213 protein-coding genes, 2 tRNA genes and 2 riboswitches (2 of these 217 cut by a window edge) are annotated in these 230686 nt (G+C 39.0%); of the genes, 114 read left to right on the top strand and 101 right to left on the bottom strand.

Annotation, left to right across the window (positions count from 1 at the left end; all coding sequences use genetic code 11):
• The 8 genes from HCU67_RS01555 to tsaB all read left to right on the top strand — a co-directional run.
• Positions 1–148: the 3' portion of an ABC transporter permease gene (locus HCU67_RS01555; RefSeq protein WP_168550851.1), read on the top strand. The gene continues 1106 nt to the left of window position 1, outside the view; 148 of the gene's 1254 nt are visible here — the last part of the coding sequence; its start codon lies off the left edge, out of view; it ends in the stop codon at positions 146–148.
• 29 nt (positions 149–177) lie between these two features.
• On the top strand, positions 178–1287 hold the full coding sequence (locus HCU67_RS01550; protein WP_168550850.1) for an efflux RND transporter periplasmic adaptor subunit: 1110 nt from the start codon (positions 178–180) through the stop codon (positions 1285–1287).
• A gap of 124 nt (positions 1288–1411) precedes the next feature.
• Positions 1412–2116, top strand: a complete 705-nt coding sequence (locus HCU67_RS01545) for an ABC transporter ATP-binding protein (protein WP_168550849.1) — start codon at positions 1412–1414, stop codon at positions 2114–2116.
• Complete coding sequence (locus HCU67_RS01540; protein WP_168550848.1) at positions 2106–3341, top strand: ABC transporter permease; 1236 nt, start codon at positions 2106–2108, stop codon at positions 3339–3341. Before HCU67_RS01545 ends, HCU67_RS01540 begins: the two co-directional genes overlap by 11 nt.
• A 1-nt stretch (position 3342) precedes the next feature.
• Complete coding sequence (locus HCU67_RS01535; RefSeq protein WP_168550847.1) at positions 3343–4608, top strand: ABC transporter permease; 1266 nt, start codon at positions 3343–3345, stop codon at positions 4606–4608.
• Between the two features lie 36 nt (positions 4609–4644).
• Positions 4645–5784, top strand: a complete 1140-nt coding sequence (locus HCU67_RS01530) for an efflux RND transporter periplasmic adaptor subunit (RefSeq protein WP_168550846.1) — start codon at positions 4645–4647, stop codon at positions 5782–5784.
• A 29-nt stretch (positions 5785–5813) separates the two neighbouring features.
• Complete coding sequence (locus HCU67_RS01525) at positions 5814–7163, top strand: TolC family protein (protein WP_168550845.1); 1350 nt, start codon at positions 5814–5816, stop codon at positions 7161–7163.
• A gap of 75 nt (positions 7164–7238) precedes the next feature.
• Positions 7239–7913 carry a tRNA (adenosine(37)-N6)-threonylcarbamoyltransferase complex dimerization subunit type 1 TsaB gene (tsaB, locus tag HCU67_RS01520; protein ID WP_168550844.1) on the top strand — a complete coding sequence of 225 codons (675 nt, stop codon included), beginning with the start codon at positions 7239–7241 and terminating at the stop codon, positions 7911–7913.
• On the opposite strand, the gene HCU67_RS01515 is transcribed toward tsaB, so the two are convergent.
• The 4 genes from HCU67_RS01515 to HCU67_RS01500 form a co-directional block, all read right to left on the bottom strand.
• Positions 7910–8746, bottom strand: a complete 837-nt coding sequence (locus tag HCU67_RS01515) for a mechanosensitive ion channel family protein (RefSeq protein WP_168550843.1) — start codon at positions 8744–8746, stop codon at positions 7910–7912. The two genes, tsaB and HCU67_RS01515, sit on opposite strands and share 4 nt — an antisense overlap.
• A gap of 85 nt (positions 8747–8831) precedes the next feature.
• Positions 8832–10862, bottom strand: coding sequence for a thioredoxin domain-containing protein (locus HCU67_RS01510; protein ID WP_168550842.1), 2031 nt, complete (start codon positions 10860–10862; stop codon positions 8832–8834).
• A 127-nt stretch (positions 10863–10989) separates the two neighbouring features.
• The gene (locus HCU67_RS01505; protein ID WP_168550841.1) at positions 10990–11190 is read right to left on the bottom strand and encodes a dodecin family protein; all 201 of its coding nucleotides are present in this window, start codon (positions 11188–11190) and stop codon (positions 10990–10992) included.
• 42 nt (positions 11191–11232) lie between these two features.
• Positions 11233–12126 (bottom strand): NifU family protein, encoded by an 894-nt coding sequence (locus HCU67_RS01500; protein ID WP_168550840.1) that lies wholly within the window; start codon positions 12124–12126, stop codon positions 11233–11235.
• A 125-nt stretch (positions 12127–12251) separates the two neighbouring features.
• Between HCU67_RS01500 and HCU67_RS01495 the strand changes: the two genes are divergently transcribed.
• Entirely contained in the window at positions 12252–13253 is a 1002-nt protein-coding gene (locus HCU67_RS01495; RefSeq protein WP_168550839.1) for a PorP/SprF family type IX secretion system membrane protein, read from the top strand.
• Between the two features lie 54 nt (positions 13254–13307).
• Here the strand turns inward: HCU67_RS01495 and HCU67_RS01490 are convergent, their stop codons facing one another.
• On the bottom strand, positions 13308–14483 hold the full coding sequence (locus tag HCU67_RS01490) for a vWA domain-containing protein (protein WP_168550838.1): 1176 nt from the start codon (positions 14481–14483) through the stop codon (positions 13308–13310).
• Between the two features lie 191 nt (positions 14484–14674).
• Here HCU67_RS01490 and HCU67_RS01485 point away from each other — a divergent pair, with 191 nt between their 5' ends.
• The 7 genes from HCU67_RS01485 (at position 14675) to HCU67_RS01455 (ending at position 29124) form a co-directional block, all read left to right on the top strand.
• The gene (locus tag HCU67_RS01485; protein WP_246865683.1) at positions 14675–16876 is read left to right on the top strand and encodes a histidine kinase; all 2202 of its coding nucleotides are present in this window, start codon (positions 14675–14677) and stop codon (positions 16874–16876) included.
• Between the two features lie 24 nt (positions 16877–16900).
• On the top strand, positions 16901–17632 hold the full coding sequence (locus HCU67_RS01480) for a LytR/AlgR family response regulator transcription factor (RefSeq protein ID WP_168550837.1): 732 nt from the start codon (positions 16901–16903) through the stop codon (positions 17630–17632).
• 5 nt (positions 17633–17637) lie between these two features.
• Positions 17638–18147 carry a gamma carbonic anhydrase family protein gene (locus HCU67_RS01475; RefSeq protein WP_168550836.1) on the top strand — a complete coding sequence of 170 codons (510 nt, stop codon included), beginning with the start codon at positions 17638–17640 and terminating at the stop codon, positions 18145–18147.
• 57 nt (positions 18148–18204) lie between these two features.
• Entirely contained in the window at positions 18205–19089 is an 885-nt protein-coding gene (gene fabD, locus HCU67_RS01470) for an ACP S-malonyltransferase (RefSeq protein ID WP_168550835.1), read from the top strand.
• Positions 19090–19209: 120 nt separating this feature from the next.
• Complete coding sequence (locus tag HCU67_RS01465; RefSeq protein WP_168550834.1) at positions 19210–26172, top strand: Calx-beta domain-containing protein; 6963 nt, start codon at positions 19210–19212, stop codon at positions 26170–26172.
• 22 nt (positions 26173–26194) lie between these two features.
• On the top strand, positions 26195–27178 hold the full coding sequence (locus HCU67_RS01460; RefSeq protein WP_168550833.1) for a PorP/SprF family type IX secretion system membrane protein: 984 nt from the start codon (positions 26195–26197) through the stop codon (positions 27176–27178).
• An 11-nt stretch (positions 27179–27189) separates the two neighbouring features.
• Positions 27190–29124 (top strand): OmpA family protein, encoded by a 1935-nt coding sequence (locus HCU67_RS01455; protein ID WP_168550832.1) that lies wholly within the window; start codon positions 27190–27192, stop codon positions 29122–29124.
• 64 nt (positions 29125–29188) lie between these two features.
• On the opposite strand, the gene HCU67_RS01450 is transcribed toward HCU67_RS01455, so the two are convergent.
• Entirely contained in the window at positions 29189–30445 is a 1257-nt protein-coding gene (locus tag HCU67_RS01450; protein ID WP_345890683.1) for an NRAMP family divalent metal transporter, read from the bottom strand.
• Between the two features lie 76 nt (positions 30446–30521).
• On the opposite strand from HCU67_RS01450, the gene HCU67_RS01445 reads away from it, so the two are divergent.
• The 6 genes from HCU67_RS01445 to HCU67_RS01420 all read left to right on the top strand — a co-directional run bounded on the left by HCU67_RS01445 (position 30522) and on the right by HCU67_RS01420 (position 36311).
• Positions 30522–31178, top strand: coding sequence for a leucine-rich repeat domain-containing protein (locus HCU67_RS01445; protein WP_168550830.1), 657 nt, complete (start codon positions 30522–30524; stop codon positions 31176–31178).
• 7 nt (positions 31179–31185) lie between these two features.
• Positions 31186–32238 carry an alpha/beta hydrolase gene (locus tag HCU67_RS01440; RefSeq protein WP_168550829.1) on the top strand — a complete coding sequence of 351 codons (1053 nt, stop codon included), beginning with the start codon at positions 31186–31188 and terminating at the stop codon, positions 32236–32238.
• A 39-nt stretch (positions 32239–32277) separates the two neighbouring features.
• On the top strand, positions 32278–33237 hold the full coding sequence (locus HCU67_RS01435) for a sugar phosphate isomerase/epimerase family protein (RefSeq protein WP_168550828.1): 960 nt from the start codon (positions 32278–32280) through the stop codon (positions 33235–33237).
• 11 nt (positions 33238–33248) lie between these two features.
• Complete coding sequence (locus HCU67_RS01430; protein WP_168550827.1) at positions 33249–34946, top strand: GMC oxidoreductase; 1698 nt, start codon at positions 33249–33251, stop codon at positions 34944–34946.
• Positions 34947–34949: 3 nt separating this feature from the next.
• Positions 34950–35522 (top strand): gluconate 2-dehydrogenase subunit 3 family protein, encoded by a 573-nt coding sequence (locus HCU67_RS01425; protein WP_168550826.1) that lies wholly within the window; start codon positions 34950–34952, stop codon positions 35520–35522.
• Between the two features lie 192 nt (positions 35523–35714).
• Entirely contained in the window at positions 35715–36311 is a 597-nt protein-coding gene (locus HCU67_RS01420; protein ID WP_168550825.1) for a hypothetical protein, read from the top strand.
• Positions 36312–36563: 252 nt separating this feature from the next.
• Here the strand turns inward: HCU67_RS01420 and HCU67_RS01415 are convergent.
• From HCU67_RS01415 to mutS, 3 genes are all read right to left on the bottom strand, one after another.
• A tRNA-Leu gene (locus HCU67_RS01415) sits at positions 36564–36648 on the bottom strand.
• 44 nt (positions 36649–36692) lie between these two features.
• Positions 36693–36765, bottom strand: a tRNA-Gly gene (locus HCU67_RS01410).
• A 131-nt stretch (positions 36766–36896) separates the two neighbouring features.
• A complete protein-coding gene (gene mutS / locus HCU67_RS01405) occupies positions 36897–39479 on the bottom strand; it encodes a DNA mismatch repair protein MutS (protein ID WP_168552023.1) in 2583 nt (860 codons plus the stop codon).
• A gap of 125 nt (positions 39480–39604) precedes the next feature.
• On the opposite strand from mutS, the gene HCU67_RS01400 reads away from it, so the two are divergent.
• On the top strand, positions 39605–40135 hold the full coding sequence (locus HCU67_RS01400; protein WP_168550824.1) for an RNA methyltransferase: 531 nt from the start codon (positions 39605–39607) through the stop codon (positions 40133–40135).
• A 133-nt stretch (positions 40136–40268) separates the two neighbouring features.
• Here HCU67_RS01400 and folK read toward each other — a convergent pair whose 3' ends face one another.
• The gene (gene folK, locus HCU67_RS01395) at positions 40269–41420 is read right to left on the bottom strand and encodes a 2-amino-4-hydroxy-6-hydroxymethyldihydropteridine diphosphokinase (protein ID WP_168550823.1); all 1152 of its coding nucleotides are present in this window, start codon (positions 41418–41420) and stop codon (positions 40269–40271) included.
• A 68-nt stretch (positions 41421–41488) separates the two neighbouring features.
• Here folK and sppA point away from each other — a divergent pair, with 68 nt between their 5' ends.
• From sppA to HCU67_RS01370, 5 genes are all read left to right on the top strand, one after another.
• Entirely contained in the window at positions 41489–43249 is a 1761-nt protein-coding gene (sppA, locus tag HCU67_RS01390; protein WP_168550822.1) for a signal peptide peptidase SppA, read from the top strand.
• A 99-nt stretch (positions 43250–43348) separates the two neighbouring features.
• Positions 43349–44056, top strand: coding sequence for a queuosine precursor transporter (locus HCU67_RS01385; RefSeq protein WP_168550821.1), 708 nt, complete (start codon positions 43349–43351; stop codon positions 44054–44056).
• Between the two features lie 36 nt (positions 44057–44092).
• A complete protein-coding gene (locus HCU67_RS01380; RefSeq protein WP_168550820.1) occupies positions 44093–46801 on the top strand; it encodes an AsmA-like C-terminal region-containing protein in 2709 nt (902 codons plus the stop codon).
• A 406-nt stretch (positions 46802–47207) separates the two neighbouring features.
• Positions 47208–47696: a hypothetical protein gene (locus HCU67_RS01375; protein ID WP_168550819.1), complete on the top strand. Its 489-nt coding sequence runs from the start codon at positions 47208–47210 to the stop codon at positions 47694–47696.
• Positions 47697–47699: 3 nt separating this feature from the next.
• On the top strand, positions 47700–49358 hold the full coding sequence (locus HCU67_RS01370) for a hypothetical protein (protein WP_210423597.1): 1659 nt from the start codon (positions 47700–47702) through the stop codon (positions 49356–49358).
• A gap of 13 nt (positions 49359–49371) precedes the next feature.
• Here HCU67_RS01370 and HCU67_RS01365 read toward each other — a convergent pair whose 3' ends face one another.
• From HCU67_RS01365 to HCU67_RS01340, 6 genes are all read right to left on the bottom strand, one after another.
• Positions 49372–50355 carry a hypothetical protein gene (locus tag HCU67_RS01365; RefSeq protein WP_168550817.1) on the bottom strand — a complete coding sequence of 328 codons (984 nt, stop codon included), beginning with the start codon at positions 50353–50355 and terminating at the stop codon, positions 49372–49374.
• Positions 50355–53450, bottom strand: a complete 3096-nt coding sequence (locus tag HCU67_RS01360) for a DEAD/DEAH box helicase family protein (RefSeq protein ID WP_168550816.1) — start codon at positions 53448–53450, stop codon at positions 50355–50357. Before HCU67_RS01360 ends, HCU67_RS01365 begins: the two co-directional genes overlap by 1 nt.
• Positions 53451–53452: 2 nt before the next feature.
• Positions 53453–56632 (bottom strand): DNA methyltransferase, encoded by a 3180-nt coding sequence (locus HCU67_RS01355; protein ID WP_168550815.1) that lies wholly within the window; start codon positions 56630–56632, stop codon positions 53453–53455.
• Between the two features lie 6 nt (positions 56633–56638).
• Positions 56639–57124, bottom strand: coding sequence for a hypothetical protein (locus tag HCU67_RS01350; protein ID WP_210423596.1), 486 nt, complete (start codon positions 57122–57124; stop codon positions 56639–56641).
• Between the two features lie 205 nt (positions 57125–57329).
• The gene (locus tag HCU67_RS01345; protein ID WP_168550814.1) at positions 57330–58631 is read right to left on the bottom strand and encodes a serine hydrolase domain-containing protein; all 1302 of its coding nucleotides are present in this window, start codon (positions 58629–58631) and stop codon (positions 57330–57332) included.
• Positions 58632–58651: 20 nt separating this feature from the next.
• Entirely contained in the window at positions 58652–59446 is a 795-nt protein-coding gene (locus HCU67_RS01340; protein ID WP_168550813.1) for a DUF2797 domain-containing protein, read from the bottom strand.
• Positions 59447–59495: 49 nt separating this feature from the next.
• Between HCU67_RS01340 and HCU67_RS01335 the strand changes: the two genes are divergently transcribed.
• The 6 genes from HCU67_RS01335 to HCU67_RS01310 all read left to right on the top strand — a co-directional run bounded on the left by HCU67_RS01335 (position 59496) and on the right by HCU67_RS01310 (position 64257).
• The gene (locus HCU67_RS01335; RefSeq protein ID WP_168550812.1) at positions 59496–61034 is read left to right on the top strand and encodes a GH3 auxin-responsive promoter family protein; all 1539 of its coding nucleotides are present in this window, start codon (positions 59496–59498) and stop codon (positions 61032–61034) included.
• A complete protein-coding gene (locus HCU67_RS01330; protein WP_168550811.1) occupies positions 61024–62154 on the top strand; it encodes a helix-turn-helix domain-containing protein in 1131 nt (376 codons plus the stop codon). Before HCU67_RS01335 ends, HCU67_RS01330 begins: the two co-directional genes overlap by 11 nt.
• Positions 62155–62250: 96 nt before the next feature.
• Positions 62251–62712: a hypothetical protein gene (locus HCU67_RS01325; RefSeq protein WP_168550810.1), complete on the top strand. Its 462-nt coding sequence runs from the start codon at positions 62251–62253 to the stop codon at positions 62710–62712.
• A 30-nt stretch (positions 62713–62742) separates the two neighbouring features.
• The gene (locus HCU67_RS01320; RefSeq protein WP_168550809.1) at positions 62743–63186 is read left to right on the top strand and encodes a hypothetical protein; all 444 of its coding nucleotides are present in this window, start codon (positions 62743–62745) and stop codon (positions 63184–63186) included.
• 9 nt (positions 63187–63195) lie between these two features.
• Positions 63196–63546 carry an LSm family protein gene (locus HCU67_RS01315; RefSeq protein WP_168550808.1) on the top strand — a complete coding sequence of 117 codons (351 nt, stop codon included), beginning with the start codon at positions 63196–63198 and terminating at the stop codon, positions 63544–63546.
• Positions 63547–63717: 171 nt separating this feature from the next.
• Complete coding sequence (locus tag HCU67_RS01310; protein ID WP_168550807.1) at positions 63718–64257, top strand: alpha/beta hydrolase; 540 nt, start codon at positions 63718–63720, stop codon at positions 64255–64257.
• 69 nt (positions 64258–64326) lie between these two features.
• Here the strand turns inward: HCU67_RS01310 and clpX are convergent, their stop codons facing one another.
• The 7 genes from clpX to HCU67_RS01275 all read right to left on the bottom strand — a co-directional run bounded on the left by clpX (position 64327) and on the right by HCU67_RS01275 (position 71379).
• Positions 64327–65562: an ATP-dependent Clp protease ATP-binding subunit ClpX gene (gene clpX, locus HCU67_RS01305; RefSeq protein ID WP_168550806.1), complete on the bottom strand. Its 1236-nt coding sequence runs from the start codon at positions 65560–65562 to the stop codon at positions 64327–64329.
• A 41-nt stretch (positions 65563–65603) separates the two neighbouring features.
• Positions 65604–66284 carry an ATP-dependent Clp endopeptidase proteolytic subunit ClpP gene (gene clpP / locus HCU67_RS01300; protein ID WP_168550805.1) on the bottom strand — a complete coding sequence of 227 codons (681 nt, stop codon included), beginning with the start codon at positions 66282–66284 and terminating at the stop codon, positions 65604–65606.
• 84 nt (positions 66285–66368) lie between these two features.
• A complete protein-coding gene (gene tig, locus HCU67_RS01295) occupies positions 66369–67691 on the bottom strand; it encodes a trigger factor (protein ID WP_168550804.1) in 1323 nt (440 codons plus the stop codon).
• A 91-nt stretch (positions 67692–67782) separates the two neighbouring features.
• On the bottom strand, positions 67783–68133 hold the full coding sequence (locus HCU67_RS01290; protein ID WP_168550803.1) for a phage holin family protein: 351 nt from the start codon (positions 68131–68133) through the stop codon (positions 67783–67785).
• A gap of 49 nt (positions 68134–68182) precedes the next feature.
• Positions 68183–69766, bottom strand: coding sequence for an SGNH/GDSL hydrolase family protein (locus HCU67_RS01285; RefSeq protein WP_168550802.1), 1584 nt, complete (start codon positions 69764–69766; stop codon positions 68183–68185).
• Positions 69767–69895: 129 nt separating this feature from the next.
• A complete protein-coding gene (locus HCU67_RS01280; RefSeq protein ID WP_168550801.1) occupies positions 69896–70666 on the bottom strand; it encodes an alpha/beta fold hydrolase in 771 nt (256 codons plus the stop codon).
• Positions 70666–71379, bottom strand: a complete 714-nt coding sequence (locus HCU67_RS01275) for a pyridoxine 5'-phosphate synthase (protein ID WP_168550800.1) — start codon at positions 71377–71379, stop codon at positions 70666–70668. The genes HCU67_RS01280 and HCU67_RS01275 overlap by 1 nt, the downstream gene beginning before the upstream one ends.
• An 88-nt stretch (positions 71380–71467) precedes the next feature.
• Here HCU67_RS01275 and HCU67_RS01270 point away from each other — a divergent pair, with 88 nt between their 5' ends.
• The 8 genes from HCU67_RS01270 (at position 71468) to murI (ending at position 79681) form a co-directional block, all read left to right on the top strand.
• Entirely contained in the window at positions 71468–72124 is a 657-nt protein-coding gene (locus HCU67_RS01270) for a CBS domain-containing protein (protein WP_168550799.1), read from the top strand.
• Between the two features lie 2 nt (positions 72125–72126).
• Positions 72127–73008, top strand: a complete 882-nt coding sequence (locus HCU67_RS01265) for an NAD kinase (protein ID WP_168550798.1) — start codon at positions 72127–72129, stop codon at positions 73006–73008.
• A gap of 136 nt (positions 73009–73144) precedes the next feature.
• A complete protein-coding gene (gene porG / locus HCU67_RS01260; RefSeq protein WP_428046389.1) occupies positions 73145–73804 on the top strand; it encodes a type IX secretion system protein PorG in 660 nt (219 codons plus the stop codon).
• Positions 73805–73970: 166 nt separating this feature from the next.
• Entirely contained in the window at positions 73971–74711 is a 741-nt protein-coding gene (gene uppS / locus HCU67_RS01255; protein ID WP_168550796.1) for an undecaprenyl pyrophosphate synthase, read from the top strand.
• Positions 74683–77328, top strand: coding sequence for an outer membrane protein assembly factor BamA (gene bamA, locus HCU67_RS01250; RefSeq protein WP_168550795.1), 2646 nt, complete (start codon positions 74683–74685; stop codon positions 77326–77328). The genes uppS and bamA overlap by 29 nt, the downstream gene beginning before the upstream one ends.
• Positions 77329–77424: 96 nt before the next feature.
• The gene (locus HCU67_RS01245; protein ID WP_168550794.1) at positions 77425–78255 is read left to right on the top strand and encodes an OmpH/Skp family outer membrane protein; all 831 of its coding nucleotides are present in this window, start codon (positions 77425–77427) and stop codon (positions 78253–78255) included.
• Between the two features lie 54 nt (positions 78256–78309).
• The gene (locus HCU67_RS01240) at positions 78310–78825 is read left to right on the top strand and encodes an OmpH/Skp family outer membrane protein (protein ID WP_168552022.1); all 516 of its coding nucleotides are present in this window, start codon (positions 78310–78312) and stop codon (positions 78823–78825) included.
• Positions 78826–78898: 73 nt separating this feature from the next.
• Positions 78899–79681, top strand: coding sequence for a glutamate racemase (gene murI, locus HCU67_RS01235; protein ID WP_168550793.1), 783 nt, complete (start codon positions 78899–78901; stop codon positions 79679–79681).
• 20 nt (positions 79682–79701) lie between these two features.
• On the opposite strand, the gene HCU67_RS01230 is transcribed toward murI, so the two are convergent.
• Positions 79702–80196, bottom strand: coding sequence for a dihydrofolate reductase (locus tag HCU67_RS01230; protein WP_246865682.1), 495 nt, complete (start codon positions 80194–80196; stop codon positions 79702–79704).
• Entirely contained in the window at positions 80193–80588 is a 396-nt protein-coding gene (locus tag HCU67_RS01225; RefSeq protein ID WP_168550792.1) for a 2TM domain-containing protein, read from the bottom strand. The genes HCU67_RS01230 and HCU67_RS01225 overlap by 4 nt, the downstream gene beginning before the upstream one ends.
• A gap of 43 nt (positions 80589–80631) precedes the next feature.
• Here HCU67_RS01225 and HCU67_RS01220 point away from each other — a divergent pair, with 43 nt between their 5' ends.
• Both HCU67_RS01220 and HCU67_RS01215 read left to right on the top strand, forming a co-directional pair.
• Positions 80632–81738 carry an aminotransferase class V-fold PLP-dependent enzyme gene (locus HCU67_RS01220; protein WP_168550791.1) on the top strand — a complete coding sequence of 369 codons (1107 nt, stop codon included), beginning with the start codon at positions 80632–80634 and terminating at the stop codon, positions 81736–81738.
• A 131-nt stretch (positions 81739–81869) separates the two neighbouring features.
• Positions 81870–82166 carry an isoamylase early set domain-containing protein gene (locus HCU67_RS01215; protein WP_168550790.1) on the top strand — a complete coding sequence of 99 codons (297 nt, stop codon included), beginning with the start codon at positions 81870–81872 and terminating at the stop codon, positions 82164–82166.
• A 21-nt stretch (positions 82167–82187) separates the two neighbouring features.
• On the opposite strand, the gene HCU67_RS01210 is transcribed toward HCU67_RS01215, so the two are convergent.
• The 5 genes from HCU67_RS01210 to HCU67_RS01190 form a co-directional block, all read right to left on the bottom strand.
• On the bottom strand, positions 82188–82469 hold the full coding sequence (locus tag HCU67_RS01210) for a DUF427 domain-containing protein (protein WP_168550789.1): 282 nt from the start codon (positions 82467–82469) through the stop codon (positions 82188–82190).
• Positions 82470–82476: 7 nt separating this feature from the next.
• Positions 82477–83445: an L-histidine N(alpha)-methyltransferase gene (egtD, locus tag HCU67_RS01205; RefSeq protein ID WP_168550788.1), complete on the bottom strand. Its 969-nt coding sequence runs from the start codon at positions 83443–83445 to the stop codon at positions 82477–82479.
• Positions 83446–83461: 16 nt separating this feature from the next.
• Complete coding sequence (gene egtB, locus HCU67_RS01200) at positions 83462–84622, bottom strand: ergothioneine biosynthesis protein EgtB (RefSeq protein ID WP_168550787.1); 1161 nt, start codon at positions 84620–84622, stop codon at positions 83462–83464.
• Between the two features lie 226 nt (positions 84623–84848).
• Positions 84849–86342: a sensor histidine kinase gene (locus HCU67_RS01195; RefSeq protein ID WP_168550786.1), complete on the bottom strand. Its 1494-nt coding sequence runs from the start codon at positions 86340–86342 to the stop codon at positions 84849–84851.
• Complete coding sequence (locus HCU67_RS01190) at positions 86339–87043, bottom strand: response regulator transcription factor (RefSeq protein WP_168550785.1); 705 nt, start codon at positions 87041–87043, stop codon at positions 86339–86341. The genes HCU67_RS01195 and HCU67_RS01190 overlap by 4 nt, the downstream gene beginning before the upstream one ends.
• 213 nt (positions 87044–87256) lie before the next feature.
• Here HCU67_RS01190 and HCU67_RS01185 point away from each other — a divergent pair, with 213 nt between their 5' ends.
• Positions 87257–88996 carry a hypothetical protein gene (locus HCU67_RS01185; protein ID WP_246865681.1) on the top strand — a complete coding sequence of 580 codons (1740 nt, stop codon included), beginning with the start codon at positions 87257–87259 and terminating at the stop codon, positions 88994–88996.
• Between the two features lie 143 nt (positions 88997–89139).
• On the opposite strand, the gene HCU67_RS01180 is transcribed toward HCU67_RS01185, so the two are convergent.
• The 6 genes from HCU67_RS01180 to HCU67_RS01155 form a co-directional block, all read right to left on the bottom strand.
• Positions 89140–90405: a sensor histidine kinase gene (locus tag HCU67_RS01180; protein WP_168550784.1), complete on the bottom strand. Its 1266-nt coding sequence runs from the start codon at positions 90403–90405 to the stop codon at positions 89140–89142.
• An 11-nt stretch (positions 90406–90416) separates the two neighbouring features.
• A complete protein-coding gene (locus HCU67_RS01175) occupies positions 90417–91241 on the bottom strand; it encodes a thymidylate synthase (protein WP_168550783.1) in 825 nt (274 codons plus the stop codon).
• Between the two features lie 123 nt (positions 91242–91364).
• Positions 91365–92786: a NupC/NupG family nucleoside CNT transporter gene (locus HCU67_RS01170; RefSeq protein WP_168550782.1), complete on the bottom strand. Its 1422-nt coding sequence runs from the start codon at positions 92784–92786 to the stop codon at positions 91365–91367.
• A 12-nt stretch (positions 92787–92798) separates the two neighbouring features.
• Complete coding sequence (locus HCU67_RS01165; RefSeq protein WP_168550781.1) at positions 92799–93428, bottom strand: bifunctional nuclease family protein; 630 nt, start codon at positions 93426–93428, stop codon at positions 92799–92801.
• Positions 93429–93519: 91 nt separating this feature from the next.
• Positions 93520–94488 (bottom strand): electron transfer flavoprotein subunit alpha/FixB family protein, encoded by a 969-nt coding sequence (locus HCU67_RS01160; RefSeq protein WP_168550780.1) that lies wholly within the window; start codon positions 94486–94488, stop codon positions 93520–93522.
• Positions 94489–94491: 3 nt separating this feature from the next.
• Entirely contained in the window at positions 94492–95238 is a 747-nt protein-coding gene (locus HCU67_RS01155; RefSeq protein ID WP_168550779.1) for an electron transfer flavoprotein subunit beta/FixA family protein, read from the bottom strand.
• Between the two features lie 161 nt (positions 95239–95399).
• Between HCU67_RS01155 and HCU67_RS01150 the strand changes: the two genes are divergently transcribed.
• The 5 genes from HCU67_RS01150 (at position 95400) to HCU67_RS01130 (ending at position 102744) form a co-directional block, all read left to right on the top strand.
• Positions 95400–96380, top strand: coding sequence for a pyruvate dehydrogenase complex E1 component subunit beta (locus HCU67_RS01150; protein ID WP_168550778.1), 981 nt, complete (start codon positions 95400–95402; stop codon positions 96378–96380).
• Between the two features lie 138 nt (positions 96381–96518).
• On the top strand, positions 96519–99014 hold the full coding sequence (locus tag HCU67_RS01145; RefSeq protein ID WP_168550777.1) for a DUF5686 and carboxypeptidase-like regulatory domain-containing protein: 2496 nt from the start codon (positions 96519–96521) through the stop codon (positions 99012–99014).
• A gap of 83 nt (positions 99015–99097) precedes the next feature.
• Positions 99098–99625, top strand: a complete 528-nt coding sequence (locus HCU67_RS01140; protein ID WP_168550776.1) for an inorganic diphosphatase — start codon at positions 99098–99100, stop codon at positions 99623–99625.
• A gap of 4 nt (positions 99626–99629) precedes the next feature.
• On the top strand, positions 99630–100154 hold the full coding sequence (locus tag HCU67_RS01135; RefSeq protein WP_168550775.1) for a SpoIIIAH-like family protein: 525 nt from the start codon (positions 99630–99632) through the stop codon (positions 100152–100154).
• A gap of 163 nt (positions 100155–100317) precedes the next feature.
• Complete coding sequence (locus HCU67_RS01130) at positions 100318–102744, top strand: sodium-translocating pyrophosphatase (protein WP_168550774.1); 2427 nt, start codon at positions 100318–100320, stop codon at positions 102742–102744.
• An 82-nt stretch (positions 102745–102826) separates the two neighbouring features.
• Here the strand turns inward: HCU67_RS01130 and HCU67_RS01125 are convergent, their stop codons facing one another.
• Positions 102827–103525, bottom strand: a complete 699-nt coding sequence (locus HCU67_RS01125) for an energy transducer TonB (RefSeq protein WP_168550773.1) — start codon at positions 103523–103525, stop codon at positions 102827–102829.
• Between the two features lie 143 nt (positions 103526–103668).
• Between HCU67_RS01125 and HCU67_RS01120 the strand changes: the two genes are divergently transcribed.
• Positions 103669–104394, top strand: a complete 726-nt coding sequence (locus HCU67_RS01120) for a hypothetical protein (protein ID WP_168550772.1) — start codon at positions 103669–103671, stop codon at positions 104392–104394.
• Here the strand turns inward: HCU67_RS01120 and HCU67_RS01115 are convergent.
• The 3 genes from HCU67_RS01115 to HCU67_RS01105 form a co-directional block, all read right to left on the bottom strand.
• Positions 104391–105005 (bottom strand): deoxynucleoside kinase, encoded by a 615-nt coding sequence (locus tag HCU67_RS01115; RefSeq protein ID WP_168550771.1) that lies wholly within the window; start codon positions 105003–105005, stop codon positions 104391–104393. The genes HCU67_RS01120 and HCU67_RS01115 overlap by 4 nt on opposite strands.
• A gap of 101 nt (positions 105006–105106) precedes the next feature.
• Positions 105107–105787, bottom strand: coding sequence for a response regulator transcription factor (locus HCU67_RS01110; protein ID WP_168550770.1), 681 nt, complete (start codon positions 105785–105787; stop codon positions 105107–105109).
• On the bottom strand, positions 105784–107259 hold the full coding sequence (locus HCU67_RS01105; protein WP_168550769.1) for an ATP-binding protein: 1476 nt from the start codon (positions 107257–107259) through the stop codon (positions 105784–105786). The genes HCU67_RS01110 and HCU67_RS01105 overlap by 4 nt, the downstream gene beginning before the upstream one ends.
• A 132-nt stretch (positions 107260–107391) precedes the next feature.
• Between HCU67_RS01105 and HCU67_RS01100 the strand changes: the two genes are divergently transcribed.
• From HCU67_RS01100 to metK, 3 genes are all read left to right on the top strand, one after another.
• Positions 107392–108231 carry a GLPGLI family protein gene (locus HCU67_RS01100; protein WP_168550768.1) on the top strand — a complete coding sequence of 280 codons (840 nt, stop codon included), beginning with the start codon at positions 107392–107394 and terminating at the stop codon, positions 108229–108231.
• A 41-nt stretch (positions 108232–108272) separates the two neighbouring features.
• Positions 108273–110960, top strand: a complete 2688-nt coding sequence (locus tag HCU67_RS01095; RefSeq protein WP_168550767.1) for a carboxypeptidase-like regulatory domain-containing protein — start codon at positions 108273–108275, stop codon at positions 110958–110960.
• A 159-nt stretch (positions 110961–111119) separates the two neighbouring features.
• The gene (gene metK, locus HCU67_RS01090; protein ID WP_168550766.1) at positions 111120–112373 is read left to right on the top strand and encodes a methionine adenosyltransferase; all 1254 of its coding nucleotides are present in this window, start codon (positions 111120–111122) and stop codon (positions 112371–112373) included.
• Position 112374: 1 nt separating this feature from the next.
• Here metK and HCU67_RS01085 read toward each other — a convergent pair whose 3' ends face one another.
• Positions 112375–113307, bottom strand: a complete 933-nt coding sequence (locus tag HCU67_RS01085) for an ion channel (RefSeq protein WP_168550765.1) — start codon at positions 113305–113307, stop codon at positions 112375–112377.
• 159 nt (positions 113308–113466) lie between these two features.
• Between HCU67_RS01085 and HCU67_RS01080 the strand changes: the two genes are divergently transcribed.
• The 7 genes from HCU67_RS01080 to HCU67_RS01050 all read left to right on the top strand — a co-directional run bounded on the left by HCU67_RS01080 (position 113467) and on the right by HCU67_RS01050 (position 125705).
• On the top strand, positions 113467–115398 hold the full coding sequence (locus HCU67_RS01080) for a CocE/NonD family hydrolase (RefSeq protein WP_168550764.1): 1932 nt from the start codon (positions 113467–113469) through the stop codon (positions 115396–115398).
• Between the two features lie 69 nt (positions 115399–115467).
• Positions 115468–117798, top strand: coding sequence for a molybdopterin-dependent oxidoreductase (locus tag HCU67_RS01075; protein ID WP_168550763.1), 2331 nt, complete (start codon positions 115468–115470; stop codon positions 117796–117798).
• A gap of 118 nt (positions 117799–117916) precedes the next feature.
• Positions 117917–118016, top strand: a riboswitch (SAM riboswitch).
• A 126-nt stretch (positions 118017–118142) separates the two neighbouring features.
• The gene (locus tag HCU67_RS01070) at positions 118143–119441 is read left to right on the top strand and encodes an O-acetylhomoserine aminocarboxypropyltransferase/cysteine synthase family protein (RefSeq protein ID WP_168550762.1); all 1299 of its coding nucleotides are present in this window, start codon (positions 118143–118145) and stop codon (positions 119439–119441) included.
• A gap of 173 nt (positions 119442–119614) precedes the next feature.
• On the top strand, positions 119615–122998 hold the full coding sequence (gene thrA / locus HCU67_RS01065; RefSeq protein ID WP_168550761.1) for a bifunctional aspartate kinase/homoserine dehydrogenase I: 3384 nt from the start codon (positions 119615–119617) through the stop codon (positions 122996–122998).
• Positions 122999–123043: 45 nt separating this feature from the next.
• Positions 123044–123400: a GIY-YIG nuclease family protein gene (locus HCU67_RS01060; protein WP_345890682.1), complete on the top strand. Its 357-nt coding sequence runs from the start codon at positions 123044–123046 to the stop codon at positions 123398–123400.
• Positions 123401–123433: 33 nt separating this feature from the next.
• Complete coding sequence (locus HCU67_RS01055) at positions 123434–124600, top strand: trans-sulfuration enzyme family protein (RefSeq protein ID WP_168550759.1); 1167 nt, start codon at positions 123434–123436, stop codon at positions 124598–124600.
• A gap of 64 nt (positions 124601–124664) precedes the next feature.
• Positions 124665–125705, top strand: coding sequence for a glycoside hydrolase family 5 protein (locus tag HCU67_RS01050; RefSeq protein ID WP_168550758.1), 1041 nt, complete (start codon positions 124665–124667; stop codon positions 125703–125705).
• 34 nt (positions 125706–125739) lie between these two features.
• Here the strand turns inward: HCU67_RS01050 and HCU67_RS01045 are convergent, their stop codons facing one another.
• Positions 125740–128010 carry a xanthine dehydrogenase family protein molybdopterin-binding subunit gene (locus tag HCU67_RS01045; RefSeq protein ID WP_168550757.1) on the bottom strand — a complete coding sequence of 757 codons (2271 nt, stop codon included), beginning with the start codon at positions 128008–128010 and terminating at the stop codon, positions 125740–125742.
• A gap of 22 nt (positions 128011–128032) precedes the next feature.
• Positions 128033–128494 (bottom strand): (2Fe-2S)-binding protein, encoded by a 462-nt coding sequence (locus HCU67_RS01040; protein ID WP_168550756.1) that lies wholly within the window; start codon positions 128492–128494, stop codon positions 128033–128035.
• A 170-nt stretch (positions 128495–128664) separates the two neighbouring features.
• Here HCU67_RS01040 and mog point away from each other — a divergent pair, with 170 nt between their 5' ends.
• Positions 128665–129189: a molybdopterin adenylyltransferase gene (gene mog, locus HCU67_RS01035; RefSeq protein ID WP_345890695.1), complete on the top strand. Its 525-nt coding sequence runs from the start codon at positions 128665–128667 to the stop codon at positions 129187–129189.
• Positions 129190–129212: 23 nt separating this feature from the next.
• Here the strand turns inward: mog and HCU67_RS01030 are convergent, their stop codons facing one another.
• From HCU67_RS01030 to HCU67_RS01020, 3 genes are read right to left on the bottom strand one after another with little or no spacing between them, the layout of a single operon-like run.
• On the bottom strand, positions 129213–130127 hold the full coding sequence (locus HCU67_RS01030; RefSeq protein WP_168550754.1) for an alpha/beta hydrolase: 915 nt from the start codon (positions 130125–130127) through the stop codon (positions 129213–129215).
• Entirely contained in the window at positions 130124–130783 is a 660-nt protein-coding gene (locus tag HCU67_RS01025) for an NAD(P)H-binding protein (RefSeq protein WP_168550753.1), read from the bottom strand. The genes HCU67_RS01030 and HCU67_RS01025 overlap by 4 nt, the downstream gene beginning before the upstream one ends.
• Positions 130784–130785: 2 nt before the next feature.
• A complete protein-coding gene (locus HCU67_RS01020; RefSeq protein ID WP_168550752.1) occupies positions 130786–131898 on the bottom strand; it encodes an MBL fold metallo-hydrolase in 1113 nt (370 codons plus the stop codon).
• A 207-nt stretch (positions 131899–132105) separates the two neighbouring features.
• Here HCU67_RS01020 and HCU67_RS01015 point away from each other — a divergent pair, with 207 nt between their 5' ends.
• From HCU67_RS01015 to HCU67_RS00920, 20 genes are all read left to right on the top strand, one after another.
• Positions 132106–132516 (top strand): RrF2 family transcriptional regulator, encoded by a 411-nt coding sequence (locus HCU67_RS01015; protein WP_168550751.1) that lies wholly within the window; start codon positions 132106–132108, stop codon positions 132514–132516.
• 161 nt (positions 132517–132677) lie between these two features.
• Entirely contained in the window at positions 132678–132941 is a 264-nt protein-coding gene (locus tag HCU67_RS01010) for a DUF2061 domain-containing protein (RefSeq protein WP_168550750.1), read from the top strand.
• Between the two features lie 16 nt (positions 132942–132957).
• Positions 132958–133575 carry a phosphoadenosine phosphosulfate reductase domain-containing protein gene (locus tag HCU67_RS01005; RefSeq protein ID WP_168550749.1) on the top strand — a complete coding sequence of 206 codons (618 nt, stop codon included), beginning with the start codon at positions 132958–132960 and terminating at the stop codon, positions 133573–133575.
• Between the two features lie 27 nt (positions 133576–133602).
• A complete protein-coding gene (gene cysD, locus HCU67_RS01000; RefSeq protein ID WP_210423595.1) occupies positions 133603–134544 on the top strand; it encodes a sulfate adenylyltransferase subunit CysD in 942 nt (313 codons plus the stop codon).
• 72 nt (positions 134545–134616) lie between these two features.
• Positions 134617–135864 (top strand): sulfate adenylyltransferase subunit 1, encoded by a 1248-nt coding sequence (locus tag HCU67_RS00995; RefSeq protein WP_168550748.1) that lies wholly within the window; start codon positions 134617–134619, stop codon positions 135862–135864.
• Positions 135865–136021: 157 nt separating this feature from the next.
• The gene (locus HCU67_RS00990) at positions 136022–138112 is read left to right on the top strand and encodes a HEPN domain-containing protein (protein ID WP_168550747.1); all 2091 of its coding nucleotides are present in this window, start codon (positions 136022–136024) and stop codon (positions 138110–138112) included.
• Complete coding sequence (gene cobA, locus HCU67_RS00985) at positions 138105–138884, top strand: uroporphyrinogen-III C-methyltransferase (protein ID WP_168550746.1); 780 nt, start codon at positions 138105–138107, stop codon at positions 138882–138884. The genes HCU67_RS00990 and cobA overlap by 8 nt, the downstream gene beginning before the upstream one ends.
• 42 nt (positions 138885–138926) lie before the next feature.
• Positions 138927–139988: an NAD(P)/FAD-dependent oxidoreductase gene (locus HCU67_RS00980; protein ID WP_168550745.1), complete on the top strand. Its 1062-nt coding sequence runs from the start codon at positions 138927–138929 to the stop codon at positions 139986–139988.
• 108 nt (positions 139989–140096) lie between these two features.
• Positions 140097–140221: riboswitch (SAM riboswitch) on the top strand.
• A 72-nt stretch (positions 140222–140293) separates the two neighbouring features.
• Complete coding sequence (locus tag HCU67_RS00975) at positions 140294–141295, top strand: homocysteine S-methyltransferase family protein (RefSeq protein WP_168550744.1); 1002 nt, start codon at positions 140294–140296, stop codon at positions 141293–141295.
• Between the two features lie 4 nt (positions 141296–141299).
• Positions 141300–141581, top strand: coding sequence for an antibiotic biosynthesis monooxygenase family protein (locus tag HCU67_RS00970; RefSeq protein ID WP_168550743.1), 282 nt, complete (start codon positions 141300–141302; stop codon positions 141579–141581).
• Complete coding sequence (metH, locus tag HCU67_RS00965; RefSeq protein WP_168550742.1) at positions 141581–144274, top strand: methionine synthase; 2694 nt, start codon at positions 141581–141583, stop codon at positions 144272–144274. Before HCU67_RS00970 ends, metH begins: the two co-directional genes overlap by 1 nt.
• Complete coding sequence (locus HCU67_RS00960; RefSeq protein WP_168550741.1) at positions 144274–144594, top strand: hypothetical protein; 321 nt, start codon at positions 144274–144276, stop codon at positions 144592–144594. The genes metH and HCU67_RS00960 overlap by 1 nt, the downstream gene beginning before the upstream one ends.
• On the top strand, positions 144591–145544 hold the full coding sequence (gene metF, locus HCU67_RS00955) for a methylenetetrahydrofolate reductase [NAD(P)H] (protein WP_168550740.1): 954 nt from the start codon (positions 144591–144593) through the stop codon (positions 145542–145544). Before HCU67_RS00960 ends, metF begins: the two co-directional genes overlap by 4 nt.
• Positions 145545–145563: 19 nt before the next feature.
• Positions 145564–146661, top strand: a complete 1098-nt coding sequence (locus tag HCU67_RS00950) for an acyloxyacyl hydrolase (RefSeq protein WP_168550739.1) — start codon at positions 145564–145566, stop codon at positions 146659–146661.
• Between the two features lie 25 nt (positions 146662–146686).
• Positions 146687–147460, top strand: a complete 774-nt coding sequence (locus tag HCU67_RS00945; RefSeq protein ID WP_168550738.1) for a head GIN domain-containing protein — start codon at positions 146687–146689, stop codon at positions 147458–147460.
• Complete coding sequence (locus tag HCU67_RS00940; protein WP_168550737.1) at positions 147460–148560, top strand: serine hydrolase domain-containing protein; 1101 nt, start codon at positions 147460–147462, stop codon at positions 148558–148560. The genes HCU67_RS00945 and HCU67_RS00940 overlap by 1 nt, the downstream gene beginning before the upstream one ends.
• A 127-nt stretch (positions 148561–148687) precedes the next feature.
• The gene (locus HCU67_RS00935; protein WP_168550736.1) at positions 148688–148834 is read left to right on the top strand and encodes a hypothetical protein; all 147 of its coding nucleotides are present in this window, start codon (positions 148688–148690) and stop codon (positions 148832–148834) included.
• A gap of 63 nt (positions 148835–148897) precedes the next feature.
• Positions 148898–149557 carry a metal-dependent hydrolase gene (locus HCU67_RS00930; RefSeq protein ID WP_168550735.1) on the top strand — a complete coding sequence of 220 codons (660 nt, stop codon included), beginning with the start codon at positions 148898–148900 and terminating at the stop codon, positions 149555–149557.
• A 51-nt stretch (positions 149558–149608) separates the two neighbouring features.
• Positions 149609–150316 (top strand): response regulator transcription factor, encoded by a 708-nt coding sequence (locus HCU67_RS00925; protein ID WP_246865680.1) that lies wholly within the window; start codon positions 149609–149611, stop codon positions 150314–150316.
• 65 nt (positions 150317–150381) lie between these two features.
• The gene (locus HCU67_RS00920) at positions 150382–152697 is read left to right on the top strand and encodes an outer membrane beta-barrel family protein (RefSeq protein WP_168550733.1); all 2316 of its coding nucleotides are present in this window, start codon (positions 150382–150384) and stop codon (positions 152695–152697) included.
• A 14-nt stretch (positions 152698–152711) separates the two neighbouring features.
• On the opposite strand, the gene gldA is transcribed toward HCU67_RS00920, so the two are convergent.
• Entirely contained in the window at positions 152712–153605 is an 894-nt protein-coding gene (gldA, locus tag HCU67_RS00915; protein WP_168550732.1) for a gliding motility-associated ABC transporter ATP-binding subunit GldA, read from the bottom strand.
• Between the two features lie 374 nt (positions 153606–153979).
• Here gldA and HCU67_RS00910 point away from each other — a divergent pair, with 374 nt between their 5' ends.
• From HCU67_RS00910 to HCU67_RS00890, 5 genes are read left to right on the top strand one after another with little or no spacing between them, the layout of a single operon-like run.
• Positions 153980–154810: a prephenate dehydratase gene (locus HCU67_RS00910; protein ID WP_168550731.1), complete on the top strand. Its 831-nt coding sequence runs from the start codon at positions 153980–153982 to the stop codon at positions 154808–154810.
• Positions 154807–155949 carry a pyridoxal phosphate-dependent aminotransferase gene (locus HCU67_RS00905; protein ID WP_168550730.1) on the top strand — a complete coding sequence of 381 codons (1143 nt, stop codon included), beginning with the start codon at positions 154807–154809 and terminating at the stop codon, positions 155947–155949. Before HCU67_RS00910 ends, HCU67_RS00905 begins: the two co-directional genes overlap by 4 nt.
• A gap of 10 nt (positions 155950–155959) precedes the next feature.
• On the top strand, positions 155960–156460 hold the full coding sequence (locus tag HCU67_RS00900) for a GNAT family N-acetyltransferase (protein WP_246865679.1): 501 nt from the start codon (positions 155960–155962) through the stop codon (positions 156458–156460).
• A complete protein-coding gene (locus HCU67_RS00895) occupies positions 156453–157322 on the top strand; it encodes a prephenate dehydrogenase (RefSeq protein WP_168550728.1) in 870 nt (289 codons plus the stop codon). The genes HCU67_RS00900 and HCU67_RS00895 overlap by 8 nt, the downstream gene beginning before the upstream one ends.
• Positions 157323–157324: 2 nt before the next feature.
• Positions 157325–158407, top strand: coding sequence for a bifunctional 3-deoxy-7-phosphoheptulonate synthase/chorismate mutase type II (locus HCU67_RS00890; protein WP_168550727.1), 1083 nt, complete (start codon positions 157325–157327; stop codon positions 158405–158407).
• 49 nt (positions 158408–158456) lie between these two features.
• Here the strand turns inward: HCU67_RS00890 and HCU67_RS00885 are convergent, their stop codons facing one another.
• A complete protein-coding gene (locus tag HCU67_RS00885) occupies positions 158457–159056 on the bottom strand; it encodes a hypothetical protein (protein ID WP_168550726.1) in 600 nt (199 codons plus the stop codon).
• Between the two features lie 94 nt (positions 159057–159150).
• Here HCU67_RS00885 and HCU67_RS00880 point away from each other — a divergent pair, with 94 nt between their 5' ends.
• Positions 159151–159825 (top strand): head GIN domain-containing protein, encoded by a 675-nt coding sequence (locus HCU67_RS00880; protein WP_168550725.1) that lies wholly within the window; start codon positions 159151–159153, stop codon positions 159823–159825.
• A 72-nt stretch (positions 159826–159897) separates the two neighbouring features.
• Here the strand turns inward: HCU67_RS00880 and HCU67_RS00875 are convergent, their stop codons facing one another.
• The gene (locus HCU67_RS00875; RefSeq protein ID WP_168550724.1) at positions 159898–160338 is read right to left on the bottom strand and encodes a hypothetical protein; all 441 of its coding nucleotides are present in this window, start codon (positions 160336–160338) and stop codon (positions 159898–159900) included.
• Positions 160339–160442: 104 nt separating this feature from the next.
• Between HCU67_RS00875 and rsgA the strand changes: the two genes are divergently transcribed.
• The 10 genes from rsgA to HCU67_RS00825 all read left to right on the top strand — a co-directional run bounded on the left by rsgA (position 160443) and on the right by HCU67_RS00825 (position 169278).
• Entirely contained in the window at positions 160443–161396 is a 954-nt protein-coding gene (gene rsgA, locus HCU67_RS00870; protein WP_168550723.1) for a ribosome small subunit-dependent GTPase A, read from the top strand.
• Positions 161396–161848, top strand: coding sequence for a D-aminoacyl-tRNA deacylase (gene dtd / locus HCU67_RS00865; protein WP_168550722.1), 453 nt, complete (start codon positions 161396–161398; stop codon positions 161846–161848). Before rsgA ends, dtd begins: the two co-directional genes overlap by 1 nt.
• On the top strand, positions 161848–162174 hold the full coding sequence (locus tag HCU67_RS00860; protein ID WP_168550721.1) for a nucleotide pyrophosphohydrolase: 327 nt from the start codon (positions 161848–161850) through the stop codon (positions 162172–162174). The genes dtd and HCU67_RS00860 overlap by 1 nt, the downstream gene beginning before the upstream one ends.
• Before the next feature lie 30 nt (positions 162175–162204).
• Complete coding sequence (locus HCU67_RS00855) at positions 162205–163434, top strand: 3-phosphoshikimate 1-carboxyvinyltransferase (protein WP_168550720.1); 1230 nt, start codon at positions 162205–162207, stop codon at positions 163432–163434.
• Between the two features lie 79 nt (positions 163435–163513).
• A complete protein-coding gene (gene queA, locus HCU67_RS00850) occupies positions 163514–164563 on the top strand; it encodes a tRNA preQ1(34) S-adenosylmethionine ribosyltransferase-isomerase QueA (protein WP_168550719.1) in 1050 nt (349 codons plus the stop codon).
• Positions 164564–164645: 82 nt separating this feature from the next.
• Positions 164646–165686, top strand: a complete 1041-nt coding sequence (rlmN, locus tag HCU67_RS00845) for a dual-specificity RNA methyltransferase RlmN (protein ID WP_168550718.1) — start codon at positions 164646–164648, stop codon at positions 165684–165686.
• A 95-nt stretch (positions 165687–165781) separates the two neighbouring features.
• The gene (locus HCU67_RS00840) at positions 165782–166717 is read left to right on the top strand and encodes a polyprenyl synthetase family protein (protein WP_168552018.1); all 936 of its coding nucleotides are present in this window, start codon (positions 165782–165784) and stop codon (positions 166715–166717) included.
• A gap of 71 nt (positions 166718–166788) precedes the next feature.
• Complete coding sequence (locus HCU67_RS00835) at positions 166789–167355, top strand: sigma-70 family RNA polymerase sigma factor (protein WP_168550717.1); 567 nt, start codon at positions 166789–166791, stop codon at positions 167353–167355.
• An 11-nt stretch (positions 167356–167366) separates the two neighbouring features.
• A complete protein-coding gene (locus tag HCU67_RS00830) occupies positions 167367–168107 on the top strand; it encodes a hypothetical protein (RefSeq protein WP_168550716.1) in 741 nt (246 codons plus the stop codon).
• Positions 168108–168195: 88 nt separating this feature from the next.
• The gene (locus HCU67_RS00825; RefSeq protein WP_168550715.1) at positions 168196–169278 is read left to right on the top strand and encodes a hypothetical protein; all 1083 of its coding nucleotides are present in this window, start codon (positions 168196–168198) and stop codon (positions 169276–169278) included.
• Positions 169279–169315: 37 nt separating this feature from the next.
• Here the strand turns inward: HCU67_RS00825 and HCU67_RS00820 are convergent, their stop codons facing one another.
• Positions 169316–169516 carry a zinc-ribbon domain-containing protein gene (locus HCU67_RS00820; RefSeq protein ID WP_246865722.1) on the bottom strand — a complete coding sequence of 67 codons (201 nt, stop codon included), beginning with the start codon at positions 169514–169516 and terminating at the stop codon, positions 169316–169318.
• Positions 169517–169622: 106 nt separating this feature from the next.
• On the opposite strand from HCU67_RS00820, the gene dnaG reads away from it, so the two are divergent.
• Entirely contained in the window at positions 169623–171596 is a 1974-nt protein-coding gene (dnaG, locus tag HCU67_RS00815) for a DNA primase (RefSeq protein WP_168550713.1), read from the top strand.
• 53 nt (positions 171597–171649) lie between these two features.
• On the opposite strand, the gene HCU67_RS00810 is transcribed toward dnaG, so the two are convergent.
• Together HCU67_RS00810 and nadE are read right to left on the bottom strand one after the other, a co-directional pair.
• Complete coding sequence (locus HCU67_RS00810) at positions 171650–172279, bottom strand: response regulator (RefSeq protein WP_168550712.1); 630 nt, start codon at positions 172277–172279, stop codon at positions 171650–171652.
• A 173-nt stretch (positions 172280–172452) separates the two neighbouring features.
• The gene (gene nadE, locus HCU67_RS00805) at positions 172453–173241 is read right to left on the bottom strand and encodes an NAD(+) synthase (protein WP_168550711.1); all 789 of its coding nucleotides are present in this window, start codon (positions 173239–173241) and stop codon (positions 172453–172455) included.
• 65 nt (positions 173242–173306) lie between these two features.
• On the opposite strand from nadE, the gene gldB reads away from it, so the two are divergent.
• Both gldB and gldC read left to right on the top strand, forming a co-directional pair.
• Positions 173307–174278, top strand: a complete 972-nt coding sequence (gene gldB / locus HCU67_RS00800; RefSeq protein ID WP_168550710.1) for a gliding motility lipoprotein GldB — start codon at positions 173307–173309, stop codon at positions 174276–174278.
• Positions 174278–174613, top strand: coding sequence for a gliding motility protein GldC (gldC, locus tag HCU67_RS00795; RefSeq protein WP_168550709.1), 336 nt, complete (start codon positions 174278–174280; stop codon positions 174611–174613). The genes gldB and gldC overlap by 1 nt, the downstream gene beginning before the upstream one ends.
• Here the strand turns inward: gldC and HCU67_RS00790 are convergent.
• From HCU67_RS00790 to HCU67_RS00735, 12 genes are all read right to left on the bottom strand, one after another.
• The gene (locus HCU67_RS00790) at positions 174610–175815 is read right to left on the bottom strand and encodes a sensor histidine kinase (RefSeq protein ID WP_168550708.1); all 1206 of its coding nucleotides are present in this window, start codon (positions 175813–175815) and stop codon (positions 174610–174612) included. The genes gldC and HCU67_RS00790 overlap by 4 nt on opposite strands.
• Before the next feature lie 206 nt (positions 175816–176021).
• Entirely contained in the window at positions 176022–176495 is a 474-nt protein-coding gene (locus HCU67_RS00785; RefSeq protein ID WP_168550707.1) for a hypothetical protein, read from the bottom strand.
• The gene (locus HCU67_RS00780) at positions 176492–176842 is read right to left on the bottom strand and encodes a DUF3307 domain-containing protein (protein WP_168550706.1); all 351 of its coding nucleotides are present in this window, start codon (positions 176840–176842) and stop codon (positions 176492–176494) included. The genes HCU67_RS00785 and HCU67_RS00780 overlap by 4 nt, the downstream gene beginning before the upstream one ends.
• Positions 176843–176913: 71 nt before the next feature.
• A complete protein-coding gene (locus tag HCU67_RS00775; protein WP_168550705.1) occupies positions 176914–177390 on the bottom strand; it encodes a GNAT family N-acetyltransferase in 477 nt (158 codons plus the stop codon).
• 49 nt (positions 177391–177439) lie between these two features.
• The gene (locus HCU67_RS00770; protein WP_168550704.1) at positions 177440–178117 is read right to left on the bottom strand and encodes a HupE/UreJ family protein; all 678 of its coding nucleotides are present in this window, start codon (positions 178115–178117) and stop codon (positions 177440–177442) included.
• A 2-nt stretch (positions 178118–178119) separates the two neighbouring features.
• Positions 178120–179103 (bottom strand): DUF4198 domain-containing protein, encoded by a 984-nt coding sequence (locus HCU67_RS00765; protein WP_168552017.1) that lies wholly within the window; start codon positions 179101–179103, stop codon positions 178120–178122.
• Positions 179104–179376: 273 nt separating this feature from the next.
• The gene (locus tag HCU67_RS00760; RefSeq protein ID WP_168550703.1) at positions 179377–179937 is read right to left on the bottom strand and encodes an HD domain-containing protein; all 561 of its coding nucleotides are present in this window, start codon (positions 179935–179937) and stop codon (positions 179377–179379) included.
• A gap of 22 nt (positions 179938–179959) precedes the next feature.
• Complete coding sequence (locus tag HCU67_RS00755) at positions 179960–183079, bottom strand: VPS10 domain-containing protein (protein WP_168550702.1); 3120 nt, start codon at positions 183077–183079, stop codon at positions 179960–179962.
• Between the two features lie 106 nt (positions 183080–183185).
• Positions 183186–183608 (bottom strand): hypothetical protein, encoded by a 423-nt coding sequence (locus tag HCU67_RS00750; RefSeq protein WP_168550701.1) that lies wholly within the window; start codon positions 183606–183608, stop codon positions 183186–183188.
• A gap of 115 nt (positions 183609–183723) precedes the next feature.
• Complete coding sequence (locus HCU67_RS00745) at positions 183724–184071, bottom strand: VOC family protein (RefSeq protein WP_168550700.1); 348 nt, start codon at positions 184069–184071, stop codon at positions 183724–183726.
• A 12-nt stretch (positions 184072–184083) separates the two neighbouring features.
• The gene (locus HCU67_RS00740; protein ID WP_210423593.1) at positions 184084–184965 is read right to left on the bottom strand and encodes a sterol desaturase family protein; all 882 of its coding nucleotides are present in this window, start codon (positions 184963–184965) and stop codon (positions 184084–184086) included.
• Between the two features lie 99 nt (positions 184966–185064).
• On the bottom strand, positions 185065–185877 hold the full coding sequence (locus HCU67_RS00735; protein ID WP_168550699.1) for an alpha/beta fold hydrolase: 813 nt from the start codon (positions 185875–185877) through the stop codon (positions 185065–185067).
• Between the two features lie 206 nt (positions 185878–186083).
• On the opposite strand from HCU67_RS00735, the gene HCU67_RS00730 reads away from it, so the two are divergent.
• From HCU67_RS00730 to HCU67_RS00720, 3 genes are read left to right on the top strand one after another with little or no spacing between them, the layout of a single operon-like run.
• On the top strand, positions 186084–187697 hold the full coding sequence (locus HCU67_RS00730) for a divalent metal cation transporter (RefSeq protein WP_168550698.1): 1614 nt from the start codon (positions 186084–186086) through the stop codon (positions 187695–187697).
• Positions 187694–188737: a Gfo/Idh/MocA family protein gene (locus HCU67_RS00725; RefSeq protein ID WP_168550697.1), complete on the top strand. Its 1044-nt coding sequence runs from the start codon at positions 187694–187696 to the stop codon at positions 188735–188737. The genes HCU67_RS00730 and HCU67_RS00725 overlap by 4 nt, the downstream gene beginning before the upstream one ends.
• 9 nt (positions 188738–188746) lie before the next feature.
• Complete coding sequence (locus tag HCU67_RS00720; RefSeq protein WP_168550696.1) at positions 188747–189640, top strand: sugar phosphate isomerase/epimerase family protein; 894 nt, start codon at positions 188747–188749, stop codon at positions 189638–189640.
• On the opposite strand, the gene uxaC is transcribed toward HCU67_RS00720, so the two are convergent.
• From uxaC to HCU67_RS00560, 33 genes are all read right to left on the bottom strand, one after another.
• Entirely contained in the window at positions 189637–191037 is a 1401-nt protein-coding gene (gene uxaC, locus HCU67_RS00715) for a glucuronate isomerase (protein ID WP_168550695.1), read from the bottom strand. The two genes, HCU67_RS00720 and uxaC, sit on opposite strands and share 4 nt — an antisense overlap.
• Positions 191038–191045: 8 nt before the next feature.
• On the bottom strand, positions 191046–192212 hold the full coding sequence (uxuA, locus tag HCU67_RS00710; protein WP_210423653.1) for a mannonate dehydratase: 1167 nt from the start codon (positions 192210–192212) through the stop codon (positions 191046–191048).
• 21 nt (positions 192213–192233) lie between these two features.
• Positions 192234–193031, bottom strand: a complete 798-nt coding sequence (locus HCU67_RS00705) for an SDR family oxidoreductase (protein ID WP_168550693.1) — start codon at positions 193029–193031, stop codon at positions 192234–192236.
• A 98-nt stretch (positions 193032–193129) separates the two neighbouring features.
• Positions 193130–194884 carry a serine hydrolase domain-containing protein gene (locus HCU67_RS00700; RefSeq protein WP_168550692.1) on the bottom strand — a complete coding sequence of 585 codons (1755 nt, stop codon included), beginning with the start codon at positions 194882–194884 and terminating at the stop codon, positions 193130–193132.
• A gap of 98 nt (positions 194885–194982) precedes the next feature.
• A complete protein-coding gene (locus tag HCU67_RS00695) occupies positions 194983–195549 on the bottom strand; it encodes a helix-turn-helix domain-containing protein (protein ID WP_168550691.1) in 567 nt (188 codons plus the stop codon).
• A gap of 129 nt (positions 195550–195678) precedes the next feature.
• On the bottom strand, positions 195679–195954 hold the full coding sequence (locus HCU67_RS16490) for a hypothetical protein (protein WP_210423592.1): 276 nt from the start codon (positions 195952–195954) through the stop codon (positions 195679–195681).
• A gap of 6 nt (positions 195955–195960) precedes the next feature.
• The gene (locus tag HCU67_RS00690; RefSeq protein WP_168550690.1) at positions 195961–196737 is read right to left on the bottom strand and encodes a DUF1295 domain-containing protein; all 777 of its coding nucleotides are present in this window, start codon (positions 196735–196737) and stop codon (positions 195961–195963) included.
• Between the two features lie 153 nt (positions 196738–196890).
• Positions 196891–197205 carry a hypothetical protein gene (locus tag HCU67_RS00685; protein ID WP_168550689.1) on the bottom strand — a complete coding sequence of 105 codons (315 nt, stop codon included), beginning with the start codon at positions 197203–197205 and terminating at the stop codon, positions 196891–196893.
• Positions 197202–198209: a zinc-dependent alcohol dehydrogenase family protein gene (locus tag HCU67_RS00680; RefSeq protein WP_168550688.1), complete on the bottom strand. Its 1008-nt coding sequence runs from the start codon at positions 198207–198209 to the stop codon at positions 197202–197204. Before HCU67_RS00680 ends, HCU67_RS00685 begins: the two co-directional genes overlap by 4 nt.
• Before the next feature lie 83 nt (positions 198210–198292).
• On the bottom strand, positions 198293–198901 hold the full coding sequence (locus HCU67_RS00675) for a Crp/Fnr family transcriptional regulator (protein WP_168550687.1): 609 nt from the start codon (positions 198899–198901) through the stop codon (positions 198293–198295).
• 145 nt (positions 198902–199046) lie between these two features.
• Positions 199047–199544 carry a GNAT family N-acetyltransferase gene (locus HCU67_RS00670; protein WP_168550686.1) on the bottom strand — a complete coding sequence of 166 codons (498 nt, stop codon included), beginning with the start codon at positions 199542–199544 and terminating at the stop codon, positions 199047–199049.
• Positions 199545–199643: 99 nt separating this feature from the next.
• Positions 199644–200186, bottom strand: coding sequence for a GNAT family N-acetyltransferase (locus tag HCU67_RS00665; protein WP_168550685.1), 543 nt, complete (start codon positions 200184–200186; stop codon positions 199644–199646).
• A gap of 383 nt (positions 200187–200569) precedes the next feature.
• Positions 200570–201010 (bottom strand): response regulator transcription factor, encoded by a 441-nt coding sequence (locus tag HCU67_RS00660; protein ID WP_168550684.1) that lies wholly within the window; start codon positions 201008–201010, stop codon positions 200570–200572.
• 201 nt (positions 201011–201211) lie between these two features.
• Positions 201212–201661 carry a GNAT family N-acetyltransferase gene (locus HCU67_RS00655; RefSeq protein ID WP_168550683.1) on the bottom strand — a complete coding sequence of 150 codons (450 nt, stop codon included), beginning with the start codon at positions 201659–201661 and terminating at the stop codon, positions 201212–201214.
• Between the two features lie 107 nt (positions 201662–201768).
• Positions 201769–202098 (bottom strand): YciI family protein, encoded by a 330-nt coding sequence (locus HCU67_RS00650; protein WP_246865678.1) that lies wholly within the window; start codon positions 202096–202098, stop codon positions 201769–201771.
• 146 nt (positions 202099–202244) lie between these two features.
• Positions 202245–202733 carry a hypothetical protein gene (locus tag HCU67_RS00645; protein WP_168550682.1) on the bottom strand — a complete coding sequence of 163 codons (489 nt, stop codon included), beginning with the start codon at positions 202731–202733 and terminating at the stop codon, positions 202245–202247.
• A 126-nt stretch (positions 202734–202859) separates the two neighbouring features.
• Positions 202860–203744 carry a DUF2911 domain-containing protein gene (locus tag HCU67_RS00640; protein WP_168550681.1) on the bottom strand — a complete coding sequence of 295 codons (885 nt, stop codon included), beginning with the start codon at positions 203742–203744 and terminating at the stop codon, positions 202860–202862.
• A 143-nt stretch (positions 203745–203887) separates the two neighbouring features.
• Positions 203888–205372 carry an alpha/beta hydrolase gene (locus HCU67_RS00635; RefSeq protein WP_168550680.1) on the bottom strand — a complete coding sequence of 495 codons (1485 nt, stop codon included), beginning with the start codon at positions 205370–205372 and terminating at the stop codon, positions 203888–203890.
• A gap of 69 nt (positions 205373–205441) precedes the next feature.
• Complete coding sequence (locus tag HCU67_RS00630) at positions 205442–206002, bottom strand: Crp/Fnr family transcriptional regulator (RefSeq protein WP_168550679.1); 561 nt, start codon at positions 206000–206002, stop codon at positions 205442–205444.
• A gap of 60 nt (positions 206003–206062) precedes the next feature.
• Positions 206063–206680: a hypothetical protein gene (locus HCU67_RS00625; RefSeq protein ID WP_168550678.1), complete on the bottom strand. Its 618-nt coding sequence runs from the start codon at positions 206678–206680 to the stop codon at positions 206063–206065.
• 80 nt (positions 206681–206760) lie between these two features.
• Positions 206761–207138: a hypothetical protein gene (locus HCU67_RS00620; protein ID WP_168550677.1), complete on the bottom strand. Its 378-nt coding sequence runs from the start codon at positions 207136–207138 to the stop codon at positions 206761–206763.
• Positions 207135–207500 carry a hypothetical protein gene (locus tag HCU67_RS00615; protein WP_168550676.1) on the bottom strand — a complete coding sequence of 122 codons (366 nt, stop codon included), beginning with the start codon at positions 207498–207500 and terminating at the stop codon, positions 207135–207137. The genes HCU67_RS00620 and HCU67_RS00615 overlap by 4 nt, the downstream gene beginning before the upstream one ends.
• Positions 207501–207593: 93 nt before the next feature.
• On the bottom strand, positions 207594–208034 hold the full coding sequence (locus HCU67_RS00610; RefSeq protein WP_168550675.1) for a hypothetical protein: 441 nt from the start codon (positions 208032–208034) through the stop codon (positions 207594–207596).
• 3 nt (positions 208035–208037) lie between these two features.
• A complete protein-coding gene (locus HCU67_RS00605) occupies positions 208038–208838 on the bottom strand; it encodes a class I SAM-dependent methyltransferase (RefSeq protein ID WP_168550674.1) in 801 nt (266 codons plus the stop codon).
• A gap of 166 nt (positions 208839–209004) precedes the next feature.
• Positions 209005–210285, bottom strand: a complete 1281-nt coding sequence (locus HCU67_RS00600) for a DUF6090 family protein (protein WP_168550673.1) — start codon at positions 210283–210285, stop codon at positions 209005–209007.
• A gap of 105 nt (positions 210286–210390) precedes the next feature.
• A complete protein-coding gene (locus HCU67_RS00595) occupies positions 210391–211131 on the bottom strand; it encodes a DUF6090 family protein (protein ID WP_168550672.1) in 741 nt (246 codons plus the stop codon).
• A gap of 49 nt (positions 211132–211180) precedes the next feature.
• The gene (locus HCU67_RS00590) at positions 211181–211948 is read right to left on the bottom strand and encodes a DUF6090 family protein (RefSeq protein WP_168550545.1); all 768 of its coding nucleotides are present in this window, start codon (positions 211946–211948) and stop codon (positions 211181–211183) included.
• Positions 211949–212054: 106 nt separating this feature from the next.
• On the bottom strand, positions 212055–212798 hold the full coding sequence (locus tag HCU67_RS00585; RefSeq protein ID WP_168550671.1) for a DUF6090 family protein: 744 nt from the start codon (positions 212796–212798) through the stop codon (positions 212055–212057).
• An 89-nt stretch (positions 212799–212887) separates the two neighbouring features.
• On the bottom strand, positions 212888–213928 hold the full coding sequence (locus HCU67_RS00580; RefSeq protein WP_168550670.1) for a serine hydrolase domain-containing protein: 1041 nt from the start codon (positions 213926–213928) through the stop codon (positions 212888–212890).
• 1 nt (position 213929) lies between these two features.
• Positions 213930–214697, bottom strand: coding sequence for a DUF6090 family protein (locus tag HCU67_RS00575; RefSeq protein ID WP_168550544.1), 768 nt, complete (start codon positions 214695–214697; stop codon positions 213930–213932).
• Between the two features lie 433 nt (positions 214698–215130).
• The gene (locus HCU67_RS00570; RefSeq protein WP_168550669.1) at positions 215131–215730 is read right to left on the bottom strand and encodes a toxin-antitoxin system YwqK family antitoxin; all 600 of its coding nucleotides are present in this window, start codon (positions 215728–215730) and stop codon (positions 215131–215133) included.
• 205 nt (positions 215731–215935) lie between these two features.
• The gene (locus HCU67_RS00565; RefSeq protein WP_345890681.1) at positions 215936–216418 is read right to left on the bottom strand and encodes a hypothetical protein; all 483 of its coding nucleotides are present in this window, start codon (positions 216416–216418) and stop codon (positions 215936–215938) included.
• Between the two features lie 331 nt (positions 216419–216749).
• Positions 216750–217259, bottom strand: a complete 510-nt coding sequence (locus HCU67_RS00560; protein ID WP_168550667.1) for a hypothetical protein — start codon at positions 217257–217259, stop codon at positions 216750–216752.
• A 444-nt stretch (positions 217260–217703) separates the two neighbouring features.
• On the opposite strand from HCU67_RS00560, the gene HCU67_RS00555 reads away from it, so the two are divergent.
• The gene (locus HCU67_RS00555) at positions 217704–218771 is read left to right on the top strand and encodes a tyrosine-type recombinase/integrase (RefSeq protein WP_168550666.1); all 1068 of its coding nucleotides are present in this window, start codon (positions 217704–217706) and stop codon (positions 218769–218771) included.
• A 14-nt stretch (positions 218772–218785) separates the two neighbouring features.
• Positions 218786–219145, top strand: a complete 360-nt coding sequence (locus HCU67_RS00550) for a GTPase (RefSeq protein WP_168550665.1) — start codon at positions 218786–218788, stop codon at positions 219143–219145.
• A 40-nt stretch (positions 219146–219185) separates the two neighbouring features.
• On the opposite strand, the gene HCU67_RS00545 is transcribed toward HCU67_RS00550, so the two are convergent.
• The 4 genes from HCU67_RS00545 to HCU67_RS00530 all read right to left on the bottom strand — a co-directional run bounded on the left by HCU67_RS00545 (position 219186) and on the right by HCU67_RS00530 (position 222357).
• The gene (locus HCU67_RS00545) at positions 219186–219914 is read right to left on the bottom strand and encodes a pirin family protein (protein WP_168550664.1); all 729 of its coding nucleotides are present in this window, start codon (positions 219912–219914) and stop codon (positions 219186–219188) included.
• A 74-nt stretch (positions 219915–219988) separates the two neighbouring features.
• Positions 219989–220870: a helix-turn-helix domain-containing protein gene (locus HCU67_RS00540; protein WP_168550663.1), complete on the bottom strand. Its 882-nt coding sequence runs from the start codon at positions 220868–220870 to the stop codon at positions 219989–219991.
• Positions 220871–220879: 9 nt separating this feature from the next.
• The gene (yihA, locus tag HCU67_RS00535) at positions 220880–221482 is read right to left on the bottom strand and encodes a ribosome biogenesis GTP-binding protein YihA/YsxC (RefSeq protein ID WP_168550662.1); all 603 of its coding nucleotides are present in this window, start codon (positions 221480–221482) and stop codon (positions 220880–220882) included.
• A 110-nt stretch (positions 221483–221592) separates the two neighbouring features.
• Entirely contained in the window at positions 221593–222357 is a 765-nt protein-coding gene (locus HCU67_RS00530; RefSeq protein ID WP_168552014.1) for an alpha/beta fold hydrolase, read from the bottom strand.
• 198 nt (positions 222358–222555) lie between these two features.
• Here HCU67_RS00530 and HCU67_RS16755 point away from each other — a divergent pair, with 198 nt between their 5' ends.
• From HCU67_RS16755 to HCU67_RS00490, 8 genes are all read left to right on the top strand, one after another.
• Positions 222556–223029, top strand: a complete 474-nt coding sequence (locus HCU67_RS16755) for a division/cell wall cluster transcriptional repressor MraZ (RefSeq protein WP_168550661.1) — start codon at positions 222556–222558, stop codon at positions 223027–223029.
• Positions 223004–223912, top strand: a complete 909-nt coding sequence (gene rsmH / locus HCU67_RS00520; RefSeq protein WP_168550660.1) for a 16S rRNA (cytosine(1402)-N(4))-methyltransferase RsmH — start codon at positions 223004–223006, stop codon at positions 223910–223912. The genes HCU67_RS16755 and rsmH overlap by 26 nt, the downstream gene beginning before the upstream one ends.
• 102 nt (positions 223913–224014) lie before the next feature.
• Positions 224015–224332: an FtsL-like putative cell division protein gene (locus tag HCU67_RS00515; RefSeq protein ID WP_168550659.1), complete on the top strand. Its 318-nt coding sequence runs from the start codon at positions 224015–224017 to the stop codon at positions 224330–224332.
• Between the two features lie 27 nt (positions 224333–224359).
• Complete coding sequence (locus tag HCU67_RS00510; RefSeq protein ID WP_246865676.1) at positions 224360–226342, top strand: penicillin-binding protein; 1983 nt, start codon at positions 224360–224362, stop codon at positions 226340–226342.
• On the top strand, positions 226339–227802 hold the full coding sequence (locus HCU67_RS00505; RefSeq protein ID WP_168550657.1) for a UDP-N-acetylmuramoyl-L-alanyl-D-glutamate--2,6-diaminopimelate ligase: 1464 nt from the start codon (positions 226339–226341) through the stop codon (positions 227800–227802). The genes HCU67_RS00510 and HCU67_RS00505 overlap by 4 nt, the downstream gene beginning before the upstream one ends.
• A 6-nt stretch (positions 227803–227808) precedes the next feature.
• Positions 227809–229029, top strand: coding sequence for a phospho-N-acetylmuramoyl-pentapeptide-transferase (gene mraY, locus HCU67_RS00500; protein ID WP_168550656.1), 1221 nt, complete (start codon positions 227809–227811; stop codon positions 229027–229029).
• A 1-nt stretch (position 229030) separates the two neighbouring features.
• A complete protein-coding gene (murD, locus tag HCU67_RS00495) occupies positions 229031–230365 on the top strand; it encodes a UDP-N-acetylmuramoyl-L-alanine--D-glutamate ligase (RefSeq protein WP_168550655.1) in 1335 nt (444 codons plus the stop codon).
• A gap of 2 nt (positions 230366–230367) precedes the next feature.
• Positions 230368–230686, top strand: the 5' end (the start) of a protein-coding gene (locus HCU67_RS00490) for an FtsW/RodA/SpoVE family cell cycle protein (RefSeq protein ID WP_168550654.1). The gene runs 893 nt beyond the window's last position; only the first 319 of its 1212 coding nucleotides appear in the window; its start codon is at positions 230368–230370; the stop codon falls past the right edge of the window.

Raw genomic sequence — 230686 nt, 5'->3', positions numbered from 1 at the left:
AGTTGATATGTTCTTAAATCCAACGGTTAGTCTAACAGTTGTATTAAGTGCAATGACAATTCTTGTTATTTCAGGATTATTGGCCGGATTCATACCTGCAAATAGCGCTATAAGACTCCGCCCAATTGATGCGCTGCGAACTGAATAAATTAAATCAATCAAAACAAAATAACTAAAATGAAAAAATCTGTAACCATTATAATCTTAATAGTGATTGTTCTTGCCTTTGGAGGCTCACTATATTATTTGTATCAGAAAAACAATGAGGACCCTGTTGTTTATGAGACTGAGACACCAAGTAAACAAACCATAATTAATAAGGCCGTTGCAACAGGTAGTATCTTACCGTTAGAAGAGGTTTTGATTAAACCAAATATATCTGGGGTAATTGAAGAAGTGTATGTGGAGGGTGGTGATTATGTCAAAACAGGGGATCTTTTGGCCAAGATTAAAGTAGTACCGAATTTGAGTGCTTTAAATGATGCTAGAGATGCCATAGAAAGGGCAAGAATAGACGTTGAAAACCAGAAAAGAAATTATGACCGTCAATTAAAGATTTTTGAAAAGGGAGTTATTTCGAAGGCTGATTTAGAAACGGCCGAGGTAGCTTACAATCAAGCAAAACAAACTTATAATGCGGCCAATCAGCGCTTTGATATCATTAAAACCGGTACTGCGAGGGGATATGGGAATCAAGCGAATACCTTGATTCGATCGACTGTAAGTGGAATGATACTAGATGTTCCCGTTGAAAAGGGTAATCAGGTCATTGAAAGTAATAACTTCAATGAGGGTACAACTATAGCTTCGATTGCAGATGTTGAACGAATGATTTTCGAAGGTAAAGTTGACGAATCTGAAGTAGGTAAAATTAAAGAAGACCTACCGTTGGAAATCACTGTTGGCGCTATTGAAAATCAGGTCTTTGAAGCTGTCCTGGATTACATTGCGCCAAAGGGTGTAGAAGAAAATGGCGCCATTCAATTTGAAATAAAAGGTACCCTTAAAAAACAAGATACCACCTTTATAAGAGCAGGTTTAAGTGCCAATGCTAGTATAATATTGGCTAGGGCGGATAGTGTTCTTGCAGTTAAAGAGGCTTTAGTCCAATTTGATGAGGAAACGAAAGAACCCTTTGTGGAGATATCGAAGGGAGAGCAAGAATTTGAGCGTAGGGATATCGAGCTTGGTATAAGCGACGGAATTTTCGTTGAAATCAAATCTGGAGTTAGTGAAGAAGACGAAATCAAGATTTGGAACAAGGCCGAGGGCGATATGGGTGAATAGTGCTACTAACCCATAACCCTAGCTTCTTTTTATTTAACAAAACTTTTAATCATAAGTTGTAACAATTTAACAACTTAACAGTCAAACTACGGGAACCAGTTTTCCAAATAGCTAATTAACCATCATGATAGAAATCAAAGATCTTCACAAGTCTTATAAAATGGGAAGCAATTCGCTTCACGTTTTAAAAGGATTAAACTTTTCCATAGAAAAAGGGGAATTGGTTGCCATTATGGGCTCATCGGGTTCAGGCAAGTCTACGCTTTTAAATATTTTAGGTATGCTCGACGAAGCTGATTCTGGAGAATACATTCTTGATGGTGTGCCAATTAAAGATTTAAGCGAAACCAAAGCTGCCCAATATAGAAACAAGTTTTTGGGTTTCATCTTTCAATCGTTCAATCTTATCAATTATAAGAATGCTATTGAGAATGTTGCCTTGCCCTTATATTACCAGCGCATGCCGAGAAAACAACGTCAAGAAAAGGCGTTGCAATATTTAGAAAGAGTTGGTCTCAAAGAGTGGGCACATCATTTACCGAATGAGCTTTCAGGTGGTCAAAAGCAACGTGTTGCTGTAGCTAGGGCGATGGCTGCCGAACCAAAGGTTCTTTTGGCCGATGAGTTAACAGGTGCTTTGGATAGTAAAACCTCTTATGAGGTAATGGACCTAATTCAGAATATCAATGACGAGGGCAATACAATTTTGGTCGTTACCCACGAAGAAGATATTGCCCAAATGTGTAAGCGCATTGTTCATCTAAGGGATGGGGTTATCGAAAAAGACGAAAAAATAGAACAGGTAAGAGCTTCACAGTATGTTCAGTAGGGATACATGGAAAGAAATATTCGAGGCCATGGGCAAAAACAAGCTCAGGACCTTTTTGACCGGTTTTACCGTTGCCTTGGGTATTATCATTTTCGTCACCTTATTCGGAATGGGTAATGGGTTGCAAAATACCTTTGCTGAATTTTTTGGCCGGGATGCTGTTAATATACTCCGTGTTTACCCTTCTGAAACCACAATTCCTTACGGAGGTTACAAAGCTAAGCGTCGAATTGAATTTAAAAATGAAGATTTAGATGCTATTGCCAAAGAGTTTGCACCATTTATAGATTACATGACCCCACAAATTAATAATGGGGGTGATGTTACCTACAAGAACGAATCTGACAACTATTCGAATAGGGGTGTTGGACCTGGTATGCAGTATGCAGAAAAGAACGTACTTATGAAGGGTCGCTATATCAATAATAAAGATGTACGCGATAAAACTAAAGTTGCTGTTATTGGTAGAATGGTCGAAAAAGACTTGTTCAAAGGCGATGATCCTATTGGCGAGTACATTGCCTTGGGTGAAAGTGTTTTTAGGGTGGTTGGTGTTTACCAAGATGAAGGGGGTGACAACGAAGAACGCTATATCTACATTCCTTTTACGACAAGACAACTTATAGAAGGTAATAATGATAACTTGAATCAAATAGTAATCGGATTTAAAGAATCAATAGGGTATTCGGGTGCCATGGATTTTCAACGTAGACTTGATGCCTTCATGCGGCAACGAAAGGTCATTAGTCCAAAAGATCCAAGAGGAATCTTTATCAACAATGTTGCCGATCAATTAAAACAAAATCAGCAGTTTGCTGGGGCCCTTCAATGGATTATTTCAGGGATTGCATTTGCTGTAATTATTTCTGGTGTAATCGGTATTAGCAATATAATGGTGTTTGTAGTTAAAGAACGCACTAAGGAAATAGGCATCCGTAAGGCAATGGGTGCAACACCTCGTGTTATTACTAGCGGTATTATGCTTGAATCCATTTTTATTACTGCGATTTTTGGATTTTTAGGCATGTTAATCGGGATAATTGTCCTAAACGCAATTTCGGGAGATACACTTAAGGATGACTACTTTATTACCAAACCTGGTATTGATTCAGGTCTGGCAGTGTTTGTAACCATTCTGTTGATTATTTGCGGTGCCATTGCTGCCTATGTGCCAGCTAGAAGGGCTGCTCGTATAAAACCTATTGTAGCACTAAGAGACGAATAAGATGAAACAATTATTGGACAGAGATACCTGGATAGAAGTTTTTCAATCGATTCGAAAAAACAAACTTCGTACGTTTTTGACCATGATTGGGGTATTCATAGGTATATATATTTACATAGGTTTATCAGGTGCGGCAAACGGATTGGAAAATGGTTTTGAACGAGAATTTAAGACTATTGCCCGTAATAGCATGTTCGTATGGGCCCAGCAGACCAGCATGCCCTATAGCGGTTTTAAGACCGGACGTCAAATCCAACTTAAGCTTGGTGACGCAGAGGTTTTAAAAAAGCAGATACCTGAAATTGAGGCCATCGCACCTAGAAATGTGAGGGGTATTTTCGGTTCAAATCCAGGGGTTATCTCAAGAGGTTTAAAATCTGGTAATTATTCGGTTTTTGGTGACTTTCCAGATTTTACTAAAATAGCGACGAAACGCATTTACGATGGTGGTCGGTTTATAAATGATGATGATATTAAACAAGAACGCAAGGTTTGTGTAATTGGTGAACGTACCCAACGCGAATTATTTGATGAAGATGAAGAACCTATTGGGGGTTATATCGAAATTGATGATGTAAATTTTCAAGTAGTTGGCGTTCACAAATTTGCTGGAGGAGGACCTTTTGATAACGATTCCGATATTTTTATTCCATTTACCACTTATAGAAAACTTTACAATTCTGGAGATAATGTGTCTTGGTTCACCATTGCAGCCTATGATGATGCAAATGTGGTTGAAGTTGAAAAGGACATCAAGGCGACGTTAAGAAGAATCCATAGAACCCACCCTCAAGATGAAAAGGCTATTGGTTCATTCAATCTTGGGGAAGCTTTCAATAAGATATTTGGATTCTCTAGTGGAATGATTTTCCTTTCATTAGTCGTGGGCGTTGCCTGTATTCTTGCAGGTGTGGTTGGAATTGGGAATATCTTATTGATTTCGGTCAAGGAGCGTACCAAAGAATTGGGTGTGCGCAGGGCCATGGGGGCTACCCCGGCAGAAGTACGAAATCAAATCATAATAGAAGCATTGGTCTTGACCTTGTTGGCAGGCATCATTGGAATAATCTTCGGTGCTTTGACCCTTAAATTCATTGATATGCTGACAAGTGGAAGTGGAGATTTCCCATATACAAATCCAACAGTACCAATACCTTATGTTTTGGGTTCATTGGCACTCATGATAATTTTAGGATTATTAATAGGAATGATACCAGCTCAACGAGCTGTGAGCATTCGACCAATTGATGCCCTAAGAGAAGAATAACACAAGAACTAAATAAGAAACTAAATAATCAGAACAATGAACAAATACGTTAAATGGACATTAATCGGACTGTTGGTCTTGGGTGCGCTTTGGGCCGCTTCGTTCTTTATTAAAAGCAACAGCCAATCCATTACCGAATATGAAACCTTTAAACCCTTCATTTCTTCAATTGAAATGAAAACGGTTGCCACCGGTAAGGTCATACCAGAAGATGAAATCGAAATCAAACCTCAGATATCCGGTATTATTGACAAGATATATTTGGAAGAAGGAGCGACTGTAAAGGCAGGGGAGTTAATCGCCACAATTAAGGTTGTTCCTAATGAGCAAGCACTTTATCAAGCAAGAGGTCGTGTTAACAATGCGAAAGTTGCCCTTAGCAACGCTGAGTTGGATTATAATAGAAACAAGACCTTGTTTGATAAAGGAGTTGTTTCAGCGCAAGATTTTCAGAATATTCAATTAACCTTTAATCAGGCGAAATTGGAAGTTGAGAATGCTCAGAATGATTATCAAATTATTCTACGTGGTTCCGCCGGAGGATCTTCTAGTGCAAACACTTATATACGTGCAACGGTGAACGGTACTATTCTTGAAATTCCAGTTGAAGAAGGTGATCAGGTTATTCAAAGTAATAATTTCAATGACGGTACAACAATCGCATCAATTGCAGATTTAGGGAAGATGATTTTTGAAGGTCAAGTGGATGAAGGAGAAGTTGGAAAACTAGCTGTTGGAATGCCATTGACCATTACACTTGGTGCTGTTGAAGACAAAGAGCTAAGTGCAAAGCTAAAATTTATAGCCCCAAAAGGTGTTGAGGAAGCCGGAGCCGTAAAGTTCAAAATAGAAGGTGACGTTGATGTCAATGATGACTTCTTGATTAGGGCAGGCTACAGTGCAAATGCCTCTCTTACTCTTGAGAAAAAAGATAGCATCATGGTAATACCAGAAGCATTATTGCAATTTGATCGTGATACAAATAAGCCTTATGTTGAGGTTGCTACAGGTGAGCAACAATTCGAACGTCGAGATATTGAAATCGGTATTTCTGACGGTATCAACGTAGAAATTGTTTCAGGTCTTGAGGAGGACGATGACATAAAACAATGGAATAAGACAGAACCTATCAAAATAGGTGATGAGGAAGAAGGTGATGGAGAAAATGCTGAATAACCAAGTTCAACCAAAAAATCAAAAAACGAATGAAGTATAGAATCTTATTGTTGTTGGTCCTTGTCGGGCTTACAACAAACGCACAGGTCAAAAAATGGACTTTAGAAGAATGTGTAATCTACGCTGTAGAAAACAATCTGACAATTGAGCAGTTTGCACTCGATTTGGAAACAGCTAAAATTGACAAGTCTGATGCAGTAGGAAATCTATTGCCAAATTTGAACGGTTCGGCGAGTGTTTCAAGTAATACGGGTTTCTCGATTAATCCTACGAATAACTTGCCCACAAATCAAACGGCATTTAATGTTAATGGTGGTTTTAGTTCTAACGTAACACTGTTTGATGGTTTGCGAAATGTAAAACAACTTCAACGGGCAGAGATGAATGCCATTGCCAGTCAGTATAGACTTGACGATTTGAAAGATGATATACGTTTGAATGTAGCTAATGCTTATTTGCAAGTTGTATCGAATATAGAACAGGTGAAGGTTTTCAAGGCTCAATTTGCCGTAACAGAACAAGATTTAGAGCGAACCAAAGAGTTGGTAGAATCTGGTGTTGTGCCAAGGGGCGATTTATTGGAAATTGAAGCTACCGCCGCTACTCAAGAACAGCAGATAGTTAACGGAGAGAGTTTAGTGACTATTGCAAAAGTCAATCTTGCGCAATTGTTACAAATTACGGATTACGAAAATTTTGATATAGCCGATGAGGATTTTGATGTACCTCCTTCAGATATCTTGAGCAACTCTGCCAAGTCTATTTTTGCAAAAGCAATGGAGTTCCGTAATGACATAAAACTTTCTGAAGCGAATGTAGCTTTAGCTGAAAAGGACTTGGAAATTTCCAAAGGAGCTTATTTACCTACCATTGGAGCTTTCTTCAACTATGGTACACGTTATTCAGATGTTACCCAATTACCTGACCCAGTGACTGGAGTGCCATTTACCCCTAGCTTTACCGACCAGCTTTGGATTTTCGATGGTATTTCATATGGAGCGCAGTTAAGCGTGCCAATTTTTAATGGTTGGAGCACTCGAAACAATGTGAAGCGCTCAAAAATTTCGTTGGAGCGTACCAAATTGCAATTTGAACAGGATAAGCTTGCTTTGGAGGCAACTGTTCAACAGGCTTACGTTGATGTCACTACTTTTAGAAAGGCTTACGAAGCAGCTCAAAAGACCCAAGAGGCAAGAAGGTTGGCTTACGAGTATGCTAAGGAAAGATATGATGTTGGTCTTATGAATGCATTTGATTTTCAACAAGCACAGGCCCGGGTAGACAATGCAGAGGCAGATGTAATAAGAACGAAGTATGATTACATTTTTAGGTTAAAGATTCTTGAATTTTATTTTGGAATTCCCATTAGCCTAGACTAAAGAAAATATACTTTTAAGAAAGAACCTGTCCGGTCATAAACTGGACAGGTTTTTTTGTTGGGTTATCTTTGTTACATGGCTAAAATTCTATGCTTGGAAACGGCTACCACAAATTGTTCAGTTTGTCTTTCAATTGATGGTGAACCAACTCTAATAAAGGAGCGTAATACCGAAAACTATATCCATTCAGAGCAACTCCATATATATATTGAGGAAGTGTTGAAAGAAGGCTCCATAAGATTTAATGATTTGGATGCTATTGCAGTAAGTAAAGGTCCAGGTTCTTATACTGGGCTTCGAATTGGAGTTTCAGCTGCTAAAGGACTAAGTTTTTCACTGGATATTCCATTAATTTCCGTTCCCACCTTAGAAATTTTAGCCAACCAATTGAAAGTTGAAGACAATGAAGTTATAATACCGTTGCTTGACGCCCGTCGTATGGAAGTTTATTCTGCAGTTTACAATAGTAAATTAAAAGAAATTAGGGAAACAAGGGCTGAGGTAATCGATGAAAATTCATTCTCGAAATACAATACCTTCACCAAGGTTAACCTCATTGGAAATGGAGCTGGAAAATGTCGAGAAATTGTTGCGTTGGATAATCTAGAATTTAATACTGGCAGTTTTCCCTCAAGCAGAGAAATGGCATTCTTAGCTTTTCAAAAGCATAAAAAAGGCGACTTTGAAGATGTCGCCTATTTTGAACCGTATTATTTAAAGGATTTTATCCTTGGAGGGAAAAAATCTTAGTCATCCCCCATATTATGTATAACCCTTTGTGGAAATGGAATTTCTATTCCAGCTTCATCAAAACGTAATTTTGATTGCTCTATTAACTCGAAACGGGCTGGCCAAAATTCTTCATTTTTTGCCCAAAAGCGTAAAGTTAGGTTAACCGAACTATCTCCTAAACCATCTACATAAACTTCCGGTACCGGTTCTTTTAATATCCGTTCGTCTTTAGCACAAATGTCCAATAAAATGTCTTTGGCAGTTTTGATATTTGAGCCGTATCCGATTCCTACCTTATAATTTTCACGTCGTATGGGTAGCGCATTGAAATTAACGATATTCCCATTGGCCAATTGTCCGTTGGGGATAATCGCAATTTGATTGCCAAATGTGGTCAATTTTGTATTAAAAATTGAAATTTCCTTTACTGCACCATCCAGACCTTGGGCAGATATCCAATCCCCTACTTTAAAAGGTTTAAATAGTAAAATAAGAACGCCCCCAGCAAAATTTGCAAGAGAACCTTGAAGGGCGAGACCAATTGCAAGCCCAGCTGCACCAATCATAGCGACCAGTGAAGATGTTTTTACGCCAAGTTGGGTTACTACTAAAACCGCTAGTATTACTTTAAGGGCAATATTGATGAAGCTTTGTAGAAATGTTTCCAGTGTGGGGTCATAATCTTTCTTTTCGAAAAACTTTCGCACCAGACGGTTTAAGAATTTTATAACCCATCTTCCCACGATAAATATGGCAATTGCCGACAAAATATGGGGAGCAAAGTCCCAGGCCCATTCTGTTGCTTTTTCGATGTAAGATTCGTATTTCGTCAATTCTTCGTTTATATCCATTCCTAAATTTTTGCGAACCTAAAAAAGTTGCAATCTATGTTCAAAAAATGACTTTTAAACTTAAGTTAATCTTAGTGCCGCGATATTAAAGCTGTGTTAAGGCACGGTCGATTTCAGTAACCGGTAGTTTACAGGAGCCTTCAATACATACATAAATTAAGGTTTGGCTCTCATTAAACCGATTTTGAAGGAGCTCCAGATTATCTTCTTTTTCAGTACCGACCAGTATACTGTTCGGAATGTAGTTTTTAGCTAATTCAGCACCCATCTTTTTATAATCAGGTCCAACCACAGCAATTTCATAGAAGTTTTTCTGGCTAAACAATACCAAATGCATCCAATTGGCAAATCCCTGGCCATTTTCAGAAAAATTCGATTGAACATTAGATAACATGGTTTCAGCTTGAGTACCATAACCCTCTTTAGAAAACAATTTGTGTAGTCGCAATAAATTTTTGGCCATTATTGAGTTTGAAGCAGAAATGACATTATCATTGACTTCAAAACTTCTGCGAATTAATTTTTCATCCTCATCTGAAGTATAAAAGAACAACTGGCTATCCTCATCTAAGAAGTGTTCAAGGGTGTATTCAGTTAAGGATTTTGCTTCATTCAACCAAGCCATATCAAAAGTCACTTCATAGAGTGAAATATAGGCTTCTATTAGCGTTGCGTAATCGTCCAAAAAGGCATTGATGGTGCTTCTTCCGTCTTTATGGTTTCTGAAAAGTCCGCCATCTGGTTTTTTCAAATTTTCCTTTAGGAAAACCGCATTTTTTAATGCCATATCTAAATAGGCTTCATTGCCAAGATATCGATAGGCATCTACAAGACCTTGAAGCATTAGGCCATTCCACGATGTCAAAATTTTATCATCAAGCCTAGGACCAGATCTATTGGATCTAACTTTTTTCAGCAAAGACAGTGAATTGGAAATACTTTTTTCCAGTTGTTCTACCGAGATTTCATGTTTAGTCGCAATTTCATTCGTTGACTTATCCCTTATTAGCACATAATTGCCCTCTTCCCATAGACCATAAGAATTGATATTAAAGTAATCGGCAAAGACAGCGTATTCTTTGCCCAGCAAAGAGTCTAATTCAGCTTGCTTCCAAACATAAAATGCACCTTCTTCAAGCTCACCTGTTTCGTTCTCACTATCTGCATCCAATGAAGAGTAAAAACCACCTGAGTCATCTATAAGCTCTTCATTAACGAAAGCGATAGTTTCATCGACAACCTTTTTGTACAAAGGATTTTTGGTATGGGCATAAGCCTTTGCATACAAACTGACCAATTGACCATTGTCATAAAGCATTTTCTCAAAATGTGGCACATGCCATTTGGTGTCAACAGCATATCTTGAAAAGCCACCCCCTACATGATCATAAATTCCGCCAAATGCCATTCTTGTTAGAGAGGTATTTACATATTCTAGCACAGTCTTGTCATTTTCGGAAACAGCATAGTGAAGCAAAAAATCAAGATTGTTTGGCATCGGAAATTTTGGGGCTCGTTTGTATCCACCCAAGTACGAATCAAAAAATCCAGACCATTTGTCAACGGCAACATTCAATGAGTCTATTGAAAAAGACCCTGAATTTTTTTTGACCTCATAAAGATTTATTTGTTTGATTCCGTTTTCTAGGTTTGAGGCATATTCCTCAACTTTTTTAGGATCGTTATTGTAGAGTTCGGTTAGACTTTTAAGTGATTTCAACCAATTGTCTTTTGGTAGGTAGGTTGCTCCCCAAAACGGACGTCCATCAGGCGTAGTTATTACATTCAATGGCCAGCCACCACTGCCGGTCATCATCTGCAGGGCATCCATATAAATTTGATCGACATCTGGTCGCTCTTCTCGATCAATTTTAATATTCACGAAATTATCGTTCATATATTGGGCCACTTCTTCGTCTTCAAAACATTCATGTTCCATAACATGGCACCAGTGACAGGCAGCATATCCGATGCTTATCAATAATGGTTTATTTTCCTTCTTTGCCCTTTCCAATACTTTTGGATTCCATGCCTCCCAGTTTACTGGATTGTGAGCGTGTTGCAATAAATATGGACTGGTTTCCTCAATTAGGGCATTGGTGTATTTATGGGCCATTTCTTTGTTTTTTTGCGCACATCCGCTTAACAGAAGTAAAGCGATTAGAAAGATGGGTTTTGATAAATGCATACGTATAAAAAAAGCGTCCTAAATAGGACGCTAGATTAGTACTTTTACTTCGATTTTAATCTACTTCAAAGGTAATTTTAACGTTTACGCGGTATTCATCTACTTTACCATCTTTAATCGTTGCACTTTGTTCGTTTACATAAACCGAACGGATATTTTTCAAAGACTTTGAAGCTTGTTGAACTGCGTTGTCAGTGGCATCTTCCCAGCTCTTACTGGAATTGGCCAAAATCTCAATTACTTTTAAAACTGCCATAATTAGTGTTCTTTATGATTTCTTGAATATAAGAAATTCCCACTAACCATTTATGGCGACTACTTGATTTACTTTTTCGCCCAACATGTTCTTGAGCATGGTTTCAATACCATTCTTTAGGGTAAAGGTAGACGATGGACAACCACTACAAGCTCCTTGCAAAATCACATTTACCGTCTTGGAATCCTCTTCATAAGATTGGAAAAGGATATTGCCACCATCTGAAGCAACCGCTGGTTTTACATATTCGTCTAAAATGGAAACAATTTGTTGAGAGGTTTTGTCCAAGTTCTCAGTATTCTGGACTTGTTCGGTAAGATTTATGCTGGCTTCAGCAGAAGCAGTATCAACCACTTCTTTGCCGTCGTTCAAATAGTTTCTCAAGAATTCACGTAATTCCATTGAAATTTCTTCCCATTCTGCCCTATCGAATTTCGTAATAGAGATATAATTGTTATCAAAAAAAACTTCTTTCACAAAAGGAAAATGAAATAGCGCTGTTGCCAATTTTGAATCTTTTGCCTCATCAATATTTTTGAATTCAAATGTCTGCGGAACCAACATGCGGTTTGCAACATATTTCATTACGGAGGGATTCGGGGTTACTTCGGCATAAACCGTGGTTGGGGTTGGTTTGTTCGTATCTTCTTGAACAACAGCACCTCCGGAATTAAGGTATTCGACTAAATTTTGGGCAACTTCGTCTTTAACATCGTTCCAACTAACAATATCATAACGTTCAAGAGCTACAAAATTTCCTGATATGTAGACGGTTTTTACGAAAGGCAAGTGAAACAACTGCTGGGCAAGTGGTGAATCTTTTGCTTCATCAATATTCTTATATTCATAGTTTGAATTAACCAAAAAATGGTTGGCCTCAAACTTTAATATACTTGGATTGGCGGTTTCAACCGTGGTGATATTAAATTCCTTCATCACAATTTTTTTGCAAAAATACGAACTAAATTTTGCTGCTGAATTGGATAATATTGCGAAACGAAAAACGTTATGTTTCAGAACATTTACTGAACATTGCAGCTAAACCCCACCCCAAAACCTATATGAAAAGGCTACTTATTACCCTGCTACTATTGTTCTCGGTCCTGCCCAATTTGATGCGGGCCCAAGAGGGCATACCTGTATATTTTGATTATTTATCAGATAATTATTATTTGGTTTATCCGTCCATGGCCGGTATTGGCGGAGGTGGAAAAATTCGTCTCACAGCGAGGAAACAATGGTTCAACGTTGATGAAGCCCCGAGTTTACAAACCTTGAATGGCCATTTTAGAGTCGGTGATAAAAGTGGAGTTGGAGCTATTTTATTCAATGACTCAAACGGATATCATTCACAAGTTGGTTTTAAAACCACCTATGCCCATCATTTAAATTTATCAGGGGATTTTAGAAGTTTAAACCAGCTCTCTTTTGGTATGAGTGTTGGGGTTATCTTGAGCAGTTTGGATGAAACTGAGTTCCGTTCGGTGATACCTGATCCCGTTGTTACTGGTGTTAAGAATACAACGAGTTATTTTAATCTTGATTTGGGGGCATCCTACAGTTTTTTCGAATTTTATGCACATGCTGCAGTCCTCAATATTTTGGGAACTGGAAGGGATTTGTATACGGCTGCCGAATTTGACAACCTACGACGTTATTTACTATCTGCAGGTTATGTTTTCGGAAAAGGAGCAACGCGTTTAGAACCTTCAGTTCTTTTTCAAATGACCGATTTTACTCAAGAAAAAACCATCGATGCGAACGTAAAGGTATATCGTGACCTAAATGAAAAAACTACAATTTGGGGAGGACTGTCATATCGACGAAGTTTCGATGGCGCTCAATTTCAACAAAATGGCATTTTTGGTGAGCAACGATTAAATCTGTTTACCCCTATAGCAGGAGTCAACATTAACCGATTCATGTTCTCTTATAACTATTCCTATCAAACGGGTGATATCCGTTTTGATAATGGTGGATTTCATCAAATCACCCTAGGATATGATTTCGGAGAGCAGCGACAAAATCGTTTTGACTGCTATTGCCCAGCAGCCAATTATTAATTAAAAAACCTGTCTGATTTAATAATCAAACAGGTTCTATCTAATAAAAACTACTTACTCCCAGCTATAGTTTCTCCTTTCAGCTTGCTTTCTAATTGCTTTTATCATGGCATTTTCAAGTTCGCCTTTTTGATTTTGTTGTTGTTCGGCGATGAATACTTCACGTTTGGTATTTAACGACTGAATTTCCTCTTGAACCTTCATTCGTTCTGCTTTTTTTGTCGCAATAAATTCCTTGATTTCTTTTTTTGATTTTCCTTTGAGTACTTCAGGTAACTCATCTTCTTTAAGTTGTTCTATAACTTCGGAATCTTCTTCTGCAGCATCAACCAAGTCCCAAGTTGAATTTTTGTAAAGTCTTGAGCTCTTACTTACAGCTCGTTTTACGGCTACTGCCTCTTCCATTTCAAAAGCATTTGAATCTTGCATTGTTTGTGCTGCCAATTTCGATTGTCCGATGCTTCCATAAGCGATGTAAGTCCCATTTAATTTTTGGTTCAGTTTCATTATGGCATCATCATAAGGGGTTGCTACATAAGCTATTTCTTGGTTATGGTCTATAGCCATGTAGTCACCTCCGGTGCGCTGTGCTCCGTCCTTCCAATTGGTATTTATTCCTTGGTCAAAATTTCCACAAAAAATGGTATTGACAACAACATCATTCTCTTTGGCTTGCGCGGTGGCGTCCCTGTAATCTAATTTTCCTTGTGTGAAAGGTTCGTTGCCAGCAATAAAAATCAGTTTTAAATCGTCTGCATTTTTACCCCAATCCAATTGTCTTAATGAAGTATTGATTACTTGGCCACAAAATTCTTCACCTCCGTTAGTGGTTAAAGAGAACAACTTTTCTGATATTTCATCCAAATCTTTACTAAAACCTAAAACCTGTCGAATATGTCCTTCTCTTGAAGATAGGTCGTCATTGCCATATTCGTATAATGCTATTTGCAATTCAGGTCTGGACTCATTTCCGCATTTGGCATAGGTGAATTCATTAACAATATCCCAAAGTTGTGCTTTAGCCTGATTCATAAGACCATCCATACTGTTGCTAGTATCGAGTAGTAGGGCAATTTTCACATATTGTTTGTTGTCTTTTTCAACCTTTGGTTGGATGGCTTGTGCCAATAAAGGTTCTTTTTTATTGGTCGTTTCAAGTTTACATGCATAACCCATAAAAAGGGAAGCCGATGTTACTATTGAAAATAAAGTTCTTTTAATGTTTTTCATGCTAATTCGTTTTTAATATCTCTCCAAAACTATTGTGGAGTAATTTTTGAAAAAACTGTAAATGAGGGAATGTGCTTTATCACTTAGGGAAGTTCATTTGTTAATGAGTTAACTGGGTTAAACCAAGGTTTTTGGTGAGGTTTTCGGCGCAACTCAATTTTTTAGAACCCTTGAAATGAAGTATGTTTACTATGATGAACGTAGTGAAAAAACATATTTTCATTTTGTTATTATGGTGTTTAAGCCTTGGATTACTATCGGCCCAGAACACCACAGGGAGCGAATTTGTTTTGAAGGGTTCTGTTGTCGAACAAAACACATATGCTCCCATAGCAGGAGTTTCCGTTTCAACTGACCAAGGAAGTTACGCTGCCACCGATGGACTTGGGGAATTTAGTATCAAGGCAAAAGTTGGTGATGTGCTGATTTTTGAAAGTTCAGACTTTGAAACCGTGCGTCACCGTATTACTTCAGATGAAGATGTTCGGTTGGAGGTTAAAGACTATGATGGACCTACCCAGAAGGGCAGGACATCACGTGAGGCCAACCATGTTCAACTTTTGGATTCGGCCAATTATTACAAAAAGGATAACATCGAAAAGAGCATAGATTTTATTGCGCAATCAATTTCGATTTTAGGTAAAAACCCGAACAAGCGTTTATTGGCGAAATCATTAACAAGTTTGGGTGAAATCTATCTCTACCATGGGCAATACGATTTAGCAATTAGTAATTTAAACGAGGCCTTAAACTCAAATAAATCCATATTAACCCAGCTGCTTTTGGGTGAAGCGCTTTTATTGAATAATCAGGTCGATGAAGCAGAAATAACATTGAAGGAATTGCAGGATGTAAAAAGTATGGTCCCTTATCAGAAATTAAAGCTTTACGAATTGTTAGGTGATGTAAAAATGGAGCAGGCCAACAAGAAAGTGGCGCTTGAGTTTTATGAAGAGGGGCTAAGAATTGCCAAAAAGAATCAAATAACTCCCAAAATAACTGATTTAACGTCTAAAATTGCCGAAACCTATGCCTCAGCAAATAGACAAATTGAAGCCGAGGGTTATTTCAACAGTTCTTTAGAGCTTTCGAAAAAAGAGAATCCGCAAAGGGCAATACAAGAAAGTGAGAAGGTTGCTGACTTCTATAGAAACACCAATCGTTTTGACCTTGAGATTCAGCAACGCAAAAACAGTTTGAATGAACTCAAGAAACTTGAGAAAACCGCTATTTCTAACAAAAAGAATAGGGAACAACCCGCAGATAGTATAAGTACACAGCGCATTAATTATAAAATTGGTAATGCCTTTGCTGCTCAAAACAAATTAGATGAGGCAATACCATATTTACAGCGAAGTATAGTAGAAGCAGATTCTGAAGAAGACCTCACCGTGCAAAAAGATGCTACACGTAAACTTTCTGAAGTATTTAAATACAAAGGGGATTTTGCAAAGGCTTTTGAGACCTATCAAGAATACGTGGCATTGGTTGACACGTTATATTCAAGAAAAGAGCAAGAGATTTCTCGGGCTATTCGGCAGAATAATGAGATAGCAGCCAAACAGAGTAGAATTTCTAGCTTGGAACAAGAACGTGAACTTTCACAGAGCAAATATGATTTAGCTGTTACTGAACAACAGCTTTTTGAAGAGAGTAATAAAAGACAGCGCCTAATTATCTATTCCCTATTGTTTGGTTTGATTTTGGCAGCATTAACCGCAATTCTTTACTATAGAAGTAGCAAACAGCAACAATTGGCTAATAATCTTTTGGCTTTGAAGTCACTGCGATCTCAGATGAATCCTCATTTTATTTTTAATGCCCTAAACTCTGTAAACAATTTCATAGCAAAAAATGATGAACGAAGCGCCAACAGGTTCTTGAGTGAATTTTCAATTTTAATGCGTACAGTTCTTGAAAATTCGGAAGAGGATTTTATTCCTTTATCGAAAGAGTTGGAATTACTACGGCTATATGTGAAGTTAGAGCATTCACGTTTCGCTGATAAGTTTGATTATGATATAAATGTGGATGAAAAAATTCGAATGGATGAATTTGAAATACCACCGATGCTTTTGCAGCCCTACATCGAGAATTCAATCTGGCATGGACTCCGTTACAAAGAAGAAAAGGGATTTTTGAACATTAATCTGGAATCTGTGAGTCCTGAAATCTTGAAAATTGAAATTACCGATAATGGAATTGGCAGGCAAAAATCGGCGGCCTTAAAAACCAAAAATCAGAAGAAGCAACGTTCTAAGGGTATGGGTAATATCAAAAAAAGGGTTGCGATTTTAAATGAAATGTACAAGAATAAGGTCGACGTTTCCATTTCCGATTTAAACGATGATAAAACAGGAACCAAGGTTACCTTATATTTAAAGAAAGACTGAGAAGGTCAATATTAAAAATTGCAAATGAAATTGAAAGCTATAATAGTTGAAGATGAAGCTAATAGCCGAGAAATCCTCAGAAATTATCTGAATAAGTACTGTTCGGATGTTGAAATTATGGGTGAGGCCGCGACAATAAAAGAAGGTCTAAACCTAATTAATTCCAACAAGCCTGATTTGGTCTTCCTAGATGTTGAGATGCCCTTTGGTAATGCTTTCGACTTATTGGATGAACTACCGGAACGTAATTTTGAAATCATTTTTGTAACCGCTTACAATCATTATGCGATTGATGCTTTGAACAATCATGCTGCTTATTATTTAATGAAGCCAATAAATATTGATGAATTGGTCAAAGGCGTTGCTTACGTCAAAGAAATACGAGAAAAAGAAGCCAACCTTGAAAATAAGGTTCTGAAACCAAAGATTGCAAAACCGGAAGGTAAGATTACAATCCCCTTACAATCTGGTTTTCAGGTATTGAATATTGACGAGATCCTATTTTGTAAGGCGGATGATAATTACACCGAAATTTATCTAGGTGAAAGGAAAATTGTTGTGAGTAAAACACTTAAATATTTCGAGGAAGCCTTACCTGACCAGTCTTTTACCAGAATTCATAAATCGTATCTTGTCAATATAAACGAAGTTGTAAAATACAAAAAGGGAAAAGGTGGAAGCGTAATTCTATCCAATGGAAAGGAATTGTCGGTATCAGCTACCAAAAAAGCATTGTTGCTTTCTTTCTTTAAATAGTACATATGATTCTTAAAGCTGTTAATGGTAAAGGCCCACAAATTGGTGAGGATTGCTTTATTGCCGAAAACGCTACGATTGTTGGTGATGTTGTTATGGGTAATCAATGCAGTGTTTGGTTCAATGCTGTTATTCGAGGCGACGTGCATTTTATAAGAATGGGCAACAAGGTAAATGTTCAAGACGGTGCAGTTATTCATTGTACCTATCAAAAATCACCATCCAATATTGGCAATAATGTATCTATAGGTCATAATGCAATTGTACATGGCTGTACTGTTCATGATAACGTATTGATTGGTATGGGTGCTATTGTCATGGATGACTGTATCATTGAAAGTAATTCCATAATTGCCGCAGGTGCTGTTGTTACCAAAGGTACTAGGGTGCCGTCAGGTACAATTTTTGCGGGTATGCCTGCCAAAAAGCTCAAAGACGTAAGTATAGAATTAAGTTCTGGAGAGATAGACAGAATTGCGAATAATTATGTTAAATATTCAAGTTGGTTTAAATAAGGGACGTCAGGTGATTTCAATCCTGGGCTTTTCCTATTTTTGCCAAAATTCTTCAAAATGAATGCATACGTTTTTCCAGGTCAAGGAGCCCAATTTGTGGGGATGGGATTGGATTTATATGAAAAACATCCTGAAGCCCAAGAATTGTTTGAACAGGCAAATGATATTCTCGGGTTTTCCATAACTGATATCATGTTTGAAGGAACTCCTGAAGACCTAAAACAGACAAAAGTTACCCAACCAGCAATATTTCTTCATTCAACCATTTTGAGTAAGGTGTTGGGAGAATCGTTCAAACCAGATATGGTTGCAGGCCATTCGTTGGGTGAATTTTCTGCCTTAGTGGCAAACGGTACACTTAATTTTGAAGACGGTTTAAGACTTGTGTCCCAAAGGGCAATGGCAATGCAAAAGGCTTGCGAAATTAAACCAAGTACCATGGCAGCCGTTTTAGCACTTGAAGATCAGGTTGTTGAAAGGATTTGTGATGAAACCGACGGTATTGTTGTTGCAGCAAATTACAATTGTCCAGGCCAATTGGTGATATCGGGTGAGGTTGATGCTGTACATAAAGCTTGTGAAAGCCTAAAGGAGGCTGGAGCTAAAAGGGCAATGGTTTTACCTGTGGGAGGAGCATTTCATTCACCTTTAATGGAACCTGCTCGAGAAGAATTGGCTGCGGCAATCGAAAATACACATTTTAACGAGCCGAGCTGTCCAGTATATCAAAATGTGACTACATCACCTGTTTTGGTTTCTAATGAGATAAAGGTGAATTTGATGGAGCAATTAACTGCTCCTGTAAAGTGGACACAAAGTGTAAAAAATATGATTTCCGATGGTGCAAATCACTTTACTGAGGTAGGTCCTGGAAAAGTCTTACAAGGTTTGGTAAAGAAGATCGATAGAACCATGGAAACAGCCTCGGCATCAGTTGAATAATTGTATTTTTGCTGTTAATCGCAAAAAGCTATATTTAGGCCGTATAGTTAGTTTGTTCCCCCTTTTTTTAGTATTATTGGCGTTCCCAAAAGAACGCGCCAGCAGGTAAACAAACAAACAATGGTATCCTACTTTGAAAAAATTGCTTGTCCTAACTTTTCAGCCCCAAAATTGAAGCTTCTTCTTTTCTTTGGGTTTGTTTTGTGTTTTGGATTCTATAGCACTGCACAAGTGGTAACTATTAGTGATGCCTCTGCGGCTGAAGATGGTGGTGCGATAACCATGACTGCCACCTTGGATGTTGCAGTTCTAGGTGGTTTTTCAGTTGATGTGAATACCCAAGATGGAACCGCCACCCTTGCAAACCTCGACTACACTCAGATATCCGGCCAAACCTTGAATTTTCTAGGTACACCTGGTGAAGCCATTGATTTTGATGTTATCCCGACTACGGATACTACCGTTGAATTGGATGAAGCGTTGACAATTGTAATGGATAATCTACAAGGAACTGCAGTATTGGTAGATATTACGGATACTGCGTCAATTACCATAGAAAATGACGATACTTTTGTTGCAACGATAGCCGCCACGGATGGTGCTGCATCTGAGACTGGTCCTGATGTGGGTACCTTCACGGTAAGTCTTGACCAGACCAACAATACGGGTTCCGCGATAACGGTGAACTACACAGTAAGCGGAACGGCCACGGCCACTTCGGACTACACTGCGCTTTCGGGTACGGTTTCGATTGCGAACGGGGCCGACGATGCGACCATAACGGTTACCCCGGTAGACGACGCACTAGTAGAGGGCAATGAAACGGTAATAGTAACCTTGGCCGCTGCCGGAGGCGGGGAGTATACCATAGGAGGTTCGAACAGTGATACGGTCACCATAGCGGACGACGACACAATACCTGTTGCAACGATAGCCGCCACGGATGGTGCTGCATCTGAGACTGGTCCTGATGTGGGTACCTTCACGGTAAGTCTTGACCAGACCAACAATACGGGTTCCGCGATAACGGTGAACTACACAGTAAGCGGAACGGCCACGGCCACTTCAGACTACACTGCGCTTTCGGGTACGGTTTCGATTGCGAACGGGGCCGACGATGCGACCATAACGGTCACCCCGGTAGACGACGCACTAGTAGAGGGCAATGAAACGGTAATAGTAACCTTGGCCGCTGCCGGAGGCGGGGAGTATACCATAGGAGGTTCGAACAGTGATACGGTCACAATAGCTGACGATGACACTATACCTGTTGCAACGGTAGCCGCCACTGATGGTGCTGCATCTGAGACTGGTCCTGATGTGGGTACCTTCACGGTAAGTCTTGACCAGACCAACAATACGGGTTCCGCGATAACAGTGAACTACACAGTAAGCGGAACGGCCACGGCCACTTCAGACTACACTGCGCTTACGGGTACGGTTTCAATTGCGAACGGAGCCGACGATGCGACCATAACGGTCACCCCGGTAGATGATGCACTAGTAGAGGGCAATGAAACGGTAATAGTAACCTTGGCCGCTGCCGGAGGCGGGGAATATACCATAGGAGGTTCGAACAGTGATACGGTCACAATAGCTGACGATGACACTATACCTGTTGCAACGATAGCCGCCACTGATGGTGCTGCATCTGAGACTGGTCCTGATGTGGGTACCTTCACGGTAAGTCTTGACCAGACCAACAATACGGGTTCCGCGATAACGGTGAACTACACAGTAAGCGGAACGGCCACGGCCACTTCAGACTACGCTGCGCTTACGGGTACGGTTTCGATTGCGAACGGGGCCGACGATGCGACCATAACGGTCACCCCGGTAGATGATGCACTAGTAGAGGGCAATGAAACGGTAATAGTAACCTTGGCCGCTGCCGGAGGCGGGGAGTATACCATAGGAGGTTCGAACAGTGATACGGTCACCATAGCGGACGACGACACTGCAACACTTACAATAGACAACGAGACTGCAGGGGAAGGCACAGGTTCAATGACCTTTACGGTTACGTTGAACAACGCTGTTGTTGGCGGTACAAGCGTTGGATTTACTTTCGGTGATCCAGGTGATACGGCTACTGGTGGTGGAACTGACTACACTGGCATTGCGGGAACGTTGACCTTTGTTGGTACAGCAGGAGAATCAGAGACAATTACAGTAACCCTTAATGATGATGCCATAGTTGAAGGCAGCGAAGAATTCACAGTAACACTTGGAACGCCCAGTAATGGTGTTACAACTTCAGGAAGCCCAGCTACAGGAACAATTACTGATAATGATACCGCCACTTTAACGATTACCGATGAAAGTGCTGACGAAGGAGATGGTACAATGACTTTCACGGTAACACTCAACAACGCAGTAGTTGGTGGAACCACAGTAGGCTACACCTTTGGTGACGCAGGAGACACGGCCACCGGCGGGGGAACGGACTACACTGGCACTGCCGGTACATTAACGTTCGCTGGAACCGCAGGAGAAACAGAAACAATAACGGTGACCCTTAATGATGATGCGATAGTAGAGGGTACGGAAGAATTCACAGTTACGCTAGGTACCCCAAGCAATGGTGCCACTACAGTAGGAAGTCCAGCAACAGGTACAATAACTGATGATGATACGGCAACACTCACAATTGATAATGAGACTGCCGATGAAGGTGATGGTACAATGACCTTTACTGTGACCCTCAACAACGCAGTGGTTGGTGGAACCACTGTGGGTTATACCTTTGGAGATCCTGGCGATACGGCTACTGGAGGAGGAACGGACTATACAGGTACTGCGGGAACGTTGACTTTTATTGGTACAGCTGGTGAATCGGAAACAATAACAGTTACATTAAACGATGATGCCATAGTTGAAGGAAGTGAGGAGTTTACGGTAACCCTTGGTACACCTAGTAATGGTGTAACCACTTCGGGTAGTCCCGCCACAGGTACCATTACGGATAATGATAATGCCACACTTACTATAGAAAACGAAACGGCGGATGAGGGTGATGGTACAATGACTTTCACTGTAACTTTAAGCAATACGGTTGTTGGCGGTACAACGGTCGGTTATACCTTCGGAGACCCCGGTGATTCTGCTACTGGTGGTGGGACGGATTATAGCGCTACAGCTGGTACCTTAACATTTACTGGAACTGCTGGTGAAACAGAATCAATAACGGTCACACTTATAGATGATGTCATTGTTGAAGGAAATGAGAATTTTACGGTTACCCTTGGCACCCCAACGAATGGAGTTAGTGCATCTGGAAGTCCTGCAACCGGGACCATCACAGATAATGATAACGCTGGTTTTACGGTTAGTCCATTAACCGGATTAGAGACTACCGAAGGTGCTGGAATTGCAACATTCACTGTAGTATTGGATGTTCAGCCAACATCCAATGTGGTATTTAATATCTCTTCTTCAGATATAGGTGAAGGTACTGTCGATTCACCTACATTGACATTTACTCCGAGTAATTATGATGAAGAACAAACAGTTACCATAACCGGTGTTAACGATGATTTTGATGACGGTGATCAACCATATACTATAACAGTATCAGTAAATGATGCGTCAAGTGATGATGGTTTCGACGGTTTAGCCGACCAAATAGTCAATGTAGTTAATGATGATGATGATACGGCTGGAGTTATTGTAACACCTACGACCATAGCTACTGACGAGGATTCTGGAACAGAAACCTTTACTATCCGACTAAACAGTAGACCGACTTCAGCTGTGACAGTTAATTTGATTTCTACGGATACCCAAGAAGGAACAGTACCAGCATCAATTGAAATATCACCAGCCAATTGGACAGGAATTCAGGTTTCTGTCACCATAGTTGATGATGATGTGGTCGATGGCCCGACACTTTTCTTGATTAGAACTACGGAAGTTTCTTCGGCTGACCCAATCTATGAGGCTTTTGACGGTGATGATGTTGATGATGTACAAATAACAAATGCAGATACCGATACGGCCTCCTTGGCAATTAATAATGTAACGATAGATGAAAGTGCAGGAACGGCAAATTTAACTGTTACTTTAACTGGTGAAGTCGCCAACAATTTTACAGTAGCTTATGAGACTGTTGATGGTAGCGCTCTGAACGGGGTTGATTATGTTGCTGCTAATTCTGCAATTTCATTTACCGGAGTCGACGGACAAACTAGGAGTATTATTGTAACATTACTTGATGATGCATTGATTGAAGCTACAGAAACGTTTAATGTATCTTTAAGTGCGCCTTCAAATAGTTCAGTTGTAATTACCGATGGCATTGGACAAGTGACCATTAATGATAATGATTTTTGTTTGGCTGGTACCCTTGCACCAACTGAAGATGTTGGTGAACCAACTGCCTTTTGCGATAGTTTTAATCAGGATTTAGATAACTACGTTTCAAGTGCAACACCTGTTGGTGCCGAGTTGCGTTGGAGCACTCAAAATACAGATTTAGAGAATGATGCTAATCACCTTCCAAGTAGTGTAGTTAACTCACCAGGAACCTATTATGGGTTTTTCTTTGATGACATTAATGACTGTGTAAGTGACTTTTTAACCATAACAATAACGGCAAGTACTACTCCATCAGCTGGTACTCCAATAAACACCAGCGCTTGTAGTGATGCTAGTAATGGTAATACTATTATCGATTTAGATGACCAACTAGGAGGTTCACCGGCAAGTGGTAACTGGTCCTTTACCAGTGGTCCTATAAATCTTAACCCAAATGCTCAGAACGTTATAAATTTTGTAAATGTTCCTGACGGTGTTTATTCGTACACCTATACCACAAATACAGCGGTTTCTCCCTGCACGGATCAATCGGTTACAATAACAATAACAGTTGATGATTGTTCGATTCCATGTGATGCAGGTTCTTCTGCACCAATTACAAACTTGGATGATCCTTTTGTAAACTTTTGTGATGTAATTAATGCCGACCTTAATGATTATGTTGAAGGAACTGCTCCTGCTGGAAGTGTTTTGACATGGAGTACAAATGCGGATCCATTGCAGGTCAGTGCACATCGTAGCAGTATTGTTAGTGCACCGGGTACTTATTATGGATTCTATTTCGACGATGCAGATTCTGATAATCCTACGGATTGTGCGAGTCCTACACTGGCCATTACTTTGGTTTTAAATGATACCCCAGAAATTACGGAAACAACAGGAGATACCCGTTGTGGCCCAGGATTGGTTACACTCACTGCAACTGCTAATTTAAATGCAACTTTTAATTGGTATGATTCTTTATCAAGTACCACGATTTTAGGTACGGGTTCAAGTTTCGAAGTAAATGTAACGGATACGACCTCTTTCTTTGTTGAAGCTACACTAAATGGTTGTCCTTCTGATAGGGTTGAGGTTACTGCGAATGTATTGATTGAGCCTTCTACAGGTACACCAACTAACATAGTGGCTTGTACAGAGGCTGGTGATGGAGATTCCACAATATTGGATTTGGATGATACACTTGAAGGCGAAGATTCTGGAATCTGGGTTCTTCAATCTTCTCCGTCAAATGTTGTTGTAACGATTAATGATGATAATACTGTAGACTTTCTCGGGCTACCTGAAGGGGATTATGTCTTTAGATTTACTACGACTGGAGCAACTGCACCTTGTACAAACCAATCAATTGATGTAACGGTAACGGCCATAGACTGTTTGTTGGATGCCGATAATGATGGTCTTCAGGATCCAGATGAGGAAAGTTTAGGTACCGATCCTAATGATCCTGACACGGATGATGATGATATTTTGGATGGTCAAGAAGTTGCCGATGGAACAGACCCACTTGATGATTGTGATTCAATTGGCGGCACCCCTTTGGGTACCAGTGATTGTGATAATGATGGTTTAACCAATGCCGAGGAAATTGATCTTGGAACCGATCCAAATAATTTTGATTCCGATGGTGACGGTCTTTCTGATGGTGAAGAGGTCCTTGTAGAAGATAACCCTTTAACAGATGCAATTCCGGAAAATCCATCTGATCCCCTAGATCCATGTGATCCATTCCTTTCTGAAGACTGTAATCCTGAACCTGTAGACTTGGCAGTATTAAAAGTTGTAAACAACAGTACGCCTTTCGTAGGCGAAACGGTAACCTTTACCATCACTGTTAATAATACAACTTCGGATAGAGTCATTGATATCCTCGTCTCTGATCTACTTGATTCGGATTCTTTTGGGTATACCTCCCACCTGGCTGATACTGGAACTTATGATCCTATTACAGGAAATTGGGAAATACCAGAGTTATTGGGCAACGATTCAGCCATTTTGGAAATAGAAGTTGTGATTCTTGTTTCTGGAGCACTTTCCAATACTGCAAATTTGGTAAGTTCTTTACCCGAAGATTCGAATTTTTCCAATGACAGTAGCACTGTTGCATTTACGGCTGAAACTCCGGACTATTTGCAGATTTCAAAAGAGGTAGACATAGAGAAACCTCTGGTTGATAGTGAAGTTAGTTTTACAATTACAGTTGAAAATTTAACTACAGTTCAAGTTAATGATATCGTAGTTGAAGATATTTTGGACCCATTATCCTTTGAATATGTATCCTCAACTACTTCAAATGGTATTTACGACCCATTGACGGGAGAATGGAGTCTTGGTACATTAAATGCCGAAGAAACAATAACCTTAGAAATTGTTGTATTGATATTGAGAGAAGGTAATCTTGAAAATACAGCGAGTATTCTATCATCGTTCCCAGAAGATTTAAGCACTGAAAATAATAGTGCTACGGTAACTTTGGAAGGTACAGTATCCGATTGTATTACATGTGGAACGATTTGTAATCTCTTCTCACCAAATGGAGATGGTGTAAACGAACATTTAATCTTAAATTGTCATGAAAACTATCCGTCGAGTAGTCTTCAAGTTTTTGATCAATATGGCAATAGTGTTTTTGAGATGAGTGCTTATGACAGTTCTTGGGATGGAAGAGGTAAAAACGGAGGACTTCCAAAAGGAACCTATTTCTATGTATTGGATTTAGGTGATGGCAATACGCCTAAAAAAGGATGGATTCAAATAATTAGATAAGCTCTGAAAAGAGTAAACTATTATGAGAGGCAATTACAGCAAATCATTTTTATTTTTAGCTAAAGCGCTATTTGTATTTACCTTGGGATTAGCGCAAAAAGAGCCTCAATATACTCAGTACATGTATAATGTGGGTAGTTTCAATCCAGCTTATGTTGGTACTGTTGAATCTTTTGATTTGGCTGCTTTATATAGGGCACAATGGATTGATATACCTGGAGCACCAAGAACAATAAGATTTGGCGCCAACTACCCTTTGGAGAATGAGAAAATGGGTATAGGTTTCAATGCTGTTAACGAGGAATTGGGACCAATATCCCAAACTTATATCGACGGTTCTTATTCATATCAGATAGATATTTCTTCTGAAACGTTATTATCCTTCGGTATAAACGCAGGAGGTTCTTTATTGAACGTTGATTACAGTAGAGGAAATTTTGAAAATCCGAATGATCCCAGTGTTGGTCCCATCGAGCAAAATAATTTTTATCCAATTATTGGCGCAGGAATATTCATGTATGAAGATGATTGGTATTTGGGTGTTTCAATTCCTAACTTTTTAACCAACGGAATTTATAATGATGAGGTTGCCACTATTGTAGAAGATGAAATTCAGTATAATTTTATAGGTGGCTACGTTTTTGATTTAACTGATAGGTTACGATTTAAACCAGCCTTTTTGCTCAATTACTTGAAAGGCTCTCCAGTCAATATGAACATATCGGCAAATTTTTTATTTCAAGAAACTTTTACAGCAGGTGTTTCCTATCGATTTGATAATGCGGTAAGTGGATTAGCCGGATTCCAGGTTTCACCAAGTTTGTTCATTGGTTATTCATATGATTACAATACAAATGGCCTTGCACAATTCAATTCTGGTTCTCACGAGGCAATATTAAAATTTTATGTGGGCCAAGGTGGGTCTTCCAATAAAGCAAAAAATAAAAGACGTAATAGAAATTTAAAGGGTAAACCGAAACGAATCGACTCTCCTAGATTCTTCTAATCTTTTTCGAAATGAATTTGAAAAACTCGATTTTTTTACTTTTAATTTTCTCCTTTGGATTGGTATTTTCTCAGAATCCAAAATCTCGAGCTGATGATTACTTTTTCGAGTATGATTTTGAAAATGCCGTTCTAGCCTATGAAACTGATATTGCCGATGGATTTTTGTTAACGCCAAAGCAACGTTTGAATCTTGCTGATTCCTATTTCAGGACTGATTCTTTTGATAAAGCAAGCAATCTTTATGTTGAACTTTTTACCCAAGACAGTATCATGGATAATCTTCAGTTCAATCGGATGTTACAAAGTCTTTCGAAGAGTAGCGAAGACGTAGAACTTAAGGCTTTTATTGATAATCAGGTCAACGGTTTAACCAAAGAATTATTGGAGAATGCGGATTTTAATAACAAAATGTTCGCCGATGCAGTTCAAAATGAACTAGGATTCAAAATTTTCAACCTATCCGCAAATAGTGAACAGTCAGATTTCTCTGCAACTTTCTATAAAGAAGGGGTCTTATTTACAAGTGGTCGGCCTAACCCTAGAAAAAAAGATTATCAACCAGCAGGTGAATCGTATTTGGACATCTATTATGGAGAAATGGATGAGCTAGGTTTTCTTAAATCAGCGGAACTGTTTTCAGGTGTGGAAAAAACGGAATATCATAAGGCAACCCCTTATTTTTCGGAGGACTTAGGAAGTTATTTCTATGTGTTATCCAATACCGAAGGAGGCGAGTTGGCCTTCGATGAAAATGGAAAGAATAGTTTGGCCATTGGTTACGAGAAAGAAGGCGGTGATTTTCAGTTTTTACTAAAGGATTTAAGTACTTCTTTCTATTATCCCTATTATCATAAAGAAACAGACAGACTTTACTTTGCTGCCGACTTTGAAAATGGTTATGGTGGTACGGATATCTATTTTGTATACACCAATAAGGGACAGGTAATGTCTGCACCAATAAATCTTGGGCCAAGAATTAACTCTCCTGGCAATGAGATTTCTCCCTATATTTTTGAAAATAGTTTGTATTTCTCTTCTGATATCTTTTATGGAATAGGCGGAATGGATATCTACAAGTCCAATATTAATGGAGATAGTTTTTCTATTCCCGTCAATTTAGGACCTCAAATAAATTCAGATGAGGATGATTTTGGGTTTATCATAAAAAATTATCACGAGGGATTACTGGGTTATTTTTCCTCTAACAGGCCAGGTGGTAAGGGAAAAGATGATATCTACGGATTCATGGTTGATGAAAAACCAGGTTTTCAAACCTTTGCCTTAAACGGCAAAGTTGTTAAACTATCGGATTATTCTGGTATTTCTGAAGCAACGGTCAGAGCATATGATGAAAACGGGCAATTATTACAAGAAGTCGTTTCAGATGTCGATGGAAATTATAGTCTTGAGGTGCCATGGCAGAATGCAGTCCGTTTGGAGGCCACTAAAAGTAAATACTCTATTTTTTCATTGTTTCTTAATGAGGATAAAATGAAATCCCAACAACAGAAAATATTGAACATGGGTATTGCCTACTATGATGATTTGGTTGAAGAGCAGGAAGGGCAAACCGTGGTAAAACTGAACAAGTTTTATTTTGATAAAAACCAAACAAAAATCACTGAAGCAATCGCAATAGAATTGAACAAAGTTGTAGACGCTGTGCAACGTTTTCCTGCAATACAACTACGTATTGAAACACATACGGATAGCAGGGGTAGTTCTACAACAAACTTTAAATTAAGTCAAAAACGCTCGGACAATATTAAAAAATACCTAGTACAACAAGGCGTTCCTGAATCCAATATTCTCTATTCCGTTGGTTACGGTGAAGACAAAATTTTAAACAACTGTAAGAATGGGGTGTATTGTATTGATTTTCTGCATAAAGAAAATCAACGCTCATTAATCGTTGTCTTGAATGATAATATTCTATTCGAGTAGGTCGCCGTGTTCTTCTGTTTCTTTATTTAGTTCCTTAAAGTTAGATTGAAACTTTAAACATTTCCTAGGCAATTACAACCAAGAAAAGGTAATAAAGGGCGAAAACGGATAAGAATACAATTCCTAAATATGTTAAGAGTTTTATGGCCTTATTGGGTCTATTCTCAATCGGAAATCGTTGAGAATTAACGGTCTTTAAATTCATCCAACCAAGAATAGGGGCGAAAACAAATGAAACGAAAGTTGCAAGCGCTACGAGATTGCCCATATGACCACCAAAGGCAACAATTACAAGCCAATTTACCAATGTCATTACGACTATAGTAAGACCATAGGCACGTTTCGATTTAAATTGGTTGGAATCTGATTCCTTTAATTTGTCCAAGATATCCAAACTAACCCTTGAGACCGCGTCATGAGCCGTCATACATGTACTGAACATTGTTGAAAATGCTGCAATGGCAATAATGGTATAACCCCAATTGCCAATATGCTCTGTAAACAATGAAACAATTTGATCGGCAAATTGTACCGAACTACTACTTAATTCCCTGCCAGTACCATATAAGGTCATTACCCCAATGATCAAGAAAAAAACGGCCAAAAGTGCGGTTATCACATAACCAAGGTCGAACTCTTGTTTGGCCTCTTTGTATGATGGTCCATCTTTCATACTCTTTGATTTCTCAACAGTCCAAACACTGACCCATCCAGAGGCCTCTACCGCCGTTGGCATCCATCCTATCAAACCTATTATGAATAGAATTCCCACTTCATCAAAAAACTCAGGAGAAACAAAGCCTTCAACTGGAGTGACCTGTCCTTTAACGAATACCACAACGGTAGTTATGAGAAGGGCAACGAAAAGTATACTTACGATAAATTTCAAAGAGATTTCCAGAAACTTGTATCGGCCGATAATCAGTATTGCGGAAATAAATCCAAAGAGCAATAGGGCAACAAAATTGATACTGATATCTTGAAAATCGAAGAGGTTAATTAACAATCCAGCAGTGACAGTATATAAGGCCGCAAGAATGGTAAACGTGCTTATTAGTGTAATAAAGGCATAAAGCCAGAGGTATTTTTTTCCTAGAAATTTATAGCCTTGTATTAATGTATTTTGGGTAACCGCAGTATACCGTACCCCAAATTCGAAAAAAGGATATTTTAAAACATTGGCAAGTAAAATAGGGATGACCATTAGCCATCCGTATTGTGCTCCAGCTTTGGTTGAAAGTACCAAGTGCGAAGTACCGATGGACATGCTAGCGAACAATAAGCCTGGGCCTAGAATTTTGAGTATACGTCGAAAATCCATCAAAATTGTTTAAGGTTTGTGAAAATTCTTAAAACAAAATAGAATTATGCTTAATTTTAAACAAAATTTTAGAGCTATGAAAAAAGCAATACCCTTTTTTATCGTAACGCTGTTTTTTCTTGCGTGTTCAACGGATGCCGATTCGAATGAACAAAATATAAATAATGTAGATGATTCGGTTCAAGAGGCCACAATTGCAATCCCTGATGAAGCTTTTGAGCAAGCCTTAATTGATTTGAACTTAGATAGTGAGTTAAATGGAGAAGTAAACAAAAGCAATATTGATTTTGTGACTGAGCTCATATTGAGTGAAAAAGGAATCACGGATTTAAGCGGCATTGCGGAATTCCAAAATTTAGAAAGCCTAAATGTCCGGGGCAATCAGCTCTCATCACTAGACCTGTCAGATAATGCGAATCTCCTTTTTGTTTGGGCCGAAGACAATGAACTTGAATCAATTAATGTTGATGGTCTTCGTTCCTTAGAAAAGATTGGTGCCGACCGCAATTCCTTGGAAAACATCAATGTAACAACCAATACCGCATTGCAGCTTTTAACGGTTTCTGAAAATGGACTGATAGGAATTGATCTTACCTCAAATGGGGCCTTGACAGATTTTAATGTTGTGGGCAACCCCTTAAATTGTATATTGGTAAATCAAACGCAATTAGATGAGATTCCTACGGACTGGGTTAAGGATGAGGAAGATAATTATGCTCTAGATTGCCAATAAATCAAACATGCGGCTTTTAACCAAATTGCTCAAATTTTTTGTCTTAATTGTATTGCTCCTCGGTTTGGTCTATCTCTTGGGACCAAGGGTTGAGACCCCAAAATTAAATCCTTCCGAACCAAAAGTAAGTATGGATTTAATGGTTCTTGAGAAAGAAATCAACCAACGTGAAGCCGCAATCGCAAATATTAAACCCGATAATGAAACCAGAATTATTTGGGCGGATAGCATTCCAAAAAAAACCGAATATAGCATTGTATATCTTCATGGCTGGTCGGCAAGTCAAGAAGAAGGTGATCCAATACACCAAGAAACAGCCAAAAGATATGGGGTCAACCTTTATCTACCGCGATTGGCAGGACATGGATTAGAAGAAGAAGAACCCATGCTTGATATTACTGCAGATGCCCTTTTTGAATCTGCAAATGAGGCAATCGCTGTAGGGAAACAGCTAGGTGAAAAGGTTATACTAATGTCAACTTCAACTGGTGGAACTTTGGCACTGCCCTTGGCCGCAGGAGATTCGGATATCGTCGCATTAATACTCTATTCACCAAATGTTGAGATTTTCGACCCAACCGCAAAATTGTTATCGAAGCCCTGGGGTTTACAACTAGCCCGCTTGGTCACAGGAAACGACTATAACGAGTTTGATAATAGAACCGCACTAAAGGACCAATACTGGACGACAAAATATAGATTGGAGGCACTAACCCAATTGCAGGCTTTAGTAGAAGAAACCATGGTGGAAGAAACTTTCAAGGCTGTGGAGCAGCCCGTTTTTATGGGATATTACTACAAAGATGACGTACATCAAGATAGTGTGGTATCGGTTCCTGCCATGTTGAAAATGTTCGATGAATTGGGTACCCCTGAAAATCTTAAGGAAAAGGTTGCTTTTCCTAACGTAGGTGACCACGTTTTAGGTTCCTACATAGAGTCCAAAGATTTGGAATCCGTTAAAAATGAAACCTTTGAATTTCTGGAGGAAATTGTTGGCCTGAAACCCAAACCAATATTCACTGATGTTTCCGCTACGATGGCCACAGGAACCAATTAATTTCCTATCTTCTAGGCTGTACGGAAATGAAATCTCCTTTTGGCAGCCAAAACCCCTTCAATATATCGTAGGCAATTCCTGAAAAAAGCAATAGTAGCTTCAATAGGGGCATCATTGTATACTCCAATATTGAATGCAGGTCAGCTCAATTCTAAGGATGGGCCAAAACCATCCGTTAAACTTTGTGGCCATTTATGGGTCTATGCCAGTAAGTATCCGCCAGATTGGAACTGTACGCCAATTTTGGAGCAAGTGTTTTCTGATATGTCCTATGCAGGATTATATGGAGTGGAGCTTATGGAAATTCTTTTAAGGGAAAAAGACGCTGTACCGCGAATTTCAGAATACTCAAAAAAGTATAATCTAAAGGTTTCGGGTAGTTCATACGGTGTTGGTTTTCAGATGTGCGATAGCAACCAACATCAAGCAATCCTCGAGGACATTAAAATTGTAGTTCCTAAACTTTCAGCACTTGGGGGAGAGACTTTTGGTATTTCGGTTGGTGGTGTAGGAAGAATCAAAACTGAAAAAGAGTTGGATGACCAAGCCCTAATTTTAGAAGAAATAATGCACATCTGCGAGGATAATGGTATTCAACCTAACCTTCACAACCATACCTACGAAGTTGAAAACGACTTACATGATTTAAAAGGTACTTTAGAGCGCATTCCCAGCCTCAAATTGGGTCCGGACATCAATTGGTTAATTAGGGCTGGAGTTGACCCCGTAGAATTCATTGAGGAATATGGGGATAGAATGGTGTATCTGCATTTAAGGGATGAATATGCAGATGGCACTTGGACGGAATATCTGGGCCAAGGGGCTACTGATTTTTCCACCATTTCTGAGGTATTGAGCCAAGTAGATTTCAAAGGAATTGCCGCAATTGAATTGGCCTTTCCAAGCAATTTTAAACCGACCTTGCGTTTGAAGGAGAGCTGGAAAAAGAGTTATGAATTTGTTGCCGACACTTTCGATTGGCAATTATCAAAAGAATAGAATACAACAACATGAATCTTAATTTAAAGGCCGCTGAAAAGAATACCTATGACGCTATAGTCATTGGTTCAGGAATCAGTGGTGGATGGGCCGCAAAGGAACTTTGCGAAAAAGGATTGAAAACCTTGGTGTTGGAACGTGGAAGAATGGTAGAACATATCAAAGATTACCCTACAGCTACTAAAAATGTTTGGGAACTACCCCACCGCAACCAATTGACCCGAGAACAACAAGAGCAAAACCCAATATTAAGCAGGTGTTATGCTTATCAACCGGCTACCGAACATTTTTTCGTAAAAGACAACGAACATCCCTACATTCAGAAAAAACCCTTTGATTGGATTCGGGGTTATCAGGTTGGAGGTAAATCCTTGCTTTGGGCGAGGTGGACCCAACGTTGGAGTGATTTGGATTTTGAGGCCAACGCCAAAGAGGGTATTGCTGTTGATTGGCCAATCCGATATGAAGATATAGCACCTTGGTACTCTTATGTAGAGCGTTTTGCGGGTATCAGTGGTAACCGTGATGGTTTGCCCCAAATACCTGATGGTGAATTTCTGCCACCAATGGAAATGAATTGTATCGAATCTCATTTTAAGGACCAACTGAAGTCCTTGTATGATGATAGGCATTTGGTCATTTCTAGAACAGCGAATTTGAGCCAACCCCATTTGGGCAGGGGCCAATGCCAACATCGGGACCTTTGCTATCGCGGTTGTCCTTTTGGGGCATATTTCAGTAGTAATTCCTCAACCTTACCTGCGGCTGAAAAAACAGGTAACCTCACCATTCGACCTATGTCGGTGGTGCATTCGATAATCTATGATAAAACAACCCAAAAGGCGAAGGGTGTCAAGGTAATCGACGCCAATACGAAAGAAGAGATGGAGTTCTATTCACGCATTGTCTTCGTTAATGCTGCCACTTTGAATTCCACATTGCTTTTGATGAATTCAAAATCTTCACGTTTTCCAGACGGCTTAGGCAATGATAGCGGAGAGCTTGGACACAACCTTATGGACCACAACTACAATGCTCGCGTTGAAGGAACCTCTTCTGATTTTGAAAATCAGTATTTTTTTGGAAAACGACCAACAGGAACCTATCTCCCCAGGTTCAGAAATTTTGGTAATGACCGACAAACTGACTTTAAACGGGGCTATGCCTATTCGGTTGGGGGAACAAGAAATGTGGGAACTGAAATGAGTGAAACATTGATAGGAGAGGAGTTGAAAACTAATTTAACCTCATTGGGGCCATGGAAAATTCAAATGTCCGGTATGGGGGAATGTCTTCCTTATCATGAGAACAAGGTCAGTCTGAGTAAATCGGAAACTGATGAATGGGGAATGCCATTGCTGGAAATCGATGCAGAATTCAAGACGAACGAGTTGAATATGCAGAAAGATATGGTGGCATCGGCTTTTGAGATGTTGGATAAGGCTGGATTTACCGACCTCGAAGAAATCCCTATGAACAGAAATTTTGGGTTGAACATTCATGAAATGGGCACCGCTCGTATGGGAAGGAACCCTAAAACTTCGGTCTTGAACAAAAACAACCAAGTCTGGGGTTGTGAAAATGTATTCGTGACCGATGGCGCCTGTATGACCTCAAGTGCCTGCCAGAATCCATCGCTTACCTATATGGCAATTACAGCAAGAGCGGCTGATTTTGCAGTACGAGAATTAAAAAAACAAAACCTATAGACCATGCATCGAAAAAGATTTTTACAACAATCGTTATTGGCTATGGGCGGAACTTTGGTCGTTCCGTCGTTGATATTGCAATCGTGTAAGGTTGAACCACGGGTTTGGTCATCATTAACCGACAAGGATATAGGCCTGCTAAATGAAATCGCTGAAACGATTCTACCCAAAACAGCCAACCTGCCGGGGAGTATTGACCTCAATTTAGGCGATTACATTATAGACACGGTGAATGCTTGTTTTATGGAAGAGGATAAAGATGTCTTTCTGACGGGATTGACAACTTTTGAGGAACGCTGCATTGCTGAAAATGGTAAGCCATTTGAACGCCTTTCAGTAGCAGAAAAGAAAAATTTATTGATGGATATTCAAGATGAAGCAATTTCTTTTGCGGAAACCCAAATAGATGTTCCGGAGCCAAAGACCCATTATTTCTCATTGATGAAAAACCTAGTCGTTTCAGGTTATTTCACAAGTGAAACTGTAATGGTTGAGGCTTTTGACTATAGCCCAATTCCGGGTAGATATTCGGGTTGTGTGCCCTGGACGGAATCATCAAAACCTTATAAAGGGTAGAAAGACGATACTATTTAGTGTAAATTTTTGAACCTCAAGACTGTTTAAATCATTTTAAATTATGTTTCTTTCTTGTAATTGAAATTAATTTGAAATTGGAATCAGTTTTGCAGTGCTGTTGATTTTGGGAAGAAGAAAAGATAAAGTAGTTCAAATTCGAGCTGGGAATAGGAAACTTAATTTGGAACAAAAATGGGTAAGAAAAAAGAGAAAAAGAATGATACTCATGATATAAACGTACTTCTTGCGGAGTATTCGCAAGCTTGGAGTCATTATAGACATCTAGAAAATACTAGGATAAGATATATGAACTTTTTCTTTACTGCACTTTTTGCAATAATAGGTTTGTATTCTACCTTACTTAATCTAAAAAAAGTAGAAATAGGTGAACTTCAGGTAATACTTGGTATGATACTTTTACAAATATTTATTCTATTCACCCTTTTCATTTTAATAAATGTAACGCGAATTGGTCGTGTTTTAAAAGGTTACCAAGGGGTTAAAGGAAATTTGAGGCAACTTCTTTTTTCACAATCTTCGGTTCCCAATGGTGTTTCTGTTGGGGAACATATTAAGGGTCCAAAAAGCAGTAAACTTTTTAGTGTACAAAAGTCTTCCAGATTTATGTTGCTTTTGACAATAATTTTTGCTAACGCCTTCAGTATTTTACTTCTATTTACTTCCTATTACGACATTGCCTTGCCGTACCGTATTTTACTTTTATCCTTATTTGCAATCGTTATACTGCTACAAATATTTGTAATTATAATTAAACTAAAGGATAGATAAACCATATTAATCCATAACTGATTAATAAAATAATTATCGCATAAAAAATCCAAGTAGATTTCCTTGATTTTTCTTTAATAGGTACTCGAGGCGGGAATTCACTGCGTAGAGCCCCAGCTCGAACCTGTTGAAAACGAAAAGGTCAATCCTTTTTAGATTGCTTTTAGTTTTTCGAACTTTTCACAAACCAAGTATACAAAGGTCATCAAAACAAAAAGTCACAACCTAAGTTGTGACTTTTGCAATTATTAGTACTCGAGGCGGGACTTGAACCCGCACGGGCAAAATGCCCACAGGATTTTAAGTCCGGCGTGTCTACCAATTCCACCACTCGAGCAACTTTAGGACTTAAATAAAAAAACGCTGCAAGCAGCGTTTTTGAGCGAAAAACGGGATTCGAACCCGCGACCTCCACCTTGGCAAGGTGATGCTCTACCAACTGAGCTATTTTCGCATGATAAAGAACGCACACTTATAAAAGTGCGGATGCAAATTTAAAACATTTATCCAATTTCAAAAGAAATTTCGCTTTGAAATTTAGTATCGATTTTTCCCTCTTCTAAAGGAGAGGGTCAGGGTGAGGGGCTAAGAAGTCGCCTTTTTCTTTTTGCTAAGAAGTCGCTTGATTTCATTGAGCTTCATCAAGGCCTCAACGGGTGTAAGGGTATCAATGTCCAGATGTAAAATCTCTTCCTTGATTTCTTCCAATAGGGGGTCATCCAAATTAAAGAAACTCAACTGCATTTCATTTTGGGCCACCTGCAATTTATCCGTCAATTCTTCACTTGAATGAGACTTTTCAAGCTTCTTAAGAATTTTATTGGCCTTCTGCACCACTTGTTGTGGCATGCCAGCCATTTTTGCAACATGAATTCCAAAACTGTGTTCGCTACCGCCAGGTACCAATTTTCGTAAAAAGAGCACATTGTCTTTCAATTCTTTGACTGACACATTATAGTTTTTAATGCGTTCAAAAGTCGAAGTCATTTCATTGAGTTCATGGTAGTGTGTGGCAAACAAGGTCTTTGCCTTTGATGGGTGTTCATGAAGGTACTCCGCAATGGCCCAAGCGATGGAAATACCGTCATAGGTGCTGGTGCCCCTACCAATTTCATCTAGTAGAACCAAGCTACGTTCTGACAAATTGTTCAGAATCGAAGCCGTTTCGTTCATCTCAACCATAAAGGTCGATTCGCCCATTGAGATGTTATCACTGGCCCCAACCCGAGTAAAGATTTTATCAACCACTCCAATTTTTGCGGATTGTGCCGGAACAAAGCTTCCCATCTGAGCCAATAGTACGATTAAGGCGGTCTGCCTCAAGATTGCTGATTTACCGCTCATATTGGGCCCTGTAATCATGATGATTTGCTGTTCTTCACGATTTAAGAGTACATCGTTGGTGATATAACTTTCACCCAAGGGCAATTGCTTTTCAATAACCGGGTGTCGTCCCTCCTTGATTTCAAGAACCGTGTTGTCATCCATTTCGGGGCGCACATAGTTGTTGCTTTTGGCCAAAATTGCAAAACCACCCAAACAGTCAAGTTGGGCAATCAATTGGGCATTTTGCTGTACGGGTGTAATGTACTCTTGCATCCACACCAACAATTGTTGAAAGAGTTGTTGCTCTAGACTTAAAATGCGCTCTTCAGCCCCTAAGATTTTGCTTTCGTATTCTTTGAGTTCTTCGGTTATATAGCGTTCGGCATTGACCAAGGTCTGTTTGCGAACCCATGTCTCGGGAACTTTGTCTTTATGTGTGTTTCTGACTTCAATGTAATACCCGAAAACATTGTTAGAGGCAATTTTTAAGGAAGTGATACCCGTTGCCTCGGTTTCCCGTTCCAACATTTTATCTAGGTAGTCCTTACTTGAAAAGGCAAGCGCGCGCAACTCATCCAGTTCTTCAGAATAGCCATCTGCAATGGTTTTTCCTTTGCCTATGGTTACCGGTGCCTCTTCAGAAAGTATTTCCATGATCTTGGTTCGAAGCGCATCACAAGAATCCAATTGGTTGCCCAGTTTTTTCAACGAGGGATTGTCCGATTGCACAGTCAGATTTTTCAAGGGGAGCACCGCTTCAAGGGAATTTTTTAGCTGAACGACCTCTTTTGGATTGATTTTTCCTGTCGCCACTTTTGAAATCAAGCGTTCCAAATCACCCATTTGCTTGACCCAATGCCTGATTTTCTTGAGTAGTTCCTCAGCATCAAAAAGATGCGAAACAATGTTCAGACGCTCCTCAATTTGTTCTTTATGTTTTAATGGTAGCGCCAGCCAACGCTTTAGCAAACGACCTCCCATGGGTGAAATGGTCTTGTCAATAACTTCGAGCAGTGTAATGGCATTTAGATTGGTGCTATGGTGCAGCTCCAAATTTCGCATGGTAAAGCGATCCATCCATACATAGTCCTCTTCTGCGATACGTTGCAGTTTATTGATGTGCTGCAATTGCCGATGCTGCGTTTCGGATAGGTAATGCAAAATAGCCCCAGAGGCTATGATGCCTTCCTGCAGGTGCGCAACCCCAAAACCAGTAAGCGAGTTGGTTTTAAAATGGTTGTTCAGGCTTTCGTTGGCATAGTCCTCTTGATAAATCCAATCTTCCAAATAGAAGGTGTGGTGGTGATTTCCGAAACTATCGTTAAATTCAAGCTTATGGTTTTTTGAAACCAGTACCTCGTTGGGCGCAAAATTCTGGAGTAGTTTGTCCACTTGTTCAGGGGTACCCTCTGAGGTCAGAAATTCACCGGTTGAAATATCCAAGAAGGCAACCCCTAATTTCTTCCGACCAAAATGTACCGCCGCTAGAAAGTTGTTGCTTTTGGCGTTTAGAATATCATCATTCAGGGCTACACCTGGTGTAACCAGTTCGGTTACGCCACGTTTGACAATGGTTTTGGTCTGTTTAGGGTCTTCCAATTGGTCGCAAATGGCAACCCGTTGTCCCGCACGAACCAATTTCGGCAAATAGGTATTCAAAGAGTGGTGGGGAAAACCTGCTAATTCGGTTTGGTCACCACCGTTATTTCTGTGCGTAAGAACGATTCCCAAAATTTGTGCGGCCTTGACCGCATCTTCTCCAAAAGTCTCATAAAAGTCACCCACACGAAACAATAACAACGCATCGGGATGCTTTACCTTAATGGCATTGTATTGTTTCATCAAAGGGGTTTCCTTTTTACTTTTTGAACCGGCCAAGAAAAATCGTTTTAATTCTTTCGAATTTATACCTTGCCCCTTAAATTTCGGCCCGATGTTGATATTTACCAACCAAAAGTGGATAAGTTATGCGTAAACTCGCCAATGCCGAATTAAACCGTTTGGATATCCCCTCTTTTAAAGAGGCCAAAAAAACTCCAATTATCATTGTTTTGGATAACATCCGAAGCCTGAATAACATCGGTTCGGTTTTTCGTACCGCGGATGCCTTTCTAATTGAAAAAATCTACCTCTGTGGTATTACCGCAAAACCACCGCATAAAGATATTCATAAGACCGCTTTGGGATCAACGGAAAGTGTCGACTGGGAATATCGTGAAAGCACCTTGGACTTGGTCTTGGAATTACAAAAGCAAGGGGTGAATGTTCAAGCTATTGAACAAGCTGAAGGCGCGCAATTGCTCAATACGTTTGAGGTACATTCAGATCAATCTTATGCCGTTGTTTTCGGTAATGAGGTTAAAGGGGTTGCCCAAGAGGTAGTTTCGGCCTGTAATGGGGTTCTTGAAATTCCGCAATTTGGAACAAAACACTCGTTGAACATCTCCGTAAGTGCAGGGGTGGTGATTTGGGACCTATGGCAAAAACGCACCCTTTAACCAAAACCGGGTCAAACAAAAAAACCTCCGGCGTTGACCAGAGGTTTTATATATAGTTTGAGTTAGTTAGCTTCTCGATTAAAGCTGGTGCAATAAAATAAAACCAATCGTTATATGCAAACATTTTGTGAAATTATGTAAAGAAAATGTTAGCAATAAGTTTCTCTTCCATTATGCCCAACATCGTGTCATAGTCCGCTTGGTTCTCCACAAAATCAAACTGTTCAACATTGATTATTAGTTTATTAGCCTCAGGAATGGTCTTTAGGTAATTCAAATAGGCAGCATTGATTTTTTCGAGATAATCCCGCTCAATATTTTTCTCATAGCTCCGACCCCGTTTAGCGATATTTTCCAACAGTCGGTCCGTATTTTGGTATAAATAGAAATACACCTCAGGCTTCTTTATCTCTTTATGCATTAAATTAAAAAGCTTCCGGTAGAGCTCAAATTCTTCTTGCTGCAAGGTGATTCCACCAAAAATCAAAGATTTGGAAACATCGTAATCACTAATGATAAAATCCTTGAACAAATCAAATTGCGCAATGTCTTCGGTGAATTGCTGGTAGCGATCTGCCAGAAAGGACATTTCCAAAGGAAATGCATAACGCGATTGGTCCTCATAAAACTTTGGTAGGAAGGGGTTGTCCGCAAACCGTTCCAAAATGAGCTTTCCGTTGAGGTCTTCGGCGATTTTTTGTGTCAAACTTGTTTTTCCAGCGCCTATGGTACCCTCAATGGTCAAAAATTGAAAACGGGCAAAGAGCTCTTTTCGGTTGCGAAAGAGTTTTTTGTCCAATTTAGCCAGTTTGGTTTTGTCGCGTGATTCCTGCAATAAGTTTCGAGTATCCTTTTTTGAACCGGGATGGTAAAATTGCGGGGCTATATCGGCCAGTGGTTTTAAGACAAATTTGCGGTCCGGCATATGCGGATGCGGAACAATTAAGTTTTCCTCATCAATGATATATTGGTCATAATAAATGATGTCAATATCGAGGGGTCTTGAAGTGTACTTACCATCTGCAAAACGCTCTCGTCCATGGTCTAACTCAATCTTAAGCAAGAGGTTCAACAGTTGAAAGGGATCCAAGACCGTTTCTAGGCCAACACAGATATTCAAAAAATCATCGCCCTCAAAACCCATGGCAGGGTTTTCATAAATGGGAGAGACCTTGACCACAGCACCAGCATCAGCGTCCAATTCAAAAATGGCCTTTTGCAGGTGCATGAGGCGATTGCCCATGTTACTCCCAAGCGATAGATAAACCAAATGCTTTACTTCCATAAACCAATCGGCAAAATATCAAAACAATACCACTTTGGTTATCTTTGCCCCTTATAAATTATGAACAAATGAAGTTTTTGCGGAATCTATTGGCGGCCATACTGGGTTGCCTTATCGCATTCGGAATTTTAGTGGTGATGTTCTTCATTTTTGCTGCCCTCGTTGGCAGTGCAGGCGACGGAATTACAGTTAAGGAAAATTCAGTATTGGATATTAGTCTCTCTGAACCGATATACGATTATTTGGGTAACAATCCAGAAGACCCTTTTGGTAGCCTCTTTTCTGAAGGCCAAGGTTTGGATGAAATTTTGCACGCTATTACAGTGGCTAAGACAGATCCAAATATTAAGGGTATTCGCCTTGGAACCAGTTTTTCGCTGGCTGGTATGGCACAGACCCAAGAGATTCGTCGGGCCATGGCTGATTTTAAATCAGAAGGTAAGTTCATATTGGCCCATGCCGATTTCTACTCCCAAAAAGACTATTGGTTGGCCAGTATTGCCGATAAGGTATATCTAAATCCACAAGGGGGAATGGATTTTAAGGGATTGGCTTCTGAGGTTCTTTTTTATAAGGATTTACAGGAAAAGACAGGAATCAAAATGGAGGTTATCCGCCATGGAAAATATAAAAGTGCCGTAGAGCCCTTTTTGTCGAATACCATGAGTGATGAAAACCGCCAACAGATTAAGGAATTGATAACGTCAATTTGGGACAGTATGTTGGAAGACATTTCAACATCTCGAAACATTTCAACCGAAAACTTAAATAGCATCGCCGATACCCTTGGGGCCAGATTGCCGGCCTTTGCAGTTGAAAGTGGTTTGATTGACGGCACCTTGTTCCATGATGAGTTTGATGCACAACTACGTGAAAAATTAGGCTTGGGTGAAGATGATAAAATCAACAGTATTTCGCTAGAGGATTATGGTGTTGTGGCCCAAACCAAAGGCAAGCCATCGGGCACCGATAAGATTGCCGTTGTCTATGCCCAGGGCGAGATTCTATATGGTGAAGGCACCAAAGATGTTATTGGTCAAGGCATTATCAATCGAGCATTGAAAAAAGCACGTGAAAATGAAAAAGTAAAGGCCGTAGTACTTCGGGTGGATTCCCCTGGGGGCAGTTCGTTGGTGTCGGATATTATTTGGCGCGAAGTCGAGTTGACGCGCCAGACGAAACCGGTAGTGGTTTCCTTTGGTAATATTGCGGCTTCAGGTGGTTATTATATCGCCGCAGCAGCAGATAGGATAATTGCCGAACCGACTACGATTACGGGTTCCATTGGTGTTTTTGGTACGATACCAAATATCAGTGAACTTTCTGAAGACATCGGTGTCAATGCCGAACAAGTGGGTACCAATGCTAATTCGGTCGATTATTCGTTGTTTGAACCTATGACCGAATCGTTTCGTTCGCAGGTTGAAGAAAGCATTGAAGAGACCTATGATACCTTTGTGAGTTTAGTGGCCCAAGGGCGTCAGAAGACCTTCGAAGAGATAGATGCCATCGCCCAAGGTCGGGTATGGAGTGGGGTGGAAGCCCAAAAAATTGGACTGGTTGATGAGTTGGGCGGATTGGATAAGGCAATTGAGGTCGCCGCTGAACTGGCCGAAATAGAATCATTTGGTATTCGTAAATACCCACGGTACAAATCGGATTTTGAATTGTTGATGGAAGACCTTAGTTCAGCCAAACTAAAATTGGGCAATTCACTCCTTAAGGAAGAAATTGGTGATGAGGCCTACGAAGTGTTGACATCCCTCAAAAAAATGACTGAGAACCAAGGCGTTCAAGCACGAATGCCTTACGAATTGAATATTAAGTAATCGTATTTGTCATTTCGAGCAAAAGCGAGAAATCTTTTCCTTGAAATAAGGGAATCCTCATTGCCTTCGGAATGACAAAATAGGTCGAGACCTTTTTCCATGAACCAAAAAGACCAAAAAACTGCTTTTCGGATTTACCTCTACCTCGGGGCATTGTTTATCACCTCCTTGGTCGTTTCCAACCTTATTTTTCAAAAGTTTTTCTACTGGAAACCCTTTGGTGATGTGACCGTTTTTGGGGCACCCTTGTTTGAGATTTCGGTGGGTATTTTACCCTACCCCATTACCTTTTTGATTACCGATTTGATTTCAGAGATTTTCGGTAAAAAGAAGGCCAATCAAGTGGTTACGGCTGGTATTTTTGCCTCGGTATTTTCCATGGGAATTATTTATTTGGCCAATGTGGCCCCAGCAATAGAAAGCTCGCCCATCGGTGATGAAACTTTTACCCAGGTATTTGGGCTGTCGCCCCTTGGGGTTTTGGCCTCGATGTTGGCATACCTGTTTGCCCAGTATATTGACATTTCCATTTACCATTTCTGGAAACGGGTGACCAAGGGCAAGATGCTGTGGTTGCGTAATAACTTCTCTACCTTCTCTTCACAATTGGTCGATACGGTGACCGTGGTTGGGCTACTCTGCATTTTTGGGGTACTGCCTTGGGACCTATTCTATGGCTTGGTCATCAGTGGCTTTCTTTTTAAGATTTTTATAGCGTTTATCGACACCCCTTTTCTCTATTTGTTCGTATATCTTCTAAGAAAAAGATTTAACCTAAAGTTAGGGGAAGAGATTACGCTGGATTAATGACTTTTCCCTAAGTTTTGTGTCCAAACACATACCATGGCAAAAAAGAAAAAACGCGTCTTAAAAATAGTAGTGATTACCCTTTTGGTTTTAATAGGATTGCTAATCGCGGTACCTTTTTTTCTGGAAGCGAAGATTGCTGACATTATCAAGAACAAGGCAAACCAAAGCATGAATGCCACCCTTGATTTTGAGGATGCCAATCTGAGCCTAATCAAAAGTTTCCCAGATGCTTATGTGGATTTAAAAGGCGTTTCATTGGTCAACAAGGCTCCCTTTGAAGGCGATACGCTGTTTTCAGCTGGAGATATTGAATTGGATATGTCAATCAAAGAGCTCTTTAAATCGGCTGAAGAACCGATAGGTATCAAGAAATTGTTGTTGGACAAGGCCAAGCTGCACATTAAAGTGGATGCCGAGGAGAATGCGAATTACGACATTGCCTTGGAGGAGGAAACAACAGCACCTGCTACAGAAGAAAAAGCTTCCAACTTTATGTTGGATTTACAGGAGTATGCCATCACCAATGCCGAGGTTATCTATGACGATTTTGCCACAGGTATGCACTTGGTCATTTCTGAAATGAACCATTCCGGTTCGGGAGATTTGTCGTTGGCGAATTCACAATTGCAGACCAAAACGGATGCCTTGGTGTCTTTTGAGATGGACAGTACCCAATACCTGAATAAAAACAAGGTGGCACTTGATGCCCTAATCGGCATCGATTTAAACGAAAACAAATATTCCTTTTTAGAAAACAAGGCCTTAGTGAACCAACTGCCTTTGGTGTTTGACGGTTTTGTAAAAGTCAATGAGGAGAACCAAGAAGTGGACATTTCATTCAAAACCCCTTCTTCGGACTTTAAAAACTTTTTGGCCGTGATTCCTGAAGCCTATGCCAGCAATCTTGATGGGGTGACTACTACCGGTAATTTTGAAGTGGATGGGCAGTTTAAAGGAATTGTGGACGATGACCATATTCCCACCTTTAACATCAACATCAATTCAAACAACGCTTCGTTTAAATATGCCGATTTGCCCAAGGCGGTACGCAATGTGTTTATCGATACCCAAATCAACAACGAAACCGGCATCACAGAAGACACTTATGTCAATATTAATCGCCTGAGTTTTCAGATTGATGAGGATAAATTCAACCTAAATGCCAAGATTCGGGAGTTGTTGGGTAACACCAAGGTGAATATGCATGCCGACGGAAAGATAAATTTGGCCAACATTTCAAAGGCCTATCCCATGCCGGCCGATTACGGACTTACAGGACTACTGACTGCGGACGTCACCACCGCCTTTGATATGGCTTCTTTGGAAAACCACCAATACCAAAACACCAAAACCAGTGGTAAGGCGAGTCTAAGCGGGTTTCATTACGAATCGGAAGAGTTGAAAAATCCGGTCGACATACAAGAAGCCGCTTTGACCTTTAATCCGACAACGGTTTCTTTGGATAAATTCAGTGGAAAGACGGGCCAAACTGATTTTGCAGCCACAGGTACTTTGACGAATTTGTTGGGCTATGCCTTTAACGATGAAAATCTGGAAGGCCGGTTTAAGCTGCAGTCCAACACCTTTGCCGTAAATGATTTTATGGTGGAAGAAGCCGTTGATGAGGAGACACTTGAAGAAGATGTGCCAACCCAAACTACGGAGCGGATTAAAATACCCAGTTTCTTGGATGCCACCATTGATGCTTTTGCCAACTCGGTATTGTACGACAACCTAAACCTCAAAAATATAAAAGGGCGTTTGTTGGTCAAGGACGAAACGGCAACTTTAGAAAATCTGAGTTCCGATATTTTTGATGGAAAACTGGCGATGAATGGCACGGTAAGCACCAAAGGTGAAATCTCCACTTTTGATATGGGCCTTGGTATTGAGGGCTTTAAAATCGCAGAATCTTTTCAGGCCTTGGACCTCTTTAAAGTATTGGCCCCTGTCGCGAAGGCTTTTCAGGGCAAGCTGAACTCCGACATTAAACTTTCCGGAAACCTGAAAGATGACATGACCCCAAGTTTGGGCTCCCTTTCTGGGGATTTGTTGGGGCAATTGCTATCGACCAAAGTAGATACCCGAAATGCCCCGGCCCTTGCCGCTTTGGACCAAAAATTCGACTTTATCGATTTTGATAAGCTTGATGTAAGCGATTTAAAAACAGCCCTCTCTTTTAAAGATGGTAAAGTGGCCACCAAACCGATTTCACTCAAATACAAAGACATCGCCATCAACCTATGGGGTACGCATACCTTTGATGCGCAACTGCAATACCAGGCGACGCTTGATGTGCCGGCCAAATATTTGGGTGCTGAGGTGAACAAGCTGATTGCCCAAATTAACGACGATAGTTTAAAAGAGTTGACCATACCGGTCATCGCCAATATTGGCGGTAATTACACCAGCCCCAAGGTCACCACAGATTTAACTTCGGGAGTGTCAAACTTGACCAAACAATTGGTGGAAATTCAAAAACAAAAACTCCTCGACCAGGGCAAGGAAAAGGCCAAAGATTTAATCGGCGGACTATTGGGCGGCGAGAAAACCGACTCCACCCAAACCCAGGGTTCTGGGCTAGCGGATGCCCTTGGTGGTTTGTTGGGAAAAAAGAAAGACAGCACAGCCACTGATTCTACGGAACAAAAAGATGCAGTAAAAGATGCGGCCACTAATATTCTTGGAGGATTGTTAGGGAAGAAGAAAAAGAAGGATTCTACGAAACCGGATTTACCTTAGGGTTTAGGACTGTACTCAAAAACTCGATTCAACGGGTTATCGGAGAATAAAACCAATACTATTTAAACGTCTTTTTGGTTTTTATTCTTTAGAAAAATTGTCTGTTATCTCTCCGTAGATGTTATCACTAAATCATTAGTTGGGACATTTTCAAAATAGAAATGCTAGGGTTAAATGTGTTTCCCATTTTAATACACAATTGTTATATTTAAATAATAGTCAACCACAAGTCTCCCTCGCCCAACTCAAAAACAAAATAGTTTAGTTTAAGTTGTAAGGGAAATTTTCGATTTTGGTTAATACGCTCATAAATCCCCCCGCTCTTTAAAATACCCATATTTGGGTATGGAACACATTTTATTGAAAAAATATATTTACCACTTCAATGTAAGGCAAAAAAGAAAAGATGAATTCTGAAATGCAAACAGCTTTTCAAAAATTGGAAAGTGATAAAAAAATAAAATGGTTGAATAAGGATACGGGCAAGTATTTTTTAATGAATAATGGTAAATTCATTAGTGTTACCTTAGAAACCAATCAAAATAAAGTAGTCAATTTCATTAGACAAACAAATTATAATCACGCCTATGCAAGAACTAAAATAAATCATCTATTCACTGATTTTAATTTTGATTCTACATCTAGACTTGATTTTTTCGATAATTTAAAGAAAGGAGATATTATCAGAATTCTTGAAAATACTGATGATTTGGATCCTGGAGATGATGTGCCGTTACCTTCTTCAACAGAATATTATTCAGTAAATGACGGTGCGATTAGTTGTAACGGTGTAAGTATAGGCGATGAAATAATTGCTAGATTTCATGAGACCGACCCTAATGAATGCATGGGAAGTTCAACAACCCAAATTTATTCAATCTTTGAAATATTATAAATTATGAAAAAGCGAACATTTTTAAAGAATATTATAAGCATTTTCACTTTTATAATGTTATTAATTTCTTGTGGTGCTACCACAGAAATTTCTCATTGGAAAAATGGTCCCTACGAATATGATTCTAGTGTTAAAAATGACAATTTCATTGATGTTTCTGTGAGTCTACTTCCTTTGCCTTCTGAACCGAAAAAAGAAAAAGAAAAGGCCAAAACCTTTTTTGATTTGCGAGATAGTATACCGCATACCTTGTTAAAAGTTCTAGGGGACAACACAAATTCAGCAGCCAAAATAATTGAGTTAATAAAAGAACCTTTAAGTAAAGTCGAGGAACCAAAAAAAAAGACAACCTCTAAAAGTGATATTAACTTAACAAGTTTTAAAGCGCGATTTTTATTTTCAAATATTAAAAAATTCTATACCCATGATAGTCTAATGCATGACAATACTAGATTAGAGTTTTTAAATACCACTTTATGCTTAAATAATAGTAACATAAAGATTTACTCGATTGATCGTATAGAAAATGAACTGGAAACTATAGATTTAGGGACATTAGAAAGGACCAACGAGGTTACGTTTAACAGTAAGATTGCTGCAGAATTAGGCGCTAAAATCAACAATGGAAATTCTTCAAATACAGTTTCAGAATCTACAACGGGCACAAATAATTCTGATACTCAGAATGAATTTGATGCAAGTGAAACGCCAACTTCTAGTGTACTAAGTGGTTCAAATCAAAGCAATAATACAACTCAAACCGATTCAACATCAAATTCCAGCGAAGTGAACCAGGGTGTTTCTGCTGAATTAGGTTACAATAACACAGAAAATATCAAAGAGAATCTGACCTTAAAAAAGAGCACCATTAAAACAAGTTTTTCCTTTACCCCTAAAACAATTACTGTAGCGCAGAGAGGACGCCCTTTGGCAGGTATTACCGATAATGTGGTATTAACGGCCACAATGAAGTTTAAGGAGGGGCAGTCAGCAAATGTCTTTGATTTTTCCAATATGTTCAATGAATACGACCTAAATGAGGCCAATAAAATAGATGTTAAGCGTTACAATGTAGGTTATATACAGTGTAATGAAACAGAAGACATGGAGTTCTCCTTTGATGTTGCATATGACGGAGTGGTTCGTGGTGTGAAGAATCTTGAAATTGGCAATAATATTGGTGAGTTTGATGATCGTGTAAAATTTTATAGAATAGCCGATGATGACATATCACAGCTAGAAGAACCTACAATTTCTAAATATGATTACTGCAAGAAGGTTTTTGAAGTCAAAGCAAATGTAGAAAGTAAGGACTCTATCAAAAATTACATATTAAAAATTGACAGGTACGGCTACCAGGAGAAGGTTTACCTTTTTGAAGATGATGACCCAGTACTTTTCTACGGTTGGTTAAATAGAATATTAGAAAAGCCAACAGTAAAACTGCTCCAAACCAAAAAATTTCGTTTGTATTTTGAGAGTATCGGGAAAGACGAATCTACTGGAAAAAAAAGGAGAATATATTTGACCAAAGAAGCACTATCCAAAAATGAATTAAAAGCTATAAATACTATAAATGCTATTGACCTTATCGAAAAGCCTAAAAAAGAATCACTTAAACCAATAGTTAAAAAACCAGATGATGAAAAAAAGAAGGAATAATAATCGTAGGATTTTATAAATCAATAGCTAAGTAGTCTAAATCAGTTTCTAGTTGATTTTTGATAAAGTTTAAATAGTCCTTATCTGAATTACTTAGTTCATTAGGTCCTGCAATAAATAGTTGAACGGTTTTGTTATGAGGATTTTGAAGATTGTAATAATATCCCATTAGTTGACCCAATGATTCTTTTATGCAACGATTTACAGAGGAATAAGGTTTTACTTCGTACAAGGAAATAGTTTTATCATCTTCAAACTTTAAATCAATATAATTCTCTTCCATTATCAAATGGCCCTGTGGGTGTTTTTTCGAAAGGTTTTTGAACAACTGATTTTGGAGCTTGTTATGTGTTTTCTTTATTGCTAGTCTTTCGGCTAGAAAAGAACGTATTTCTGTCTCTTCAGATTTTGACTTTACCCCTTTTCTTTTGAGTCTTTTTCTAGCTCCAACGATATTTGATGATGAAAAATCAAGTCGGTTTTTTGTATCTCTATATTTATTGAGGTTGGTAATTACTTTAAGAAATTTTTCATCGGAAATCGATTTAATTTTTGGATGGTTATGTTTGTCAACCAATTCGTCAATTATAAGTCTTTCATTATTGATGAATTCTTTAATGGCTATTTGTAATTCTAAAATTTCGCTAAGTTTTTTTCCAAGAATCTTTGACCATTCGTTTTTCCGATTTGGTTTTGGTTTTAACCCCAAATCATTGGCAATATTCTCCAATAAAGACAGAGCCGAGAAATCGCTTCTTGAATTAAGAACCAATCTTAGTTGAAATGGTGCTTCTAAACTGAAAAACAATGCTATTTTTGGAACTTTTCTATCACCATCAAAACCAGTCCAGAAAGAAAAACAATTGTAACCTGGTCCATTTAAAAACCATTCTTGCTTTTTCAGTTTATTATCTCGATTCGTTTGTCTTGGTAAAAAATTAATCTTTTGTTCAATCAAAAATTGAAGCACGTGCTCATGAATCTCTATTTTGGTCATCACTCTATATGTCCAAATATTGAACTTAAGTAAGACTTATTCTTCTCAATAAAAAGCACCTTGTTCTCAGCAAAATCATCTTTAGTAACATTACCATCGCTCCAAACCTTTCTGACTTTTTCAAACGGTGTTACTGATAGAATGAATGCCGAAATGTGAACTTCAACGTCTTTTTTGTCATTTTTTAAGTCAGCTTGAATTTTAGCTTCCAAAGTGGATGCATCGTTATTGCACCATAATACTTTGGGATTATTGAAGTGTGTTTCTCCTAGTAAAATCCCCTTCGGATCAAGGAAGTAGATGTACTGCGTTTTGCCATCAACTACCCAAAGGATAAAGTCAGGGTAAAATGAAGAGCTATCCATAAAGAAACCAATACCCTTAACCGATAGGTTACGGAGCACAAATAGCTGTTTGTGCTTGAATTTATCTGATTCCTTTACGAACTGGCGCAAATGGTCTATAAAGTCTCTTTCACCTTCATTTAACCGTACAGGAACAGTTTTAATCTCTTTGAACTTCTTGCCATCAGCTATTGAGGCAATCGGCGAGTAAAGGTGCTTATCAAAGTGAATAGATGGAAGCGTCGTATCATCCTTCTCATACATCACTTTTATCTTAGCTTCTAATTCTTTAATGAACAAATCTTGTTTTTTGGGCACCTTCACAATCATAGTATGAGAAGCGGGGAACATTGCTTCATGCTCTTTGTGTGAGAGCATATCATAAGTAAGGTGTTCGGAAAGGAAAGCCTTTTCTTTATCAGCATAGAACTTATTGATATAGTCTTTTACCAAGCTCACAGCAACTCCCTGTATTTTGCCTAAAATAGCTCCGTTGATGCCAAATTGACCTTTGTGACTTAATAGATTGAAGCCGCCACTTGCTATAAGCTCGGATAGCACAAGTTGATTTACAATTAAGTTGTGATACCCTTTAAGCAACTTGAATCTGTTGGCTTCCAATAAAAGAGCGTTGTAGTCGATAAAGTCTCGAAACTCCTTGAGGAAATTCTCCTGATAGTCTAAAACATCTTCTGCCACCTGGCTATTGAAACCACCTGCTGCAATGCTGATTTTATTACGCATGTCAATAGTAACCCTTTTCGCCACATCTGCGCTATATTTCAATTCAATCAGTTCATCCTTAAAGGATTTTCCTTCTTGCTTTTTGAAGGTCATTATTTGTCCATCCCACAGCTCTTCATGGTTGAGTTTGATTTCTATTGGAATATTGGTGTAATCAGGAACTTCTTTTTCTATTTCCGTTAAGAAACGATTCATGTAAGAAGCGTTCAAGCCCATTATTGAAATGTTCTGTAGTGCTCGGATATGGTAAGGAGCGTTAGCTTCTTCTCGTTTTAGGGATAGGTTTTTACCTTTTAGACGAACACCACGACCAAACAACTGAATGATTTGAGCACCTTCACTTTTACCCATGTTCATAAGACCCATACTTGAAACTCTCCATGAGTTCCAACCTTCGATAAACTTCTTAGATCCAATTAGGATATTGATGGTAGAGTTAGTCTCTGAAATGGCTTGAAATAATGAGTTGGAAAAATTATCATCTTGAATGGTCAATTCTCCTTCAGTATCTGCTTCAAGTGTTTTGGTATACTTCGGTACATCACCAATATTAATGACGGCAAAGTACTGATCACTGGTTTTTGTCTTTAACGCAATTTCACCTTCTGCCTGTTTTACTTGAAATGCTTCTATGTTTCCAATACCATTGAATACTTTGCTAAGGATAGATTCAGCTATGGGTTTAAATGTTCGAAGGTGTTCAAAGTGTCCTTTGAAAATGTCATTTCCATCTGCATCTCTTAGCCCTGTGCTTTCATTAAGTATTTTGTCAATATCCACTTGCAAAGAAGCAGGTGATGCAAGTGCATACTTAAAGAACTTTATAATCCTAGAAACATCAGAGACAGTCGATTTATCCGATTGTGTTTTACCAGTGCCAATTACACGGCTTCCAACAAATACCCAAAGAGGCTTCTCGATATTGTATTGGCGCAGCTCTTTTTCATATTTCTCAAACAGTTCAAGCTGCTCGTAATAACCTAACAAACTAGCTGCAAGAAGTAGCTTATTTTGTTCCTCACTGTATTCGTTTTTGGTGTCAAGGTTGAACACACTAAAGTCTTTGCCATAACCATCTGTATAGAAATGGCGATAGGAGTAGTCAAAAATGATGGACTTACCGTATTCCTGTAATAAGTCTTTAGTGCTGTTGGTGATGATCTGACCAAAGGTTGCTGAATACTCGAAGGTGAAAGAACCTTCGCCACGAGTCAAATGCTCTCTAAGATTCTTCCATGCTCTTTCTTCGGACTTTTGTCCCTTGTGTCCTTCATCAATGAATACTAAGTTCTTTGACTCTGAGAAGTAATCGACATCCACACTTACACCTTCTCCCTCCTTGTCTTTAACCAATTTAGTAATCTCTAAAATGAGTATTTCACCTTCTTTTGTTTTTAGGCTTTCTTCACTTCCTGAATAGAGCTTTACAGGAATACCACTTTCAATACAACTTTCATAATGTTGCCTGCTTAATCCTTCATTTGGGGTTATTAGAATGATGTTTTCCCATTCTTTGAAATACTTAGTGATTTGCCAATAGTTGCAATGCATCAAAAGGGTTTTGCCACTTCCGGTAGCCATCCAATAAGCCAATTTCTTCAAGTCTTTTTCTGAGTAGACTTCTATTTGCTTAAAGTCTTTGCTTCCTTCAGCATATTCATTCAGCTTGGTAATTAGTTGATTTGAATTGTTGCTGTATTGGTCAAAAAAGTACTCGGTGAATAGCAAGGCAAACCATTGGTAGTATTTGAATGTGAGAAACGGTTCAGCTCGGTTTTCTCGGAGTTTTTTCTCATAGCCCTGGATGGCTTCATCGTATTGCTGTATCTCTCTATCTTCAATGAGTTTGTCTGAGTTAGACATTAAAGCACTGGCAAAATAGGTATAGCCCGTTGAACTAGTGCCTGACTCTTTGCAGTTAAACTCATCTCGCAAGTCTTCAAAGGCTTCATAACCCAACTGATGCAAGATGTACCTGAAAAGGACAAGTTGTTTTTCTAGTTGCATGGTTATGGTAGCATTTTGTTTTTGAATACTTCTTCAATGGGTTGATAACCTTCTATATGTGCCTGGTCATTGATGTAGAGTAGGTCATATTCAAAGGTTTTGAGTTCTGTTTTTAATGTGGCTGCATCTGCTTTGAAATCATTTACATTCCAATCTTTTACTGAGCGCCATACCACCAAAATGTTTTTATTGGCATTGTTGTGACCGTAAATGAATTGGTACTTTTTGCCATTGAGTTCTTTAGTGATACATTTCTGCATGTGTAACCCTATGAGGTAGTTGAAGGTTTCTACCAAATCAACGGCTTGCTCAGTATCATACGTAAAGCCATCCCATACCTTGAGTTTGTAATCCCAAGGGTCTTGCATGACGGCTGTATTCACTAGGGTTTGACTGCCTTTAGTTTCAAACTCCAAAAAGTATTTAGGGATGTACTGCTCAAATTCTAATGCTTTTTGTATGGCATCTTCTGAAGCATTGAAGGCTATGTTTTCTAGGGCTTCTTCATATTGCTCTAAGCGTTGGTACTTGAAAAAAACCCCAAGACCATTCATACTGCCATCTTTGGGTTTGCCATCCTTCCAATCGAAAGAATAGGCGACTTTCTTAATTCGGGGAACTAAAATAGTATGAAAGTATTGTCCTTGTTCAATAAGTAAGCACTTTCTTTCACCATCATCATCTTTATTCAAAAGTTGAACCGCATGAAATGTAGTCCCAGAACCAGGGAAGTAATCTAGATTTATTGAATTACGCTCATTCCCCATGATGTACAAACAATCCTTTACAGCCCAAATTGATTTTGGATATGAAAACTTGGCTTGATTAAATAAAGATTTTAATGTTTTTGTTCCGTGCTCAGTAGCGGAGTATTTTGCATCTTGCCAAAATGTCAAAGGCGTTATTCCGTCCGTGTTAGGCCTGAATTTATAGTACACTTGAGGAAAATCTTTCTTATTTCTTTTTGTAAGAAACTGTGAGTAATCTTTACGAACATTCTCTTCACTCCATCTCCAATTTTTCTCGACTCCGTCATCCGTAATTGGCCAAATCTCAGTTTCTGATTTTGTCGGCTTCTCTTTAATCGACCACAGTTCTGATTCATCTTGCCACTCCATTTTAGGTATTCGAATTGTCCCTTCCGCGAGATTTGCGTAAACGGGGTACCATTGTCGTTTTCCATCTGTTCTATCAGAGTTTGAACCTTCCCTTCTAAAATTTCTCCATTCAAAAATGCTCGTATCATCTTTTTCTTTATATCTCTCTAACTGAGCGTCAGTTCTTGGAAGCTTTTTAATTTTTGAGTCGGAACTAGATTTAGCAAAAATCGCATATTCATGAGCAATTGCTAATCCTGCTTCATTTGGCCTTCCAGAGGGATTAGCACGAATAGCTATAACACCTGCAATATTCTTTGGTCCATGAATCTTGGACATTATCATAGAAAGTGAAGGCATCTCGACATCATCAATAGTTACACATAAATTCCCATTGACACTTAATAGTGGTTTCCCAACTTCAATTCTGTTCTCAATCAAGGAAGCCCAGGAAGAATGCTTGAAACTATTTTTATAGATTATCTCAGAAGCACTCGTATTGTATGGAGGGTCTATGTAAACATTGTTAATCTTACCAGTATAGGCTTCCTTTAATAAATGAAGGCCATGGTAATTATCTGAATCATAAATGTGCCCATCTAGCGAATCTGATAAGTTTATTGACTTTGAAAGTAAATTAACAAGGTCGATTTTAAATCCTGTAGGGAAGTACGAAGTATCAATTGGTAGCTTTTTCCAAGTATGCAAGTCTGCTTTTAAGTCTTCAATTGCTTTGGGAGCTCTCTTGTCACCAAACAAATCAGTCCACTCCGCTACCTGCTTTTCATTTTTAATGACTTCTTCCAAAATGGGTTTGGCAGCTTCTTCGCCTAGGTACTCTACTAAGCGGTCAATAGTAATTACCCATTCGGTACTTAACACAAACTTCTTTTTCTCCCACAGCTTTTTTTGGAAGTCTTCAATCTGACTAACAAATTCAATGATGGTGTCGGCAATGGACTTGAATATTTTAATGGTTTTCAGGTTGTGCTTGAGTCGGTCAAAGTGTGAATCTGTGTCAGTTACAAAGAGGTCATCTATGTTTACCAATTCACTCTTGATGTAATAATCCAACTCACGCTCTAAGAAGCCTTTCAAGTTCTTGTGAATAAAGAAATCGTGCTTGTTCTTTCGGGTGTAATGCTGAAGCTTTTTTAGTAGTAAAGGTTTACCCTCTTGTTCTTTCCATAGATTGGCAAATGTGGGATAGGTGCCAAATTCCTTTTTTAAGAAATCAAACGCTAATTCATCTAAAGTATCTTGCTTTTTGTTTCCTTTTACTTTCTTCTTTTCTTCATCTCCCAGTGGCCTGTACTCAAAGTAGATGGTTATTTCTTTTTCATTGACATCAGGCTGCTTGTTGGCTAGCACAAATTGTAGGTCCTTCTCGTCTATTTCTTTGATTTCAGGCGACTTATCAGAAAGCATAAAGAAGTTGGTTTCTTCGGCTTTTACATTGCCTTGCTCAAGTTGTGCATTATGTAGTTTGAAATTCACGACAAGATTACTATCTGCAGTCTGCACTTTAAACGCATAGTGGTTGAAAGTCTCAGATGATTTGATGTAGTATTGATCCTGATTAGCCCAATGAAAATGGGTTTCTTCTCCGTTATAAGGCACTACATACTTCTCGTTTTTACCAAATCTTCGTTTACTGATAAAATCGCCTTTATCATAATAGCGAGAGAAGAATAAAGTCAAATGGTTGTAAATCTGATTCTCAGTTTCAACAGAGACAGAGGATTCAATGGCTTTGGCCTTTAGCTCTCGATATTGGTTGATTTTGTCCTTACCAAACTTCTCAAGAGTCTTCTTTTCACTGTCGTCTGCTTCCAACCATCCTTTGATGATATCATCCTTTTCAAACTCTAAGATTTGCTCTTGGACTTGCTTAGCTTCATCGGCTGACAAAGTCTGCAATTCTGCTTTTACCTTGTCTACCAATAGTTGGTCAATGAAGTTGGCAATTTCTTTCTTTTTGTAATGGAGAATTTTATAAACACCAAAATCCAAGTCCTGTGAATCGAACTGGAAGAGTTGATTGAGGAAGGATTTTAGTTGTTCAAGGGGTTGGTTCAGGCTCATATGGAATTAATCAACATTTTCAAAAAACTTAAGTGCATACTCGCAATACTCTCTAATCAGTTCTTTACAGGTTTCAAATTCTTTACGGTTACCCAACCAATTTCTACATTTTTCATGAATTTTCTTGTCTTCTTTTAGCTCTTTGTATGAAATACATTTTATGTGCTTTGGAGTAACCAAAACAAATAAGGCATTGGTAAAGGGGTAATCTCCATAATTTTCAATGTCCTTTAAGTCCAGCTTTCCACTTTTACGGTATTTTACTTCAATAAAATGAGCCTCCTTATCCTTAAAAACCACAAAATCTGGCATTTGACGAATGTTCTTAGAAACATCGCCTCTAACTCCCTTTAGCAAATCAGCAATACCAGGAATGGAATTTTCCATTCCATATTTAAATACTTGAAACCCCATTGATATAAAAAGCTGCTCTACAATAGTTTCTGCAATTCGTCCCTTAATTACCCCGGGCACCCATTTGTTTTTGTTCATAAATATTTGTGCGTCAGCGGACTTTGGTTAGTTAGAAATTAGGATTTAAAGTTTAAAAGTAAAAGGGGATTGGTAAATGGTTCCCCCAAAATAAACAAACCCCTGTTTATTAAAAAATGAAGTTTGCTATTTAGGGTTTCCCCATAAAAAAATTGGGGTTTTGCCAATACTCAACCCCAACTTTTAGATTTTTGGTTTTTGCGGTTTATTGTTTCAACGCCCCATAAACGATCTGAGCCAATTTACCATCAATTTCTTGGTTATAGGGTGATTGCAGTACCTGTCGTAGCTGTATCACCACGAGTTCATTGGTGGGGTCTATCCAAAAAGTAGTACTAAAGGCGCCACCCCAACTGTAGTTTCCTGCGGGTCGGCCAGATTCACCGGTGCTTACATGAAAGCCATAACCAAAGCCACCCGCCCCCCAAGGATAGGTGATGGTATCTAACTGGTTTTGGTGCATCAGCTTTGCGGTTTCCGGTTTTAAGAGTTGCGCATCGCCCAAGCTACCATCGTTTAGCATCGCTTGGCAAAACAAATAATAATCCCGGGCCGTACCTGTCATTCCACTGCCCCCGCTCATATAGGTTTTGGCCCCAGTCGTTGGATAGTTGGGAATATACAGTGGCCCCATATACTCTGGTAGTGGGCTTACCGTGCCATCTTGGGTGGGCATATAGGGTATGGTCAATTTGCTGGTCAGCGAATCTGGAAAATAAAAGTCCAGATGCTCCACCCCAAGGGGTTGTGTAATATGCTCCCGAACGTAATCGTCCAATGCCATGCCTGAGGCCACTTCGACCACGCGGCCTAAGACATCGGTATTGAGGCCGTACAACCATTGTGAACCCGGTTCATGGGTCAGTGGCAGGTCTCCCAATTTTGAAGCGGCCTCTTCAATGGTCATCGGCAGGTGGGTCGCCAAATCGGGTATGCCGTTTTTGGCCAAGATGGCACCATACACCGGTGGGTTCACAAAACCGTAGGGCACCCCGGCCGTATGTGTCAACAGTTGCGCTACCGTCGGGATACTTTGGCTGGGCACACTGGTGTACGAAGAATCAGCGGGATTGAAATCTTGCAAGACCTCCGTTTCCATAAAAGAGGGAATGTACTTGCCCACAGGGTCCTCCAACTTAAGTTTGCCTTGCTCCACCAATTGCATGGCGGCTACAGAAACAATGGGTTTGGTCATCGAAGCCAATCGAAAGAGGTGGTCTTTGCGATAGGGTTCCGTTCGTGTGGTATCGGACCAACCTACCTCAGATTCGTAAATGATCTTTCCATTTTTGGCAATCAGTGTTACTGCCCCTGGATATTTTTTGGCGGCGACGTATTCGTTGACCAAGTCCGCTATTTTGGCCAAACTATCGGAAACCATGCCTACCGATTCAGGGGTGGCCAATTGGAATTTTTCAAAGACAACTGTTGTTTCCTTTTTTTCGGTTTTGCAAGCGAAGAAAAGACAGCTGGCACTTAGCGCCAATAGTATATTTTTTAGGTTCATTGTGTTCTATTTAAAATGGTTTAATTGATATCCAATCCGACATAGTACCCCTCATGCCCCCTAACGTTAAACACGGTTTGGTCTTCAAAGATGAGGTATTGCCCTTTTATCCCTTTAAGTACCCCTTCAAAGCTGCGCGTTTTTTCCAAGTTCAAACTTTTGACTTTTTCAGGGTATTGCAGCACCGGAAACTCCAAATTGGTTTCGGTTTTGGAGTCGATAAAATATTCAGCTGCCTCATCAGGGATGTAGGCCTTTAATTTTGAACGCCATTCGGCCAAGTCGACATCTTCAACGTCGTTTTTCAACATCTTTTGCCAACTGGTTTTGTCACTGACATGTTCTTTTAAGGCCACCTCGGTAATACCTGCCAAATAACGGTTGGGCACTTCAACGATTTCCAAGGCTTCGTGGGCACCTTGGTCAATCCACCTTGTGGGTACCTGCGTTTTACGGGTCACGCCCACTTTTACATTGCTGCTATTCGCCAAATAGACGATATGGGGCTGCAACTGCACACGCTTTTCGTATTCCAGATCTCGGTCTTCAATGTCAAGATGTGCCTTGCTGAGTTCGGGTTTCATGATCCATTCACCGGCCTGTGCAGATTCAAAAAAATACGACCTACAGAACCCTTGGCGGTAAATGGGTTCATTTTTGCCCGTACCCAAACACTGGTATTTGATAAACTCAATTTTGAGTTTGCGATTTAAGGCCTGGTTGAGGTTCAGTACATCATCCTCAAGAATCAAAAAATATTGAATTGGTGACCGATATTCGGTCGTCATTTTACGTAGAACGCCTTCGAACAACATAGTTAAAAAATATGGTTATTTTAGCTAGCACCAGCTAAAGATACCTAAAATGCCCATACCGTTATTTAACAGTATTGCGTCTTGGTTACTCAAAAAAAGATACCATCAAATTGAGCTTTTTTTGAAGTATCCTGATGATGTTCAAGAAGAGGTGATGCAGCAGCTGGTGAGCTTTGCCCAAGGTACCGAACTCGGTTTAAAATACGGCTTCGAAAACATCTCTAACTACGATCAGTTTAAGAACCGGGTACCTATTGTCAACTATGAGCAAATAGCGCCACTAATTGAACGTGCCCGAAAAGGGGAAAACAATGTCTTCTGGCCGACCCAAATTAAGTGGTTTGCAAAAAGTAGTGGTACCACCAATGCCAAAAGCAAATTCATTCCGGTGAGTACGGAAGCCTTGGAGGATTGTCATTACAAATCGAGCAAAGATCTGTTGTGCCTCTATCTGAACAATAACGAAAATTCACAGTTGTTTTTGGGCAAAAGCCTTCGCTTGGGCGGCAGCAAAGAACTATACGAGGATAACGGTACCTTCTTTGGGGACCTTTCCGCCATTCTCATAGATAATATGCCGCTATGGGCTGAATACAGCAGTACCCCAAGCAATAAGGTTTCCCTAATGAGCGAGTGGGAAGAGAAACTGACCGCCATCATAGAGGAAAGTATTCGTGAAAACGTGACCAGTTTGGCTGGAGTTCCTTCTTGGATGCTGGTCTTATTGAACCAAGTATTGGAGCGAACGGGTAAAAACCACCTTTTTGAGATTTGGGAAAATCTTGAGGTTTATTTTCATGGCGGGGTAAGCTTTGTACCCTATCGCGAGCAGTACCAAAAATTGTTGCCCAGAAAGCGGTTCAACTATTACGAAATCTACAATGCCTCAGAAGGCTTTTTTGCCATACAGGACAGAAACCATTCCGATGAGTTACTGCTGATGTTGGATTATGGAATCTTCTATGAATTTATTCCGGTACATGGTAAGGTAGGTGATGACAGTGAAGCCATTCCCATCTGGAAAGTAGAAGTCGGTGTAAACTATGCCGTGGTTATCACCACCAATGCAGGCCTTTGGCGTTATAAAATTGGGGATACGGTACGGTTTACTTCCGTTCGTCCCTATCGCATAAAAATTACCGGTCGTACCAAACATTTCATCAATGTTTTTGGTGAGGAACTTATTATTGAAAACACCGAGGAGGCCTTAAAACAGGTTTGTGAAAAAACGGGTGCCCAAATCAAGGACTATACCGTTGCCCCGGTATTTATGCGGGATAAGGAAAAGGGCAGTCACGAGTGGATGATTGAGTTCCGGAAATTCCCCGACAATTTGAACTACTTTATTGAATTGTTGGATAATTCATTAAAGGCACTGAATTCTGATTACGAAGCCAAACGCTATAACAACATTACCTTGCGAATGCCTTTGATACATGTGGCCCGCGAAAATCTTTTTTACGATTGGTTGAAATCAAAGAACAAATTGGGTGGTCAGCATAAGATACCGCGACTCTCAAACGAACGTACCCATCTGGAAGAATTATTGGCATTGAATTCATCGGTTTTAAAAGAAGATGTCAGTTAATGAACTTTTTAACCTGCTCTTACTGATTGGGGCCGTTCATGGCTTTATCTTCATCGGGGTTACCTTCTTTCTTCGAAAACGAATTGAGAGGCCCGTTTTATTTCTGAACTTATTCGTACTGTTTTTATCCTTGAACAATTTGCAGTCTTGGGCTTTGGAGGCAAAATTTTCGGCAGATGTGCTGACCCCATTTTTGACCATTCCCTGGTATTTGATGATTGTGCCCATGTTCTATTCGTTTTTACTGCATTACCTAGAACTCGAGAAGAAGAAAAATCCACTTATCGGTATCTCATCAGGCCTATTTTTGATAGCTGTTTTTATTCGGGTATGGCTTTTGGTCCGAGTGCAAAAGGGAACACTTTCGATTCAAAGTTTGGAAAATTACAACCTTATTGAAGACAGCTTTGCATTGGTTTATTCCATTGGTCTTTTTGTGATGTGTATTGATGTTTTGCGAAGGCATCAAAAACTGTTTGCTTCGATATTGGTGTTTGACAACCTACGGTGGATTCGCATATTTCTTCGTTGGGGCGCGGCCATTTTTGTGTTATGGGCGATTGCGGTACTATTGAATATCTTTTCGGAGGATATAAAAGCACCAGAATCCTATTATCCCTTGCGGTTGGTTTCCAGTATTCTGATTTACTGGGTGGCTTATCAAGCTTTTTTTCAATACCGACTATTGAAAGACCGGATAAAGTTAAGGGCTGTATTGTCTGGACAAAAACCAGGCATTACAATAAACGTTGAAGGCGGAAATTCTCCGAAAACATCAAAGTCAAAACTCAGTTTTAATCAGTTTGAAATCCACATTCGAGAACACCAATCTTTTCTAAATCCGAATTTAAGTTTGGAGTTGGTTGCCGAAGAATTGGGGGTAGGGGTAAGTACCTTGTCAAAAGTGGTCAATGAAAGCGGGCATGGTTTTACGGACCATATCAATAATGCTCGGGTAGCCGCTGCCAAAGAATTTTTGACGAATTCAGCGTTTCAAGATTATACCATAGTTGCAATTGGATTGGAATGTGGATTTAATTCAAAATCGGCCTTTTACAATGCCTTTAAAAAGATAGCCAAAGAATCTCCCTCAGAATTCCGTAGACGCCATAGCAGCTGAGGAGGGTAGTTGTCCTATTTTCTACAACTTGGATTTTTCAGGATATCCTTATTGTAGGATGCGTCTAGTTTTGGAGAAATACTAAAACTCGAAGTCATGAGAAAAATCGCCAATCTATTACTGTTTTTGATTCTTGCATTCAACTTCTGTACAGCACAGGAATCACGCAATTTCTTTTACGTTGAACTTGGTGGGGCAGGACCAATCGGTTCAGTGAATTACGAAAGACAATTAACCAAGGATGTTCCCATCTTGGCAAGGGCCGGACTTGGCTATGTGACCACTTGGGGGTATTCAGACTTTACCATACCGTTGGGACTGTATCACCTTTCCAATTTAAAGAACGGCAACCATCTTGAACTTGGTGTGACCTATACCTATGCTTTCAATATTAAAGATAGAAACGGAGGTGGATTTTTTCTACCAGCTCTAGGTTATCGAAAATTCTTTGAACGAAATAAAGGCTTCCTGAAAATCACTTTTAGCCCTGTCATATTTAATAATGACCCAGTGGAAATTCTCCCCTGGGGCGGAATCTCATTTGGAACCCGATTTTAAAAAGTGATGTATCAATTAAACTGAAATAAGATGAAAAAGTCGAATACATTTCTATTAAAGAAAAGCAACCTACTATTTTTTGTTGTCCTTCTTGTTCTATCATGTTCTAAAAAGGAAGACCGCCAGTTGATTTCATTTGAGGGAAGGGTTTTTGAATACGATGGACCCTATGTTTCAAACTATGAAACTATTCCGGATGTCGAACTAACCCCACTTGCCAATGTAGAATTGGTGATGATTGAATCAGGGCCCTGCGGCTGGCACTCCTGCGAGGAACTTCAATTACCGGATGTTGTGAAAACGAATGCCCAAGGACGATTTAGTGTTATCATTGATACCCGGGTTGACCGAAAATACTTTATTCGGGCACGATTTCCCAGGGAGGTCAGGTATAGCGCTACCAGAGGAGAACGTGTTGAAGAAAAGGGCCGAGTACTATTTGCCGACATCATCTTAGTTAAGATTCCTGATTAAATCACTGCTATGAAAGTCAAAATTTCAATATTGATTTTGTCCTTGTTGCTTTCAGGTTGTTTCAGTTATCAAAAGGTATCCAACCCAACACAAGACATCGCCTTGGGTGAAAGGGTAAAGTTGGTAACCAGCCACCGAGAATTAAAAGGGAAATTGATAGCAATCTATCAAGATACATTGGTGCTTAAAAGGCAGAATGGAAAAACCTTGCGAATTGCACAAAACGAGGTCAGTGCCATTAAACGGCCAAAGTTTTCAATTTTAAAAACGGTCGCTATACCGGGTGGGGTACTTCTTGGAGCTTATGGCGTATTTCAACTTAGTGGTGGTCCTAATTTTAATGTGGATACGGGATTGTAAAACTAAAATTTGAAATGATGGCCAGATGATGTGAAAAAAAACAGTCAAAAAACCATGTTTTCGCAAACGTTTTCGTAATTCGTCGAACTTTTTTCTGATTCAACCAATATTTTACAAAACCCGTCGTTTCTTTATCATGTTTGTATCCTAAATCTTACAAAATTGCAAATTATGACGAATAAATTACTAGTTCTTTCAGACATGTGGGGCGTTAAAAAAGGCCTCTGGATTACCTCATATTTTGGGTATCTTCAACAATCTTACGAAATCGATTTCTTTGATTGTCAGCAGTTAGCACATGTTAATGAGTTGGTAGGAAATAAAGAGAATTTGCATAAGGCTTTTGTAGAGGGAGGAATTGATACAGCGGTTGCCCATTTATTAAAGAAGATAAATGAGCCTACTGATGTTCTAGCCTTTAGTACTGGCGGTACTATTGCTTACAAGGCCGCATTACAAGGGTTACCGGTAAAATCAATGACCTTGGTTTCAGCTACCCGCATTCGATTGGAGTCTGAAAGACCGGAATGCGAGGTGAATTTGATTTATGGTGGAAACGACAAATATGCCCCTTCGGATGAGTGGGCAAATAATTTAGGTCTTGAGAAGACCATCATTCCAAATTTTGGTCACGAATTATATACGGACCAAAAAATCATCGATGAGGTCTCCTTGGCTTTATTGGAAGGTGTAATTAAGAAAGCGGTATAGATAATTGCTTTTGTACGATATAAAAAAAGAGGCCTAAAGCCTCTTTTTTATTTGATATCATTTTGTGCACTAAGAAACGGCCTTAAGTTTTTTGATGGTCTCCAAAGAAAGTTTGTCTTCGGCATACGCTTTCGAAACTTTAAACTCGTTTTCTTCGGTACTCGGCATTTCGAACATGGCATCGGTAAAAATGGCCTCACAAAGGGAGCGTAGACCACGTGCGCCTAGTTTGTATTCTATGGCTTTATCAACAATATAATCCAAGGCCTGCTCGGTAATGGTAAACGAAATACCGTCCATCAAGAACAGTTTTTCATATTGTTTGATGATAGCGTTTTTAGGTTCGGTCAAAATGGCCCGAAGTGTTTTCTTATCCAAAGGATTCATATGGGTCAATACTGGTAATCGCCCGATGATTTCAGGTATCAAACCAAATTCTTTTAAATCTTTTGGAATGATGTATTGCAATAAGTTTTCGTGGTCAAGGGTGTCTTCTGCCTTGGACGCACTATAGCCAATGGCTTGCATGTTCAACCGTTTGGTAATGATACGTTCGATACCATCAAAAGCCCCACCGGCAACAAATAGGATATTTTCCGTATTTACCTCAATAAATTTTTGATCCGGATGCTTGCGACCGCCCTTTGGTGGTACGTTTACTGTAGTACCTTCAAGCAACTTAAGAAGTCCCTGTTGAACCCCTTCGCCAGAAACATCACGTGTTATCGACGGATTATCGCTTTTGCGGGCAATCTTGTCAATCTCATCGATAAAAACAATACCACGTTCCGCTTTCTCTAAGTTATAATCAGCCGCTTGTAACAAACGGGTTAAAATGCTTTCAACATCCTCACCGACATAGCCGGCTTCGGTCAATACGGTTGCATCTACAATAGCCAAGGGCACATTAAGCATGCGCGCAATGGTTTTGGCAATCAAGGTCTTTCCCGTACCTGTTTGCCCGACCATTACAATATTACTTTTTTGAATTTCTATCTCGTCTTCCTTGCTCTTTGGTTGCAGCAAGCGCTTGTAATGGTTGTAAACAGCAACGGACATGACCTTTTTAGTACGTTCTTGTCCAATGACGAAGGTGTCGAGAAATTCCTTAATTTCAATCGGTTTCTTCAGTACCAATTCTGAAGAAAGATCGTTGGTTTTTGCCTGTTTAGACTCTTCAGCAACAATACTATAGGCCTGCTCAATACAACGGTCACAAATGTGTGCATCCAACCCGGCAATCAAAAGATTGGTCTCCGGTTTCTTTCGTCCACAAAACGAGCATTCTAAATTCTCTTTGGCCATAACCTTCTATTTCGGGGGATTAATTTCCGCAATTACGGAAATTAGTCGTGATCCCGCTCTAAAATTTCGTCTATCATACCATATTCTTTGGCATCTGGTGCTTTCATCCAGTAATCACGGTCACTATCTTCATAAACCTTATCAAAGGTTTGTCCCGAATGTTTTGAGATGATATGGTACAATTCGTCTTTGATCTTCAATACTTCTTTTGCAGCAATTTCAATATCGCTCGCTTGACCTTGCGCACCAGAAAGGGGCTGGTGGATCATAACCCTTGAATGTGGCAGTCCACTGCGTTTGCCTTTTTGGCCGGCGCAAAGCAATACCGCAGCCATAGAGGCGGCAATGCCCGTACAAATGGTATTCACATCAGGCTTGATGAACTGCATGGTGTCATAAATACCCAAGCCCGCGTAAACGCCCCCACCAGGTGAATTGATGTAAATAGAAATATCTTTTGTTGAATCTGTACTTTCTAAAAAAAGCAATTGTGCTTGAACAATATTGGCCACTTGGTCATTGATACCTGTACCCATAAAAATGATACGGTCCATCATCAATCGTGAGAATACATCGAAAACGGCAATGTTCATTTTGCGTTCTTCAATGATATTCGGTGTCATATTCACAGGGTACATACTACTGATCAATTGGTCATAGTACATGCTGTTTACCCCATGGTCTTTGATGGCAAATTTTTCGAATTCCTTCGCGTAATCCATAGAATTTTTTAAATCCATTTAAACAAAAAACGGTCCTGAAATCTCGTTATTTCAGAACCGTAAATATACTCATTATTTAGAATGCTATTTGTAGGCCTCTTTTATAAAGTTCTCATAAGAAACCTCTTTTACCTTAAGGTTCGACTTTTCTTTAAACAAGTCAAGCATTTTTTGACTCATCAATTGTTCTGACAAGCGTTTCACCTCTTCCTGATTACCCAAAACACGGGTTGAAATGTTTTCCAATTCTTCCTCGGTTGGATTCATATGACCGTATTGTGCCATTTGTGATTTGATGAATCCTTTTGAGAATTCCTTGATTTCATCAAGGGTTACTTGAAGGTCATTTTCTTTAATCAATTTACCTTCAATAAGTTGGTATCGAAGTCCTTTTTCAGACTTTTCATATTCTTCGCTTGCCTGCTCATCGGTCAAAGGATTTTCACCACTTACTTGAATCCATTTCTTTAAAAACTCAGCAGGCAATTCGAACTTCGTATCATCGATGAGTTTTTCGGTAACATCATTCAATAACTTCTGATCGGATTGCTGTTCGAACTGTTTTTCTGAGTCCTCTTTGATCTTGGCCTTCATTTCGGCTGCTGAACTTACATTGCCCTCACCAAAAAGCTTATCGAATAACTCTTGGTTAAGTTCAGCTGGCTCGCGTTCATTGATTTCATCAATGTTGAATGACACTTCAACATTTAGCTTTTCGGCCTTGTCATTGGCAATACCCAAGGCAGAAGCCAAGAGGTAATCTTCTTTAAAAAGTCCTTTGGTTTTTATGGTTACAGTGTCGCCCACTTTACTTCCAACCAAAGTATCGATGCCCTTTTTACTTTTGATTTTTGATAGCTCGATAGTCGTTTTGTTCTCGATCTCTTCGGCCTCATTCTTAAAAGTTCCCGTTACTTCAGAGTTCTTTTTTACTTCAGTCTGCGAGAGCATCTTACCGTATTGTTTCTGAATACGCTCAACTTGCTCATCAATCATTTTTTTATCGGCAACGATTTTGAACTGAACGACTGGTTTTTTGGTCTTCAAATTCACATCAAATTCTGGTGCCAATCCCAATTCAAATTCGAAATCAAAATTTTCATTGTTCCAATCAAAATCATCCTGTGCTTTTGGTAACGGATTTCCCAAAACATCCAACTTCTCTTCGGTCAGATATTTGTTGAGGTTGTCTTGAAGCAACTTGTTTACCTCATCGACCAACACGGCCTTACCGTACTGCTTTTTGATAAGACCAATAGGCACTTGACCTTTACGAAAACCAGGAATGTTCGCCTGCTTTCGATAATCGTTCAAAATCTTGTTCACCTTGTCTTGGTAGTCGTCTTTGGTTATAGCAACCTTAACTACTGCATTCAGTTTGTCTATCTGCTCTTTGGTGATGTTCATAGGACCAATTTTGTTTTTAAAAAAGGATGGCAAAAGTAGCCTATTTTTTTTGTTGGAACAAGTTAAAATATCTTGAAAACCAGCCTTTATGCTAGCTTTTTTTATCTTCTTTCAACAGGGAATAAAAAATGGATTGTAGTATCGAGAGCAGAAAGCTAAAAAGCAAGGCCCACCAAATGCTACTAACCTCAAACCCTGGAATGAAATAGTCTGCCATCAAAATCAAGATTGCGTTGATAAACAGCAGAAAAATACCCAAAGTGATAATCGTTATGGGTAGGGTTAAAATAATGAGTACGGGTTTTACCAAAAACTTTAACAGGCTCAAAACCAATGCGACCACAAGAGCGGTTACATAAGAGTCCACAAAAACTCCTGGAAGTAATTTTGCCAATAAGACAACTGCAACGGCACTGAGTACCAAACGTAAAAGTGTTTTCATAAAAAAAGGGCATCAAAAATGATGCCCTAAAAATATGTTTGTCGGTCTCTTAGTTGATATAAAGTCCCGTAAAGTCAAGAGGATTGACTCCCGGTAGGGTTGAACCGTATTTAGCATTGATGCTTTCAGCAAAAAGGTTTGCCAAAATGGCATACCCTCTTGGGGAAGGATGAACCCCATCAAGTGAAAATCCACCACCTGTTCCAAAATCAGTTGTTACCGTACTTCCGTCAGGTAAAAGAATACCGGCTGTTCCAAATTCAACGAAGAATGCATTGGCATCAACCAAGGCAATATCGTACTGAGCTGCCAAGCCGGCAATGACTTGATTGTAAGCCGCAATAGCAGTAGTTGCCGTAGCCTGCTCATCAGGTGTTAACACCCATTGATCCTCCAATGGCCAAGTAATTCCGTTAACGGAAAGTTGACCTGCAGTGGTTGCATCTACACCTAAACTTTGCAAAAAGGCAAAGGCATCTGTGTTCACCTGAGCAATAACACCCTGACTGGTCAAAACCAATTTATCTTCAGCCGTGGCTTGTCTTGCTTGGCCATAGACCAAACCTAATACGGTCGCAGTTCCAATGTCCAATCCGCCCCCAGCTAAAACTTGGGTCAATTGGGCAGAAATATCGGCCAAACTTTCGTCTTTAATAACCACCGCACTGGCAGCAGTTGTGCTAAATTCAATTTTTCTTTCAGGAACACCCAAGAAATCAAATGCAGCGTTCAAACCTGCTAATTGCGCATTAAGCGCTGGAATCTGTGGCGCAAAATCCGGATTTGTTGGACTTAAAGGAGCGAAAGGAACCGTGTTTAAAAATGGAATTGCCGTTACATCAGGAATGTTAGCAATTGCACCTCCACTTGCGGTGGCAGTCATAGTTTGTAAAATGGCATCAATTGATCCAGCGACTACGTTAACATCTGAAATATCGCTGCCGCCATAGGTGCTAGGATCTATGTTACCGGCTTGGTCAACACCTGAACCACCAGAAACGGCGTAACCCAAAACATCATTGTTTCCAATCCACAAGGTGAAAAACGAAGCACCTTGTGCAGCTGCATCACCAAGAACGGTTGCTGTTGAAGAAGATGCCATCCGGGCAAAGTATGGATTCGCAGTACCCAAAGCCACACCAGCTACATCACCGTAGCCAGGCGCTAATAGATGGTAACTTTTTGCACCAGGTACACCCATATTGTTAAAGCTACCACTAAGTATGTTTGAGACTTCGGTAGCCCCTTGGCCTTGAACAGCAACAGGAGCAGGTGAACCACTGGCAAAAGAGAGAATTAGTCTGTTACCTGAAATTGGGTTGCCTCCCAGTGTCAACCCTCCAAGATTGTCGGCCATTAAAGGCTGGTTGAAACTTCCGCCACCAGCTAGTGCAAAATTGCTTGCCAACATATTGGGAAATGAAGCTTCTTGGCCCGCTATAAAAAGTGCAGCGTCAGAAAACCCTGCTGTCAATGAATTACCTAAGGCCACATAATTTGAAAAATTTGCGGAACCACTGGTTACAACGACCGGGTCAGGAGTGGGTGTTTCAGTTTGCACAACACCTTCATCCTCTTCACATGAAATCAAGAAAAGCCCAGAGAAAAGTAACAGGGCGAGGAACTTTTTCATATCAAAAATAGAGTTTAGTTTTAGTAAATATTTGCGTTAATAGGAAGGATTCAAAGCTAGATTAAAATTGCCATTCCACCAATAAAAGGGGTGAAAAAATTATGCATGCATAATAAATTTGGATAAATTTTAACTAATCAAAAAATCAAGGGTAATTTCAAAAAATTGCTTCGGATTTTCAGCGTGCAACCAATGACCCGCATTTTCAACCGTCTTTAAAACCGCTGAAGGAAAATGGCTTTTAATGGTATTGATGTCTTGATCGGAAATGTATTCAGATCGGTCTCCTCGAACGAAAAGTGTATGGCCTTCAAACGAATCTGAACTCAAAAGGTTTTCACCGATTTCTTCCATTCGGTCCTTTAAAATGTCGAGATTGAAACGAAACCCTAGTTTCCCTTTTTCGACCCAGTGTAAATTTTTGAGTAAAAACTGTCGAATCCCAAAATCGGATAAATGTTTTGACAGGGCTTCATCTGCTTGCTTCCTAGAGTTGATACTTGTAATCTCCAATGCAGTAAGTGCATCTACAATGTACTGGTGGTGCGGTGGATAAAATTTTGGAGCAATATCAGCAACTATCAATTTGTTGACCTGATTAGGGTAAGAACAAGCGAATTGCATTGCTGTTTTACCACCCATGGAATGCCCTAAAATATCCGGTGCTACAAGATGGTTTGCGTTGATATACCCATGAAGGTCATTTGCAAGAATTTGATAGTTGAACTCATCGGAGTGAAAACTCTTTCCGTGATTTCGTTGGTCAATCAAATGAACTTCAAACCCATTATCAGCGTATTGTGACCCAAGCGTTTTCCAGTTATCGGACATGCCCAAAAAACCGTGAAGTATTAGTAGAGGGTGGCCTGAACCCAGTATTTTAGAGTGTAGCTCCTGCATTATTGTAAGCGATGAATATACATATTGATGACGTTCTCAAGACCAAGGTAAATTGATTCACATATCAAGGCATGGCCAATGGAAACCTCAAGCAAGCCAGGTATGTGGTCTTTGAAAAATTTGATATTATCCAAACTTAGGTCATGACCAGCGTTGATTCCTAATCCTACTTTCTGTGCAACTTCAGCGGCTTCAGTAAATGGTTTAATGCCATTATGGTTTCCTTCGGCATAGGCCTTCGCATAACTTTCGGTATAGAGTTCAATACGGTCAGTACCGGTCTCAGCAGCGCCTTCTACCATTGTCTTGTTGGGATCAACAAAAATGGAGGTTCGAATACCTGCAGATTTAAATGTTTGAATAACATCGACCAAAAAAGACCTATGCTTTTTGGTATCCCAACCAGCATTTGAAGTAATGGCATCTTCAGCATCAGGTACCAAGGTCACTTGAGTTGGTTTTGTTGCCAATACCAAGTCTACGAACTTCGGAATGGGGTTGCCTTCAATATTAAATTCGGTGGTGACTATTTTGGCAAGATCGTGGGCATCTTGATATTTAATATGCCTTTCATCAGGTCTGGGATGCACTGTGATACCTTGCGCTCCGAAACCCTCAATATCCTGCGCTGATTTCACGAGGTTCGGAACATTTCCGCCACGTGAGTTTCTAAGGGTTGCCAGCTTGTTAATGTTAACACTTAGCTTTGTCATATGGGTTTTCAACTTTGAAGCTGCAAAAATACGAATTGGGCATGCCTTTTGCTTGTGTTTATTTGTATTTTGCGATAACGAAAGAGCTATGAACATTCAAAATCAAATAATTACTACCTTACCTATTTTCGACATTGAATCATCCTTGTCTGAGGTGATTGATTTTTTTGTGGAAACTACCTATTCTCATGTAGCAATTTCTGAAAATGAAGTTTTTTTGGGATTGTTATCAGAAAATGATTTGGCTTGTTTTGAGGCTCACCAAAAAATTGATCAGTTCCGATACGATTTAGAAAGCTTTTTTGTTACTGCTGAAACCTCTTGGTTGGATGTACTTGAGAAATTCGCCCGTAACGAAGCCAATATTTTACCTATTCTTGAAGAAGGTGGTAAGATTATAGGTCATTACGATTTGAATGATGTTGTAGGTGAATTTATTGGAACACCTTTTTTTACTGAACCTGGAGGTATTTTGGTCGTAGCAAAGGGCATCAAGGACTATTCCTTTAGTGAAATATCGCAAATTGTCGAAAGCAATAATACGAGATTACTTGGCGCATTTATAAGTGATAGCCAAAACGATGTGGTTCAAGTTACCTTGAAAATTGGGTCAACCAACCTAAATGATGTTACCCAAACCTTCCGGCGTTACAACTACGAAGTTGTTTTTGGAAACAATGATGATCTCTTTATTGAAGATTTAAAGCAGCGGTCCGATTACTTGAACAAATACTTAAATGTTTGAGCATGAAAGTGGCAATCTATGGCCAAGTATATGAAGGGCAGCAGGTTGCTCCTGTTCTGGACTTGCTCGATGAATTAAAAAAAGCGAAGGCGGAAGCTGTCATCGAGACGAATTTTTACGATTTTTTGGCGGAATCACTAGCATTGGGAAGTTTCCAGAGATTTGACCAGAGCAATGGGTTGGATACCTCCTTCGACCTATTTGTAAGCTTTGGCGGTGACGGAACCATGCTACGTGCAGTAACTTATGTTGGTGATTTGGGCATTCCTATAGTAGGGGTTAATACAGGTCGGCTGGGTTTTCTTTCAACCTTTGATAAAAATGAGGTTCGAAAAGTGGTTACCGAGTTCCAAAATGGGGCCTTTAGTATAGAGGAACGGAGCTTGGTCGAAATTTCATTGGAGGATGGTATAAAGGAATTCGATGAGTTGAATTTCGCTTTAAACGAAATAACGGTCAGCAGAAAGGATACCACCTCTATGATTACTGTTGACACTTACTTAAATGATGAATTTTTAAGTTCCTATTGGGCTGATGGTCTTATTATTTCGACCCCTACAGGTTCAACAGGTTATTCCTTAAGTTGCGGTGGACCCGTAATTGCACCCACTACAAAGTCATTGGTGCTTACTCCCATAGCACCCCATAATCTCAGTGCTAGACCATTGGTCATTCCTGATGATACTGAAATTCGACTCGTAGTTTCGGGTAGGGAAGATAACCACTTGGTTTCCCTCGACTCAAGAATAGCAGCAATACCCAACGGAAAGGAAATACGTATTCGCAAGGCTGATTTCACCATAAAAATGGTTGAGTACAAATCTGAAAGCTTCCTGAAGACAATTCGTAACAAGTTGTTATGGGGTCAGGATAAGCGCAATTGATACCTCAAAACAATATTTAGCGCTAAAAGTAGTTTTACAAGCAGAACAAATATGAGATGAAAAGGGGTAATTCCTGTTTTTATCATCAATGCAATCTTACCGTTTTATGAGAACATGCTGCTTGGCATTTTTGCTGATGCTACTTGCATTGCCCATTAAGGCCCAAACCTACGAGATTGGACTTTTTGGTGGTGGTGCAAATTTGATTGGAGATGTGGGGAGAACCAACTACGTTTTACCTTCGGGCCTGGCCGTTGGAGGCGTTTTTAAATGGAACAAGAGTAAGCGTTATGCATGGCGCGGTAGTATTTATTATGGTAATGTGGTCGCTGAAGATATTCAATCGAGCCAGCCTTCTAGACAACAACGTGCATTTCGAGTTGAGAACTCCATACTAGAATATTCTGCAGGGCTTGAATTTAACTTTGTGGAATATAACTTACACAAGCTTGGACCAGCGTTTACGCCATATCTTTACACAGGAATCACTTATTTCCGATACGACTTCTATTATATTGATGCCCAACAAGTTCAGGATATTGGCCAAAAAGATGGTAGTTTTGCAATACCCATGACAGTTGGGGCCAAATATCGGTTAAACCAGTTTTTAATTCTGGGTGCCGAAATAGGGGCGAGGTATACCTTTTCAGATAACTTGGATGCCAGTAATCCCGAAAACTCGAATTTTGAACAATTCAGGTTCGGAAATTTTTTAAGTGATGACTGGTATGTCTTTTCTGGGTTTACCCTAACCTACACTTTTGGCCGCAAACCTTGTCAGGATTGTTTTGAATGATTCCATTTGAACCTTTCGAATTGAAACGGAAATACATGGAATTGTGCTCAGTTTGCGACTTCATTTGAGTTGCATAAACAGCGCCACGAAGCGATTAAAAGACAAAAAATGGGTGCAGAAACATAATTTTTAGCCGGTGCGAAGCACGTAAATGGGTTCAAAATAAATGCACGACCAAACCAAAATCGATAAAGAAAATCTTCCGAAGCACATTGCCGTAATCATGGATGGTAATGGTAGATGGGCCAAACAACGTGGAAAACTTCGCGTATTTGGGCATGAGAATGGTGTAGAAGCTGTACGCCAGACCGTTGAGAATTGTGCACGTTTGCAAATTGATTTTCTAACACTTTATGCGTTTTCCACTGAAAATTGGAACAGGCCCCAAATTGAGGTACAGACCTTAATGAAGCTGCTGGTTTCTTCTTTAAAGAAAGAATTAAAGACGTTACAAGAGAATAATATTAGATTGAATACAATTGGCAATATAGACTCGCTACCTAAAAAAGCCAATCGTGAACTGAAGGAAGTAATGGAAAAGACTTCTGAAAATTCTGGAATGACCTTGACCCTCGCTTTGAGTTACGGTTCACGACACGAGTTGACCTTAGCTGTTAAAAATATTGCCTCCAAAGTTAAAAATAACCTAATTTCGCCGGATCTTATTGATGAGCAATACATAAATGCCCATCTTTACACGCATGACCTGCCCGATGTAGACCTACTTATTCGTACTAGTGGGGAACACCGAATAAGTAATTTTTTGCTTTGGCAAATAGCGTATGCGGAATTAGTTTTTATTGATGTATTTTGGCCTGATTTTAGCGAACAGCATTTAATTGAAGCTATAATCAGTTACCAGAAAAGGGAACGAAGATTTGGAAAGACAAGCGAACAACTTAGCTGAGGGAAAGACAAAGACGTACAACAACCCCCTATTATTTATCCTATTATTACTGATAACAAACGCAGTGTTTTGTCAAGGTGTCTCATTGGACAATGCCAAAACATACATCCTTGGCGGACTCGAAGTAACCGGTGTAAAAAGCTACAACGAACAAACGGTTAAAACCTATACCGGTCTTCGTATTGGACAGGAATTACGTATTCCAGGAGAAGAGACCAGTGCTGTTATCAAAAAATTATGGGGTCTGGAACTCTTCAGTGATATCAAATTTTACATTACCAAAATAGAAGGTGACAAAGTATTTCTTGAACTCAATATCAAAGAGCGACCTACTTTGACCGACGTTACCGTTTATGGGGTCAAGAAACGAAAAGTTGAAGGGGTATTAAATGATACCGACCTAAAAAAAGGGAAGAAGATTACGGAAAGCCTTATCGCCAATACAAAGTCTTATTTAACGAACAAATACCGAAAACAAGGGTTTTTAAATGCTAAGGTCAGCATTGCAACCTCTGTTGATACTTCAGCCACCAACTCTGAAAGCATGGTAATTAATGTTAAGAAGGGTGAGAAGGTGAAAATTAAGGAAATTACCTTCGAAGGCAACGAAAAGTTGAAAGATAAAAAACTTAAGAAGGCTTTAAAGAATACCAAGCAAAAGAAGTTTTATCGTTTTTGGAAAAAGTCAAAATATATAGAGGCTGATTACCAAGAAGATTTGGATAAACTTGTCGATGCTTATGCTGAAAAGGGCTATCGAGATGCAAGGGTGCTTTCTGACACTTTTGTTAAACTCAATGATAACAATATTGCATTGAAAATTAAGGTTGAAGAGGGTGATAAATACTACTTCGGAGATATCAACTTTGTAGGTAATTCGGTCTATACTGATAGGCAATTGGCCCAAGTTTTGGGTATAAAAAAGGGAGACACCTATAATGGGGTCTTACTCAAGGAACGCATTGCTGATGACTCAAAACCTGATGCTGAGGATGTCACTAACCTCTACCAAAATAATGGATACTTATTCTCGCGAATAAACCCTGTGGAAATCTCAGCAATAAATGATACCATTGACTTTGAGATTCGCATAATTGAAGGTAAAGAGACCTTTTTGAACCATGTAACCGTCGTCGGTAACGATAAAACGAATGATCATGTGGTCTTCAGGGAACTTCGAACCAAACCTGGGCAAAAGTATAGCAAGGATAATATTGTAAGAACAGTTCGTGAATTAGGTCAACTCGGATTTTTTGATGCGGAACAAATAGCCCCGGATATCGAAAATCCAAATCCAAATGACGGAACTGTTGACATCAAGTATAGCTTGGTAGAATCAGGTTCAAGCCAAATAGAGCTCCAAGGAGGTTATGGCGGTGGAGGTTTCATCGGTACCCTGGGCCTCTCGTTCAATAATTTTTCAATTCAAAACCTTTTTAAGGGTGAAGCATACAAACCCGTACCTATGGGTGATGGGCAGACTTTTGCCCTTCGTTTACAGGCAAGTAGAACCTTTAGGGTTTATAGCTTAAATTTTGCAGAGCCTTGGATGGGTGGAAAGAAACCCGTTCGTTTTAACCTATCCTTTTCAAGGACTCAGCAATTCGCTGCCAATTTCGATTCACAGGGGCGTCTGCAACGAGATGACGATCGTGGATTTTCAATAACAGGGGTTTCGGCTGGTTTGGCAAAACGTGTGCAGTGGCCAGATGACTTCTTTACGATTTCACATTCATTGGGTTACCAGTTGTACGAGTTCAATGATTACAACATCGGTCTTTTCAACTTCGGTAATGGTACTTCGAACTCATTTGCCTATACCATTGGTATATCAAGAAGTTCTCAAGGACCTAGTAGAATTTACCCGCTTACAGGTTCTAATTTTGAGATTACGGCCAAGTTCACCCCGCCATATTCACTATTGTTCAATAACAAGGATTTTAAGTCCCTTAAATTAAGAAGTGAAGAAATTTCAGCCTCTGCAACTGATGGTACACCATTGACAACAGCAGAAATCAATGAATTGCAAAGTATAGAAGAAGAGCGCTTCAAATGGCTGGAATATTACAAGGTCAAGTTTAAAGGTGATTGGTACACCAGGCTGGTAGATAAACTAGTGTTGCGTACAAACGCTGAATTCGGCTTCTTAGGTAATTACAACAATGATATTGGTAATGTACCCTTCGAGCGGTTTTTTGTGGGGGGTGATGGTTTAGGAAACTTTACTTTGGATGGTAGGGATGTAATTCAACTTAGGGGTTATGAAAATAGTTCCTTAACACCTTTTAGTAACAATCCAATTACCGGTAACTTAGAACAAGATGGTGGAACCATCTACAACAAGTATTCCTTGGAATTGCGTTATCCATTGACCTTAAAACCAGCAGCATCCATTTATGCTCTCAGTTTTTTAGAGGCTGGTAATGCATTCAACAATTTTCAGGATTTTAATCCGTTTCAGTTAAAGAGATCAGCTGGAGTGGGGCTGCGTATTTTTATGCCAGCATTCGGTCTTTTAGGCATTGATTTTGGCTACGGATTCGATTCGGATGCCAGACCTAATTCGGTCGGACCTAGCGGTTGGCAAACACACTTCATCATTGGTCAACAGTTTTAACCCAGAAAATTTCGATAAGTTCAAAACCTAAGTCGTTCATTTTAAAAGAATTGGTTATTTTGGCACGATATTTTCTATACAAACTTCGTTTAACGGATGAAGACTAAACTCTTTTTAATAACGGTACTTTTTTCTTCCGTTTTTACCATAGCGCAACGCAGTGTTCGTATAGGTTATGTAGATATGGAATACATTTTGGAAAATGTAGAGGAATATCGAGATGCTTCAGAACAACTTAATGCAAAAGCGCAAAAGTGGAAGCAAGAAATAGAGTTGATGCAAAGTAAGGTTGAGCAAATGAAGAAGGATTTAATGGCGGAAAAAGTTCTTTTAACTGATGAACTGATTGCTGAGCGTGAAGAGGAAATTGAAATATTGGAAAAGGAAATGTTGGATTATCAGCAAGACCGTTTTGGGCCCCAGGGTGATTTGGTTCTGCAAAAGAAACTATTGATTCAACCCATACAAGACCAAGTATTCAACGAGGTACAAAAAATAGGTAATGGAAGGCGCTACGATTTTATTTTTGATAAATCAGCAGATGTTGTAATGTTGTATGCCCAAAATAGGCACGACGTTAGTGATTTGATTCTTCGAGAAATTTCTAGGACTAGAAAAGTCAGTGCTTCGAAGAAAGATCAAAAGTTAAAAGAACGGCTAGATGAATTTAAAGAGCAAGAGGCTGAGGTCGATGCTGAAATCAGCGAAGCGCTAAAAGAACGACAAGACCAAGCTGCCGATAAGAAAGAGGCAAGGGCCAAAGAGATGGAAGAAAGAAGGGCTGAGCAATTAAAGTTGCGGGAAGAACGTAAAAAGGCCTACGAAGAACGAAGAAAGAAATTGTTGGAAGAAAGAGAGGCTAAACGTAAAGCCAAAATTCAGGAACGAAGTAAAACACAAGAAAAAGATTCAACGAATCAAGGATAAAAATTTTTGAACACTAAAAACAGATTAAAACTCGAATTTAAAGTTACTCAGATGATGAAAAATGTTAGGATTATAGCCGTGGCGATGATGTTGTTTGTTGCAGCCACTTCATTTACAAATGCGCAAAGTAAAGTTGCCCATATAAATGTTCAACAGCTACTTGCTGAGATGCCTGAAATGATTGCGGCACAAGCAGAATTGAAAAAATTGCAGGAAACTTACCGTGCTGATATTGAAAGTTCTTACACTGAACTCCAAGGTAAATACAAGCAATACGAAACAGAAGCTGCTTCAAAAACAGAAGAAGAAAATCAAAAAAGAGCGATTGAGCTTCAAGGTATGGACCAAAACATCAAAAAAGCTGAAAACACTGCTATGCAAGAAATGCAGAAAAAACAGGCTGAACTTTTTGCTCCTATCTCTGAAAAGGCCAAGAATGCTATTGACAAGGTAGCTGCTGCCCAAGGATACGACTATGTGGTTGATTCTAGCCCAGGTTTAGGTATTATCGTTGCCAAAGGAAAAGACTTATTGGCAGACGTAAAAGTTGAGCTTTCAAAAGCACAATAGAACATTATTAAAGTAAATTTAAAAACCGCTGGTTCAGTATTCTGAATTTCCAGTGGTTTTTTTAGTTTAGGACATGAGCCAAAGCCCTATAGGTATTTTTGATTCAGGTGTAGGTGGAATTTCCATTTGGAAGGAAATTAACCAGTTATTACCCAATGAGTCAACCATATATTTGGCCGACAGTAAAAATGCCCCTTATGGAACCAAATCTACAGATGAGATTCTAGCCCTATGCATAGAAAACACCGAGCTTCTTTTAGCGAAAGGCAGTAAACTTATTGTAGTTGCCTGTAATACCGCCACAACAAATGCCATTCAAGTCTTGCGCGAAAATTACCCTGTCAAGTTTATAGGTATTGAACCTGCCATTAAACCTGCAGCGCTAAATACAAAAACAAAGAAAGTCGGTATTCTTGCTACCGAGGGAACCTTATCCAGTCAATTATTTCAGAATACATCAAAGTTGTATGCTTCAGGTATAACCGTAATAGAGCAAATAGGTGAAGGTTTGGTAACCCTTATCGAAGCTGGGAGGACAAATTCAAAGGAAACTAGAAAATTATTGGCTGAATATGTAGAACCTATGATCAAAGCAAATATCGATGCCTTGGTATTGGGTTGTACGCATTACCCTTTTTTGATACCAACTCTCAAAACGCTATTACCTTCAACGGTACAGATTATCGACTCCGGTTTTGCGGTCGCAAAACAAACCAAATCAATTTTAGAAACAGAAGGTTTAGGAGATTTTGATAGTTCTGCTGGTTCACATCAATTTTTTACAAATGCTGATGTTGAAGTCCTCTCTAGTTTTGTTCCCCAAGCAAATACTGAAATTTCCTTTTTGGACTTTTAAACTTAAATTCAAGTTTCGGGTTAAACCTTTCGCTCAAAAGTTTGATAGGTAAAATCGTATTTGTGCTTGTCGTCCTTGGAACGAAACTCCTCATTTACCAGGTTCCATTCGTTTTCATCTATTTCAGGAAAATAAGTGTCTGCTTGAAATTCCCCATGAACGCGAGTCAATTCAATATGAGTACCAAATTGCATAGCTTGCTTGTAAATTTCTCCTCCACCTATTATAAATACCTCTGCATCTACTGAAGAATAACCAATGGCGTCTTCTATTGAATGGAACAACTTGCAATCGAATTTTGGCAGGTAATTTTTATCCCTTGTAATTACTACATGCTCACGATTGGGCAAAGGTTTCGGAAATGTTTCGAAGGTCTTTCTACCCATAACGATTTTATGCCCGGAAGTCAGTTTTTTGAAGCGTTTAAAATCGTCGGGTAAATGCCATGGCAAGTCGCCATTGATGCCTAAAGAATTGTTCTCTCCAGCTGCTGCAATCAATATAATTTTACTCAATCCTCTTTTTTTTTATTAATACTGCCCATTGGAAACTCAGTTTCAATTTCCTTTTGTAATTCAGCAATTTTCGCCTTTTGTTTGGCCACTAAGTTTTCGCGTTGCTTTCGTTCCCATTCTTTGCCCATGAATTTATTGGTGACAAAAACATTAAAAGCGTGGATTACGAATAAAAAGGCCCAAGCAGTTATGGCCCAAATGAACCAGTCGTAAGATTCACCGTATTTTAAAATCTTATTGATAAGAATAAGAAATACACTACCAATAAGAAAGATGACGAAATGTACATATAACCGCTTTTTTTGGGCAATCCGCTCTTGGGCATGCTCCAACAAATCGTGTTGCTCCAGGTCAACTGCGGTTTCGGATTTCGATTTCTTTTTAAAAAGCATGTTTGGCTATCTTTAATCACAAAGATAGACCAAAAAAAAAGTGATGGACTTGACCTTAGAATCCGCTAGAAAACAATTTCCGGTACTTAAAAAATGCTTGTATGCCAATACGGCAACTTCTGGTTTGCTCTATGAGGATTTATTGGAGTGGCGCCAAGAACATGATTTAGACTTTTTGTTTGGCGGAGGCGATATGAAAATGGCCAGTATGGGCATTCTCGGAGAGACCAAGGAAGCTTTGGCCGGTTTTTTTAATTGCGATAGGGAAAGTGTGGCCTTAGTTCCCAATTTCAGTATCGGCTGGAATTTTCTTTTTGAGGGTTTGGACAAAAAAAGCAAAATCCTGCTTTTGGAAACGGATTATCCTTCTGTTAATTGGCCGGTTGAAGACAGAGGCTTTGAATGTCACTACGTCAAGATTTCGAATACCCTAGAGGAGGCGATTTTTGATGTTGTTCGAGAAAAAAAGATTGATGTCTTGGTCTTAAGTGTTGTTCAATGGGCAACAGGATTGTTCATCACCCTTGATTTTTTTAAGAAATTAAAAATGGCCTACCCCGATTTGCTGATTGTGGCTGATGGCACCCAATTCTGTGGCATGTACGGCCTTGATTTTGGCGAATCTGGAATTGATGTTCTGGGCGCAAGTGGATATAAATGGATGTTGGGTGGCTATGGTAATGGCTTCTTTTTATTTTCAGAAACTGCTGTTGAACGTTTTCGTTTAAAAAGTGTTGGCTGTGGTTCTGTGAATGGCGACCCAACGAAACGAAATGGAATACCATTTAAGAAACAATTAGAGCCAGGGCATTTGGATTCGTTCAACTTTGGAAGTTTGAAATTTTCAATTGCCTTTTTAGAACGTATAGGGATTGAAAAAATAACCGCACATAACCAAAAGATTGCCCAATTAGCCAAAGAGGGATTTTCCGATTTGGGAATTTTAAATGATATCACCCAAAAACGTAATAAACATAGTACCATCTTTAATCTCAAATTGAATGATGCCCAGTTTCAAGCGCTACTTGAAAAAGAAATAAGTTGTGCCCAACGTGCTGGAGGTGTTCGCTTTTCGTTTCATTTTTACAATACTATTGAAGATATTGAACTGGTTCTTCGAACATTAAATCAAACCCTCCGGATGAAATAATTAAAATTTTAGCCCTTGTTTTTATCAAGTTTTAATTTTTTTTGCAAGCATTTGTAAGTATCGATAAATCTTTTTTTGACTTTTAAAAACCAGAAAAAAATCGCAATACTTTTACCCCAAATTTTGACAACATGCCAATAAAAAAACAGTATCTAAAAAGTAAGCCAATTTGCAAGGTTACTTTTACCGTACCAGCAGAAGAAGCCAAAAAAGTTGTTGTAGTTGGGGACTTCAACAATTGGAAACCAAAGGGGAGTACCCTTAAAAAGTTAAAGAACGGTACATTCAAGGGTACCTTTGAATTACCAAATGAAAATACCTATGAATTCAGGTATATCATTGATGGTAATTACACCAATGATACAGAAGCCGACGGCTACGCATGGAATGATTATGCGGGAACCGAAAATGCCGTAGTAACAGTTTAAATTTTATCATTGAGGGATGGTCTATCCCTCAATGGTTACTCCTTTCCAAAAAGCAATGTATCCTTTTATTTGCTTTGCAAGTTCACTGGTCTCAGGATAGTACCAAGCGGCATCAACATTATTCTCGCCATCTACTTCGAGCGTGTAATATGAAGCTACACCCTTCCACGGGCAGTTGGTATGTGTTTCACTTTCTTTAAAGAAGTCCTTATTTATACTCTCGGGCGGGAAATAATGGTTTCCTTCAATCACAAGTGTATCATCGCTTTCAGCCAAGATCTGGCCATTCCAAATTGCTTTCATAGTACTTTTATTTCTTAAAAATGTAGTCTTTAAAATAATTTTTTTCATCAGCGAAACTGGTGACTAAACTAAGACCAGCCTCATTGGCAAGCCAACTGACGACTTCATCGTCATATTTCTGCGAAATTTCCGTGTGAATTGTTTCCCAAGGTTTAAATCGCACATTCAAATCCAATGCCTCAAGTCGAACTTTGCATTCATGTTGAGCAACTAAATAACTTTTCGCCGTACCAGTTTCAGGATCATATACTTCCCAATGGATAAAGTTGTCCAAATTAAAATCTCCACCTAATTCGTTGTTAATTCGAGTTAGCACGTTTTTGTTGAATGCGGCAGTTATGCCGGCCTTGTCGTTATAAGCATCTAAAATGGTCTGTGGGTTCTTCTTTTGGTCCATTCCCATAAACAAAAGATCACCTTCATTCATGGCCGCCCTAAGTTGCTTTAGAAAATCAATAGCCTGCGGATGCAGGAGGTTTCCAATGTTGGAACCTAAAAACAAAATAATTTTTCTCTTATTATGTGCTGTACCAATTGTTTTTAAGGTGTCAAAATAAGTTCCTTGTAAGGTGTTTATTTTAACTTTTGGGAGTTCTAAATTAATGGAAGCCTCCAATTGGTCCAATGCATTTTGACTAATGTCAATGGGACGATAGTCAAATTCGACGCCTTTTTCAGATAAATACTTCAATAGAATTTTAGTCTTTTTACCATCACCAGCTCCGAGTTCAAAAAGGCTAAAGTCGTCTACTTCTTCTCCAAATAAATTTGCAAGTGCCGCTTTGTTCCGTTCTAAAATGTCAAACTCACAATTGGTCAAATAATATTCCGGCATGGCCATAATCTGCTGAAAAAGCTCGTCACCGGTGGCGTCATAAAAATATTTTGAAGATAAATGTTTTGGGAAATCAGTCAATCCCTTACGCACTTCCTCGGCAAATACTGAGTTGGCAATTTGGGTGGTGTTCTCTTGCATAGGTTTATAGTCGATATTATTTGGCCAACCTTAATCCGGTATATTGCCAACGAAGCTCAGGGTGAAAAAAGTTTCTATAAGTCGGTCGGGTATGGTTTTCAGGAGTTGCAATTGAGCCTCCCCGCAATACTTTCTGGCTTACCATGAACTTGCCATTATATTCGCCAAGTGCCCCATCTGCTTTTTGATAATTTGGGTAGGGTAAATAAGCAGATTCGGTCCATTCCCACCTAGCTCCCCATGAAAAAAAGCCTTGGGCAGCCTCCCATTCAAATTCCGTAGGTAATCGAAGCCCTTTCCATTGGGCAAACGCAAAAGCTTCATAATACGATATGTGGGTCAAAGGTGCATTCGGTTGTATTTCTTGTAAACCTGCAAGGCTATAAAAATACCAGTCATTGTCAACTTGGTGCCAATATAATGGAGCTTTAATTTGATTTTGATTTACCCAGTCCCAACCTTCTGCATGCCAAAGGTCAAATCGCTCGTATCCACCAGAATTGATGAATTCTAAAAATTCAGCATTGGTGACCAATTTATTCGAGATTTTGTAGGCCTGTAAATACACTTTGTGACGACCGAGTTCATTATCGTAGCAAAATGAACCGGTACTATGGCCGATGTCGTAAACACCTTCTTCGATGGTTAACCAATCAGACTTATGTTCTTCTAAAGGATGCTCTTTAAGTTTATCGGAATAGACCGGCAACAATGGATTATTGCCCAAAATAAACTTGATATCGGTCAATAATAGTTCTTGATGTTGTTTTTCATGATGAATGCCTATTTCCAATAAATCATAGATGTCACTTTGCTGCTCTGTTTGGAACATTTTTATGATAGCTGTGGTAACGTATGTCCTGTACTCGTAAACCTTTTTGACCGAAGGTCGGCTTAAATTACCGCGGTCTGATCGTACTACGCGTTTGCCGACAGTTTCGTAGTAACTATTAAAAACGAAGGAAAAGTCTTCATCGAATTCGGTATAATCCTTAGCATGGGGTTTTAAGATGAATTCTTCAAAAAACCAAGTTGTATGGCCCAAATGCCATTTTGGTGGACTCACATCGACTATGGGTTGTACTACATAATCTTCTGTTTCAAGTGGTTGGCAAAGTTCTTCGGAATGTTTTCGGGTCGCTATAAAGAAATCTACAAGCGTATCGGTAAGTAACATCAAAAACGTTTTTTCTAAATATACGGTTTTCGAATGTTGGGTCGGAAAGCTTAAGACAAACTTAATACTAGCTTGATTATAAAATGGATTACCGAAAACGAAATTGCTTTTTCGTTTTGCGACGCAATAAGTAATTTACTTAGCCCTAGTTAAGTAAATTGTGAAATAAGAAAGCAAGGCGGAAAATGAATAAGTTTGAATGGTCCATTTTATGATTAAAATGGTATTAGCCCATTTGATACACTGGTAGGCTAAAACTAAATGAAGTACCCTCATTTGGCCTACTGAAGACTTTGATACTAGCGTTGTGCAAGTCCATGATCTTGCGAACGATTGCCAAACCTAGCCCAGCGCCTTCTTTTTCTTTTCCAGTTTTGGTCTGGCGGTACCTTTCAAAAACCAATTGTTGGTTCTCTTTGGCAATACCAGGACCTGAGTCTTTTATGGTAATCTCAACATCTTTTTCTGAAGGAACGATTCGAACCACAACCTCACCATTTTCAGGAGTGAATTTTAGTGCATTGTCCATCAAATTCTGGATGGCCCTTTCTACCAAAGAAATATCTGCGAAGACCAAAGGGGTTTTTTCTTCCATTTCCAGTTTCAACTCAATGTTCTTCTTTTTGGCCAAAACCTGATAATTTCTGTGAACGTCATTGGCCAATTCAGAAATCAAAAACGGTTCTTTATTGGGTTGAATTTGATTGGCTTCCAATTTAGAATATTCAAAAAGCTGACCAATTAATTTAGAAAGACGTTCACTACTTGAATTTATTTTTTTGAGATAATCCACACGCTCATCATCAGAGAGGCTATCATCTTTCATTTGAAGGGTTTCTACATAGCCTTGAATAATGGCTAAAGGGGTACGAAGGTCATGAGAAATATTGGCAATTAATTCTGTTCGTAGTTTTTCGAGCGATTTGATTTTATCCATGTCAGAAACTATCGTTTCTGCCATATTGTTGAAGGTTTGGGCAAGACCTGTAAGGTCAGTGGCATTATCATCAGCAATTCGATAAGCTAAATCCCCTTCCTGAAATCGTTCCGCGGCGTGGTTGATTTCCCTGAGGTTTTTGGTCAGGTACCAAATGGAGAGTATACCAAGAATACCTGCGAACAAAAGGGTTACCAAAGAAATACCAGTACCTATTTTTAACGTATAACCTTCAAGTAGGGTGCTTTTGGTATTCAAAAAATCCTCTCCTGCCAATATAATATAGATGTAACCCTTGTGACCGCCCTTATCAAATTTTGCCGCTGAAAACACTTTTTGTTCGGATGGATTTCTGGGGTCATCTCCCAAAACGTATTCCTGTCCTCCTTTGGCAATGAATTCCTTTATTGGGCCTAGAGCTACTTTTTCTGGCTTAGCATCTGGATTGTCATGGTCTAATACAACTGAATACTGTACATTTCCTTCAGGGTCCAATAAGTACACTTCTATGGTTCTATTTACAGCCATCATATCATGCATAAGGTCTCCAAAGAGTGCCTTGTTCACATTGCCCAAGCTGTCAATTGGGTTTGCATCCAAAAATTTCTCCTCAATTAAATCCTTTGCAAGATTGGCGTGCAAGCGTTGATTGGTCTCGCTAAAATGTTGGTTGGAAAAATATAAGGTCGCGACCGTATATCCAATTCCGGCAAGTACAAGAATTGATATAAATGCCAGCATCAACTTTTTGATGAGTCTATTTGAAAATAATTTTTTGTTCATAGTTCCTCATTGAATTTGTAACCAACACCCCAAGTAGTTAATATGAATTTGGGATGGGCCATATCAGGTTCTATTTTTGATCTTAATCTGTTGATGTGCGAGTTAACGGTATGTTCATACCCTTTAAAATCATACCCCCAAATCATATTTAATAGCTTAGCTCGGTCGTAACTTTTGCCAGGGTTGGAAGATAACAGTACTAATAATTCAAACTCCTTCGGCGATAATTCTATTCGTTCGTCATCAAGGACAACTTTCCGCTTTTCTAAATCAATGGAAAGGTTATCGAATTTCATTGGTTTAGGACTATCGGAATGAAGTTTACCGTTATCACTCATTTTTTGCCTTCTAAAGATGGCTTTGACACGGGCTATAAATTCTCTTACACTAAAGGGCTTTGTCAGGTAATCATCTGCCCCAACCTCGAGTCCCAATACTTTATCAATCTCTTCAGAACGTGCGGTTAACATCATTATAGGAGATTTAACGTTGTTGGCCCTTATTTTTTGGCAGACCTCAATTCCGTCCATTTCAGGAAGCATGACATCTAAGATTACCAAATCAGGCTCCTCTTCAACAGCCATGCGCAATCCGGTATCACCCTGTCTGGCTGAATTGGTGCTGCAGCCCAAGTCTTTAAGGTGAATTTCCAACAATTGTAAAATCTCCGGATCATCTTCTATTATGAGTACGTTCTTCATTTAAGACAAATTAAAGTGTGAAATATCACGAAATGTTCACGGTATAATCCCCATTCGTTTACGTTCTGTCGCAAGAAATGCACTTTCCTAGCTTAAAATACACTAAAAAAAATCTAAACATCAGTAAATCAATGAATTAAAAAAATTGAATTTTATGTGACTTTTCTGCAACATCTTCTAAAGTTCTTTGAACCAAAATTCAAAAACATAAAAATGAACAACGTAAAAACATTTTTAGCAAGTTTAGCAACAGTTCTATTGATTGTAGGTTGTGATGGGGATGATGACGCAGAAACTCCATTGGTACTTGATGCTGGAACCTTAGCTGGTGGTCCATTTAGTTTTGTGGTTGACGGTGTGCCAGATATGGTAAGCGGTATTACACTAAATAACTTTAGTGGTACCGGAGATGTACAATCTTTTGTAATTACCGATGACGCAAGAAATATTTTGGGTTTACCACCCAGTTTGGAAGCTGTTGAAGGCGTAGATTTTGATGGTGCTGGTGTAGGTGATTGCTACATTTATCATATTACCCATCAAGAGGGATTGACAGGTTTAGCCATGGGGGAAAACCTCGATGCTCTTTCAGGAGAATTTGACCTATCGAATTTTATAATGGTTGCTCGTGGTGCTTTGAATGCAGGCACCCTTTCCGGGGGTCCTTATGAATTCGTTGTTGACGGTCTACCTGATATGGTGAGTGAAATTAGTCTGGAAGATTCAAATTTGACTGGAGCCAATCAGACCTATGTGATAACAGATGATTCAAGAAACATCTTGGGTATTCCACCGACTCTTGAAGCAGTTATGGGTGTGGATTTCGATGGGGCAGGAGTGGGCTCTTGTTACATCTATCACCTTACCTATTCCACTGGTTTAGGCGGCTTGGAAGCCGGTGGAAATTTGGACAATCTTACGGGACAATTCGGACTTTCAAACTTTGTTGAAGTTGACCGTGTTGGGCTGAATGCAGGGTCGTTGACCGGAGGTCCTTATAACTTTTTGGTAGATGGTAATCCAGATATGGTTAGTATGATTGCATTGGATGATTCTGACTTAAACGGTGCGAACCAGACGTATGTCATTACCGATGATAATAAAAATATTTTGGGCATCCCACCAACTCTCGAAGCAGTTATGGGTGTTGATTTTGATGGCGCAGGAGTGGGTGCATGTTATATTTATCACTTGACCTATTCTACCGACTTGGGTGGATTGGAATCTGGGGAGAACTTAGATGATTTAACAGGATTGCATGCGCTCTCAAACTTTGTTGTTGTCAATAGAAATGGACTGAATGCCGGTTCGTTAACAGGTGGTCCATTTATGTTCTCAGTAGACGGTACCCCTGACATGGTGAGTGGTATTTCGTTGGATAATACTGATATAACAGGCAGTAATCAAGGCTATATAATCACAGACGAAGACTTGAATATTCTTGGTTTGCCCCCAACCTTAGATGCTGTGGAAGGTGTTGATTTTGATGGTGCTGGAATTGGTCTTTGTTTGATTTGGCACATTAGCTATGAGGATGGAATTACAGGACTTGAAGCTGGTGAAAATGCAGCGGATTTGGATGGATTTTTTGCCCTCTCAAATTCAATTAGGGTCTATCGAAACCCGAATGCCGGTACAATTTCAGGAGGACCTTTCACATTTGATGTAGACGGAACCCCCGATATGGTTAGCGGTATTTCTTTGGATGCGACTAATGCGACCGGCACAAATAGAACATGGGTAATTACTGATGATCAAGGAAATATTTTAGGGTTGCCACCAACTTTAATGGATGTTGAAGGTGTAGATTTTGATGCTGCAGGACCAGGTGTCTGTCTGATTTGGTATATGCGCTATGAGGACGGACTGACTGGATTGGCCATGGGTAACAATGTTGATGACTTGGAAGGACTCTACGGACTTTCGAATTCCATTACCGTTACACGGAATTAATTTGTTATGAAAAGGAATATCAATTCCTGAGATGTTTTGTTTATTTAGTTGGATGGCAGAGCGCCCAAACACTTGTTTGGGCGCTCTCATTTTTAGCGAATTAGCCTGGTTTTCGTGATAAATATTTATCACCAATTAAAAATTTATTTCTCCAAAGTAAAATTAAACGTACTTCCATTGTCTTCTTTCGATTCAACCCATATCAAACCATTATGCATTTCAATAATTCTCTTGGCATTATAAAGCCCTAGACCAACCCCTTCGTAATTTTGTCTGGAGTTTAGCCTAATAAAGGCATCGAAAATTTTTTTGGATTGAATTGTTGGAATTCCAATCCCGTTGTCTACAATCTGAAATTGATAATAATTATCATTTGTAAAGTATGAAATTCGAATCTTGGCAACTTGGTCCGGTTTTTTAAATTTTATAGCGTTCAATATTAAGTTTTGGAAAAGCATTCTTAATTCTGTTGCATAACCATAAACCGTTGGAAGATTCCCCACATTAATCTCAGTTTTGGTACTTGTGACTTTGGCTGCGATATCATCAAGCACTTCTCTAACAAGTTTGTTGCAATCGATGTTTTTTTTTAATCGCTCCTTGCCGATTTTAGTATAATCAGAAATAGTTAGAATTAACTGATTCATTCTACTAGATGACTGGGTAATAAAATTTAAATTATCTGTTATTTCTATTGGTAATTGTGATTCCAATTCATTAGCTTTTTTTAAGAGATCCTTTGAAAAAGCTAAAATGTTGTTCACGGGCTCTTTTAGGTCGTGGTATAAGATGGCAGTGAATTCTTCAATCTGATGATTCTTTTCATTGATGCTCGTATTTAACTGAATTAAATCTTCATTCTTTGCTTCAAGTTTTTTGGTAAATGATTTGGTTTTTTGTTCATCGTAAATGACAAAAGTTATCGATAGCCAAGTAATACAACAGAAGTAAACAATGATTTCATCAAAAGGAATATCAATCACCCCAAAATAGGGGCCATAGAATGCAATATAAATGGTGGGTATAATGAAAAGCAAAATTTGATAGACTATGACAACAAGCCTAAGTTTCGATTCTTTTCTAAAAAGGATATAGCTTATGAAAATTAAAGTAACTGAAGCTAAGGCCTGAGCAAAGTATCCCCCGAAAAGTAGTATGGCCGTAGCAAACCATATTGGGATAATAAATGCATTGAAAATCGAATTAAACTTTGAAAATTTATTTGACTTTATAAATATCGGAATCAAATAAAGGATTGCTACCGAAAGAATAAAAATATTTAGTTCTACCGGAAATGTTTTGAGTGTAAAAAAAAACACGAAAAGCGCTCCAGCTGCGGATAGAAAATGTAACGCTTTTAAAAAACGATTTAATTCATTCTTATTCTTTGGTCGAAAAAAAAATTTCATTTAAACCTTGATTAAACGGCAACCTCTCCTTTGATATGTGGATGTGGATCGTAATTTAATAAGGTAAAGTCATCAAAAGTAAAGTCCAAAATATTTGTAACCTCAGGATTTAGGCGCATAGTAGGTAAAGAGCGTGGTTCTCTTGACAATTGTAATTCTACCTGCTCCAAATGATTGTTATAAATATGCGCATCACCAAAGGTGTGTATAAAATCTCCTGCCTCGTAACCACAAACTTGTGCCATCATCATGGTGAATAGCGCATAGCTGGCAATATTAAAAGGTACGCCCAAAAAGATGTCGGCACTGCGTTGGTACAATTGGCAACTTAGTTTGCCATTAGCTACATAAAATTGAAAGAAAGCGTGACAGGGAGGAAGTGCCGCTTTACCATTTGAAACGTTTTCGGAAAAGGAAACTGAGGTATCTGGCAAAACACTTGGGTTCCATGCGCTGACCAACATACGTCGGCTATTGGGATTGGTTTTTAAAGTTTCAATAACTTCTTTGATTTGGTCGATTTCCTCACTGTTCCAATTGCGCCATTGATGACCATAAACGGGTCCTAAATCGCCATTTTCGTCAGCCCATTCGTTCCAAATTCGAACTCCGTTATCTTGAAGGTATTTAATATTGGTATCACCCTTTAAAAACCACAGAAGTTCGTGAATAATTGATTTGAGATGCAGCTTTTTGGTTGTAACCATAGGAAAACCTTCCTGTAAATCAAATCGCATCTGATAACCAAATACACTAAGGGTTCCCGTACCTGTACGGTCCCCTTTTTGGTTTCCATTTTCAAGAACATGTTTTAAAAGGTCATGATACTGCTTCATCGTCCAAATTCTAATTTAAAAATTAAAAGTAGTTAGTAGGAAATTCTAATACAGCTATTGAACAAATCAGTTATAAAAAAATTATCAACTAATGGGAAGTAATCACATGTTCATTATAGAACATTATCCAAGAATCATTCCAGCTATGGTAGCAGAAATAAGAGAGGCCAAGGTACCGCCCAAAACTGCCCGCATACCGAATTCAGACAGGGTTTTTCGCTGCCCGGGAGCCAAAGAACCAATACCACCGATTTGAATACCAATAGAAGCAAAATTGGCAAAACCGCAAAGCAAATAAGTCGCCATTATTACCGATTTATTGTACGTAAGATGGGTAGCGCTAGCCATATTTTTGAGCTCAGCAAGTTGAATATAACCAATGAATTCACTCGCTGCGAGTTTTATACCTAGTAATTGGCCCATAAGCATTATATCCTCACCATTAACCCCAATAAGCCACATTAAAGGGGCAAATATTGTACCCAGTATGGCTTCTAGCGAAAATTTCTTGTAAGCAGTATTATCCGCAATCCAGTTGTTTAGTGTGGTCCAATCTCCAACCCAATCCAATAGACCATTGATCATCGCGATAAATGCAACAAATACCAAAAGCATTGCACCAACGTTCACTGCGAGTTTTAGACCTTCAGTTGTTCCGTTAGCAATTGCATCTAAAATATTCGAACCTATTTTATCTTGCGATACTTTGACATCGGTGTTTATTTTTTCAGTTTGGGGATATAAAATTTTTGAAATTACAATAGCTCCTGGAGCGGCCATTACCGAAGCGGCCAATAAATGCTTTGCAAATAGTAATTGTAATTCAGGATCATCACCACCCAAGAATCCAATATAAGCCGCCAAAACGGCTCCTGCTACGGTGGCCATTCCACCAATCATTACTAATAGAATTTCAGACTTATTCATTTTTTCTAAATAAGCCTTTATCAGTAAAGGTGCTTCCGTTTGTCCTAAGAATATGTTGCCAGCAATTGATAGACTTTCCGCGCCCGAAATACCTAACGATTTTGTTAAGAGCCAAGCCAACCCTTTGACTACCTTCTGAATAATCCCTAAATAAAACAGGACCGATGTTAGTGCTGAAAAGAAGATAATCGTGGGCAGAACTTGAAAAGCAAAGATGTAGCCGAACGTATCCATATCTACGACTAAACCTTCAAATAAAAATTTACTGCCAACTCTAGTGAATTCCAGAATATCAATAAATCTTTCCCCTATCCATTCGAATATGATTTGAACAAACCTAACCTTTAAAACTCCTACTGCGATGATAAGTTGTAATCCTAATCCTATACCAACAGTCTTCCAATTAATTGCTTTTCTGTTAGCACTGAATATATATGCAATGAGAATTAATACGAACATTCCCAATGCACCGCGCCATAAAGAATTAAAAGAAAATCCTTCATTCGGAACCAACGAATCGGTTACTACAGTTTCTGTAACTATTGAAGTTTCTTGGGAAAAAGCTGATAAGCAAACAAGCAAAAAAAGTGAAACAAATAGTAGAAATCGCTTTCCCATGGAGTAGATGACTTAGCTTCGTTTTGAGATTTCATCTCGAAGTTTGGCCGCCTTTTCGTAGTCTTCGTTGGCAACGGCTTTGTCCAATTCGGCATTTAGTTCATCAATGGTCATTTGACGTAATGAACTTGTTGGGTCTGACTCAATTTCTACAGTTTCGCTTTCTTGCAGAATTTCATCCACCATGATGCTTTCATCATCGTCATCGTCCTCTTTATCTTTAGAAGAGAACTTTAAGAAGATACCAGCTTTATCTAAAATGTTTTTATAGGTAAAAATTGGTGCATCAAACCGAAGGGCCAATGCTATGGCATCACTGGTTCTAGCATCAATTATTTCTTCTTTTTCTTCAGTTTCGCATATTACACTTGAGTAGAAGACACCATCAACCAATTTATGGATGATGACTTGCTTTACCACAATTTGAAATCTATCGGCAAAATTCTTGAAAAGATCGTGTGTTAAGGGTCGAGGAGGTTTGATTTCCTTTTCCAAAGCGATTGCTATGGACTGCGCCTCGAATGCACCAATAACGATTGGTAGTTTTCGGTCACCATCAACTTCATTGAGAATTAGCGCATAGGCCCCATTTTGGGTTTGGCTATAGGATATTCCCTTTATTTTCAGTCGTACTAAACTCATATATCCCTACGAAAATCAAAAAAAAGCTGTTCAAATAAGCGGCTTTTGCGATTATCTGAACAGCCCCTCAAAAGGACAAATTAACAAAAAACTAAGCGTTTTGTGCTTTAAATTCCTTTAATTTTTCGATGAGTTCCGGCACTACTTCAAAAGCGTCACCAACAATGCCATAATCTGCTGCTTTGAAGAAAGGGGCTTCAGGATCATTATTGATTACAACCTTTGTTTTTGAAGAACTGACACCAGCTAAATGTTGAATTGCACCTGAAATGCCAATAGCAATGTAAAGGTTACTTGCAACTGGTTTTCCTGTTTGCCCAACATGCTCACCATGTGGTCGCCATCCTAAATCTGAAACTGGCTTAGAGCAAGCAGTGGCTGCACCTAAAATATCTGCCAATTCTTCTACCATTCCCCAGTTTTCAGGTCCTTTTAACCCTCTTCCTGCTGAAACAACAATATCAGCATCAGCTATAGTTGCTTTTCCTACAACTTTGTCGACTTCAACAGATTTCGTTGAAAAATCGCCATCACTTAAACTAGGATTGAATGCTTCTATAGCAGCCGAAGTCGAATTTTCAACCACACCAAAGGCATTGTTTGAAACACCGATTATTTTGGTGTCTGCAGTAATTTCGGTATGTGCAAAACCTTTGTTACTAAAGGCGGTTCTTTTGACTACGAAAGGAGAGGTGCTCTCGGGTGCTGCAACCACGTTGGGCGCATAACCAGCATTCAATTTGGCAGCTAAAATGCCACTTAGGTATTTACTATCTGCACTTGAACTGATTATTATTGTTTTGGCACCCTCTGCCTCAGCAGCCTGTGCAATTGCGTTTGCATAGGCATTGGCGTTAAATGTATTTAATTGCGAATCGGAAATATTTAAAACCTTTGAAACACCATTCGCTCCAACAGCATCTGCTTCATTACAATTAAAGGCTACAGCCGTAACCGATTCGCCAAGTTGTGAAGCTACTTCATGTGCGTAAGAGGCCACCTCAAAAGCACTTTTTTTGAATTTACCGTTATCCGTTTCCGTATATACTAATACTGACATCTTTTAGATTGCTTTTGCTTCGTTATGTAATAAATCTATCAACTCGCCAACATTTGAGGCGTCTACCAATTTCACATCACCCTTAGGTGCTGGCTTCTCAAACTTCTTATCGCTGGTCATAGAGGGGGCATCGCTAGGCTCAACAACATTTAATGCCTTTTTACGCGCCATCATAATACCTCTCATGTTTGGAATTTTAAGATCACTCTCTTCCACTAGGCCTTTTTGTCCTCCAACTACCAACGGAAGACTGGTTTCCAAAGTTTCCTTACCACCATCAATTTCACGTATTGCTTTAGCTGAAGTTCCATCGATTTCAAGCGAGATGCAGGTGTTTACAAAGTTCATTCCTAGTAGGGAGGATAAGATTCCTGGAACCATTCCACCATTGTAATCAATGGATTCACGACCACAAATGACAAGGTCATATTCTCCTTTTTTAACTACTTCGGCCAATTGACGGGCAACAAAAAAGCCGTCAGTTGGATTGGCATTTATACGTATGCCCTCATCAGCCCCTATTGCCAGGGCCTTGCGCATAGTAGGTTCTACAGAAGCTTCACCAACTGTGGCCACATGCACGGTTGCACCTTGCTTTTCTTTGAACCACATGGCACGGGTTAAACCGAATTCATCATTCGGATTTATGACAAATTGAACACCATTGGTATCGAACTTGGTGTCACCGTCCGTAAAGTTTATTTTTGAAGTTGTGTCGGGCACATTACTAATGCAAACCAATATCTTCATAGGTCTTATTTTTAATTCGGCACAAAGATAAGAATATTCTAAAATTTATTATGCATGCATAATAAATTTTTACGTCGTTTTGACGAAAATCCATGCTGAAAGGTGCATCCTTTTTTCCTATTTTTGTTCCGCTTTAACAAAAGGGAATAGTTACAGTATTTATGAAGACGCTACAATTTAGAGAGGCAATTTGTGAAGCCATGTCAGAAGAGATGCGAAATGATGATAGCATCTACCTAATGGGAGAAGAAGTTGCAGAATATAATGGTGCCTACAAAGCATCAAAAGGAATGTTGGATGAGTTTGGTCCGGATCGTGTGATTGATACACCAATTTCCGAACTAGGATTCGCCGGTGTTGGGGTTGGTTCTGCCATGATTGGCAACAGACCCATCATTGAATTTATGACCTTTAACTTCTCGTTGGTTGGTATTGACCAAATCATAAACAACGCTGCAAAGATTCGTCAGATGAGTGGTGGCCAGTTTAATTGTCCAATTGTATTTAGAGGTCCAACAGCTTCGGCAGGTCAATTGGCTGCAACGCACTCTCAAGCTTTTGAAAGTTGGTATGCAAACTGCCCAGGGTTGAAAGTTGTTGTTCCTTCAAATCCAGCAGACGCCAAAGGTTTGTTGAAGTCGGCGATACGGGATGATGATCCAGTTATTTTCATGGAGTCAGAACAAATGTATGGGGACAAAGGTGATGTGCCAGAAGGTGAGTATACAATTCCCTTAGGCGTAGCCGATATCAAAAGGGCCGGTACTGATGTGACAATCGTGTCTTTCGGAAAAATCATTAAAGAAGCCTACAAGGCTGCTGATGAACTGGCAGAAGAAGGAATCAGTTGTGAGATTATCGATATCCGTACTGTTCGCCCTATGGACTATGATACTATCATTAATTCAGTAAAGAAAACCAATAGATTGGTTATTCTTGAAGAGGCATGGCCTTTTGGAAACGTAGCTACTGAAATTACCTATCAAGTCCAGGATAAGGCTTTTGATTATTTGGATGCGCCTGTTGTTAAGTTGAATACAGCAGATACACCTGCACCATATTCCCCAGTTTTGTTAAAAGAATGGTTGCCTAACAGCAATGACGTTGTAAAAGCTGTTAAGAAAGTGTTATACAAAGAATAGAAGATAAAAACCATCTTATATTAGCCTCGTTAATTTAGTTTAACGAGGCTTTTTAGTTAAAAAAGGAACAATTTTTGGTAGATATTACACTTTAATCAAAAAACGAAACCAAACTTCCCATTCTTGGGTTTACTTTTTATGAAAAAGTTCCTTTTTCCAGTATTCTTGTTGGTTTTTATTTTGGGCTATACCCAAACAAAGATTGGCGGTATTGTACAAGATGAAAATGGCGACCCCATTGCCTTTGCAAATGTTTTGTTCCCAAATTCCTCAGAGGGAACCATTACCAATGATAACGGTCGCTTTTATTACGAATCCGAAGGTGATTACAATACCATTGAAGTATCTTTTATAGGATATGAAACCAAGGAAATAACCCTAGCGGGTAAGGTAAATTACAACATGCAAATTGTTCTAAAAGAAGCTACGGAACAACTGCAGGAAGTCATTGTATACACAGGAAAACAATCGAAAAAAGACAATCCCGCGATTGATATTTTAAAGAAGATTTGGTCAAAAAAGCGTGAGAATGGTGTATTCAAGTATAAAAGCTACCAGTATGATAAATATGAAAAAGTAGAATTCGACTTAAATACCATTGATAGTGCCTTGATTAAAAGTAGAATGTTCAAGGGTCTTGAATTCATGTTTGAAGATTTGGATACCTCGCGTATTACAGGTAAAACATATCTACCAATGTTTTTGAACGAGGTTTTTTCAAAGGTTTACGGTGATAACGGATTACAGTTAAAGAAAGAGGATGTGCTAGGTAATAAAAATTCCGGCTTTGGAGGGAACCAAGCCATTACCGCCTTTGTTGAAGACTTATACTCCGATTATGACATTTACGATAACTATCTGAAATTTTTTGATAAAAGTTTTACGAGTCCACTATCTCGAACAGGTGTTGATGTTTACAATTATGTATTATCCGATAGTACGTTTATAGACGACAAATGGTGCTACAACATTATTTATTACCCACGGCGTAAAAACGAATTGACCTTTAAAGGTGATTTTTGGGTGAACGACACCACTTATGCTGTGAAGAAAATAAACATGGAGGTCACGAAGAGCGCCAACATTAATTGGGTCAAAGAGATTTATATTGAACAAGAGTTCGATGTGGTCAGTGATTCGGTTTTCTTGCTCAAACGTGATTACATGTTGAGTGATTTTGCCTTTTCTAAAAAAGAGGAATCCAGGGGGGTATACGGGAAACGAACTACTGTTTTTGATAATTATACGTTTAATTTAGAGAGACCTGAAGAATTCTACAAGGCCGAATCGGACCCTTATGACCCAAGGGTCTTTCAGCAAGATAGCCTCTTTTGGAAGAACGCCCGTTTGGAAAAACTCAATGACGATGAATCGAGCATTTTTAAGTTGCTGGATACGTTGCAGACCGTTCCAAAATTTCGAACCTATTACGATATCGTCAGTGTCTTAGGTTCCGGTTACATAGAAATCGATAAATGGAATATTGACATAGGTGACCTTTACAGCACTTTTGGAATCAATGATGCTGAAGGAATTCGGGTACGTGGTGGAGCACGAACTTATTTTGGGCAAAATGACCCTTGGCGTTTGGAAGGATATATGGCCTATGGCTTTGATGACAAAAAATTCAAGCATGGTTTCTCGGGTAAATTTTTGTTGGACCGGAAAAATCGATTAATTATTTCAGGTGGTAATCGCAGGGATATTGAGCAATTGGGGATTAGTCTAACCAGCACTACTGATGTGTTGGGTAGAAGTATTGCTTCCTCAGGTCTGGTTACCGTAGGTAATAACAATCGCTTGACCAACATAAATCTTTCGGTGCTGAGTGTAGAAATGGAGCCCATTAAAAATTTACGGTTCCAATTTGGAGGTGCTTTCCGTACACTCAGCTCAGCATTACCTTCTGAATTCAGTTTGGATTATGTAGATCCGAGCTCACCAACGGGAGTTTCATCTGAGGTGAAACAATTTGATATAAACACCACGATAGTTTATACCCCTGGCCGTAGAACCATTGGCTACGGGGTAGAAAGAAATACCATTAATGACAATTACAGCACCTTGGTCTTGAATTACACGAAGGGCTTATCTGGTTTTATGGAAAGTGATTTTGATTATGGTAGATTGCAATTTTCGTATACACAGCCCTGGCAACTCGGCGGTATTGGTCGATTGACCAGTACGGTAGAACTCGGGAAAACCTTTGGAGAAGTGCCCTTGGGGTTATTGAGCGTAATCCCTGGGAACCAAACCGTTTTTTCATTGTATAATGTTTTTCCTAATCTTGATTTCTACGAGTTTGTTACCGATACCTACGCCACACTGCATTTGGAACATAATTTCAACGGAAGGATATTCTCCAGAATTCCGTTGCTTCGCAAACTTAATCTGCGCGAGATTGTTGGTATTCGAGGAGCATGGGGTTCCATATCAGATGAAAATGTTGCCTTGAGCGCACCAACAAATATTCCACTACTGGCGCCAAATCGGGAACCGTATTGGGAATACTCCTTTGGGGTGGGGAATATCTTTAAAATTTTCCGATTGGATTTTAATTTCCGTGGTAATTATTTAGATGCACCCAATGCAAGGCCATTTGGTGTAACTGGTACCTTCGGATTCAATTTTTAAAATTTCTTTCAACTATAACGGGGTTAAAGCAATTTCTTACAATTGACTGCGTTCCCCTACCTTTATACTACTAACTAAAAACTATGTCACAAAAAGACGATGTCACTTTTGATGTATTGATAGAAATCCCTAAGGGAAGCCGCAATAAATACGAATACGATTTCACGCTCCATAAAATTCGCTTTGATAGAACCTTGTTCTCGTCTATGATGTATCCTGGCGATTACGGATTCGTTCCGGAAACATTGGCCTTGGATTCTGATCCGTTAGATGTGTTGGTTTTAGGTACCGAGCCTACTTATCCAATGGTGGTGATGGAGGTAAAACCCATTGGTGTATTTCATATGACCGATGAAAAAGGACCAGATGAAAAAATAATCTGTGTACCAGTTAGCGACCCAATTTGGAACCAAAAAAATGATATCAGCGATTTGAATCCACATCGGTTGAAAGAAATCGAACATTTTTTTAAAGTCTACAAAGACTTGGAAGAAAAGAAGGTCGATACCGGTGGTTGGAGTGATGCAGAGAAAGCCAAAGAAATTTATCGCCTTTGTGTGCAGCGCTATGACGATAGTGATCATAAGATGAAACGTACATTTATGATTTAAGCTTTTGAAGAGAACTGATTTCACCATATTGCCCCTAGGAATTTGTGTTCTTTTAGTGTTGATTTCTTTTGTTCAAGTCTTAACCGGAGATTTCGATTTCCGTGTTGAGCATTTTATAGGATTTCCAGCGCTGTTAATTGCAATATTTTTATACATCAAACAGCGCAAATACTACTTTTTATTCTTCGCATTAACCCTTACCGTTGGATTACTCGGTTTTTTGGATTTTTATATATCGACCTATAAAGTGGGTTTTGGCCCAGTGGGAATCAATCCAATTTTTTTAGGGTTACTCATTCTGTTCTTTGTTTTGAGTAGGGAACAAATGGATAATTTGAATCCCAAAAAAGTAGTTGCTAATGAAAAGAAAGAGCATAATATTGGAGTAATAAAATCTTTTGAATCTAGATTTGCGAGTAAGACAAAAGAAGAGTTGAGAGAAATAATAAATTCAAATGGCAAGTATTCTGAAGAAGCAAAACAGGCTGCGGAAAAATTACTCCAATCCCTTAAATCGGAATCTGATTGAATAACAAAGCATAAATGAAAGTGATTTCTAGTATAGTCACAATATCCATTGTTTCATCTAGTTTCCTCAATACCAGATTACTTTTTTTATTGTGCCGTGATTTACTACTTTTGCACGCATTCTAATATTCTTAAAGAAAACCAAAAAAATTAACTGATAAATTATGGAATTGATTGTAAAGTTTTTACCAGCTTTTGGTGTTTTAGGGCTTCTCTACGTTTTGATTCGAAGCGGATGGGTCTCAAAACAGGCTGTAGGTGAGGAAAAAATGGCAAAAATCGCTAAGAACATTGCTGATGGTGCCATGTCGTTCTTAAAGGCAGAATATAAAATTCTAGCCATCTTCGTCGCTGCAGTTGCGATTTTACTCTACTTCAAAGGAAGCAATGAAGAGGGCTCTAACGGAATGGTGGCTGTTTCCTTTATCGTCGGTGCTATTTGTTCTGCCCTTGCAGGATTCATCGGAATGAAGGTTGCCACAAAAGCCAACGTTCGTACAACTAATGCTGCTAGAACTTCATTGGGCAAAGCTTTGGAAGTCGCTTTTGCAGGTGGTGCTGTTATGGGACTTGGTGTTGTTGGACTTGGTGTTTTGGGTCTCAGCGGACTTTTCATGATTTACAGTGGAATGGGCTGGGAACTAGGTGAGGTTTTGAACGTTATTTCAGGTTTCTCATTGGGAGCTTCCTCAATTGCACTTTTTGCTCGTGTTGGCGGTGGTATTTATACAAAAGCCGCTGATGTCGGTGCAGACTTGGTTGGTAAGGTTGAAGCCGGTATTCCTGAAGATCACCCATTGAACCCTGCTACTATTGCGGATAATGTTGGTGACAATGTAGGTGATGTAGCTGGTATGGGTGCTGACCTTTTTGAATCATATGTAGGTTCTATTATTGGTACTATGGTTTTAGGAGCTGCTTTCACGCAAATCCCTGCTTTTGAAGCTGCTTTTGACGGATTGGGCGCAGTATACCTACCATTGGTTTTGGCTGCTATAGGAATTATCATGTCGATCATTGGAACATTCTTCGTAAAAGTTAAAGACGGTGGTAACCCGCAGACAGCACTGAATATAGGTGAGTTTGGTTCTGCCTTTTTAATGTTGATTGCATCTTACTTTATCATCACAAATATGTTACCAGAAAGCTGGACGTTTGGTGGTGTTGAATATTCTTCATTTGGAGTATTTATGGCAGTATTAGCCGGTCTTGTTGCTGGTCTTGCCGTTGGAAAAATAACAGAGTACTATACGGGTACAGGTACAAAACCAGTTAATTCTATTGTACGCCAATCTGAAACTGGGGCTGCTACAACGATTATTTCTGGTCTTGGTGTTGGAATGATGTCTACCATGTTCCCTATAATTTTCATCGCTATTGCGATTTTGGTTTCTCACCACTTTGCAGGACTTTATGGTATTGCTATTGCCGCTGTTGGTATGCTTGCCAATACTGGAATTCAGTTGGCAGTTGATGCTTACGGACCAATTTCTGACAACGCCGGTGGTATTGCTGAGATGGCCGAATTGCCAAGTGAGGTACGCGAAAGAACTGATAAATTGGATGCAGTTGGTAATACGACCGCTGCCATCGGAAAAGGCTTTGCCATAGCTTCTGCAGCATTGACTGCTTTAGCTTTATTCGCCGCCTTTATGCAAACAGCAAATGTTCAAGGTATTGATGTTTCAAAACCAACCGTAATGGCTGGTCTATTAGTTGGGGGTATGTTACCTTTTGTATTCTCTGCACTTTCTATGAATGCAGTGGGTCGGGCTGCGATGGCAATGATTGAAGAAGTACGCCGTCAGTTCCGTGATATTCCACAATTGAAAGCCGCTCTTGAAGTGATGAGAGCTGTTGATTCTGACATGTCGAAAGCAACTCCAGAGCAAAGAGCAACGTTTGATGCAGCCGATGGTGTTGCTGAATATGATAAATGTGTTGCCATATCTACACAGGCTTCAATTAAAGAAATGGTATTGCCAGGTTTGTTGGCAATCGCAGTTCCAGTAGCCGTTGGTTTCTTGGGTGGTGCAGAAATGTTAGGAGGCCTTTTGGCTGGTGTTACTACATGTGGGGTCTTAATGGCGATTTTTCAGTCAAATGCCGGTGGTGCATGGGATAACGCCAAAAAGATGATTGAAGAGCAAGGAAGAAAAGGCTCTGATGCTCACAAAGCTGCGGTTGTAGGTGATACCGTTGGTGATCCTTTTAAAGATACTTCAGGACCTTCATTGAATATCTTATTGAAATTGATGAGTGTTGTTGCCTTGGTGATTGCACCTAGTTTGGTAAGCCTATCTCCTGCTGATGAAGCTATGATGGCTAAGACTGAAGAGGTTAGCATCATGAAGGAAGATGGTACTAAAGTGGCTATAACTGAAGACGGCATGAAGGAATCAAAAATGGTAGAAAAGAAAGTTAAGGTTGAAATCAGCAATACTGCTGATGGAGGTTTTAAAGCTACCGTGACCTCTGCCTATGAAAAAGGTGGTGAAATGGTTGAAGAAGTAAAAGAGTTTGTCGGAGAGACCAAAGAAGAAGTTGAAAAACTGATTCAAGAAAGTGGTCTTGACGTCGATATTGACTAATTCAAATAACTAACTCAAGTGAAGACCCTGCCAATTGGCAGGGTTTTTTATTGGGTATTGTAACTTCTATACTTGGTTTTAATTACTGTAGTTTAAAGGCTATGGGTATAGAAAAAGGGACCTTCACTGCTTTTCCACGTTGTTTGCCTGGTGTCATTTTGGGCAATTTTGAAATAATGCGATTGGCTTCTTCTTCTAACAGTTGATGAGGACCACGCATTCTTACGTCACCTATAGAACCATCTTTTTGTATGGTGAATAGTACACTAACACGCCCTTCAAGACCCATTTCTTGTGCGGTTTCAGGATAGTTAAATACGCGCTTGACATGTTTGAGCATTTGTTCTTGAAAACAGGCTCTCTTGTCTTGGGCATCTTCGCAACCTGGAAATATAGGAGCATCTTCAACAACAATAAAAGAAATTGACTCCTCAACAACCGGTTCTTCAAAATCAAAATCAGGTACATCTGGAATCTCATAATCTTGGTTTGCTTCCTCAGATTCAATTACGGTTTCAGTTATTTTTTCATCGTCTTCAAAAACCTTTAGTTCAGGAACGGATTCAAGTTTTGGAGGTGGAGGTAACTTTTCAATCACCACAGGCGGTAGTTCATCGATTGGTCTCAAAACATCAATTTCTGGGTCAAATGCAATTGGCTCGTGGTAGGTCTTCCATTCCAATGCCACATGGGTCAAGGCCAATAAAAGGGTCAATCCGATTAAAAAATACAAGCGAGAGTTTTTTTCCACTTGCAAATGCTCACTCTTTTTTGCTTCCATGATATCAAATTTTAGTTAATATCTCTTAATGTACCTGAGATAGTAATCAACTCAAATCAATAATTAGGGAAGCACGATTCTGAATGAGGGAAATTGTTGAAAAAGTTAATTCATACATTCTTTAGAAGTACTTAAATTTAAAAATGCAGAAGAAAATTCAATGTCCGAATTGTGGTGCGACAAGTGCTTTTTTAGAGAAAAGCCCAGGAAGATATACTTGTGCCTATTGTGCATCTTCTTTTGAACATGTTTCGATACTTCCTAATGTTGAACTCAATAAGAAGCTTTATGAACAAATCATGGAGCTTTACAAAAGTCATTTGGATTTGAAACCTGAAATGGCAAAGTACCATCAGCGAATTCTCACAGGAATTCTACAAATGAATGGTTTGATCAATGGAATTACGGATATAGAAACCGAAAGGAAGGTTGTTGAAGTTTTGGAACACCTTTTTGAAAGAGAAATAAAGATTTATGCAGCTAGGGGAATTACAGCAAAAACTTCGTTTGAATTAAAAGCTGATAATTACGACTCAGATTTAATTACCAATGGAATTTATCTAAAACAATTACTTGCGGTTTGGGCCTACCGATTGAGCAGAATTACTGATAATGAAAGTGGATTGGAAAGGGCAACTAAATTAGCCGAAGAAGCCGATGGCCTTCAATTGATGGTCGATGTTCCGTTAGTAGTTGATTTAAAAAGAACGAGGTTTGGATTGTTAAGAAGACAAGGTAAAGACACTCAGGCCTTCAAGTATCTTGACAATGAGCTCAAGAATACAAAAGACAAAGAACAGTTTCAATTTGATTTTGAAGATATTTTTCTAAGCTCAGAATATTTGCAATATCAGGCCAATAACGCCTAAAATAAACCGTGAATTTCAGCATCAATTTTATTTATGACCTCACCCAAATCTTCGGGATTATCCACAAAATTGATATCATCAACGTTGATGATCAATAGCTTTCCTTTTTCGTATTGATTGATCCACGCTTCATAACGTTCATTAAGGCGGCTTAGGTAATCAATGGAGATACTACTTTCATACTCTCGCCCCCTTTTGTGTATTTGACTGACCAAATTCGGAATACTGCTTCGAAGATAGATTAAGAGATCCGGTGGCTGCACAAAACTCTCCATCAACTCAAAAAGACTTTTGTAGTTATCAAAGTCTCTATTGGTCATCAAACCCATGGCATGCAAATTGGGAGCGAAGATGTAAGCGTCTTCATCTATGGTCCGATCTTGAATAACATTTTTACCACTTTCCCTAAACTTTAATACCTGACGGAATCTGCTATTCAAAAAGTAAATTTGAAGATTAAAACTCCAGCGCTCCATTTGGGTGTAAAAATCATCGAGATACGGGTTGTCGACCACATCCTCAAAATGCGCTTCCCATTTGTAATGTTTTGATAATAAATTAGTTAGGGTCGTCTTTCCTGCACCAATGTTTCCTGCTACAGCAATATGCATGCTTCGAATTCTTTAGGGTGGTTTTTAAAAATCGGAGCTTGCAATATACAACGAATAATGGGTTCGTTGAAAAAAAACCTGAGGTGAAATTTTATGTGATTTTAGCAAATCAATTTGTAGCCGAAACCACGAACATTAATAATTTCAATTTGTTCGTCTTTCTTTAGCTTTTTGCGGAGTTTGGTGATGAAGACATCCATGCTTCGAGCATTAAAAAAATCGTCATCGCCCCATAGTTTTTTAAGAATTGTAGAGCGGTCGAGTATCTCATTTCGGTTTTCGGTCAAATGATAGAGTAACTCCGCCTCACGATGGGTAAGTTGAATATGTTCCTCATCAATAACCAAGACCTGTTTAATGTAATTAAAGTTGAAGCGTCCGATAGGTATGACTTCTTTTGATTGTTTTTGTTTTACACGGCCCAAAAGTGCCTTGATTCGCACAATTAGCTCCTCCATGCTGAAAGGTTTTTTTAGATAATCATTCCCGCCATGCTCAAAACCTTCGACCACATCTTTTGCCTGTGATTTAGCTGTTAAAAAAATGATGGGAATTTCTTTGTCATACCTTCTAATTTCTTGTGCCAAAGCGAAACCGTCGAGTTTGGGCATCATTACATCCAACACCAATAATTCCGGCTTATCTGTTCTGAAAGCATGAAGGGCTTCTGCACCGTCTGTACAATGTAATACTTCGAAATCTCGGGTTTCAAGACTTTCTTTAACAATCATCCCAAGTGAAGGTTCATCCTCTGCAAGAAGTATTTTTATTGCGCGACTCATAAGATTATCTTAAAGACGGTGTTACTTTTGGTTGGCATAAGATTTAGTGCTCCACCATGTTTTTCTATAATCTTTTTTGTGTAAAAGAGACCGATACCAAAGCCCTTTACATCATGTCGGTTTCCGGTTGGTATACGATAGAATTTTTCGAAAATTTTATCCCGTTGTGATTGCTCAATTGGGCCACCATTATCAGCAATTGTTATCTCCAAATTCTCCATCAGTGAATTAAGATTCACTTCAACTTTATCACCGCCATATTTAATTGCATTATCGATAAGATTGGCTACGGCGTTTTCGAAATGGAATATATCAACAGGTTTTAAAAGCTCAGAAACATTGGTGCTGAATAATAACTCTTTTTCAGGTGCAATCAATCTGTATTTATCTACCAAAAGGGTCAGCAGGCTAACTACATCTACTTCTTCTTTGTTTATCAATAATTTGTCGCTATCAAGAGTTGCGGTCTCCAATAATTTTTCAACCATCTGATGCAACTTTCGCAATTGCTGATTAGAGATGTCCAGGTATTTCTCCGTTCTCTTTTTATCATTTGTGGCATTAAAATTTTTTATTCCTTCAATGGCGGTGGAAACGGTTGCTATGGGTGTCTTGAATTCATGGGTGATATTGCTGATCAAATCATTTTTAATTTCAGCAAGTTGTTTTTGCTTTTTGATAATGTGCAGTAAGAAGAACAAACTACCAATGATTAAAGTAGAAAGCAATACGGAAAGTAAAATACCAGTCATGCTTCTTTTTAGTACAACTAGTGTTGGATTATTGAATTTCAACTGAAGGGTTTCATCGGGCGGTAGATATGTTGATTTTGAAAGTGTCGATAACAATAGTTTTTGCTTTCCTGCTAAATCATTCCACTTAAAGGTGCTGTCTTTAGTAGTGTGCGTAAATGAATAATGGATATCAATATTCTTTCGGTTAAGTTCATTTTTGAAGTAATTTTCAAGTTTGACAAAATCCAAGGAATCTCTGGTAATCGATATGATGATTTTGTTGGCAAGGCCTTGAATATCTCTAATGCTATCTGCTTGCTTCCCCCTGAACACTGAAACCGCTGAAAGATTACCCAAACTATCAACAGTTACACCTGAACTTGAATCGATAATTTGTGTAAACCCAACTGGTTTATTTCGATTCATAATTGAATCAGAACTCAACTCTAAAAAAATGGAGTCAATATTATCGCTTTTGAAGGTGGATAGAATTTTGCCTGCGCGTTCTGGAAAATCACTCCTAGACCCTGTAATATCAACAAAGGCCATAACGTCGGTCTTGGCAATATCAGAAAAGTATGCTTCAACACCATTGTCTAGACTTATCTGCACCTCATTGATTAATCGCTGTTTATTGACTTGATAGTTTTGGATGTTCCAATAGACCTGAATAGCAATTGTAATTGCAATCGTAATCCCAATCAAGTAAGCCAATTTGTTGAATCTGTTCTGTTTCACGATTCAAATGTAACCACAAAAGCCAGGCAAGTTGGTTCCGGTTAACACTCGTTAACGTTGGTTAACCCTTTTCTCAATTCTGATGCCCCAATTTTGATCCAGACAAAAACGAAAACAATAACACATACTATTATGAAATATCTTTTAATTCTATTGGTCCTGCCTTTAACACTACATGTTGTTCCAGCGAATGCCCAAGAATTTACCGGTTTTGCAACCTACAAATCGGCTTCGAAAATGTCGATAACAATGGATAGTACACAAATTTCTTCCAATGAGCAGAATTTGATCAATCAACGCTTAATGCAAGCCATGCAAAAAGAGTACAAATTGACTTTCAATAAATCAGAATCAAATTGGAAGGAAGTCGAAAAATTAGAGAATGATGCAGCTGGAGGTGGTGTAGAGATTGTTATGATTGGAATGGGTGGTGGTAATGATGGATTGCTTTACAAGAATACCAAGGACAAAAACTTCGTGGAGTCAACAGATAGTTTTGGGAAACTTTTTCTGATTTCAGGCGAGCTTGAGCCTTATGAATGGGAAATGACATCTGAAACCAAGCAAATTGGGCGATATACCTGTTACCAGGCCATAGCAAAACGGGAGACAACCCAAATCAGTATTTCTGATGTCAATGGAGAAAAAGAGGAAAAGGAAGAAACGAAGATTCAAACGATAACGGCATGGTATACTCCTGAGATACCAGTAACCCATGGGCCAGATGACTACTGGGGCCTGCCTGGACTAATTATGGAAATCAATAATGGTAATCGGGTCTTGGTTTGTAATAAGGTGGTATTGAATCCAAAAGAAGATGTTGCCATTGAAATTCCATCCAAAGGAAAAAAAGTTACCGATGAAGAATATGAGGTTATAATGAAGGAACAAGTTGAGAAAATGAACAAGATGTATGGAGGAGGAAAACGTAAAGGAAATGGGGCAAACATTGAAATAAAAATAGGCGGCTAATCAACGTCTTTTCCCAGTAATTCAAACAAAACAATCAAAAAATGAACGGTCTTCTTTCAAAGCTTCTATGCGGGGCGCTCACTGTATTTTGTCTTAGTCTAAAAGCACAAAGTATCAACATCACAGGTCAAGTGCTCGATACTACAAACGCCCCGCTAGAACTTGCAAATGTTATAGCCCTGAAAAAGCGTACAAAAGGTATTGCTTCTTATGGCATTACCGACAACAATGGTAGGTTTCAATTGCGTTTAGAGAAGGATAGTCTGTATACGCTTAAGGCCAGTTATTTGGGTTTTGAAACCTATGAAGAAGACTTTAAGGCAGTAGCTAATCAAGAAAAAATATTGATCCTGCAGCCCTCAGCCAATGAATTGGAAGGAGTGGAATTGGTCGAGGAATTCCCAGTAACCGTCTCGGGAGATACAATTACCTATAACGCAGATTCTTTTACCACAGGTAAGGAAAAGAAACTGGAAAATGTATTGGAAGAATTACCTGGCTTTGAAGTTACTGATGAAGGAGAAGTAAAAGTGCAGGGCAAAAAAGTGGAAAAAGTGCTGGTTGAGGGTAAAGAATTCTTTGATGGCGATACCAAAATGGCCACCAAGAATATTCCGGCAAATGCAGTGGATAAGGTCCAAGTTTTACGTGATTTTAATGAGATTACACCTTTGAAAGGGGTTAGCGATAGCGATGCATTAGCCCTAAATATTAAACTGAAGGATGGCAAAAAAAACCTTTGGTTTGGAGATGTATCGGCAGGTATAGGGCCAGATGGCCGTTATTTGGTACATCCTAACCTTTTCTATTATTCACCGAAAACCAGTTTTAACTTTATTGGTGATGCAAACAACATTGGGGAACAAGCTTTTACCCTACAAGACTATTTCAGGTTCAATGGCGGTTTGGCTAGTTTAGGGCGGCGTTCGGGCTCCACCTTACGACTTTCAAATGACGATATTGGCCTCTCACTTTTGCAAAACAATAGAGCGCAGAATATTGAGACCCAATTGATGGCCCTAAATTTTAATCATATGCCCAATAAAAAATGGAAGTTTTCGGGATTCGGAATTTTTTCTGATGTGGATACTGATTTAGCAAGTGTTTCCAATAGAACCTATATCCGTGAAGAAGGTGATAATCAAGAAACCTTAAATTCAAATACACTACAGACCACCACTTCAACTTTACTTAAGCTTTCGTCGACCTACACCCCAAATACCCAATGGTATTTGACCTATGACGGATTTGTAAAAGGTGCTCAGATTCAAGATCGAGCGAATTTGTTATCAGAATTTGAGTCTTTTAGTAATGATATCGTATCAAATAATTTAAGACGACCTTTTTCAATTGAGCAGAACTTGAATGCTTTTTTCGCAAAGGATGAGAAAAATGTATTCTCCCTTGAGTCCAGTTATCTTTATAAGCAGCAGCGCCCTGATTACGACTTAACTACCACTCAGCAACCTTTCGTTGGAACCATCCCTTTGAATTCCAATGGTATTTTTAACCTATTTCAAGAACAGCGAATTATAACCAATAAAATTGATGCTGAGCTGAATTATTATCGAGTACTCAACAATACGAATCATCTAAATTTTAAATTGGGAACTTCAATCAATGGCCAAAGAATGCGCTCTTCAATTGCTGAACGCCTTGAAGATGGTTCTGATATAGTATTGCCCGTTCCTCAGTTTGGCAATCAGGCACAGTTTGATTTTTGGGATGTTTATTTGGGTCTTTCGTATCGAGCCAAGCTTGGAAAGTTAACTTTGAGTCCAGGTTTGAATTTTCATATTTACGATACTGCAAATACCCAATTTGAGGAAACTTTTGAGTTGGACAAAACCTTGTTATTACCTCAATTGCGAGCCAAGTTTGAGTTTAACAGTTCGCAAAGCCTGCGATTAGACTATGGTATACAGGCAGAATTTGCTGATATCAGAAATTTGGCACAAGCAACTTTACTTTCAGGTTACAACAGTTTAATTGCTGGAAATCCTGAATTGCGCAACGCATGGTACCATAACCTTTCACTGAATTATTTCAATTTCAGTATGTTCAATTTTACAAATATCAATGGGGGCATGAGTTACCAGAAGCGATATCAAGCCATTACAAATACGCTTCGATTTGTTGGTTTAGACCGTGAATCCACTCCAATTAATATTGACGAACCCAATGAGACTTTTTCACTTTTTGGCAATTACGAACGTCGATTCCCCTATATGAAAGGGCGCTTTGAAGCGAATGTATCGTATTCTAAGTTCAACAATGCCATAGACGGGCAAGCCAATTTCAACCGGTCGTTTACCCAAAATTATAAGTTGTCACTCGAAACCCGTTTTAAAGAAGCTCCAAACGTAGAAGTCGGTTTTGAAAAAATCTGGAACGACTATGGAACAGTGAACATAGATAACCGTTTTGTTACTGATAGACCCTTTGCAAATATTGAAGCCTATTTCGTGAAAAGCTTTGCCCTGACCGTAGATTACCAATACAACGCCTATCGAAACAGGGCAGGAGGGGTTAGTAGCTATTATGACTTCTTAAACGCAGCCTTATATTTTGAAAAAGAAGATAGTCCTTGGGAGATTAAATTATCAGGACTTAACCTCTTGAATACGGCTTCAATTCGGCAAGATGCCTTTAGCGAAAACCTAATTAGTACCTATGAATACTTTGTTCAGCCGCGCTATTTTATGCTGAGCATCAAATATTCACTTTGATTTTTTTGGAAAGGAAAAAAAGATTGAAAGATTTCCTATTTTTGGCATCCGTTAATCGAGGATAGATTTGACTGATTGCAACCTCTGAAAAAAATGCTAAAAAGTGGTGTAAACTTCTTTGTTGGCTTCCGTCAAATCTTTCCAGACAAATTATATTGAATGCCTTATTTATTTACATCGGAGTCCGTAAGTGAAGGACATCCAGATAAAATTGCTGATCAAATTAGTGATGCCTTATTGGACAACTTTTTGGCTTTTGATTCCGACAGTAAAGTAGCCTGTGAAACCTTGGTTACCACTGGGCAGGTTGTGCTTGCCGGTGAAGTTAAAAGTGGCACCTACTTGGATGTGCAAAATATCGCGAGGGAAGTCATCAATAGAATTGGGTATACCAAAGGGGAGTACCAGTTTAGTGGTGATTCGTGTGGTGTAATTTCATTGATTCACGAACAATCACAAGACATTAACCAAGGTGTGGATAGAGCTTCAAAAGAAGAGCAAGGTGCGGGAGACCAAGGTATGATGTTCGGCTATGCCTCTAAAGAGACCGATAACTACATGCCGTTGGCTCTGGATATTTCACATCGGATTTTGGAGGTGTTGGCTGATTTGCGCAGAGAAGGAAAACAAATACCGTACTTAAGACCTGATGCAAAGGCACAGGTGACTATCGAATATTCCGATAACAATGTTCCCCAACGTATAGATACCATTGTGGTTTCAACCCAACATGATGATTTTGATGATGATGATAAAATGTTGGCAAAAATCAAGCAGGATATCATTGAAATTTTAATTCCTAAAGTTAAATCGCAATTTCCTTCACACGTACAAGACTTGTTCAATGAAGCGATTACCTATCACATAAATCCCACTGGAAAATTTGTGATTGGTGGTCCTCATGGTGATACGGGTTTAACAGGACGAAAAATAATTGTGGACACCTATGGCGGTAAGGGAGCTCATGGTGGGGGTGCTTTTAGTGGTAAAGACCCAAGTAAGGTAGATCGTAGTGCAGCTTATGCAGCCAGACATGCAGCAAAAAATTTGGTTGCAGCCGGAGTTGCCGATGAAATATTAGTACAAGTTAGTTACGCAATTGGGGTGGTGGAACCCACCTCTATTTTTGTAGATACCTATGGTACTTCGAACCTTGGTTTGAGTGACGGTGAAATTGCGCAGAAGGTTTCGCAGCTATTTGATATGAAACCCTACGCTATAGAAACACGTCTTAAACTACGGAATCCTATTTATCAAGAAACTGCTGCCTATGGACATATGGGCAAGGAACCAAAAATGGTCACTAAGGTTTTCGAATCACCTTATAATGGCCGTGTTGAGAAGGAAGTCGAGTTGTTTACTTGGGAAAAACTCGATATGGTTGAAGAGGTGAAAGCAGCCTTTAATATGTAGCCTACGTATTTAACGCTGCGGTTTCGGTTTCATTTAAGCGGCCTATATCAATGGTGATGCCGTTATTTTCACGTTTTACTGCATAGACAAATTTTTCTCCCCATTTGATTTCGGTCGCCTTGTACGAAGAGCGTGAATACACGCTTTGAGAAGTCGTTTCATCAAAAGCCTTCATTGAAACAATGAATTCACAGTCTTTTTGTGTGAATTGTTCTTTGGTTATACCAAACAATGGACTGTCTTCTGTAATCGGATGAACAATAGTCCACATGTAGGGCATATAAGCAACTTTATCACGCTCCAAATCCAACGAAAAGAAATCACGAAGCTCTGAGTTTTCCCTTTTCATGGCTACGTTTAACTGCACTTCCAATTCCAATAGGTGATTATTTTGAGGATTGACCACCCGAAACATAAAACCATTGCTATCTTGATAAGGCGCAATAACTGCATTTTCACTGTACTGAATCATGGTGGACGGTCTTGAAAAACGACCATAAAGTAGACCAGTGGCAAGAGCAAAGCCCAAAAGACCCAGCATTGATTCAATGGCTGCAATGGTATTTGCTAAATTTCCTATAGGCGCAACACGCCCATAGCCTAGTGTGGTTATGGTCTGAGCGCTAAAAAAGAACGATTCAATAAAACCCTTGAAGGTTGAGGTAGGTTTGATGCCAGTAAGGTTCTCAACGCCAATTAAGGTATATGCAGATGCGAAGATGATATTAACCGTGAAGTACCACAAAAGAATCGCCCCTAAGAACTTTCCCCATGGCATGGTAATCAAAGTGTGAAAAAAGTTTAATCGTTCAAAAAACGGAACATTTATCTTTTTTACATTGAACGAACCATCTTTGTTTATAGATCTATAACCTCCAACGTCTTCTTTTGTACCTAAACCTAGGTCATTGTATTTCGTCTTTTTTTTAGCCATTACGTTTGCACTTTTGAGTTGCAAAAGGTCAAAACTTTTCTTGTTTTGAACTGAGATTCGCAGGTTTAAGGTTCAAACTTATTGAAAAGCATTAGATAAATAAAAATGGTTGTAGACTTGGAATTCTTTGTAGCTTTAAATCCAATAAAAATAAAATTCATGAAGTCAATCTTGCGAATCACGGTAATCACATTTCTATTGCTCATTTCCTTTCAATCCTGTAAAAAAACAGTAAAACAAGAGGTGGTCGAAGAGAACTATGCCGCAGAAAACTACACTAAAAAAGAGGTGGCTATTGAAATGCGCGATGGTGTCAAATTGTACACTACAATTTACTCGCCAAAAGATACTTCGCAAGAATATCCCATTGTAATGCAGCGCACCCCATACAGCTCCAGACCATATGGTGAAGAAAACTTCAGACCTCAAATAGGTCCAAATATTAATATGATGAAAGAAGGGTATCATGTGGTTTATCAAGATGTTCGAGGTCGATGGAAAAGTGAAGGGCATTATGAAAATATGCGGGCTTATATTCCCAATAAAACAGATAGTACCCAAGTCGATGAAAGTTCAGATACTTATGATACCATAGAGTGGTTGGTCAACAATGTGGAAAACAACAATGGTCGAGTTGGTCTCTGGGGAATTTCCTACCCTGGTTTTTATGCTACTTACGGCACTATAGACCCGCATCCTGCATTGAAGGCATCTTCTCCACAGGCTTGTATTGGTGATTTCTTTTTTGATGATTTTCACCATAACGGGGCATATTTGTTGAGTTATTTTCGAGCAACCTCGCTTTTTGGAACTCCAAGGCCAAATGGAGACCAGCCTATAGATACGGCATGGTATTCCTTGCCTGATATTGGTACGGAAGATCAGTATGATTTTTTCTTGGAGAAAGGTTCACTCAAAAATTTGAATTCCTTCTTTGAATATGGTTTAAAAGATGAGGTTTCAATTTCTCCGGATGAGATGACCGATGATTTCTTTTGGAATGAATTGAAAGAGCACCCGAATTACGATAAACTATGGCAAAGTCGCGGATTGATTCAACATTTAAAGAATACCAAATCTCATGTAGCTACTATGATTGTTGGTGGTTGGTTCGATGCAGAAGATTTATATGGTCCTCTAGAAACCTACAAGAACATTGAAAAATATAATGAAGGCGCATATAACACTATGGTTTTTGGTCCTTGGGACCACGGCCGTTGGGCAAGGCGTAGCGAACGTAACTTGGTAGGTAACTATTATTTTGGTGATGGTATTTCAAACTTTTATCAAGACACTATTGAAACGAAATTCTTTAACCACTTTTTAAAAGGTGAAGGTGATGGCAATACTGGCTTGCCAGAAGCTTATGTTTTTGATTCTGGTAGCAAAGAATGGAGTGAAATGCCGGCTTGGCCACCAACAGAAGCTGTAAAGCAGCGAATGTACCTTTCTGAAGATGAAGTATTGTCTACAGAACAAGATGGTTCTAATGCAATTCAGTTTGTCAGTGATGTGAATAAGCCAGTGCCGTATTCTGAAGACATTAAATCCGTTTTTACACCCAGAAAGTACATGACCGATGATCAGCGATTTGCTGCGCGCCGCTCCGATGTTTTGGTTTTTGAAACGGAGGTTCTTGAGGATGATTTGACCCTTGCCGGACCCATTATGGCTAATTTAAAAGTGGCCACAACAGGAACTGCCGCTGACTGGATTGTCAAAATCATTGATGTTCACCCTGATGATGTAGAAACCAATGAAGAAATGCAAGATCACCTAAAAATGAGCAATTACCATTTAATGGTGCGAAGTGAAGTTTTGCGCGGGCGTTTTCGAAATAGCTTTTCGAATCCAGAGCCGTTTACACCCAACAAAAAAACCGATGTGAATATCAAGTTGCAAGATGTTTACCATACGTTTAAAAAGGGGCATCGATTACAAGTTCAGGTGCAGAGTACTTGGTTTCCTTTGATTGATTTGAATCCGCAGACCTATGTGGAGAATATTTTCAAAGCAGATGAGGATGACTTTAAGAGCCAGACTCATACAGTATTTTCCGATTCAAGTTTGGAGTTTTCGGTGTTGCAATAAAATCAAAACCATTCACCAAGATTTCTGCCTATCTTTAAGGGATAACCTAACTCAAAATTTCCCCTTAGGATGTCAGAAAATATTCAGCAAACCGCCTGTATCATTTGTAATGTCAATTGTGGAATCTTGGTCCACCAAGACGCTGATGGCAATTTTACAAAAATCGAGGGTGATAAATCCCATCCGACCTCCAAAGGGTATATATGTCAAAAAGCCACAAGGCTTAATTATTATCAAAAGCAGTCGCGATTGACAAGTCCTTTAAAAAGAACAAAAGACGGTTCTTATCAGGAAATTACTTGGGACGTTGCAATTCAAGAAATTGCGGATAAGTTGGTTCACATACGTAATAATTATGGTGGCACCAGTATAGCCTATGCAGGTGGAGGTGCCCAAGGAAACCATATGGGCGGTGTTTATGGTGCCATGCTTAGAAATGCCTGTGAAACACCCTATTTGTATGCCTCATTGGCGCAAGAAAAGACAGGCAATTTTTGGGTCAATGGCTATTTGTTCGGTCGGCAGAATACAAATTATTGTGAGGCCGTTGGCGAGGCTGAATATGTTTTTATTATAGGTGCCAATCCTATTCAGGCCCATGGTTTTCCCAAAGCAAGACCGGTTATCAATGAGGTTTCCAAAAACCAAAATAAGACCCTAGTGGTTGTTGATCCAAGACGAACCGATACAGCTAAAAAAGCGGATATTTTTTTACAGGTCAAATCGGGCAAAGATGCCTTTTTGCTTTCGGCCATGTTAGGTTATATTATTCAGAATGGCTTGGAAGACAAAGAATTCATCGCAAAGCATACCGTCGGTTTTGATAAAATAAAGCCACATTTTGAAAATATCCCCTTAAAAATCTACGCCGAAAGTAGTGGTATTTCCCTGGAGCAAATCAAGGAAGTTTGCGAAGGAATTGCAAAGGCAAAAACCTTTGCTGTGCGCTCAGACCTTGGAATCGAGCAAAGCCACAACAGTACGCTCAATAGCTATCTGGTCAGGTTACTTTTTCTAATTACCGGCCATTTTGGAAGGGAGGGTACAAATTGCCTTCACAATTTATTTTTCCCATTAGTCGGTCATTCCAAGGAACCTGAAGAGGGTGGACCCGTGACCCAAGTTACAGGTATGAAGGGTATAGGTAAGTTGTTTCCACCCAATATTTTGCCTTTGGAAATAGACACCGACCATCCTAAAAGAATTCGCGCTTTGATTGTGGATAGTGCTAATCCCGTCGCAACTTATGCCAATACGAACGCGCAACGAGAAGCTATGAAAAAGCTTGACCTTTCGGTTGTTATAGATGTTGCCATGACCGAAACAGCCCAAGAGGTAGATTATGTCTTGCCCGCACAATCCCAATTTGAAAAAATGGAGGCTACCTTTTTCAATTTGGAATTTCCGAATAATTTCTTCCATCTCCGTCATCCTATCAGCACCCCTTTGCCTAACACTTTGGACGAACCTGAAATTTACCATCGGTTGGTTACGGCAATGGGTGAGCTGCCTAATTCTTTTCCGGTTTTGGCCTTTATGGCCCGATTGGACAGAATGATGCCCAACTTAAAAATTTTACCAATGGCCTTGGCAGTTACCCTCAAGTTCAAACCCAAATGGAAGAAATATCAATTACTTATATTAAAAGAAACCCTAGCCAAAGCATTGCCCTTCAAAAGAGCAGCAGCTGCTGCTTTCGTTTGGGTTGCCTCCCACATTTTTGTAACCAAATATCAGAAACAAGTTCAACGGGCTGGGTTTAAGGGCAAGGGTTATGCCCTAGGAGAAAACCTCTTTAAAAAGATTTTGGAAAGTAAATCTGGTTTAATAATAAGCAAACATACCTATGAGGAAAGCTGGGAACTTGTGCGGCATAAAGACAAAAAAATTCATTTAGAAATTCCTGAAATGCTGAACTGGTTGGATAAACTTCCCGAATCCAAAGAAGAAGCGAAAAGACCAAAAAAGTATCCATTCACCTTACTGGCCGGTGAGCGTCGGCAATATAATGGTAATGCGCTGTTTCGAAATCCCGAATGGCGCAAGAATGATGTGGAGGGTGTTTTAAAAATAAACCCAGAAGATGCCAAAGAATTTGGTGTTGAAAATCGCGATTGGGTGCAGCTTACTTCAAGGACAGGCCATTTGAAAATTCAAGTTTGGTTGACAGATGAGGTTCCCCAGGGCATGCTTTCTATGCCCCACGGCTATGGATTTACGTACCCTGGTCATGATGAGAAAACAATGGGTGCCTTGGTAAACGTTTTGACATCAACCGAAGATTGTGATCCTTTGGCGAAAACACCTTACCACAAGAATGTTTATGTGAAGCTAGAGAAAATAGATTTTGTTCAAGAATTGAGTAAGAAAGGGGATAAGATTGCCGAACCTGCGATTTAGACTACTTTTTTCATTATCCCATAAAATCACTAGGTTTTTGTGAATTTTTTCCAAATCATTAGGATATTACAGTTGCCTGCCTTTATATTTGTCCCAATAAGTTCAAACACGTATTGAATAGTTATCAAGAAAGGTGGAGGGAATAGACCCTACGAAGCCTTAGCAACCCTCGTCTGCGAGAAGGTGCTAAATTCTATCCCATTGGGAAAAGATAGCAATCATCGAATTTTTCGATATTCTCTTTCTTATAACTTTTTGATTATGTCCACCTTAGGCGGACTTCGTGTTTTTTAGTATTGTGCCCTGAGCGTAGTCGAAGGGCTTAACTCTTTAAAAACAGAAACATGAGCGATCAAAATTTTTCTAAAGCAACAAACGCCCTACATGCAGGGCACGACGTAAGTCAAACCAGTGGAACAAGGGCTGTTCCTATTTTTCAATCCACTTCGTATGTTTTTAACAACACCGACCATGCGGCCAATTTATTTTCATTGGCCGAGCTGGGTTTTATTTACACGCGATTGAACAATCCGACCAACCAGATTTTGCAAGAACGTCTCGCTGCAATTGAAGGTGGGGTAGGTGCCGTAGTTTTTGCCTCCGGTACTTCAGCAATTTCAACCAGTTTACTGACCTTGTTACGAACAGGTGATCATATTGTAGCATCGAGCAGTCTTTATGGCGGTACCTTCAATTTGTTGAATGTAACCTTACCGAGACTTGGTATTACCACCACTTTTGTCGATCCTGAAGACCCAGAAAATTTTGGTAAAGCCGTTCAAGAAAATACCCGAGCCATTTTTGTGGAATCCCTAGGTAATCCCAAATTGGATGTGTTGGATTTAAAAGGAATCTCAGCACAGGCCAAAGTAGCAAAAGTTCCTTTTATTGTAGATAATACGGTAGCTACACCAGGATTATTGAACCCAATTGAACATGGAGCTAATTTGGTCATTCATTCATTGACAAAATATATCAATGGTAATGGAACTGCACTTGGTGGGGCTATTATCGATGCAGGTACTTTTGATTGGGCCAATGGTAAATTCCCAGAGTTTACCGAACCTTCTGCAGGATACCATGGTTTGGTATATCACGAAGCTTTGGGAGCAGCAGCATTTACATTTAAATTGATTTTAGAAGGTTTACGTGATTTCGGTGGTGCTTTAAGTCCTTTTAATGCCTTCCAAATTATTCAAGGATTGGAAACCTTGGATGTTCGTATCAAACAGCATAGCGCTAATGCGTTGGCCCTGGCCAAGTGGTTGCAAGATAGAGATGAGGTGGCTTGGGTAAATTATCCTGGTTTGGAATCCAGCAAATACAAGGCACTAGCTGATGAATACCTTCCAAAAGGCCAAAGTGGTTTGGTGACTTTTGGGGTTAAAGGCGGTTTTGAAGCAGCGAAACAGTTGACAGATGCAACCAAAGTTTTCTCTTTATTGGCGAATATCGGAGATACGAAATCATTGATTATACATCCTGCCAGTACTACCCACCAACAGTTATCTGAAGAAGAACAATTAAGTACAGGTGTATCACAAGATTTGATTCGACTTTCTGTGGGCCTTGAGGATATTGAAGATTTAAAATCAGATTTAGAAGCAGCCTTTGCTGCAATCGACAAATCAGTTTTAGCATAAGTCAATGTCACATCAAGTGCAGTCTAGATGTCTTAAAAGGTTCTGGACTGCACTTGAATATTTACTAAAAATAAATGAATAGGTTTCCTCTCCTTGGGGAGAGGATTAAGGTGAGGGGATATTAACCCCTCATCCCAACCTTCTCCCGAGGGAGAAGTAGTTATTTTGAAGGAATGCTCCCAACTTTAGAACTCAAACAATTTTCCACGCTTAGTGGCCATACCCAAGACATTAAATTGTCATACGAGGTATTCGGACAACCCTTGAAATCAGCCCCAATTGTACTGGTGAACCATGCCTTGACCGGTAATTCAGATGTAGCCGGTGAAAAAGGCTGGTGGTCCGATTTGATTGGGGACGGAAAAAGTATCGATACCAGAAAATTTACGGTGCTGGCCTTCAATATTCCAGGCAACGGATATGATGGTTTCCTAATTGACAACTATAAGGATTATGTTGCCGGAGATATCGCCAGAATTTTTCTTGAAGGATTGGCCTTACTTGAAATTGATACCCTTTTTGCCATTATTGGGGGTTCCCTTGGTGGTGGCATTGCTTGGGAAATGGCGGTGTATAAACCTGAAATTACCGAGCATCTTATTCCTGTAGCCTCAGATTGGAAATCAACTGATTGGCTTATTGCAAATTGTCAGATTCAGGAGCAAATATTGAACAATTCAAAAGAGCCTGTAAACGATGCTCGTATGCATGCTATGTTGTGCTATCGTACCCCGGAGTCGTTCAAAGAGCGCTTTCAGCGTAGTACTAATGAAGAGCTGAATGTTTTTAATGTAGAAAGTTGGTTGATGCACCATGGGCAAAAGCTGCAAGAGCGTTTTCAATTGTCGGCATATAAACTGATGAATCAATTGCTGAAGACCATAGACGTGACCCGCAATGGGGACGAAGGGTTCAAAAAATTACAAAACAGTTCGGTCAAAATTCACATCATTGGGGTGAATTCCGATTTGTTTTTTACGGCAGAAGAGAATAAGGAAACCTATCGTCGCATAGCACAGACCAATCAAAATGTAACCTATGGTGAGGTGCAATCTGTGCACGGGCATGATGCATTTTTAATGGAGTTTCATCAATTAGAGAACCTTCTCAAGGATGTGTTTCCCAAAGACGATTCACAAAAGCTCTGGAAGATTTTAAAATTTGGCGGTAAGTCCTTGGCCAATGGTGAGGGGATTAAAAATGTTATTTCGATTATAGCCGAAAAAAAGAAGCAAGGGGAACGTATTGCATGTGTTTTATCCGCAAGGGGAAAATCAACGGACCAATTAGAAGCCTTATTGGAACTCGCTGCCGACGCTAAGAACTATACCGAAGAACTTAAAACCTTTGAGACCTATCAAAAAGAGGGTCTTGACCAATTCGATATTTCAAGTGAACTGGATTTGCTGAAACAGAAATTGGAAGGTATTGCCTTGATTGGGGATTACAGTTTAAAAACCAAGGATGCAATTCTTGCCCTTGGTGAATTAATTAGCCATCGATATGTTTCGGAATCCTTGGCTGCAATTGGTGTAAATGCTATACCTGTAGACACGCGCATACTATTTACAACAAATGACGATTATGGTAACGCAGAAATAGTAGAAGGGGTCTCAAAGACCAAGACCATTCAAGAATTTGAAAAGTACCAAAATGGTCAGGTTCCCATTGTTACCGGATTTATTGCATCTAACGAAGTAGGTGAAACCACCACCTTGGGTAGAAATGGAAGCAATTATTCTGCAGCACTATTGGCGAATTATTTAGATGCCGAAGAACTGCTAAATTATACCCACGTCAATGGCATTTATACGGCAAATCCTGACCTCGTCAATGATGCACAGATAATTGAAAACCTTACGTATAGCGAAGCCAATGAATTGGCCAATTTTGGAGCTTCCATCTTACATGCAAAGACTATTATTCCGTTGTTGGAGAAAAATATTCCTTTGCGGATAATGAATACCTTCAATCCAGAATCCCAAGGAACTTTAATTAGTGCCAAGTCTAATAACGGAGGCATTAAATCAATTTCGGTTATTGAAGACCAAGCCTTGGTTAATCTTGAGGGTAGGGGACTTTTGGGTAAGATAGGTGTTGATGCACGAATCTTTAATAGCTTGGGCAAGCGAAATATTAATGTTGGAATCATTTCGCAAGGCTCGTCGGAACGTGGCATTGGGCTTTTGGTCAATGCAGATAGAGCAGAAGATGCTAAAAATGCACTACGGGATGAATTTGCGATTGATTATACCTCCAAAGACGTTAGTGCCATCAAGATTGAAAAAGATGTGGCGGTAATTTCTATTGTTGGAGAGGACTTGAGTTCATTTCACAAGCCATATAGCGCCTTAATAAAGAATAAGATTACCCCCTTACTTTTCAATAATACATTCTCAGGTAGGAATGTGAGTTTGGTGTTGCACAAGAATGATTTGAATAAAGCTTTAAATGTAGTTCATGGCCAATTGTTCGGAATCTCGAAAAAAGTAAATCTGGCCATTTTTGGTCATGGTTTGGTTGGTGGAACACTTTTGGACCAACTATTTGAATCAAAGGCCGAAATCGAGAATAGAAAGGATATTAGTTTAAATGTTTTTGCCATCGCCAACTCAAAAAAGGTACTACTTTCAAAAGAGGGTGTTGGAAATAGTTGGAAAAAAGAATTGGAGCAATCAGGTAAAGCATATGAACTTCAAGATATCATTGATTTTGCCCAGGCCAACCATCTAGAGAATTTGATAGCAGTTGATAATACCGCAAGTGGAGAGTTTGTTAAACACTATCCCAAATTTATAAATGCAGGTTTCGATTTGGTTTCCTCAAATAAAATTGCAAATACCTTAGGATATGATTTTTACGATGATATTCGAAACGCATTACGTCAAAACCAAAAACAATATTTGTACGAAACCAATGTGGGTGCAGGTTTGCCTTTAATTGACACGATTAAGCTATTACATCTCTCTGGGGAAAATATCACCCGAATCAAAGGGGTATTTTCAGGGTCTTTAAGCTATATTTTCAATAGCTATTCAGAACAGGATGTTCTTTTTTCTAAGGTGGTTTTGGAAGCAATGGAAAAGGGATTTACCGAACCGGACCCAAGGGAAGATTTATCGGGTAATGACGTCGGCCGAAAGTTATTGATATTGGCACGTGAACTGGACTTGCATAATGAATTCAACGACATTTCAATTGAAAATTTGATTCCACCAGAATTGGAAGTTATCAGCAAAGAAGAATTCATTTCAAAAGTACAAACGTTAGATGCAAAATTTAAAGAAATCAAGGCACAACAAAAACCGGGTCATGTGCTTCGCTATATTGGTGATTTACATGGAGACCTACAGCAAGATAAAGGGTTGTTGGATGTTAAGTTGGTTTCCGTACCAAAAAGCAGTGCACTTGGTCAAGTAAAAGGCTCTGATTCCATCATTGAGATTTATACGGATTCCTATGGTGAAAAACCTTTGGTTATTCAAGGTGCTGGGGCTGGTGCAGCAGTTACGGCACGTGGAGTTTTTGGTGATATTTTAAGAATAGCAGAAAAGTGATAGCTTCGACTTTATTTAGCTGTTGAAAATTGAACTTGTCGGTCATTGAGCGAAGTCGAAATGACCTTGAGACTTAATAAAATTATGAAAGGCTATGTTTACATTTTGGAGTGTTCAGATGGTACTTACTATACCGGAAGTACAGTCGATTTAGATAAAAGAATTGAACAACATCAAGATGGTAGGGGAGCAAATCATACTAGGAAGAGGCTACCAGTTAAACTGGTTTATGTTGAGGAGTATTTAAATATCGCTTCGGCATTTGAAAGAGAAAAACAAATTCAAGGTTGGTCAAGATCTAAAAAAGAAGCTTTGATTAATGGGAATCTGGAAAACTTGCCAAGTTTGGCAGAATGTCAGAATGAAACACATTACCGATTATTTAAGGAAAGTAAAAACTAGTGCCTTCGACTACGCTCAGGCACCAATCTAAAAATGGAAGAGAAGAAATTTGAAACACAGGCCATTAGAAACCAATTGGAGCGAACCCAATACCTAGAGCATTCGTCACCTCTTTTCTTGACCTCTAGTTATGTTTTCGAAGATGCAGAAGATATGCGTTCGTCCTTTGCTGAAGAAAAGGAACGCAATATTTATTCCCGTTACTCAAATCCGAATAATTCTGAGTTCGTTAGTAAGGTTTGCCATATGGAAGGCGCCGAAGCAGGCTTTGCATTTGCCTCAGGAATGGCGGCGGTTTTTTCAACTTTTGCGGCATTACTTGATAGTGGAGACCACATCCTATCATCGCGTAGCGTTTTTGGGTCAACACATAGTTTATATACCACCTATTTTCCAAAATGGAATATTGAAACCTCTTTTTTTGAAGGTTCTCGATTAGAGGAATTGGAATCAAAAATTCAATCAAATACCAAGGTAATTTACGCTGAATCCCCAACCAATCCGGGAGTTGATGTGTTGGACTTGGAATTCATAGGTGCTATTGCAAAAAAACACAACATAATTTTCATTGTTGATAATTGTTTTGCTTCCCCTTATTTGCAACAGCCCATCAAGTTCGGAGCTGATTTGGTCATTCATTCCGGAACCAAGTTGATGGATGGTCAAGGAAGGGTCTTGGCGGGTATCACGGTCGGTACTGCCGAATTAATTGAAAAAATCTACCGTTTTTCACGAATTACGGGTCCGGCCTTATCTCCTTTTAATGCATGGGTGCTTTCTAAAAGTTTAGAAACCTTGGCAATTCGGGTAGACCGGCACTGTGAAAACGCCTTGAAGCTCGCTACCTATTTAGAAAGTCACCCAAACGTGAATTGGGTGAAATACCCCTTTTTAAAATCACACACCAATTATGACATTGCTAAAAAGCAAATGAAAGCAGGGGGTTGTGTGGTTTCCTTTGAAATCAAGGGTGGATTAGAGGCGGGTCGAAAATTCTTTGATAGCATAAAGCTGCTTTCACTTTCCGCAAATTTAGGGGATTCACGAAGCATTGTTACCCATCCAGCTTCTACTACCCATAGCAAATTGTCAGAAGAAGAACGATTAAAAGTCGGCATAACGGATGGTACCGTTCGGGTCTCAGTTGGTTTAGAGCATATAGATGATATCATCAAAGATGTAGCCCAGGCACTTTCTTGAACCAATTTCGGCTAATTTCTTGTCAACAACATAATAGAAGGGCTTTTTGTCAGTTTTATCTGATATGAAACCAAATCTTATAACCTACCTGTGCTTCATTTTACTTGTGGCATGTTCAAAAACTTCAGATGAAATTGGGGTTGTTATTGAACAACCTGATACTGAAAACACTTCCAATTCATTCAAAATTCAAGGTGCTCAAATTTTGTTGAATGGAAACCCTGTTCACTTTAAAGGAGTTAATGCCCTACAGACGTATGGTTTGACAGAGGCTGCTATAATGAATGAATGGAAGGTTGAAATTGTACGAGAATTTATTGGAAATCTAAGGGAGCAACCTATCGAAGGTGATGCCATTTTAGCTTCGGATGGCGTATGGTACCATTCCCTCAAAAAAATAGTGGAGCAGAACCGAGCGAACAACAAGATTACCATTTTATGTCCGTTTGGATGGGTCAATGAAACTGGTGAGCGCACCCTTTTTACTGGTTTGAATCCATCAGCACAAGAATTTTTTGAAGATTACAAAGTTAAGATGCAAAATATCGCTATGTATTTCAAAGGACAAGATGATGTTTGGTTGGAAGTATGGAATGAGCCTTATCACTGGAATAATGAAAATGGATACGACCATGACCTTTGGTATGCCGATATGAGCGAGATGGTTGCAAACCTAAGAACGGTTGATGGTTTTGACAATATTATTGTGGTGCCAGGAAACGAACAAGGTCAGGCAGAAACCGTACTCTTAGAAAAGGCCGCCCAATTTTCAAATGCAAACAGTGCAATCATCTATGATTTGCATGCCTATGAAAAATGGTTGGAAAATAGCAACCAAACCAGTGTTACTGATAGAATTCAGCGATTAACCGATGCGGAGATACCAATTCTTTTTGGTGAGGTAGGTATTCAAAATGTTGGTGATGTCATGCCTGTACAGCATTTTCTGAATGCGGTACATACTACACAAACTACCACCATGGCTTGGCTTTGGAACCAAAACAGTGAAGACAATAGTGCCTTACTAACCGACGAAGGTCAACCGAATAATACAACCCAGAATAACGCCTGGGGTACTACATTTCGCACTTATCTGGCTCAATAATTGCGCTATGGCATCCAAAAATAGCCTTCGCTAATTACCCTACTAAAGGTGGCCTATCTGTTATAAACGGCTGATGATAATACCGTCTGCCAGTAGCTTTATATAAGGCGTTGGCCAATGCACCCATTACTGGAGGAAAAGGTGGTTCTCCCATACCCGTTGGGTCAATACCATTATCCACAAAATGGGTCTCAATTTCTTTGGGTGCTTCCTTATGACGAATTAATCGGTATTTGTCAAAATTGGTTTGTTCTGGTGAGCCATCTTTAAATGTCAATGCACTGTACATTGCATGACCAATTCCATCGACCACTCCACCTTCAGCCATATTCGAGGCAGCATCCGGATTAATTACAATTCCACAATCTATCGCCGAGGTTACTTTTTGAACGGTAGGTTGACCATTTTCCATGACCATATCAAGTACTTGTGCTACATAACTGTTATGACAGAAATAGGCTGAAACACCGCGGTGTACACCTTCCATACTTTGACCCCAATTGGTTTTCTCACGCACCAATTCCAGAACTCCTGCATAACGGGCTGCATCGTAATCGTTTCCTTCTGCATCTCCAACAGGATTTTCTTCAGCACGTTTCAACAATTTCAACCTAAAATCAATTGGGTCTTTGCCCATCGCTTCGGCTACTTCATCTAAAAACGATTGTTCCGCACCGGCGATAAAATTTGAACGAGGTGCTCTGAACGCCCCGGTTGTAATATTGGAATCAATGGTAAAATCTTCCGCTAAATAATTGTCGATGGCCCCTGCTGGAAAACGATTGGCAAATAATGGACTTTCAGGTACACCACCCGTTTTCACATGAAAGCCAACCAAATTGTTGTTCTCGTCAAGTGCTGCACGATAGGTAGCGTAATATGAAGGGCGATACATACCTTGTGACATATCGTCTTCACGATTGTATTGCAGTTTGACCGGAGCTTTCATTCGTTGTGAAATGATAGCTGCTTCCACCATAAAATGACCGTAGAGACGACGGCCAAAACCTCCCCCTTGTCTAGTCATCTGAATGTCAACCTTTTCCAAGGGAAGACCTAATCGCTCTGCTATTGCAGGTTCCATCCATTCAGGAGTTTGCGTGGGACCCAATAGCTCCGCATGGTCTTCGGTTACATGGGCAAAGAAGTTCATGGGCTCCATAGTATTGTGCGCCAAGAACGGACAGCTATAGCTTCGTTCGACTATGGTTGCGGCATTTGCAAATGCTGCCTCAGGATTTCCATCCCTTCGGGCCACTCTACCTTTGCGGCCCATCAATTCTTGCATTTTCGCATTGTGGGTATCTGAGTTTTCAGCCCCAGCAGGATGATTGACAGTTATTTCGCGACCCAAGAATCCCATAGTAAGCGAAGTGTCTGGGGCTTCTTCCCATTCTACCTTCAAGGCTTTTTTGGCTTGCATCACTTGCCAAGTCGTTTCACCTACTACTGCGATAACTTCATTAAAAGCGGTATGGTGGAATGCCCCGCGCTGAAAATCTTCTTTATAGACTTTCATTGAAAAGATATCACGAATACCGGGCATTTGTTTGGCTTCTTCGGCATCAAACGATTTCAGTTTCATACCGAATGCCGGTGCATGGGCCAAGGTTGCCAATAACATACCTTCACGCTGCACATCAATACCGAACAATGGTTGTCCAGTAACGATTTTCTTTCCATCTACATTTTTTCGTGAGGTGCCAATAATCGAAAATTCCGACTGTTCCTTCAATTGTACTTCTTCGGGTACTTCCAATTGCGAAGCCGCCGAAGCCATTTCACCATATCCAGCGGTTTTACCAGAAGCTTCATGGCTTAAAACTCCGGCAACAGCGGTGATTTCACCAACTGGTACCTGCCAAGCAGCTGCCGCCGCCTCTTTCAGCATATGGCGCGCAGTTGCCCCTGCAGTACGCAAGGGTTCCCATGAATTGGCAATGGAACGGCTACCACCCGCAACTTGCCAGCTGTATAAATCGGTATTAAGAGGCGCTTGCTCTACGATAACATCTTTCCAATCTACTTCGAGTTCATCAGCCAATATCATTGGCATTGAGGTACGTACGTTTTGTCCTATTTCTGGATTTGGAGACATAATGGTCACCACACCATTATCACCAATTTTTAAATACCCATTGATTTCATACCATTCTTTGGGCATTTCAATTTCAACGGCTACGGCCTCGGCTACTTTTGGTTTGCATGAATTCAAGAGGTTGAATCCCAATACCAATCCGCCCCCGGCCAGACTCGTGTTTTTGATGAAGGCCCTTCTTCCAATTTGTGTTTTTACAAGTGTCATTTTCGTGCTTTTTGGGGTTGGATTACGATTCACTGTTTGCGGCCATCTTCACCGCTTTCTTAATACGGGAATAGGTACCACAACGGCAAATATTGCCGTGCATGGCGTTTTCGATTTCAGCATCCGTTGGGTTCGGATTTTTCTTTAATAGGGCAGAGGCAGTCATAATTTGACCGGCCTGGCAATACCCACACTGATACACATCGGTTTCGAGCCATGCTTTTTGAACAGGATGGTCGCCATTTTCCGATAGCCCTTCTATGGTGGTGATTTCTTGTTCGCCAACAGCTGAAACTGGTAGTTGGCATGAACGCACTGCATTGTCATTAAGGTGTACGGTGCACGCGCCACATTGGGCAATACCGCAACCAAATTTTGTTCCGACCAATTGTAAGTTGTCACGCAATACCCAAAGTACTGGGGTTGCTGGGTCGGCCTCCACCTCTCGAGACTGACCGTTGATGTTTAGAGTGTATGTTGCCATATTTTATTGAATGTTCTGGAAGTTACAAAAAATTAGTCCTGAGGTTTACCCAAACTCAATTTTACCAAAGTGAATTATAACAACAAGAAAAATATTTACAATTGATAGACCACTATTATTTTAATTTTGCGACCATAGCGATATTTTAAACAAAAGGGAATTTGGGAAAAGTGAAAATTGGTATCATCAACGTTTCTGACCGTGCCAGTCGCGGGGAATACGAAGATTTACCTGGTAAAGAAGTTAAAAGATTGATGGACTTATGGTTGACCAGTGAGTGGGAAGCGGAGTATGCTGTCATACCAGATGAGCAGGACCAGTTGGAAGCAGCAATGACACAAATGGCGGATGAAAAAGGCTGTTCCCTGATTGTGACCACCGGAGGTACTGGCCCAGCGGTACGCGATGTAACTCCTGAAGCCACTGAAGCGGTTTGCGAGAAAATGCTTCCTGGTTTTGGGGAACTGATGCGTCAGACAAGTCTACAATATGTACCCACGGCAATCCTTTCTAGACAGACTGCTGGAATTCGCGGGAAGTCGTTAATAGTCAATTTGCCAGGCAAACCTAAATCAATCAAAGAGTGTTTAGAAGTGGTTTTTCCTGCAATACCGTATTGCATTGATTTAATTGAAGGACCCTATATCGAGACCAACCCCGAAGAGATGAAGGTGTTTCGACCTAAGCAAAAATAGTCCCAAGGTATTTAAACTTTAATTCACAGACTTCGTATCCAATCTGTTAAAAGCTTTGGCCATGCATTGACCAAGGGTATTTCTGGCGCCAGACCAAAACCATGACCACCATGCGGAAATATGTGCAATGCCGAAGGAACATTTTTTTGTCGCAGCGCATTGTATAGTGATAAACTATTTTCTACCGGTACTGCAGTGTCATCTGTTGAATGGAATAAAATTGTTGGTGCATGGTCATCTCGCACCTGTTGTTCAAGTGAAAAGAAGTCTATCCATTCTTGAGTTGGATTTTCTCCTAATAATGCGGTTTGCGAACCCATATGGGTTGATGCTGCTCCAAATTGAATGACTGGATATACGAGTGCTATGAAATTAGGTTTTGCTTTTGTCAAATCAATTTCATCAACAGGCGCAATCAACTCTTTATCATAATGCGCTCCTAAACTTGCGGTTAAATGGCCTCCGGCAGAAAAACCGATAATACCAATCTTATCTGTGTCTAAATTAAAATCTTTGGCCATCGATTTGACCAGCCTAAGTGCCCTTTGTGCGTCAACTAGAGGAGCCAAGTGGTTTTTTTCAAGCGAAGCTGAGGTAGGCAATCGATTTTTAACTACAATTCCTGCAATGCCTTTGGTATTCAGCATTTTTGCAATATCCCTACCCTCCCAGTCATAGGCTAAAATATGATAGCCTCCTCCAGGAAAAATAAGAACACCCTGTCCGGTAGCGTTCGCTTTACTCGGCAGGTATACTTCTATTTCAGGAACTTGAACCTTACTGATTTTTAAAATATCACCCTTTTCTTGAATTTCAGTTTCATCGGCTTCTATGCGCAACGGAACCTCGTTTGGCCAAAGCGGAATTATGGTTTCCTGTGACCTTCCACTTGTTGTGAAAGCCAAACCAAGTATTAGAAAGAAGGCAAATGTTCTCATGAGAATTCTAATATTGTTTTGTTTTCGAGTATTTCTGTATCCGCACCATTTAATCCGACCTTGAACATTGCTGAGGCCAGTTCTGTTGATTTTATGCTTCCATTCGGACCCATCAAACGAATTAGAGGATATAGTATTCTCGAAATCCGGTACATTAAATTCGGTTCCTTTCTTGGGGGCACGGGGTAAATATATGCTGGACGGAACGTATAAAAATTGAGTCCTAGACTTGAAATTTGGTTTTCTGCCATGCCCTTGTATTTGGCAAATGAGGTACGACTTTTCTCCGAACGGTCTGCTCCGGCACCACTTAGCAGACAGAGCGTAGCTTTAGGATTAGCTGTTTTGACTGCTTCTGCAAAAGCTACCGCATAATCAACCGTGATTTCTTTAAACTTTTTATCAGGTACTTGACCGGTATACACTCCAATACAGAAAAATGCGGTATCCACATTTTTGAAGGTATCGTCTTGTCCTGAGTAGTCTGCAAAATTTTCTATAACCACTTCCTTAAGCTTCGGATTTTTGGTTTCGGTTGTCTTTCTAACCAAAGAAATCATCTCAGTAACCTCATTTGAGGATAGGCATTGCTCTAAAACCAATTGCCCAATCATACCACTTGCTCCTGCGATGACTACTTTTTTCTTGTCGCTCATAGTTATAATGTTTTCCACCAGGCCGAATTGGGTTTGGGTAGTTCATCCACTAAAATGGGTTCTCCAATCTTTGGCGTAACCAATGGTAAATTTAGTGTTGCCGCTTTTTTGGATACCCGTTCAATTGGGTCTGTCCACGAATGTAATGCGAGTTTGAAGCCCCCCCAATGAATGGGCATGAGCGCTTTTGCTTTTACGTCAATTCCTGCTTGAGCTGTTTCTTCGGGGAACATATGAATATCCGGCCACATTTTGTTGTATTGACCACATTCCATCATCGCAAAATCAAAAGGACCATATTTCTCGCCAATGGCCTTGAAATGCGGAGCATAGCCACTATCCCCACTGAAAAAAAGCGAAGTGCTATTTGATTTGATTACCCAAGAACTCCATAACGTACTTTGCCCATTTGAAAATTTCCGACCCGAAAAGTGTTGGGCAGGAGTACAGGCCAATTGAATGTTTTTATAAGAGGTTTCTTGCCACCAATCCATTTCGGTGATTGAATTGGGGTCAACATCCCAAGCCTCTAAATGAACTCCTACCCCTAAAGGAACAAAAAAGTGTTCTACTTTGGTTTTCAACTTTTTTATGGATTCATAATCCAAATGATCATAATGGTCATGGGAGATAACGACAGCGTCAATTTTCGGAAGCTGTTCAATGGTAATTGGCAATTCTATGTTGAAACGATTGGCACCCATCCAATTTGTCGGAGCAGGGACCTTACCTAGCATGGGGTCAATCAATATGGTCGTGCCATCCATTTGTAATAAGAAAGCGGAATGTCCGAACCACACGAGACGGGTTCCTTTTTGAAAAGAAGTGATAGTGGTGGAATCTATTTTTTGGATGGCCAGGTCGTCGTTTGGTCTACCATTTTCAACCTTTTCAAAGAAGAATTTTCGACTTATCGAAAGCATTTTAGAGAAACTGGCCGCTTCAGGAATTTCCTTTTTTGTGTTTAAAAACTTACCGTCGCCGAACTGTTTTGAGGTTTCATACAGTGCCTGTCTTTCCGGATTGACATCCCCACCGAATGAAGGGTAAAAATTCACAAAAAGGATATAGACTAACACCAATGTGGCAATAAGTATGACTATGTATAGCAGCATACGGCGGATTATTTTTTTGAGTTTTTTCAAGGATTATACTATTGAGATGGCGTTTAAAACCCAATCAACTGTTGTTCTGCAAATCTAGGATTGTATCCCATCCATATATTAAGTAAAGAAGAAAACTAATGTATTTTTTCAAAAGTGCACGATTTTAGATTGTTCCACTAAAAAGAAAGGACTTCCATTTTTCGCTATATTCGTGAGATGCTCTCCAAGAAAACCAAATATGGCTTAAAGGCCTTGACCTTTCTTGCAACTCGCGAAAGCCGGGAACCCATTCAGATTGCTGAAATTGCCGATAGTGAGAACATCTCACAAAAGTTTTTGGAAAGTATCTTGTTGACTTTACGTAGAAATGGATTTTTAGGGTCTAAAAAAGGAAAGGGTGGGGGGTACTATTTGATCAAAGAGCCACAAGACATACCGATGACCGCGGTAATGCGCATTTTAGAAGGTCCAATTGCCATGGTACCCTGTGTAAGCCTGAACTTCTATGAGAAATGTGATGACTGCCCTGACGAGGAAGCCTGTTCCGTTCATGATTTGATGCTTAAAGTCCGTGATGCCAACTTAGAGGTCTATCGCAATACCACCTTAGCGGACTTGATTTCATAAATTCTTCTGTATGACCTTAACAAATTCAAAATCTTAACTATGTTTTGTTAGTAATCTATTAAAACTATAGGGTAAATTAAAATTTGTATCGGTTTTAACGAATAGAAAGTAATAAATGGTCTATGTTTGTAATTCCTACTAAATCGATAGGATAATAAATTATGTTGACGGACCAACTTGTTTTTAACACCAAAAAGGATAAAAATTCCTTTACAAAAGATAAAAATTCAGAATCCCCGGCGCGAAGTATTGCAAAATCAATCAGCTGGCGTGTCATAGGTACTTTAGATACCATAATCATTTCATGGATAATTACAGGAACATTGACCATGGCCTTTTCAATTGGCCTAGTTGAACTGGTTACAAAAATGGTACTGTACTTTTTTCATGAGCGTATTTGGAACAATATAAGCTGGGGTAAATAACAGAAAACGAACAAAAATGTCAGAAGATCAATTACCAAAATGGAACGCACAGCTAAAGGGCATACCGCCACAAGAAATTATTGCTTGGGCGGTGCAACACGGAGCAAAGCCTGTGGTCACTACCAATTTTCGTCCGTATGAGGTTGCTATTCTTCACGCGGTTGCAGATGTAAGCCCTGATATACCAGTCATCTGGTGCGATACTGGTTATAATACACCACAGACATATAAACATGCCGAAGAATTGATATCAAGACTGGGATTGAACATTCAGCTCTACGTTCCTGCACAGACTTCTGCCCATAGAGATGTGGTTATGGGTATTCCTGATATTGATGACCCATTACACCAGGTGTTTACCGAACAAGTAAAGTTGGAACCTTTTCAACGTGCCATGGCCGAACACCAACCGGATGTTTGGTTTACAAATTTGAGAAAGGGGCAAACGGCACATCGTGATTCCTTGGATATTTTGAGTTTGGACAAAAATGGAGTTTTGAAAGTAAGTCCATTTTACTATTGGTCCGATAAAGAATTGGACGAGTATTTGGAGCAATATAAACTGCCAAACGAACACAAGTATTTTGACCCGACGAAAGTGTTGGCAAACCGAGAATGTGGGCTTCACGCCTAACCAATTAAATAAAACCTAGAATTGATTTTGGAAACATTAGAATTACAAGTTTTAGAAAAAATAAAGGCATCAACTGCTGAAGTGACCAATGCGCTTGAAAGTGAGGCCATCTATATTTTCAGGGAGGTGGCAGCACAGTTCGAAAGACCTGTATTGCTATTTTCTGGCGGAAAGGACTCCATCACATTGGTGCGCTTGGCCCAAAAGGCATTCTGGCCAGCTAAGATACCTTTCCCCTTAATGCATATAGACACAGGTCACAATTTTCCAGAGACCATTGAATTTCGCGACCAATTGGTCCAGGACTTGGGCTTGGAGTTGATTGTGCGAAATGTGCAAGACTCAATTGACCAAGGAAAGGTAAAGGAAGAAACAGGTCGTTATGCCAGTCGAAATATGCTGCAAACTACCACATTGTTAGATGCAATAGAAGAATTCAAATTTGACGCTTGTATTGGAGGTGCTCGTCGAGATGAGGAAAAAGCAAGGGCCAAAGAGCGAATCTTTTCTGTTCGTGATGACTTTGGACAATGGGATGAAAAGAACCAACGCCCTGAGTTGTTTGATATGCTTAACGGACAAATAGAATTGGGGCAGAATGTGCGAGTTTTTCCGATAAGCAATTGGACGGAACTCGATGTATGGAGCTACATTGAGAAAGAATCCATCGAAATTCCATCAATTTATTTCGCTCACAAACGTGACACATTCGTTCGAGACGGATTGATTTGGTCAGCAGAGGATGGTGTTGTATTCCGCGATGAGGAGGAAGAAGTCGAAGAGCGCACGGTCAGATTCAGAACGGTTGGTGATATGTCATGTACGGCCGCGGTTGAATCTGAGGCGGATACCATAGAAAAGGTCGTGGCTGAGATTAGAACTTCAAAGATTTCTGAACGAGGTGCAAGAATTGATGATAAACGGTCTGAAGCCGCAATGGAAAAGCGTAAACAACAAGGATATTTCTAGATTAATTTGAATTGTTATTCCCGCTGGCCTTTGAGTGAAGTCGAAATGAAAGTGGGAATCCAAAATATAGACATGAAAGTATTAAAGATTGCAACGGCAGGTAGTGTTGATGATGGTAAAAGTACCTTGATTGGACGCTTGTTATACGATACCAAATCGTTGACAACCGATAAATTGGAGGCCATTGAAAAAACCAGTAAGCAAAGGGGCTACGACTACCTTGATTTTTCGTTGGCGACCGATGGTTTGGTAGCAGAACGGGAACAGGGTATTACCATAGATGTGGCCCATATCTATTTTTCAACAGCCTCAAAAAGTTACATTATAGCCGATACCCCTGGGCATGTGGAATACACAAGAAACATGGTAACGGGGGCGTCAACCTCGCAAGCGGCCATTATACTAATAGATGCCAGAAAAGGTGTAATCGAGCAAACTAATAGACACTTTTTCATCAACAATTTACTTCGGGTAAAAGATGTGATTGTAGCCATTAATAAAATGGATTTGGTTGATTTTTCAGAAAACCGGTTTAATGAAATCAAGGCGGATTTTGAGGAATTAATGGCCAAAAGGGATTATCAAGACCAAAAAATCACCTTTATTCCAGTAAGTGCGTTAAAAGGCGATAATGTGGTGAATACTTCAGAAAATACACCTTGGTACACAGGGCAGACCTTGTTAGAACATTTAGAGGAGCTTGATTTACAAGATATCTACAATACGGGTACACCGCGTTTTCCTGTTCAATATGTTGTACGACCAAAAACGGACGAACACCATGATTTTAGGGGTTTCGCTGGTAAAGTGTATGGGGGAGAATTGAACGTCGGTGATGAAGTTGTGGCCTTGCCTTCACAAACGCGCTCACGAATCAAGGAAATCTACTTTTATGATAAAAAGTATGAAACTGCTTCCCGCAGAACATCGGTTACCATCACTTTAGAGGACGAGATTAACGTAAGTAGGGGAGATATGTTGGTCAAGGTAGATGATTTGCCAACCATTGAAAAGCAATTTACCGCGACTGTTTCATGGATGGATTCCAAAAAAATGACTCCTGGTGCGAAATATGTTATTCAACATGGAGTAAACAAGGTATTGGCCAAAGTGGACGCTATCCACCATAAAATAAACCCAGATTACTCTGGTACCGAAGAGGGTATTGACGGTCTGGGTATGAACGATATTGCCAAAGTATCCTTTCGGTTGAACAAGCCTATTTTTTATGATTCTTTCAAAAATCATAGAACAAATGGTTCGTTTATTTTGATTGATTCACAATCAAATACAACAGCTGGTGTAGGGTTTATAGAATAAGTTCATCTTTTGTTACCCACGGCAGGGATTTGAGAATTTTACCGGCCGTGGGAACTTTTAAAATTTAAAATACCTATCCGATTTTGTTTAAAATCTATAAAATCGATAGGATAAATAAATTAAAGAATAATTTTAACGAACGAAGCTAATATTCATCATGCAGAGTTTTAGAACAGAGATAGAGAATCCAGTAGTAGCGAAGGATATTATTGAGTTGGAACAAAAGATTCGCCAATTCAATGATGGGAATATAGATGAAGAAAAGTTTCGTAGTCTTCGTTTGGCAAGAGGGGTTTACGGCCAACGTCAACAGGGCGTGCAAATGATTCGGATTAAGATTCCCTACGGTAAGGTGAGCTCTCGTCAGTTGTTGCGCATTGCCGATGTGGCCGATGAATTTTCCACAGGTCGTCTACATATAACCACACGACAGGATATTCAAATCCATTATGTCGATTTGGAGCGAACGCCCGAATTGTGGGCCCAATTGGAAAAGGATGAAGTAACGCTACGTGAAGCTTGCGGAAACACTGTTCGAAATGTGACGGCCTCAGAGACCGCTGGTATTGATATTGATGAGCCCTTTGATGTTTCGCCTTATGCCCAAGCGGTATTCGAGTATTTCCTACGGAATCCTATTGGCCAAGAGATGGGACGGAAATTCAAGGTTTCCTTTTCTGCAACTGATGCGGATACCGGCCTTTCGTACATGCACGATTTAGGTTTTATTGCCAAAATTGAACATGGTATTAAGGGGTTTAAAGTAATGCTTGGTGGAGGTCTTGGCTCTCAGCCCCGACATGCCGATGAGTTGTTCGATTTTCTTCCTACTGACAAAATAATTCCGTTGATGGAAGGGGTTATTCGTGTATTTGACCGCTATGGTGAGCGTAAAAGTAGGGCAAAAGCTCGCATGAAGTTTTTGTTGAAGGATATTGGGTTGGATGGATTCAGGGAGTTATTGCAAGCCGAGCAAATGGCAATACCAGTAAAAACGTATTCAATTAACGTTGAAGGTTATCCAAAGCCAATTATAAATGAGTTTCAGACGCCAAAAGTTCATATTCAAGATGTTGAAGAATTTGAAACTTGGAAATCTACCAACGTCATTCCTCAAAAACAAAAAAACTACGTCGCAATAGGAATCAAAGTTCTGCTAGGAGATTTTTACACGGATAAAGCCCGGGAATTAGCACAATTAGTTAGGAAATATGCAGCTGGCGAACTGCGATTCTCTTTGCGACAAAATATCCTTATTCCTCATGTTAAGCAAGACTTATTGCCCTTCTTCTATCAAGAATTGAAAAAATTGGGTTTTGTAGAAGTCGGTTATAACAAGGCTCTGGATATTACCGCTTGCCCTGGAACGGACACCTGTAATTTGGGTATCGCGAGTAGTACAGGTATTGCCAAAAGACTTGAAGAATTGATAAAGGAAGAATATCCACAGTACATCAGTAACCCTGATGTGGTTATAAAAATCAGTGGTTGTATGAATGCGTGTGGGCAGCATAATATGGCCCATATCGGATTTCAAGGCATGAGTATCCGCACCAAAGACAAACTGGTGGCCCCTGCATTGCAAGTATTGCTAGGAGGCGGTAACCATGGTAGCGGTAAAGGTACTTTTGCAGACAAAGTCGTAAAGATTCCCAGTAAACGTGGGCCAGAAGCGTTGCGTCTAATTTTGGAAGATTACGAAGCCCATGGCAACGGTCAAAAGTTTGATGAGTATTATTCGGATAGAGGCGAGCACTATTTCTATGATTTCTTGAAACACTTATCAAGTGTTGAGGATTTGACACCTGAGGATTTTATTGATTGGGGCAACACCGAGAAATATAAAAAGGAGATCGGCATTGGGGAATGTGCTGGTGTAATCGTTGATTTAGTGGCCACACTTTTTTTCGAGAGCCAGGAGAAGATTGATGCCGCTATTGAGGCATTACACGAAAGAAATTGGGCCGCAAGCATTTATTATTCCTACCAATCCATGGTCAATTCCGCAAAGGCACTTTTGACCTCAGAAAAGGTAAAAACCAATACACATTCGAGCATTATTAAAGACTTTGACCGATTGTTTGTTGAGAATGGTAGTATTGATTTTCAAGGTGGATTTGAAAACCTTGTTTTGCAATTAAATCAAAATGAGCCAACAGAATCTTTTGCAAAATCGTATTTGGAAAATGCCAAAGAGGTCTTGGCCAAGCTCGAACAGCATAGAAAATTAGAATTGGCACATGCTTAATCAAGGTAAACTCACAGTAGTTGGGGCTGGTCCTGGGGCAGTCGATTTAATTACCCTTCGCGGTATCAGAACATTGCAGTCTGCCGATGTGGTCCTATATGATGCGCTGGTAGATGCTGATTTATTGGAATACGCGTCAGGTGCCGAACATATTTTTGTTGGCAAACGAAAAGGATGTTATCACTATCAGCAAGCACAAATCAATGAACTGATCGTACAGAGAGCTAGGCAAGGTCTTCATGTAGTGCGGTTAAAAGGAGGTGATCCTTTTGTGTTCGGACGAGGTGCTGAAGAAATGGAATATGCAGCTGAACGCGGAATAGAAACAGTCAATGTTCCTGGTATTACATCAGCTATTTCGGTACCAGCTAACCAAAATATTCCAGTTACCAAACGTGGAGCATCGGAGAGCTTTTGGGTGATAACCGGCACGACCAAAGAACACAAAATTCCAAGCGATGTTGCACTTGCGGCAAAGTCTTCTGCAACTGTGGTCATTTTGATGGGAATGTCAAAATTGAATGAAATCATGCAATTGTTCCAATCCGAAGGAAAAGCTGAAACACCGGTCGCTATTATACAAGAGGGAACTACAATAAACGAGAAAATAGGAATTGGCACTGTTGCAACCATTGAAGCCAAGGTCAGGGAGCAGCAGTTGTCGAATCCTGCCATTATTGTAATTGGTGAAGTAGTAGGACATCGAAATAGGATTGTACAAATCACAAAAGAATTTGCTGAAGTTGAATCGAACCAATCTAGTAGATCCTAATAGTGGGGTTTTTGGAACGGTTTTTAAATGAAAATCAAGAAAATGATTAAAACAGATATACTCATAATAGGTGCGGGCCCAACAGGATTGTTCACTGTATTCGAAGCCGGACTATTAAAACTAAAATGCCACTTGATTGATGCTTTGCCACAACCAGGTGGTCAATGCTCAGAGATTTATCCCAAAAAACCGATTTACGATATACCGGCATATCCAGAGATATTGGCCGGTGATCTCGTGGACCGCTTATTGGAACAAATCAAACCTTTTGAAGCAGGCTATACCTTGGGTGAACGTGCTGAGACTTTAAAGAAACAAGACGACGGTTCTTTTATCGTTACCACAAATAAGGGAACGGAGCATCATGCCAAAGTCGTTGTGATAGCAGGTGGACTCGGTTCTTTCGAACCTCGCAAACCACAATTGGAAAATCTTTCAAAATTTGAGGATAAAGGGGTTTCCTATATCATAAAAGACCCAGAGGTTTATCGAAATAAAAAAGTAGTCTTAGCTGGCGGTGGTGATTCTGCATTGGACTGGGCTATATTTTTGGCAGATGTTGCGGCTGAAGTGTCGTTGGTGCACAGAAGAAACGAGTTCCGTGGGGCATTGGATTCAGTTGAGAAGGCCAGAGAGTTGGCGCAATTGGGAAAGATTAAGTTGTATACCAAAGCTGAGGTGAAAGAGCTGCATGGGCAAAACGAATTGCAGGCTGTGGTCATTGAACATTCTGAAGAAGAAAAGCAACCAACATATTTAGAGGTTGATAATTTCATTCCCCTATTCGGCCTTTCCCCAAAATTGGGTCCATTAGGAAATTGGGGCCTTGAGATTGAAAAAAATGCAATTAAGGTTAACAACGCTAAAGACTATCAAACCAATATTCCAGGCGTATTTGCGATAGGAGACGTAAACACCTATGAAGGTAAACTGAAGTTAATCCTTTCTGGTTTTCATGAAGCCGCAGTCATGTGTCAATATGCATATCAGATTATTAATCCCGATAAACGATTTGTGATGAAATATACCACCGTTGGTGGGGTAGAAGGGTTTGACGGATCTAAAAAAGAAGCTAAAAAAGAAGTGGTGCAAAGCATCATTTAATTCGAGTTTGTTCATCGCTAAAGCCTTCCAATACTTTGTTTATGGAAGGTTTTTTTGGTTTTGAAAGTATTGCGCCGTTAATTTGCAACCAGTTCATTTAAACAATGTAAGTTATCAAGAAAGGTGGAGGGATTAGACCCTTTGAAACCTTAGCAACCCTTAGCCTGTGCTGATGTCTATCAGCATCTAAGAAGGTGCTAAATTCTACCCAATCAAATTGGGAAGGATAACAAAATCGAATACCGTATTCCATTTTTACTTGATAGTTACTGAAAATTGTTCTCGAAAAAGAATACCATTTTTTTATGTCGAAGATTGAAGAAATTTTAAAGGAAAGAATACTTGTGTTGGATGGTGCTATGGGTACCATGCTACAACGCTATAAGTTTTCGGAGGAGGACTTCCGAGGGGAACGATTCAAAGATTGGCCCTCACCTTTACAAGGGAACAACGATTTACTTTCCTTGACACAACCTAAGGCATTGGCCGAGGTTCATAGAAAGTACTTTGCAGCAGGGGCTGATATCGTTGAAACCAATACGTTTTCTGGTACCACGATTGCAATGGCAGACTATGGCATGGAAGAATTGGTGTACGAGTTGAATTACCAATCAGCTCAAATTGCGAAAAGAGTTGCCAATGAGTTTACAGCTAAAGAACCTCAGAAACCTCGTTTTGTTGCCGGTAGTATTGGACCTACCAATAAAACTGCAAGTCTTTCACCAGACGTAAATGATCCCGGTTTTCGAGCTGTAAGTTTTGATGAGTTACGAATTGCCTATAAACAACAGGTTGAAGCGTTGCTTGACGGTGGAGCGGATATTTTATTGGTGGAAACCATTTTTGACACGTTAAATGCCAAAGCCGCTTTATTTGCTATTGAAGAAGTAAAGGATGAACGGGGTATAGAAGTGCCCATAATGGTAAGTGGTACCATAACGGATGCATCTGGGAGAACACTATCAGGACAAACCGCAGAGGCTTTTTTGATTTCAGTTTCCCATATTCCTATACTCTCTGTGGGATTCAATTGTGCCTTAGGGGCGAAGCAATTGACTCCACACTTAGAGGTAATTTCGGCAAAATCCGATTTTTTTACCTCTGCGCATCCCAATGCGGGGTTGCCAAATGCCTTTGGCGAATACGATGAAACACCTGAGCAAATGGCTTCGCAGATTAAGGAATATCTAGAAAAAGGATTGGTTAACATTATCGGAGGTTGTTGTGGAACCACACCAGAACATATTAAGGCAATTGCCGATTTGACTAAAAATTACAAGCCAAGAAATTCAATGGTTTCAATATAGTAATATGGTGCTTGAAGTAGCAATTTTGAATATTGAGAACGGTGAAAACCTAAAATTTGAACAGAGTTTTAGGCAAGCGTCATCAATCATTGAATCCATGAAAGGATATATCAATCATGAGCTAAAAAAATGTATTGAAAAGGAGAATCAATACATACTATTGGTCAACTGGGAAACTTTAGGCGATCACGAAGTCGGATTTCGTAATTCCCCGAAATATCAAGAATGGAAGAAATTGCTCCATCATTTTTACGAACCTTTTCCTGAAGTACTACATTATAGTTAATGAATACAACCCAAGAAAAATATATGCAGCTCAGTGGTCTTGAACCCTTGGTAATCACTCCAGAAAGTAATTTCATTAATGTTGGGGAGCGAACCAATGTTGCTGGGTCCAAAAAGTTTCTCCGGTTGATAAAGGAGGAAAAATTTGAAGAGGCTTTGGAAGTTGCTCGTCATCAAGTGGAGGGCGGTGCCCAGATTATCGATATCAATATGGATGATGGTCTTATTGATGGTAAGACGGCAATGGTCAAGTTTTTAAACCTAATCGCTTCAGAACCCGATATTTCGAGGGTGCCCATTATGATTGATTCTTCAAAATGGGAAATCATTGAAGCAGGTTTACAAGTGGTTCAAGGCAAATGTGTGGTCAATTCCATTAGCTTAAAAGAGGGCGAAGAAGAATTCATCCGCCAGGCAAGATTGATAAAAAGATATGGCGCAGCCGTCATTGTGATGGCCTTTGATGAGGTTGGACAAGCTGATAATCTGGAGCGTCGAAAAGAAATCGCAGAACGTTCATATCGAATTTTGGTAGATAAAGTGAAGTTTCCTCCTGAAGATATCATCTTTGATCTCAACATTTTTCCTGTTGCCACTGGCATGGATGAGCACAAACGTAATGCCTTGGATTTTATCGAAGGCACGCAATGGGTTCGGGATAATCTTCCCTATTGTAGTGTTAGTGGTGGGGTCAGTAATGTTTCTTTTTCATTTCGAGGTAACAACCCTGTTCGAGAAGCAATGCATTCGGTCTTTTTATTTCACGCCATTAAAGCAGGTATGAATATGGGTATTGTAAATCCGACCATGCTAGAGGTTTACGATGATATTCCTAAAGACTTGTTGGAGCATGTTGAGGACGTCATTTTGAATAGAAGGGATGATGCAACCGAACGACTTCTGGAGTTTGCTGAAACCGTTCAAGGGAAGGCAAAGGAAAGTAAAGTTGATCTATCGTGGAGAGAGGATCCCTTACAAGATAGAATTACGAGGGCTTTGGTTAAGGGTATTGACCAATATATCATTGAAGATGTTGAAGAGGCACGTCAACAGGCTACAAAACCTTTAGAAGTTATTGAGGACAATTTGATGACTGGCATGAATGTCGTTGGTGATTTATTTGGTAGTGGTAAGATGTTCTTGCCCCAAGTGGTCAAATCGGCACGGGTCATGAAAAAAGCGGTTGCCTACCTAGAACCCTATATTGAAGAAGAAAAAAAGAACAACGCTGATGCTACGGCTGGGAAAGCAGCTGGTAAGATTTTAATGGCCACGGTAAAGGGTGATGTACATGATATCGGTAAGAACATCGTTTCTGTGGTTTTAGCATGTAACAACTATGAAATTGTCGATTTAGGGGTAATGGTACCACCAGAAAAGATAATTCAGAAAGCAGTTGAGGAACGTGTCGACATTATCGGTCTCAGTGGTTTGATTACCCCTTCGTTGGATGAAATGGTCTTTTTGGCCAAAGAGATGGAACGTCAAAACTTTAAGGTCCCTTTGTTGATTGGTGGCGCTACAACAAGTAAGGCCCATACCGCAGTTAAAATAGATCCGCAATACAGTCAGTCTGTGGTACACGTCAATGACGCCTCACGAGCGGTTACTGTGGTCGGTGATTTACTTCAAAAAGACACTTCTGCTGGATATAAAAAGTCGATAAAGCTCGATTATGAGAGTTTTCGAGAAAAGTTCTTGAATAGAACCAAAGAAAAAGAGTACCTGACCATTGATGAAGCGAGGCAAAATAAGCTTCGTCTTGATTTTAAGATTGAAGATATCAAAGAACCGAACAAATTAGGCGTACAGGTCTGGGAAGATTTTGATGTATCCAAACTAACGGAATATGTTGATTGGACTCCTTTTTTTAGGTCTTGGGATTTACATGGAAAATATCCCGAAATTTTAAAGGATGAAGTTGTAGGTGAACAAGCAACAGAGCTATTCGCAGATGCCCAATCTTTGCTCAAAAAAATTTTCGAAGAAAAACTACTAAAAGGCAAGGCCGTATTCGGTTTGTTTCCGGCGAATTCGATTGGTGACGATATCGAAGTCTCCCCCTTGGCGGGAGATATAGAGGGAGCTGTTTTCCGAACCCTTCGTCAACAACTTAAAAAGCGGGATGGAGTGCCCAATATTGCACTCGCTGATTTTATAGCCCCAGAGAATAGTGGCATTCAGGATTATATGGGTTGTTTTTGTGTTACTGCAGGTTTTGGAACCCAAGAACTGGCAGCAGAGTTTGAAAGCAATCATGACGATTACAATTCCATCATGATTAAGGCTTTGGCAGATAGATTGGCCGAGGCCTTTGCCGAATATTTGCACAAAGAAGTCCGAACAAAATATTGGGGCTACGCAGCTCAAGAAAATTTAAACAATGAAGCATTGATAAACGAAAAATATCGAGGAATTCGACCTGCACCGGGTTATCCTGCTTGTCCTGACCATTTAGAAAAGTTGTCCATATGGCAACTTCTGAAGGTCGAAGAAAATATCGGTGTACAATTGACGGAAAGTTTGGCAATGTGGCCTGCAGCAAGTGTCAGTGGTTACTATTTTGGGCATCCAGAATCTAAATATTTTGGTTTGGGAAAAATCAAACAAGATCAGGTCGCTGACTTTGCCGAACGAAAAGGAATTCAAATGGAAAAGGCCCAAAAGTGGCTGGCACCGAATATTAGTGAGTAATGGCAATCAAAAGACTTCGGGTATTACCGTTTGCAATATTTCAAATGACCATTTTCGGTTTAATAGGATTGCTATGTGGAATCTTTTACGCCTTTGGAGGTCTTGTCATCGATACCATGGTAACCCTAAATTGGTTATCGCCAGAAAGCTTGGAAACGCCAGGCCTGAGTTACGGCACCTTTTTGGCTTTTGGGGCATTGCTGGGCATGCCTTTGATTGGTTTAATTTTTGGATTCGTAGCAGGCCTGATTGGGGGAATAGTATTCAACTTTATTGCCCCAAAAATCGGCATTCACTTGCCAAATATTAGTAAAGAATGAAAGTAACTGAACATATTAATAAAGCAAAGGGGGAGACCCTTTTTAGCTTTGAAATCATACCACCAGTTAAGGGAAAGAGCATACAAGAACTCTATGACAACATTGATCCCTTAATGGAGTTTAAGCCTCCTTTTATTGATGTAACAACCTCTCGCGAAGAGTATGTTTATATCGACAGGGATGGATTATTCGATAAAAAATTGACCCGCATGCGACCGGGGACCTTGGGTATTTGTGCCTCAATTAAGCATAAATATGATGTTGATGCCATTCCACATGTTTTGTGCGGTGGCTTCACTAAAGAGGAAACCGAATATCTTCTCGTGGATTGCCATTATCTGGGTATTGATAATGTGATGGCCTTGCGCGGAGATGCCATGAGAGAAGAAAAGTATTTTGAACCTACTAAAGGAGGACACCATTATGCTTCTGACTTGGTGAAACAAATTCAACAATTGAATTGCGGCAATTATCTGCACGAGGTTATTGAATCTGACAATTGCGCCGATTTCTGTATTGGGGTGGCTGGTTATCCTGAAAAACATATGGAAGCCCCTTCTTTAAGAAATGATTTGAAACGTCTCAAACAAAAGGTGGAACTAGGAGCTGATTATGTGGTGACCCAAATGTTCTTTGACAACAAAAAGTACTTTGAATTTGTAGATGCGGCCCGAGATATGGGAATCGATGTACCTATAATACCGGGAATAAAGCCAATTGCAGTTAAAAGGCACTTACAGTTGTTACCCCAGGTATTTCGTGTTGATATTCCAGAAGCATTGATTGAGGCCGTAGAAGCCTGTAAAAGCAATAAAGAAGTACGACAAGTGGGCATTGAATATTGTATTGAGCAATCAAAGGAACTCAAAGCGGCTGGAGTACCGGTATTGCATTATTACTCCATGGGCAAATCAGATAACATAAAGGCAATAGCTGAGGCCGTTTTTTAAATTGCTACTTTTACCGTCGATGAGAAGAAGCCCCTTGCTTATCGCTTTAGTTTGCTGTCTTTTCGGATTCGCGCAAGAAAAAAAGAATCCAACGAAGTACACCTTGGATGCCAGTCCGTTCTATGGCTCTATTCTATTGCATAATTCTGACATTGCCCATTTGATTACCTCACATCCAGGAGGAGTGATTTTAGGCCTTAACAAAAAACACTTTGGTAGCGAAGAATGGGAGGCCGATTTCAATTATCCTGATACTGGCTATACCTTCATTTACCAAAATATGAACAATCCCACCTTAGGCGAACATTTTGGGGTTTATGCACACTATAATTTTTACTTTTTTAAAAGAAATCTACAATTTAGAATAGGTCAGGGTATTGCCTACAATACCAATCCATATGACCGCGAAACTAATTTTCGAAATTCGGCGTATGGTTCCCATTTATTGAGTTCAACCATGGCCATAGTCAACTTTCACAAAGAGAATTTGGTTTCAGGTTTAGGTTTAAAAACAGGGATTTCCTTAATCCATTATTCCAATGCCAATTTTAAGGCTCCTAATACTTCTACCAATACCTTCGCCTTTAACTTAGGGGTTGTTTATGATTTGAACCATAAAGAAGAAATAGATTTCAAGTCTTATGAAAAAAATGATGTAACTGAACCAATTACATTCAATGGTGTGATTCGTACTGGATTGAACGAAGGTGATGTTGTGGGTTCTGGGCAATATGGATTTTTGGTATTATCCGCTTATGCAGATAAACGGGTTGGAAGAAAAAGTGCTCTGCAATTTGGAGGCGATTTCTTTCTGTCTTATTTCTTAAAGGAATTAATTCGATTTCAATCCAATTCCTTTCCTGAAATGATGGTAGACGGCAATACTGACTTTAAACGCGTAGGGCTTTTTGTTGGCCATGAACTTTTCATTAATAAACTAAGTCTTATTACCCAATTGGGATATTATGTGTACTACCCATTTGATTTTGAAGGGAGGGTTTATAACCGCATAGGACTCAAGCGTTATTTTGGGGATAAGTTTTTTGGTAGTGTAACCCTTAAAGCCCATTCGGCGGCCGCTGAAGCAGTTGAATTTGGAATTGGTATTCGATTATGAAAGGAATAAATTTCAAATACCAAGTATGAATCAATTCAAAAGAATAGTAGAAATAGGTTGCTTACTTTTTTGGTTGGTACTCTGTCTTTCCTGCAATAGTGAAAGTGCTTCAGATTGTTTTCAAAGTGCAGGCGATTTGGTCAGAGTTGAGGTCGAGGTTGAAGAGTTCTCGCAGATTACTGTATTTGAGCTTTTGAATCTAGTTCTTATCGAAGGCGATGAACACAAGGTTGAAATTGAAACCGGAGAGTTCTTGTTAAACGATATAAAAGCTACTGTTGAAGGGGAACGATTACTGTTGCGTAATGAAAATGGATGTAATCTTTTTCGGGATTATGAACTGTCAACGGTTTATGTCACCTCTCCAAATATTACTGAAATCCGTAGTTCCACTGGTCTCTTGGTCTCAAATATCGGAGCATTGACCTACCCGAGTTTAGATTTAATATCTGAAAGCTTTTTTGTTCCTGAAGCGGAAACCACTTCCGGTTCGTTTAATTTGACATTGGATAATGAAAGTGTGAGTATTGTAGTCAATGGTATTTCATTTTTCAATTTGAGTGGAAGAACACAGAACTTGGGAATAACTGTTGCTGCTGGGGACACCCGGATTCAAGCAGAATCTTTAGAAGCAGGCACTGTAACAATAAACCATCGGGGGAGTAATGACATATTGGTTAATCCACAAGAGCGAATCGCTGGTACCATAAGAGGCTATGGTAATGTTATTAGTTTTAATCGCCCCGAGGTAATAGCTGTAGATGAAACCTTTGAAGGAAGATTAATTTTTAGGGACTAATGTCTGTTTTACGATTTTTCCAAAATCTGTTTAGAGCCAAACCTGAGCCTCAAGAGTTCCAAACCTTACCACAAATGGAACGAGCAGCTATTACTTTACAAAATCTTGTGGAAGAAGAAAAAGTACCTGGAATATCAGTCACTATTTTAAAAAATGGTGAAAGCCTACTTCAAAAGGGATATGGATATGCGGATATAAGTAATCAGACTCCTGTAGATCCATTAAAGACTCAATTTCGAATAGCAAGTATTTCAAAATGTATCACCGGTTTGGCCTTCGGAAAGATGGTAGAGGAAGGCATTCTAAATTGGGATGATTCTTTGTATGAATATGTTCCTTACTATCCTAAAAAGAAATACGATTTTACACTACGTCAACTAGCTTCCCATACAGCGGGAGTTCGTGGATATCGTGGTAAGGAATTTGCCATGAATCGTCCTTTCGGTATTAAAGAAAGTATCGAGGTTTTCAAAGATGACCCACTTGTATTTGAACCCGGAACGGACTATTTATACAACAGTTTTGATTTCGTGTTGCTTTCTTTGGCCATGCAAGAAGCATCTGGAATTCCCTTTCAAGATTATGTTGCAGAAAAGGTATTGAGGCCTTTGGACATGAGCAGCACCATGGCACCAAAAGATGACAAGAGTCAATCAATAGAAATAGGGCAATTACAACTGGCAAAATTCTACACCAAAAGGGCATCAAGGTTTAAAAATGCTATTGAGGTTGCTAACTTTTACAAATTGGCAGGTGGTGGTTATTTGTCTACAAGTGCCGATATAGCTAAAATGGGCCTTGCCATTTTAGAAGGTAAACTATTGAAGAAAAAGACATTTGACCAACTTTTTTCTTCACAGCAAATTGGCAAAAATCAAACATATTATGGTTTAGGTTATCAGGTAAGCCAAGATAGAATGGGTAATTCTTTTATTGGCCACGTTGGTAGCAGCGTTGGGGCATACACCAATTTTTTTGTGTATCCGGAACATAATTTGGTTTACTCCTTCTTGATAAATTGTACAGATCCTAAAGTTCAGGCCGAGCTTGATTTGGTTGTTGAATCAACTCTATTATACACCTCAAATTCTATGGTATGAAATAGTTTAAAGCCTTTTTCGAGCTATAAACTGCATCTCAACTATATTTTTGAACCATTCGTAGGAAAATTATTGCCTACCATCGATACCACACTACTTTTGACTCGTTAAACTAAACATCCCACAAATGAAAAAGTGTTTACTACTTTTTTTCTTTTTATTAGTTTCAATTTTCCTATTAAAATTTAGCGAATCTGCTGATAGTGAAGCAGATAAAGCAACCGTTGAACAATTGGTTGACGACGCTAAGGAAGATAGGATAGCTAGGTATTAATTTAATTTCGGCATTTTAGTCGGTTACTTTCAACTTTAGTACCTTACCGACTAAACTGTCAAAATGTTCGTAGGTCATTACGCAGCCGCCTTTGCCCTTAAGGGTAGAGAAAAAGAAGCCTCATTAGGCTGGCTTTTCATTGCAACCCAATTTGTTGATATTTTATTCTTTCCATTCGTAGTTTGGGGATTGGAAACCATGGAGTTTGTGCCTGGTTACACTGAAACCAATGATTTTAAAATGGAATTTCCTTTCACACATAGTTTGATTGGGAGTATACTTTGGGCCATTGCTTTTGGAGGAATTTTTTTCTTGCTGTTTGGTCGTAAAAAGACCAGTGGAAAAAGTATTGCTTTTGTTTTGGGTTTAGGGGTATTATCCCATTGGGTCGCCGATTTATTTGTTCATACCCCTGATTTACCTCTCTTGCACGGTGAACCCAAATTCGGATTTGGCCTTTGGCACAATAAGGCTGCAACTTTTGCCCTAGAAGCTCTGGTATTGCTGCTGGGTTTGTGGTACTATTTGAAACGTACGGTTGCAAAGAACAAGTTTGGCAAGTTTGTGTCCATAGGGTTCGTATTGTTCTTACTATTGGTAAACTACCTGAATTATTATGTGCTTCCAGCAAATCATGATATTATTGGTTTAACCATTTCAGCATTGGTTTCCTATTTTCTTTTTGCAGGATTAGCGTTTTGGGTGGACACAAAAAGAACCTAAGGGCATTTGCAAAAAATCCAGTTAATGTTGAACTTTAGAAAAATCCTATTTATGAAAACAATAGGCTACATTTTGGTTTTTGTTTTTATTTCTTCTTCTTTACAAGGCCAAGAAGTAACAACGGACAAAATCATTTCTTCATTTTCTGACGAGGCCTATAAAGAACTCTCCTTATCAGAATGGAAAAAGTTCAAAAATTTTGAGTTGAAGTTGTCAAATTTTGATGAACAAGATAAAGAGCAACAACTTCGAGGCTATGTTCGGGATTCTTTACAAATATTGGGCGTTAAACTGATGGCGGTAAAACTTCTTGATGAAAAGAAGTTATTGAATAAAGACCTTTCTGAAAACCCAGAGTACTATGTTTCATTGCTTGATGAATTACGTGGTAGTGATATCCCGAAATCGGAGTATCTTTTTCTTGAAGAAAAAATGGCCTATTTAAATCAGGCTGAGCTACAAAACCAATTGGTGCAAAGTAGATGGTTGAACCTTGGCTTGTTATCACTTTGTCTTTGTTTGGGATATCTAACCTATTATTGGAGAAATGGTGTTCGTAAATCAATACCTGCAGAATTGAGTAAACAAGAAATTACCGTTCGTAATTTGATATTACAGGGCAAATCGAACAAAGAAATTGCAAACGAACTTTTTATAAGTTTGAGCACGGTGAAATCTCACATTACAAATCTTTACGCCAAGCTCAATGTGGCCAATAGGCAAGAACTTTTTCAAAAAAGCACGGGTGCTAGCACCTAATTCAGACCCCTGAAAATTCAATAGGTTCAATTTCTAAGTTTTCTTTGATTCAAAATTGATTGGTTTTGAAATATCTGGCCTTGGTGTTTTTTTTGGTGTCCTTTTTTACCTCCGCCCAACAGGTTTTCCAGTTGACTGGTAATGTTCTCGATACTAATGGTAATGCAGTGCCGGTTGGGGATGTTCTTTTGTTGGATTTGGAAACTAAAAATGTTCTCAAGTACACCACACTACTAGAAGGATATTTTATATTCGAAGATATTGCAAGTGGTGAATATTTTTTGGAAATATCAGCCTTGGGCTTTCAAAAACATCGCAAGCAAATTGTAATCCCTGCTATTACTAATGTGCAGATTCAGCTAAACGAAAATACTACCCAGTTAAATGAAGTTGAACTCATTGCCGCAAAAAACCCCATTGAATATCAAAACGGTAATTTAAAAGTTGATGTTCAAAATCCGTATTTTTCTTCAATTCCAGACCCAATGGATTTGCTATCTAGATTGCCAAACATTCAAGTTTCAGCTGATCGAGAGTCAATTTCTATTTTAGGCAAGGGCAACCCGCTTTTATATTTGGGCAATCAGCGTATTTCAATTGAAGAATTCAATACACTACCAATCGATGGCATTGAAACAATTGAGTTGATTAACAATCCGTCTGCAAAATACGAAGCCGAAGGCCGGGCAGTAATTTTGGTTAGATTAATGCAAGATTTTGATGGCGGTTTTCAAGGTAGCACGCAAGAAACAGTTTCACAAAGACGGAATTTTAATAACTATTTGGCGTTGAACTCTAGTTATTCGACCAAAAATTGGACAGTACGCGGAAACTTAGGTTACAATCAATTGCTACAGTGGGAGAGCAATAGTTTTTTGTTTGAAATACCTGAGCGGGAAGTATTGGTTGATTATTTGGTTCGTATTCCAAGAAATGTGCGTACCCAAATTAATCCGAGCTTTGGGGTGTACAACCAATGGAATGAGAACGACTATATTTCGTTAAACGCTTCAGCAAGATTACAAACGGATAATGCCCCTTTTTTTACAGATACCTTTATTGTGGATAGGGGTGAGGAGCAGTCAACCGAAACCGAAACCGATAATGATAATAGTAAAGACTATTACAGTGCCTCATTCAACTTCAATAAAAAACTAAGTGACAGCTGGAATATTTTTACCGGACTTCAATATTCAGGATTTCGACAAACTTTAGGAACCGAAATAAGCAACAGCATCAATGGGGGTGATTTTATTTTAGACCAAACTAGAAATCAGGAATACAGCATCAATTCATTGGCTTTTCGTCTGGATTTCGAAAAGATCTTTTCAGCTAATCTGAAATGGGAATGGGGTACAAATATCAGTTTGGCAAATGCAGATGCTTTAACAGAAATTATAAGGGATGTTACCACAGAAGTTGATTTTGAATATCAAGAAGACTTGTATGCCGTGTATAGTTCTTTTTCAGGTAGTTTGGGTGAAAAAATAAATTTTGAATTGGGTGCTCGACTAGAGCATAACGAGGTGGATAGTGCTGCTGACAATGATGCTGTACCAGTGATTTCAAGAATAAACACAAGTTTATTTCCAAAGGCCAATGTCTCGATTACCATTGATAGTACCAAAACCTTGAGCCTAAACTATGCCCGAAACATTAACCGTCAAGACTTTTCAAGGGCAAGCTCTATTACAGTTTTTATCAATCCGTTTTTAGAAGGTGCTGGCAACGTGAATTTGAGACCAACATTTACAGACGAATTTTCTGCCAATTTTCAAAAGGGCAAAACTTCTTTTTACGCTACTTTTTATCAAAGTACCAATCCCACAAATTTTACGATATCCTATGATGAGGAAATGGATACTGCCATACTTTCACTGGTCAATTTGGAAAAGGAAATTGGGTTTTATACCGGGGTGACTGTACCATACACCAAAGGCATATGGACTTCAAACAACACATTAAATGTCATTTATAGCCAAATACAGGATAATACTGCGGTCTTGGGTGAAACGAGGCCTGTTTTTTACGCCTACACGAATCAGCAATTCAAAACAGGAAAAGATGTTACGCTGGCCTTCGGAGGTTATGCCATAAGTAGAAGTCAACAAGGTATTTTTGAACGAAATGCCAGGATTTCCCTTGAGGCCTCGATATCCAAAACCTTTTTCAAGAATTGGGACTGTACTTTACGCTTCAACGATATTACTCGAGGAACAAATTTTAAAGAGAGCTACACCATAAATGGAGTGATTGCCGATGGTGTGTACTTTACTGATTTAAGGGAGGCAGCCTTGTCTATAAAATATCGCTTTGGTAATCAAGACAAGGTAAAATTCAAAAACAAGGATGTAGATGGTAATATTGATAGAATACGATAGACTTGTTTTGGCAATCAACTGGTGAGCTCGGTAAACAAACTTTCCAAGTTTTTATTTTTTCGACGCAGCTGTAATGTTTTCAATTCATTATCGTGGGCAAAGTCAAATACGGCCGGTCGCATATCTTTTTCAGTGGAAAAAGTGATTTCGTAGATAAAGCCCCCCGTATTTTTTACTGCAACGACGCTCGGCAACTGATTTAATAAAACTTCTTCGACTCGATAATCGAATTCCACTTCAATAATCTGTTCAGTACTTTCTCTTAGCTCGTCCAATTTTTTATCTGCTACGATTTCCCCTTTATTGATTATGATAACCCTATCACAAACCGCCTCTACTTCTTTCATTATATGGGTGGAAAGCAGAATGGTCTTTGTTGTACCAATTTCACGAATCAATTTTCGTATTTCAATCAATTGATTGGGGTCAAGTCCGGTGGTCGGTTCATCTAAAATCAATACCTCTGGGTCATGAAGTAATGCAGCTGCTAAACCTACCCTTTGCCGGTAGCCTTTTGATAATTGCCCAATTTTTTTGTGCGCTTCAGTTCCTAAACCTGTTTGTTCAATTACTTCTGAAATTCTTGACTTGGCTACCTTGTGAATATCGGCATTGAAACCAAGGTATTCCCTTACATACATTTCGGTGTATAAAGGATTATGTTCGGGTAAATACCCTATGTTCTTTTGAACATCATGCGGATTGTCCATTACATCAAACTCGCTCACATGGGCTTTCCCGGCATCTGCTTGATAGTAGGTAGTCAAAATGCGCATCATTGTCGATTTTCCAGCTCCATTTGGTCCTAAAAACCCAACAATTTCCCCTTTGTCAATTTCAAATGACACGTCGTTCAAGGCCTTTTGTTGACCAAATATTTTCGTAACGTTCTGAACGGAAATGGACATGGAATCAATTTCTTGTAAAAATAATCCATATAAATTTTATGCAATTAGAAGGATTCCACTGGCAGAGGATGGTATTGGTTGTTGAACCATCCACAAGAGGATAAATACATTATTAACAGAATTTGCTACTTTCTTTAATTAAAAAGTCAGTTAAATCTCCTTTTTGATTAAAAATCAAAAAAATTAATTGGTTCTCTTTGAATTCTAGTTTGAAACATTAATCTTAGCCGAGAATTACATAGTAATGAACAACACATATTTCTTTAGCGGTTTTTATTTCTACTTCTTTTACGGAAGCAGAAAGGGACTGTTGTAGAAATACATAAGTATAAAACACTTAAAGTCCCGAGTTTACTTCGGGACTTTTTTATTGGATGAAATTGAAAATCGCCATACAGGGAATTAAAGGAAGCAACCATCATCAAGTGGCCAAAGAATATTTTGGTGAACAAATTGAATTGGTCGAATGCCTTTCGTTTGATAAAATGATTGACCATTTGTTGGATGGTTCTGCTGACCAAGGGGTTATGGCCATTGAAAATTCAATTGCTGGTTCCATTATTCCCAATTACAACTTGGTATACCACAACGATATTCATGTTATCGGGGAGCATTACTTGGGCATACATCACAATTTGATGGTAAAAAATGGGGTGTCAATTAAAGATTTAAAGGAAGTGCACTCCCATCCTATGGCGCTATTGCAATGCAAAGAATTCTTTAAAGACCATTCACATATTAAACTAGTAGAAGACGTTGATACCGCGGAGACAGCCAAACGAATCCAAGAAAAAAACCTCGATTCTGTGGGCGCCATAGCCCCAAAAGTGGCAGCTGAACTTTATGATTTAAATATCATAGCTCCAGAAATTCAAACTATTAAAAACAACGCGACACGTTTCATAATCCTTAAGAAGCAAAATAAAGTATTGCCAGAATCAGAGATTGATAAGGCTTCATTACGATTTATAACCGACCATAAACGCGGAAGCTTGGCAACTGTTTTAAATGTTATGAGTGATTGCAATATGAACCTTACAAAGATTCAATCATTGCCGGTAATCGAAACGCCATGGAAATATGCATTCTTTGTCGATGTGACATTTGATAAATATGAGGAGTTTGCCAAAGCAAAATCATTGTTGGAAATAATGTCGGAAGATTTTAGGGTTTTGGGTGAGTACAAAAACGCATTAAAAAAATGATTACTGCAGATCGGTTACATAGCGTTCAAGAATACTATTTCTCAAAGAAATTACGAGAAGTAAGAGGTCTTATTGCGGATGGTCGTCCGATAATCAATATGGGCATTGGTAGCCCAGATTTGCCTCCCCCGACAGCTGCCCTTAATGCCTTGAATGCTATTTTGGACAAGCCAGGGGCTCACCAATACCAAAGCTATCAAGGTTTGCCGGAGCTTAGGGAAGCGATGGTTAATTTCTACAAAGAACGATTTGGGGTTGAACTGAATCCATCAAATGAAATATTACCACTAATTGGCTCTAAAGAAGGCATCATGCACATCAGCATGGCCTTTTTGAATGTTGGAGATGCAGTACTTGTTCCAAATCCTGGTTATCCTACCTATACCTCTGTTAGCAAATTAATCGGAGCAGAGACCATTCAATATGACTTAAAGGAGGAAAATGACTGGCTTCCTGACATCCAATCTTTAGGGAAATTGGATTTGCAAAAAGTAAAGCTCATGTGGATCAGTTACCCCAATATGCCAACTGGGGCCAAAATCAATATGGCTAAAATGGAAGAACTGGTGGCCTTTGCCAAACAGAATGAGATTTTATTGGTAAATGATAACCCCTACAGTTTTGTTCTGAATGATGAACCTACCAGCATACTTCAAGTTGACGGCGCAAAGGAATGTGCCATGGAGTTGAACTCCCTCAGTAAAACCTTCAATTTGGCCGGTTGGCGTGTAGGTATGGTCATGGGTAGCCAAGAACATGTGACAGCGGTATTAAAAGTGAAAAGCAATATGGATTCCGGTATGTTCTATGGTTTGCAAAAAGGGGCAATTGCAGCATTGGAATCAAGTCAGGATTGGTTTGACAATCTTGATAAAGTGTATTCGGAACGTCGTGAGTTGATGTTCGAGCTGGCGAAAAAGTTGGACTGTACCTACGATAAAGATACCGCAGGCATGTTCGTTTGGGCGAAACTTCCCGAAGGTTCTAAGAAGTCTGAGGACTTTATTGATGAGGTGCTTTATGATAAAAACATCTTCATAGCACCAGGTACAATTTTTGGAAGCAATGGCGAAGGTTACATACGATTTTCGTTATGTGTGAAGGAACAAAAAATTAAAGAAGCAATAGGAAGATTTTAGCATGGGACCGATGGTGGAAATAAGACCCCTTATTAAATCTGATGCTTCTCGACTAGCTGAGTTGGCAAACAATAAGAATATATGGGATAATCTCAGGGATTATATTCCATATCCTTATAGAATTGAAGATGCCCATGAATTCATTAAGTCTAAAGAATCAGAGAGACCCACGCTCACTTTTGGTATCACTCACAGTAGTGAGTTCTGCGGAATAATCGGATTAAATGCAAATACTGATGTTCATCGACTTACTGCTGAAATGGGATATTGGGTCGGAGAACCCTTTTGGAAAAAAGGTATAACAACCAAGGCAATCGCCTTAGTAAGTGATTATGGTTTTAAGAAGCTTGGTCTTGAACGAATTTATGCAAGCGTATTTGATTTTAATATTCCTTCAATGCGGGTATTGGAAAAAAATGGATTTAATAAAGAAGGTGTTCTTCGTAATTCGGTCATCAAGAATGGTACAATTCATGACCAGCACCTATATGCTAAATTGAAAAATGAATAAAGTAGTTATCATCGGAGTAGGCCTAATTGGAGGTTCTTTTGCCAAAGGCATCAAGAGACTCCATCCTGAGGCATTTATCATTGGTTTCGACAAGAATGAAGAACATTTAACGGAAGCTCTGGACATTGGATTGATAAATGAAAAGGGTAGTTCAGAAAATTTGAAAGAAGCAGATATGGTTTTTGTTACCATTCCTGTTGATGTTTTGGTCACCGAACTCCCTAAAATCCTCGATGTCATAAATGACGATTGTGTGGTAATTGACGCAGGGTCGACAAAATCATTACTCTGTCAGTCGGTTACGAACCATAAAAAAAGAAGAAACTATCTATCATGCCACCCTATAGCAGGTACAGAATTCTCAGGACCTTCGGCAGCATTCGATGGACTTTATGAAGGCAAGACCAATATAATTTGTGAGGTTGAAAAAACGGCTTTCAAGTTACAAGAAAAGGCCCTTGACTTATTTCGTGAACTCGGTATGCGCATCCGCTACATGAATCCAGAAGCCCACGATAAACACATAGCCTATGTATCGCATTTGTCACACATAAGTTCATTTATGTTGGGAAAAACGGTAATTGAGGAGGAGCAGAACGAACGGGATATTTTTGACATGGCAGGGAGTGGTTTTGAAAGTACGGTGCGTCTTGCAAAAAGTTCACCGGAAATGTGGACCCCGATTTTTGAACAGAATAAAGAGAACGTGGTCAAGAGTTTAGAGGAGTACATCAAAAATTTGGAATCCTTTAAAGCAATGATGGAGAAGGGAGATTTTGAAGGAATCTACGATCAAATGAACAATACGAATAGAATAAAACAAATATTGAAAGGAATACCCATTACTAAAACACTGAATTAAAAATGGAAAACTCAAAAGAGCTAAGAACTTGGTTGGATAATATGGAATTACCACATCCTTTGGTAATCGCCGGACCGTGTAGCGCTGAAACCGAAGAACAAGTAATGAAAATAGCACATGAATTAAAAGATTCAGATGTAAGCTATTATCGCGCTGGAATTTGGAAACCGAGAACCCGTCCTGGAAATTTTGAGGGTGTGGGAGCGCTTGGTCTTAAGTGGCTGCAACGTGTAAAAGAAGAAACAGGCCTAAAAACATGTACTGAGGTTGCCAACAAAACACATGTAGATTTGGCCCTAGAACATGATATTGATTTGTTATGGATTGGTGCGCGAACTTCGGTAAGCCCATTTATGATGCAAGATATTGCAGATGCTTTGGAAGGTACTGATAAGGTGGTTTTGGTGAAAAATCCAATAAACCCCGATTTACCCTTGTGGCTTGGAGGAATTGAGCGTTTGTACAAGAAGGGAATAAAAAATCTTGGTGCCATTCACAGAGGCTTCTCAACATATGCAAAAACCAAATATCGAAATATACCAGAATGGCAATTGGCCATTGAATTTCAAAATAGATTTCCTGATTTACCATTGATCAATGACCCAAGTCATATTACCGGTAAGCGTGAAATGGTTTTTGATGTTTCGCAAACGGCTTTAGACCTGAACTTTGATGGTTTGATGATTGAGACACATCACGACCCAGAGAATGCTTGGAGCGATGCTCGTCAACAAGTAACACCAGACGCCCTTAAACAAATGTTCGTAGACCTAAAGATGCGTAAAGAAACAGATGAAGAGGCAGAATACAACTCAAAATTGGCCGGTAATCGTGCTCAAATTGATGTATTGGATAACCAGTTGATTGACTTATTGGGCCAGCGTATGAAAGTCGCGGATGAGATTGGAGCATTGAAAAAGAGCAAGAACGTTGCAGTTCTTCAATCCAATCGCTGGAACGCTATTTTAGGTAAAATGATCTTGGAAGGCGAACAGAAGGGGCTAAGTGAAGAATTTGTACTCAAAATGTTCAAAGCGATTCACCAAGAATCGATTAATCACCAAGAGAAAATTATTAATTCTTAAGAGGATTAAAATCAAGTATTAAAGCGGCTACATTAAAATGGCCGCTTTTTTATTTTTCTATTGAAAAATCATAGAATGCAAAATCACTGAAAATTGGTGCGTTCAAGATATCTTGATGAACAAAGCAATACTCTCCTGCCTCTAAGGTGGAGTTTGGTGTAACGCTAAAAACTCCAGGTTCGACCTGTTCACTTGTAAATGGTACTAGTGCTGCAACAACACGTTCTTGCCAACTTGTTTTTTGCTTAAAAATTTGTCTATGATTTCGGCGTTTGTTTGTTTTTAATCTTAAAAGAATAAACTCTTTTGGGGATTTGGAATCTCTAAAACCCCTATCAAATGTACCCGTGTCAGAAAATGGATCATTATTTGAAAAAGAGAAAACAAAACTCTGGTTCTTAATATTGTTACCTGAACTAGCATTTAGTAAAAATGGTATTCTTTCTGAAGGTACTGCTCCAAAGGTGATGAAACTAACTGCAGTTTTTTTGAATTCATTACCACCCAGTAGACTTGCATGTAGTTCAGTGTCACCATCTTCTAGAAAAATTCCGTTTGTAGAATTTTGGGCGAACAGTTGGGTAAAAAACATAAAATTGAAAAGAAGTACAATCGTGGCAATTATTCTCATGCGGAAGCTATTTATCATTTTTGGATGTTTGTAATTATGAATCAAACTTTATACCAAAAAGTGTAACAATTTGTATTTTAAGTCATCCTTCTAAAAAATTAAACATTCAATCATGAAACATTTTTATACTATCGCATTACTCTTATTTACCGGTCTAGCCTTTTCACAACGCACTATTGATAAACAAGTCGGTGATTTCAATGAAATTAAAGTGTTCGATTTGATAGAAGTCAATTTGATACAATCAGATGAAAACAGAATCGTAATTAAAGGTGATAATACCACAGACATTAAATGGGTCAATAAAGATGGCGTCTTGAAATTGCGCATGCAGCTCGATAAAAAATTTACAGGGGAAAATACCTTTATTGAAGTTTATTACACCGATGTTGACGTAATCGACGCGAATGAAGGGGCCCGGATTACATGCAATGAATTGGTCAAGAAAACCAAATTGGAGCTTCGTGCACAAGAAGGTGGAAAAATTTCAATCGGTATGGATGTTGCTGTGGTTGATATTCGGGCGGTGACCGGTGGTATCATCGAAGCCTCTGGCCTAGCAGAGAACCAAAGTATTGTGTTGAATACCGGCGGTATTTTTGAAGGGAGCGACTTAAGAACCTCTATTGCTGAAGTGAAAATTCAGGCTGGGGGTGAGGCTGAGGTTTTTGCATCCGAACGTATCGACATCAATGTTAAAGCAGGTGGAGATGTTACCGTATATGGCAAACCCAAAGAAGTAAACAAAAAAACCTTTGCGGGTGGTCGTGTAAGGGTATTGGATTAGAAAATTAAGATTGATAGAAAAAGCCCCATATTTATTTGAAATATGGGGCTTTCTTTTGATTGGTAGTCAAAATTATTTCTTGAATATGTACCGGGTGATAAAGATTCCTTTACCATCACCTTTTCCTCCTTCACTTTCAACGGCACTGGTCACAAATGCCAATTCCCAGCCGTTTGCTACCATGTCATTGATCATTGAAGTTAAAAGTGCATCATTGGCGGCGATATTCTGAAAGCGGATACCTCCGATATTATAAAAGTTCAAAAGTTTGGTTTCTTCGAAATTTTTAACTCGAATCTCACCTCTTTTTGATTTGTTTCGGGTATTGTCCTCATCAGTTTGAACACTTGTGTATTCCCTGTAATCTTTGTCCTCAAGTGCATTTACAATTCTTGAACGCCCAAGTCCGTTTGGTACGATTGATTCAACACTTGTAATGACTTTGAATTGTTGTGCGTTGGTTTCGAATACTGCAGCTACGATAAAAAGAGCTACAAAAATGATTCTTTTCATAATTGAAAGGTGTTTTGTTAATTGAGCCCAATGTTAAAAGGAATTTGTAAGAAAAGAAAATTGTTTCTTTGTTATTGTATGAATTGTTATCAACAGCACACATAATGCAGGGATTGGTGTACAAATCGACAGGAAGTTGGTACACGGTTAAGACCGATGATGGCAATTTTCATGAGTGTCGCATCAAAGGAAAGTTTAGAATCAAGGGGATAAAAAGCACAAATCCCATAGCTGTTGGAGATACCGTTACTTTCAATTTGGAAACCATTGGTGACGAAACCGTAGGTATTATTTCCGGTATTGAAGAACGAAAAAACTATATTATAAGAAAGTCGGTAAACCTATCGAAACAGGTTCATATTATTGCCGCAAACATTGATCAGGCCTTTTTATTGGTGACCTTGAATAACCCAACAACTTACACAGCTTTTATAGACCGTTTTTTAGTCACCTCTGAGGCCTATGAAATACCTGCAATTCTTCTTTTTAATAAGTTGGATACCTATGACCCAGACGAAATGGTCGAAGTCAATTTTTTGATGGAATTATATCGAAATATTGGATATCAAGTAATTGGGCTTTCAGCAAAAAAAGGAGATGGAGTTGAAAAGGTGAAAGACCTGATGGAAAGTAAAATCAGTATGTTTTCGGGCAATTCAGGGGTTGGGAAATCCACTTTGGTAAATGCACTTGAACCAGGTCTTCAGTTGAAAACTTCAGAGATTTCAGAACAACATTTACAAGGGCAACATACGACCACTTTTGCTGAAATGTACGACCTCTCTTTTGGGGCGAAGATTATTGATACACCAGGTATTCGCGGTTTCGGCATTGTTGATATGGAAAAGGATGAACTCGGTGATTATTTTCCAGAATTCTTTGAACTAAAATCGGAATGCAAATTCAATAACTGCTTGCACTTAGATGAACCAAAATGTGCTGTAAAGCAGGCATTGGAAGATGGTGAATTGGCTTGGAGTAGATATCGTAGCTATGTGCAAATGTTAGAGGAAGATGTTGCCGAAAGTTACCGAACCGATATATATAGGGAACGATAATGCGCACGGTAATTCAAAGGGTTTCAAGAGCAAGTGTTACCGTTGAGGGAAAAACGGTCTCCAACATAGAAAATGGACTGTTAGTGCTATTAGGTATTGAGGAGGCAGACGGGGTGGAGGATATCGTTTGGCTTACCAGAAAGATTTCGAATCTCAGAATTTTTAATGATGCCGAGGGTGTAATGAACAAATCTCTACTGGATATTGATGGTGATGCCATCGTTGTAAGTCAATTTACCTTGCATGCTGCTACAAAGAAGGGCAATAGGCCTTCCTATATTAAAGCTGCCAAGCCAGAAGTGGCGATTCTGTTGTACGAGGAGTTTGTTGCTCAATTCGAAAAGGACCTGGATAAAAAGGTGGGTACAGGAATCTTTGGTTCTGATATGAAAGTAGACTTACTGAATGATGGACCGGTTACAATAATTATTGATTCTAAAAACAAGGAGTAATGAACATACAGAACGCTCAACAGGCAGTTGATGAATGGATAATGAACCATGGGGTGCGTTATTTTAATGAATTGACAAACATGGCACAGCTAACTGAAGAAGTTGGTGAAGTGGCCAGAATTATTGCACGGCGGTATGGGGAACAGAGTGAAAAAGAATCTGATAAGAACAAGGATTTGGGTGAAGAATTGGCTGATGTTCTTTTTGTAGTCTTATGTTTGGCCAATCAAACTGGAGTGGATTTGCAACAGGCTTTTGAAAAAAAGTTGGATTTGAAAACAAAGCGGGATCACGACCGGCATCACAACAATCAAAAGTTGAAATAAAATTATATTTGGGGCTTAATAGAGACCATTTTGAAACTTCATATTTCCTCTCCGGAAAACCAACAAATACAAAAGTCCATTCAAATAACCGGTTCCAAAAGTGAAACAAATCGGTTATTGCTATTACAGGCACTTTTTCCAAGTTTAAAAATAGAGAACCTATCCAATTCTGATGATGCCCAGGTGATGCAAAAAGGATTGCAAGTCACAGTCGGTGAGGTTGATATTCATCATGCAGGTACTGCAATGCGTTTTCTAACATCTTACTTTGCATGTCAAGAAGGAAAAGAAGTTTTGCTTACCGGTTCTCATCGAATGAAAGAACGTCCTATTTCTGTTTTGGTCGATGCCCTAAGAAGTTTGGGTGCTGAAATTGAGTATGCAGAAAACGAAGGTTATCCTCCATTAAAAATTTCAGGAAAAAAAATTTCGGCATCAAAAGTTAGTCTTCCGGCAAATATTAGTAGCCAATACATTTCATCATTATGTTTGGTGGCTCCTAGTTTGGAAAATGGCCTTGAAATTGAACTAGTTGGCAAAATTACCTCTGTTCCTTACATAAAAATGACCTTGGCCTTATTAACAGAAGTTGGTATAGTAAACAGTTTTGAAGGAAACTCCATTAATGTATCCTCGATTTCAGAGGTCAAACCTTCCACTCTGGTGGTAGAATCAGATTGGAGCGCAGCCAGTTATTTTTATAGTGTTGTCGCGCTTGCAGATTTGGGGACGGAAATTGAACTAGCTTCATACAAGCAAAACTCGCTTCAAGGTGATAGTGTTTTGGCAGAGATTTATAAAAAGTTAGGTGTTAAGACCACTTTTGATAATAACGCTATAAGACTACAAAAGGCTCAAGTAGTTGAAATGGAATCCTTGAACCTTGATTTATCAAATGCACCTGATATCGCCCAGACCATAGCCGTTACCTGTTTGGGATTAGGGATTGGATGTAAACTTACGGGTTTACATACACTGCCTATAAAAGAAACCGATCGTTTGGCCGCCATGAAAACAGAGTTAGAGAAGTTTGGCGCAACTGTTGAAATAGACAAGGAGAGCCTTACCTTAATAATTCCAACATTGTCCAATGACGAAGTTGCAGTCGATACTTACCATGACCACAGAATGGCAATGGCTTTCGCACCTTTAGCTATGAAGACAAGTTTTTATGTGAATGATTCAGGTGTAGTTTCAAAATCTTACCCGGATTTTTGGACAGATTTCGAATCTCTTGGTTTTCAAATAACTGAAGCTTAGTTTTTGTAGGCCAAATACTTGACAACCCCTATCTCAGCATTGTATATTTGCAGCCTTTGAAAAAAATCAAAATTTCCGAATGAAATTATCCAACTTCAATTTTGAACTGCCTAAGGACCTATTGGCAGAATACCCAGCAGAAAACCGTGATGAATCAAAACTTATGGTGATTCATAGAGAAACAGGGAAAATAGAGCATAAGATGTTCAAAGACATGATTGACTATTTTGATGAAGGTGACGTCATGGTCTTGAACAATACTAAAGTCTTCCCTGCCAGGTTATTTGGTAACAAAGAAAAGACAGGGGCAAGGATTGAAGTCTTTTTGCTTCGCGAATTAAACGAAGAGCAACGTCTATGGGATGTTCTGGTTGACCCTGCTCGAAAAATACGTATTGGTAATAAGCTTTATTTCGGAGATGACGAAAGTTTGGTTGCAGAGGTAATTGACAATACTACTTCAAGAGGTCGAACATTGCGTTTTCTTTACGATGGTTCGTATGCTGACTTTAGAAGAAAACTTCGAGAGCTGGGTGAAACCCCACTTCCAAAATATATAAAGAGGGATGTTACTCCTGAAGACGAAGAACGCTACCAGACTATCTATGCCAAGCACGAAGGAGCCGTAGCTGCACCAACTGCAGGTCTTCACTTTTCAAAGCACTTATTAAAGCGTTTAGAGATAAAAGGGGTTGACTTTGCTGAGGTAACACTTCATGTTGGTTTAGGTACCTTCAATCCAGTTGAAGTAGAGGACCTTTCCAAGCATAAAATGGATAGTGAGGAGCTCATAATAGACGAAAAAGCTGTAGATATCGTAAACAGTGCTAAGGCGAATAAAAGAAAGATATGTGCTGTAGGAACTACTGTAATGCGCGGTTTGGAAAGTGCTGTTTCATCTGAGCATACACTAAATACATTTGAAGGATGGACGAACAAGTTTATTTTTCCACCTTATGACTTCAGTATAGCTGATGCTATGATAACAAATTTCCATCTACCAAAATCAACTTTGTTGATGATGATATCTGCTTTTATGGGGCATGATTTGATGAAAAAATCATACAAACAAGCTATTTTGGAACAATATCGTTTCTACTCTTATGGTGATGCAATGCTTATCCTTTAGCAGGTTACAGTATTCTCCATATCGTAATGATTAATTCATATCCCGGTATTTTACCGGGATTTTTCTTTTCTAACTTTGTACAATGCCGGAGGCCAAGAAAGACATAAGAACCCTTACAAAAGAACAGTTGCGTGAATTTTTTATGACTAATGGCGATAAGGCATTTCGTGGAAACCAAGTCTACGAATGGCTATGGCAAAAATCTGCCCACTCTTTTGAGGGAATGACCAATCTTTCTAAGCAGACCAGACAAATGCTGGAAGACCATTTTGTGATTAACCATATTCGTGTTGATCAAATGCAGCGTAGTAATGATGGTACTATAAAGAATGCGGTCAAATTACACGATGGATTAGTTGTCGAATCCGTTTTGATACCAACAGAATCAAGAACTACGGCCTGCGTTTCGAGTCAGGTTGGCTGTAGTCTTGATTGTAGGTTTTGTGCAACTGCAAGACTAAAACGTATGCGCAACCTAAATCCTGATGAAATTTACGATCAGGTAGTGGCCATCGACCAACAAAGCCGGTTGTACCACAATCGTCCGCTTAGCAATATTGTCTTTATGGGTATGGGGGAACCCTTGATGAACTACAATAATGTGCTTAAATCCATTGAAAAAATAACCTCTGATGAAGGGTTAGGCATGTCTCCTAAACGAATAACCGTGTCAACATCTGGGGTTCCGAAGATGATAAGAAGAATGGCCGATGAAGAAGTAAAATTCAATTTGGCCGTTTCCCTACATTCTGCAATCGACGATGTCAGGACCACAATTATGCCCTTTAATGCTACATTTCCACTTAAGGACTTGCGGGAGGCATTGGAATATTGGTATGCAAAGACCAAGAATAGAATCACTTATGAATATGTGGTTTGGAAGGGAATAAATGATACTCAAGAAGCCGTGGATGCTCTTGTGAAATTTTGCAAATTCGCTCCTTCAAAGGTTAATTTGATTGAATATAATCCTATAGACGGTGGCGAGTTTCAACAAGCGAATGATGAAGCAATCCAAATGTACATTAAGATGTTGGAACGCAATCGAATTACCGTCACGGTTCGCCGTTCAAGGGGAAAGGATATAGATGCGGCCTGCGGACAATTGGCCAATAAGACCTAAATTATTCCATTTTCAAGGTCTTTTGAAGTTCAGCAAGTATCTTTGAATACTTGAAACGCGAAGTAGCACAAATACGACAACCCATTGAATGGGAAATGGAACGTTTTGAAAACAAGTTCCGCGACTCCATGGCCTCTAAAGTCGCCCTATTCAATAGAATCACCTATTACATCGTAAATAGAAAGGGCAAGCAAATGCGTCCAATGTTCGTTTTCTTAACGGCTAAAATCGTAAATGATGGCCAAGTCTTGGAGCGCACGTATACTGGAGCCACTATCATTGAATTAATTCACACTGCAAGCTTGGTTCATGACGATGTTGTTGATGATAGCAACAAAAGACGTGGCTTCTTTTCAGTAAATGCGCTTTGGAAAAATAAGATTGCAGTATTAGTCGGGGATTTTCTATTCTCAAGAGGACTTTTAGTAGCCTTGGATAGAGGGGATTATGACTTATTGCAGATTATTTCAAATTCTGTTCGTGATATGAGTGAGGGCGAGCTCTTACAAATAGAAAAGGCAAGAAAACTGGATATTACCGAAGATGTTTATTACGATATCATTCGTCAAAAAACGGCAACACTTATTGCAGCATGTTGCAGTATTGGTGCAGCTTCGGTCAAACCCAATTCAGAGGAGGTTAAAAAATTTAAGCGGTTCGGTGAACTTTGTGGTATGGCCTTTCAAATAAAAGACGACCTTTTTGATTATGGCACTGAACAAATCGGTAAACCCACAGGTATTGATATCAAGGAACAGAAAATGACCCTTCCTTTGATTTATGCCTTGAACAAGAGCACAAAAGATAAAAAACGCTGGCTTATAAATTCCGTAAAGAACCACAACAAAAATAAAAAGCGTGTCAAGGAGGTCATTGCATATGTTAAGGAACAAGGCGGATTGGATTATGCTGTAAAAAAGATGCTGGAATTTAAAGATGAAGCATTGAATTTACTTTCAGATTATCCAGATTCCGATTATAAAGAAGCCTTGACTTTGATGGTCAATTATGTTGTCGAACGGAAAAAATAATTTTTTTTGGCCTTAGGCAACTGTTTGAAATTTCTTCTCGTCTATCTAAATAAGAGGACAAAATGTTACCTGTGAAAGTGATTTCATTTTATAGTAATGAGAAGCAGCTTATTAAAAAGGCTGCAAATGGCAATCAATTGGCACAAAGGGCTATTTATGAAAGATTTTCACCAAAAATGCTTAGTGTTTGTAGACAGTATATCAAAGACATTCATTTTGCGGAAGATGTAATGGTAAATGGTTTTGTTAAGGTATTCAAGAACTTAAATGCCTTTGAACATCGCGGAAGTTTCGAAGGTTGGGTGCGGAAGATTATGATACGTGAAAGCATATCGTATTTAAGAAAAAGCCAATTCGTTGTTTTTGATGATGAGGTCATCGAAACAAAAGCACAAGTGAACGAGACGGTGATAGAATCTTTCAATACTGAACATATTCAACAATTGATTGATCAATTACCAGAAGGTTACAAAATGGTTTTTGTGCTCTATGCTGTTGAGGGGTACAAGCACAATGAGATAGCCACAATGCTCAATATTTCTGAGGGTACTTCAAAATCACAATTGTCAAAGGCTAGAAGGTTGTTACAGCGTAAATTAACATTGGGGGGAGATGTCAAGAAGGCATCAGAAGGATAAATCTTGAGGTAATGGAAAAGTTAGAAAATCATATTAAAAAATCCTTGGAAGAACGGGAAATTAAACCTTCTCCAAGGGCCTGGGAGCGAATTTCAGTACAGGTCGAACAAAAAAAAGAGCGCAACTTTATTCTTCCGATTAGTATTGCCGCCAGTGTAGTATTTATGGTGTTGTTTGCTTTACAATTTCTTTTGATTAACGAAGAAGAAACCTTGCAACCCACATTAGAATCTAATCCAAACACTGTTGTGTCTATTGATAATAGTGCCGACGATAATAATACTGACGATTCAGAGACCATCACTCTAAATCAGAAGGAAGAGGTTGAGTTCAATACATCCATTCAAGAAAGCTTTTCTGAAGAACTTGAAATCGTATTCAAAGAAGATAAGGAGAACACTGAAGAGGTTTTGGAACTAAACCAAAAAGAGTATGTTTCGCTCAATAAAATTGAAGTCTCTGAAGAAGCAATTGCAATTAGTGCACAAAATTTACTTAGTGAGGTTTTGGCCATGGAAAAGGATACTGATCAGATAACCGATGCCGAAATTGATTCGTTGCTGCTGATTGCCCAAAAGCAATTATTGGCGGAACGAATAAATCCAAAAATGGAGGACGGTGAAATTGATGCGATGGCATTGCTCAATGAAGTTGAACTTGAATTAATAGCCACTGAAAGAAACCAGTTATTTGATAGGTTAAAAGAAAGCTTTTTTAAACTGCGGACGGCCGTCGCAGACAGAAATAAATAAATATTCATCAATCAAAATTCCTTAAAGTTTCAGGTGGTCAAATTAAATGGCCACCTTGAAACCAAGGGGAGTATTAAACTAAATCATCATGAGAAAAATCACTACAATTTTGGTAATGCTTATTTTACTTCTTGCCCAAGATGCCCTGGGTCAAAGTAATGGTTTGGAACGAAAAATCAAGAAACTAAAGGAGCAACGCGAAAAAGTCGAAGACCAAGAAAAGAAAGCACTAAAACAAGAAGTAAAAGATATCAATGCAAGGTTTGATAATGGAACAATTTCTTTTGAAAAAGCTCAGGAATTAAAAGAAGCAGCAGCAAAAAAACGGGCGTTGAACATTGAAAACAGAATCTCTATAATTGACAACAGAATCGCGCTTTTAGAACGAAATGAAGACCTTTCTATTGATGAACCAATTGAAGAGGATACAAATGCTGTAATCATTAACCTAACTGATAATGATGACGAGGATTATCGTATTCTAGGTATTCGATTTCGAGACAAGGAATGGGACAGACCTGTGAAGTATGATCGCCGAACCTATTCAGACTTTGTAATTGCCATAGGTTTGAACAATGCAATTATTGAAAATCAATCATTGGATGATTCACCCTATAAGATAGGTGGTAGCCGATTTTTTGAAATGGGCTGGCAATGGCGAACAAGGGTCTTTAGAAATTCTAATTGGTTGCGCCTGAATTATGGGTTGTCTTTTCAATTTAATGGGCTAAAGCCAGTTGATAATCAATATTTTGTGATTAATGGTGATCAAACAGATCTTGAAGAATTTCCTTTGGAACTCAACAAGTCCAAACTTCGTATGGATAATTTGGTTTTCCCTATCCACTTCGAATTTGGTCCTTCGAAATATTATGCTTCAGAAGATAAAATACGCTACTCGTTAAATCGTCAGTTTCGAATGGGCATCGGTGGTTACGGTGGCTTTAATATAGGTACAAGACAAAAATTGAAGTACAGCGAAAATGGGGATGATATTAAAGATAAATTGAAACGCGACTACAATACAAGCAATTTAATCTATGGTCTGAGTGCCTATATCGGGTTTGATAACACACTCTTGTATTGCAAGTATGATCTGAATACCATATTCACTGATAATCCAGTTGAACAACGAAACATATCCTTAGGCCTTCGGTTCGATATTGACTAATCAAAAAAAGCCCCTGACAACAGGGGCTTTTTTATTTTTATGTGCGTATTATTTCGCTTGGAAGTTCTTTTTCTAAATAGGCCTTCTTGCAATGTGAACATTCGGCAAAACGGTTAGTATGTATCTTAAATAGCTTTATCCAAAACAAATGAAAGAAGTTAGCTTGTTCTATTAAATTTAAAGTGTTGGTTTGTTTACAATAACTACAAGTGGCACCAACCAATTTTCGCTGTTCCATTTTACCAGGTCTAGTACCGAAGAAAAGAATCATTATTTGTAATAAATTTGATAGCTTATCCGTAAAGTTAATATTTCCTTTTTTCCGAAGGATACATCGATAGTCCATGATTTCAAAAAATACCATTGATCAAGTTTATGAAACCGCTCGGGTTGAGGAGGTCATTGGTGATTTTGTGCAACTAAAAAAGTCTGGGAGTAATTTCAAAGGATTGAGCCCTTTTAGTGATGAGCGTACGCCAAGTTTTATGGTTAGTCCTGTGAAACAGATTTGGAAGGACTTTAGTAGCGGTAAAGGTGGCAACGTAGTGGCCTTTTTGATGGAACATGAACATTTTAGCTATCCAGAAGCAATTCGCTATCTCGCCAAGAAATATAATATTGAGATAGAGGAAACGGAGCAGACCGATGAGCAGAAAGAACAGGCCAACGAACGTGAAAGCATGTATTTGGTCTCAGAATTTGCTCAGCAGTATTTTGTAAAGACTTTATGGGAGACGCAGCCAGGAAAGGCCATAGGACTTACCTATTTCAAGGAACGTGGTTTTACAGATGAAACTATAAAAATGTTTGGTTTGGGCTATAGTCTTGACCAATGGGAAGCCTTTACCCAAGAGGCCTTAAGCGGCAGCTATAAATTGGATTTCTTAGAAAAAACCGGTTTGACGATTGTCAAAGATCAGGGAGCAGGAGAAAAAAAGACCTTTGATCGTTTCAAAGGCCGGGTAATGTTTCCGATTCATTCAATGAGTGGACGGGTCTTGGGTTTTGGAGGTCGAATATTGACTAATGATAAAAAGGCGGCTAAATACCTAAACTCACCAGAAAGTGAGATTTACCACAAGAGTAAAGTGCTGTACGGTATTTATTATGCCAAGCAGGCCATCGCTAAGGAAGATAATTGCTATTTGGTTGAGGGCTACACTGATGTGATACAAATGCACCAGAGGGGAATTCACAATGTGGTTGCATCGAGTGGTACCGCATTGACCCCAGAACAAATTCGATTGATCAACCGATTGACAAAAAATATCACAGTTCTTTTTGATGGCGATGCTGCTGGTCTAAGAGCCTCCCTGCGCGGTATCGATTTGATATTGGAACAAGGAATGAATGTTAAGGTATGCACTTTTCCTGAAGGAGAGGATCCCGATAGTTTCGCTAAAAACAATGCTTATGAGGATTTGGTGTTGTACCTGGAACAAAACGCAAAGGACTTTATTCAATTTAAAACCTCCTTATTAGCTAAAGAAGCTGCCAACGACCCTATAAAAAGAGCTGAAACCGTTCGTGATATTGTAGGTTCCATAGCTAAGATTCCGGATCGTATAAAGCGAGAAATCTATATTCAAGAGTGTGCCAAAATGATGCAGTTATCAGAAGATACGCTGTACAGTGCCTTGGCCCAATTGGATAAGAAATCAATGAATGAGGCTTCTAAAAAGGTCAAGCAAGAACAGAAGGCTTTTGAAGTTGTCAAAAATGACCCTGTTGTTGAGAAAGTTGATGTTCAGTTTGAACTAGAAAGGAAGATTATAGGTATTCTTTTAATTTATGGATTTGAAAGAGACGAATTTGAAGACCTAATACTTCGAGAAAACGAAGAAGGAGACCTAGAACTAAAAAGCGAAAAATCTACTCTAAAGGTTTTTGAAAAAGTATTTTTAAATCTCCAAGAAGATGAAATTGAATTTACAAATGAAACATTCAAAGAAGTCTATTTTCAATTAATATCAGAAATGAATGAGAAAGAAGAATTCTTGATTAGAAGTTTTATGAGCAAATTAAGCCAAGAATATTCGGCAGAAATTTCTACCATTTTAATGGAAGAAGAAAAGTATTCAATGCATGATTGGGAGAGAAAAAACATATATCCAAAAAAGAAAAGAATTGGTATGGTTCAACTAGTTGACGAAACAATTTTAACCTTACGCTCTTTTTTAATAAAAAAGGTTGTTTCTACGTTGCAACAAAAAACTCTTCTCAAAGAAGATAATAGGGAAACTTTAATTGAAATAAATGACTACAACGAGCTTCATGTTCTATTGAACAAAAGATTAGGGCGCGTTCTTAGTTTTTAACCATAAAAAAACCCCAATTTAATTGGGGTTTTTTTTGAAATATTCTAGTTTGTTTAGTACAATTCCAACGCTTTTGCTTGCTGCAAAAGATCTACCAAGTTATCAACGTTTAATTTGCGCATTAAACGTGCCTTGTAGGTGCTCACGGTCTTTTCATTCAAGTTAAGACCTTCGGCTACTTCCTTATTGCGTTTTCCGCTTGCAAGTAACTTTAGAACCTCTACCTCTCTAGTAGATAATTTTCTAAAGAATCTTCTTGGCTTTTGTGTGCCTTCATCAAAGGCTAAACGCTGTGCCAATTCATTAGTAATGAACATGTTTCCTTCGGCAACTTTTCTCAAGGCAGACATGATATAATCAATATCAGCTGATTTAGAAAGGTAACCAAATGCCCCAGCACGAATGGTACTAAGCGCATAAACATCTTCAGATTGACCACTGAACATCAAAACTTTGGTGTTCGGGAACTCGTCTTTAATCTTTCTTAGGGTAGCAATGCCATTTATTTCTGGAATATCCATTTCTAGCATCACAACGTCGGGGGAAACTTTTTTTAACGTCTCAAACAACTCGGAAGTAGTAGCGACGTCGGCAATCACATCAAAGTCAGGTTGTCTGCTCAGGACTTCCTTGACCCCCAATCTTACAATTGGATGATTGTCCGCAATTAAAACTTTAATCATTTTGTGGGTTTTACTTCAGTTTATGGGTTAATGAATGTGTTTAGTAGTCTAATGCCTACAAAATTCGAAAGGCAATATACATATTTGTGTGAACAAATGTGCCAAAAAATTTCCGAAACCTTAGTTTTTTTGGGGTTTTATTCGTTTTAATTGCAGAAAATTCAGTTGTAAGGCTATTTTAATCCTTCAGGGATTTCACAAACTGGTATAGGAATCATCTTATGTTTATTGGAAGAATTGAATCGTTTATAGATTATAAATACTTCTTTTTGTCTGTCAGAAAAATCATCTTCGGTTTTTCCTTCTTCATCCATTTTCATTGCCCATTCCAATTCTGGATAGGAAGCTCCGATTTGATCTTCATCTGTTCTATTGTCACCCCAAAGACCGTCTGTTGGTGCTGCATCGATTATTTCTTGATTTACACCAAGAACGCGACCAACTTCCCAAACTTCTGTTTTTACTAAATCAGCTATCGGACTTAGGTCGACACCACCATCACCATACTTGGTATAAAATCCTACACCAAAGTCTTCAACTTTATTTCCTGTTCCGGCGACGAGATATTTTTTTAGCGCGGCGAAATAATACAAAGTAGTCATGCGTAATCTTGCCCTGGTATTGGCCAGAGACATAAAACGTTCTTCCTCATTTTCAACATCGGGTAAGGCAGCAACGAGATTATCAAAAACTGGGCTTAGGTTCACCGGTTGGCGATTGACGTTAGGAAAATTCTCCATTAACCAGTCGATATGGCGATCGGCACGCGTAACTTGATTTTTGCCCTGGTGAATTGGCATTTCTAGAACTAAGAGGTCAAGACCTGTTCTTGCACATAGCGTCGAGGTAACGGCAGAATCGATTCCACCGGAAACACCGACTACAAAACCATTCATTTTAGCGTTGGTTGCATAATCTTTTAACCAATTAACAATATGTTCAATTACCTTTTCTGTTTGCATGAGCTATGATTTGATGCTTTAAACTAAATTTGTGCCCTGTAAATTTAGAGGCTGGAATGTTAAAAATGAAGCTGATACACCAATACTTTCCAATTATAGTATTGATTTTCTTGATTTCTTCCTGTAAGAACAATCAAAAGATTAAAGAACAAATTGCCCAAATTGATGTTGAGCTAACCGTCTCAAGGTTCGATAGGGAGTTTGCTGAAGCCAAGGTTGAAGATTTGCCTGAGCTAAAAACAACTTATCCTTATTTGTTTCCAAGTAGATTTTCAGATAGTCTATGGATTTCGAAAATGAACGATACCCTTCAAATGGAATTGGAGCAAGAGGTTGAACTTGTATTTCCTTCTTTTGAATCAGAGCAGGAAAGTCTTGAATCCTTATTTAGACATATTACCTATTATTTTCCTGAATTTACAGCTCCAAGTATCGTTACCTTGATTTCTGAAGTTGATTACAATAATCGTGTTGTGTATTCAGATTCATTGCTACTTATTGGGTTGGACAATTACCTCGGTCAAGATCATAAGTTTTATTCGGGCTTGCCCAATTACGTGGCAAAAGGATTGTCAAAAGACTTTTTAACCTCTGATGTGGCAAGTACTTTTGCCAAAAAGGTACTGTCATACCCTAGAAATCGTAGTTTCTTGTCACGTATGGTCCATTACGGTAAAGAACTGTATTTAAAAGACAAACTACTGCCAGAACTAACAGACGCCCAAAAATTGAACTACCTAGAAGGTGAACATGAATGGGCATTGGCCAATGAAGAACAAATGTGGCGCTATTTTGTGGAGAACGAGTTACTGTATAGCACTGATTCTAGTTTGGATAGAAAATTTTTAGACCCAGCTCCCTTTTCAAAGTTTGGTTTGGAACTGGACAGTGAATCACCAGGAAGACTAGGTCGGTTTTTAGGATGGCAAATTGTAAGGGCCTACGCGGAGAAGCATCCGGAGGCGGATTTGAATGCCGTTTTACAACTTCCAGCAGATGAACTTTTTAAAATGGCGAATTACAAACCCAAAAGATAATGGCGGTAAAACACACATCACAAATAACACTTACGGTAGGTCTAGATGAAAATCGGGTACCCGAAGAATTAAATTGGTCTGCTGAAGATGGCGGTGTCAATAATGAAGAGGCCAAAGCGATGTTGCTCTCGGTCTGGGATAGTAAAAACAAGGAATCACTAAAAATTGACCTTTGGACAAAAGATATGCCATTGGACGAAATGAAAATCTTCTTTCACCAAACGTTGGTATCGCTGAGTGATACTTTTATGAGGGCCACACAGGATGAAAAAATGACTGCAACAATGAAAGATTTCTGTGAATACTTTGCTAATAAACTGGAACTCAAATCTTAAATGGAATTCTGAATTTTTGGCAACTCAATTTCAATTTGCAACCCTTGTACCTTAGAACTTTTTGAAATTGATATGTTACCATTTAACTTTTCTACCAGACAGCGCACTATTGACAATCCGATTCCCCTATTCAATTCGTTTTTAGATTTAAGGGTAACAAAGATTTCAAAAACATCCTCTTGAAATTTTTCTTCTATTCCCGGACCATCATCTCTAAAAATAAAATAATGACACTCTTCTCCATTTATGTGTTCAAGACTACAATTAGAGTTTTCTCCCGCATGTACAATGGTATTTCTTATCAAGTGTCGAAATAATATTTGAAATGCATCTTTGGAATGAAAAACATTCAAACCTAAATTTTTGGCAGTGAATGAGATTTTGGAAAAGTCCTCTATTTGATTGGTAATGTGCGAAATGCAATCCAATAAGCTGAATGATTCGTACTTGAATTTCATCGTGCAAACGTGGTGATATTCAAGCATGCCTTGGGTCATTGCATCTAAAAATGAATTGTTTTTCATCATTTTCTGAATTAGACCAAGACCTTGCTCGTCAAGCCTATCGCTATAATCTGCTTTTAGCCATTCTAATAATGCATGATTGCCACGAATAGGTGTTTTTAACTCATGTGCAAAGCTATGACTGTAAGAGTGAAGGCGGTCATAAAGAGATTTGATATAGGTGTTCTGTGCCTCTACCTTCATGATTATTCTTCTATATTCAAGAAGTTGAACTACCTGTTCAGCCAAGGCATTTAGGGCTTTTTTTTGATCAATGCTTAATTTTCGAGGTTTATTGTCAATCACACAAAGTGTTCCTAAAGAATGTCCTTTTGGGGAGTTTAGAGGAACTCCGGCATAGAATATTACATTCGGGTCATTTGTCGTGAGCGGGTTGTCTCTAAATCGCAAATCTTTTTGAGCATCATTGACGATAAACATGTTATCGGGATCATTTATGGCATGTGCGCAAAATGACACGTCTCTTGGAGTTTCATCTGCCTCAAGTCCTATTTTTGATTTGAACCATTGGCGGTTTCGATCTACCAATGAAATTAAGGAAATAGGAGTGTCACAAATAATTGAAGCAATAGTTGTAATGCTGTCGTATTCCTTTTCAGGAAGGGAATCTAGAATATTGTACTTTCTTAATTCTGAAATTCGCTCATTTTCGTTCTGAGGTATTTTAGGTTCAACCATAATTTACTCCATTTGCAATTACGGCTAGTGAATATAGCTCTGTAAGATAATCAATGTTAAATTTCTTACTAAGATTTTGTTGGGAATATGACTTTTATCAGTCTCTATCAATTAAATGGTGTGGTCATTAAGACTGAACTGATTTGATCTGAGAGATAATAATAACTTTATTCACACAGATTATTGAAATTTGATTTTTCTTTTTATTAGAATTGAGCGAGATCATCACCTCGTAATTCCAAATCAGAACTTATTTTAATTTTTGTTGGCCTCAGCCAGGCCAAATACAATAGAAGTGTAACGGCCACGGCCAGGTACAGACTGTTACCTGACGACATGAACAAAGCAAGATTTAAAAAAGCAGGGCCTTCAATCAGTGCCCATTGTATCAAACTCGCCGTCTGGTAAGCTGCTAATTTATCTTGTAATCCATTTGCAGACTTTGCCCGTTCCACTAGTTTTTGGAAAACCACCTTACTTCCAAAAATACCGGCCATGCCAACCAATGGGGCGATATAAATTAAGGGGTCATTTTGATTAAGGCTCGAAGAATTCGCAATATCAGTTTGAAAAAACGTAATTGTACCGAAGGCCAACAGCCCGGCAACTAGACCAAAATGAATGATTGAAATTGTTTTTACAAATTCATTTGGTGTAGGAGATTGGTTATTTTTTATCATAATGCTAAGATATCTGCATTTAAATAGGCCCAGTACAAACAAGCGACATGCAATAACTGGTCAAAACCTAAAATAGGGTAAAAAATACGGGGTTTATCAGCAAAGCGAGCAGCTAACTTGCTAGTGAAAAAGTCCGTTACCAGATGTAACAATGCACTGATAACGGTGTAACCGAATGCGATTTGCCAAGAAAAAACCAGACTTGCCGTCACGAGTAGGGTTATCGTGTAAAGCAATACATGTAATAATAACCATTTGATACTATGTCCTTTCTCATTGGCCATGCTGGAGGTTTGTAAAACAAAATCTCCCACCCAATGACCCAGTAAAATGATTAGAAAATTCATGTCAGGGAAGTTAATCAAAAAGCCTTAATCAAAATGCACCAGTGAATGATTTATTAGCGCTTGAATGAATACTATTTATCCTGTAACTCGATTTCAAAAAATTTGGCCCCAACGAAGGGATTGAATCGATAAGGTATTACTTCGTAAAAGCCCATTTTTTTGTACAGTCCAATTGCAGCATGCATTTGTGATAAGGTATCCAAACGCATTTTTTCATAGCCCATTTCCTTTGCTTCTGCTATTGCCTTTTCCATCATTAGTTGTCCTATGCCCAAACCTCTTCCCTCAACTTTAAGGTACATTCGTTTAAGTTCGCAAATCTGTTCATTCCATTTTCGAATTCCGAAGCACCCTAGTGGTTTGTTCTCATCATTTTTGACAATAAATAGTACCCCTGCAGGTCTGGCATACTGAAGCTTGATATTTTCAATTTCTTCACTAAAATTTTGGAATTCTAAATCAATGTCAATTTCTGAAGCATAGGCCCTAAAGAGTTCAATGGCGACTTGATAGTCAGGGTCTGAAAAAACTTCAATCAAATGGGCCATGAATCGGATTTACTTAATTATTTAAGGGATTTATCGTGTCTCGATATTTTTAATGCCCATGAAAATAACCGTAAAGTTGATAGGCGAAAAGGCCTATTCCAACCAAAACCAAATACCAATTAACAGCCTTATAAAACGCTGAAAATTGTTTGTGTTTTCGTGATAGCGTAATTATGGCCACAATAGGAATTAAAGCCAATACCTGACCTACTTCGACACCTAAATTGAAACATAAAATTTTTGCTAAAATTTGGTCTTCACCCATATCAAAGGACTGCAATCTAGTAGAGAGACCAAAGCCGTGAATCAATCCAAAAAGACCTACCATGAACAGCAGATTTGGCGATTTGAGATTAAGTTTTTCAAAGCCACCTAAATTTTCGAATCCTTTGTAGAGAACACTGAGGGCTATCACCGCATCAACAAGATGTTCATTGGCTGTGATACCTGCATAAGTTGCTCCAATAAGTGTAACGCAGTGACCTATGGTGAAGACGGTGATGAACTTTAAAATGTCCTTAAAGCTGTTTAAGTAGAACACCACACCCGCCAGAAAAAGCAAATGATCATAACCCGTAAGCATATGAGTAGCCCCTACTTGAACATAGGCCAATAGACCACCGTTACGTAAGATTTCTTGGTCGGCACTACTTACATCATGGGCGAAACCAATAAATGGAGCCAATATCAAGGCAAAGGATAATACAACTCGGAAATTAAGCCACATTGCTATTTCTTTTTTCTAAAGACCAAAAAAAGTGCACCAATAATCAGAATACTGGCCAAAATAAAAATCCAAGTTGAAATACCTTCTTCATGGTCGTGGTCATGAGTATGTGTATCTGCACTATGCTCATGAGTAACCTCAAAGCTCAGCGTGGCCCATTTAGATTCATGGGTCAATTCTTCGCTATTGGTGACCTGAACCATATGAATGGTGCGTAAGTAATAAATACCATCTTCGGGTAAATTTACATTGACCATACCCTTCTCATTTGTTCGTAGTTTTTGCCCGCTGGTATGTGTATGTCCTTCATCAGAATCGTGAGAATGTGTATGCCCTTCATGTGAATGCTCCTCGTCATGGCTATGCCCATCATCATGTGAATGGCCATGACTATCATGCTCATGTGTATGATGTGAATGTGAATGTGTGCTTTTGATATAATCAGCATAAACAAGCTGGTTCGAAAGTGGTTGACCGTCCAACAAAACTTGTACTTCCAACTTTTCACCGCTGTAGGAGTCATAAGGGTTTGCTTGAGGAACAAATTCAATTGGATATCCTAAAACCGTGCTCCAATCGTTTGTTTTCTTTTCACCTACTTGATAGATGGCCTTTACATGTTTTTGATAACTCTCTACTGCATCTTGGTCCAAAACACCATCATTGGTTCGTTGTTCCAGCATATCCAATATGCCGTCATGTTTCAAGTAATCATTGAACTCATTTGACGTAAGCTCTATGTTTCTTGCCTTAGTAGAAACCCCTACCATATAGGTGCCAGCATCTCCCGAATTAAGGGTTAGTTGTGTAATTGTACTGTCTTGGTCTTTCCACCAATCTGGGTCGATAGGTAATCTATCACCTTGCCCAACAAGAGAGGCATCCAACATACGGTCTCGGGTAATTATATTTTCACTCCGTTCGAAGGTCCCATTGAAAAGACTGATAATGGCATCTTGATTTGACTCTAAAAAGTAAGTTCCCATTTTCAAATACAAATCGTGGCTGCAGCATAACAACACTACTAAAACGAGGTATAATGGTTTTCGGATGGTAGATTTGATTTTATTCAGGATTGGGCTTTTTGTCAATTTCATCGTATTCTATTAGTATTTACTAGCGAGTAGAATTAGTCTGGTTTTTAGGTTTCCACTTTGATTTTTAGTCAGAATTCTGTAGCTGATTTCAAAATTATCGATTACACCATAGTTACGGACTAATTTATTTTTGGGTTCATTTTTAAAGTTCCAATTCTTTAGTTAAACTTTATTTTGTGCAACTAATCTATTCATGAGCGCTTCAAACAATTTTTGTGTTAGCACAAATTTCGAAACATGGGGTACGTATTTAGCCCGAATTAATGTTTCTGTGAAACCGTCTTTATTTGATGCACTTTCATCATTTAGATTTCTAACGCATGAGTCTATACAATCAATGGCTTTCGCGAATTCCGATTCCCTCGTTAAACGCTCTTCGTACTCATGCATTATTCTCTGAAATTTATTGGTATTTGGTATAAACGATGAAATTTGTTCCAAAGCTCGTTGCTCTTTTTTCCGTTTCAATTTCATTTCTTCCGGATTATTGAATTTGGCATCACCAGCATAGATTTCGACAACGTCGTGGTAGATCAGGTATTCAAAAACTTTTAACTTATCTAGCGGTTCATTGACAAAATCAATAATCAAGTCAGCAATTAGAAGACAACTCCATGAATGCTCCGCTGAACTCTCTTTTCGGTTTCCTACATTAAGACCACGATCAACCGTTTTGAGTTTTTCCAATTCGGTTAGACTTCTAAGCAATTGTTCTAATTTCATGAACTAAGGCATTCTTAGTTTCTTATTTAAAAGATTCGATACGCATTCCTCCAACATCCGTAAGTGCTTTATTCACTTTTGGCATTTCCTTTTTCAGAATATTCGCCAAATTGTTCAATTCAACCTCAAGTTCTGCAGAAAGTTCGTTGAACACCTTGTAAGCGCCATCAGTCGGTTTGGCATCTCCATTTTCAACACTTCGTCTCAAAGACGCCAATCGATTGTTTAATTTGATTGGAAAGTTCAATGGGTCTTGCCCAGACTGATTTTTAACTTGATATAGATTTTCTTCAATAGTACTGATTTTATTGATGAAAGGTGTGATGGTTTTTTTCATCACACTGCTTGAGATTTTATCTTCTTGTTCGTTCAATTTGCCTTTGATTTTCCGAATTTGAATTACCGCTTCATTGGCTGCACTTGTTTTTTGCATGATATTGTTGGCCATTTCAAACTGTTCGTCCAAGTCTGCCTTGGTAATTCCCTTTAGATTAGGATTCATGTGAATTGCAAAGGGAAAAGTTTTCTGATAATCACCCGATTTTAGTCGGACCTTATAATTGCCAAGTGGTGCTTTTGGGCCCCTGGTCGGGCGGGCACTCCAAATAATCATTCCTTCAAAATCAGTGGCACCAGGATAGCGAAGGTCCCAAGTAAAGGTGTTCATTCCTTTTGCGGTTGTTGGTTTAGATGAGCCACCTCTTTGCCACCAAGGAATGTTCTTGTCTACTTTGTATTTTGGCTTGCTGCCGGTAAACGTATCTATAATGTTGTCTTCGGCATCAAGAATTTCAAAAGTAATCGTGTCTAATTGCTCTTTTAGATAATACTGAACCGAAGCTTCAGTAATGCCTCGAATGGCATCAGATGGTTCGAATAACACTACGGGTTGATTCAACATATTCGGTTGAAACTGGCGTAGAGGTTGAATATCGTCAAGTATCCAGAAACCCCGGCCATGGGAACCTAAAACCACATCATTATCCTTAATTACCAAATCTCGAATTGGGGTATCCGGTAAATTCAATTGTAAGCTCGTCCATTGCATACCATCATTCATCGAAAAGTAGACGCCGTGTTCCGTTGCTAGAAATAGCAGTCCTTCTCTTTCATGATCTTCTCGAATAGCTCGGGCAAAGTGCCCATCTTCAATTCCGTTGATAATTTTTGTCCAAGTTTTACCGTAATCATGTGTTTTAAAGACATAAGGTTGTCTATCATCAACCTGATAACGGTTAGCAGCTACAAACAAGGTTCCGGGTCGATGTTTTGATTCATCGATAATGCTAACCCTAGAAAATTTAGGTAAATCAGCGGGGGTAATATCTTCCCAGTTCTTTCCTCCATCACGGGTAATATGGATTTTGCCATCGTCTGAACCTGCCCAAATGGTATTAATGTCATGAAACGAAGGAGCTAAGGCAAAAACTGTAGCATAAATCTCGGGTCCATTCATGTCCATAGTGATAACGCCTCCAGTTTTACCCAAGGTGCTTGGGTCGGCATAGGTTAAATCAGGACTTATCTTTTCCCAAGTTTGTCCATCATTTGTTGTTTTCCAAACGTGCTGGGAGCAGGTGTACATTACCTTACTGTCTTGCGGGGCAAACATAATTGGGAAAGTCCATTGCCATCTTTCAGGTAAGGCTTCGGCGGGTTCACCAGAAAAGAACCTTGGATATACCTGAATATCACGTATCTGCCCATTGCTTCTGTCGTATCTGGTCAATAGGGCTCCTTGGCTGCCTGCATAAAAAATATCAAGATTTTCAGGATGCTGTGTAATCCAGCCACTTTCACCACCACCCACTGCATAATACCAACCCTTATTGTGACCCCTTGCCTGCATATGGCTCCAGCCATCGCTTGGCATGGCCAAAGTGCTGTTATCTTGTTGTGCACCGGCAACATGATAGGGCACATCATTTGTAGCCATAACATGGTAGAATTGTGTGGTTACAAAGTCTTGTTCCGTCCACGATTTACCACCATTTATGGTAACATTACCACCACCATCATTGGCATTTATCATGCGTTTTGGATTATTGGGGTCAATCCAAAGGTCATGGTTGTCACCGTGTGGGGTTTGAACAATGGAATCAAATGTTTTACCACCATCCAATGATAAGTACATTCGAGTGTTCAAACCATATACTTTATCCTTATCTAAGGGGTCAGCATACACCCTTGAATAGTAAAATGCGCGCTGTCGTAGCTTACGTTCATCGTTGGTTTTTTGCCAAGTCATACCAGCATCGTCTGAACGAAAAACTCCACCTTCATTCGCCTCTACAATGGCCCAAACCCGATTTGAATCTGCTGGAGAAACCGTTACCCCAATTTTACCGATTGGGCCTTCAGGCATTCCGGTGTTTTGGGTTAGGTCCGTCCAGGTATCTCCTCCATTAATCGATTTCCACAATTTACTTTGGCCGCCGCCACCCCACATTTTCCAAGCTTTACGTTGTACCTGCCATGTAGTTGCGAACAAAATCTCAGGATTGTTCCTATCGATAATTAAATCTACTGCACCAGCTTTTGGGCCTACATACAAAACCTTCTCCCAGTTATCACCACCATCCTTACTTCTGAAAACCCCGCGTTCCTCATTATCTCCGTAGGGGTGACCTAAGGCAGCCACATACACAACATCTGGATTAGTTGGGTGAATTCGAATACGTGCGACAGCTTGGGTTTCCTTCAGGCCTAAATGTTTCCATGTTTTTCCGGCATCTTCAGATTTATAAACGCCGTCACCTTGGGTAATACTACCCCGTAATTGAACTTCACCCATGCCGATATAGACAATATCTGGATTCGTTTCTGCAACTGCTACGGCACCAACCGAAGAACTTGTTACTTGGCCATCAGTGATCGCTTTCCACTCATTTCCGCCATCAACGGTTTTCCATAATCCTCCACCGGTGGCTCCAAAATAGTATTCATTGGGGCGACTTGGACTGCCAGCGCAACCTAGCGAACGACCACCTCGTTTGGGACCAATGTTCCGCCATTTTAGACCACTGTAAAAACTGGTATCAATTTCGGTTTTGGAAGATTGTTCGTTGGTTTCTTGAGAAGATAGGCTGAAAAAACAGCAAAATAGTGCACATAGAAATGCGCTTGGTAAGACTTTTTTCATTTGGATGGTGTTTTCGTTAGTCGTTTCCTTCCCCAAACAGGGGGGTTACCTTAAATATACTACAATCCCACAAGTATTTCTAGTGGTTTTATTTAAGTAATATAGACTAGTAAGTAATAGTGATGGTATCTGAATTATCAACCATAACACCATTGACCTGAGTGGAAGTGGAATAGATTTGGTTGCCACAACAACGTTCACTTTTACGTTCGCCCAAATCGAATTCTATGAAAATTGAATAGGTATCATCCAATTGTAGAATATAAGTAGTTTGCTCAGGTTCTAAAGCAAACCATATACTTTGTGTCTGCTCATCAACGAACCAGGCTGAAGCTGCACCAGTTTCAAAATTGAGGTTAACGTTAAAAGGGTCAAAAATCGCATTTGAACCAAATAGCAAATTATTGCCATTGTTGTCAACTATAAGTAAGTTTTTTTCTTGGGTATCCAAACAATCATCACAATCATTGCAACCAAATATCAGCGCAGTCATCAGTATGAAAATCAAGATGGGGCGAATTTTATTCATGACCTTTTTACTTTAAGGTGCATTCGATTGACTTGGGTTGCGTTAATTTATTTTAAGTTCAAATCTTTGAGCTAACCAATTGATTTGTGATTTTGCGACTATCGTCGAATTATGCTTAGGCCGTAATCAATCCAATGAGATTACCGGCCACATCTTTAAACCAAGCAAATTGCCTACCATCAGGTAATTTTACAGGATTGACAAAAATTTCCCCTCCATTTGCAACAATTGCTTCCAAATCAGATTCCAATGAATCTGTTTGAATGTAGACGGTAACATAGTTTTCAGGGTCGTTCGGGCCCAGTTTATTAAGATGGCCTCCTAAACTGCCGTCATTGCCTGTATCGATAATCGCAGCATTACCATGTCTAGTCATTTTCCAGTCAAAAACCTTACTGTAAAAATCTGAAGTTTGATCGATATCCCCACAGCCAATCTCAAAATGTACTACGGTCTTTTTCATTTGTTTTCGGTGCTATTTGGTAAATTCTTTAAAATCTACTGAGGGGTCATAGTCATTATTCGTTTTAATGGAATGCAGTTCACTATTTACATCTTTTGAGGTTACTAATGGGAAGAGTAGCTGAACGTGCCATGGTTCTTTAATTTGGTTCCAAGCCCCAAATCTCGAAGGATATTTTCTCGTAATCTTTGCAGTACCGAAAATCACATCCCAAATAAATAGCAAATTACCATAATTGCCATTCGGGTTTGAAACCCCGTCTTCAGCTGTTAATCCATGATGTGCAAAGTGTGTGCTTGGAGTAGAAATCGTACGCTCGATCACCCATGCCAACGGACTTAAAAATTTATAGCGATAAAGTACCCTATCCCACTTTGTCTCACTATGTGCCAATAGAATAATCACCAATTTAATCGGTAAATAAAATAGGTATACGTAGCCCATACCCATATAAATCAATACCGCTGAAAACCAAATACCTGGCATCAATGCGTAGTACAACACGGCATTTCTATAGGTGACCAAAACACCCATCTCCTCCACAACATGATGAGGTCGATGAAGCTTCCACATTTTTTTATTTGCGTGGGAGAGCCTATGCCACCAATATTGCGTCATATCGTCCAAAACGAGGAATGCCAAAATATGCCACCATAAGGAAGTGTCAAGAAAGTAATTTTCCAGGCCTGGAGATGCAACGTTCATTATCCAAAAAACAAGAAGAAAGATACCTGGTTGAATTAAGGTCGGCAAGGTTATTAGACTTACCAATTCAATTGTAAAATCGTTCTTTGAACGCTTATCATGAAAATATAATCCGCCCAGTGATTCGATAATGCCTAGAACAAATAATACGGTTACAGGTATTAGTTTGCTTATGGTTTGTTCTTCCATTTACCTCTTAATGAATATTAAAATTATTGGTATTAAGGTACTGATTTTCAAGAAAGAGTTGTTCTATTTTGTATTTGGTAAAACCAATTCAGCAGTCTTTTAAACGAAAAACGCCACCACTTCGTCAATTACTTCTGGAGTGCGTAGAATTCTAAAATGACCTGTTCCAGTGATTTCCTTAAAATCAGAGTTGACCCAATTAACTTGTACATTTTTCGACCTTGAAATCGGAATGATTTGGTCGTTTTTGTCATGTATAATCAACCCTTTTTTTACATTCATTGTCTTTACAAAATCACTGACATTTAAGGTAGTCACATCAATATCGTTTTCTTTTTCCAAGCGCTGGATTAATCGCTTTTTGACATTTTCAGTAATGCCCACGATTTCGGAAACATCATCGATTCGTTCGGTAAACTTATCGGGTGTGGTAAGCATAACGTAGTTGTCCATTACCAAATCTTGATTCTTGAAGAGGGCATAGGTGGTCGCAACACCACCAAAAGAATGACTGATTAAATTTTTCACACCGAACCTTTTTATCAAAACGGCAACCAACTCCGTGAACTCAAAAAGACTAGTTTCTCCTTTTGAACTAAAACCGTGCGAAGGCGCATCAAAGGCATAAACTGTAAACCCTTTGTCTAATAGGGCATCAATCAAATCTGAAAAATTGCCTGCTTGCCCTTCCCAACCATGAATAAGTAAAATTGTATTCGTTCCGCCTAACCATTTATAAAGTTTAATGTTGAAGTCTTTGAAGGCGTAATCCTCAGATTCAGCTTTTTCAAGGGTGACCAATTCATTTTCACGAAGTTTACGCACTTGCGGATTGGTTAATTTATCATAAGCAAAAGAAGTAATGGTTTTGGGAAATAAAATGGAAGCTAGTTTGATGAATTTCTTTTTCATTATTTAAGTACACTATGCGTCTATGAAGATTTAAAATTTTTAAGAAAAGGAATCTTATTTAAAGAAGGATATTTCTTGTGACTGAAGTTAGGCAATTACCGTTTCAATTTTTGATTATGGGGATTCGAATTTTTTACTTCAGTTTGCATGTCTAATCTCATTATCACTTTTGATTTTTTATTTTTAGACTTCTGCCAACCAATCCAATGAAGAAAAATTCTCAAGTAGCCCATTCAGATTCCTTTTTCAAGAGAAGCTTCAAGTACGCTCGTTTAAGTGGACCTGGTTGGATACAGGCAGCAGTTACATTGGGGGGTGGAACTTTGGTAAGTGCGCTTTACTTGGGCGTTATCGGCGGATTTGAATTTCTTTGGCTTCAGCCTTTGGCAATGCTATGTGGTGTGCTGATGCTTGGTGCACTTTCTTATATCACCTTGAGTGCAAAAGACCGTCCGTTCCTATTGGCAAAAAAAAGAGTTTCCCCAACATTGGCTTGGGGTTGGCTTTTGGCAACTGTGGTTGCCAATGTTGTTTTTTGTGCTTCACAGTTCGCCTTGGGCACTGATGCGGTTCAGAGTAATCTGGGGTTTGATGTCAACCCCTTCATCATTACAGCTATACTTTTTTTATTGAGTTCGACATTGATATGGTTGTTTTCTGGGAAAGGAAAAAGCGCGGTAATCATAGATCAAATTATCAAGGCTCTAGTCGCCATTATTGTTTTAGCCTTTATTGTAGTGGTAATTTTATTAATTGCAAAAGGGGAGGTGGCCTGGAATCAAATTGGCAAAGGATTAGTGCCTGATTTTGGTGCCTTGTTTCATCCAACAGATTCGTATCAAAAATTTATTGAAGCAACTGCGGACTATAAGTCGTTTTGGTCTGGCTACATAACCAGAAGTCAACGTAATATAATTATTGGGGCATTCGGTACCGCTGTGGGAATCAATATGACTTTTCTATTGCCCTACACCATTTTAAAGCGAAAATGGGGGAAACAAGATCGCGAACTGGCCCGATTTGATTTGGTTTTGGGTCTATTGATTCCTTTTGTTCTGGGAGCTTCTGCTTTGATCATTGCTTCTGCTTCCCAGTTTCATGCCAATGAAAACGCTTCTGTAAATGCACAGGCCTATCACGAAGTTTTGGATGCCAGACTGACCTTTGAACATCAAGGGTACAGCTCCTATCCTCTAGAACGAAAGGAGGAGCTAAGATTGGCCGTTAGCCCAGCTGATAAAAAATTGGCGGTTATGTTATCGAAACGTAATGCCAAAGACTTGGCTGTCGCCTTGGAACCCTTTTTGGGCAGATGGTCCCAATTGATTTTTGGAATTGGAATTTTGGCTATGGCCCTGAGTACCATGCTTGTTCATATGATGATGAACGGATATGCAATCAGTGAAGCCTTAAACAGATTTGGAAATAGAAAGGTTTTCTTTCTTGGGGCATTGATTCCCGCTTTTATGGGGCTGCTTTCCCCAATTATCTGGTCAGGAAGTATCAAAAGTGCCTTGGTGATTCCTGCTTCTGTAATCGCTACAACTTTACTGCCCATTGCTTATTTGATTATTATGTTGCTATTAAATTCAAAGTCAGCCTTAAAATCAGAGTTGCCCAAAAATAGGATTGCCCTGAATTTACTTTTGTTGACCGCTATGGGCTTTGCTAGTTTTGCTTCTATTTGGGCATTGTGGAGTAAAATGGGAAGCGCCAATTCTTTTGAAAGCTATTTTGCAACAGGTGGAATAGTACTTTTGTTGGTATTGACCGTTAGTGGTTGTTACAGCTTTTACCGAAGAGAAAATACGAATTCATGATTTTTGGAGTACTAGGTGGGGGAATGATAGCCCGTTTTCATGCAATGGCCATAGAGGCAATTGAAGGAGCGGAATTGGGAGGTATCTATGCACGTAATCCTGAAAAGGCAAAAGCTTTAGGTGAAGAATTCAATTGCCCTTTTTACAGTGAGTTATCCGATTTTTTGAACAATCCTGATATTGCAATAATTACCATTGCCACACCTTCTGGGGCCCATTTAGAACCAAGTTTGTTAGCTGCAAAGGCTGGAAAGCATATCATTTGTGAGAAACCCTTGGAAATCAACCCTGAACGTATTCAACAAATGATCAATGCTGCCGAAGAAGCGGGGGTGGTACTAAGCGGTATATTTAATCGAAGGTTTAATCCGGCATTGCAAGAGCTAAAAACAGCTGTGAAACAGAACCGTTTTGGGCAATTGACCTTATGCGATGCACAAATAAAATGGTACCGAGACCAAGCCTATTACGATTCAGGAGCGTGGCGTGGCACCTGGCAATTTGATGGGGGAGGTGCCCTTATGAATCAGGCCATACACACCATTGACCAACTATTGTATGTAGTAGGTCCGGTCAATCGTTTATCAGCGTCGGTGGCTACCTTGACCCATACCGGAGTTGAAGTTGAAGATACGGCGGTTGCACTATTGGAATTCGAGAATGGTGCCAAGGGAACAATCCAAGCTTCGACCGGCTGTTTTTCCTCCGAAGGACATCCAGCGCAAATTCAGATATGTGGTGAACATGGCTCTGTCTTTTTAAAGGACGAAAAATTCAGTGTTTGGGATTTTAAAAATGGACTGCCTGTAGATGACAAAATTCGTAACTCCTTGATGGAAGGAGACGAAAAGCCCTTAGGAGCCAATGATCCTAATACCATCAACTATATCGGCCACCAACGAAATTTTGAAGATGTAATTGATGCCATTAAAAACAATCGACAACCGTTAATTTCGGGCAAGGAGGCGATGAAATCCGTGAAATTGATAACCGCTATTTATGAATCGGCAAAAAACAATGGTGCCTGGATTACACTGTAAGGAATCGAAATGGAATCGAATCTAAAAAACAAATACCTAAATAGACTCAGCGGATTTACCGATGAAGCTTCGCCATATTTGGAGGCTCAAATTAAGTTGACCCAAGAACTCGGTTGGCAGTATATTTCTGCAAGAACTGTTGGTGACGCAAATATTCACGAGATTTCCGATGAAGCATTTGAAAAAGTGGTTAGTACATTAGAAGAGGCCAATTTGAAAGTTGCCGAGTTCGGCAGTCTCATTGGTAATTGGGCAAAGCATATTAAATCTGATTTTGATATCACCAAAAAAGAAATAGAACGTTGTATTCCGAGAATGAAACGTTTAGGTGTTAGCTATGTCAGGGTCATGTCGTATGCCCAAGAACCTTGGGGAGAGGACCAATATGAAAAAGAACGGTTCAAGAGATTGAATTATATCGTACAGCGATTCAAAGATGAGGACTTAACAGCATTACACGAAAACTGCATGAACTGGGGTGGTTTTTCTGCAGAACATACACTACGACTTTTAGATGAGGTTGCAGATTTGCAATTGGTTTTCGACACCGGCAATCCCATATTTCAAAGAGACCGTTCAAAAGAACCACCCTATCCATGGCAAAGTACACTAGAGTTTTACCACCAAGTCAAACATGCTATTGCTCATGTGCATGTAAAAGATGCAGTGATATCTGCGGATGATACGCCCAACTACACTTTTGCCGGGGAAGGCCATGGCCACATTAAAACCATTATTGCTGATTTAATGGCCAACGGTTATGAAGGTTTATTTGCGATTGAGCCTCATATGGGTAAGGTTTTTCATGATGCGTCACAGAACCAAGACGATAATTTTGCGTACAATATCTATAAAGAATATGCCCAACGATTTGAAAAGATGGTAGCTGAAATTCTCAGTTAAAACCCAAAGTAACTTTTGGCGTTGTTATAGCAAATATCCTCCACTAGTTGACCTATCCAATTAATATCATTTGGTAGTTCGCCATTTTCAATATCCTGCCCCAAAAGATTGCAAAGGATTCTTCTAAAATACTCATGTCTAGGAAAGGATAAGAGGCTGCGACTATCTGTAAGCATACCAATAAATCGGCTTAGTAAACCCATATTGCTCAGGGTATTGATTTGTTTCTCCATCCCATCTTTTTGGTCAAGAAACCACCAGGCCGAGCCCCATTGAATCTTGGCTGCCATGCTGCCGTCATTGAAATTTCCGGCCATGGTTGCAAAGACCTCATTGTCTTTAGGATTCAAATTGTATAAAATGGTCTTTGGTAGGGAATCAATTTTATCCAATCGATTTAAGAAAGCGGCCAAACCTGTTGCTTGTTCAAAATCACCGATACTATCCGTGCCGGCATCTGCACCTACTAGGCGCATTAATCTATCACTATTGTTACGGAGCGCACCCAAATGAAACTGCATGGTCCAGTTTTTACGGTTATAGATTTGTGCCAATTCATGCAAGCAAGTCATTTGAAATAGTGCAGCTTCCTCTTGGGTGAGAGTTTTTCCATCCCTCTTTTTCCCAAGGATGCCATCAAGCTTTTTTTCTGAAGGTGAAATTGCAAATAATTGGGCCATACCATGGTCTGCCAATTGACATCCTTTAGCATCAAAAAAATCAATCCTCTTTTCCAAAGCGGAGACCAGATCTGTGAACGATTTAATTTCTGTGCCAACAACCGCTTCGAGTTTGGCCAACTGCGATAGAAAATCAGGATTGTCAATGGTAATAAGTTTATCAGGTCGGAAAGTGGGCAGCATTTTTAATTTTGAAGTACCACTGCGATGGGTCTCATGAAATTCCAATCTATCGGTTGGATCATCAGTGGTACAAATAACTTCAACCTTCATTTTATCCAAAAGGCCTTGTGAATTGAAATCAGCTTTTTGTAGTTGTTGGTTTGTTTCTTCATAAATCTGGATGGCCGAGGTTGGGTTCAGCAAATCTGAAATATTGAAGTACCGTTGCAGTTCTAAATGCGTCCAATGGTACAATGGATTTCTCATGGTGTATGGGACCGTTTCGGCCCATTGTTGAAATTTATCCTTGGCAGTCGCTTTACCCGTAATATATTTCTCGTCGATGCCGTTAGCGCGCATTGCTCTCCATTTGTAATGATCTTCTTTAAGCCAAATCTCTGTGATGTTTGCATACGATTTGTTGGTGGCAATATGCTCTGGGTTGAGATGGTTGTGATAATCGATAATGGGGAGGTCGCGAGCAAAGTCATGGAACAGTTTTTCAGCGGTTTTGCTTTGCAAAAGAAAATTATCGTCTAAAAATGCCTTGGCCATACCGAATATTAAAATGTTGATTTTAGGATTCCCAATTCCAATCCACGTAGTTCTGCAAGACCTCGTAACCTTCCAATGGCAGAATAACCAGGGTTCGTTTCTTTCTTGAGGTCATCCAACATTTGATGGCCATGGTCTGGACGCATAGGTATTGCACATTTTTGATTTTTTGCCGCATGCAATAATTCCTTCATTACGGCAAACATGTCTACATCACCCTCTAAATGGTTGGCTTCGTAAAAGTTACCCTGCGCATCTCGTTTGGTTGCACGTAAATGAATAAAGTGAATACGGTCACTGAATTGACGTACCATTTTAGGAAGGTCATTATCCGGCCGCACCCCAAAAGAACCTGTGCAAAAGCAAAGACCGTTGGAACGAGAAGGAACTTGAGAAAATAGTTCATCCACATCAGCAGCAGTACTGACTATTCTCGGTAGGCCAAGCAATGGAAATGGCGGATCATCCGGATGAACGGCCAGTTTTACTCCAAATTCTTCAGCAACCGGTGTGATTCCCTTTAAAAAATAAATCAGGTTGCTGCGTAAAGTATCGCTATTGATAGAAGCATAGCTGTCTAAGATTTCTTGAAAAGCCGTTAGGTCTAATACACTTTTTGTGGTGCCACCTGGCAAGCCTGCAATAATATTTTTGGTCAATTTTTCTTTGTCCAGTGCAGACATTTCGGAAAACAATTTTTCAGCACGTTCAACTTCTTCCGGACTATAATCTTTGGACGCATTCGGCCTTTTTAGAATGTAGAGGTCAAAGGCAGCGAAAGCTGTGGCGTCAAAATAAAGCGCGGTTGAACCATCAGGCATGGGGTAGGCTAAATTGGTTCGGGACCAATCCAATACCGGCATGAAATTATAAGTGACTATTTTAATACCACAATGCGCGAGATTTTGAATGCTTTGCCTGTAGTTTTGAACGTATTTTTCGAAATCACCGGACCTTCGTTTAATGTCTTCATGCACAGGTATGCTCTCTACCACTGACCATTGCAGGCCCGCTTTTTCGATGGTCTTTTTTCGTTTTTCTATCTCGGCAATTGGCCAGACATCACCATTGGGAATGTGGTGAAGTGCGGTCACTATACCGGTTGCCCCAGCTTGCCGAATATCAGCGAGACTCACCCCATCATCAGGACCATACCAACGCCATGTTTTTTCCAAGCTAGTCATTTGCATCATTTGTTAAACACCACTAAAAGCACTAAATCCGCCATCTACAGGAATTACAACTCCATTTACAAAACTCGAATTGTCATCACAAAGCCAAAGTAAGGTGCTCATTAATTCTTCAGGTCGACCAAATCGGTTCGCCGGTGTTTGGTCTATAATCGTTTGGCCCCTCGCGGTAAGGCTTCCGTCATCATTTAAGAGTAAGCGCTTATTCTGCTCAGCAATAAAAAATCCTGGAGCAATGGCATTCACTCGAATGCCCTCTCCATATTTAGTTGCAAATTCTATGGCCATCCATCGGGTAAAGTTGTCAACGGCTGCTTTGGAGGCTGAATAACCAACCACTCTGGTCAAGGGTAATTGTGCCGCCATTGATGAAATATTGATAATACAACCCTTTCCTGCCTTTATCATTGGTTTTGAAAAGGCCATGCTCGGAATCACAGTGCCCAATAAATTTAAATCGGTAACCTGTTTGAATTGATCAATGGATAATTCGGTGAAGGATTGTTCCGGGGTAACTGTAGCGCCCGTTCGGTTTCCTCCCGCAGCATTGATCAAAATATCAATCTTACCGGTCTTTTCCATAATAGTCTCAACAGTGTGTTCGACTGCTTGTTCATTCAAGACATCGCATGTTAGGCTGTGAATTTGTACCCCCTGATTTTTTAACTGATCAACTACTTTTTTAGACTTCGCGGCATCCCTACCTAAAATGAAAACAGTGGCGCCATTTTCGGCCATACCTCTAGCAAAGGCAGAGCCTAAGGTTCCATTTCCACCAGTAATTACAACGACCTTGCCTTGCATTTTTTATGAATTGCGAATTAACGTCTTGAAGGTACTACATAAGTCGCAACCATAGGGTGTCAACGGCAAACTCCAATTTGAAATTTAGGTTTGTTGAACTATTGTCGTGTTTTCAGCTTTAAAAGCTGATAACTTAAAAAACACAACCAGAGGGTCCATCCCAAATAGAATAACCGTTGAATTATTCCCCAATGGTTATGAATAAATTCTGGGAAAGATGGTCGATTGAATATTAAAAATATTGAGCCCAACATTAACCCAAGGCATGCTGCTGACTGCCAACGAAATTTTATTACCTCTTTTTTTCGCCAAAATATAGTTACCAAAATTGGCCCGAGAATAATTAGAAGAATTGAATTGGTAAAAATCTGATACAACCCATTTGGGAATGGAAAAATGGTGCTCCCAAATAGAGTTATTGGTAACACAAGAATGGGTGCTATAGGCAAAATACTAAGCTTTAATAGTTTTAGTTTTTGAATGGCGCTCAAAAAGAAGAGTAGCAATAAAAAGACCATTATGAATTGAATTCCGGCCATAAAGGTTCCAGAATTGCTGTAAAATTCATCGAGTTTGGTAACGCCATCCTTTATAAAACTATGGTTGCCATGTATTCGGCTGGCAACAAGAGAACCAATCCAGAACAGAAGTGCTGTTGCATATCCTAAATACAATAAACTACTTTGATTAATGGACGCAAGGAGCTTTAGTTTTACAACAAGAAATAATAACAGGCCAATGCAAAAAATCAGAAGTGCTTGTAACTTTCTATTCATGGATATCCCAAAAGGTTTGTCATAATAAATCTTTAGAACATTATCTAGAATTTCCTCCTTTGGGATGACCAATCCATTGGTTGCAAACGCAATGGACAAGCCCTGTTTTGGATAATGGAATAAACTCGATTCAGAGGCAAGGTAACCCCCAGTATGTCCATACCCAGTAGCTAATTCTTGAAAGGAAGTTTTCATAATGCCAAGTCCGTAGCTTTCATTTTTTGGTATCATGGTTGCCAAACTTTCTTTTGATACAAGCTTTCCTGCAAACAAACCTTGAATGAACAAACCCATGTCGTTTGAAGTGGATACGATTCCACCCGCACCAGCGGGAATCAACCCGCTAAACTCACCTTCATCTACAGCGAACCAAGTCTTTTTGTAGGCGTACGTATTAGCTTTATTATCAATACTGTCCAATGCTCCAACACCGAAATAGGTGCTTTGAAGGCCGAGTTTTGAAATTATCCTGTTACCAAGCGATGTTCCATATGGACTACCGTCAAGTTTTTCGATGATGTACCCCAGAAGTAGGTAGTTTGAATTGCTATAGTTAAATCGAGAATTGGGTTCAAAATCAGAGGGATATTTTGCGATTTGGGCAACCATGAATTTTGGGGTCATTGGCTCTGCAATAGTTGCATCCCAATCTTCTTCAGTATCGTTTTGAGTGAAATCATGAATTCCACTTTTATGATTGAGCATGCTTTTTATAGTGATACGTTCTGCATTTGGAATTTGAGGATAGAACCGACTAAGCTTCGTATCTAGTGATAGTTTGCCTTCTTCAATCAATTGCGTGATCATGGTGGCCGTGTAGAGCTTAGTAATGGACCAAATTCTATAATTGGTAACCGTATCTGCTTTAATTTTCGTTTCACCAGAAATAGAACGAAAGCCTATTGCCCTTGAATAGATTGGAATTCCATTTTGTGCAATTGAAATACTGCCCATGATTAGATTCCGTTGTTCGAGGGAATCAAAATAATCATCCAATTTTTGGGTATTCAGGTTCTGTGAAAATAAAGCTGTATATGCCAAGAAAAACAGAACGGTAGCAAAAATTTTTTGTGTCATGCCATTTATTTTGATGACCCAAAACTATTTTTAATTGAAACTGATAAGCAGAAAAGTCACCTGTCATTTAGGTGACATTTAAATGACAGGTGAAATAATTAGAATAAGTTCGGAAAGAAGCTCAATAGCTCGTTTTCTTTTTCAATATCGATTGCTGTTCGTATAACGATAAGAACATTTACAATAACAATCATACAGTAAATAATAAAAACGGGTAGGGGTATCGCACCATTGCCCCGACCTATAAAGAGAAAGATTAAAACACTAAAAAAGAACAAAACAAAGGTGCTTACAATTTGAAAACTTATAATTTTTCGACCCGCTTGATTGACAGCTTTGTTTTTCCGGTTTCTCAGGTATATGATTGTAGGTAGTATAATATTCCCGAATGGTATTAACAAAACACTCAGTATGCTGAAATTGAGGAATTTTATTTTATCAATATCTGCTTTTTCAGCACCTTGGGGTTTTGCTAAATCAAACAGCTGATTCGGTGCTACGTTCAGAACTTTTGCCAAAGCTTTTAAGGTGTAGCTACTACCAGAAGTCAATCCTTTTTCCAAGCGTTGTATAGTTCGAATCGAAATACCTGATTGTTTAGAGAGTTCTTCTTGGGTAAGGTTATTGGTGACCCTAAGTTTGCGTAGTTTGTTGTCTTCTTTCATTAGGACTTAGGGGGGCTATATTTCAAAAATTATATAAAGTTTTAATTGAAACATTTCAACTATAAATAAAGATAAACGATTGAATCTAATTCGATTTATCAAATACTTAATTGTGTTTCGATTGTCTTTTCAGGGGTTGTTATCAAAGATCAGATAAGCGATAAACAACACTAAATAAATGGACAGATAGAAACGATAGAAATTTCGAAACCTTTTGTATTCCTTGTTTTCAGGATAGATATTGCCAAAAAGCCCCTTGATTTCCTTGATAAAAAGCGGTTTTATATTGATGGTCCAACTATCAGTTTGATAGACGATTTTACGGAATTTACTACGATAAAAACTCAAGGGCAGCCCCCAGGCCACAAAAAGTATAAACCAAATATTTTTACTTAGAAATTCCATCAACAATTACTCTTTAGGGAACCAAGGAATGAAGGCATTGGTCTTCTGAATATACTCTCGATATTGCGGTTTTGTCTCTTTTAAGGTCTTTTCAAGTAGGCTTACCCCAGAAACCTTGATGATCAGCAAGGTCATAATAATTGAACCTATAATCTGCCAGTAACCACCAGCTGCCATACTTATTAATGCATAGGCCCACCAGACTGCAGCATCACCAAAATAGTTGGGGTGGCGGGTATATTTCCAAAAACCAGTGTTCAAGACCTTTCCTTTGTTTTTTTCATCCCCTTTAAAGCGGGCCAATTGAAAATCGCCCCCAGCTTCAAAAGTAAATCCAATAAGCCAAACCACAATTCCCACATAGTCCAATAGGTTGAGGGTACCATCACTTTCACTGGCACTGATGCCTAAAAGGGGCAACGAAATAATCATGATTAGAACACCCTGTAACAAAAAGGTCTGAAAAAAACTGAACCACCAATAGCGCTCAGGGCCGTATTTTTTTCGGAATTCTTGATATCTAAAATCTTCCCCTTTACCAATATTTCTCCAAGCGAGATAAAGGGCGAGCCGAAGGCCCCAAACGCCCACCAAGAGCAAAATCAGCAGTTTTCTGGTATTCAGTTCACCTGACATAAAAACGTAATAGGTATTGACCACCACAAAGCCAAGACCCCAAAAAATATCAACGATGCTTACATTTTTTATAACAACACTCCATAGCCATAGCAGTGTTACAAGAACTAAAATAATTAAGGTGGCTTGCGAAAATAGGGTTAACATCTTTTGCGGGTTGGTCAAATTAAAGTAAGGTCGTTTTAAGTGCTATTATTTGAACATATTAACGACCATTCTAAACATTTACCGAAAGATAGCAAATTGCATTACATCCCAAATATTCAATTCAATCATTATAAACTTCTGTGATTATGGTCTTTAATTCGCACTTAAGGAATGAAGTTTACAAATAAACGAAACACCTGCAGTTATCTCATGTTTCGGGGTAGGTATTGTATTCAGTTCTGTAAAATAAAAATCATACACTGTTTCACGTTCATGTTTTAAAGGGGTTGGACAGAAGCACTTTTCAGTCCAGTTAACAATACCATTTTCATCTATGGTTGCGCTGTACATTGCTCGAATAATTTCTGGGCCATCAGGCCTTTGTTTTTCAATACTTCCGTCAATTAGTTTTTGCAGATATTCTAAAGTCTTGTCAAAATTGAATTTTGCACTCACTCTATAAATCATTCTTGTTCAATGTTAATGATGATTTTGCCGATTTGATTACCACTCTCTAATCGTTGATAGGCTTGTTTCACCTTTGTAAATGGAAAAGTAGAGTCGATTTTCAGTTTGTAATTTCCATTTTCAAGATGCTTGACAATATGTCGTCTTGCGATTTGAAATCGGTCTGGATTTCCCAATAGGTGATGGCCGCTATCGATGCCAGTGAATTTCAACGCTTTCATAAGCATCGGAAAAAGTGGCAAAGAGGTTTCGCTCATTGATAAAGTTCCATAAGAGACAATAATGGCTCCGAAACCTGATGCATCCGCCAATTGGGTTGTAAAAGGTCCCGTTATTGGGTCAAATGCGATATCGAATCCTTTCCCTGATGTTATATCAGCAATTTGGTCTGTCCATTTTTCATCAGAAGTGGCAACCACATAATCAGCACCCATTTCTTTCAAGCTTTCCGCTTTTTCTAGTGTTCTACTTGTTGCAATTACTTGGGCTCCGTGTAACTTAGCAATTTGTATTGCAGGAAACCCAACGGAAGAGCTGGCAGCAGAAATAAGAACGGTTTGGTCTGCATTTTTTTGCAAACCTCCAGCATTAACTAAGCCTTGATATGCGGTGCCAAATCCCATCCAAATAGCGGATGCTTCTTGCCAATTGATTAGAGATGGTTTTTTAACCAAAGAAGTGCTAGGTACAACAATGTAATTCCCAATCACTCCATATTTGTCGAATGCCATATTTGGAATGATACAAACTTCATCTCCAGTTTGAAAACCATTAACCCCTAAACCTAAATGTTCTATGATTCCTGCACCTTCGAATCCTATATGAGCAGAAAGTTCTGGTTTAATAGGAAAGCGGCCATACATAATCATTTTTTCTACATGGTTTAGACCTGCAGTTTTCATCTTTACCAAAACCTCACCAAACCCGGGAAAAGGGATTTCTTCGTTAGTAATACGTATTGCTCCAGGACCTGCAAATTCAATTAATCTTGCCACTTTGTTCATTGTTGTTCTTTTTTTTAGACAAAACTCCAAAAAGAACTAAATGCGAAACCGTAAAGTATTTTAAGAAATAGCGTTAAAATAGTTTAAGCCTTAGCCAGCTTTTTTCGAATCATGCTAAGAAAAACTGGAGTAACACCTAAATAGGAAGCAATTTGCACATTTGAGATACGGTTGAAAAGATCTGGGTGTCGATTTAAAAAATCAAGATATCTTTCTTCACCTGTAGAACTAATGTTTTGCAGAATTCTGTTTTGATATTCGACAATAAGTTTTTCCTTCATAATTCTAAAAATCTTATTGAACTTAGGATATTCCTCATATAAATCATAAAGATTTTTTTTTGTTATTTGAAGAATAACGGAATTTTCAAGAGCTTCTACATACAATTTACTTGGTTCTCCAGAATGGAAACTACCTAAATCTCCAATCCAACTGTTTTCTATAGCAAATTGAAGAATATGTTCTTTGGCATTTTCATCAACCATATACATTTTTAGGCAGCCTTCAACGACAAAATTCGCGTATTTACAAACATCACCTTCATGATGGACAAACTGCCTACGTTTTATTCTTCTTGGGGTGAAAACTTCTTTTATTACTTTTTCTTCTTTTTCATTTAGTAATAAAACTTCATTTATATGTTTGACGAGTTTGGTAATAGGGATGTTGGATTTCGTTATGTTTTTAAACATATAGCAATGTGATTTTTTTCGGACATTAAATTAAAGTAGCAGTTATGGATATTGTAGCTACTTTAAAAAGTACCTTCCAAATTAACTAAAAAGCTACCAAGACTTTCTGAAATGGGGTAGAACAGGCAATTAATTTTAGCCAGATTTATTTTAGAAGGAGTTGCAAAAACCTCAAGTCAAGCCATTTATTAAATTTGAATCCTATCTCCTTAAAAGTTCCTATTTCCTCAAATCCAAAGTTTTTATGAAATTCATAGCTTTTTTCATTGGAACCATCGACTCCTGCAATCATAGTATGAAAACCGCTATCTTTTGCTAATTCAATGAGTTTTGACAAAAGCTCTTTTCCTACGCCTTTTCCTCTCAATTTCTTATGGACATAGATAGAATGTTCAATACTGAACCGATACGCCGCCCAAGGCCTGAAAATTCCATAAGTACCGAATCCGGCAACTTGATTCTCAATTTCAGCTATAATTATCGGCATTTTATCAGCTTGTTTTTTTTTGAACCATTCCAATTGTTGCTGATAAGTTCTTTCTTCATAATCATAAAGCACAGTAGAATTTAAGATTTCGTAATTCACGATATCTAAAATAGCGTTCAAATCACATCTTTCTGCTTTTCGGATTTTTATTTCCAAAATATGAATTGTAAAATTGGTTATAATAGTCTCATTAAACTATTGACAGGAATTTTAAGATATGGTTTTTCGAGTTAAATTATACTTTTGGTTCATTAATTAATAGTCCCTCGGGTCGTCTTCGACAATTGCGTAGTGGTAATTATCTTTCCATTCTCCTCGTATAGGGAGTATTTTTCGTCGTAGTCCTTCACGGGTCATACCCGATTTTTCAAGAACTTTTATGGACGCTATATTTTCGGTGGCTACCCCAGCTTCCACTTTGTGTAAATGAAATTTTTCGAAGCCTGATTTAATCAATGTTTTTGATATTTCGGTGGCGTATCCCTTTCCCCAAAAATCCGGTAAAATTTTATAGTAAATTTCTCCTAGCTTGAATTTGTTCAATGATAAATTCATGCCGGCAATACCAATGAATTCCTTTGTTTCATTTGATACTACCTTCCAAAAATAGCTCTTCCTTTTTGCTGTATTTTGGACTTCTATAAACGGCTGAATAAGTTCTATGGTCTCATTAATATCCTTAGGCATGCCGAGCGTATTGTATTTATCAACTTCAGGATAAGAATGCAGTTTGTGAATGTCATTTGCATCGTTCAAGGTAATCTCGTTGAATAGTAGTCTTTCCGAAGCTAATTTCATTTGCAATGTTTTATACTTCAAATCGCGAAGTATCACTCGATTTAAAGTTAGCAAGAAAGTAGCGATGAATTCTAATACTTAATAGCTTAAGGTTATCTAATGGCTTGTCTCTTTCTTGTACAAGTACAGCCCTATACATAATACAGCAACCATGATGAAAGAGGTTGGTACCCAGATGTTGTTTGTCCATAGCCAGTAAACACCTTCTTCATTGCCCTTATATGGAATACACAGTATCAACAGGAACATTGCGAGATACAACACGTTACTTTTCATATTCATTTGTTTAGGTGAAAATTTGAGCGCAATATCCCTTTAGTTGTCAATTTCAACAACTAAAGATGGGTTGATAAAGGGTTGATTTTGGTACCTGTTAATGATTTTTAGTCATTTGCCCTCGACTTAAGCTCCCTTCTGTTCTTGATATTTAGTTTTTTATAAATCTGGTTGATGTGCGTCTTTAGGGTGCTTTGTTCTATGAAGAGTTCGGTCATGATTTCTTTGTTGGTCTTACCCGATAGAATTAGGTTGTACACCTCTCGTTGTCTTTCGGTCAATTCAGCAAGATTGGAATCAACCCCATCACTTTTTAATTCGCTCTGTTCTTTAATTTGATTTACGAGATTGGTGATTTTCTTATTGCTGAGATAAAAATAAATGGCCACCAAGAACAGGCTAATGGTTATCAATAAAGTTATAATGACCGGGTAGTTGTGTAAGACCAATTTAACCTCTCCATTACTTCCCCTTATTGAAATAGCTATTGATGATAGAACAAGGGCCGCTATCAGAAAATGCTTATGGTATTTTGAGAGGATGTTCATTCTTACCCTAATGTTAGCCAAAAGTCTTTGCTATGATTTCGTTGTTGGTTTGAGTATATTTTCCTTTACGAAACCAGTCAATGGCCATGGTTGTAATAATAAAGTTAATGAGATTCCAGCAATGATTAATGACCTTTGCTGGCAGTTGTGATTCTTAAGGTTTACTCTTTTTAAGTAACCAATAGAATACCCTATAACACATTAATCTAAAGCATACACGTTTTTATTATGGAATTCCATCCATTTACTTGAATCGGCTAAGTCTGTCCAACCGTATTTTCGATAGAGTTCATGCGCATCTCCGGTGAGTAGAATCCAACGTCGTAGGCCTTGTAGTTCAGAAAAATTCATAATCGTTTCTAGTAACCATTTTGAAAGGCCTTTGCCTCGATATGCCTCTAAAATATAAACATCACCCAAATAGGCTATGGTCGAAAAATCTGTGATAATTCGAGCAAAACCAATCTGTTTGTGGGTCTCGAAAAGACCAAAGCAGAGTGAATTTTCAATTGACATTGCAACTTTTTCTTTTGGAATATTCAAACACCAATAGGCCTTAGTGGATAAAAAGTCATGAATAGCATTAATGTCCAGTTTTGACTTATCTGTAGAAATGAGGAACTCGTCTTTTTGTAGTGAAAATGTTTGCATTGAAAGATTTAATCAGAATTGTCGGTAGCAGTAGGGTTTAACCGTCAACTACCTAGTAATGTGGGTTGCTATTCTGTAAAAATATACTGTTTAAAGCCCTTTTGGTTTTAAGCCATCAAAAATTTTAATTCGTCACAAGTTTTACTGGGCACGAATTCAATTACCTCATAATGAGCTAATTCGTTTTTCTTGAAAGGGTCTTTTTTAATAATTTTTTCCAATTCAGACTTAGAGGCAACGTTCGATAGAATTATCCCACCCGTTCTCGGGATTTTCCGCCCCGACGCAAGAAAATTTCCAGATTCATATTGTTCATTTAAGAATTCAATATGTGCATTCAGGAATTGGTCAATTTTTTCAAGTTGGGTTTTATAGGTTAGGTTTACAATGAACATAGGGCTACTTGTTTTTATATGAATATCGTTCTGATTGGGCATTACAGTCAAAGATTTTGGATTTCATAATTATCTTGTTTTTCAAGATTGATAGTTATTTTTCCCATTGATGGATTTGGATAAAAAGAGCTTACAAGTTTCGTTTTCCTAAGCTTTAGGCATGTTAAAGCCATTGTTGTGCAAGGTTTTTATTCAAACTCAGTTTCAATTTTAGTCAGATTGGATATGTCTTTATTTAGATATTTTATACTGACTTTCGGTGGAATTGAAATTTCAATACAGGTTTCACTAAAGACCAATGTTTCTGAAGATAATTTTCCCTGAAACTCATTTGACATTTTCAATGCCTTAAAAATCAATTTGAACATTTTTTTGTCAGAATATAGTTCAAGTAATTTATCGGTTTCATCTTGACTTAATTCTTTAAATCTGCTAAAGTGAATTTCTATTGATGGCGGTACTGATATTCCAACGATTAATCTATTGGTTTTAAAACCTGCATTTTCAATCAATGGCAAGACCTCAAATACTTCTTTGACATAATCAATGAATTTATTTTTCGTATTAGACCCAATATCTCCAATTTTAGAGAGTCCATTCTTGAGTTGTGTCAGAATCTGTTCAGAACTTTCAGTTACCGTTCTTGATGTCTTTGATATGATTGAGTTCTTTCCCATTTTGGGTTTGGTTCTAATTTTTTGGATTTTTAACAAAAGTCTTTGCTATGATTCATTGCGGACTTTTCAAATGGCTGAGCTTAGTCGAAGTATTGAAATTCCAATCCCAGTTAATTGTAAACCTTCTTAGCTGCTTTTCTTGTTTGCCTTAGTTCGTATTCTTTCCAAATGCTTTTCCCATAGCTTGATGTCCCTGGCAAGATATTTATCGTTGTCTTCCGCTTTTTCCTTTCTTGTTTCAATGGCTTTCTTTGCAGCTTCTATAGCCTTCGTATAGTAATGTTGCCTTTCATAGGTTTCCATCAACAGTCGATAGGCAAACTCGCTTTTGTTTAGTTTTATTGATTCTTTAGCTAACCATTCCAGTTTCTTAAAATCTTTACTTTGAAAATATAGGTAGTCTATTGCATTGGACATTTCATCGTAATCTTTTATGTTTCCGGTCAATAATTGCCCATTGATATAGTCTTCAATTTCCGCATCGGTAGATGTTTCGAATGCAAATGCAATTGAAGTGTTTTCCCATGAAACATATATCATCGCATTATTGGGAATTAGGTCAACATCAATTGTCAGGGTCTCGTAATAACGATTGCTATGTTGTGGGTACACCACAAATCGTGCAACATCCTTATCTGGATTATAATCGTACGCTCCATACAAAGATGTATCTGTGTTGAGGATTACAATCCATTCTTCTTTGTTGGGTATTGTAAGTAGGGAATAGGTACCAGCTTCGATTGCTTGTTTACCAATTGCTACATTTTTATCAAAGCTAATTTTTGTGCAATACCCCGCTCCGGTTCTCCAAACCTCATTCCATGGAACCAGTTCGCCAAATACTTTACGATTTCTGGCCGAAGGTCTCTCATATTCAATTTTCAGATTTGTGTTTCCAACACCCTGTTCAATTATTCCCTTTGGACTAAGTGAAGGATACGATTGCTGTGAAAAGGCAAAATCCTGAAATGTGATGATTAAGGATATGATTAAAATTGATTTAAGCTTCATTCGTATTTGGGGTTTATCAATTATTGAAAAATGCTTTGGGTCATAACTCTTTGGCCAGCATCAACTATTTATTAGTTAATGGAAGTTAGGAAAAATTGGTCAAGCGTTAGACATTGAATTATAGCCTTATTGTAAGCAGGTATTTACTCCGTTTTAAACTCAGGTCTTCTAATTTGTGCAAAACAGGCTGGTTTTGGTTCTGCAGTCGGATTATTAAAGAAATCGTTTGCAGCTTGCATAGCACAGGGGTTACCCCAATTGGTTGTTGGGCCGTGTTTCCAGCCATTAAAAATCAAATGGTAGGAATTTGTTAGATTTTTGGTCATTGCTTCGGCCCATCTAACGGGAGTTGATTCATCATATTCTCCACTTATCAAAAGAACAGGTACATCGCTTTTAACCGCCATATTCTCAATTTCAGAGACGTTTTTAACGCCCCAAATCGCACAAACTTCTTTATCAAAAACCGCAGGGGATAACCCTTTAACTTCAGGATATCTGTTTGTTTCGAGCATGATTTTTTCCTGGGAATTGAATGGTGTTTCTTCTGCGCACCAAACCGATAAACGCATTCCAGTTCCTATGCCTTTTCCAGGGGATTGAAAAAGATAAGACAGTTGTTCCTTAACCGATGTTAAGTCGTTGTTCAATAGTTTGTTGATCTCAAACGGAATATTGGGGACATCACCTGTACTGGCATTGCTAAAGACTGAAATCAAATCTTCACCTTTCAAATAAAAGGTTTCCAGTTTTCCATTTTCTGGGTTTTCCACTTGTACCTCAAGAGGATTGTTTGTTTTCTCTTCTAAATAGGCGATGAATCGACTTTTGATGTTAGGGAAGCTGGCATTACAATTCGTATCGGTTTCGCAATCGTCAAATAATTTGTCTAAAGACGCCAAAAGGTTGCTTACACTTTCTTCATCATAATTAACTTCCATTGGGAGTGGTGAATCCATCACAACGCTTCTAATTTTATCTGGATAATCCCGTAGTAAGACCTGTCCGATTTTAGTGCTGTAAGACATGGTCAATAAATTATACTCCTCAATTTCGAGTACGTTCATTAAGTCGTTTATATCTGCAGCAATATGGTTTGTGGTATAACTGTTCAAGTCAATACCTTTTCTACGCAATCGTTCACTGCATTCTTTCGCGGCATTTTGAAATAGACTATCGGTTTTGGTACTATCAAAATTCGGCTGATTTGATGCATAAATCGCCTGTGCCCATTCCGGGCAATCGAGGCTCGGCTCCGCGTATTGCGTACCCCTTTGTTCGAAAAGAATAAAGTCTCGATCATCAAGGTATTGGTAGTACTTCATATATTTTGAGGAACGCATCGAAGTATAACCTGGCCCGCCTACGGTATATAGTATTGGGTCTGGTTTTGGGTTTTTACTCCGGCTTTTAAAAATGTATACAGGTAATTTTATGGTATTGCCATTGGGCTTATTTCTATTCTCGAGTACTTCTAAATAGCCAAAAGTATACTCTTGTCCCTCGGGAATTTTATGAGTGGTCTTTTTGGATGTTGTAAAAGTTGGCTTAAACTTTTTTTCCGTTTTTAGGTTTGAAAAAGGCAAAAACAAAAGGCTGAGAAGAAAGACCGAAATAATAGGCTTCATGTGAATCTTAATTGGATTGAACTAGTTCACAAGGTAAATGCCGATTTACAAAGTAGACATTCACATTTGTTAAGAAATGGCCTGTTTCTTAATTCTGCTTAAACTCTGCTCAGAAACACCTAAATACGATGCTATGTACTTTTGCGGAACCCTTTGAAAGAGACTTGGGTTTCTGTTTATTAGGGCGTTGTATCGCTCGTTTAGGTTGAGCAGTTGTAAATCTGCTAGCTTTTCCACTGTTGAAAGAAAAGCTTTTTCCGCAATTATTCTTGCCAATCGCTCGTTCTGGTGCGATTTGTTGTAAAGGGCAACAAGGTCTTTTTTTTTGAATTCGTAGTAACTGCTTTTTTCAATGCTTTCGATGAAAATCTGACTGGGCGTTTCATTTAAATAACTCGAAAAATCCGTTGCAAACCAGTTTTCAAAATAGAAATGATGGGTGTAGTCTTTGCCGTCAATAATTTTATAACCACGAAGCAGTCCTTTTTTTAGAAATATAATCTTGTTCGTTGGTTTATTAGGAGGGAATAGGAGTTGATTCTTTCCAACTTCTTTTTCAGTAGCAATCTTTAGTAAGAGCTCATAACTCTCATCTGAAAATTCCAATAGCGACTGAAGTATTTCTTTCATTTTTCTTTGAGCGGATATTTTCAATTGCCTATAATGGTTTTGGCTATGAGTCGAGGCAAATTAGGACCATAAGCTTTTCAGCTTTGACCAAAAATTTGATTTAGGTACCATTTTATCAGGTTGTACATCAGCTGCCATTGACGTATAGTCGATGTTAGCTGTTGTTTCTTCTTTTCCAATTTCGGGTATTTCCCATTTGAATAAACACCAAGTATAGTCATGACTATTTATTGGATTCTTTCTCGAGCCTTCGTGAGGGAATACGTCTTTAATATTTTCGGATTTCAGACCATTGGGGATGGGTGGGAAATCAACGGCATTCCCTGATGAGACCTCAATGGTCTTTCCGTTATCAAATTGCATTTTATAAAGACAATATCCCATTCCTGATTCTCCAGCTTTATACAATTTATTGGCCAAGTGAACTGGCATTCTATATGGACTTTCTTTTATTTCTTCAACATCTTCGATTAGAACATATTTTTTTCCACTGTCCTGGTCGGGCATTACACCCCAAGTACGCATGTAAGGTTCAGATGCTGACAAGTAAACTCGGTCAAGTATTTCACCATTTTTTAGTTTTACTTGGCAAGGTCGATATTCCATTGTCCAATCCCTAGAAGGTTTTACCGCTAGTAATTGGTCTTTTAGTTTGTTTGAAATCTGTTTGATGTCCATTTTTTATAACTGCAGGTAATATTTTGGCTATCTGCATTGTCTCGAAGGGCACTTCTTCTAGGTGTTGTCGTATACCGTTTTTATTTTTTCATTAGTTGCTCTACATACTTTCTGTGGTTTTCGTAGCCGTTGTTTTCGGGGTTTTCCAAATCAATCATACTTCCTAATCCTGTATCGAAAATTTGCCAATCTTGTTTCTTTGCTAATTCTATTAATTCAAATAGTCCGTTTTCTCCGTAAAGACTCAACATTTTATTACTTACCAACTTATCGTCAGTAAAGAAGTCAATCGAAAAGTCTTTCCCTTTTATTTCTCGGTGATTTTCGTCTTTGACAATGTTATCAAATGATTTTTCAAGGATACTGGAAAAATCTATTGGTACGAGTTGTTCTTTATCCAATTCCGCAACCGATTCTATTTTCTGTTTTGAATTAAAAAGTATAATGTCCCAACTCATTGATTAAATTTATTTTGACCGAAAGTTTTATCAAAATCACGAACACGCTTTGGGTTCCATCCATTCGTTTTTTCATATTCTGCCCAAAGCATCACATCTCTTGGGTCTGTTTTACCCAATTCCAAATAATGTTCTAAACTTTCTAAATCTCCATTGGACAAATGAATAACACATCGCGTAACTCTATCAGAATCCATATACTCATATTTATTTCGATAGATATTAATCAAATTAAGTGCCTGTTTTGCATCTGAATTAAATTTTCTTTCTAACTCCTGGATTATATCTTCTGGTGTCTTTTTCAATTTTGTCAAATGGTGTACAACGGTCTCGTGTATGAGTATTAGAGGGTTTGTATTCACAAACCTTTCGTTTTATTACTTAAACCGTTATTACTTATACACATAGTTACCTGCTGGCTATATTCTATTTCCACGATTTGTTTTAAAATGTTTTCAGTTCAATATTTTGATATTAAATTCTTTCCGTATCTCGGATATTGGTTTATCTAAATAATGGTCAAAGTCAGACCAAGGCCATAGCCTATTCATACGTTTTGCTCTAATTATTAGTAACGGAATGCTGAATAAGAACTTAAATAGATTCAAAACAACGTGCTTTGGACTGAAATTTTGCGCTAATTCATAAGCGTTAGATTTTTTGTATGCCTTTATATGGTCCCAAAATCCTAAAGTAGTTCCGAAAATTGTCCATATTTTAACTGAACCTTCCCCATATAATGTAATGTCGCATCCAAAAAGGACGTGGGCAATATCGTGTGATTTAAAGAATGATTTTACCTCTATCGGAATGTTGATCTTGTTATGGCTCAATCTTCTATCATATTTTTTATAGAATTGCTCTAAACCTTCCTTAAGTGTAACGTTTTCTTCCATTTATTAAGAGCTTTGAACCGCTGGTTTTTTCGCGATTATGTATAAATAATCGCCCAAGGTGTTTTCATATGAATTGATTATATCTTTAATTTTTCCACTGTCAATATCTATTCTTAACTCACTCAATCCATTTTCTACTTCAGTTTGGTTTGATAAGGATGAAAATGAAGAAATTCCGTGTCTAATTTGCTCGTCAAAATAAAGTTCAGGATTTTGTTTTCCACAATATAAAAATTGGTCTTCCAAATCAGGTTTTATAAAATATTTGTGCGTCTCAATAAATTCAATTCCACTATCAGTTATCGCTTTTTTGACTTTTTCTAAAGTCGGCATTTGAGTTATTGAGTCGGAAAGCATTTTTGGGAAATAATGATTGAGCCAATAACCTTTCATTTGTTCAGGTGTTGATGTGAAAATCACAATTCTGCCGTTTTTTTTTAATACTTTATTCAGTTCTGAAAAGCCCAATGTTAAATCAGTCCAATGATGTATAGTCAAAGAGCCAATTATTCCGTCCACAAAATTTGCAGGAAGCCCTGTATTCTCTGCTGAACCAATTTTCCAATGAATTTTGTTGTTTTTAAGTTTTGCTTTTTCCAACATTAATTCAGAAGGATCGATTCCAATAAAATCAAAGCCATTTTTATGAAGTTCATTCGTATAATTTCCTGTTCCACAACCAATATCCAAGTATTTTCCATCTTTGGTTGGTTGTAAATGATACAGTAATTGTTTGGTCAAATATTTGTCCGCTCTTCGTGTCAGATTGTAATCAAGTCCTATGGTATTATATTTAACCTCCATTGTTTTATTGAGCTCGCAGGTAACGGTCTCGGCTATAATTTTTGCTTGGGAAATCCATCGGATTTTTCAAGTAAGAAATCCGGCCGTTTTTAAAGTTAGGAATTTTGTTTTTGCTTCATAGATAAAACTGAATTATAGCCATTGTTGTGCTGGAGTTCTTAAGTTTTTATTTAAATCTAATTGACTTCACATGAATTGTTTTTCCTTTTTCGCCTACAAAAACAAATGCAAGTGGTGTCTGAATAATGCTCATGTCAGCTGTTTTAAATTCTGCAATAGGTACTTGATACGTTTTCCAGTCATTCGTTAGCGTTAGTGAAGCTCTTGCCTCGGATCCATCGGGCGGATCATACTTGTCTTTCATGGTAATTTCTAATTCTTCACCTCCTTTTGCGCCCTTCATTTCAAGAATCACATTTTTGTATTTTGAAAAATCCATCTCGGTTACCCGACCGTTTAAGGCCTCAATGGTAAAAAATGGAGCACCCCATGCAAACTTTTTTTCAGGATAAATCAAAACAACATGGTCGTCTTTAAATTCGATTCCCGGGTAATATTCATTGCTCGATTGTGCATATAGAAATCCAAAATTGGAAGGGACTTTTCCATTTACCAAAAGATTTAACTGATCGATCCCTTCATATGAATTCAGAATACTACTAAAATCAATTTTGGTCTGCTCATCAAAATTCATTTGTTGGTTGTTCACCATTTCAATGAATTTTTCCCCAAGAACAATTAATTCATTGTACATGTTGGTCATACCCTCTTCTTCAAAACCATTTGCTAGAAGTTTTGTGGTGTATTCGTCTTTTAGAATTTCGAGAAAACGATTGAATTTTTCTTGGGATTCCTTATAGTTCCAGGCGCCCGTAAGTAGATCACTACCATTGTTCCTAAATTTATTTGTCCACGCCTGGTTATCACTTCGCAGCATTTGATTGTATTCTTCCTCATGTTTTTGAATGCGGTTGGCCGTTGCGTAGAAGGTGTGAAGTAATATTTCAATATCGGTACCTTGAAGTTTACTGAGATAGATGGAATTTTTTAAGGCTTCAAAAGAACTTGTGTTGGGTTGGTAATAAATGGTCGTATTTAAATCTCCAAAAGTATTACCGATAAAAGCATAATCATTGAAATTAAGTGCAGTCGGTCTATTGTCAATATAGCCGTTAAAGATAGAATCGACATTCTGGCCTATGTTTTCACGTCCTCTTTTTATTAAATGAAGATTTTTCACATCTGTTTGAATTGCACGAGAAATGCTTTTTAATAGACCGTCAAGTTCTTTGGTTTGAATACGGTTTTCATTCCAATTGTTGATTTGCAAGGCTATCAAAATTCCAATAACAACCAACACAATTTCTCCAAGGGCATAAATAAGGTATTTGCTGAAACGGTTTTCAGAGAGTAACTTTTGACGGATACGGCGGAAGAATTTTATCATCAAAGGTTGGTTTCCCTAAAGATAGGATTTTCAGAAGTGATGGGCTAAGCCTCTTAAGGCTAGGCGATAAGGGCGCCATTTGGTAAACCCATGATTGTACTATCCTTATTTTTCTTGAGGCGATGTTAGTTCAATTATTCTATCAATTGTTGCATTGACTTCTTTCAATTCAGCTCCAAATAGTATATCTCTTACAAATTCCCTTTTTAGGGCTATGGCATTTGCAAATTCTAAACTTTTTAAAAAGCTGTAGTCCGCAATCTCCTGATTAAAAATATTGTCATTATTAGAATATGCTAAGAATGAAATATGTTTTTCGAAATAGGGTACATATTTGTCAAATCCGTGTTCTCTTGCAACAATTTCTTCTTCACGGTAATCTTTGACCAACTCATCCCATTGCTGTAAAAGTCCTCTCAATTCAAGATTTGAAATAACTTCAAAAGAGGAAGTGTTTGTTAAAGAATTAATAGTTGATTGTTGCGGGTTAAACGTATGATGGTTAAAGGTTTCAGAAATATAAAATGATAGTGAATCTTTATTGAAGGTATCAATCGCTACTGGTACTAAATTCAAAATTTTGGTGGTATTGAGATGAACTTTTTGGTGATAAAAAATGGCAGAGTCTAATTGCGCTCTATTTGATTTGAACTCCCTGTTTATATTTTCGATATAATTTGCTTCTTTAGTTCTTTCAATACGATTGTTATTCCAATTATTTACTTGCAACGCCAAAAGGATTCCAATCATAACAAGTATAATCTCCCCAATTGCATAAATCAGATATTTACTGAATTTGTTTTCAGAGAGTAGGTTTTGCCGGATGCGACGGAAGAACTTTAGCATTGGTTAATGGTTGGTTATAATGAAGCCCATGTTGTACGTTCATTAATATTTATAATTCTTTCAGACGATTCGCTATCAATTCTAAGATGATGTCTATTTCTTGGTTTAACGGATCATAAAAACTCTCATTAGTTATGATTGAGCTAGACTGATACAAAACAATCAGATTTAAAAAAGGCATAGAGTTAAGCATTGATTTAATGCCGGTATTATCGAAGTCAGTATTTACATAAGTTTTTCTGAACCCTATGTGGGTATAAACCCTTTCCATATTTGCTTCATTGATCATTTGTTTAATAGCCATCAGTCGGTAATCGATAACTTCGTTTTCTTGTTGTTTTATCTCATCAATCTTGCTTTGTAATCCCGCCAATTTATGTTTCAACCTTTTGTTTTGGATAAGTTTTAATTGACCAGAGCTTATGATTTCAGTAAGAACGCCTGTTTCAGGTTCAAAATTTATTTCGATTCCGAAGGTTTCACTAGTATAATTCGCTATGGATAACTCGGTGATAGTGTCTTTTGTTGACTTACTAAAAGACTGTATCATCTTTTCCGCACTAGAAATATTCTCATTATTCAGTTCGATAATTTCTTGAAGGGTAGCTTTGTTTTTTGAAAATTCTTCTTGAAGTGCTAGAAGGTTCTGTTTCTCAGTATTTCTATCTTGTTGGGTAAGATTCCAGTTATTAATCTGGAGGGCTATCAAAATTCCAATGACCACAAGGACAATTTCTCCTAGGGCATAAATCAAATATTTACTGAATTTGTTTTCAGAGAGTAGTTTTTGCCGAATACGGCGAAAGAATTTTATCATCAAAGGTTGGTTTCTCTAAAGATAGGATTTTCAGAGGTGATGGCCTGCGTCTGTTGAAGACTAGGCGAGAGCCGCGCCATTTTGTATAGGAATTGTTGGGCTTTCGCTATTCTTTAATCTCTTCTTTAATAAGATTTGTTATTTCATTTATATCAATTTCCATTTGTTGTAATCTGGCTATAATTTCTTTTTCCATTATATTTTTCCAGTTATGTCCTCCTTCTATTGATAAAATGAGTTCTTCTAATTTAAGGTCTTTTCCAAGTCTTTTTTTTAATTCCGGATGTCGTTCTAATTTTTTCTGTAAATCATCTGAACCGGTCATCAGTGAAGTTCTTTGTATAATATTGTATTTTCCATTTTCCAAACCTTCTGCTCTTTTAATTGTATTTAATTGATTTCGTCTTAAATCAATCAACTTATTTCTTATTGTGGTTGGAATGAGCTTAATATCTCCACTATTTTGAAGGGTCTCAATAGTACTTGAATTGAACGAAAGTGGTTTGGTTGCTACGATTAAACTATTTATTGACGCATACACTTCTTCTAATTCAAGATTGTCTTTGTTATATAACTCATAGTATTTTTGAAAAGCTTGTTGATTGTTCTTGAATTCCTCAATAGTTATTTTAGAAAAGCTGCTATCTTTTTTTAAATCTTCAAGCAACTGGCCATAATACTCATTTATGGTATTTTGAGTTTTTCTGTTTTCGTTCCAATTGTTTACTTGTAAAGCCAGTAGAATCCCAATCATAACAAGCACAATCTCCCCAATTGCATAAATCAGATATTTACTGAATTTGTTCTCAGAGAGCAATTTTTGCCGGATACGGCGGAAGAATTTGATCATCAAAGGTTGGTTTCTCTAAAGATAGGATTTTCAGAAGTGTTGGCTTGCGCCTGTTGAAGGCCATTCGATAAAGGCAAATTTGCTTATAGCTATTGTCGCGCCTGGTTTTTCGTTCTTATAATTTTCACAATTCGGTTTATAATAATTTCCGACAAATTCCACTCATAACCTTCAAAATCCGTGGTGTTGATAAACTGAACAACTACGGCGTCAATATCTTCGTGATACTCTGCCAAGCTCTGGTAACCAATCACTAAACCGCCGTGATCATATTCGTAAGGATATATATCTTTTTCTCCTTCTTCAAATACAGAACCATCATTTAAGGCTCTTAAGAACGTTCCTACATCTGCTGCCGTTGCTAGCATTCCAAATTCACGCGCTTTGAAATCTTTTTCGATTCCTACATAATAGCCGCTCATCACATCTTCCAAATCCACTTCAGTTATTGAAAAGTAGGTGTTTTTCAGCCCTAAGGGATTCAATATTTTTTCTTTGATATAATTGTGATGGTTATATCCTAAAACTTCATCCATTATTTTGCGTAGCAACAAATAATTGGTGTTTGAATATTCATAGCCCTTGTTTGGTTTAAAACTCGCCGGTAAGTCTAAAGCAAAGTTTAAGGCATTTTTACCGTTTTCTTCTTCGTTTTCCCAAAATGCTGGATTATCTGTGAAATTTGGAATACCAGAACGGTGTTGAATCATCATTTTCAAGGTGATCTCATCGGCATATTCTATTCTTTCGTTTAGTTCAGGAAGATAATCGGTTAATGATTTATCAAAAGACAAACGCTTTTCTTTCACCAATTTAGTAGCTGCAACAGCCGTATACAGCTTGCTAATACTTGCAATTTTGAACAATGATTTCGGATCGGCCGCTATTTTCGCTTCTCTATCTTTCCAACCACCCGTGTAAAATGTCGGTGGTTTACCTGCTTGGTCTACGTAAACGATCATACCATCAAAACCATGGCTTATTGCTTCATCAACTTGTTCTTGAACGGAATCTGGTAGCGGTAAAATCCAAGCTTTTACTAATATCCAAGGAACGAAAAATAAAGAAACTGCTGTTCCGACAAGCAATAAAGCTCTTACAACCCATTTGGCTTTTTTGTTTCTTATCATTTTAATCTTCGATAATCTTGTCTATTTCTTGAATAATACTCAAGCCTACGTCCTTTAATTCACTGTATCTATGAATCATCGTATCAAACTGCCAAGCTGCTAAACTAATTACGTTTCTAAAGGCGGGAAATGAAGTGTAATTTTTAAAATCGGTAAAATACTCGGTTTGGGAAGTTGCTTTAGTGTAAAGTGAATCTGGTGGTACAAATGCATATGCCAAGACCAACGACCTGTCAAATTGAGTGGAAAGATAGGCCTCTTGACTTTCGGCATATTCATTATAACTCTTTTCATTTAATTCAATTTCACCAATAATGGTATGGTATCTTGTTAGAAGCGAATCTAAAGCCGTATTGTTGATTTTTCCATAGTAATTTGAATTTTTTAAAGCTTCATACCCACCAGTGCTAGGACAAAAATAGAGGTCAATAAATGCCCAACCACTAGACATAAAAAGCAAAGTGTTTTCATCTTCTGTTTTATCCAAAATACTGGTACGTGCCTGTTTGCATAGCTCAGCTATTTGCCTTCTGCCTATTGTTAAAGAGTCTAACTCGATAATATCTTCCAAGGTATTGGATTTGATTTTTACCAAATACTCTTTCAATGCGATATCGGCTTTTCTAGATTCATTCCAATTGTTGATTTGCAAGGCAATCAAAATTCCTATAACAACAAGAAAAATCTCACCAATAGCATATTTAAAATACTTTCCAGTTTTTCCTTCTGAAAGTAAGTTTTGTCTAATTTTTCTAAAGAATTTTATCATTGTTTAGAGGTTTGTCATAATGAAGCACAACGAGAGGGCTACGCGCAGTGCGGCCCTGTAATTTTTGGTGTTGTAACGAAGTTACATAAAACAAAAAGGACAATTGTGGCCGTGCCAAATTGCGTTTAGCCGGTGATGTGCTGCGTTGATTTCTGCCGTTGCGGCGGTGTTTGGTTATAGGTCCCTCATCCTACGGTTCTGGCAATTTGGTGTAGTCCTCTCGATGGGGCAGCCTTGCAAAAGGGCGGGAACGGCGCAGCCGTGTAGCAATTTTGTTCGCCGCAGGCGAATGCTGCACCATCGGTCTCGGCTAAGATTTCGTTGCGGAAAACGTCCAACGGACTTTTCCGCCGTAGCCCCTAAGTTAGCTGTTTGCGTGGAATTTCCCAATGGAAATTCCGCCGCAATGAATTTTAGCCATTGTTAGCAATAGTTATTTTTTTTCAGCCTTTATTGGTTTCCCATTTTCATAAAAAAGATAACCATCGATTTCTCCTGAAATACTGTCGTACATAATCCAGCGTCCATTTTCTTCTCCGTCAACGAATATGCCTTTGGAATGAATATTCCCATTCTCAAAATAACTAAATACAGAATCATTCATCTGTCCGTTTTTCCAATTTTCCAAGTTTTTTAGTTGTCCATTTGCATAATAACTTTTCCAAACTCCTTCTTTTGATTCATTATTAACTTGACCTTCTTCGGCTAGTTGTCCATTTTCATAAAAATATTTTACCGTTCCATTAGCAATTCCGTTTGTCCATTCCACTTCTTCCTCAACTTGTCCGTTTGGAAAGAAGTATTTCATTTTTCCGTTGATAAGTCCGTTTTTAAATTCTGAATAGGACTGAATTATACCATTTTCATAACTTTCGCAAGTCCCTGTGTATGGTTGATTATTCAAAAACCAAGTTCCATCATTGTTTTGAAATAGATCATTGCAATCAACAACTCCTTCAGCAATCTTAACTTTTTTTTCTTCTTTACAAGAGAAGAATAGTAAAATCGAGATAATTAAAATTAGGTTTTTCATAATTATTGCTAACGGACTTGTGTATGAAACGTAGCGTGCAAAAAGACACTAACTTTTCGGATTAGCACAGAGCCGAATTTTTATATTTTATTTTTTCTTTCTTAAAAAGCCAAATTAAAAATTTGGCGGACTTTCTAAATATACACAAACCTTTCGGTTAAGCGCTTATTAGCTATGTTTTATACACCGTGTTGTAAAACGTTTTTTAGTATCTTATTTTTAAATCCAATTCTAGAAATTCTTTTACTTTTCCTTGAGCACTATTGTCAAATTCAAGTATTAAATTTAAACTATCACTTTTAGTAAATTCTATATTCTCAACGTTTTTGAAAGCATCTTCAAAATCTGTTTTCTGCCTACCTATTTGAGTTTCAAATTCTACCTTTGTCAGACTTTTTATTCCATTTAAGTGTTCAATTGGTTCGTTATTTTCCTTTTTTACACCACGATATGGAAGTCTGAAAGTCCAAGGTAAATCTGGGTTTTGCTCATTCGTAATTATGTCAATTGACATTCCTTTTGGAAAATAATCGGGTTCATAAATTTTGCTAGTCTCAAAAAGGCTATCTGTCGATTTTGAATTTACTAAACACATTCCAAAACGTGAATTTCCGTTTTTCTCAAATTGAGAACGTTCCCAAAGTTTTGTTTTTTTAGTTAAATCACTCTGAATTTCATCCTCATTCACAACCCATAAAATTTCGAGGAAAAAATTGTCAAAATAGAATTTTCGATTTGTAGTTCCTTGACCAGGATGAAGTCGACTACTTCCTTCCGTCAATCCAAATTCAACCAAATCACTAGCTTCCTTTCCTCTCTTATTAGAAAATATAAATATGTGGTCTATTTCCATACTTTCTTGATTTTGGTCAAATGTTTTACAACGGTTCGTGTGTGGCTTCGTTGCGGAAAACGTCCACCGGACTTTTCCGCCGTACCCCCAAGTTAGCGAATCGGGCTGGAATTTCCTTTTGGAAATTCCGACCGCAATGAGCTATACACATTGTTATACCACGTTTTTAATACAACAAGATTTTCCAGCCCCAATAATCTCCATGAAATTTATCAGGTGTGACTAATTTGTCCAAATTCCCATTTTCTTGTTCAAATTCCCGCTTAGAAAGTCCATCTGTTAGCTCGCCAGAAAATGAATCAAAAATCAAATATTTAGAATTGGATTGTCCATAAACAAATCCATTTTCCAGATATAGTTTTTCCATTCCGTTGGTTAAACCTTGTCCATTTTTTTTAATGTCATCTTCTTCGATATTGGCAAGCCAAAAGTCAATCATGGTTATTTCATATTGCGAATTTATTGGTACTCTACCAAAATCTCCCAGTCCATTGTTTCTCCAATATGAAAATCGCCAAACAAAAAGTCCAACAAACAAGATCACAATAATCACCTCTTTTTTCAGCCTTTTTTGTCCAAATAGCTTGTTCAAAATGAACCAGATTATAAGTCCGTAAATGGCAGAAAGGATGGTAATTCTAATAATCTCAAAAACTAAATGAAAAAGGGTTGCCATTTATTTTTTCAAATGTGGTGTAACGAGAGGGCTACGCGCAGTGCGGCCCTGTAATTTTTGGTGTTGTAACGAAGTTACATAAAACAAAAAGGACAATTGTGGCCGTGCCAAATTGCGTTTAGCCGGTGATGTGCTGCGTTGATTTCTGCCGTTGCGGCGGTGTTTGGTTATAGGTCCCTCATCCTACGGTTCTGGCAATTTGGTGTAGTCCTCTCGATGGGGCAGCCTTGCAAAAGGGCGGGAACGGCGCAGCCGTGTAGCAATTTTGTTCGCCGCAGGCGAATGCTGCACCATCACATAAATATGTGCAGTTTTAGTTAACTCATCTAAATCTAAGAAAATCTACGGTAAGCCCTGTAAGGACTTAAAAACAAATTTTAATCAACTTAGGTAATTTGTATATAAAAAATATATAATTTCAGAAAATATATACAAATTGCCTAAGTGATATACGCTAACTATACATACAAATTTGACCAACATCGAGGAAAAGCAGTTATTCTCGTGCAGTTCAAATTTGATAAAACGCTTAAAGATGAATTGAGGTCACGTTTTCCTTCCGCTAAATGGAGCGCCACAAAAAAATCATGGTATTTGCCAGACTTACCCAGTGTTCGAAAAGCCTTGCAACTGCCATTAAAAACTGCTGTCGAGGGCAAAGTCATAAAAATAAACCCTGCCAACCGTCAGGCATTTCTTTTGATGCATGAGCAATTAAAACTTAAAAAGTATAGTCCGAACACCGTACGGCAGTACTTAAGTGAATTTAAGCATTTGCTCACGCTATTAAAGGATTTTCCTGTAGACAAACTCTCTCCAAAACGGTTAAAGGATTACTTTTTGTACTGTGTAGAAAAGGAGGGCATGGCCGAACGAAAGTTGAACGGAAAAATTAATGCTATAAAATTCTACTACGAACAGGTACTGCACCAACCTAAGATGTTTTTTGATATTCCCAGACCAAAAAAGCCGCAAAAGCTGCCAAAAACCCTCAGTAAAAGAGAGGTAAAGCGAATTTTTTCAGAGACCTCAAACCCAAAGCATTTGTTGGCATTGCAATTGGCCTACGGTATGGGTCTCAGGGTTTCTGAGGTTGTCAATCTCAAAGTCTCTGATATAGATAGCGACCGTATGATGGTCCATGTACAAGGCGCTAAAGGAAAAAAAGACAGATATGTGCCTCTGCCGGTCACTTTGCTTCCGTTACTCAAAAGTTATTATATAGAATTTAAACCTGAAACTTATCTTTTCGAAGGTCAGTATGGGGGTCAATATTCAAAAGCAAGCGTTCAAAACATTTTTAAGACCGCCATGCGAAAAGCAGGTATTGAAAAAAGAATTGGAATTCATGGTCTTCGCCATAGCTACGCCACCCACTTGTTAGAGTCTGGTGCCGATATGCGCTTTATTCAAGAATTGTTGGGCCACAATTCAATCAAGACCACTCAAGTGTACACCAAGGTTACCCCACGTAGCTTATCAAAAATTCAAAGTCCTTTAGACGCCCTTTAATCAGTAAAATTTCAATGCAGAAATTCCTTTTTGTCTATAACGCGAATTCAAGTACCCGCAATGCCATACTCGATAGTATGCACAAAATTTTTAGCCCAAAAACCTACGATTGTAAGCTCTGTGAGATTACCTATGGGGTATTTACAGAAAACCGCACGTGGAAAAAGTTTCGCAAAGAAAGTAAACATGAGCTCGTCTTCTTGCATAAAGATGAATTCACCAAAACCTATGCCAGTAAGTTTGGCTATAAATTCGATTTTCCGATTGTATTAGCTGAAGGGGTAGGGGGGCTTGAAGTCTTGATTTCAACCAACGAATTAAATCAAGTGCTGTCGGTCGAAGAACTGATAGCGCTCATCAACGAGAGAAGTTAAAATCCCCTCTCATTTTAGAAAGGGGATTTAACGGAGCGGCCTATCCGCCAATTCTTGGTAGGGCCATAGGTACCTCCATCAATAATACCCTACTGTCTGAGGTTGCAGAGAATTCTAGGCTATCGGTTTCCCAGATTCCAAAACCATCGCGTTTTTGCAATTGCTGTCCGTTGATTTCAACATCACCTTCCAACACGAAAGCATATACGCCATTGCCTTCTTTTTTAATCTTATAAGTGTCTGATGAACCTTCTTCAAATTTGCCCAAATGGAACCAGGCATCTTGGTGTACCCAAACCCCATCGTCATCCGTATTTGGGGACAATACCTGATAGAATTGGTTTTCCTTTTCAATATCCCGAATTGAAACTTGGTCGTAACGTGGTTCAACATTACGCTTGTTCGGAAATACCCAAATCTGCAAAAACTTGACCGGTTTGTCCGCATTTTTGTTGTACTCGCTATGGTAAATTCCTGTACCTGCACTCATCACCTGTACATCGCCTTCGCGAATAACCGTGGTATTGCCCATACTGTCCTTATGCTCCAAATCGCCTTCTAGGGGTATGGATACAATTTCCATATTATCATGTGGGTGGGTTCCAAAACCTTTGGCTTCAGAAACCTGGTCGTCGTTCAATACGCGAAGCACCCCAAAATGGTTTCGCTCCGGATTTTGATAGCCAGCGAAACTAAAACTGTGATGGCTTTTCAACCAACCATGGTCGGCGTAGCCTCTTGTGTCTGCTTTATGTAATACCGTTTGCATCTGTTCTTATTTTTTGTTTGATACAAATTTCGCTTACCGAAACGGCTTTGGGAATATGAAAAAACGGGAGCTACTTATGAAAATCCGATATTGGGTTCCTCGCGAAACGCACTGGGTGAAATCCCGGTACATTTTTTAAAAAATGCACTGAAATTTGCGGGCTCTGAAAACCCTAGTTCAAAGGCGATTTCTTTGTTCGACAATTCACTGAAGTACAAAAGTCGTTTTGCAGCCGTAGTGATCCTACTCTGCAAATGCTCTTTCGTGGTCTTGCCCGTCAATGATTTGATGACCCGGTTCAAATGGTCTGGGGTAATATGCAATGCTTCTGCATAGCTATTGGCATGGTGCCATTCTTTGTATTTGGTATGTACCAATTTTTTAAAATTACGCACGAGGTTAGCACCTGTTTCTTGGGTCTGCACATCCAATTCGTTCAACGAACAAAGGGAGTGGCATTGAATCAAAAACAGTTTCAATAAAGCGCCAAGGGCTTCAAACTTGTATTTGTGGCTGCTGCTGAATTGGATTAGCATTTGTTCGGTCAATGTTGCCAAGGCCTGAGATGAGGTGTCATCAACAGAAAGCGGTGGGTTGGCACCACTGTCTTGAAAGAGGTTGATATCTTCGATAAACGAAACCGAGATTTGGTTTAAGACTAAAAATTCTTCTGAAAACACTAGGGAATAGCCTATGGATTGTTCATCTTCAATCAATTGATGTACTTGCCCTGGACTTATAAAATAGACCTGATTTTTATCCAGTGCATAGGAGTTGAAGTCAATGCGGTGCTGACCTTTGGCCGATTTTACAAATAGAACGGTATAGAAATCATGGCGATGTGGCGCATCGGGAGCTCCCTTCCGGTTTTCAAAAATGTCTTCCATTCGCGAAATGCCAAAACTTGCATTGGCATCTGAACGGTTGATGTTACGGTAGGTTTTTACAGCATCCATGGGTGACCATTAGGTGACTTCGGCGTTGATTTGACCGATGTAGTTTAAGAGTGCATCGCGGCCCATGTGCTTGGTCGATGAGGTCACAAAATGGGGTGGAGCTTCTTCCCAAGCTCCTTCCAACAAAATTTGCAGATACTTCGAAACATGCTGCTCAATTTCTTCAGATTTAAGCTTGTCCGCTTTGGTGAAAATAATGGCAAACGGTATACCATTGGTTCCCAACCATTCCATAAATTCTAAATCTACAGGTTGTGGGGTATGGCGTATATCAACCAACACAAAACCACAGACCAATTGTTTGCGTTTTAAAAAATATTGGGTAATGTACTTCTGAAAGGTTTTCTTTTCTTTTTTGGAAACCCTCGCGTAACCGTAACCGGGCAAATCGACCAAAAACCAATTTTTGTTGATTTTAAAATGGTTGATGAGTTGGGTCTTACCTGGTCTGCCCGATGTTTTGGCCAGATTCTTATTGTCGACCAACATATTGATGAGCGAAGACTTCCCCACATTTGAACGACCTATAAAGGCGTATTCGGGCAAGGGTTCGTTGGGGCACTTGGCCACATCGCTATTGCTCATTACAAATTCGGCAGAGGTTATTTTCATTGGTTGCTGTACTACAGATTGAACGTATGTCGCAAAACAATTTCCTAAAACAAAGATAGCGTTCTTAAGGTCTGAAAAATAGTATTGAAGTATAGGTCGTTTACCCTAATCTAAAAACCGCGTTGCTCCAACCAAGCGTCCAATACCTGATTGAATTCATCAGGATGCTCCATCATGGGAGCATGACCGCATTTGTCAATCCAAAATAAATCGGAATCGGGTAAGAGTTCGTGAAACTCTTCGGCCACATTAGGTGGGGTTACACTGTCTTGCTTGCCCCAAATAATGCAGGTTGGCGTGTTCATTTTAGGCAGGTCTTTCGACATGTTATGACGTATGGCGCTTTTGGCAATGGCCAAAGTCTTGACCAATTTCATACGGTCATTGACCGTGGCAAAAACCTCGTCGACTATTTCTTTGGTGGCCACTTTAGGGTCGTAAAAAACGTCTTCGGCCTTCTTTTTGATGAATTCGTAGTCCCCGCGTTTTGGGTATCCGTCGCCCATGGCACTTTCGTAGAGACCAGAACTGCCGGTAATGACCAATGCCTTAACCTTTTCAGGAAACATTTTGGTATGTAACAGACCAATATGACCTCCGAGTGAATTCCCCAAAAGAATGACTTCATCAAACCCTTTGTGGTCAATAAATTCTTCTAAAAATTGGGCAAAATTCTTTACCGTGGTCTTTAACATGGGCATGTCATAGATGGGCAGTTCAGGTACCAAAACCTTGTAGCCCTTGGCCGGAAAATGGTCGGTTACCCCATGAAAATTGCTCAGTCCGCCCATCAAACCGTGAAGGATGATTATGGGCGTGCCCTCTCCATGCTCAATGTATCGGAATTTACCCTCTTTAATGATTTGGTCCTCCATTTGGTCTGGTTCGAAATCGAAGCGCAAATATAGGTAATTCACTAATGAATGTAACTGCTGTTTTTCAGCGCGATGTGCTTCCAATCAAACTGTTTTTTAGAAATTCTAGTGGAAAATTTATTAACAAAGTGGTATAAAGTGGCTTTTTCTGCAAAATAATTACCATATTTGGGTAATAATTGCAATTATTAGTACGGAGTGACATCAATCGTCGGACAATATGAATGTAAGGCCGATGCCAAAGGGCGTATAACCCTGCCGACATCGCTAAAGAACAAACTCATGCCCTTTATGGGTAATGATTTTGTTATCAAACGTTCCATAGATCAGGATTGTTTGGAACTCTACCCCCAAGTAAAATTTGATGAAATGATGGCGCAGGTCATGTCCCACCCCAATAAAGGCAAAGACTTTAGGATATGGCTGCGCAAATTCACCGCAGGCTTAAAAGATGATGTCACCATTGATAAGGATAGCGGTCGAATGCAGATACCCAAAGTATTGTTTGACCATGTGGGTCTGGGCAAAGCGGTGGTTTTGAACGCGGCGCACACGGTCATAGAAATTTGGGACAAGGCCAAATATGAGGGCATGCTTGACTCAATGAGCGATGAGCGTTACGACGAAATTTCTGAAGAAATTTTCAATGGAGGAGGGCAACCGTTACCATGATCCCGTTTTGCTTGCAGCATCGGTAGATGGTCTTGACATTAAAGAAGATGGTGTTTATGTGGATGTAACCTTCGGTGGAGGTGGACATTCAAAAGAAATATTGAGACGGCTCGGGCCAGAAGGAAGATTGGTCGCCTTTGATCAAGATGAAGATGCCCTCGCCAATGCAATTGAAGATGAGAGGTTTCAGCTCATTAATGAGAATTTCAGATACCTCAAACGATTTTTAAAGTTCTATGGCATTACTGAAGTTGATGGAATTCTAGGGGATTTCGGGGTGTCTTCACATCAGTTTGATGAAGCCTCACGAGGATTCTCCATTCGTTTTGATGCAGAATTGGATATGCGTATGAACCAGAAGGGCGGTAAAAGTGCCTTTGAAGTGGTCAATACCTATAAAGTCGATGAGCTGACCCGTGTTTTTAAGGAATATGGTGAGCTCCGAAACGCGAAGGCCTTGGCAAATCAAATTGTAGCAGAAAGAAATTCCAACCCCATAAAAACTACCGAAGACCTGAAGACCGCGTTGCGACGGTTTATACCAAAAATGCGGGAAAACAAGATTCTTGCACAGCTCTTTCAAGCAATACGAATTGAGGTAAACGAAGAAGTTGACGTGTTGAAGGAGTTTTTGGAGCAAGTGCCCCAAGTGTTGAAAGAAGGAGGGCGACTGAGTGTAATTAGCTATCACTCCCTAGAGGACAGATTGGTAAAACGATTTATACGTGATGGAAAATTCGAAGGTCAGGCAGAGAAAGATTTTTATGGAAACATTGATGTTCCGCTGAAAAAAATAAACGGATTGATTACACCATCAACTGAAGAAATAGAAAAGAATAACAGAGCGCGAAGTGCAAAGCTTCGAGTAGCAGAAAAAATATAATTCAATCCCCCTAATGAAAGGGGGTGGCTTGGCAAAGCCAAGTCGGGGGATGTAGAATAAGGTTTTGCTTCGATTGAAAGAATGAATAAAAAGAACCAATAAATGAAAAAAGGAGTTTTGGACATACTTAAGGGAAAATTTTTAGTGAGCGGAGACGCCCCTAAGAATTGGAGGTTTCTCTTGTTCATTTCCCTATTGGCCATTTTCATGATTTCAAGTAGCCATCAGGCAGATTTGAAGGTGAAGCGTATTTCAAACTTAAATGAAGAGGTACGGGCACTGCGAAGTGAGTTTTTTGCCAACCGTAGAAATGTACAGCAATTGAAGATGGAATCGACCCTGACCTTACGTGTAGAAGGACGTGGGTTGCGAACCTCTGAGAATCCTCCTCAAAAAATAGTAGTTAAATCGAATAAATAGCCCTTGCCAGTAAGTGATAAAAATATCATGAGTCGATTATACCTAATTGTGGTAGGTATGGTCATCTTCGCTGGTCTAGTAGCCTTCAAACTTATTGGAGTCTCAACGGTCGAAGGTGAAAAATATAAGCAATGGGCCCTTGAGAAAACAGAACGCGTCGCTACTATACCACCCATTCGGGGAAATATTTTTTCAGATGATGGGAGTCTTTTGGCCGCATCTGTAGCAAAATACACGGTACACTTAGACGCACTTACCCCAAAGAGTAAACTTTGGGAAGATGAGCACAAAGCCCTTTGTGATTCGTTAGGCACTCTTTTTGGTAAACCTTCATCGCATTACCTGCAAAAATTGCGAAAGGCCAGGGCCAATAAAAAGCGACATGTGCTTTTGGCGCGTGATATCGATTATCCAGAATTCGCCAGAATGCGAAATTTTCCGCTTTTAAAATACCATCCTTATAAAGGTGGAATGAAATCTGACTACAAGGTGGTTCGAGAGTATCCACTTGGTCAAATGGCATGGCGAAGTATTGGTTATGAAAAGGTCGATGAAAACGGCTACTATACCCGTGTAGGTATTGATGGTGCTTTTGGTAAAGACTTCCTACGTGGAGTGGTCGGTAAGCGAATGGAACAAAAGAGTGGTGGCGGTCAATGGAAACCAATGGGTGCCAATAATATCGTAGAACCGCAAGACGGTCTAGATGTGCTTACCACCTTAAATATTAATTTTCAAGATATCGCCCACAATGAGCTAAAAAAGCAACTTCAAGCGTACGATGCAGATCATGGCTGTGTAGTGGTGATGGAAGTAGAGACCGGAGCTGTGAAGGCCATCGCCAATTTGGGCAAGGATGAAGATGGCAACTACATCGAGCTGCGTAATTATGCTGTTTGGGAAGCCCATGAACCAGGATCTACGTTTAAACTGATGTCCCTTTTGGCAGCTTTGGAAGATAATGTTGCAGATACCACCCAGATTTTAGATACCCATAAAGGGCGTTGGAAGGTCTACAATAAATTGGTCAAAGATTCTCGTTGGGGAGGTTATGGTCAAATTTCCATTGCAAAGGGTTTTGCCGTCTCTTCAAATACCGTTTTCGCTCAAATGATCAACAATGGTTATGAAGACCAGCCCGAAAAATTCGTCAATCGATTAATGAATTTTGGGCTTCACAAGAAATTGGACTTACCAATAATAGGTGAAGGCCAACCAATTATTAGATACCCTGGCGATAAGCTTTGGTCCGGATTGTCTTTGGCATGGATGTCACAAGGGTACGAGGTTGCACTTACTCCGCTTCAAACACTTACGTTTTATAATGCCATTGCCAATGATGGTGAAATGGTACGTCCACGATTTTTGAGCAAGGCGAGAGTAGGTAATCGCGAAGTTGAAAAATTTGAAAAGGAAGTGATGTCCAAATCAATTGCCTCGACTGAAAATATCAAAAAGGTTCAGCGCTTATTGAAAGATGTGGTAGAGAAAGACTTTGGCACAGGTAGTGGTCTTTACGACCCGAACTTCTCCATGGCCGGGAAAACCGGTACGAGCTGGAAGAATTATTGGGCGAATGCTGACGATAGGGACTATATCTCCTCCTTTGCAGGGTATTTTCCAGCTGATGATCCTAAGTATTCCTGCATTGTTATCATTCACGAACCCAATCAAGAAAAGGGCATTTACGGGGCAGATGTTGCTGGGCCCGTTTTCAAATCAATGGCCAAAAAAATATACCTCTCCTCGCCAGTAATCGATAAGGTTGAAGTGGATATTCCTGAAAACGAGGAGCTGAACAAGAAATACGAAGATTATTACGCCAAAGCTCAAGAAGAGACTAAAAAGATGCCCAATCTATTGGGTATGAGCGGTATGGATGCGGTTTCCCTTTTAGAAAACTTAGGGGTTGAAGTCGCGTTGCAAAGCAATGGAAAAGTGGTAGAGCAATCCGTTGAAAAAGGAACTGCCCTGAACGAAGTCAAAAAAATAACCCTAACGCTACAATGAAATTGTTGAAAGACATATTGTTTGGGGTACGGCTATCTGCTGTAAACGGTGATACCAATGTTTTGGTGAACAACTTGCATTTTGACTCTAGAAAGGTTGAGATGGATGATGCCTTTATTGCCGTACGCGGCTTAATAACTGATGGTCATAAATACATTCAAAAGGCTGTCGAGTCTGGGGCAAAGGCAATCGTTTGCGAAGAATTTCCAGAGTTATTGGTCAATGGTATTACCTATTTAAAGGTTGAAAGTTCAAATGAGGCCTTGGCCATTATGGCGAGTAACTTTTATGATAATCCTTCAAAAAACCTCAAACTGGTTGGGGTAACGGGTACCAACGGAAAAACCACCGTGACCACCTTGTTGAGCAATCTTTTTGAAAAGGCAGGGTACAAAGTTGGCTTGATTTCAACGATTAAAATCAAGGTGGATAAAAAGGAATACGATACTTCGCATACCACACCAGATGCGTTGACCATCAATAAACATTTGAAATTGATGAACGATGCAGGAGTAGAGTATTGCTTTATGGAAGCGAGTTCACACGGTATTCACCAAAAGCGGACCAAAGGTCTAACTTTTGCCGGTGCTGTATTTACCAATCTGTCGCATGATCACTTAGACTACCATAAAACCTTTGCAGAATATCGCGATACCAAAAAAGTGCTTTTTGACGAACTGTCTAAGTCTGCTTTTGCACTGACGAACCTAGACGACAAGAACGGTATGGTCATGTTGCAAAACACCAAAGCGAAAAAACATACCTATGCCCTAAAATCCTTTGCTGATTTCAGGGCCCAAATCTTGGAACATCAACTTGATGGACAATTACTAAAGCTCGATGATAATGAAGTTTGGTCAAAACTGATAGGCAATTTCAATGCCTACAATATGCTGGCCATTTATGCTACTGGCACATTACTCGGTCTTGAAAAAATGGAACTGCTGCAATTGCTCAGTCAACTTGAAAATGTTGACGGTCGATTTCAGCATTACGTATCAAAAGGGAAAATTACTGCTATTGTTGATTATGCCCATACACCGGATGCGCTTAAAAATGTGTTGAACACTATCAATACGTTGAGAACTGGAAATGAAAGTGTCATCACCGTTGTGGGGTGTGGTGGTGACCGTGACGGTTCTAAGCGCCCGGTTATGGGTCATATTGCTTCCGAGCTGAGCAACCAGGCCATTTTTACCTCTGATAATCCGCGAAGCGAATCACCTACTAAAATCATTGAGGAAATGGAAGCGGGTGTGGAGCCCCAGAATGTGCGAAAGGTAATCGCAATAGAAAATAGAAAGCAGGCTATAAAAACGGCTTGTAAACTCGCAATGACCAACGATATAATCCTTGTGGCGGGCAAGGGGCACGAAACCTATCAAGAAACAAATGGTGTTCGAACAGACTTTGATGATTTCAAAGAAGTTCAAAGCGCCTTAAACGAATTAGAGAAATAAAGACCAATGCTATACTATCTATTTGAATATTTGGAAGAAGCGTACCAATTACCGGGTGCCTCATTGTTCCAATACCTTACGTTCAGGGCTGGTATGGCAGTTATCCTGTCGTTGCTATTGGCCATGGTCTATGGTAAACGGGTAATTCTTTTTCTACAGAAGAAGCAAATAGGTGAGAGTATTCGTGATTTAGGTCTTGAAGGCCAAACACAGAAAGCCGGAACCCCTACCATGGGCGGTATCATTATTATTCTTGCCACCCTAATTCCCGTACTGTTATTTGGTGATTTAGGTAATATATATGTTATCCTCCTCATCCTCACGACGGTTTGGATGGGTATCATCGGCTTTATAGATGACTACATTAAGATTTTCAAGAAGGACAAAAAGGGACTCAAGGGTAGGTTCAAGATAATGGGGCAAGTAGTTCTTGGCCTGTTGGTTGGTGCTATACTTTATTTCCATCCAGAGGTAACCATTAAAGAAAAAGATGGCTCTAGAATTACAACTGATTTTAAAGTTGAAAAAGTATACGGCGAAGAATCCAAAGCACTACGGACCAATGTTCCCTTTTTTAAGGACAATGAATTGGATTACACCGAATTTATTTCTTGGATGGGTGAGGGGGCCGAAGACTATGCCTTTCTCATATTCATACCGATTGTCATACTCATAGTGACTGCGGTTTCCAATGGCGCAAATTTAACAGATGGTATCGATGGATTAGCTGCGGGGTCATCAGCGATTATGGTGATGACCCTTGCCATCTTTGCATGGGTATCGGGTAATATCGAATTTTCTGATTACCTGGACATATTCTACATCCCAAGGGTGGGTGAATTGGTTGTATTTCTCGGCGCTTTTGTTGGGGGCTTGATAGGTTTTCTTTGGTATAATGCCTATCCGGCACAGGTTTTTATGGGCGATACGGGTAGTCTGACCATTGGTGGAATTATAGCTGTCATTGCAATCATTGTTCGAAAGGAATTATTGATTCCCATTTTATGCGGAATCTTTTTTGCTGAATCGCTTTCGGTCATGCTGCAAGTGGGTTATTTCAAGCATACCAAAAAGAAATACGGTGAGGGTCGTCGAATTTTTCTAATGGCGCCATTACACCATCATTACCAAAAGAAACTATACCATGAGAGTAAGATTGTTACCCGCTTTTGGATTATAGGAATTCTTTTGGCCATTGTGAGCATTGTGACCTTAAAAGTAAGATAGGATGCAACGGTTGGTCGTGCTTGGTGCGGGAGAAAGTGGAGTAGGAACGGCCATTTTAGGAAAAAAAGAAGGATTTGAAGTCTTTGTTTCTGACAAAGGCGAAATCAAAAAAGAATACAAAGAAGTTCTTGAACATATTGAGATTGAATGGGAGGAAAAACAGCATTCCGAAGCACGGATTTTAAATGCCGATTTGGTAATGAAGAGCCCGGGTATTCCAGATACTGTTCCACTGGTATTGCAACTGGTTGCAATGGGAATACCGGTAATTTCTGAAATAGAATTCGCCACTAGGTACACGAAGGCCGAAATCATTGGAATTACGGGTAGTAACGGTAAGACCACGACCACAATGCTGACACATCATTTGGTAAAAAATGGTGGTTCGCACGTTGGAATGGCCGGAAATATTGGTGACAGTTTTGCCAAAATGGTCGCCGAAAATGATTTTAGCCAATATGTGCTTGAAATCAGCAGCTTTCAGCTAGATGGGATAGTTGATTTTAAACCGAAGATTGCAATTATTACCAATATCACACCTGATCATTTGGACCGCTATAACTACAAATTTGAAAATTACATTGCCTCCAAATTCAGAATTGCGATGAATCAAGATTCAAACGATTACCTGATTTATGATGCTGATGACGAAGTAATCGTCAGCTGGTTAAAATCCAACCCTATTCAATCCAAATTAGTCCCTTTTTCGTTGCAGTCAGCACAGAAATTTGGAGCGTGGGTAGAGAACGGAATGATTAAAATAAAAGTAGAACCAAAAACCTTTGAAATGAGTACAGATATTTTGGCCTTGGATGGTCAGCACAATGTAAAGAATGCCATGGCAGCCGGTCTTGCCTCGCTGTTGGTGAATGTTAGAAAAGAAACCATTCGCCAGAGTATTCAGACGTTTCAAGGGGCTCCTCATCGATTGGAAAAAGTTCTGAAAATCAACCACGTTGAATATATCAATGACTCTAAGGCAACGAATGTAAATGCAACCTATTACGCACTTGAAGGAGTTAAAAAACCAATAGTATGGATTGTTGGTGGGGTAGATAAAGGCAATGATTATTCTTCACTGATGCCCATGGTTCGCGAAAAGGTAAAGGCTATTATTTGTTTGGGTATGGATAACAGTAAACTAAAAGACACTTTTGGTAACGTCATGGATTTTATGGTGGAGGCCTTTTCAATGGAAGAAGCCGTTAAGATGGCCTATAAAATTGGAGAGCGTGGCGATACTGTTCTGTTGTCGCCTGCCTGTGCAAGTTTTGATTTGTTTCAGAATTACGAAGACAGAGGCGATCAATTTAAAGCAGCAATTAGAAAATTATAATCATGTTTAGACTAGCAAAAGGTTTACGTGGAGATAAAGCTATTTGGGGCATCATTGCCCTATTGGCGTTATTTTCCTTTTTGCCGGTCTACAGCGCCACTGCCGAACAAGTTTTTAATAAGGGCTCCTCATTTGGTTATTTGATGATTAAGCAGTCTTTGCTTTGGATTTTGGGCTTTGCCATAATGTTCGTGGTGCATCGCGTCCCTACCCATTATTTTAAAGGACTTTCGTTAATAGCAATGCCTATTGTATTGCTTTTATTGGCCTATACCCTTACCGTAGAAACCACAATCGGTGCAGCTTCGGCCAACCGCTGGA

Origin of the sequence: Croceivirga thetidis (assembly GCF_012272815.1) — a bacterium.
GTDB classification, from domain to species: Bacteria; Bacteroidota; Bacteroidia; order Flavobacteriales; family Flavobacteriaceae; genus Croceivirga; species Croceivirga thetidis.
Note: the sequence above shows the minus strand (reverse complement) of the source record. Positions and strands in the feature narration are given on the sequence as shown.

What these genes read in the sequence shown, in the direction of transcription:
- HCU67_RS01550 (WP_168550850.1), top strand. Translation starts at nt 178, where the DNA reads ATGAAAAAATCTGTAACCATTATAATCTTAATAGTGATTGTTCTTGCC.
- HCU67_RS01545 (WP_168550849.1), top strand. Translation starts at nt 1,412, where the DNA reads ATGATAGAAATCAAAGATCTTCACAAGTCTTATAAAATGGGAAGCAAT.
- HCU67_RS01540 (WP_168550848.1), top strand. Translation starts at nt 2,106, where the DNA reads ATGTTCAGTAGGGATACATGGAAAGAAATATTCGAGGCCATGGGCAAA.
- HCU67_RS01535 (WP_168550847.1), top strand. Translation starts at nt 3,343, where the DNA reads ATGAAACAATTATTGGACAGAGATACCTGGATAGAAGTTTTTCAATCG.
- HCU67_RS01530 (WP_168550846.1), top strand. Translation starts at nt 4,645, where the DNA reads ATGAACAAATACGTTAAATGGACATTAATCGGACTGTTGGTCTTGGGT.
- HCU67_RS01525 (WP_168550845.1), top strand. Translation starts at nt 5,814, where the DNA reads ATGAAGTATAGAATCTTATTGTTGTTGGTCCTTGTCGGGCTTACAACA.
- tsaB (WP_168550844.1), top strand. Translation starts at nt 7,239, where the DNA reads ATGGCTAAAATTCTATGCTTGGAAACGGCTACCACAAATTGTTCAGTT.
- HCU67_RS01515 (WP_168550843.1), bottom strand. Translation starts at nt 8,746, where the DNA reads ATGGATATAAACGAAGAATTGACGAAATACGAATCTTACATCGAAAAA.
- HCU67_RS01510 (WP_168550842.1), bottom strand. Translation starts at nt 10,862, where the DNA reads ATGGCCCATAAATACACCAATGCCCTAATTGAGGAAACCAGTCCATAT.
- HCU67_RS01505 (WP_168550841.1), bottom strand. Translation starts at nt 11,190, where the DNA reads ATGGCAGTTTTAAAAGTAATTGAGATTTTGGCCAATTCCAGTAAGAGC.
- HCU67_RS01500 (WP_168550840.1), bottom strand. Translation starts at nt 12,126, where the DNA reads ATGAAGGAATTTAATATCACCACGGTTGAAACCGCCAATCCAAGTATA.
- HCU67_RS01495 (WP_168550839.1), top strand. Translation starts at nt 12,252, where the DNA reads ATGAAAAGGCTACTTATTACCCTGCTACTATTGTTCTCGGTCCTGCCC.
- HCU67_RS01490 (WP_168550838.1), bottom strand. Translation starts at nt 14,483, where the DNA reads ATGAAAAACATTAAAAGAACTTTATTTTCAATAGTAACATCGGCTTCC.
- HCU67_RS01485 (WP_246865683.1), top strand. Translation starts at nt 14,675, where the DNA reads ATGATGAACGTAGTGAAAAAACATATTTTCATTTTGTTATTATGGTGT.
- HCU67_RS01480 (WP_168550837.1), top strand. Translation starts at nt 16,901, where the DNA reads ATGAAATTGAAAGCTATAATAGTTGAAGATGAAGCTAATAGCCGAGAA.
- HCU67_RS01475 (WP_168550836.1), top strand. Translation starts at nt 17,638, where the DNA reads ATGATTCTTAAAGCTGTTAATGGTAAAGGCCCACAAATTGGTGAGGAT.
- fabD (WP_168550835.1), top strand. Translation starts at nt 18,205, where the DNA reads ATGAATGCATACGTTTTTCCAGGTCAAGGAGCCCAATTTGTGGGGATG.
- HCU67_RS01465 (WP_168550834.1), top strand. Translation starts at nt 19,210, where the DNA reads ATGGTATCCTACTTTGAAAAAATTGCTTGTCCTAACTTTTCAGCCCCA.
- HCU67_RS01460 (WP_168550833.1), top strand. Translation starts at nt 26,195, where the DNA reads ATGAGAGGCAATTACAGCAAATCATTTTTATTTTTAGCTAAAGCGCTA.
- HCU67_RS01455 (WP_168550832.1), top strand. Translation starts at nt 27,190, where the DNA reads ATGAATTTGAAAAACTCGATTTTTTTACTTTTAATTTTCTCCTTTGGA.
- HCU67_RS01450 (WP_345890683.1), bottom strand. Translation starts at nt 30,445, where the DNA reads ATGGATTTTCGACGTATACTCAAAATTCTAGGCCCAGGCTTATTGTTC.
- HCU67_RS01445 (WP_168550830.1), top strand. Translation starts at nt 30,522, where the DNA reads ATGAAAAAAGCAATACCCTTTTTTATCGTAACGCTGTTTTTTCTTGCG.
- HCU67_RS01440 (WP_168550829.1), top strand. Translation starts at nt 31,186, where the DNA reads ATGCGGCTTTTAACCAAATTGCTCAAATTTTTTGTCTTAATTGTATTG.
- HCU67_RS01430 (WP_168550827.1), top strand. Translation starts at nt 33,249, where the DNA reads ATGAATCTTAATTTAAAGGCCGCTGAAAAGAATACCTATGACGCTATA.
- HCU67_RS01425 (WP_168550826.1), top strand. Translation starts at nt 34,950, where the DNA reads ATGCATCGAAAAAGATTTTTACAACAATCGTTATTGGCTATGGGCGGA.
- HCU67_RS01420 (WP_168550825.1), top strand. Translation starts at nt 35,715, where the DNA reads ATGGGTAAGAAAAAAGAGAAAAAGAATGATACTCATGATATAAACGTA.
- mutS (WP_168552023.1), bottom strand. Translation starts at nt 39,479, where the DNA reads ATGAAACAATACAATGCCATTAAGGTAAAGCATCCCGATGCGTTGTTA.
- HCU67_RS01400 (WP_168550824.1), top strand. Translation starts at nt 39,605, where the DNA reads ATGCGTAAACTCGCCAATGCCGAATTAAACCGTTTGGATATCCCCTCT.
- folK (WP_168550823.1), bottom strand. Translation starts at nt 41,420, where the DNA reads ATGGAAGTAAAGCATTTGGTTTATCTATCGCTTGGGAGTAACATGGGC.
- sppA (WP_168550822.1), top strand. Translation starts at nt 41,489, where the DNA reads ATGAAGTTTTTGCGGAATCTATTGGCGGCCATACTGGGTTGCCTTATC.
- HCU67_RS01385 (WP_168550821.1), top strand. Translation starts at nt 43,349, where the DNA reads ATGAACCAAAAAGACCAAAAAACTGCTTTTCGGATTTACCTCTACCTC.
- HCU67_RS01380 (WP_168550820.1), top strand. Translation starts at nt 44,093, where the DNA reads ATGGCAAAAAAGAAAAAACGCGTCTTAAAAATAGTAGTGATTACCCTT.
- HCU67_RS01375 (WP_168550819.1), top strand. Translation starts at nt 47,208, where the DNA reads ATGAATTCTGAAATGCAAACAGCTTTTCAAAAATTGGAAAGTGATAAA.
- HCU67_RS01370 (WP_210423597.1), top strand. Translation starts at nt 47,700, where the DNA reads ATGAAAAAGCGAACATTTTTAAAGAATATTATAAGCATTTTCACTTTT.
- HCU67_RS01365 (WP_168550817.1), bottom strand. Translation starts at nt 50,355, where the DNA reads ATGACCAAAATAGAGATTCATGAGCACGTGCTTCAATTTTTGATTGAA.
- HCU67_RS01360 (WP_168550816.1), bottom strand. Translation starts at nt 53,450, where the DNA reads ATGCAACTAGAAAAACAACTTGTCCTTTTCAGGTACATCTTGCATCAG.
- HCU67_RS01355 (WP_168550815.1), bottom strand. Translation starts at nt 56,632, where the DNA reads ATGAGCCTGAACCAACCCCTTGAACAACTAAAATCCTTCCTCAATCAA.
- HCU67_RS01350 (WP_210423596.1), bottom strand. Translation starts at nt 57,124, where the DNA reads ATGAACAAAAACAAATGGGTGCCCGGGGTAATTAAGGGACGAATTGCA.
- HCU67_RS01345 (WP_168550814.1), bottom strand. Translation starts at nt 58,631, where the DNA reads ATGAACCTAAAAAATATACTATTGGCGCTAAGTGCCAGCTGTCTTTTC.
- HCU67_RS01340 (WP_168550813.1), bottom strand. Translation starts at nt 59,446, where the DNA reads ATGTTGTTCGAAGGCGTTCTACGTAAAATGACGACCGAATATCGGTCA.
- HCU67_RS01335 (WP_168550812.1), top strand. Translation starts at nt 59,496, where the DNA reads ATGCCCATACCGTTATTTAACAGTATTGCGTCTTGGTTACTCAAAAAA.
- HCU67_RS01330 (WP_168550811.1), top strand. Translation starts at nt 61,024, where the DNA reads ATGTCAGTTAATGAACTTTTTAACCTGCTCTTACTGATTGGGGCCGTT.
- HCU67_RS01325 (WP_168550810.1), top strand. Translation starts at nt 62,251, where the DNA reads ATGAGAAAAATCGCCAATCTATTACTGTTTTTGATTCTTGCATTCAAC.
- HCU67_RS01320 (WP_168550809.1), top strand. Translation starts at nt 62,743, where the DNA reads ATGAAAAAGTCGAATACATTTCTATTAAAGAAAAGCAACCTACTATTT.
- HCU67_RS01315 (WP_168550808.1), top strand. Translation starts at nt 63,196, where the DNA reads ATGAAAGTCAAAATTTCAATATTGATTTTGTCCTTGTTGCTTTCAGGT.
- HCU67_RS01310 (WP_168550807.1), top strand. Translation starts at nt 63,718, where the DNA reads ATGACGAATAAATTACTAGTTCTTTCAGACATGTGGGGCGTTAAAAAA.
- clpX (WP_168550806.1), bottom strand. Translation starts at nt 65,562, where the DNA reads ATGGCCAAAGAGAATTTAGAATGCTCGTTTTGTGGACGAAAGAAACCG.
- clpP (WP_168550805.1), bottom strand. Translation starts at nt 66,284, where the DNA reads ATGGATTACGCGAAGGAATTCGAAAAATTTGCCATCAAAGACCATGGG.
- tig (WP_168550804.1), bottom strand. Translation starts at nt 67,691, where the DNA reads ATGAACATCACCAAAGAGCAGATAGACAAACTGAATGCAGTAGTTAAG.
- HCU67_RS01290 (WP_168550803.1), bottom strand. Translation starts at nt 68,133, where the DNA reads ATGAAAACACTTTTACGTTTGGTACTCAGTGCCGTTGCAGTTGTCTTA.
- HCU67_RS01285 (WP_168550802.1), bottom strand. Translation starts at nt 69,766, where the DNA reads ATGAAAAAGTTCCTCGCCCTGTTACTTTTCTCTGGGCTTTTCTTGATT.
- HCU67_RS01280 (WP_168550801.1), bottom strand. Translation starts at nt 70,666, where the DNA reads ATGCAGGAGCTACACTCTAAAATACTGGGTTCAGGCCACCCTCTACTA.
- HCU67_RS01275 (WP_168550800.1), bottom strand. Translation starts at nt 71,379, where the DNA reads ATGACAAAGCTAAGTGTTAACATTAACAAGCTGGCAACCCTTAGAAAC.
- HCU67_RS01270 (WP_168550799.1), top strand. Translation starts at nt 71,468, where the DNA reads ATGAACATTCAAAATCAAATAATTACTACCTTACCTATTTTCGACATT.
- HCU67_RS01265 (WP_168550798.1), top strand. Translation starts at nt 72,127, where the DNA reads ATGAAAGTGGCAATCTATGGCCAAGTATATGAAGGGCAGCAGGTTGCT.
- porG (WP_428046389.1), top strand. Translation starts at nt 73,145, where the DNA reads ATGCTACTTGCATTGCCCATTAAGGCCCAAACCTACGAGATTGGACTT.
- uppS (WP_168550796.1), top strand. Translation starts at nt 73,971, where the DNA reads ATGCACGACCAAACCAAAATCGATAAAGAAAATCTTCCGAAGCACATT.
- HCU67_RS01245 (WP_168550794.1), top strand. Translation starts at nt 77,425, where the DNA reads ATGAAGACTAAACTCTTTTTAATAACGGTACTTTTTTCTTCCGTTTTT.
- HCU67_RS01240 (WP_168552022.1), top strand. Translation starts at nt 78,310, where the DNA reads ATGAAAAATGTTAGGATTATAGCCGTGGCGATGATGTTGTTTGTTGCA.
- murI (WP_168550793.1), top strand. Translation starts at nt 78,899, where the DNA reads ATGAGCCAAAGCCCTATAGGTATTTTTGATTCAGGTGTAGGTGGAATT.
- HCU67_RS01225 (WP_168550792.1), bottom strand. Translation starts at nt 80,588, where the DNA reads ATGCTTTTTAAAAAGAAATCGAAATCCGAAACCGCAGTTGACCTGGAG.
- HCU67_RS01220 (WP_168550791.1), top strand. Translation starts at nt 80,632, where the DNA reads ATGGACTTGACCTTAGAATCCGCTAGAAAACAATTTCCGGTACTTAAA.
- HCU67_RS01215 (WP_168550790.1), top strand. Translation starts at nt 81,870, where the DNA reads ATGCCAATAAAAAAACAGTATCTAAAAAGTAAGCCAATTTGCAAGGTT.
- HCU67_RS01210 (WP_168550789.1), bottom strand. Translation starts at nt 82,469, where the DNA reads ATGAAAGCAATTTGGAATGGCCAGATCTTGGCTGAAAGCGATGATACA.
- egtD (WP_168550788.1), bottom strand. Translation starts at nt 83,445, where the DNA reads ATGCAAGAGAACACCACCCAAATTGCCAACTCAGTATTTGCCGAGGAA.
- egtB (WP_168550787.1), bottom strand. Translation starts at nt 84,622, where the DNA reads ATGTTACTTACCGATACGCTTGTAGATTTCTTTATAGCGACCCGAAAA.
- HCU67_RS01195 (WP_168550786.1), bottom strand. Translation starts at nt 86,342, where the DNA reads ATGAACAAAAAATTATTTTCAAATAGACTCATCAAAAAGTTGATGCTG.
- HCU67_RS01190 (WP_168550785.1), bottom strand. Translation starts at nt 87,043, where the DNA reads ATGAAGAACGTACTCATAATAGAAGATGATCCGGAGATTTTACAATTG.
- HCU67_RS01185 (WP_246865681.1), top strand. Translation starts at nt 87,257, where the DNA reads ATGAACAACGTAAAAACATTTTTAGCAAGTTTAGCAACAGTTCTATTG.
- HCU67_RS01180 (WP_168550784.1), bottom strand. Translation starts at nt 90,405, where the DNA reads ATGAAATTTTTTTTTCGACCAAAGAATAAGAATGAATTAAATCGTTTT.
- HCU67_RS01175 (WP_168550783.1), bottom strand. Translation starts at nt 91,241, where the DNA reads ATGAAGCAGTATCATGACCTTTTAAAACATGTTCTTGAAAATGGAAAC.
- HCU67_RS01170 (WP_168550782.1), bottom strand. Translation starts at nt 92,786, where the DNA reads ATGGGAAAGCGATTTCTACTATTTGTTTCACTTTTTTTGCTTGTTTGC.
- HCU67_RS01165 (WP_168550781.1), bottom strand. Translation starts at nt 93,428, where the DNA reads ATGAGTTTAGTACGACTGAAAATAAAGGGAATATCCTATAGCCAAACC.
- HCU67_RS01160 (WP_168550780.1), bottom strand. Translation starts at nt 94,488, where the DNA reads ATGTCAGTATTAGTATATACGGAAACGGATAACGGTAAATTCAAAAAA.
- HCU67_RS01155 (WP_168550779.1), bottom strand. Translation starts at nt 95,238, where the DNA reads ATGAAGATATTGGTTTGCATTAGTAATGTGCCCGACACAACTTCAAAA.
- HCU67_RS01150 (WP_168550778.1), top strand. Translation starts at nt 95,400, where the DNA reads ATGAAGACGCTACAATTTAGAGAGGCAATTTGTGAAGCCATGTCAGAA.
- HCU67_RS01145 (WP_168550777.1), top strand. Translation starts at nt 96,519, where the DNA reads ATGAAAAAGTTCCTTTTTCCAGTATTCTTGTTGGTTTTTATTTTGGGC.
- HCU67_RS01140 (WP_168550776.1), top strand. Translation starts at nt 99,098, where the DNA reads ATGTCACAAAAAGACGATGTCACTTTTGATGTATTGATAGAAATCCCT.
- HCU67_RS01130 (WP_168550774.1), top strand. Translation starts at nt 100,318, where the DNA reads ATGGAATTGATTGTAAAGTTTTTACCAGCTTTTGGTGTTTTAGGGCTT.
- HCU67_RS01125 (WP_168550773.1), bottom strand. Translation starts at nt 103,525, where the DNA reads ATGGAAGCAAAAAAGAGTGAGCATTTGCAAGTGGAAAAAAACTCTCGC.
- HCU67_RS01120 (WP_168550772.1), top strand. Translation starts at nt 103,669, where the DNA reads ATGCAGAAGAAAATTCAATGTCCGAATTGTGGTGCGACAAGTGCTTTT.
- HCU67_RS01115 (WP_168550771.1), bottom strand. Translation starts at nt 105,005, where the DNA reads ATGCATATTGCTGTAGCAGGAAACATTGGTGCAGGAAAGACGACCCTA.
- HCU67_RS01110 (WP_168550770.1), bottom strand. Translation starts at nt 105,787, where the DNA reads ATGAGTCGCGCAATAAAAATACTTCTTGCAGAGGATGAACCTTCACTT.
- HCU67_RS01100 (WP_168550768.1), top strand. Translation starts at nt 107,392, where the DNA reads ATGAAATATCTTTTAATTCTATTGGTCCTGCCTTTAACACTACATGTT.
- HCU67_RS01095 (WP_168550767.1), top strand. Translation starts at nt 108,273, where the DNA reads ATGAACGGTCTTCTTTCAAAGCTTCTATGCGGGGCGCTCACTGTATTT.
- metK (WP_168550766.1), top strand. Translation starts at nt 111,120, where the DNA reads ATGCCTTATTTATTTACATCGGAGTCCGTAAGTGAAGGACATCCAGAT.
- HCU67_RS01085 (WP_168550765.1), bottom strand. Translation starts at nt 113,307, where the DNA reads ATGGCTAAAAAAAAGACGAAATACAATGACCTAGGTTTAGGTACAAAA.
- HCU67_RS01080 (WP_168550764.1), top strand. Translation starts at nt 113,467, where the DNA reads ATGAAGTCAATCTTGCGAATCACGGTAATCACATTTCTATTGCTCATT.
- HCU67_RS01075 (WP_168550763.1), top strand. Translation starts at nt 115,468, where the DNA reads ATGTCAGAAAATATTCAGCAAACCGCCTGTATCATTTGTAATGTCAAT.
- HCU67_RS01070 (WP_168550762.1), top strand. Translation starts at nt 118,143, where the DNA reads ATGAGCGATCAAAATTTTTCTAAAGCAACAAACGCCCTACATGCAGGG.
- thrA (WP_168550761.1), top strand. Translation starts at nt 119,615, where the DNA reads ATGCTCCCAACTTTAGAACTCAAACAATTTTCCACGCTTAGTGGCCAT.
- HCU67_RS01055 (WP_168550759.1), top strand. Translation starts at nt 123,434, where the DNA reads ATGGAAGAGAAGAAATTTGAAACACAGGCCATTAGAAACCAATTGGAG.
- HCU67_RS01050 (WP_168550758.1), top strand. Translation starts at nt 124,665, where the DNA reads ATGAAACCAAATCTTATAACCTACCTGTGCTTCATTTTACTTGTGGCA.
- HCU67_RS01045 (WP_168550757.1), bottom strand. Translation starts at nt 128,010, where the DNA reads ATGACACTTGTAAAAACACAAATTGGAAGAAGGGCCTTCATCAAAAAC.
- HCU67_RS01040 (WP_168550756.1), bottom strand. Translation starts at nt 128,494, where the DNA reads ATGGCAACATACACTCTAAACATCAACGGTCAGTCTCGAGAGGTGGAG.
- HCU67_RS01030 (WP_168550754.1), bottom strand. Translation starts at nt 130,127, where the DNA reads ATGAGAACATTTGCCTTCTTTCTAATACTTGGTTTGGCTTTCACAACA.
- HCU67_RS01025 (WP_168550753.1), bottom strand. Translation starts at nt 130,783, where the DNA reads ATGAGCGACAAGAAAAAAGTAGTCATCGCAGGAGCAAGTGGTATGATT.
- HCU67_RS01020 (WP_168550752.1), bottom strand. Translation starts at nt 131,898, where the DNA reads ATGCTGCTATACATAGTCATACTTATTGCCACATTGGTGTTAGTCTAT.
- HCU67_RS01015 (WP_168550751.1), top strand. Translation starts at nt 132,106, where the DNA reads ATGCTCTCCAAGAAAACCAAATATGGCTTAAAGGCCTTGACCTTTCTT.
- HCU67_RS01010 (WP_168550750.1), top strand. Translation starts at nt 132,678, where the DNA reads ATGTTGACGGACCAACTTGTTTTTAACACCAAAAAGGATAAAAATTCC.
- HCU67_RS01005 (WP_168550749.1), top strand. Translation starts at nt 132,958, where the DNA reads ATGTCAGAAGATCAATTACCAAAATGGAACGCACAGCTAAAGGGCATA.
- HCU67_RS00995 (WP_168550748.1), top strand. Translation starts at nt 134,617, where the DNA reads ATGAAAGTATTAAAGATTGCAACGGCAGGTAGTGTTGATGATGGTAAA.
- HCU67_RS00990 (WP_168550747.1), top strand. Translation starts at nt 136,022, where the DNA reads ATGCAGAGTTTTAGAACAGAGATAGAGAATCCAGTAGTAGCGAAGGAT.
- cobA (WP_168550746.1), top strand. Translation starts at nt 138,105, where the DNA reads ATGCTTAATCAAGGTAAACTCACAGTAGTTGGGGCTGGTCCTGGGGCA.
- HCU67_RS00980 (WP_168550745.1), top strand. Translation starts at nt 138,927, where the DNA reads ATGATTAAAACAGATATACTCATAATAGGTGCGGGCCCAACAGGATTG.
- HCU67_RS00975 (WP_168550744.1), top strand. Translation starts at nt 140,294, where the DNA reads ATGTCGAAGATTGAAGAAATTTTAAAGGAAAGAATACTTGTGTTGGAT.
- HCU67_RS00970 (WP_168550743.1), top strand. Translation starts at nt 141,300, where the DNA reads ATGGTGCTTGAAGTAGCAATTTTGAATATTGAGAACGGTGAAAACCTA.
- metH (WP_168550742.1), top strand. Translation starts at nt 141,581, where the DNA reads ATGAATACAACCCAAGAAAAATATATGCAGCTCAGTGGTCTTGAACCC.
- HCU67_RS00960 (WP_168550741.1), top strand. Translation starts at nt 144,274, where the DNA reads ATGGCAATCAAAAGACTTCGGGTATTACCGTTTGCAATATTTCAAATG.
- metF (WP_168550740.1), top strand. Translation starts at nt 144,591, where the DNA reads ATGAAAGTAACTGAACATATTAATAAAGCAAAGGGGGAGACCCTTTTT.
- HCU67_RS00950 (WP_168550739.1), top strand. Translation starts at nt 145,564, where the DNA reads ATGAGAAGAAGCCCCTTGCTTATCGCTTTAGTTTGCTGTCTTTTCGGA.
- HCU67_RS00945 (WP_168550738.1), top strand. Translation starts at nt 146,687, where the DNA reads ATGAATCAATTCAAAAGAATAGTAGAAATAGGTTGCTTACTTTTTTGG.
- HCU67_RS00940 (WP_168550737.1), top strand. Translation starts at nt 147,460, where the DNA reads ATGTCTGTTTTACGATTTTTCCAAAATCTGTTTAGAGCCAAACCTGAG.
- HCU67_RS00935 (WP_168550736.1), top strand. Translation starts at nt 148,688, where the DNA reads ATGAAAAAGTGTTTACTACTTTTTTTCTTTTTATTAGTTTCAATTTTC.
- HCU67_RS00930 (WP_168550735.1), top strand. Translation starts at nt 148,898, where the DNA reads ATGTTCGTAGGTCATTACGCAGCCGCCTTTGCCCTTAAGGGTAGAGAA.
- HCU67_RS00925 (WP_246865680.1), top strand. Translation starts at nt 149,609, where the DNA reads ATGAAAACAATAGGCTACATTTTGGTTTTTGTTTTTATTTCTTCTTCT.
- gldA (WP_168550732.1), bottom strand. Translation starts at nt 153,605, where the DNA reads ATGTCCATTTCCGTTCAGAACGTTACGAAAATATTTGGTCAACAAAAG.
- HCU67_RS00910 (WP_168550731.1), top strand. Translation starts at nt 153,980, where the DNA reads ATGAAATTGAAAATCGCCATACAGGGAATTAAAGGAAGCAACCATCAT.
- HCU67_RS00905 (WP_168550730.1), top strand. Translation starts at nt 154,807, where the DNA reads ATGATTACTGCAGATCGGTTACATAGCGTTCAAGAATACTATTTCTCA.
- HCU67_RS00900 (WP_246865679.1), top strand. Translation starts at nt 155,960, where the DNA reads ATGGTGGAAATAAGACCCCTTATTAAATCTGATGCTTCTCGACTAGCT.
- HCU67_RS00895 (WP_168550728.1), top strand. Translation starts at nt 156,453, where the DNA reads ATGAATAAAGTAGTTATCATCGGAGTAGGCCTAATTGGAGGTTCTTTT.
- HCU67_RS00890 (WP_168550727.1), top strand. Translation starts at nt 157,325, where the DNA reads ATGGAAAACTCAAAAGAGCTAAGAACTTGGTTGGATAATATGGAATTA.
- HCU67_RS00885 (WP_168550726.1), bottom strand. Translation starts at nt 159,056, where the DNA reads ATGATAAATAGCTTCCGCATGAGAATAATTGCCACGATTGTACTTCTT.
- HCU67_RS00880 (WP_168550725.1), top strand. Translation starts at nt 159,151, where the DNA reads ATGAAACATTTTTATACTATCGCATTACTCTTATTTACCGGTCTAGCC.
- HCU67_RS00875 (WP_168550724.1), bottom strand. Translation starts at nt 160,338, where the DNA reads ATGAAAAGAATCATTTTTGTAGCTCTTTTTATCGTAGCTGCAGTATTC.
- rsgA (WP_168550723.1), top strand. Translation starts at nt 160,443, where the DNA reads ATGCAGGGATTGGTGTACAAATCGACAGGAAGTTGGTACACGGTTAAG.
- dtd (WP_168550722.1), top strand. Translation starts at nt 161,396, where the DNA reads ATGCGCACGGTAATTCAAAGGGTTTCAAGAGCAAGTGTTACCGTTGAG.
- HCU67_RS00860 (WP_168550721.1), top strand. Translation starts at nt 161,848, where the DNA reads ATGAACATACAGAACGCTCAACAGGCAGTTGATGAATGGATAATGAAC.
- queA (WP_168550719.1), top strand. Translation starts at nt 163,514, where the DNA reads ATGAAATTATCCAACTTCAATTTTGAACTGCCTAAGGACCTATTGGCA.
- rlmN (WP_168550718.1), top strand. Translation starts at nt 164,646, where the DNA reads ATGCCGGAGGCCAAGAAAGACATAAGAACCCTTACAAAAGAACAGTTG.
- HCU67_RS00840 (WP_168552018.1), top strand. Translation starts at nt 165,782, where the DNA reads ATGGAACGTTTTGAAAACAAGTTCCGCGACTCCATGGCCTCTAAAGTC.
- HCU67_RS00830 (WP_168550716.1), top strand. Translation starts at nt 167,367, where the DNA reads ATGGAAAAGTTAGAAAATCATATTAAAAAATCCTTGGAAGAACGGGAA.
- HCU67_RS00825 (WP_168550715.1), top strand. Translation starts at nt 168,196, where the DNA reads ATGAGAAAAATCACTACAATTTTGGTAATGCTTATTTTACTTCTTGCC.
- HCU67_RS00820 (WP_246865722.1), bottom strand. Translation starts at nt 169,516, where the DNA reads ATGGAACAGCGAAAATTGGTTGGTGCCACTTGTAGTTATTGTAAACAA.
- dnaG (WP_168550713.1), top strand. Translation starts at nt 169,623, where the DNA reads ATGATTTCAAAAAATACCATTGATCAAGTTTATGAAACCGCTCGGGTT.
- HCU67_RS00810 (WP_168550712.1), bottom strand. Translation starts at nt 172,279, where the DNA reads ATGATTAAAGTTTTAATTGCGGACAATCATCCAATTGTAAGATTGGGG.
- nadE (WP_168550711.1), bottom strand. Translation starts at nt 173,241, where the DNA reads ATGCAAACAGAAAAGGTAATTGAACATATTGTTAATTGGTTAAAAGAT.
- gldB (WP_168550710.1), top strand. Translation starts at nt 173,307, where the DNA reads ATGAAGCTGATACACCAATACTTTCCAATTATAGTATTGATTTTCTTG.
- gldC (WP_168550709.1), top strand. Translation starts at nt 174,278, where the DNA reads ATGGCGGTAAAACACACATCACAAATAACACTTACGGTAGGTCTAGAT.
- HCU67_RS00790 (WP_168550708.1), bottom strand. Translation starts at nt 175,815, where the DNA reads ATGGTTGAACCTAAAATACCTCAGAACGAAAATGAGCGAATTTCAGAA.
- HCU67_RS00785 (WP_168550707.1), bottom strand. Translation starts at nt 176,495, where the DNA reads ATGATAAAAAATAACCAATCTCCTACACCAAATGAATTTGTAAAAACA.
- HCU67_RS00780 (WP_168550706.1), bottom strand. Translation starts at nt 176,842, where the DNA reads ATGAATTTTCTAATCATTTTACTGGGTCATTGGGTGGGAGATTTTGTT.
- HCU67_RS00775 (WP_168550705.1), bottom strand. Translation starts at nt 177,390, where the DNA reads ATGGCCCATTTGATTGAAGTTTTTTCAGACCCTGACTATCAAGTCGCC.
- HCU67_RS00770 (WP_168550704.1), bottom strand. Translation starts at nt 178,117, where the DNA reads ATGTGGCTTAATTTCCGAGTTGTATTATCCTTTGCCTTGATATTGGCT.
- HCU67_RS00765 (WP_168552017.1), bottom strand. Translation starts at nt 179,103, where the DNA reads ATGGGAACTTACTTTTTAGAGTCAAATCAAGATGCCATTATCAGTCTT.
- HCU67_RS00760 (WP_168550703.1), bottom strand. Translation starts at nt 179,937, where the DNA reads ATGAAATTAGAACAATTGCTTAGAAGTCTAACCGAATTGGAAAAACTC.
- HCU67_RS00755 (WP_168550702.1), bottom strand. Translation starts at nt 183,079, where the DNA reads ATGAAAAAAGTCTTACCAAGCGCATTTCTATGTGCACTATTTTGCTGT.
- HCU67_RS00750 (WP_168550701.1), bottom strand. Translation starts at nt 183,608, where the DNA reads ATGAATAAAATTCGCCCCATCTTGATTTTCATACTGATGACTGCGCTG.
- HCU67_RS00745 (WP_168550700.1), bottom strand. Translation starts at nt 184,071, where the DNA reads ATGAAAAAGACCGTAGTACATTTTGAGATTGGCTGTGGGGATATCGAT.
- HCU67_RS00740 (WP_210423593.1), bottom strand. Translation starts at nt 184,965, where the DNA reads ATGGAAGAACAAACCATAAGCAAACTAATACCTGTAACCGTATTATTT.
- HCU67_RS00735 (WP_168550699.1), bottom strand. Translation starts at nt 185,877, where the DNA reads ATGAAAAAGAAATTCATCAAACTAGCTTCCATTTTATTTCCCAAAACC.
- HCU67_RS00730 (WP_168550698.1), top strand. Translation starts at nt 186,084, where the DNA reads ATGAAGAAAAATTCTCAAGTAGCCCATTCAGATTCCTTTTTCAAGAGA.
- HCU67_RS00725 (WP_168550697.1), top strand. Translation starts at nt 187,694, where the DNA reads ATGATTTTTGGAGTACTAGGTGGGGGAATGATAGCCCGTTTTCATGCA.
- HCU67_RS00720 (WP_168550696.1), top strand. Translation starts at nt 188,747, where the DNA reads ATGGAATCGAATCTAAAAAACAAATACCTAAATAGACTCAGCGGATTT.
- uxaC (WP_168550695.1), bottom strand. Translation starts at nt 191,037, where the DNA reads ATGGCCAAGGCATTTTTAGACGATAATTTTCTTTTGCAAAGCAAAACC.
- HCU67_RS00705 (WP_168550693.1), bottom strand. Translation starts at nt 193,031, where the DNA reads ATGCAAGGCAAGGTCGTTGTAATTACTGGTGGAAATGGAACCTTAGGC.
- HCU67_RS00700 (WP_168550692.1), bottom strand. Translation starts at nt 194,884, where the DNA reads ATGACACAAAAAATTTTTGCTACCGTTCTGTTTTTCTTGGCATATACA.
- HCU67_RS00695 (WP_168550691.1), bottom strand. Translation starts at nt 195,549, where the DNA reads ATGAAAGAAGACAACAAACTACGCAAACTTAGGGTCACCAATAACCTT.
- HCU67_RS16490 (WP_210423592.1), bottom strand. Translation starts at nt 195,954, where the DNA reads ATGGAATTTCTAAGTAAAAATATTTGGTTTATACTTTTTGTGGCCTGG.
- HCU67_RS00690 (WP_168550690.1), bottom strand. Translation starts at nt 196,737, where the DNA reads ATGTTAACCCTATTTTCGCAAGCCACCTTAATTATTTTAGTTCTTGTA.
- HCU67_RS00685 (WP_168550689.1), bottom strand. Translation starts at nt 197,205, where the DNA reads ATGATTTATAGAGTGAGTGCAAAATTCAATTTTGACAAGACTTTAGAA.
- HCU67_RS00680 (WP_168550688.1), bottom strand. Translation starts at nt 198,209, where the DNA reads ATGAACAAAGTGGCAAGATTAATTGAATTTGCAGGTCCTGGAGCAATA.
- HCU67_RS00675 (WP_168550687.1), bottom strand. Translation starts at nt 198,901, where the DNA reads ATGTTTAAAAACATAACGAAATCCAACATCCCTATTACCAAACTCGTC.
- HCU67_RS00665 (WP_168550685.1), bottom strand. Translation starts at nt 200,186, where the DNA reads ATGAAATTAGCTTCGGAAAGACTACTATTCAACGAGATTACCTTGAAC.
- HCU67_RS00660 (WP_168550684.1), bottom strand. Translation starts at nt 201,010, where the DNA reads ATGAACATCCTCTCAAAATACCATAAGCATTTTCTGATAGCGGCCCTT.
- HCU67_RS00655 (WP_168550683.1), bottom strand. Translation starts at nt 201,661, where the DNA reads ATGCAAACATTTTCACTACAAAAAGACGAGTTCCTCATTTCTACAGAT.
- HCU67_RS00650 (WP_246865678.1), bottom strand. Translation starts at nt 202,098, where the DNA reads ATGCCCAATCAGAACGATATTCATATAAAAACAAGTAGCCCTATGTTC.
- HCU67_RS00645 (WP_168550682.1), bottom strand. Translation starts at nt 202,733, where the DNA reads ATGGGAAAGAACTCAATCATATCAAAGACATCAAGAACGGTAACTGAA.
- HCU67_RS00640 (WP_168550681.1), bottom strand. Translation starts at nt 203,744, where the DNA reads ATGAAGCTTAAATCAATTTTAATCATATCCTTAATCATCACATTTCAG.
- HCU67_RS00635 (WP_168550680.1), bottom strand. Translation starts at nt 205,372, where the DNA reads ATGAAGCCTATTATTTCGGTCTTTCTTCTCAGCCTTTTGTTTTTGCCT.
- HCU67_RS00630 (WP_168550679.1), bottom strand. Translation starts at nt 206,002, where the DNA reads ATGAAAGAAATACTTCAGTCGCTATTGGAATTTTCAGATGAGAGTTAT.
- HCU67_RS00625 (WP_168550678.1), bottom strand. Translation starts at nt 206,680, where the DNA reads ATGGACATCAAACAGATTTCAAACAAACTAAAAGACCAATTACTAGCG.
- HCU67_RS00620 (WP_168550677.1), bottom strand. Translation starts at nt 207,138, where the DNA reads ATGAGTTGGGACATTATACTTTTTAATTCAAAACAGAAAATAGAATCG.
- HCU67_RS00610 (WP_168550675.1), bottom strand. Translation starts at nt 208,034, where the DNA reads ATGGAAGAAAACGTTACACTTAAGGAAGGTTTAGAGCAATTCTATAAA.
- HCU67_RS00605 (WP_168550674.1), bottom strand. Translation starts at nt 208,838, where the DNA reads ATGGAGGTTAAATATAATACCATAGGACTTGATTACAATCTGACACGA.
- HCU67_RS00600 (WP_168550673.1), bottom strand. Translation starts at nt 210,285, where the DNA reads ATGATAAAATTCTTCCGCCGTATCCGTCAAAAGTTACTCTCTGAAAAC.
- HCU67_RS00595 (WP_168550672.1), bottom strand. Translation starts at nt 211,131, where the DNA reads ATGCTAAAGTTCTTCCGTCGCATCCGGCAAAACCTACTCTCTGAAAAC.
- HCU67_RS00590 (WP_168550545.1), bottom strand. Translation starts at nt 211,948, where the DNA reads ATGATAAAATTCTTTCGCCGTATTCGGCAAAAACTACTCTCTGAAAAC.
- HCU67_RS00585 (WP_168550671.1), bottom strand. Translation starts at nt 212,798, where the DNA reads ATGATCAAATTCTTCCGCCGTATCCGGCAAAAATTGCTCTCTGAGAAC.
- HCU67_RS00580 (WP_168550670.1), bottom strand. Translation starts at nt 213,928, where the DNA reads ATGATAAGAAACAAAAAAGCCAAATGGGTTGTAAGAGCTTTATTGCTT.
- HCU67_RS00575 (WP_168550544.1), bottom strand. Translation starts at nt 214,697, where the DNA reads ATGATAAAATTCTTTAGAAAAATTAGACAAAACTTACTTTCAGAAGGA.
- HCU67_RS00570 (WP_168550669.1), bottom strand. Translation starts at nt 215,730, where the DNA reads ATGAAAAACCTAATTTTAATTATCTCGATTTTACTATTCTTCTCTTGT.
- HCU67_RS00560 (WP_168550667.1), bottom strand. Translation starts at nt 217,259, where the DNA reads ATGGCAACCCTTTTTCATTTAGTTTTTGAGATTATTAGAATTACCATC.
- HCU67_RS00550 (WP_168550665.1), top strand. Translation starts at nt 218,786, where the DNA reads ATGCAGAAATTCCTTTTTGTCTATAACGCGAATTCAAGTACCCGCAAT.
- HCU67_RS00545 (WP_168550664.1), bottom strand. Translation starts at nt 219,914, where the DNA reads ATGCAAACGGTATTACATAAAGCAGACACAAGAGGCTACGCCGACCAT.
- HCU67_RS00540 (WP_168550663.1), bottom strand. Translation starts at nt 220,870, where the DNA reads ATGGATGCTGTAAAAACCTACCGTAACATCAACCGTTCAGATGCCAAT.
- yihA (WP_168550662.1), bottom strand. Translation starts at nt 221,482, where the DNA reads ATGAAAATAACCTCTGCCGAATTTGTAATGAGCAATAGCGATGTGGCC.
- HCU67_RS00530 (WP_168552014.1), bottom strand. Translation starts at nt 222,357, where the DNA reads ATGGAGGACCAAATCATTAAAGAGGGTAAATTCCGATACATTGAGCAT.
- rsmH (WP_168550660.1), top strand. Translation starts at nt 223,004, where the DNA reads ATGGAGGAGGGCAACCGTTACCATGATCCCGTTTTGCTTGCAGCATCG.
- HCU67_RS00515 (WP_168550659.1), top strand. Translation starts at nt 224,015, where the DNA reads ATGAAAAAAGGAGTTTTGGACATACTTAAGGGAAAATTTTTAGTGAGC.
- HCU67_RS00510 (WP_246865676.1), top strand. Translation starts at nt 224,360, where the DNA reads ATGAGTCGATTATACCTAATTGTGGTAGGTATGGTCATCTTCGCTGGT.
- HCU67_RS00505 (WP_168550657.1), top strand. Translation starts at nt 226,339, where the DNA reads ATGAAATTGTTGAAAGACATATTGTTTGGGGTACGGCTATCTGCTGTA.
- mraY (WP_168550656.1), top strand. Translation starts at nt 227,809, where the DNA reads ATGCTATACTATCTATTTGAATATTTGGAAGAAGCGTACCAATTACCG.
- murD (WP_168550655.1), top strand. Translation starts at nt 229,031, where the DNA reads ATGCAACGGTTGGTCGTGCTTGGTGCGGGAGAAAGTGGAGTAGGAACG.